Source organism: Nakamurella alba (assembly GCF_009707545.1).
Classification (GTDB): Bacteria; Actinomycetota; Actinomycetes; order Mycobacteriales; family Nakamurellaceae; genus Nakamurella; species Nakamurella alba.
Genome location: NZ_WLYK01000006.1, coordinates 115344 through 346029, shown reverse-complemented (window position 1 = coordinate 346029; position 230686 = coordinate 115344). Strand labels below are relative to the sequence as shown.

Here is a 230686-nt window from a genome sequence, read left to right as displayed (position 1 = left end):
TGCCCGGCTGCTCACGTCGCGGTCACGCGGGCGACACACCCGGGCGCGATGATGGGGCCCGCCTCGCACGGCGATCGCCGTGCCGGGTGAGGTGCGCCAACAGCGGTGCGCCGAAAGGTGAGTCGACACGGATCGGCCGTGCGGCCCTGCCCCGAGGAGCCCCGATGAGCAGCCCGTTGGTGTCCGGATCCGACGCGCCCGGACTGGGCCGGATCCTGAGCACACCGGCACTGGTCTTCCTCGGGTCGCTGCACCGCCGGTTCGACGGGCCGCGACGGGAACTGCTGGAGCGCAGGGAGCGGCGACAGGCGGAAGTGGCCGCCGGGGCGCTCCCGGACCGGCTGCCGGCCACGGCCGAGCTGCGTGACGCCGAGTGGACGGTCGCCCCGGCGCCGCCGCACCTGCAGGACCGGCGCGTCGAGTTCAGCACACCGGTGGACGCGCGGGCCGCCGCCACGGCGCTGCTGTCCGGCGCCTGCATCTGGATCGCGGATCTCGAGGACGCGACCACCCCGCTGTGGGAGAACGTGATCGGCGGCCAGCTCGCGCTGGCGGACCTGGTCGGCGGCGCCATCGACGGTACCGGGGGGACGGCGGCCGTGGCGGCGGTGCCGCTCCGCTCCCGGCCGGCGCTGATGGTGCGCCCACGCGGCTGGCACCTGGACGAGAAACACCTGACGGTGGACGAGGTCCCGCTGGCCGGCGCGCTGGTCGACTTCGGGCTGTTCGTGTTCCACAACGCCGCCGCCCTGCTGGCGGCCGGCAGCGGCCCGGCCCTGCACCTGCCGAAGATCGAGTCGCACCTGGAGGCGCGGCTCTGGGCCGAGGTGTTCGCCTTCGCCGAGTCCGAGCTGGGACTGCCGGCCGGATCGATCCGCGCGTCGGTGACCATCGAGACCGTGTGGGCCGCCTTCGAGATGGACGAGATCCTCTGGGAGCTCCGGGATGCGGTCGTCGGCCTCAACGCCGGTCCGGGGGACTACCTGTTCTCGTTGCTCAAGACGATGCGGGACCACGCCCGACTGGACGAGGTCCGTGTCCCGCCGGCCGTGCCGGCCGGCGAGGACGGGACCACCACCGCTGCCACCGACACCGTGGACCCGTTCCGCACGGCCTATTCGGACCTCTTGGTGTCCACCTGCCGACGTCGGGGCACGGTGGCGATCGCCGGTGGTGTGGCGGGCACGACCACCGGCGGGTCGCAGCCGCGCCCGCGGGTGCCGGACGGCTTCCGGGAGGCGCAGGAGCACCAGATGCGCTCGGGATACGCAGGTGTCGTCGTCACCGACCCCGGCCTGGTGCCGCTCTGCGCCGAGATCTACACCCGGCTCCCCGGTGCCCGCGGCGGCGGTGCGGCGCCGCCGGTGCCGGCCGATCCGACGGCCCTGCTGGACCTCGCAGCGGTGCACCGGGCCGGTCGCCCGGACTGCACCGAGGCCGCGCTGCGCGCCGACATCGCAGTGGCGCTCGAATATCTCGTGCACTGGCTGGCCGGTCGCGGATCGGTGGTGATCGGCGCCGTCCGCGAGGAGGCGGCGGCCGCCGAGATCTGCCGGACCCGGATCTGGCTGCGCCGCCGGGACCGGGTGGTGCTGGACACCGGCCGGAAGGTCACGCCGGCGCTGGTCGCGGAGATCGCCGACGGGGTGCTGGAGATGTTGGCCGAGGTCTGGGCCGAACAGCCCGGTGGCCGCAATCTGCTGGCCGACGCCCGGAACCTGCTGGTGGACCTGACGACCGGGGACCGGTTCGCCGACTTCCTCACCCGGGAAGCCTACGAGCTCCTGCCGTGAACGGCCCGGGAGCGGCGGCGCATACTGCCACTGGCACTTCCCGGCGGGCGCCCGGCCGGGACCACGAGGAGGACCGGTGCACCTGACCCCGTCGGACACGGAGAAGTTGTTGCTCGCCGTCGCCGGGATGGTGGCGCGCGACCGACTGGACCGCGGAGTACTGCTCAACCACCCGGAATCGGTGGCGCTGCTGTCCACCTGGGTCATCGAGCGGGCGCGGGAGGGCCGCTCCGTGCAGGACCTGATGGTGGCCGGCCGCGAGGTGCTGCGCCGGAACCAGGTGATGCCCGGGGTGGCCGAGATGATCGCGGACGTCCAGGTGGAGGCCACCTTCCCGGACGGCCGCAAGCTGGTCACCCTGCACCACCCCATCAGCTGACGGCGCCCGGGCACCGGGAATGAGGACGAGGAGCACGTATGGCCGGAGGGCGCGACAGCGGCCCGGGGGCGATCAGGACGGCGCCGGGCACGGTGCAACTGAACGCGGACCGCGGGCCGGACGAACGGATCGAGCTGACCATCGTCAACACCGGTGACCGGCCGGTGCAGATCGGCTCGCACCTGCACCTGCCCGATGCGAACACCGCACTGGACTTCGACCGGGCGGCGGCACACGGGTTCCGGCTGGACATCCCGTCCGGGACCTCCCGGCGCTTCGAACCGGGCGCCTCCCGGACGGTGGCGGCGGTGGCGCTGCGCGGCGCGCGCCGGGTGCCCGGTCTGCAGATCAAGGACGACGGGGGCGTGCTGTAACCGATGGTGGAGATCTCCCGCGCGGAGTACGCCGCGCTCTACGGGCCGACGGTCGGCGACCAGATCCGGCTCGGTGACACGGATCTGTGGATCGAGGTGGAGCAGGACCTCACCGTCGGCGGTGAGGAAGCGGTCTTCGGCGGCGGCAAGTCGATCCGCGAGTCGATGGCCCAGGGCTCCACCACCCGCGCCGACGGCGCGCCGGACACGGTGGTCACCAACGTCGTCGTGCTCGACCACTGGGGGATCATCCGGGCCGACGTCGGGATCCGGGACGGCCGGATCGTCGCGCTCGGCCGGGCGGGCAACCCGGACATCGCCGACGGGGTGCACCCGCACCTGCGGATCGGGCCGTCCACCGACATCATCTCCGGCGAGGGGAAGATCCTCACCGCAGGCGCTTTCGACTCGCACGTGCACATGCTGTCGCCGTCCCAGGTGGTGGAGGCGCTCGCCACCGGCATCACCACGATCGGCGGCGGCGGCACCGGTCCGTCCGAGGGCACCAAGGCCACCACGGTCACCCCGGGGGCCTGGCACCTGTCGGCGATCCACCGCTCGCTGGACCGGTACCCGGTCAACGTGCTGCTGCTGGGCAAGGGCAACACCGTCTCGATGGAGGGGCTGCGGGAGCAGGCGCTGGCCGGGGCCGGCGGCTACAAGGTGCACGAGGACTGGGGTTCCACCCCGGCGGCGGTGGACGCCGCGCTGCGCGCCGCCGGTGAGTGGGGGCTGCAGGTCGCGCTGCACTCGGACTCGCTGAACGAGGCCGGTTACGTGCAGTCGACGATCGATGCCATTGCTGGGCGGTCGATCTCGGCGTTCCACGTGGAGGGTGCGGGCGGCGGGCACTCGCCGGACATCCTGCGGTTGGCCGGCCTGCCGAACGTGCTGCCGGGGTCCACCAACCCGACCCTGCCGCACACGGTGAACACCGTCGCCGAACACCTCGACATGCTCATGGTCTGCCACCATCTCAACCCCGCGGTGCCGGAGGACCTGGCCTTCGCCGAGTCCCGGATCCGGGCCACCACCATCGCCGCCGAGGACGTGCTGCACGATCTCGGTGCCATCTCCCTCACCTCCTCCGATGCCCAGGCGATGGGCCGGATCGGCGAGGTGATCACCCGCACCTGGCAGGTCGCGCACGTGATGAAGCACCGGCTCGGCGACATCGGCGGATCGCTGCCCGCCGACAACTTCCGGGCCCGCCGGTATGTCGCGAAATACACTGTCAACCCGGCGATCTCGCACGGGGTCGACCACGAGATCGGCTCGGTCGAGGTGGGGAAGCTGGCGGACCTGGTGCTCTGGGACCCGGCCTTCTTCGGCGTCCGGCCGTCGATCGTGATCAAGGGCGGCGGCATCGTCTGGGGCGCTCTCGGTGACCCGAACGCCTCCATCCCGACGCCGCAGCCCGTGCTGATGCGGCCGGCCCTGGCCGACGGGATCGGTGCCTCGCTCTCCCAGTCCTACGTGGCGCCGGCCGCCATCGAGGACGGCCTGGCCGGGCGGCTGGGGCTGCAGCGGGAGCTGGTGGCGGTGCGCTCCACGAGAGATGTCGGCAAGGCGCACATGCGCAACAACGACGCCACCCCGGAGATCGTCATCGAGCCGGAGACCTTCCGGATCACCGTCGACGGCGAGCTGATCGAACCGGCCCCGGCGACGGAACTGCCGCTGGCGCAGCTGTACTCGATGTTCTGAGGGTGCCTGTCGTGACCCATGCCGACACAGCCGACAGGGCCGACGTGCTGCTGATGCTGCTCGCCGACTCCCGCCTGCCCACCGGTGCGCACACCCAGTCCGGCGGCTTGGAGCCGGCGCTGCTCGACGGCATGCCGGAGTCGGCGATCGACAACCTGCTGCGGGTCCGGCTGGCCACCGTCACCCTGGTCGAGGCCGGGACCGCCGTGGTGGCGCGGTCGATGGTGCTCCGCGGTGGGACGGAGGATCTGCGGCGGTGCGACACGGCCTGGCGGGCGCGGACGGCGTCGGCGGCCCTGCGGGAGAACGCCACCGTGCTCGGTCGCGGTTACCTGCGGCTGTTGCAGGGACTCTGGCCGGACGCACCGGCGGTGATCGCCGCCTCCGGTGTCCGGAACCTGTGCCGGGCAGTGGTTCTCGGTGTGGCGGCAGCGGCGGGTGGGCTGGATGCCGGCCGGCTGGCCCGGCTGATCGGCTACGACGACGTGCAGTCGGTGTGCGCCGCGGCCCTCAAGCTGGCCCCGGCGGACCCGGTCGCGGCGGCCCGGCGGGTGCTGGCGCTCGATGAGCCTATCGACGAGATGGCTTGTCTGGTTGAGGATCTCGAGGAGCCAGAAGAGATCCCGGCGGCGGCGGCGCCGATGATCGAACGGTGGGCGGAGCAGCACGCCGTCGCCGAGCGTCGGCTGTTCCGGGCCTGAGTCGTGCAGGTGGGGACCGCCGTCGGGGTGTTGACTGATGCCATGGCGACACCCGGAGCAGCATCTGGACACCGGCGGGACCACGCGAGAGCCTTCGGCCCGGCGGCCGGCCTCTACGACGCCTCCCGGCCCGGCTACCCGGACGCGGTGGTGGACGCCCTGCTGGCCGACGTCCCGACCGGAACGGTGGTCGACGTCGGTGCGGGCACCGGCAAGCTCACCGCCCTGCTCGCGGCGCGGCGCCCGGACGTCGTCGCCGTCGAGCCCTCGGAGGGCATGCGGACGCAACTGGCCGCAGTACTGCCCGGGGTCGGCGTGCTGGACGGGGCGGGCGAGCGCATCCCGGTGCCGGACGGCTCGGTGGCGGCGGTGCTCGCGGCGCAGGCGTGGCACTGGGTGGACCCGGTCGCCGGGTCCGCCGAGGTGGTCCGCGCGCTGCGTCCGGGCGGGGTTCTCGGCCTGGTCTGGAACACCCGGGACGAGCAGGTCGACTGGGTCGGTGAGCTGGGCCGGCTGCTCGCCTCCGCCGACGGGCCCGGCCGGGGGCGGTTCCTGCCGGACGTGCGGCCGCCGCTGCAGCCGCTGGACTCGGGGCGGGTCGACTGGCTGCAGCCCATGACCGCGGACCGCCTGGTGGACCTGGTCGCCACCCGCAGCTACGTGCTGCTGCAGTCGGAGGCGGACCGGGCCGACCTGCTCGCCGCGGTTCGCGAGCTCACCGCCACCCATCCCGACCTGGCCGGCCGGGCGGAGTTCGATCTGCCCTACGTGGCCGAGTACTGGCGCTTCCGGATCTGACGGCCGCGTGGATCGCCGGGCGCGGGGAATCGTCGGTGCCGGTCGTTCGTTGCAGGAACGGACAGGCCCCGCACGACCGGTGCGGGCGGCCGGCCGGGCGCCACGAGCGGTCCGGCACCACAGACGGCCGGTGATCCCGGCAGGAACTGGAGCAGAGATGGCGACCACCGAACTGACCACGCAGAACTTCGACGACGTCGTGGGTGGCGAGGGCACCGTACTCGTCGACTTCTGGGCGTCCTGGTGCGGCCCGTGCCGCCAGTTCGGCCCGGTCTTCGAGAAGTCGTCGGAGAAGCATCCTGAGCTGACCTTCGGCAAGGTCGACACCGAGGCGCAGCAGGCGCTCGCGCAGGCCTTCCAGATCCGGTCGATCCCGACCCTGATGGTCGTGCGTGACGGCGTGGTCCTGTACTCGCAGCCGGGCGCCCTGCCGGCCGATGCGCTGGAGGACCTCATCGAGCAGGCGTCGAAGGTCGACATGGACCAGGTCCGCAAGGAGATCGCCGAGCAGCAGGCGAAGGCCGCCACCACCGCCGACGCCTGATCCCCGAGGCAAGACCACGGCCCCGTCGCACCACGCGGCGGGGTCGTTGTCGTTCCGGGCGCGGTCGTTCCGGGCGCGGTCATGTTCCGGACATGCGGGGCGGTTACGGTCGGTGCGCGGGTGGGAATCCTGCCCGCCCGCTGAGCCGATCGACCTGCGAGGTGCCTGATGACCACTCCGAACACCACCCGTTCGTTCCGGCTGGGGGTGGCCGGGCCGGTGGGCACCGGGAAGTCCTCGATCATCGCGCTGATCTGCCGCGAGCTGTCCGCGGAGCTGCGGCTCGGCGTGATCACCAACGACATCTACACCGACGAGGACGCCCGGTTCCTGCGGTCCGCCGGGGTGCTCGAGCCGGAGCGGATCCGGGCGGTCGAGACCGGCGCCTGCCCGCACACCGCCATCCGCGACGACGTCACCGCGAACCTGCTGGCCGTCGAGGACATGGAGCAGGACTTCGCGCCGCTGGACGTGGTGCTGGTGGAGTCCGGCGGCGACAACCTGACCGCGACCTTCTCGCCGGCCCTGGTCGATGCCCAGCTGTTCGTCCTGGACGTGGCCGGCGGCGGCGACGTGGCGCGCAAGGGCGGACCGGGGATCGCCCGCGCCGACCTGCTGATCGTCAACAAGACCGATCTCGCGCCGTACGTCGGAGTCGATGTCGGGCAGATGGTGGCCGACGGCAGCGCCGCCCGCGACGGCCGTCCCGTCCTCGGCCTCTCCCGCACCGACCAGGTCTCGGTCGAGGGCCTCAAGCAGTGGCTGCGGGACATGCTCGCGGTGTTCCGCACCGGCACCCACGTCCCGGTCGACCCGGGCCCGATGGCCCCGCACTTCCACGCCGACGAGTCCCTGCCCGGTGGCGGCTTCACCCACACCCACGACGAAGCCCACGACCATGCCCACGACGGCTCTCACGACCATGCCCACGACGGCGCTCACGACGATGCGCACGCCGGGGGCGAACCCACCCACGCCCACTCGTGATCCTCGCGCCCGCCGACGGGTCGGTGGCGATCGGCATCACCCCCGACGCCACCGGCGTCGGCCGGGCGTCGATGCGGCTGCGGCCCGGCCTGCTCGCACCCCGGGTGCTGTCGGCGGACGCGACCGGCGCCCGGATCGCGCTGGTCGCCACCGAGGCGTTGCTGCTGCCCGGCGACACGGTCCGGCTGGACGTCGAGGTCGCCGACGGCGGCCGGCTGGAGATCGTGGAGACCGCCGGCACCGTGGCCTACGACGGCGCCGGGGAGCCGTCCTGGTGGACCGTCCGGATCCGCCTCGGGGTCGGGGCCCGGCTGCGCTGGCACGGCGAACCGTTCGTCGTGGCCGACGGCGCCCGGGTGACCCGCACCCTCGATCTGGAGGCCGCGGACGGTGCCGAGGCGGTCTTCCGGGAGACCCTCGTGCTCGGGCGGACCGGCGAGCTCGGCGGCGATCTGCTGGCCCGGACCCGGGTGACGCTGGCCGGCGAACCGCTGCTGCTGGAGGACCTCGACCTGCAGCGATCCACCCGCGGCCGGCCCGGACTGCTCGGGTCGGACCGGGTGGTGGACAGCGTGCTGGTGCTCGGCCGGGTGGCCGGCCCGGTGTCGGCCGCGGCGGGTGAGCGGTTCGACCTGCACGGCCCCGGGACGGTCCTGCGCTGGACCGGCCGCGACCTGCACCGCTCCCCGGCACCAGGGTGGTGGACGGCGGTGCGGGCGGCGGGGAGCGGGGGCCGCCCCGGCGCCACGGACGGCTGACAGCCCTCGCGGAACGGGAAACAGCCGCGTTACCGTCCGGACACGCCGTCAGGGCACCGTTCCGTGCACCATCGGCAGCACGCCGGCGCCGAGGCGAAGGGAGGGCGGGTGGACCTGAACACGGTCACCGCGATCGTCCCCGCCCGCTCGCGCGCCGATCTCGCCGGTCTCGGCGGTCCCGTCGCTGTGCTGGCCGGTGGCACCTGGCTGTTCAGCGAGTCGCAGGACACCGTCGAGCAACTGGTCGACCTGACCACCCTCGGCTGGACACCCCTGGAGCACTCCGCGGCCGGGCTCGAGGTCGCCGCCACCTGCACCGTCCAGGAGCTCTACGACCACCGGCTGCCGGACGGATACGGCGCGGCCGGCCTGCTCCGCCAGTGCTGCGAGGCCTATCTCGCCTCGTTCAAGATCTGGCGGTTCGCGACGGTGGGCGGCAACCTCTGCCTCGGCTTCCCGGCCGGACCGATGATCTCGCTGACCGCGTCACTGGACGGCGTGTGCACCATCTGGACCCCGGACGGCGGTCTGCGCACGTTGCTGGTGATGGATTTCGTGACCGGTCCGGCGACGACCGCGCTGCGGTCCGGCGAGGTGCTGCGCAGCATCCTGCTGCCGGACCAGGCACTGCGCGAGCGGACCGCGTTCCGCAAGATCGCGCTGTCCCCGCTCGGCCGGTCGGGCAGCGTGGTGATCGGCCGCCGCACCGCCGCCGACGGGTTCGAGCTGACGCTGACCGGCGGCACCGTCCGGCCGATCCGGCTCTCCTTCGCCGCCGATCCCGGGCCCGGCGAGCTGCTGGCGGCGGTGGACGGGCTGGATGCGTCGGTCTGGCACCACGACGCGCACGGGACCCCGGACTGGCGGCACGCGGTGAGCGCCGTGCTGGCCGAGGAGATCCGGGTCGAGCTGTTCCCGGAGGCCGCGCCGTGAAGCTGACCCTGAACGGCGAGCCGGTCGAGCTGGAGGCCCGGCCGGGCCAGGTGCTGCGGACGCTGCTCCGGGAGAACGGCCACTTCGAGGTGAAGAAGGGCTGCGACGCCGGGGACTGCGGTGCCTGTTCGGTGCTGCTGGACGGCGGACCGGTGCACTCCTGCATCGTCCCGGCGCACCGGGTGGCGGGACGCGAGGTGACCACGGTGAGCGGCCTGGGCACCCCCGAGCACCTGCATCCGGTGCAGCGGGACTTCGTGGCAGCCGGCGGTTTCCAGTGCGGGTTCTGCACCGCCGGGATGGTGGTCACCGCGTCCGGGCTCACCGCCGAGCAGCGGGTGGACCTGCCACGATCATTGCGCGGCAACCTGTGTCGCTGCACCGGCTACCGGGCGATCGACGATGCGCTGCACGGCGTCGCCGGCACCCTCGATCCGACCGACGACGTCGCCATGGGCAAGCACGGCACCGGCGTCGGGTCCTCGCTGCGGGCACCGGCCGGCCCGCGGATCGTCACCGGGACCGAGCCCTACACCATGGATCTCGCCGTCCCGGGCATGCTGCACGCCGTACTGCTGCGCAGCCCGCACGCGCACGCCCGCATCCGGTCGATCGACACCACCGCCGCGCTGGCGGCGCCCGGGGTGATCGCGGTGCTGACCCACCACGACGTCCCGGACGTGCTGTTCTCCACCGGGCGGCACCAGAACCGGGTCGAGGACCCGGACGACACCCGGATCATGGAGCCGGAACTGCGGCACATCGGCCAGCGGGTCGCCCTCGTCGTGGCGGAGTCGGTCACCCAGGCCGAGGCGGCCCGCCGGTTGATCGTCGTCGACTACGAGATCCTGCCCGCACAGTTGGATCCCGAGCTCGCCCGGGAGCCTGGCTCGCCGCTGGTGCACGGCGACAAGGACGCCGCGGAGTCCCGCATCTCGGACCCGGCGCGCAACGTGGTGGCCGAGGTGCACTCGCACTTCGGCGATGTCGACGCGGCGGTCGCCCATGCCCGGAGTACACCCGGATCGGTGGTGGTCGAGGGGGAGTACCGGACCGGCCGGGTGCAGCACGTGCACCTCGAGACCCACGGCGCCATCGGCATGCTCGACGAGGCGGGGAGGTTGGTGATCCGCACCAGCACCCAGGTGCCGTTCCTGGTGCGGCAGGAGCTGGCCCGGGTGCTCGACCTTCCTGTCGAGCGGATCCGGGTGCGCACCGCACGGGTGGGCGGCGGGTTCGGCGGCAAGCAGGAGATGCTCACCGAGGACCTGGTGGCGCTCGCCGTGCTGCGCACCGGCCGGCCGGTGTCGTTCGAGATGAGCCGCACCGAGCAGTTCACCGCCACCCCTACCCGGCACCCGATGCGGCTGCGGATCCGGCTGGCCGCCGGTGCCGACGGGCTGCTCACCGCCATGGATCTCGACGTGCTGTCCAACACCGGAGCGTTCGGCAACCACGGTCCCGGCGTGATGTTCCACGGCTGCAGCGAGTCCGTGGCGGTCTACCGGTGCCCGAACAAACGGATCGATGCCGCGGCGGTCTACACCCACACGCTGCCGGCCGGCGCCTTCCGCGGGTACGGCCTCGGTCAGGTCATCTTCGCGGTCGAGTCGGCGATGACCGACCTGGCGGCCGAGCTCGGCATCGACCCGGTGGAGCTGCGCCGCCGCAACGTCGTCCGGCCCGGCGAGCCGCTGGTGTCGATCGACGAGGGCCACGACGACCTCGGGTTCGGGTCCTACGGCATCGAGGCGTGTCTGGACCTGGTGGAGCAGGCCCTGTCCTCCGGCCGGGGGCTGCCCGCGCCGGACGGTGACCGCTGGCGCACCGGCACCGGGATCGCCCTCTCGATGATCGCCACGGCACCGCCGCGCGGCCACTTCTCCGACGCCACCGTCACTCTCGCCGCCGACGGCTGTTTCACCGCGGCCGTCGGCACCGCCGAGTTCGGCAACGGCACGACCACCGTGCACCACCAGATCCTCTCCACTGCCCTGGGCACCACCGCCGACCGGATCCGGCTGGTGCAGTCCGACACCGACGTCGTGGCGCACGACACCGGCGCCTACGGTTCCACCGGCACGGTGATCGCCGGCGCCGCTCTCACCGCCGCGGCGCAGCAGCTGTCTGCCCGAATCCTCTCCCTCGCAGCGGATCTGGCGGGAGAGACCGGCGGTGGGGTGCTCGAGCCGGGCGGGGTGCGCTTCCCGTCCGACACCCTGGTGTCCCTCGATGACGTGCTCGCCGCCGCGGTCACCCCGCTCAGTGGTACCGGCAGCGCCGACGGGGCCCGTCGGTCGCTGGCGTTCAACGTGCACGGCTTCCGGGTGGCGGTGGACACCGCCACCGGCGAGATCCGCATCCTGCAGTCCGTGCACGGCGCCGACGCGGGTGTGGTGATCAATCCTGCGCAGTGCCGTGGTCAGGTCGAAGGCGGTGTGGCGCAGGCGATCGGCTCCGCGATGTACGAGGAGTACCACTTCGACGACCGCGGCGCGGTGACCAGCGCGACCCTGCGCAACTACCACATCCCGCAGTTCGCCGACGTCCCCCGCACCGAGGTCTTCTTCGCCGACACCGTCGACGACATCGGCCCTTTCGGTGCGAAGTCGATGAGCGAGTCCCCCTACAACCCGGTCGCGCCGGCGCTGGCCAACGCCGTGGCCGACGCCATCGGCCGGCGTGTCCGCGAGCTGCCGGTCTCCCGGGACCGGGTCTGGCGGGTGCTGCAGGGGTAGTCGGGCCGGTTGCGGCGGCAAGTACCTGCTCGGGCCGGGCGGGTCGATCGTGCCGTGTCCGGGATGAAACCGACCGCCGGAACCGCGTCGTCCACTCGCCGGGCCGACGATCCGGATACCTGTGCGGTATCGAAATCCGGGGTGTCCGGAAACGTTGGGCACCTTTGTGTCTCGACCCGCAGGTGGACCATCCCGCCGAACAGTGCGCGGAGCACGCACCCGACGCCGCGAGGTGGGCGCACCGCACATCGGGCCCGGTCGGTCGATCCCTAGTCTGTCGCCACGTCCAGTCGATGGGAGAGCCGTATGGCGCAGTACCGGGTGTCGATGGACATCGGCGGAACCTTCACCGATGTCGTGACCTACGACGACGAGGCGGGGGTGTTCGCGGCGGGCAAGGCGTCCACCACCCCGGAGGACCTCAGCGAGGGGGTGCTGGCAGGCCTGGGGTCGGTGGTGGAGGCGCCGTCCGACATCTCCTTCCTGGTCCACGGGACCACGCAGGGCCTGAACGCGTTCCTGGAGCGGCGCGGCGTGCCGGTGCTGCTGCTCGGCACCGCCGGGCTGGAGGACACGTACCACATCGCCCGCGGGCCGCGACTGCGTCTGTACGACCTGCACTACCGCAAGCCCGAGCCGCTCGTCCCGCGGCGTGATGTGGTCGGCATCGGTGGCCGGATCGCCGCCGACGGCGCGGAACTCACCCCGCTCGACGAAGATGCGGTCCGCGCCGCCGCCGGCACCGCCAAGGAGCGTGGGCTGGGCGCGGTCGCGGTCGCCTTCCTGTTCAGCTACGCCAACCCCGCGCACGAGCTGCGCGCCCGGGAGATCCTGCTGGAGGAGCTGGGGCCGGACTTCACCGTCTCGCTCTCCCACGAGGCGGCGAAGGAGTGGCGGGAGTACGAGCGGACATCGTCCGCCGTGGTCGAGGCCTACACCGGCCCGATCGTCCGCCGCTACCTGGTCAACCTGGAGAAGCGGTTGGCGGACCGGGGTCTGGAGGTGCCGCTGCACGTCATGCAGTCCTCCGGCGGTGTGCTCACCGCCGAGTCCGCCCGCCGGCGGCCGCTGCAGACCTTGCTGTCCGGACCGGTCGGCGGCGCGATCGCGTGCGCCGAGCTCTCCCGGGTGTCGGACCGGCCGAACCTGATCGGCGTCGACATGGGCGGCACCTCCTTCGACGTGTCGTTGATCGTCGACGGCGAGCCGGACGTCTCGGCGGAGGCCCACCTCGAGGGTCTGCCGATGTTGATGAGCGTGGTCAACATCCACACCGTCGGTGCCGGTGGCGGTTCGGTGGCCTGGACCGAGGCCGGCGGCCTCCGGGTCGGACCGCGGTCCGCCGGTGCCCGGCCTGGTCCGGCCTGCTACGGCCGCGGCGGCACCGAGCCGACGGTGACCGACGCGAACCTGGTGCTCGGCCGCATCGACCCGAACGGTTTCGCCGGCGGCCAGATGACGCTGGACGTCGAGGCCGCCAGGACTGCGGTCGCCGCCCTCGGCGAGGCATTCGGCCTCGACCCGGTGGCCATGGCCGAAGGCATCTGCGACGTGGCGAACTCCAAGATGGCACAGGCGATCCAGACCATTACTGTCTCCCGCGGCATCGACCCGCGGGACAGCGGGCTGGTCGCGTTCGGCGGCGCCGGTCCGATGCACGCGGTGTTCCTGGCCGCGGAGCTGGGGATCCCGGAGACGATCGTGCCGCGCTTCCCCGGCGCGTTCTCCGCGTGGGGCATGCTGCAGACCTCGATCCGCAAGGACGCGACCGAGCCGTACTTCCGGCTGGACGTCGACCTGGACGGCGCGCACATGTCCGCCACCTTGACCGGGATGGAGGAGGCCGGCCTGGGTGGCCTGGCCGACGAGGGCGTCAAGCCGGAGCAGCGCAGCGTGGCCCATGCGGTGGACATCCGGTACGAGGCGCAGGAGTACACGCTCACGGTGCCGCTGGCCGATGCCGGCGAACCGTCCCGGCCGGACTTCCTGTCGATCGTGGCCACCCGGTTCGCCGAGATGCACGAGAGCCGTTACGGGCACGCCAACCTCGGCGCCCCCATCGAGTTCGTGGCGCTGCGGACGACGGCCTTCGGTGACCTGGGCAAGCCGGCACCGCAGGTCTGGCCGGCGGCGACCTCGGCGGATTTCCCGCACGAGAGCCGTCGGGTGGTGTTCGGCGGCGCCGAGCACGATGCGGTGCTGGTGCGCCGCGACGACCTGCTGGCCGGTCACACACTGGCCGGCCCGGCGGTCATCACCGAGGACACCGCCACCACCGTCGTGCCGCCCGGCTACGACATCTCCGTCGACGGCATCGGATCCCTGATCATCCGGGCCACCCAGGAGGGACGCGCATGACCACCGCCACCGCCATCGACCCGGTGACCGTCGAGATCATCCGCAACGCACTGAACTCCGCGGCGGACGACATGAACGCGACGCTGATCCGCTCCGCCTACACCCCGATCATCTACGAGGGCGGTGACTGCGTGGTCGCTCTGCTGGACAGCGACCACCAGGTGCTCGGCCAGTCGGCCGGCCTGCCGATCTTCCTCGGCAACCTGGAGACCTGCACCCGGGCCACCGAGCAGCGCTTCGGGCGCGAGGTCTGGGAGCCGGGTGACGTCTGGATCCTCAATGACAGCTACCTCGGCGGCACGCATCTCAACGACGTGACCATCTTCGGGCCGGTGTTCGTCGACGAGCTGCTGGTCGGGTTCACCGCGACCCGGGCGCACTGGATCGACGTGGGATCCAAGGACCCGGGCGGGTCGATGGACTCCACCTCGATCTTCCAGGAGGGGCTGCGGCTCGGCGCGCACAAACTCGTCGAGGGCGGCAAGGACGTCCGCTCGATCATGGACGTCATCGCCACCAACGTCCGGTTCCCGTACCCGACCATGGGCGACATGCACGCGATGATCGCCTGCATCAAGATGGGCGACGCCCGGCTCTCGGCCCTGGTCCGCCGGTTCGGGCTGGAGACGCTGGAGGCGGCGCGGGACGAGATCTTCCGCCAGACGGAGCTTCTCGAGCGCGCCGTGATCGCGGCGATCCCTGACGGGGTGTACGCGGCCGAGGGTGTGCTGGACAACGACGGCATCGACCTGGACAGCCCGATCCCGATCAAGCTGCGGGTGACGGTGACCGGCGAGGACATCGACTTCGACGTCACCGAGTCCGCGGACCAGGCCACCGGTCCGGTCAACTGCGGTGTGGCGCAGGCGGTGTCGGCACTGCGGGTGGGCTACAAGCTGCTGGTCAGCCCGGACCTGCCGGGCAACGGCGGGTCCTTCCGGTCGATGACCACCCAGGTGCGTGAAGGCTCGGTGCTGGGCGCGATCGCCCCGGCCGCCTGCCAGTGGTACTTCTCCCACCTCGGACTGCTGATCGACATGGTGGCCCGGGCGCTCGCCCCGGCGATGCCGGACCGGGTGGCCGGTGCGTCGCACGGCGACTCGATGATCGTGCTCACGGCCGGCACCGATCCACGCACCGGTCGCGAGTTCGTCTCGCTGGAGGCCACTCTCGGCGGCTGGGGTGCCTGGGACGGCTCCGACGGCGAGAGCGCGCTGATCAACAACGTCAACGGCTCGCTGAAGGACCTGCCGGTCGAGGTGCTGGAGACCCGGTACCCCTTCCGCATCACCACCTACCAGGTGCGGCCGGACTCCGGCGGCGCCGGACGCTGGCGTGGCGGGAACGGGGTGGTGCGTGAGTACGAGGCACTCACCGATTGCACCGTGTCGCTCTGGTTCGAGCGCTCCCGGCAGCCTGCGTGGGGCCTCTTCGGCGGCGAGGACGCGATCGGGCCGGACGTGGTCATCAACCCCGGCCGGGCGGACGAGCGCCGGATGCTGAAGGTCAACGGGACCGCCATCACCGCAGGAGATGTCATCCGCTGCGCCACCGGTGGTGGCGGCGGCTACGGCGATCCCACCGACCGCTCCACCGCCGACGTCGAGGCCGACCTCCTCGACCGCCACATCACCCCCGCTGCAGCCCTCTCCCGCTACGGGGTGGGCGCGGGCTGATCCATCGCCCCTGCCCGGCCGAGATCGGTCGGGCAGGGGTGGGTGGCGGCCGGGTCCGTCGGCGGCACCTCCCCGACACAGACGGCTCGGTCTATCGTCGGGCCCATGACGCGGACGCTGGTGGCGGCGGGGTTCCGGTGGGACGAGTACCCGGCGCTGCGGGTCGGGCGGCTGGTGGCGGGGAAGGGCGATGTCGGGCGGCACCCGCGCGGGGAGACCCATGCGGTCGCGGACCCTGTCGATCGGACCACGGTGTGCGGACTGCCGCGGGAGAACTTCCCGTACGACTTCACCGAGCCGATCCGGATGTCGGCGTCCGAACCGTGTGCGAACTGCGGGATCGACGGTACCCACTGACGGTGCGAACGGCCGAGTTGTCCGACCGGCGGTCCGGCCCGGTGCAGGCCATGCTGGGAGGCGTGAACATCGAGGATTTCGACGGGCCGGACCTGGATCCGACGCGGTGGCTGCCGCACTACCTGCCGGCTTGGAGTTCTCTGGAGTCCACCGCTGCGACGTACACCGTCGCCGACTCCTGCCTGGAGCTGAGGATCCCGCCGATGCAGGGGCTCTGGGCGCACGAGGTGCACCCGCCGCTGCGGGTGTCGGGTGTCCAGTCGGGGAACTGGTCGGGCCCGGTGGGGGGGACCCGCGGACAGCAGCCGTGGCAGGACGGACTGGTCGTCCGCGAGCAGCAGGAGACCTTCCGTGGGTGGATGCCGACCTTCGGCACGCTGACGATGCGGGCCCGGATGCAGTTGTCCCCACGATCCATGGCCTCCTGGTGGATGGTCGGGTTCGAGGAGGATCCGCAGGAGTGCGCGGAGATCTGCGTGTGGGAGATCTTCGGTGACGCCGTCGATCCCGGGCGGTCGGCGATGGTCGGCAGCGGCCTGCACCGGTTCCGTGATCCGCGGATCGCCGAGGACTTCGCCACCACCCGGCTGGCGATCGACGTCGCCAGGTTCCACGAGTACCAGGTGCGGTGGACGGCGCAGGAGGTGGTGTTCTCGGTCGACGGGACCGAGATCCGACGCTGTCCCGGCCCACCCGTCTACCCGATGCAGTCGATGATCGCGGTCTTCGACTTTCCCGACCGGGCCGACGGCACCGCGGCCACCGATGGCGAGTTGGTGCCGATCCTGCAGGTCGACCGGATCAGCCACGCTGATTGAGTCAGCCTGTGCGCCAGAGGGTGTCGAGCGCGTAGCAGAGCACGTGCAGCGCCAGTCGCTGCGCAGGGTCGTCGGAGACGACGCCGAGCTCGCGCGCCCGGGCCACCCGGGCGAGCACGGTGTTGCGGTGCACCCCCAGGCGCTGCGCCGCCTGGCTCAGCGACCCACCGGAATCCAGCACCGCGAGGGCGGTCTCGACGAGTGCGGTGCGATCCTTCGCCGACACCAGGTCGGCCAGGCAGAGGTCGGCGACCTCCGCGATCTGCGCCACCGGCAGCCAGGCGAGCGCGGACCGTACCCCGGTCTGCTCGAACCACTGCACGGTGCCGGCCCCTGCCGACCGGGCCACGTGCGCGGCGAGCCGTGCCTCCGAGGTGGAGCGCAGCAGGCCGGACACCCCGCGCCGGGCGGTGCCGACGCCGGCGACCAGACCGTGCCGGGTCAGCACGTCCTCCAGGGTCCGTACCGCCTTGCGCACGGCCGCGGGCCGGTCGGCCGGACCGTTCCACCAACTGACCCAGCCGTCCTCGTCGGGTGCGATGGGCCAGTCCGGCAGCAGCCGGGACCAGGTCGACCGCACCAGGTGGGTCAGCTCCGGTGCAGGTTCGCCGGTGTTGGCGACCCCGGTCACCCAGAGGGCCCGGTTCATCCCGTCGATCCGCCAGCCGAGCTCACCCACCCACTCCGGCGTCGACTCCTCCGCCCGCTGTACCGCGGGTTCGGGCGTGCCCGGTTCGCCCTCCCCGATCCGCCGCAGCAGTTGGAACGACGCCTGCTCCTGCTCCAGTCGCTGCGCGGGCTGCATCCGGCTCTGTGCCCAGGCCGCCAGCACCGGCAGACGGCCGAGTGAGAGCAGCGATTCGACCATGTCGACGCCGGTCGGCGAGCCCGGCGGGACGGAGGCGACCAGCTCGCCCCACAGGTGCCCGCCGGCGCCGTGCACCGCCACCCGCACCTGCTGGTGATCGGGGCGATCGTCGAGTGCGGCGGACCGACCGGCGAGCACGGTGCTGCCGGCGACGAGTGCCACCTGAACCGGGGCGAGTTCGCCGCCCAGCACCCCGAGCACCCCACGGACGCCGGTCTGTTCGGCCAGCCGCTCGGCGCACTGGGCCACCCGCAACGCCCGGGTGGCCCGCGGCTGGCTGAGCTGCCCGGCGACGGTGAGGGCGATGTCCACCGGGTCGGCATCGTGCACCAGCAGGGTGATGTCGAGCCGCTCGGCCAGGATCCGGCTGGACCCGCTCATCGCCGACGGCGGGACGACCACCGCGGCGGCGTTGCGCTGCCAGGCGATCTGCAGCGCCGCGGCCAGCGACCAGCCGCCCGAGGCGGCCTCGGCGTGCAGCACCACCACCGAGTGCGGCGGCAGCGCCCGGATCCGGTCGAACGACTCCGCCAGATCCACGTGCAGCACCTGCCGACCGACCTGGCTGCGGTGTGCGACCTGGGTGGACGCGAGCGGTTCGACGCGCAGCAGCTCGGTCAGATCCAATGCGGGGGTGGGGATCTGTCGCATCGATCAGCGCTTCCTGGGGTGGTCGAGGGGGATCCCGTGGCTGGCCGGGCCGACCATCGCGAGGGCCTCCGGCGAGTACCAGACTCCGTCCGCCGGCGTCACCAGCACGTCCACCAGGTCACCGGGCTGCAGGCTGTCCAGCGGTGACAACCGACCGCGGTCGACGTCGAAGAGGCACACCAGATCCGGGGCGGCGGCGGTCAGTGCGCCGTCGGAGAACACCGCGACGACCTCGCTCCGAAGCTCGAGACGCAGGATGGCGCCACCGCTCTCGTCGATGATGACACTGGACGGGTGGGCCGGGACGGTGAAGTCGGTCGGCCGGGAGAGGTGTTCCAGCTCGACGATCCGGCCGCGGCCGATCCGCCGGGTACCGGTGATCGCGGACAGTCGGCCGACCACCACGTCCGCCTCGCCCGGTTCCATCAGCAGCCGGCCGACGTTGATCAACCGGGAGACCGTACCGGGTAGCGCAGCCCGGGTGAGTGCGCCGATCGGGCCGGGGTAGCCGGCGAAAGCGGCCCAGCCGCCGAGTACCTCGACCGACGGCCGGGCCAGTGCGTCGGCCCGGGCCGGGTCCGGTGCCTCGATCAGGACCGACTCGCCGGTCGCCCCGCGCATCACCAGCGGCCCGGTGGAGATGCCACCGAGGTGCATCGCGGTGTGGTGGACCAGGGCGAAGGTGCGGCCCATCCCGTCGCAGTCCAGCAGCGGGACGCCGAGGTCGGCGGCGGCCGCCAGCGGGGCCATCGCGCTGACCGTGGCGGCGGCGAGCGGGTAGACCGCGCCCATGCGGCCGCCGACATGCTGCTCGAGTTCCCGGACCGCACCGGAAAACTCGTCACCGGAGGGTGGAAGGTCGGCCAGCGCCGACCCGGAGCCGATCACGCAGATCGCCGCCGACAACGCGTCGGCGGGCAGGGCGGCCGGTCGGTGCAGCACCACCGGTCCGGTGTCGTCGATCAGCGAGGCGACCCAGTCGATCAGCGAGGCCTTGCTGGCATTGCCGTCGGCGGGGGAGTAGAAGGTGGCGCCCTCGTAGTAGGCGGCCACGTCATCGGCCGTCACCACCGCCGCGGCGCCGACGTAGGGCGAGACCTGCTGCCCGGTCACAGGTCCACCCCCTGCACGGTGATGGGGTCGGGTCCGGACACCCGCACCCGGATCCGCACCGTCCCGGCCGGGCTGTAGGGCACGGCGACGGTCGACATCTCCACCACCGCGGCCGATCCCGGGGCGACGCCGTTGGCCGTCGCGATCGCGGTGGCCCGCGCCTGCAGGTCCCGGCTGACCTGCTCCAGGCGTGGCACCGAGTCGATCACCGCGATCTCGTCGAGCCACGCCGACGGCCGGGTGACGGCCGCGCCGATGCAGACGAGCAGGTCCTGGTCCGACTCGCTCGCGTCCACCCAGGGCACGTCGCGGTGGTGCCGTTCGGTGACGTCGGACGGGCCGCCGGGTTGCGCCGACCGGCGGTAGGGGGTGAGGACCGGGAGCGGCACCACCAGTTCGGCACCCAGTTCGGTGCTCACGTGCGGGCGTGCGGTCACCAGCCGGCGGCGGACCTCGCCGACCGTCGCGTCCGCAGACGAACCCGTTGCGGGCAGCAGGATCCGGCAGTCCGGCAGGCCGGCAACGGTGGCGGCGCCGAGCAACCGCAGCGAGTCCCGGGCACCGAGCCCGAGCACCGGCATCGCGCCGATCCAGGCCGGGGTGGACCAGCCGCCGTCGCTCCGGGCGATCCGCAGCGCGGCGCCAGGGAAGTGTCGGGACACCGCGAGAACCCAGGCGACGAGCAGTGGCTCGACGACACCGGTCAGCGCGGCGTTGAGCACCACGCTCGCCTCCCGTGCGACGAGGCCCTGGCCACCGAAGTCGCCGGCCACCGAGATCCTGGCCTCCGGCAGCGCCGTCTGCACCAGGTCGGCGAGCTCGCGCTCATGTCGCGGCTCGGCCTGCGACCCGGTGCCGACGACGGCGATGCCGCCGAGCACGGACAGGTCGAGATCATCGATGAGGGAACGGATCCGGTCCACGGCGAGCGGACGCAGCTCGCGGCCGAACAGGTCGTGGCCACCGGTGACGGTGAACCTCTGCCGGACCAGGTCCTCGACCGACCGGGCCGGGTGTCCGCGCAGCGAACGGTTCTCGGCCGGCCGCGGCACGATCCGGATCGCAGCTACGGTGCCGGTGGCCGCGCCACCGGGGGCCACCGCGGCCCGCAGCGGGCGGCTCAGGTCGACGGTGACGGCGACGACCCGGAGGGCAGGTTCCCCGGGGGCGGCAGTGGCCGCGATCCGCGCGGCCGTGAGCCCGAGGACCGTGTCCGGGTCGGTGTGCGGGTGCTGGTGGTGATAATCCGGGAGGGGGAGGCCCGGTGCGTCCATCGGGACCACGGCGACGTGCGTCGCCCGGTCGTCGAGCCCGATGCCGAGCACGACGTCGCGGTGGCGGTCCGGCAGGCGCACCGGGCCACGCTACCGGTTGCGGCGGCGCAGGTACTGGTCCACGGTGACGGCCAGCAGGATCAGGCAGCCCTGCACCACCTGCTGGTAGGTGGTGTCCCAGCCGAGCAGGTTGAAGCCGTTGCCGATCAGCGTGAGCAGCAGGGCGCCGACCACACCTCGCCAGACCGCACCTTCGCCGCCCAGGATGCTCGTGCCGCCGATGACGGCCGCCGCGATGGCGGACAGTTCCAGGCCGGTGGCCATGCTGGACTGCGCCGATCCGGCGCGGGAGGCCAGGATCAGACCGGCCAGTGCCGAGCAGATGCCGCTGACCACATAGGCCGCGATCTGCACCTGGCCCACCCGGATCCCGGACAGCCGGGCTGCCTCCGCGTTGCCGCCGACGGCGTAGATCCGGCGGCCGAAGGTGGTCGCCGAGATCATCGTCCAGATGATCGCGACGACGACCAGGAACACCAGGGTCGCCGAGGTCATCCCGAACAGCGACGGCCAGGTGAGCATCCCGAAGTCCTCGGCCTGCTCGGTCAGCGGGTAGGCGATGGCGCCGGCGGTGACGACCACGGCCAGGCCGCGGTAGATGATGCTGGTGGCCAGTGTGGCGATGAAGGAGTTCACGCCGCTCTTGACCACGATGGTGCCGGTGATCAGGCCGAGCAGTGCGCCGGTGACCACGGCGGCCGCGAACCCGACCGGCACGTTGGTCAACTGCACGATCTGCACACCGACGATCGCGCTGACGGCCAGGCTCGCGCTGGCGGTCAGGTCGAAGACGCCACTGATGATGCAGACCGTCGCGCCGACGGCGAGCAGTCCGACCACCGAGCACTGGTCCAGCAGGTTCACCAGGTTCGAGGTGGTGAGGAAGGTGTCGGTGGAGACCGACAGCGCGACCACGATCGCGAGCAGGGCGATGACGATGCCGTAGTCGCGGATCCGGACGGCGCGCCGGGCCGGGACGGCACCGGTGACGACGGCGGCGCCGTCGGTCGCCAGGGGGGCGTTCATGCGTGCTCTCCTTCAGGGGTCTTCGCGAACGGGCCGGGCGTGGTGGACGAGGTGGGGCCGGCGTCCTCGGGGTGGTCGCCGAAGGCGGCGGCGATCACCCGCTCCCGGGGGGTCCCGCGGGGGAACTCGCCGACGATGCGGCCGTGCCGCAGCACCAGGGCGCGGTGCGAGAGTTCCAGCAGCTCCTCGATCTCGGAGGAGACGACCACCACGGCCATCCCCTCGGCGGCGAGATCGACGATGAGTCGGTGGATCTGGGTCTTCGCCGCGACGTCGACGCCACGGGTGGGCTCGTCGACCAGCAGCACCTGCGGGCGGCGCAGCAGCCACTTGGCGAACAGTGCCTTCTGCTGGTTGCCACCGGACAACGTGCGGATCGGGGCGTCCGGGGCAGCGGCACGGATGTCCACCGTGCCGGAGATCGTCTGCACCGCAGTGCGTTCGGTGCCCCGGTCGACGAACGGGCCGGTGCGCCGGGTGCCCAGCGAGGCCAGCGCGACGTTCTCCCGGACCGACCGGCCCAGCACCAGCCCTTCCTCCTTGCGGGACTCCGGGACCAGTGCGATCCCGGCGGCCATCGCCTTGCGCGGGCTCAGTCCGGTCAGGGTGACCCCGTCCAGGGTGACGGTGCCGGTGCTCGCCTTGTCCGCGCCGAACAGCAGCCGCAGCGTCTCGCTCCGACCACTGCCGACAAGGCCGGCGATGCCGAGGATCTCGCCGGCGCGGACCTCCAGGTCGACGTTCTGCACCGGGCCGCGACCGAGCCCGCGGGCGGACAGGCGGACCGCCGCGTCGTCGCGGACGGGTGCGGGCGTGGGGTAGAGGACGTCGATCTGCCGGCCGACCATGTGCGCGACCAGGGAGGCGGGGTCCAGCGCGGAGGCCTGCTCGGTGATCACGTGCCGGCCGTCGCGCAGCACGGTGATCCGGTCGGAGACGGACAGCACCTCGTCCAGGAAGTGGGAGACGAGCAGCACGGTGGTGCCGGCGGCGGCGAGCCGGCGGATGAGGTCGAGCAGGTTCTTCTTCTCGTGCTCGGTGAGCACGGCGGTCGGCTCGTCCATCGCGATCACCGACGCGCCGCGGGCCAGCGAGCGGAGGATCTCGACCTGCTGCTGGGCGCCGATCGAGATCTGGTCGACGCGGGCGCCGGGGTCGATCGAGAAGCCGGTGTAGTCCAGGAGTTCGGCGAAGCGGCGGCGGTCGTCCCGGGTCCGGGCCCAGCCGGCGCGCTGCGCCCAGCGGCCCAGGAAGACGTTCTCCAGCACGGTGCGCGCCGGGACCAGTGCGCCCTCCTGGGAGATCAGGCTGACGCCGTGCCGGATCGAGTCGCGCGGGGTGCCGATCGCGGTGACGGTGCCGTCGAACGCGATGGTGCCCGCATCGGCCCGGATGACGCCGCCGAGGATCTTGAGCAGGGTGCTCTTCCCAGCGCCGTTCTCGCCGACCAGGCTGTGGATCTCACCGCCCGGGATGTCCAGGTCGATGCCCTGCAGGACGGTGACACCGCTGTAGGTCTTGCCGATGTCCCGGACCGAGATCGACGGCGCGTGCCGCCTCTCGGGTCCGGACGGCGACGTCGCTCTGGCAGTGCTCACGTGTCCACCTGTCGTCTCGTGCGGTGGCGGCGCCGGGCAGGACCGTCATGGACCCTGCCCGGCGCCGCCGGTCTGCAGGTCCCTCCCCGGCCGTCGTCCAGCCGGGGAGGGACACCGGCTCAGTCGGAGTAGTCCGCCGTCTGGCCGGTCAGGTTCTCCTTGGTGCCCAGCGCCTCGTAGGTGGTGAGGCTACGGGCGTCGGTCGCCGTCGGGACGGTCTCGCCACGGTGCGCGGCCAGGCCCATCTCGGTGGCGCGGTAGCCCTCGGTCTTCTCCGGGATGTTGTAGGTGCCGTACCACTTCCCGGACATCACGCCCTCGAAGGCCTGGGTGGATCCGCCGTTGCCGACGAACAGCAGGTCGTCACGGTCCGGGGCCAGCGCGGCCGCCCCGGTGATGGCCTGGGACGAACCGACCACGACGTTGACGTCGGGGTGGGCCTGCAGCACGTTCTGGAAGGCGGTGCGGCCGGAGTCGGCGGTGTAGCCACCGATGACCGACGCGACGAGTTCGGCGCCGCCGGCCTTGATGGCGTCCTCGGCGGCCTTCGTGCGGGCGGCGTCCAGCGGGTAGTTGTCGAAGCCCTGCAGGTAGGCGACGTTGCACGGCTGGACGGCCAGCTGCTCGCAGGCGCCGAGCGCCATCTCGGCCAGGCCCTCGCCGTTGATGGTCGGGGCGTCGACGATGCTGATGACGCCGTCCACCTGCGGCTCGATGGTGTCGTACCGGCCGCCGATCGGGGTGAACTCGACGACCACGGTGATGCCGGCGGCCAGCGCCTGCTTGACCGCCGGGACGATCGCGGTGCCGTCGTTGGCCTGGATGACCACGACGTCGTACAGCTTGGACGTCACCGCGTCCTGGAGCTGGTTGACCTGGGTCGGGCCGTCGAAATTGGAGTCGAGGAAGGTGGCGGTGGCGTTGTTCGCCGCAGCCGCCTCCTGCACGCCGGCCCAGGTCGCCTGGGCGAAGGAGTTCGCCTTGGCGAAGCCGAAGAAGCCGACCGACAGCTCCTCGCCGGTGTCACCGCCGCTGGAGGCGGTGGCCGGGCCGGTGTCGGACCCGGAGGCGCTGGTGGCCGAGCCGCCGCTGGATCCGGCGGCGGTGGTGGTGGCCGCCGCGGTCGTCGTCTCCGAGCCGCCGGAGGACGACGGCCGGCTGCACGCGGCGATCGACAGGGTGAGCGCGGCGGCCGCCATGGTGGCGGTCAACCGACGGGTGGTGCTCTTCATGCTGCTCCTCTGCGGACGGGATGCGGGGGACTCGACGTGCGGTGCAGGTGGTGCTGGTCCGACCCCGGTGTCGGTGCGGTGCTGTCGGGATGTGCTGCGGTGCAGGGGTTCAGGGACAGGTTCAGTGACTGGTTCGGTGAGTGCTTCAGGGACCGGACGGTGCGGGATCGCTGTCCGGCGTGAGGATCTCGTAGAGGCCGCCGACGAACTGCGCGCCCGGTTCCAGGTCGAGCAGTTCCTTCAGGCCGACCGAGGTCTGCTGCCGGAAAGGATCGGACACCCAGCGCCCGTAGGCCTCGGTGTCGTCCCAGTCGGCCATGACCAGGTGGGTCGCGCGACCTCCGTCCACGGCCCGCAGCAGAGTGGCGTTCCGGCAGCCGGGGAATGCTCGTGCACGGTCGAGGATGTGGTGGTCGCGGTAGTAGTCCTCGATCGGTTCGACTCGTCCGTCCCTGCCGCACAGGGTCAGGACGCTGCGGATCATGCTTTCCTCCCAGTTCTCGGGCCGGCCGATGGATGTCATCGGAGACCGGGTGCTGCCGGGTGGTGCAGGGGTGATGCGGTGGTGGTGCCGGCTTCGTGTCGGGCTTCGAACCCGAGTGGAAGCTGGGATGAATGGGAATGCTGGACCCGGCCACCCGGGCCGCGTTGTGCTCCGAGCACAACAGGACAACCGTCCGGTGTGCTGTGTCACGCATCTGTTCCACGGTGGAAACGCTTGCACGCGGAAACAGCAGGTCGCGGACGGCTCGGGGAACTTTGTGCACGTCGGTCCACCCTGCCGTCGTCCGGGCATCCGGACCCGACCGGTCATGCGGCCGCCCCGGGCGGCCCGCTGTGCACGCCGGCCTCGTGACCTGCGACGACGTGGCCCGATGCCGCGCCGGACGTCTGCAGTGCGCCGGGACGGCGGGCCGACCCCGGCGACGGCCGGACGCCGTCACGCACCGGTTCCGGATGCCTGCCGGGCGTGATTGACAGTCCCGGGGGCCCGTGTCACGGTGGCTGCACCGCCGAAGGTGCCCGGGTCGTGGCGGCCCGCCTCCTGGTTCCCGGCGATCCAGTCCAGCTCCCACCTGCCCCGCGCCTCCCCGCGGGTCGACCGGTGCGGGGCTCTCCCGATGCCGGCGGCCCGTCCGCCGGACCCGCGGTGTGCCGGCGGCCGAGGTCGCCCGGACACCACCCGCAGCCGCGAAAGGCAGACCACAGATGAGCAGGATCACCCGGGTCGCGATCGACGTCGGCGGCACCTTCACCGATGTCGTCGAACTGCAGCCGGACACCGGCACCCTGCGGTTCGACAAGGTGCCCACCACGCCGTCCGAACCCACCAAGGGCGTGCTGGACGCGTTCGGCGTCACCGAGGCCGGCATCGGCGAGATCGTGATGTTCACCCACGGAACGACTCTCGGTCTCAATGCGCTGCTGACCCGGACCGGCGCGAGGATCGCCGTCATCGGTACCAAGGGTTTCCGTGACGTCTACCTGCTGGGCCGGACCGACCGCCGGACCAACTACGACATCACCTTCACGCCGCCGACGCCGCTGCTCGAGCGGTACGACACCTTCGAGGTGGCCGAGCGCAGCCTGTTCGACGGGAGTGTGCACCAGGACATCGATCTCGAGGACGCCGCCCGGGTGGCCCGGATCGTCGCCGAGCGCGGCTACGACGCGGTCGCGGTCTGCTTCCTGCACTCCTACGCCAACCCGGCGCACGAGGTGGCCATGCGCGAGGTGCTCGCCGCGCACGCGCCGGACGTCGTCGTGACGCTCTCGCACGAGCTGTCCCGGGAGTACCGGGAGTTCGAGCGGACCAGCACCGCCGTGCTGGACGCCTACGTCAAGCCGATCGTCCGCCGCTACCTGGCGGAGCTCGAGACTCGGCTCACCGACGAGGGTTTCGAGGGTCGTTTCCTGATGACGCGGTCAGGAGGCGGCGCGATGACGGCGAGCACGGCGCGGGAGCAGCCGGTGAGCCTGATCCTGTCCGGACCGGCGGGCGGCGTCATCGGCGCCGGTGCACTGGCCGGCCTGATCGGCCAGCCGAACCTGATCACCATCGACATGGGCGGTACCAGTCTGGACGCCTCGCTGGTGCTGGACGGCGAGCCGGTGCTCTACCAGGGCGCCGAGTTCGAGGGCATGCCGATCAACACCCCGTCGCTCTACATCCACACCATCGGCGCCGGCGGCGGATCCCTGGTGCACCTGGACAAGGCGGGTGCCCTGCAGGTCGGTCCCGCGAGCGCCGGGGCGATGCCCGGCCCGGCCTCCTACGGCCGCGGCGGGACCCAGGCCACCTTCACCGACGCCGCGCTGGCCGTCGGCTACCTGGGCACCGAGACGCCGCTGGGCGGCAAGCTGGTGCTGGACCGCGAGAAGGCCGTCGCCGCACTGGAGATCACCGCGGGCGAGCTGGGGATGACCTGGTCGGAGCTGGCCCGCGGCGTGCTGCAGATCTCCACCACGAAGATCATGGGCGCGGTCCGGGCGATCACCGTCGAGGTGGGCCGGAACCCGCAGGACTTCGCGCTGCTGTCCTTCGGCGGGGGTGGCGGCCTGGTGGCCGTCGACGTGGCCGAGGCCCTGGGCATCCCGACGGTGGTCGTCCCACCGGGCCAGGGGGCGTTCAGCGCCTTCGGCATGCTGATGGCCGACGTACAGCACGACTACGCCCGCACCGCGGTGATGCTGCTGTCCGACACCGACCCGGTCGCCATGCAGCAGACCTTCGCCGGGATGGAGTCAGAAGCGCTGGCGCAGCTGGAGTCCGAGGGCTTCGGCCCGGACCGGCAGGAGATGGTCCGGCTGGTCGACGTCCGGTACTCGGGCCAGGAGCACTCGGTGACCATCGGGTTCCCGTCCACCGGCGGCGACATCGCCCAGGTGGAGAAGGAGTTCGCGGAGCTGCACGAGCGGCAGTACGGCCACGTGATGACCGATCCGGTCGAGGTCACCACCCTGCGGCTGCGTGCCCGGGGCATCGTGGACCGGCCCGAGCTGCCGCTGCTGGCCGCCCGGGAGTCCGGTGAGCCGGTCGCCGAGGGCAGCCGCGCCGTGTACGTCTCCGCCGCGCAGCCCTCGGTCGACTACGCCCTGTACACCCGGGAGAACCTGTTGGCCGGCGACGAGATCCACGGTCCCGCAGTCATTCCGGAGCACACGGCGACCACCGTCATGCATGCCGGCGACCACCTGCTGGTCGGCCCGCACGGCGAGCTGGTCATCACCGTCGGCGACCGCCCCGGCCTCTGATCCCCGACCCACCGACCGCACCCGAGTCCGAGGAGTCCCACCGCACATGAACGACGCGATCACCACCGAGATCATCCGGCACGGCCTGCTGGCCGCCGCCGAGGAGATGGCCCGCAACCTCTGCCGCACCGCCTACAACACCGTCGTCTACGAGATCCACGACTACGGCATCGGGATCCACGACGTGCACGGCGATGTCGTGGCCGACGCCCCCGGCATCGCCATCTTCACCCGTGGCAACGACCACGGCATCAAGCGCGCCGTGGAGTTCCTCGGGATCGAGGCCATGCTGCCCGGCGACGTCTACCTGCTGAACTACCCCTACTGGAGCTCGGCGCACACCCTGGACCCGCTGGTCTTCGCACCGATCCACGTCGACGGCGAACTGATCGGCTACACCTCCTGCCGGATCCACGTGCTGGACCTGAAGCAGAAGGACCCGGGTTACGTGCTCGACTCCACCGACATGTACCAGGAGGGCCTGTTCTTCCCCGGCGTGCGGCTCTACCGCGAGGGTGTGATCAACGACGACATCTTCAACATCATCCGGTACAACAGCCGGCTGCCCGAGCGCACCATCGGTGACATCCAGGCGCAGGTGTCCGCGTGCGTCAGCGGTGTCCGGCGGACCATCGAGATCGCCGACAAGTACGGGGTGGACGCCCTCGCGCAGGCCATGGTCTCGATCAACGACCACGGCGAGAAGCTGGCCCGGATCGCGCTGGCCGGCCTGCCGAAGGGCACCTGGTCGGCGTCGGACTTCGTCGACAACGACGGCGTCGAGCTGGACCGGCTGATCGACCTGAACGTGACGGTCACCGTCACCGACGACGAGATGATCGTCGACTGGACCGGCAGCGCGAAAAACGTCCGCGGCCCGATCAACCTGCCGCTGGGCCAGACCGAGGCGCTGTGCAGCCTGATCTTCAAGGCGATGACCACCCCCGACAGCCCGGTAGTTGCCGGCAACTTCCGACCGCTGCGGGTGATCACCGAGGCCGGTTCGGTGATGCACGCCGTGCCGCCGATGCCGACCTTCACGCTGTGGACCGGCCTGCTGGCCGGCGAGGTGATCCTGAAGGCGCTGGCCAAGGGCATGCCGGACCTGGTGCCGGCCTGCTCCGGCGGCGACGTCTGCTCGATGATGGGTCTCGGGGTCAACCCGCGGAACGGCGAGCACTGGCTCGAGGCCACCAACGAGGCCGTCGGTTTCGGCGGCCACGCGGGCGGCGACGGTGCGGACGGGATCATGCACCTGTCCGAGCCGGGGTGCCGGAACAACCCGGTCGAGGTGCTGGAGACCAAGTCCCCGATGTTCATCGAGTCCTACGGCTACCGGCCGGACTCCGGCGGTGCCGGGCGCAACCGCGGCGGCGTGGGCGTCGGCCGCTCCTACCGGTTCACCGCCCCGTCCACCGGCATCTGCCTGGTCTACAAGACGAAGACGAAGCCCTGGTCCATCGACGGCGGGCTGGAGGGCGACAACAACCACGTGGTGCTCAATCCCGGCACCGACCGCGAGGCGACGCAGGGCGGCAGCTACAACCTGTTGGACGCCGGCGACGTGCTGGTCAACAACACCGGAGGTGGCGGCGGCTACGGCGATCCGCTGGACCGGGAGCCGGAGCGGGTGGCCGCCGACGTGCGGAACGGGTTCGTCTCCGTCGGTGCCGCGGCCGCGGACTACGGTGTGGTCGTGGACCCCGAGACCTTCGCCGCCGACCTGACCGCCACCACCGCGCTGCGCGGCACCCGCCGGGAGGTGGTGTCGGCATGACAGCCACGATGTCGGTGGTCAACGTCGGGGTCTTCGACAGCCTGACGGGTGAGATCGTCGACGGGCCGGTGCATGTCGTCGACGGCCGGATCGCCGGCATCGGCGGGACGCAGGAATCGGACGTGGTGGTCGACGCCCGTGGCGGGGTGGTGGTGCCGGGGCTGATCGACGCGCACTTCCACGCCTACGGCATCGAGCTGGACATGATCGCGCTCGAGGCCAGCCCGCTGTCCTACGTCGCGCTGACCGGTGCGCGGCGGCTCGCCGGTGCGCTGCGGCGCGGCTTCACCACCGTCCGGGACGTGGCCGGTGGCGACGCCGGGCTGGACCGGGCGATCGTCGAAGGCCTGATCTCCTCGCCCCGCTACCTGTGGACCGGGCCGGCGCTCAGCCAGACCGGTGGGCACGGCGACCCCCGGCCCGGGCACGCGGATCTCTGTGCGGGACACCACCATTCGACGGAGGTGGTGGACGGGGTCGACCCGTTGCGCAAGGCGGTCCGGGACCGGTTCCGGCGCGGCGCGCACGCGATCAAGATCATGACCTCCGGTGGCGTGGTCTCGCTGACCGACCCGATCCGGATCCCGCAGTACTCCGCGGAGGAGGTGCGGGCGGTCACCGACGAGGCTTCCCGCCGCGGCAGTTACGTGGCGGCGCATGCGTACTCGCCGGAGGCGATCGTGCACTCGATCACCAACGGGGTGCGCAGCATCGAACACGGCAACCTGCTCGACGCGGAGACCGCCGCGCTGATGGCGGAGCACGACGCCTTCCTGGTGCCGACCCTGGCCACCTACGACGCCATGGAGCGGCGGGGCGAGGCGATCGGCATGGGCGAGATCCCGCGGGCCAAGAACCGCGAGGTGCTGGAGTCCGGCAAGCGGGCGGTCGAACTGGCGCGCGCGGCCGGCGTGCGCATCGGGTTCGGCACCGACCTGATGGGCGAGCTGGAGGACGAGCAGTTGAGCGGGCTGCGGCTGCAGTCCGAGGTGGACGGCGTGGTGCGCACCCTGCAGTCGGCGACCGCCGTCAACGCGGAGCTGTTGCAGCGCACCGACATCGGCCGGATCGCCGAGGGCGCACACGCCGATCTGCTGCTGCTGCCCGGCAACCCGGTCGACGACCCGTCGTTGCTCTGGGGCGAGCGTCGCACGGTCATCCAGGCCGGCCGGGTGGTCGCCGGCGGCTGAGGCGCAGTCGCCCTCAGTGGTGCGGGTGCAGGTCCGAGTGGCCGGCGCCCACGGTGTGCAGGATCTGGTGGATCTCGTCGTCGACGACCGACCAGCGACGGAAACGTCCGTCGCGATCGGCGTCGACGACGCCGGCCGCCCGCAGTGCGGCCAGCGCGTGGGAGGTGGCGTTGTCCGTCATCCCGACCGCCCCGGCCAGCTCGCCGACGCTGATCCCCGGGGCGCGGTGCAGCGCCAGCAGGATCCGCAGCCGGTTCACGTCGCCGAGCAGGGCGAAACGCTGCGCCCAGAGCCGACTGTCGGCGTCCTCCCGGACTGCGGCGGCCGCCTCCCGTGCGTGCTCCGCGGTGCCGGGCTCGGGTGTGGTCACAGGAGCATCGTGCCAGTCCCCGGCCCTGTGTGTCCGGCAGGTGACGATATCGGCCCATCTGTTCCGATGACCCGCTGCCGGGCCTAGAGTGCGGAGGTCCGTACCCGGATCGACGCCAGGAGCTGCCGTGTCGAGCACTGCCACCGAGTTCCGCCCTGGTGCGATCGTGCGTCGAGCACGCCGGCCGCTGCTGCTGGTCGCCGTGCTGCACGTGATCGCCTTCGGGCTGCTGTTCGCCGTGGTCCTGCCCGGCGGGTACCTGGTCGACGGTCAGGTCTTCGGCATCCTGCTGGCGATGACCGCGTACCTGCTCGGGGTACGGCACGCCTTCGACGCGGACCACATCGCGGCGATCGACAACACGACCCGGAAGCTGGCCGCGGAGGGGAGACCCGCTACCTCCGTCGGGCTCTGGTTCTCGTTGGGGCACTCGACGATCGTGTTCGTGATGGCGATCCTGGTGGCCGCCGGGGCGAGCATCACCACCACGCTGGTGAGCGAGGACTCGACGGCCCACCAGACCCTGGGGGTGATCGGCACCTCGGTGTCCGGGGTGTTCCTGCTGCTGATCGGGCTGATCAACCTGGCGGCGCTGCTCGGCATCGTCCGGGTCTGGCGGGAGGCGCAGCGATCGGGACTGGACGAGGCGGCGCTGGAGCAGGCGCTGGACAGCCGCGGGCTGTTCGCCCGGCTGCTCCGCCCGCTGATGAAGCGGATCACCCGCCCCGGCCAGATGTACCCGGTCGGCGTGCTGTTCGGCCTGGGATTCGACACCGCGACCGAGATCTCGCTGCTGGTGCTGGCCGGTGCCGGTGCGGCGACCGGGCTGCCCTGGTACGCGGTGATGGTGCTGCCGCTGCTCTTCGCGGCCGGCATGTCGCTGGCCGACACCCTCGACGGCGCATTCATGCACGCCGCCTACCACTGGGCGTTCGTCCGGCCGGTGCGGCGGATCTACTACAACCTCACCACCACCGGCCTGTCCGTCGCCGTCGCGCTGATCATCGGTGGCATCGAGGTGGTCTCGGTGCTCAACGAGAAGCTCGGCTGGACCGATCCGGTCACCACCTGGATCTCCGGGATCTCCCTCGACGCCGTCGGTTTCGTGATCGTCGGCCTGTTCGTCCTGGTGTTCGCCGGGTCCTTCGCCTGGTGGCGGTTCGGCAATGTGGAGGAGCGCTGGACGGCGAAGCTCAGCGGAGGCTGATGCTGCGCGAACCGAGGATCTTCTCGATGCGCACCTCGATCACCACCCGCAGCGGGTTGACCCGCGGCACCCGGTACCGGGCGGCGTAGCGTCGTTCCGCTTCGCGCACGGAGTCCGGATCCTCCAGGACGGTTGCCGGCCCGATCAGCGTGAGCCACCGGGCGCCGTCGATCTGGCAGATCGAGGCGGTGCCGGCCCGGCGGACGTTCTGCACCTTCTGGCTCGGCCCGGAGGTGATCACCCACGCCGTCGATCCGGTCACGGTGAAACCCGTGGGCACCGCATGGATCCGGCCGCTGTGCAGCGGTGTGGACAGCGACGCGAGGTGCCGTTCGGTGAGGAACTCCAGAGCGGCGGGGGAGAAACGTGGGTCCGGTGCGGTGTCCTGTGTGGAGTCGGGTGCGGAGGGGATGGCCATCCGCTCATCCTGCACCGCGTTGTTACGCTCCGGTCATCCGGCAACGGTGCCGGGTCCGGAAAGGATGTGCCCTGTGGCCGATCTCGAGGTCGTTGCCGTGCTGACCGCCAAGCCCGGCTCGGAGGCGGTGCTGCGCGACGCGCTGGCCGCGCTGGTCGAGCCCACCCTGGCCGAGGAGGGCTGCCTGGACTACAAGCTGTTCTCCTCGCTGGCCGACCCGACCGTCTTCATCACGACCGAGCGGTGGCGGGCGCAGTCCGACCTCGACGCCCACATGCGCTCCCCGCACATCCGGACGGCGCTCGGCGTCTTCGGTGAGCACCTCGCGGCTCCGCCGGGAATCCACCCGCTGGCCCCGGTCGCCTGACCGGAATCCGGAGCCCGGCGTTCCCGCTGGAACGCCGGACCCGGGATGGCCGCTCAGCCCTTCCAGTCGACCAGCTGGACCACGACGCCGTTGGGGCCCCGGACCTGGAAAGCGCGCTCGCCCCACTCCTCGACGGTGAGCGGCATGGTGATCGCGACACCCTCGGCCTGCAACCGGGCCAGCTCGCCCTCCAGGTCCTCGACGACGAACGCCAGGATGAGGCCGGTGGCGTGCACGTCGCGCTGGTCCGCCGGCATCGTCGGCAGGCCTGTCGCCAGGAAGATCACGTTGATGCCGGCGTCCTCCCTGGTCAGCGAGACGAACCCGGGTGCCGCCATGGCGACGCCGAACCCGAAGTGGTCGGTCAGGAACCTGCCCGACGCCTCCGGATCGGTGACGGTGAGCGAGAGTGCGGTGGACGTGATCTGCACGGGATCTCCTATCTTCGTACGATGTACGGAGATAGGAACGGCGGTGGTCGGCAGAATGTTCCCGTGGCCGATCGCAGCGGCGCCGGGGATCCGGCGCAGACCCTCCGGCTGCTCTGGCGCGCCGGGGCGGAGGGTGCCCGGGGACCACGGCGGAAGCTCGGGGTGGACGACGTGGTGCGGGCCGGCGTCGCGGTGGCGGACGAGCAGGGGACTCCCGGGCTGACGATCCGGAAGGTCGCCGAGCGGCTGGGCACCGGGGCGATGACCGTCTACACCTACGTGCCCGGGCGGGCCGAACTGCTCGACCTGATGATCGATCTGATCGAGCTGGAGATGCCGCGGCCACCGCTCGGGCAACGGCGTGGGGTGGACCGGTTGCGTGCCGTCGCCGACTCGAACCGGGAGATGCTCCGCGCCCATCCGTGGCTCGCGATGGTGCATCCCGGCCGGCCGACCCTCGGCCCCGGGGCCACGGCGAAGTACGACCACGAGCTGGCGGCCTTCGACGGACTCGGTATCGACGACGTGGTCTGTGACGACGTGCTCCAGCAGGTGCTCGCCTTTGTCCGCTCCGCGGTCCGGCTGGAGGTCGCTACGAGCGCGGCCGAGGCCGAGTCCGGCGCCTCCGACGAGCAGTGGTGGGCGGCAGCCGGGCCGTTGCTGGCCGAGGTGCTCGACCCCGACGCCTACCCGCGCGCCGTCCGGATCGGCGCCGCCGCCGGCGCGGCCCGCGGCAGCGCCCTGGCCCCCGACCACTTCTGGACATTCGGCCTCGACACCCTCCTCGCCGGCCTCACCGCGCAGGTGCCGGAGCTGGGTGCCTGACGTTCCCGCTGGAACTGCCGGAACTCCGGCGGGCGGACGACCGGAGTCAGCCCGCCCACTCGGACCGCAGCAGGCCCATCAGGATCTCGTCGACGTACTGCCCGCGGACCCAGGCGCTCTCCCGGCGGCGGCCCTCCTGGACGAAGCCGACGCGGAGGTAGCTGCGGACGGCGGCGGCGTTGTCGGCGAGCACCGAGAGGTGGACGCGGTGCAGGTTGAGGCGGGTGAAGGCGAACTCGACGAGCACCCGCATGGCGTCGGTGCCCAGCCCCCGGCCGCGGGCGCGGGCCAGCAGCGCGATGCCGACCTCGGAGACCCGGGCCAGGTGGTCGACGCCGAAGAGCTCGCACTGCCCGGCCACGAGCCCCTCGGACTCGATGACGAAGACCTGGTCCGCCCCGCGGTCGCGCTGCGCCGTGTCGAACCGCTCGTCGAAGAGTTCCCGGGTCAGCGCCCGCGGCGGTTGGCCGACCCGCTCCTCCCAGGAGTCCAGGTCCGCCGCCAGCTCGTAGAGCGCATCGGCGTCGGCCGCCGCGGGCGGCCGCAGCACCACGTTGTCCCCGGTCAACATGCCGGGAGGGTAGCGCGGTTCACCTCCCCGTCACCCGGCGATGGACGGCCCCGGCCCGGGGCTGCCGCAGAATGGTCGGGTGACCTTCGCACCTCCCGCCGCCCCGTCGAACGCCGGACCCACCACGCCGCCCCGGATGGTGGTCTGCGACATGGACGGCACCCTGCTGGACGAGACCGGCGCACGGGTGAGCAAGCGGAACGCCGACGCGCTGGCCCGGGCCGAGTCCGCCGGCGCCCGCGTCGTCATCGCCACCGGCCGGCCGATCTGGTGGCTGGACCCGGTGATCGAGGCCGGCTTCACCGGCATCGCTGTCTGCATGAACGGCGCGGTGGTCTACGACGTGCAGGCCGGCGAACTGGTGGCGGCCAGCCCGTTGGTGCCGCAGGTGATGCAGGACTTCGTGTCCGCGCTGGAGTTGCGCACCGACCCGCTGGCGCTGGCGGTCGAGCGGCTGGGTACCACGATCCGGTCCTGCTGGGCGGAGGCCCACTACGACCACCCGTGGGAGTTCGGCGAGTTCCAGACCGCCGACCGCGCCGCCCTGCTCGCCGACCCCGCCGCGAAGATGCTGGTGCGTGGAGGCGTGGACAGCCGCACCCTGGCCGAGGCCGCGCACGCCACCGGCAACCCTGACGTCAGCATCACCTGGTCCACCGACGAGGGTCTGCTCGAGATCGCGGCGGCCGGGGTCAGCAAGGGTTCCGCACTGGACCGGTTGGCCGGGGACTGGGGGATCGACCCGGCGGAGGTGGTCGCCTTCGGCGACATGCCCAACGACCTGGAGATGTTGCGTTGGGCCGGGCGAGGGGTAGCGATGGCGGGCGGTCACCCGGACGTGCGGGCCATCGCGACGGAGATCGCACCGGAGCACTATCACGACGGTGTTGCCGCTGTTCTCGAACGGTGGTTCTGACTCCTTCGGTGTGGCCGCCGACAGCGTTCCGTGACGCCGCGCGGCAGCTGACCGGCCACGACAGGGGTAGTGTCTGAGCCGCACCGGGTCAGGGTCGACAGACTCACCTCAGGTGCGCCCAAGCGGTTCCGACGGTGCATGACGGGGGTCATCTGCATGGAGTATCTGCGGCGGTTCGGGATCGCTCCCGTTGATGCCGAGGTCGCCGACGACCCGGCCGGCGATCCGGGCACCGATCTGTCCGCGGACGACCGTCTGTCCGGTAATCGCTGGGGTGAGCTCTTCCGGTCCCGCCGCTCCGAGCACGACCTCACCCGCCGCATCCCGCGCCAGCGCACCGGCAGCAGCTGATTGCACCGTCCGCCGACGGCGGACGCCGCGCCGGGTTCGGCGGACCGGGCCCGGGGAACCGCACCTGCATGACGATCCCGACGCCACCGACCCCGGACACCCCCGGCCCCGATCCGTCCGTGCCGAGCCCGGAGCGCCCGCCGGTCCCGCTGGAGCCACCGCCCGCGGATCCGAGCCCCGGCGGTCCGTTCCCGGATCCGACCGTGCCGGAGCCGGACCCGACGATGCCGCCGCCGCTCGGCGGCTGACTCCGGAATGCAGGCTGACCGGTGGTTCGGTGTTCAGCCGCCGATCAACCGGGAGAACCGGTCGGCCAACGCCGACGGCCGGCCGGTGCGGGCCTCTGCCCGGTCGGCGGCGGACATCACCTGCAGCCCGCCGTTGATGCCGAGGTAGCGCAGCGGTTCCGGCTCCCAACGGCGGGACCGGTGACCGACCCACGGCAGCGTGGTGAGGTCGCTGTCCGCGCCGGTGATGAGGTCGGCCAGCGTCCGTCCGGCCAGGTTGGCCGTGGACACGCCGTCGCCGACATAGCCTCCGGCCCAGGCGAACCCGGTGGAGGCGTCGTACCCGACGCCGGCGTGCCAGTCCCGCGGGATGCCCAGCGGGCCGCCCCAGGCGTGGGTGAACCGCACGCCCTGCAGGACCGGGTACATCTCGAGCAGCGTCCGGCGCAGGTCCGAGAACACCGACGGCACCCGGTCGTAGGGCGTGCGGATGCGGGAGCCGAGGTGGTACGGCGCGCCGCGACCGCCGAACACGATGCGCCCGTCGGCGGTGCGCTGGCCGTAGCAGATCATGTGCCGGTGATCGGTGAAGGTCGGCCGGTCCACCAGCCCGACCGCCGCCAGCACGTCCTCCGGCAGCGGTTCGGTGGCCACCACCAACGAGTAGACCGGGGCGAGATCCCTGCGGTGGCCTGGCAATTCGGCGGTGTACGCCTCGGTGGCCCGGACGACGACCTCGGCCCGCACGGTGCCGTGGTCGGTCACCACGCGGTGCGGCCGGATCTCACGCACCGCCGTCTCCTCGAACAGGTCGGTGCCGTCGGCGGCCACGTGCGCGGCCAGCCCGCGGACCAGGGCGCCGGGATCCAGAGCCGCGCAGTGCGGTGTGAAAGTACCGCCGAGAACGCCTGACATGGAGGTGATGTCGGCGACCGCGGCGGCGTCGAGCAGGCGGAGGTCGTCCTCGCCGTCACCCCACTGGCGGGCGTGCTCGACCTCTGCCCGCGCCCGCTGCAACTGCGCCGGGCTGCGGGCCGGCGCCACGGTCCCGCCCCGGTGGAAGCCGCAGTCGATCCCGAGATCGACGATGCTGCGCCCGACCTCGTCGATCGAGTCCCGCATCGCGGCCTTCATCCGCAGCGCGGAGTCCCGCCCGCCGTACCGGGCGATCTTGTCCCAGGAGGCCGGGAAAAGGTCCGAGCACCAGCCGCCGTTGCGGCCGGACGCGCCGAACCCGGCGATCCGTCGTTCCAGCACCGCGATCCGCAGGCCGGGATCCGCGCGCCGGAGGTGGAACGCGGTCCACAGGCCGGTGTACCCGCCGCCGACGATCGCGACGTCCACGTCGCGATCGCCGGGCAGCGGCGGCCGGGGGTCCAGCGGGTCGTCCAGCCGGTCGAGCCACAGGCTCACCCCGCTGTACGACCCCGGCATCCGTTCCGGCACAGCAGGTCCCATGGGCACAGGAGGGATCAGACCAGCTTCCAGGCCTCGGTGAGCACGTCCCGCAGGATCTGCTCCATCTCGTCGAACTCCGCCTGGCCGCAGATCAGCGGCGGGGCCACCTGGACCACCGGGTCGCCCCGGTCGTCGGCGCGGCAGTACAGCCCGTGCTCGAACAGCGTCGGCGAGACGAACCCGCGGAGGATCCGCTCGGAGTCGCCGGCGTCGAAGGACTCCCGGGTGTTCTTGTCCTTCACCAGCTCGATGCCGTAGAAGTACCCGTCGCCGCGCACGTCGCCGACGATCGGCAGGTCGAGCAGCTTCTCCAGGGTGGACCGGAAGGCGTTCTCGTTGCGGGAGACGTTGCCCAGCAGGTCCTCCCGCTCGAAGATCTCGAGGTTCTTCAGCGCCGCGGCGCAGGACACCGGGTGGCCGCCGAAGGTGTAGCCGTGCGGGAAGATGGTGTCGCCCTTGCCGAACGGCTCGTAGATGCGGTCGGAGATGATCGCCGCGCCGAGCGGGGAGTAGCCGGAGGTGAGACCCTTGGCACTGGTGATGATGTCGGGCTGGTAGCCGTACTTCTCCGCACCGAACATGGTGCCCAGCCGCCCGTAGGCGCAGATCACCTCGTCGGAGACCAGGAGAACGTCGTAGGTGTCGCAGATCTCGCGCAGTCGCTCGAAGTAGCCGGGCGGCGGCGGGAAGCACCCGCCGGCGTTCTGCACCGGCTCCACGAAGACGGCGGCGACGGTGTCCGGGCCTTCCTGCAGGATGGCCTCCTCGACGCGGTCGGCGGCCCAACGGCCGAAGACCTTCTCGTCGTGCGCGACGAACTCCGGCGCCCGGTAGAAGTTGGTGTTCGGCACCCGCGCGGTGCCCGGCACCAGCGGCTCGAAGACCTGCTTGAACGGCGGCACGCCGGTGATCGACAGTGCACCCTGGGTGGTGCCGTGGTAGGCGATCGTCCGCGAGATCACCTTGTGCTTCATCGGTTTCCCGATCAGCTTGAAGTACTGCTTGGCCACCTTCCAGGCGGTCTCCACCGACTCGCCGCCGCCGGAGGAGAAGAAGATCTTGTTCAGGTCGCCCGGGGCCAGCGCGGCCATCCGCTCGGCGAGCTCGATGGCGGCCGGGTGCGCGTGCGCCCACACCGGGAAGAACGCCAGCTTGCCGGCCTGCTCGGCCATCGCCTGGGCGATCTCGGTGCGGCCGTGCCCGGCCTGGACGACGAAGAGGCCGGACAGCGCGTCCATGTACTTCTTGCCGTTGGAGTCCCAGATGTAGGCGCCCTCACCACGTTCGATGACGGGGACCGGATGGTCGTCGAACGTCGACATCCGGGTGAAGTGCATCCAGAGGTGGTCGGTGGCCTTCTTGTCGGCCGTGCCGGCAGTCATCTGCTCGTTCCTTCGTGCTGGTCGGGGCCCTGCGGATCAGGGCGGGAGTCGGAGCCGGACGGTCCGGCGCCGGGAGGTTCGGTGGGGGGCAGGGTGCGATCGGCGGCCGGGCGCGTACCCGGTTCCGGGACGGCCTGCTCGGGTGGTCGGCCCGCGGCCCGGGGTCCCGGCCGCGCGCCGCGGCCGGAGCGACAGGCGAGCCGGTGGGCGCCGGGGACCGCGCAGAGCCGCGGCAGGCCCGGGACGTCGCACCGCGGGCAGGAGTCCGCCCGCAGGCCGACCCGAGTCGGGGCCCCCGCGTGCAGCAGCTTCCGGCAGGTGATCATCGGGTGCCCCAGGTGTAGGTCTGCTTGGCGAGCTTGAGGTAAACGAAGGACTCGGTGGACCGCACCCCGGGGATCGTCCGGATGTGATGGTTGAGCAGGCCCAGCAGGTGGTCGTCGTCCTCGCACACCACCTCGACCAGGATGTCGAAACTGCCCGCGGTGACCACCACGTAGTCGACCTCGTCCATCTCCTTGAGGGTGGCGACGATCGGGTCCAGGTTGCCCTCGGTGCGGATGCCGATCATCGCCTGTCGGGTGAACCCCACCTGGACCGGATCGGTGACCGCCACGATCTGCACCACGCCGGAACCGACGAGCCTGGCCACCCGCTGCCGGACCGCCGCCTCGGACAATCCGACGGCGGCGGCGATGGTGGCGTAGGGACGGCGGCCGTCCTGCTGCAGTTGCTCGATGATCGCCTTCGACACGTCGTCGAGCGACCCGGCCTCACCGTGCCCGCCGTGCCCCTCTGCGCGGACGGCCCGGTGTTCGGCCGTGCGCTGGACCAGGGACTGCCGAGGCATGGCCCCGATCATGGCCCTCCGACCGGGCCGAGGCAAGCGGTCGCAGGCCATCCGGGTGACGGGATCCGTCGTCGAAACAATTCTGGAACACGGAAACGCTTGCCGATGTGTTCCACGGCTGCGATAACCGTGGGAGCGGCCGGGAGTGCTCCCGACCGCCGACGGCACCTGTGCCGACGCCGTTGCCGTTGATCGGTGACGGTCGTGACGCAGGCCGGTCCTTGCTGCGGTGTCCCGCCGGTGTCAGGATCGGCCGGTCCGGGACGAGGTCTGGCCCGCGCCGATGGCACCGACACTGCACCGACATGCACCGAGAGCACCAAACCGTTCGCGCACGATCGCCGGGAGGCCACTTGTGACAGGTCCGCATCCCCTGCTCGGTCCTTCAGGTGCGGGCCCGCGGAGGCTCCCGCGGGGCATCTCCCGGCGTTCGCTGTTCCGCGGTGCCGGGGCCGCGGGCATGTCCGCGCTGCTGGCGGCGTGCAGCATCCCGGGCATCGGGGTCAGCGGGTACCAGCCGGTGACCGACACCTCGGCCACCGACATGACGCTGAACTGGGCGAACTGGCCGTTCTACATCGACACCCCGGACGAGGAGGCGGCGGCCGAGGGCGAGGCGGAGCCGACCACGCTGGAGAAGTTCCAGGACGAGACCGGCATCACCGTCACCTACACCGAGGACGTCAACGACAACGACAGCTACTTCGCCAAGATCCAGCCACAGCTCACCGGCGGACAGGCGATCGCGGCGGACGTCTTCGTGGTCACCGACTGGATGGTCGCCAAGCTGATCCGGCTCGGCTTCGTCGTCGAGCTCGACCACTCGAAGATCCCCAACTTCGCCAACATGCGGGAGGACCTCACCCAGGTCTCGTACGACCCGGGCCGCAAGTACTCGATGACCTGGCAGTCCGGCCTCGGCGGCATCGCGGTGAACCCCGCCGCCACCGGCGGCCGCGAGATCACGTCCATGGACCAGCTGCTCACCGATCCCGCGCTGCGCGGCAAGGTCACCCTGCTCACCGAGATGCGGGACACCGTCGGCCTGGTGCTGCTGGACATGGGTTTCGACCCCGCCAACTTCACCGACAGCCAGTTCGACCAGGCGATCGGCAAACTGCAGGACGCGGTCGACTCCGGGCAGATCCGCCGGTTCACCGGCAACGACTACGGCGCCGACCTGGTGCAGGGCAACGTCGCCGCGTGCGTCGGCTGGACCGGTGACGTGGTCAGCCTGCAGGCCGACAACCCGGACCTGCAGTTCATCATCCCGGACGCGGGCTGCACGCTCTGGAGCGACAACTTCGTGGTGCCGGTGCGCAGCCCGCACAAGGAGAACGCCGAGAAGTTGATCAACTTCTACTACCAGCCGGAGATCGCCGCGCAGGCCGAGGCCTGGATCAACTACATCTCCCCGGTGGACGGGACCGCGGAGGCGATGGAGGAGATCGACCCGGACATCCTGGAGGATCCGCTGGTCTTCCCGACCGAGGAGGACCTGGCGAAGGCCCATGTGTTCATGGGCCTGTCCGAGGAGCAGGAGAACCGATGCAATCGTGCCTTTGCCAAGCTGACGGGAGCCTGATCGGATGAGCACCATCTCGAGCGAGGGACGGACCACCACCGGTACCTCACCGTCGGACTCCGGCGGTCTGCAGATCCGCGGTCTGCACAAGCACTACGGCAACTTCCGCGCCGTGGACGGCATCGACCTCGACGTGCCCGAGGGGCGTTTCTACGCACTGCTGGGCCCGTCCGGGTGCGGCAAGACCACCACGTTGCGGATGGTCGCCGGGCTCGAGGAGCCCTCGGCCGGCCAGATCCTCATCGGCGGTGAGGACATCGCCCACAAGCGCCCGTACCAGCGGCCGGTCAACACCGTGTTCCAGAGCTACGCGCTCTTCCCGCACATGACGATCTTCGAGAACATCGCGTTCGGCCTGCGCCGGCGCAAGGAGTCCGACATCGACCGGCGGGTCAACGAGATGCTCGAGCTGGTGGAGATGCAGCACCTGGCCAAGCGCCGGCCCACCCAGCTCTCCGGCGGCCAGCAGCAGCGCATCGCGGTGGTCCGGGCGCTGGTCAACAAGCCCAAGGTGCTGCTGCTCGACGAGCCGCTCGGCGCCCTGGATCTCAAGCTGCGCCGGCAGATGCAGCTGGAGCTCAAGCGGATCCAGACCGAGGTCGGCATCACCTTCATCCACGTCACGCACGACCAGGAGGAGGCCATGACCATGGCCGACACCATCGCCGTGCTGAACAAGGGCAAGGTCGAGCAGATGGGCGCGCCGGTCGACCTCTACGAGAACCCGCGCACCGCTTTCGTCGCCGGCTTCCTCGGCCAGACGAACCTGCTGTCGGTGAACGTGATCTCGCGCGACGCGGACGTGGTGAAGGTCGACTTCCACGGGGTCCAGCTGGCGATGCCGGCCAAGCGGATGGCGGCCAGCGGGGTGTCGGTCGAGGCCGGCGTGCGGCCGGAGAAGATCCAGATCGCGGCGCTGGGCCAGGCGCCGGCCGGGATGAACGCGGTGGACGGCGAGATCATCGACGCCTCCTTCATCGGCGTCTCCACCCAGTACGTCGTCCGGGCGCTGGCCGATGCCGAGGAGGAGATCGCGGTCTTCTCGCAGAACTCTGCGACGGAACTGCACCGGGTGGGCGAGAAGGTCAGCGTGTACTGGCATCCCGAGCACACCTTCGGTCTGCACGAGGGCGCGTGGAAGGAAGCCGAAGCGGCCGAGGTGGCCTCGTGACCGCCGCGGCACCGCTGGCCGCCTCGGAACCGCAGGAGCCGCAGACCCCGCTGCCCGACCGGGCGACCCCGGTCTCGAAGAAGCTGACACCGTACTTCCTGCTGCTGCCCGGCGGTCTCGCGCTGATCGTCTTCTTCGTGCTGCCGATCCTGTCGCTGGTGAACTCCTCGCTCACCAGCGGCGGCCTGGAGGAGGGCTACACCTTCACCTGGTCCTTCTCGAACTACTGGGACGTCTGGACCGAGTACTGGCCGCAGTTCCTGCGGTCCTTCGTCTACGCCGGTCTGGCCACGATCCTGACGATCCTGATCGCCTACCCGCTGGCCTACACGATCGCCTTCAAGGTGAGCAGCAAGGTCCGGCCGTTCCTGCTGGTGCTGATCATCGCGCCGTTCCTCACCAGTTTCCTGATCCGGACCCTGGCCTGGACCACGATCCTGGCCGACGAGGGTGCCTTCACCTCGTTCCTGCGCGGCATCGGCTTCCTGAGCATCACCGACCTGATCGGGCTGACCAACGACCAGCGCATCCTGGCCACGCCGCTCGCGGTGATCATGGGTCTGACCTACAACTTCCTGCCCTTCATGACGCTGCCGCTGTACGCGTCGCTGGAGAAGCAGGACCGCAACCTGCTGCAGGCGGCCGGCGACCTCTACGCCAGCTCGTGGACCTCGTTCTGGAAGATCACCTGGCCGCTGTCGCTGCCGGGTGTGGTGTCCGGGACGCTGCTCACCTTCATCCCCGCGGCCGGTGACTACGTCAACGCCACCTTTCTCGGGTCGATGCGGGAATCCATGTCGGGCAACGTGATCGACGCGCTGTTCCTGCGGGTCCGTGACTACAGCCACGCGGCCGCGCTGTCCATCTCGCTGATGGTGGCGATCGTGGTGCTGGTCATCTACTACGTCCGGCGCGCCGGCACGGAGGAACTGGTCTGATGGCAACCCTCACCAAGCCGCCGACCGCGACCCCGCCGGCGCCCACCACCGCCCGCCCGCCGTCCGGCGCCGGCCGGTGGATCCGCGACCACCTGGTGACCTTCTTCGGGATCCTGGCGCTCATCTACATGTTCGTGCCGATCGCCGTCGTCATCGTGTTCTCGTTCAACGACCCGGCCGGCGACTTCAACTACACCTGGGCCGGTTTCACCCTCGACCACTGGGGCAACGTCTGCGGCATCGAGGGCCTGTGCGACTCGCTGCTGCTCAGCATCAAGATCGCCGTGCTGTCGACCATCGCCGCGACGATCCTCGGGACGCTCGCCGCCTTCGGCCTGGTGCGCCACGAGTTCCGCGGCAAGGCACTGGCCAACGTGCTGATCTTCGTGCCGATGGCCACCCCCGAGGTCGTCGCCGGCTCGTCGCTGCTGGTGCTGTTCGTCAACATGGGCATCCCGCTCGGCCAGACCACCATCTGGATCGCGCACACCATGTTCTGCTTCAGCTTCGTCGTGGTGACCGTCAAGGCGCGGCTGGTCGGCCTGGACCCGAGACTCGAGCAGGCGGCCCAGGACCTCTACGCCAACCGCTGGCAGACGTTCTGGCGCATCACCTTCCCGCTGATCGTCCCCGGCATCGCCGGCGCCGCGATGCTGTCGTTCGCGCTGTCCTTCGACGACTTCATCATCACCAACTTCAATTCCGGCTCCGAGGTCACCTTCCCGATGTTCGTCTGGGGCGCCTCGCGCAAGGCGATCCCGCCGGAGATCAACGTCGTCGGCACGGCCATGCTGGTCATCGCGCTGCTCTTCACCGTCGCCGGCCGGATGATCACCGCCCGGAGGAACCGGTGAACGGTGGCACCATCTCCATCGTCGCCGGACTGGTGATCATCGCGATCGCCCCGTTCGCGGCGCGGCGCTTCCAGGAGATCTGGGGCCGCCGGCAGGAGGAGCAGGACAAGCGGGACGAGTTCCGCCGCAAGCCCGATCGGGGATCACGATGACCGCGACCGTCCCGGTCACCGGGCTGCCCGTGGGTGGGTCCGGCGAGCGCTTCGAGATCCTGGACCCGACCACCGGCGGTGTGGTCGCCGACTACCCGCTCGCCACGGCGGCCGACGTGGACGCGGCCGTCGCCCGGTCGAAGGCCGCCTTCCGGTCCTGGTCCCGCACCACCCCGGCCGAGCGCTCGGAGCTGCTGCTCGGCCTGGCGGGCGAGATGCGGTCCCGGGAAGCCGAACTCGCCACCGTGGAGTCGGCGCAGACCGGCAAGCCGGCCAAGCTGGCCACCGGCTTCGACGTGCCCGGCACCATCGACAACACCTCGTTCTTCGCCGGCGCCGCACGGGTGCTGGAGGGTGCGGCGACCGGCGAGTACTCGGCGGACCACACCTCGTCGATCCGGCGGGAGCCGATCGGTGTCGTCGGCTCGATCGCCCCGTGGAACTACCCGCTGCAGATGGCGGCCTGGAAGATCCTGCCGGCGGTGGCCGCGGGTAACACCATCGTGCTCAAGCCGGCCGAGATCACCCCGCTCACCGCGGTGCTGATGGCCGAGTGCGCCACTGCCGCAGGCTTTCCCGCGGACGTGATCCAGGTGCTGGCCGGCACCGGCGCCGACGCCGGGCAGACGTTGGTGTCGCACCCGGACGTCGCGATGGTGTCCTTCACCGGCTCGACGGTGGTGGGGCGCGGCGTGATGGCCGCCTGCTCGGCACGCGCGGCCCGGGTGCACCTGGAACTCGGCGGCAAGGCACCGTTCGTGGTGTTCGCCGACGCCGACCTCGAGGCCGCCGTGCACGGCGCGGTGGCCGGGTCGCTGATCAACACCGGCCAGGACTGCACCGCGGCGACCCGTGCCTACGTGCACGTCTCGCTGCTGGAGGAGTTCGTGGCCGGCGTCGCCGACCTGTACGGCTCGATCGTGCTCGGATCCCCGGACGACCCGGCGACCGACCTGGGTCCGCTGTCCTCGGCCCGGCACCGGGACAAGGTGGCCGGGATGGTGGCGGCGGCGGGATCCCGTGGCGCCCGGATCATCGCGCCGGGTGCGCTGCCCGATGGGGAGCTGGCCGGCGGGTTCTGGCACCGGCCGACCCTGATCACCGACGTGGCCCAGGGCGACCCGATCGTGCAGGACGAGGTCTTCGGACCGGTGCTGACCGTCATCGGCTTCGACACCGTCGACGAGGGACTGGATCTCGCCAACGACAGCCCGTACGGACTGGCCGCCTCGGCCTGGACCACGAACGTGCACACCGCCCTGCGGGCGTCCGCGGAGCTGCGGGCCGGTACGGTCTGGCTCAACGACCACATCCCGATCTGGTCGGAGATGCCGCACGGCGGCTACGGCGCCAGCGGCTTCGGCAAGGACATGTCGGTCTACTCGCTGCAGGAGTACACCCAGATCAAGCACGTCGCGATGGACCGCACCGGCATCGGCCGGAAGTCCTGGCACCGCACCGTGTTCGGCGTCCCCGACTGACGGTTCCGTCCCGGACGTCCCGCACCTGTGAGCGATACCTCCCGGTGGCCGGACGTCCCCACGAGCCGTCCTCCCGTCCGCCCCTGGAAAGGCACTCCTCATGTCCCCGCTGTCGCCCGGCGGTCGTTCTCGGGCCCGCTCCATCCGCACCTCCCTCGCCGACGCCGAGCCGCTCTGCTGGTGGCTGGACGACGTCGACGCCCCCGACCCGCAGGAACCGCTGACCGGCAGTGCCCGCACCGATCTCGCCGTCGTCGGCGGTGGCTACTCCGGACTCTGGACGGCGTTGCTGGCCAAGCAGGAGGACCCGTCCCGCGAGGTGGTGCTGCTCGAGGGGAAGACCATCGGCTGGGCCGCGTCCGGCCGCAACGGCGGATTCTGCTCCGCCTCGCTCACCCACGGCCAGGCCAACGGCATGGACTGGTACCCGGAGGACATGCCGCGGCTGGAACGACTCGGCCGGGCCAACCTGGCCGGCATCGTGAAGACCATCGAGGACTTCGCGATCGACTGCAAGCTGGAGCGCACCGGTGAGCTGCGGGTGGCCACCGAGAGCTACCAGATCGGCGACCTGGCCGCCGACTACGAACGGATGCTCGACTTCGGTGACGACGCCGAACTTCTCGACACCGACGCCACCCGCGCCCAGGTGAACTCGCCGACCTACCTCGGCGCCGTGTGGGGCAAGGACAAGACTGTGCTCGTCGACCCGGCCCGACTGGTCTGGGGACTGGCCGAGGCGTGCCGGTCGCTCGGCGTCCGGATCCACGAGAACACCCCGGTCACCTCGATGGTCCGGGACGGCCGGGACATGCTGCTGACCACCCCGCACGGCGAGCTGCGTGCGGACCGGGTGGCGTTGGGCACCAACGCCTTCCCCTCGCTGCTCAAGCGGGTGCGGCCGTACGTGATCCCGGTCTACGACTACGCGATGGCCACCGAGCCGCTGTCCGAGGCGCAGCTGAAGACGATCGGCTGGGGCAACCGACAGGGCGTCGGCGACGCCGGGAACCTGTTCCACTACTACCGTCTCACCGAGGACAACTGCATCCTCTGGGGCGGCTACGACGCGATCTACCACTACGGCAACCGGATCGACCCGTCGCTGGACCAGCGTCCGGAGACCTTCCGGCTGCTGGCCGACCACTTCTTCCAGACCTTCCCGCAGCTGGAGGGGCTGCGGTTCACCCACACCTGGGGCGGGGTGATCGACACCTGCTCCCGGTTCTTCCCGTTCTTCGGCACCGGCCACGGCGGCCGGGTCACCTACGCGGTCGGCTACACCGGACTCGGCGTCGGCTCCACCCGGTTCGGCGCCCAGGTCATGCTCGACCTGCTGTCCGGCGAGCGCACCGAGCTCACCAGCCTGTCCACGATCCGCGGCAAGCCGGTGCCGTTCCCGCCGGAGCCGCTGCGCTCCGGCGTGGTCAACCTGACCCGCTGGTCGGTGGCCCGGGCGGACGCCCGGGCCGGGCACCGCAACCTCTGGCTCCGCGCCCTCGACCGCTTCGGCCTCGGCTTCGACAGCTGAGTCGTTGCGCCCCGCTGCCGGTTCGTTGCGGACCGGTTGCCGATCCGGTGCGAACCGCCGGTGACACTTGCCCGAACGCGAGGGGACCGGGGAAGCTGAGGAGGTCGACCGCTGCCACCGGTCGACGCGGCCCGACGACACAACCCCAGGGCCGAGGACGAACAAGAGAGTGAACACTCCCATGGCGCGCTACGGCGCAATGTACGGCCCCGATGTCACGTTCACCGGTGTGCCCCGCTGCGATCTGTCCGATCCCGTCTCCTACGCCGACGCCACCTGCGTGATCGTCGGCGCCCCGTACGACGCGGGGACCTCCTACCGGGCCGGCGCCCGGATGGGCCCGATGGCGATCCGGGTCTGCGACTACTCGGAGCACACCGGGTCCCGCCCGCACCTGTCGCTGCGGGTCGACCCGCTCGGCGATCTCGGCGTGGTGGACGCCGGTGACGTCGAGATGGCGCCGACCGAGACCATCCGCTCGCTGCAGAGCCTGCAGCGGGTCATCGAGCAGCTGGCCGGCGCCGGCAAGATCCCGGTGATCCTCGGCGGCGACCACACCATCGCGATGGCCGACATCACCGGCCTGGCCGAGGTCTACGGCTACGGCCGGATCTCGGTCATCCACTTCGACGCGCACGCCGACACCGGCGACATCCAGTTCGGATCCCTGTACGGGCACGGACTCCCGATGCGCCGGGTGATCGAGTCCGGCGCCGTGCCCGGGCACAAGTTCTTCCAGGTCGGGCTGCGCGGCTACTGGCCGGAGCCGCCGGAGCTGGCCTGGATGGCCGACCAGGGCATGCGCGGCTACGAGATGGCGGAGATCCGCCGCCGCGGCCTCGACGAGGTCATCGCCGAGGTGATCGCGAAGGCCTGCGAGGACGTCGACGGCGTCTTCCTCTCGGTCGACATCGACGTGGTGGACCCGGGTATGGCGCCGGGCACCGGCACCCCGGAGCCCGGCGGGCTGACCGCGCGCGAGCTGCTGGACGCCGTCCGGGCGATCGGCCGGGACACCCCGCTGGTCGGCATGGAGATCGTCGAGGTGGCTCCGCCGTACGACCATGCCGACGTCACCGCCCTGCTCGGCAACCGCGTGGTGCTGGAGACATTGGGCGGGATCGCCCGCCGGCGAGCCGATCTCGCCGCCGGTACCCGGTGGGACGAGTCGACCCCGGTGCTCGCCGGCCGGTCGGCGAAGCCCGTGCGCTCCGCGGAGGGCAAGCTCCGGGTGCTGCTGGTCGGCGCCGGCGGTGTCGGCTCCGCCGTGGTCGCCACGGCGGCCCGCCGGGAGTACATCGAGGCGTTGGTGGTCGCCGACTACGACCTCGGCCGCGCCCGGCAGGCGGTCGAGATGTCCGGCGACGGACGCTTTCTCGCCGCCCAGGTCGATGCCACCGACGTGGAGGCGGTGGCGAACCTGCTGGAGATGCACCGCTGCGACGTGCTGCTCAACGCCACCGACCCGCGGTTCGTCATGCCGCTGTTCACCGCAGCACTGCGGGCGAGGTCGCACTACCTGGACATGGCGATGTCGCTGTCGCACCCGCACCCCAGCGACCCGTACAACGTGCCCGGCGTGATGCTCGGGGACGAGCAGTTCGCGCTGGACGGCGAGTGGCAGGCCGCGGGCCGGATCGCCCTGGTGGGCATGGGTGTCGAGCCCGGGCTGGCCGACGTGTTCGCCCGTTACGCCGCGGACCACCTGTTCTCCCGGATCGACGAGATCGGTGTCCGGGACGGTGGCAACCTCGAGGTCGAGGGCTACGACTTCGCGCCGACCTTCTCCATCTGGACCACCATCGAGGAGTGCCTGAACCCGCCGATCGTCTACGAGAAGGCGCGCGGCCACTTCACCACGGCCCCGTTCTCCGAGCCGGAGGTGTTCGACTTCCCGGAGGGCATCGGGCCGATCGAGTGCGTGAACGTCGAGCACGAGGAGGTGCTGCTGGTCCCCCGCTGGCTCGACGTCGGCCGGGTCACCTTCAAGTACGGACTCGGCCAGGAGTTCATCGAGATGCTGAAGCTGCAGCGCAAACTCGGCATCGACTCGGCCGAGCCGATGCAGGTCGGCAGCGTCACCGTCTCGCCGCGCGACGTCATCGCCGCGCTGCTGCCCGACCCGGCCACGCTCGGCGACAAGATGCACGGCAAGACCTGCGCCGGCACCTGGGTCCGCGGGCTCGGCAAGGACGGCCGGCCGCGCGAGGTGTACCTGTACCACGTGGTCGACAACCGGTGGTCGATGCGCGAGTACAACTCCCAGGCGGTGGTCTGGCAGACCGCGGTCTGCCCGGTCATCGCCATGGAATTGATCGCGAAGGGCATCTGGTCCGGCGCGGGCGTGCTCGGGCCCGAGGCGTTCGACGCCGTGCCGTTCCTGGAGCTGCTCGGTGAGTACGGCACCCCGTGGGCGCTGCGCGAGCAGGGTGCGGACGCGATCGAGGGCGGCGGCACGGCCCTGGTGGACGGACCGGCCGCGCTGCAGAGCCTGCAGGAGGCGACCCTCGCCGGTCCGGTCGACCGTCCGGTGCGAGGGCAACTGGCGGCGAAGAGCCCGACCGCCGGGGCCCACGAGAGATCCCTGTAGCAGTCAGGTCCCGCGCAGCACGGTGATCGCGAAGGCGACCACGGCCGCGTTGTAGAAGAAGCTCAGGATCGACTGGGTCATCACGTGCCAGCGCATCGGCGTGCTGGTGACCTGCACGTCGGAGGTGGAGAAGGTCGCCCCGATCCCGAAGGCGAAGTAGAGCAGGTCGACCGGGGTCGGGGTGATCGCCTTCCCGTCGTCGTCGACCGGGAAGCGCAGCCCACCCCCGTGCCGGGTGAGCAGCTGGGCGTAGCGGCGGGCGTAGCCGGAGTGCAGCAACAGCCAGGAGAACACCATGGTGATGCCGCCGAAGAAGTTGATCGCGGCGTCGAGGTCGGTGTCCTGGTCGGACCACGCGATGTGCAGTCCGACGGTCAGTCCGACCATGCTGGTGATGAGAGCGAATGGGAAGGCCAGCCGCAGCCGGTGGGCGTGCGCCTGCAGTGCCACCGACCGGTGCCGGGTGGACCGCAGCACCAGCCCGCCGACCAGGATGTAGGCGAAGGCCAGCAGCATCCACCACAGCAGGAACTCGAGGAGCTGGTCGTCCTCCTCCCAGACGACGACCAGCACCCCGAGCACGATCAGGGCGGTCTCGACCAGCCGGCCGAGGACGTTCAGTGCTATCCGCACCGGACGCCCACGGCCGAGCGGGATGAGGTCAGACGCGCGACTTGCCGCGCCGGAAGGCGCCGGCGATCAGGCCCGCGACGAAGATGATCGCGGCGATCACGAACGCCCACCAGGCCAGCTTCGCGATGAAGCCGACCCCGAACAGGACGATGGCCAGGATGATGAGGACGATGGCGAGCAACATGTCCCGTTGATGCCCGATTCTTCTCCCTGCGAAACTTCCCGCAGGTCCGGGACTTCTGTAGAGGAATCATGCGAACAGCTCCTGCATCATCGGGCCGAACATCTCCGTATGGGCGTCGACGTCCGCCCCCGTCGTGGCCGGGCACATCAGCGCCATGTTGTGGAACGGGGTGAGCAGGAAGCCCCGGTTCAGCGCGTACAGGTGCACGTACTGCTGCAGCTCGAAGTCGTCGGACGCGGCGGCTTCGGCGCCGTTGCGCGGCAGGTCCCGCGAGAAGCCGTACTCCGCGCGGCAGCCCAGCCGGGTCACGTGCCAGGGCGCCCCGACCTCGTCGATCGCCGCCTGCACCCCTGCGGTCCAGCGGACCGCGAGGTCGGTCATCCGCCCGAAGGCGTCGTCGGTGAGCACCTCCCGCAGGGTGGCCGCCATGGCGGCGCTGGAGAGCGGGTTGCCGGCGAGGGTGCCGCCGATCCCGCCGACGTCGATGTCCTCCAGCCGGACCAGGCGCTCGATGCGGGCGGCCACCTCCGCGCTCAGACCGAAGGCCGCGCACGGGATCCCGCCGCCGATCGATTTGCCGACCACCAGGACGTCGGGCTCCAGGCCCTCGGCCGCGGTGCTCCCGCCCGGACCGGCGCACAGCGTGTGCGTCTCGTCGATGATCAGCAGCGTCCCGTACTTCCGGGTCAGCTCGCGCACGCCGGCCAGGTAGCCGGGATCCGGCAGCACGATGCCGATGTTGGTCAGCGCCGGCTCCATCAGCACCGCGGCGATCTCGCCGGTGGCCAGCGCGGTCTCCAGCCCGGCCAGGTCGTTGAACTCCACCACGACCGTGGTCACCCCGACCGGGACGGCCGGCCCGATACTGGACGGCCGGTCGATTGTCGCCCCGGAACCGTCCAGCACGGCGAAGGTCTCGTCGACCGAGCCGTGGTAGCACCAGTCGTGCACGACCACCTTGCCCCGGCCGGTCAGTGCCCGGGCGTAACGCAGTGCGTGCCGGTTGGCGTCGGTGGCGGTGAGGGTGAACTGCCAGCTCGGCAGCCCGAAGTGCCGGGCGAGTTCGGCCGAGACGTCCAGAGCGGCGGCCGACGGCAGCATCGTGGTGATGCCGCGGTCGAGCTGGGCCCGGACCGCGGCCATCGTCGCCGCAGGGGAGTGTCCGGCCATCGCCCCGGTGTCGCCCAGGCAGAGATCGACGTAGGAGTTGCCGTCGACGTCGGTGAAGTGCGCGCCGGACGCCGACTCGACGTAGACCGGATGCGCGCCGGGCCACTTGACCATCCAGGACATCGGGACCCCGCCGAGCAGATGTGTGGCCGATCGGGACAATTCACCCGACCGGACGTGGGTGGCGAGGAACCGGGCATCCTCCCGTCGGGTCAGCTGTCGGAGTCGATCGCGGTCCAGGGCGCCCATGATCGATGATTTTGTACCAGGAACAGCGGTTCCGGCCAGAGCCCGGAACTGCGGTGGGAAGACGGAGCGTGGCGAGCCGTCACGCTGAGGTGACAAAGAACGCTCAATCGATTCGATCGTGGGCACTGGATTTTCCGGCTTCACGCATTAGTGTGATGACCGTGTCCGCACCGGTCAAACCCACCCGATCGGCGGTATGGCGTCAGGAGACATCGGTCCACGGCCTGCCGCAGGTGATCCTGGGTTCCCTCGTACCCTCCGGCGACACGAAACGGCAGGAGCCCGGCGCCTGGAAGGTGCTCGGCCTGCTGCACACGCTGAGCGGGCTGATCGGCGTGATCAACGGTCTCGTCCCCGGATCCGTGCGGACCGACGGGTTCCGCTGGGTCTACATCGCCTGCGTGGCCGCCTCGTTCGTGATCGCCGGGCTGATGTTCGTGCGCCGCCGGGCCGGCCACCTGATGGTGCTGGTGATCATCAACCTGAGCTTCGTGCTCTACATCTTCATCTCGATCTCCTCGAGCCAGCCGCGGATCTCCGCCTCGCCGCTGCTGATGATGTTCCCGATCCTGGCCGCGGCCTGGTACCTGAAGGGGACCGCGCTGGTGCCGCCGGTGGTGCTGGTGACGCTCGGCATCTGGCTGGCCATCCGGGGCCAGGACCTCTCGCCGGTGCAGACGGTCATCCAGGTCGGTGTGCGGGTCGGGATCCTGGTCACGGTCATGCTGGTGATCGCCTTCCTGGTCCGGCGCATCCGCGGACTGCTCGAGGTGGCCAGCCAGCACGCGCAGATCGATCCGCTCACCGCGCTGTACAACCGGCGCGGGATGCTGGACCGGGCACCGGCGCTGTTCGCAGGCGCCGCGATGACCGGCGACCGGGTCGCCGCCATCCTGCTCGACCTCGATCACTTCAAGAAGGTCAACGACAACCACGGCCACGACGTCGGCGACGCCGTGCTCCGCCGGGTGGCGGCCACCCTGTCCACCCGGACCCGCCGCACCGACCTGATCATCCGCACCGGCGGCGAGGAGCTGCTGGTGCTCGCACCGGTGCGCACCGTGCGGCAGGCGGCGGAGGGCGCCGAGCGCCTGCGGCAGGAGATCGTCACCAGCTGCGCCCGGCAGTTCCCTGAGCTGGCGGTCACCGTCTCCGCCGGGGTGTCGAGCATGGAGGCGCGGATCCTCGTCGACCCGGAGGCGGAGCTCGGCGAGCTCGTCCGCGAGGCGGACCAGGCGCTCTACCTGGCCAAGACAGGTGGCCGCAACCAGGTCCGCGAGTTCGCCGGCTCCGCCGCCGGTGCGGCCTGACCGTCGACTGCTAGAGGTACTGGCCGGTCCCCGAACCGGTCCCGCCGCCACCCTGGCCCTCCACGCCGACACCCGGCGGGAGAGCGCCACGGCGCATCTGCTCGAGCTGGGCACGGGCCGCCATCTGCTGCGCCACCAGGGCCGTCTGCAGGCCGTGGAAGACACCCTCCAGCCAGCCGACGAGCTGGGCCTGGGCGATCCGCAGTTCCGCGTCGCTGGGCACCGAGTCCTCGGTGAACGGCAGCGACAGCCGCTCCAGCTCGTCGCGCAGCTCCGGCGTGAGACCCGCCTCCAGCTCGGTGATCGACCGGGCGTGGATCTCCTTCAGCCTGACCCGGCTGGCCTCGTCCAGCGGCGCGGCCCGGACCTCCTCGAGCAACTGCTTGATCATGGTGCCGATGCGCATGACCTTCGCCGGCTCGCCGACGAGCTCCGCGGCGCTCGGGCCGTGCGCGTCGTCGTCCTGGTCGGCCCGACCCTGCGGGACGTCCGCCATCCCGACCGGTGAACCGTCCGGTCCGATGACCACCACGCGGTGGCCCTCCTGCTCCGCCATGCCGTTCTCCTCCAGCTCACTTCAACTCGTGCTCGTGCCGGTACCCGGACCGGGCAGTGTCACCACGATCTTGCCAACATGTCCGCCCTCCGCGAGCCGCGCGTGCGCGGCGGCGATCTCCACCAGCGGGACCACCTCGTCGATCACCGGGCGCACCCGGCCGTCGGCGATCGCCGGCCACAGATCGCGGCGGACCGCGTCGATCACCTCGGCCTTGGACCCCGGCCCGACGAGCGGCCGGGTGCGCAGGGCGGTGGCGGTGACCGACCCGCGGATCTGCAGCAGGGCGCCCAGGTCGAGCTCGGCCTTCGCGCCGCCCTGCATGCCGATCACCACGATCCGGCCGCCGTCGGCGAGCGCGGCGATGTTGCGGGCCAGGTACTTCGCGCCGACCAGATCGAGCACCAGATCGGCGCCGTGCCCGCCGGTGATGTCCCGGACCCGCTCGACGAAGTCCTCCTCGGTGTAGTTGATCGCGGCCTCGGCGCCGAGTGCCAGGCACTCCTGCAGCGCGTCCGGCCGGGACGCGGTGACGATCACCCGGGCACCGAGCAGCAGGCCCACCTGGATCGCCATGGTGCCAATGCCGGAGGCGCCGCCGTGCACCAGCAACCACTGCCCGCGACGCAGACCGCCGACCAGCACCAGGTTCGACCACACCGTGCAGGTCACCTCGGGCAGCGCGGCGGCCTGCTCGAGGGTAAGGCCGTCCGGAACCGGCAGCAGCTGGGTGACCGGCACCGCGACCCGCTGGGCGTAGCCGCCGCCGGCCAGCAGTGCGCACACCGCGTCCCCGACCGACCAACCGGTGACGCCGGCGCCGAGAGCGGCGACGGTGCCGGCACATTCGAGACCGAGGATCTCCGATGCCCCCGGGGGCGGCGGGTAGTGACCCTGCCGCTGCAGCAGGTCGGCGCGGTTGACGGCGGTCGCCGCGACATCCAGCAGCACCTCGCCCGGACCGGGCACCGGATCCGGCACCTCGGCGATGCGCAGCTGTTCCGGTCCTCCGGGCTGGTCCACGACGACGGCGAGCATGCTCCGAGGGTAAACAGGGCGCGCCGGGACGGGTCGGGCTGGGAGGCTGGGGCCGTGCAGAGCTCGCGGGAGACCCTGGTCCGACTGTGGCCGGTGTTCGGCCTGCTGCTGCGCACTCCGCGCCTCGAGCTGCGCCCGCTGTGCGACGACGACCTGGCCGAGCTGATCGACCTGGTCCGCGGTGGTGTGCACGATCCCGCCGAGATGCCGTTCCTGATGCCCTGGACGGATGCGCCGGACGCCGAGCTGGTGGCCAACACCCTGCGCTACCACTGGCAGGCGCGGGCGGCGTCGGTGCCGGAGCGCTGGTCGGTGAACTTCGCGGTGCGCATCGACGGCGAGCTGGCCGGCACCCAGGAGCTGATGGCCACCGACTTCGCCGTCACCCGCTCCGTGTCCACCGGCTCCTGGCTGGGCCTGCCGTTCCAGGGGCGCGGCATCGGCAGCGAGATGCGTGCTGCTGTGCTGCTCTTCGCCTTCGACCAGCTCGGCGCGGTGCGCGCCGAGAGCAGCGCCTTCACCGACAACCCGCGCTCGCTGCGGGTCTCGGAGAAGCTCGGCTACCTGCCGGACGGCACTCGCGTGATCCAGCGCCGACCCGGCGAGCGCGCGACCGACCAGCGGCTGCTGCTCACCCCGCGCGACTTCCGCCGGCCGGTCTGGGAGCTCGGCGTCGAGGGTTTCGCCCCCTGCCGCCCCACCTTCGGCATCGTGTGATGTGACATTGCACAGAGCCGCCACCGCTGCCATACTTCCTCACCATGGTGGCGGACGTCCTGGTGATCGGCGCGGGGATCGTGGGCGCCGCGACGGCGGCGGCGCTGACCGCGGCCGGCCTGACGGTGGTGGTGGTCGACCGCACCGGACCGACCGCCGGGACCACGGGCAGCGGCGAGGGCAACATCCTGGTCTCGGACAAGGGGGCCGGCGCCGAGCTGGATCTCGCGCTCCGCTCCCGGGTGCTGTGGGACGGGATCGTCGCCGAGCTGGGCGCGGAGACCATCGAGGCGGAGTTCAAGGGCGGCCTGGTGGTGGTCCGCGAGCCGGAGCAGCTGGCGCTGCTGGAGACCTTCGCCGACGGCCAGCGGGCGAGCGGCGTGCAGGTGCAGAAGGTCGGCCCGGACGGGCTGCACGAGCTGGAGCCGCACCTGGCCGACGGGCTGCCCGGCGGCATCCTCTACCCGCAGGACATGCAGGTGCAGCCGATGCTCACTGCCGCACACCTGTTGCGGCTGGCCGCTTCCCGTGGATCCCGGACGATCAACGGGGCCGAGGTGCTGGGACCGCTGGGCGGCCCCGGCCGGATCACCGGTGTGCGAACGACCAAGGGGGACATTCCGGCCCGGTACGTCGTCAACGCGACCGGCACCTGGGCCGGCGAGGTGGCCGCGAAGCTCGGCGCCCCGATCCCGGTGCTGCCCCGGCGGGGCTTCGTCCTCGTCACCGAGCCGCTGCCGAACCTGGTGCGGCGCAAGGTGTACACCGCCGACTACGTCGCCAATGTCGCCTCCGGTGATGCCGGGCTGGAGACCTCGCTGGTGGTGGAGGGCACGAAGTCCGGAACCATCCTGATCGGCGCCAGCCGGGAGCGGGTCGGCTTCGACCACCGCTTGTCCGTCACCGCGGTGCAACGCCTTGCCGCACAAGCGGTCCGGCTCTTCCCGGTGCTCGCCGGCGTCGACCTGATCCGCACCTACCACGGGTTCCGGCCGTACTGCCCGGACCACCTGCCGGTCATCGGCCCGGACCCGCGGGTCGAGGGACTGCTGCACGCCTGCGGCCACGAAGGGGCAGGCATCGGGCTCGCCCCGGCCACCGCCGAACTCATCACCGCAGCGATCACCGGCGCCGCGCCGGCGGTCGATCCGTCCCACTTCCGCGCCGACCGATTCGCTGAGGTCCCCGTATGAGCTTCACCTTCGCCGGCCGGCCGGTGCCGTTCGAGCCCGAGCAGTCCGTCGGTGCCGCCCTGATCGCCACCGGCGTGCTGTCCTGGCGGCGCACCCGGTTCGGCAACCGCCCGCGCGGCCTCTACTGCGGGATCGGGGTCTGCCAGGACTGCCTGATCACCATCGACGGCCGGCCGAACCAGCGGGCCTGCCTCGTCCCCGCCGCTGACGGCATGCAGGTCGCCACCCAGATCGGCAACGGCCATGCAGGCTGATCTGGTGGTGGTCGGGGCCGGCCCGGCCGGGCTCGCCGCCGCGGTGGCCGCTGCCGGACAAGGCCTCTCGGTCGCGCTCGTCGACGCCGGGCACCGGCCGGGTGGCCAGTTCTACCGGCACCGCGCGCCGGGCATCGACCTGGACGCCGACCTGCACCACGACCTGGACACCTTCCGCCGGCTCACCCGGGAGCTGGACCGGCACCGCGCCTCCCGCCGGATCAGCTACCTGCCGCAGCACCACGTCTGGACCGTGACCGCGCCGCGGAGCGACGGTGACCGGTTCGCCGTGCACGCGGTCGACCGCTCCGCCGCGGACCCGGTCGGGGTCGAGATCCCCGCCGCCGGTGTTGTTCTCGCGACCGGCAGCCACGACCGCACGGTGCCGTTCCCGGGGTGGGACCTGCCCGGGGTGGTGACCGCCGGGGCCGCCCAGTCGCTGCTGAAGGGCCAGGGCGTGCGCATCGCCGACCGGGTACTGGTCGCCGGGACCGGCCCTTTCCTGCTGCCCGTCGCGGTCGGGCTGCTGCACCGTGGGGTGACGGTGGTCGGCGTGCACGACGCCGGGTCGGCGGTCGGCTGGCGCCGCCACCTGCCGGCCGCGCTGCCGCAGGTCGGCAAACTCGCCGAGGGTGCCGAGTACCTGGCCGCGCTGGTCCGGCACCGGGTGCCCTTCGTGCAACGGTCCATGGTGGTCCGCGCGCACGGGGACGAGCGGGTCACCGCGGTCACCACCGTCCGCTTGGACTCCGCCGGCGGGATCCGGCCCGGGACCGAACGGCGGATCGAGACCGATGCCGTGGCAGTGGGGATGGGGTTCTCGCCGGCCACCGAACTGGCGTTGTCCCTGGGCTGTGCGACGGCGACTGATCCGGACGGGTCCGCGGTCGTCGCGGTCGACGCCGATCAGCGCACCGATCTGCCCGGGGTCTGGGTCGCGGGAGAGGCCACCGGCGTCGGTGGGGCGCCGCTGGCTGTCGTCGAGGGCACGCTGGCCGGCCTGGCCGCCGCCCGCGCCGCCGGCCGGGACGCTCCCGCACCACGACGACTGGTGCGCCGCCGGGAACGGTTGCGCCGCTTCGCCCGTGCACTCCAGGAGGTCTACCCGGAACCGGTCGGCTGGATGGACGCGCTCACCGACGACACGGTGATCTGCCGGTGCGAGGAGGTCACCGCCGGCGACCTGGCCGAGGCGATCGACCTCGGCGCCGCCGATCAGCGCACCGCGAAACTGCTCTGCCGCGCCGGGATGGGCTGGTGCCAGGGGCGGATCTGCGGCCGGGCCACCGCAGCACTGGTCACCCGGGCGACCGGCAGCACCGCCGACGCCGCGATGCTCGCCCGCCGGCCGCTGGCGGCCACCGTCCCGCTCGGCGTGCTGGCCGCCGGAGCGCAGCAAGCACCGCAGAAATAGTCCGGGCGACCCCTTGCCACCGCAGTGTCATGTGATATTGTACTGGCATCACCGCAGGTAGGGCCCACTGGTCCGGCCGCGGAGAACAACCACAGACCCCGGCCGGACGACCGGCCACCCCGAGCCCCACAGGAGTCCGCGATGACCACCCCCTGGCACGGCGTCCTCGTCGCCACCGCGCTGCCCTGGACCGCCAGCGACCGGCCCGAGCCGGACCTGGACCGCTTCGCCGAGCACGTCGCCTGGCTGGCCGCGAACGGCTGCGACGGCGTGGTCCCCAACGGCTCCCTCGGTGAGTACCAGCAGCTGAGCGACGCCCAGCGCACCGCCGTGGTCAAGGCCGCCGTCGACGCCTCGCCCGAAGGCTTCGTCGTCATGCCGGGTGTCGCCGGCTACGGGTCCGACCAGGCCGTCCGCGCCACCGAGGCCGCCGGCGAGCTGGGCTGCCCGGCCGTCATGCTGCTGCCCCCGAACACCTACCGCGCCGATCGGGACGCGGTGGTCGACCACTTCCGCACCGTCGCCGCCGTCGGTGTCCCGGTGGTCGCCTACAACAACCCGTTCGACACCAAGGTCGACCTGGTCCCCGAGCTGCTCGCCCAGCTGCACGCCGAGGGTCTGATCGTGGCCGTCAAGGAGTTCACCGGCGACGTCCGCCGGTACTACGAGATCAAGGAACTGGCACCCGATCTCGACGTGCTGGCCGGATCGGACGACGTCGCCCTGGAGCTGGCGGTCGCCGGTTCCCCGGGCTGGATCTCCGGCTACCCGAACGCCTTCCCGCAGGCCTGCGTCGAGCTGTTCCGCTCCGCCGCCGCCGGCGACCTGGCCACCGCGCTGCCGCTGTACCGCGACCTGCACCCGTTGCTGCGCTGGGATTCCAAGACCGAGTTCGTCCAGGCCATCAAGCTGTCCATGGACATCGTCGGCCGCTTCGGTGGTCCCTGCCGCCCGCCGCGCTCGCCGCTGAACCCGGCCCAGGAGGCCGCGGTGCGCAAGGCGACCGAGGCCGCGGTCGCCGCCGGTTACCGTTGATCCTGTAGCTCCAGCAGTAGGAACCCAGCAGTCACGTTCCAGCCGGAAGGGCGGCTTCATGCGCAGCACCCGTGTCCTGCACGCCGTGGACTCGCACACCGAGGGCATGCCCACCCGGGTGATCACCGGCGGTGTCGCGCCGATCCCGGGTGCCACCATGGCGGAGCGCCGCACGTACTTCATGGAGCACATGGACGGGCTGCGCACGTTCCTGATGTGCGAGCCGCGCGGTCACGCCTCGATGTCCGGCGCGATCCTGCAGCCGCCGACCCGGCCGGACGCCGACTGGGGCGTGCTGTACATCGAGGTGTCCGGCTGCCTGCCGATGTGCGGGCACGGCACCATCGGTGTCGCCACCGTGCTGGTGGAGACCGGCATGGTGCCGGTCACCGAGCCGGTGACCACCGTCCGGCTGGACACCCCGGCCGGGCTGGTGGTGGCCGAGGTCGCCGTGCAGGACGGCAAGGCGCGCAGCGTCACGATCCGCAACGTGCCCTCCTTCCCGGTCGCGCTGGACCAGCGGATCGAGGTGCCGGGCTTCGGAGAGGTCGCCTACGACCTGTCCTTCGGCGGGAACTTCTACGCCATCACCGATCTCGCGCAGTTCGGCCTGCCCTACGACCGCAAGGCGCAGCAGGAGATCCTGCAGGCGGGCCTGGCGATGATGGACGTCATCAATGCCGCGGCGTACCCGGTGCACCCGGAGAACGACACGATCGCCGGTTGCCACCACGTCTACTTCGCCGCGCCCGGTTCCGACGCCCGGCACTCCCGGCACGCCATGGCGATCCATCCGGGCTGGTTCGACCGCAGCCCCTGCGGCACCGGCACCAGCGCCCGGATGGCGCAGTTGCACGCCCGCGGGGAACTGCCGCTGCACACCGACTTCGACAACGAGTCGTTCATCGGCACCCACTTCATCGGGCGGCTGGTGGACACCGCGGAGGTGGGTGGCATCCCGGCAGTCGTACCGACGATCACCGGCCGCGCCTGGATCACCGGCACCGCCCAGTACATGCTCGACCCGACCGACCCCTTCCCCGAGGGCTTCACCTTCTGATTGTGAGCGACCGCATGCCGGACATCATCAGCGTCTCCCCCCAGCGCCCCGACGACATCGTCGTCACGGTCGCGGATGTCACCCCGGAGGAGGTGGCGGAGGCGGCGGCCGTGGCCAGGAAGGCACAGTCCGCCTGGGCGGCGAGCGGCCCGGCCGCCCGGTCGGCGGCGCTGTCGGCAGCCGCCGACGCCGTGGCCGCAGCGGCCGGCGAACTGGCGGCCCTGGTCGTCCGTGAGGTCGGCAAGCCGGCCGGCGAGGCGGCGGGCGAGATCGGCCGTGCGGTAGCCATCCTGCGGTACTACGCCCAGCAGCCGTACGACCCGGTCGGCGCGGTGCACGACGGCCCGGCCGGCACCCTGCTGTACACCCGGCGGCGCCCGCACGGGGTGGCCGGCCTGATCACCCCGTGGAACTTCCCGATCGCCATCCCGCTCTGGAAGGCAGCTCCCGCACTGGCTTTCGGCAATGCCGTGCTGCTGAAGCCGGCCCCGCCGGCCACCGCGTGCGCACTGCGGCTGGCCGAGCTGCTGGACGGTGTGCTGCCGGCCGGGGTGTTCCAGGTGCTGCCCGGCGAGGGCGCCACCGGCCAGGCGGTCATCGAGCACGCCGACGTCGTCTCCTTCACCGGCTCCGGCGCCACCGGCGGCAAGGTGGTCGCCGCGGCGACCGCGCGCAACATCCCGGTGCAGGCCGAGATGGGCGGGCAGAACCCGGCCATCGTGCTGCCCGACGCCGACCTGACCGTCGCCGCGCGGTCGATCGCCGCCGCTGCCATGGGTTTCGCCGGCCAGAAGTGCACCGCGACCAAGCGGGTCGTGGTGGTCGGGGATCCGGCGCCGTTCCGCGCCGCCCTGCTCACCGCCGTGGGCGAACTCGCCGCGGGCGACCCGAGCGGTGCCTCGGTCGCAGTGGGCCCGGTCATCGACGCGGGCGCCGTCGACAAGGTGGTCGCCGCCGCGGCAAGCGCCGTCGCCGCGGGCGCGACCGTCGTCACCGGTGGCGAGAAGACCTCCGACGACGGCTATTTCGTGGCACCGACGGTGGTCGAGAACGTCCCGGCCCATCATCTGCTGGCCACCGACGAGGTGTTCGGGCCGATCTGCACGCTCAGCTCGGTCGACACACTGGACGAGGCCATCGCCGAGGCGAACCGGGTGCGCTACGGTCTGGTCGGAGCCGTGTACACACGGGACATCGGGGCCGCCCTGCAGGTCGCGGACCGGCTGGAGGCGGGCATGGTGAAGATCAACGCACCGACCAGCGGGGTGGACTTCTACCTGCCGTTCGGCGGCGAGAAGCAGTCCAGCACAGGTGGTCGCGAGCAGGGCAAGGCGGCGGCCGAGTTCTACACCTCGGTGCACACCGTCACGCTGCAGGCGGGCTGATGACGGGACCCGCCACCGCACGCCCGGAGTTGCACTCGCTGCCGGACCGGCCGAGCCTGCGGCAGTCGGCGCTGGCGGACCTGCGCGGCGGGATCGTCTCCGGGCGCCTCCGTCCCGGTGTGCTGTACTCCGCACCGCAGCTGGCCGAGCAGCTCGGCGTCTCCGCGACGCCGGTGCGCGAGGCGATGCTGGAGCTGGCCCGTGAGGGTCTGGTGGAAGCCGTGCGCAACAAGGGTTTCCGGATCCGGGAGATCGACGACGCCGAGCTGGACGAGATCACCCAGCTGCGCGAACTCATCGAGGTGCCGGCCGTCGGCCTGGTCGCCACCGGCGACCGACGCGCGGAGGCGGAGCAGCTCCGTGACCTCGCCGAGCAGATCGTGGTGACCGCCGGGGAGGGGGATCTCACCGGTTACGTCGAGTCCGACCGGGACTTCCACCTCGGGCTGCTGGAGCTGGCCGGGAACCGATTGCTGACCCGTACCGTCGGCGAGCTCCGGGCCCGCAGCCGGCTCTACGGCCTGGAGACGCTGGTCGGCACCGCGGCCCTGCTCGACTCCGCTCGTGAGCACCATGAACTGCTCGACCTGGTGCTGGCCGGTGACCGGACCGGCGCCGAGGACCTGATGCGCCGGCACCTGCGGCATGTCCGCGGCAGCTGGGCCACCGGGCGGCAGCACGACTGAGCCGAGCTACTGCGGCGGTCGCTGCCGTCCCGGCCCGAAGCTGCCGGCTGCCCGCTGGGTGGGCATCCGCCCCGGCGGTGCCAGTTCCTGGTGCGCCATCGCGGCGAGCTCGTCGGACTCCAGCGCCGGCGCGAAGAGGAAGCCCTGGCCGAACCGGCAGGACATCTCCAGCAGCCGGTTCCGCTGGCCCGTGCGTTCGATGCCCTCGGCCACCACCGGCAGGTTCCAGGTGTGGGCCAGTCGCAGGATGCCGGTGACGAGTTCCGCTGCCTGGACGGAGGTGTCGACCCGCTGGATCAGCGAGCGGTCGATCTTGAGCTGGTCCAGCGGCAGGTCGAGCAGGTGCGTCAGCGAGGACGATCCGGATCCGAACTGGTCCACCGCGACCTGCACCCCGATGGCCCGCAACTGGGCGACCACGGCGAGGGTGCGCTCCATGTCCCGGACCAGGGTGTCCTCGGTGATCTCCAGGATCAGCCGCCCGGGCGTGATCCGGTGCCGGGCCAGCGCCGCCGCCACCGAGTCGGGCAGGTCCGGTTGGTGCAGCTGCGCCGGGGTCAGGTTGATCGAGAGCTGGACAGCCGTGGGCCATCTCGTGCAGCCGGCCAGGGCACGGTCGAGCACCCGGAGCAGCAGTGCCGGTGACTGGCCGGTCCGCGCCGCGAACTCCAGCAGGCTGTTCGGGCCGCGCAACGATCCGTTCGTGGTCCGCCAGCGCAGCAGCGCCTCCGCCGAGACCACCTGCAGCGTCAGCAGATCCACGACAGGCTGGAACATCAGGAACACCCGGTTGGCGGCGAGAGCGGCACCCATCTCGGCGTCCTGCTCGAAGCGGGCGACGGCGGTGGACAGCAGCGCCGGACGGAAGTGTCGCCAGCCGTCCTGGTTGCGCTTCGCCTCGTAGGCGGCGATGTCGGCGTGCCGGACCAGCTCGTCGGCCATGTGCTCCGGCGGTTCGTCCGTGCCCGGCAGCTGTTCCTCCCGGGTGGCGACGCCGATGCTGACCCCGATCACGAAGGTGCCCGACCCGGTCTCGTAGGGCATCCGGATCAGCGTGACCAGTCGCCCGGCGAGCTCGTCGACATCGGTGCTGCCGACGTCCGGGACGATCACCAGGAACTCGTCGCCGCCGAGCCGGCCGGCGACCTGTCCGTCCCGCACCGATGCCGACAACCGGCGGCCCACCTCGACGAGCACCTCGTCACCGATCGCGTGCCCACCGCCGTCGTTCACCCGCTTGAAGCCGTCGAGGTCGAGGAAGAGCAGCGCGCAGGGGCCGGCCAGCACCGCCTCCCTGGTCCGCAGGATGAGCGAGGCGCGGTTCGGCAGTCCGGTCAACTGGTCGACGTAGGCGAGGTCGTGCAGCCGGCGTTGCAGCTCGACCCGTTCGGTGACGTCCCGGATGGTGCAGACCAGGCGGTCGGAGCGCACCGACACCACGGTCTCCAGATGCACCCGCGGTGACCCCGGGGGCTGCTGTCCAGCACGGTCACCCCGCCGTCGGCCAGCAGCATCTCCAGCTCGGAGTCGACCACCGCCGCGGGCAGGCCGAGCAGGTCGGACAGCGATGTCCCGACCGCGTCGACCGGGCTGATGCCGAGCACGGCCCTGGCCCGCGGCGAGAGGTACTCGATCCGGCCGTCCGCGGTGCACAGCCCGATGACCTCGGTGGCGTCCCGCACCAGCGAACGGAAGTGCCGTTCCCGGTCGCCCATCGTGCGCAACAGCCGCTCGTTGTGCGCGGCGGTGAGCATGTGGCCCGCGGCCAGCACCAGCAGGACCAGACCGGCGAGCACGAAGCCGGCGGCGTCGGCGGCCGACGGCACGGTGAACCACAGCACGGCGATCGCGGTCCCGAGCACCAGGACCACGGCGTACGGCAGTTGCAGCGGCAGCCACGACGACCCGATCTGCCGTGGCGTCGTCCGCCGCAGCAGCGGCCCGAGCAGGGCCGCTCCCTCGATCAGCAGCCAGACGTGCGACAGCACCAGCAGGACCAGTGCGCTCCACAGCAGGAAGCCGCTGCCGGTGGCGAGTCCGATCAGGATCTTGGTGGTCGCCAGCGCCCGGATCCCGGTCACTCCCACCAGCAAGGTGCCGGCGTTCCGCAGCGAGGGATGTGGCGCGGGCTGGACGGTGCCGGCCGGCAGCGGTGGGTGCGCCACCGGCGGCGCCAGTCCCGGCCGCACGGTCAGCACCCACACCAGCAGCCAGTACGCCAGCGCCATCTGGCCGAGGGCGCCGAGCAGCAGGGCCGGGGACAGGTCCGGCTGCACGGCGAGCAGCACGGTCCAGACGAGCAGTGCGACGGTCCCGGCGAGCAGCCAGGCGTCGGCCACCGCGCGCATCCAGTTCTGGTGCAGGCGGACGGCCAGCAGCAGGGTGGCAGCCACGGTCAGCAGCGCCGGCAGCTCCTCGACGACGGCGACATCGCCGAACGAGGTCAGGGGATCTGCACCGTGCAGCGCGGCGGACCAGGCGACCGCGTCCGCGCCGAGCAGCCCGACCTCCCAGCAGACGGCGATCGCGACCGCCGACCGCGGCAGACCGGGAACGCGCCGGGCGACCAGCAGGGTGATCGCGGCGAGCCCGAGGAGCACCGCCAACGGCACGACGACGGCGGCTGCGCCCACCACAGCGGCCGTCCTCTCCGGAGGGCCGCCGGAACCACGTCGTTCCGCCGACCTGTCCGATTCGTGACCTGGTCCGATCGTGTGACTGATTCGCACGGGTTCCTGCCGAATCTAGACCTCCGACAACCCGCGCGGGAGGCGCAGCGATCAGGACGGCGCGATCAGACCCGTTCGGCGCAGTGGATCATGACGAGTACCCGTCCGGGCGGCGCCGTCGACCGGGGAACGCCAGGTCAGCGGGCGGTTTCGTCACCGGATGCATCCGCCGGACGCGGCTGGACGGGGATCCCCCGCAGCCACAGCCGGATGCCCTGCCAGCGGATCAGTGCGGACGTGCGCAGGGTGTTCAGCGGCCAGCGCAGGAGGCTGCGGACGACGGCACCGGTGGTCGCCGGACGCCCGGTGCCGGTGAGGGTGGCGACGAACGGTGTGGTGTCCCCGCGGCGCAGGGCGATGGACACCTGCAACCGGTCCCCGGGCGGCGGCGTCCGCATCAGGTAGCGACCACCCATCGGGAGGAAGGGCGAGACGTAGAAGCCCTTCTCGACGGAGTCGCGGCCCGCCTCGTCCGGTCGCAGCAGGTAGACGTGACGTCCGTGGTAGGTGTTGTGCACCTCGGCCAGCACCGCGACCAGGTCCGCACCGGCGAAGCAGTAGAACACCGACAGCGGGTTGAACACGTGGCCGGCGGTGCGCGGGCAGGTCAGCAGCAGGATCCGGTCGGCCTCGATCCCGTCCTGCGCCAGCCGGGCCCGCGCGTTGTCGGCGATGCTGCAGGCCGGATCGCCGAGGTGGTCCGACGGCCGGAAACGGGCCAGCGGCCGCAGCACCCGGGGCAGGCGCGGCATCCGGTCGACGTCGACGAGCCAGTAGCTCGTCGAGTAGTGGAAGGCCCGCTTCGCGGTGGTGTTCCGGGTGTGCCGGACCTCGCAGTCGTACAGCGTCGCCGGCTCCGGGGCCCGGACCAGCGAGAGGTGCGGGCCCGGTCCGGAGGTCCCGACCGGGAGCGCACTCACCAGTGCACGCCCAGCGACTCGGCGGCGCGGACGCCGGAGGCGCAGCCGTCCTCGTGGAAGCCCCAGCCCTGCCAGGCGCCGGCGAAGGCGGTCCGGCCGTCGTTGAGCGTGCCCAGTTCCTGCTGTGCCGCAACGGATTCCACCGTGTAGGTGGGATGGGCGTAGGTCATCTCGGCCAGTACCCGGCCACGGTCGATCCGGCCGTCGTCGTTGAGCGTGACCAGGTAGTCGGTGTCGTCCTCGATCCGCTGCAGCCGGTTCAGGTGGTAGCTGACACGGACCGCCCGGTCGTCGGAGTCACAGCCGGCCATCCGGTAGTTCCACGACGCCTTCGCGCCGGACGTGCGCGGCAGCAGTGAGGCGTCGGTGTGCAGGAGGGTGGTGGAGGTCAGGTACTCGAAGGAGCCGAGCAGCCGGCGCTCCTCGTCGCTCGGATCCGCGAGCAGCTGCAGTGCCTGATCCGGGTGGGTGGCCACCACCACGTGGTCGGCCCGGTGCAGCTGGTCGCCCTCGTCGCGCACCTCGACCCCGTCGGCGTGCCGGTGCAACGCCCGCACCGGCGTCGACGTCAGCACCCCGCTCAGCTCCTTGACCGCCCGCTGGACGTAGGTGCGCGAGCCACCCACCACGGTGCGCCACTGCGGCGACCCGGTGACCGAGAGCATGCCGTGGTGGTCGAGGAAGGTGAACAGGTACCGCGCCGGGTAGCTGCGCGCCCCGTCGAACCCGCAGGACCAGACACAGGAGACGACCGGGAGCAGGAAGTGGTGGGCGAAGTACCGGCCGAAGTTGTGGTCGTCGATGAACTGCCCGAGCGTCCGGTGGTCGGTCGGGTCGTCGAGCACCTTCCGGGCCACCCGATGGAACCGCTTCACCTGCGCGAGCATGCCCAGGTAGCGAGGCCGCACCGCGGACCGGGCCTGGGCGAACAGGCCGGTCAGGCCCTTGGCGCCGGCGTATTCCAGGCCGCAGCCCTCGCACACCACGCTCATCGACATCTCGGAGTCCTGGGTCGGCACCGCGAGCTCGCCGAACAACCGGAGCAGCTGCGGGTAGGTGCGCCGGTTGTGCACCAGGAAGCCGGAATCGAGGCCGGCCACGTGCCCGGCCGAGGTGATGACGTCGTGGGTGTGCGCGTGCCCGCCGAGGCGGTCGTCGGCCTCGAAGAGGTGCACGTCGTAGCGCCGTTGCAGGAGGTAGGCAGCGGTCAGGCCGGCGACCCCGCTGCCGATGACGGCCACCCGGGGCCGGCGGGTCTCGTCGGACACTGCACTCACGTGGAACTCCTCGTGCGTCGTACGGATCTTCAGGTGCTGCTCGGCACGTGGTTCGGTCCGGGGCGATCGGCAGATGGGTCGGCAGTGACGCACCGACGGGTGAGTGGTCCGCCTGATCCTTCACCGTGACGCCGCCGCCGATCGTTGCGCCACGCCCCACGAGAGGAATAACCGCGAGCGAGCAGTTCATTCCTCCCCGTGTTCCCCCTGTGTTCAGAGCTGTGTCCGGTGCCTCGGCGATTGTCCCGCAGGACACCGTGCAGGTGACGCCACTTGCGAAAGCGGAAAGCGCCTCAACGAAACTACTCGCGAAGGCAGATCGAAAGCCGGACGGTGCGGCGGAAGTCGGGCGAACGGTTGCTCGTCAGGGTGGACCGGTCGGACAAACGCAAGTTTGCAGGTCCATGACCGAAACCCGTTCACTTCCGTTTCTCTGTCCCGGCTTGACGTGACTTCCACCCCGGCTTACGTTGCTCTTCGTTCCCGGTTGTGACCCGCTGCACTCGGAAACACCCCCGACATCGATCGGGTCCGGATCGAGGAGGATCGCCGTGCCGTCACTGGACGAGTTCGCGCGCGAGCAGGCCATCCTGCTCGAGCTCGGGTCGACCGGGCGCGTGGTGGTCAACGACCTGGCCCGGTCCTTCGGCGTCTCCACCGTCACCATCCGCAAGGACCTCGACGGGCTGGAGCGCCGGTCGCTGCTGCGCCGGGTCCGCGGCGGTGCGGTCAGCGTCGGATCCAGCGACGAGGGTGCGTTCGAGATGCGGCTGCGGCACTCCCGCGAGGCGAAGAAGGCCATCGCCGCGGCGGTCGCCCCGATGATCCGGCACGGCGACGTCATCGCCATGGACTCGTCGACCACCTGCTACTTCCTCGGCCACGAGCTGCTGGACCGGCGGGACCTGGTCGTCATCACCAACGGCCTGCGGCTGGCGCTGCTGCTGATGGAGCAGTCCTCCGCGATGGTGCTGATGCCGGGCGGCGTGCTGCGGCGGGCCTCCGGATCGATGGTCGGCCCGATCGGCGACGTGCTCGCCGGGCGCGGTCGGATCGACAAGGGCTTCTTCGGGACGATCGGCATCTCCACCACCCACGGTCTGATGGACCTCTCCTCGGAAGAGGCGCAGACCAAGCAGTTCATGGCAGTCGCGTGCGGAAAGGTCTACGGCTTGTTCGACTCCTCCAAGGTGGGCGGCTTCGGTCTGCACTCCTTCGCCCCGGTCTCCTCGATCGACGCGATGGTCACCGACGACGCGGTCGGCCCCGAGGTGGTCTCGGAGTGGGCCGAGCTCGGCGTCCCGGTGCACACCGTGCCCGTCGGTGGCGCACCGGCCGGCCACGTGGCGACCCTGCAGGTGGCCCGGTGACCGGCCGCACCGTCGTCGCGGTCGACCTGGGTGCCGAGAGCGGCCGGGTCACCACCGTCTCCTTCGACGGCAGCCGCTTCGAGCTGGACGTGGTCTCCCGCTTCGCCAACACCCCGTCGCACCGACAGGGTCTGCTGCGCTGGGACATCGACGATCTCTGGTCCCACATCTCCGCCGGCATCGGCGGTCTCGCCGGCAACGGCACCCCGATCGATGCCATCGGCGTCGACACCTGGGGTGTGGACTACGGTCTGCTGAACGCCGACGGCGAACTGGTGGACGCCCCGGTGAGCTACCGCGACGGCCGGAACATCCCGCCGTTCGAGGACGCGCTGCGCGCCCTCGGTGCCGACCGGCTGTACGGCGCGACCGGCGTGCAGCTGATGTCGATCAACACCCTCTTCGCGTTGATGGCCGACGCCCGGCAGGCGCCGGAACGGCTGGCCGCGGCGAAAACCCTGCTGATGATGCCGGATGTGTTCCACCACAGGCTGTCCGGCTCGCTGGTCTCCGAGTACACCGCCGTCTCCACCTCGGGTGCCTACGACATGGCGGCCGGCCGGTGGGCCACCGAGCTGCTCGACGAGCTCGGCGTGCCCACCCACATGCTGCCCGAGGTGGCCGCGCCGGGGACCGACGTCGGGCCGCTGGTCGGCGATCTCGCCACCGGCGCACTGGCCGGCGCGCGGGTGGTGCTGCCGCCGGGACACGACACCGCGAGCGCCGTGGTCGGTGCCCCGCTGACCGATCCGCACGGGCTGTACATCTCCTCCGGCACCTGGTCGCTGGCCGGTGTGGAGACGCCGGCCCCGGTGATCACCGAGCTGTCCAAGGCCGTCAACCTGACCAACGAGGGCGGCTACGCCGGCACGATCCGGCTGCTGCGCAACGTCATGGGGCTGTGGATCCTGCAGGAGTGCCGGCGGCAGTGGGAGCGCGAGGGCACCGCGTACACCTACCCCGAGCTCGCCGCGCTGGCCGCCCGGGAGCCGGGCCTGGTCAGCGTGATCAACCCGGACGACCAGGTGTTCCTGCAGCCGGGCGACATGCCGGCACGGATCCGGGAGTACTGCCGCCGCAACGGTTTCCCGGTGCCGGCGACGGTGGGCGCGGTGGCCAGGTGTGTCATCGACTCGCTGGCGCTGTCCTACCGGGTGGTCGTCGACGACATCGCCGCGGTGATCGGGGTGCGGCCGCCGTCGGTGTCCATCGTCGGCGGCGGGTCCAACCACGAGCTGCTCTCCCAGCTCACCGCCGACGCCACCGGCCTGCCGGTGCGCTGCGGACCGGTGGAGGCCACGGCGCTGGGCAACGCCGCGGTCCAGCTCGCCGCGCTCGGCGAGTTCGACGGCCCGGCGGAGATCCGCGAGGCCATCGCGGCCGGCACCACGATGGTCGGCTACACCCCTGCCGCCGGCGACGGCTGGGACGAGGCGTTGGAGCGCTTCAATGCGCTCCGGTCCCGCCCCGCGGCACCTGAGACCGAACCTGTTGCGCCCTAGCAGGTTCCAGCATGACCGGGACCGGCCGATGCCGGTTCCGTTCGGTTCCGCACCACGGTGGTGCGGGACCTTCCAGCGAGCGACCACGGCGGTCGCCGGTGAGGAAGGTAGGGATCCGTGCGATCTCCCCGGAAAGTCACGGCTGTCATCGCAGTCGGCCTCGCGGCCGCACTGACGTTGTCCGCCTGCACCAAGAAGAACGACAGCACCACCACCGTCCCGCCGGCCGCGGGGACCACCACGGCGGCGGCGACCTCGCCGGCCGGCGGCAACAGCTCGAGCGAGGCCCCGACGGAGACCGGCGGGTCCGCGAGCGAGTCGAGCACCGGAGGCGACGGCAGCTACACGGTGGCGTTCGTGCCGAAGCTGCAGGGCATCCCGTACTTCGAGGCGATGAACGCCGGCGGGAAGGCGGCCGAGGCCGCCATCCCGGGTCTGACCTGGCTGTACCAGGGACCGACCAGCGCCGACGCCGCGGCCCAGGCCGACATCGTCCGGTCGTACATCCAGCAGAAGGTCGACGCGCTGATCGTCGCCCCGAACGACCCCGATTCGATGGCCCCGCTGCTGAAGGAAGCCGCGGACGCCGGGATCAAGGTCGCCACCTCGGACACCGACGCACCGAACTCGGTGCGCGAGGTGTTCGTCAACCAGGCATCGGTCGAGGGCATCGGGCAAGGCCTCACCGACGCGCTGCTGGGCGCCATGGGCGGCAAGGGCAAGTACGCCATCGTGTCCTGCGGGCAGACCGCGGAGAACCTGAACGCCTGGATCAAGGTGCAGCAGGCCTACACCGCGGAGAAGTACCCGGACGCCGAGATCGTCGACATCGTCTACGCCGGTGAGGACCAGGCCAAGGCGACGCAGATGGCGACCGACCTGATGAACGCCAACCCGGACCTGACCGGTCTGGTCGGCGAGTGCACCTCCTCCGCACCGGGTGTCGCGCAGGCGGTCAAGGACGCGGGCAAGATCGGGCAGGTCTTCACCGTGGGGCTGGGCACCCCGCAGTCGATGAAGCCCTACCTGGAGGACGGCTCCTCCTCGGCCTCCATCCTGTGGAACGTGGAGAACCTCGGCTTCCTGACCGCCTGGGCGGGCGTGCAGCTGGCCGAGGGCAAGACGTTCGGGGCCACCAACGACGTGTCGGCGGACCTGCCGGCCGTCGAGTACGACGACGCCACGAAGACCCTGCTGCTGGGCCCCGCCCTGCAGATCACCAAGGACAACGTGGACGACTTCGACTACTGAGTCATCCGCCCCGGGAGCCCGCACGCCGGGCTCCCGGGGCATCGCATCCCGCGCCGGCACCACCGAGGAAGTGACACCATGAGCGAATCCGGGGAATCCCCGGCCCAGCCGGATTCCGGCCTGGCCAGGCTGCACCTGACCGGCATCTCCAAGCGCTTCGGCGCCGTCCGGGCCATCCGCAACGCGGACATCACCGTCAAGGCCGGCACCGTGCACGCCCTGGTGGGCGAGAACGGCGCCGGGAAGTCCACTCTCATCAAGATCATCGCGGGCGCCGAGTCCGCGGACACCGGCACCCTGGAGTTCGAGGGCGCCCCGGTCGAGATCACCTCCACCGTGCAGGCGCTGGGGCTGGGCATCGCCACCGTCTACCAGGAGCCGCAGCTCTTCGCCGAGCTCACCGTGTCGGAGAACATCTTCACCGGCCGGGAGATCCGCAAGGGCGGCCGCATCGACTGGGCGGCGCAGAACGCGAAGGTGGTCGAGCTGCTGGGCCTGCTCGAGTTGCCGGCCAAGTACGCCACCGCCACCGTCGGGTCGCTGTCCATCGCGGAGCAGCAACAGGTCTCGATCGCGAAGGCGCTGGCCGGCAACGCCAAGGTGCTCATCCTCGACGAGCCCTCCGCCATCCTCACCGACGCCGAGATCGAGGTGCTGTTCCGGGTCGTCCGGCGGCTCACCTCCTCCGGCGTCGCCGTCATCTACATCTCGCACCGGCTGGACGAGCTGTTCCGGATCGCCCAGGAGGTCACCGTCATGCGCGACGGGCAGACCATCGGGACGTACCCGATCGGCGACCTGTCGGTGCGGCAGATCGCCGAGCTCATGGTCGGCGGCATCCTGAACGACGAGCGCGGCGAGCGGGTGGTGCCGGACGGCACTCCGGTGCTGCAGCTCGAGGGGCTCGGTGTCACCGGCAAGTTCCACGACGTCGACGTGAGTGTGAAGGCGGGCGAGATCGTCGGTCTGTACGGTCTCGTCGGCTCCGGCGTGTCCGAGATCGCCGCCACCATCTGGGGTATGGACCGGGCCGATGCGGGCCGGATCCTGCTGGGTGGCAAGGTGATCAACCCGCGCTCGCCGCGCGAGGCGCAGAAGCTGGGCATCGCGCTGCTGCCGGCCAACCGCAAGCTGGAGGGCATGTTCTCGTTCCAGCCGATCTCTTTCAACATCTCGGCCGGTCACCTGCCGCTGCTGTCCCGCTTCGGCTGGATGAACCGCGGCAAGGAGCGCGAGGTGGCCCGGTCGATGATCAAGCGGCTCGCGGTGAAGACGCCCAGCGAGCGGCAGTTCATCGGCGCCATGTCCGGCGGCAACGCCCAGAAGGTGGTGCTGGCACGGCAACTCGTCGAGCGGCCGGACCTGCTGGTGCTGGCCGAGCCCACCCAGGGGGTGGACGTCGGCGCCAAGGAGGAGATCCACCGGATCATCACCGAGCTCGCCGAGGCCGGCACCGCGGTGCTGGTGGTGACCTCGGACCTGCCGGAGGCGCTGCGCATCTCGGACCGCTTGCAGGTGGTCCGCGGCGGCACCACGACCGTCGAGTTCGGCCCCGACGCGACCCAGGTGGACGTGCTCGCCGCCGCCGCCGGCGCCGTGGATGCTGCCGGGAATGTAGAGGAGAAGTCAGCATGAGCACCACGATGAAGCCGAGCCCCCCGGCGGGGGAGTCACTGACCCCGACGATCCGGCAGCGGGTGCTGCCGTCCGCCGTCTCCGGTCAGGAGGTGGTGCTGCTCGGCGTGATCATCGTGCTGTGGGTGGCGCTGTACTTCTCCACCGCCGGCTTCCTCAGCCCCGGCTCGATCCAGTCGATCCTGGTGGCGATGGCGCCGATCGCGCTGATGGGCGTCGGCATGACGATCATCATCATCACCGGCGGCATCGACGTCTCGGTCGGCGGCGCGATCATGGTGTGCTCGGTGGTCACCGCGAAAACCATGGTGGACACCGGGATCCCGCTGGTCCCGGCGGTGCTCCTGTCGATGGTGGTGGGTGGCCTGCTGGGCCTGCTCAACGGTGTGCTGATCGCCTACGGGCGGGTGCACGCCATCATCATCACCTTCGGCACGGCCAACCTGTTCCAGTTCATCGGCCTGCGCATCTTCGACTCCAAGACCATCAACGGCATCCCGTCCACCTTCGACGTCTTCGGCCGCGGGGTCAACGGCCGGACGCTCGGCATCCCGCACTCCTTCGTGATCATGGTGGTCATCGCCGCGATCGCCTGGTGGTACCTGCGGCACACCGCCGGCGGTCGGCACTTCTACGCGATCGGCGGCGACGCCCAGGCGGCCCGGCTGGCCGGGGTGCGGGTGCAGCGCCGGGTGCTGCTGGCCTACGTGATCACGGGCCTGCTGGTCGGTCTCGGCTCCTGCTTCGTCATCGCGCAGGGCACCAGCAGCCTCGACCAGTCCATCGGCATCGGCAAGGAACTCGCGGTGATCGCGGCGGTCGTCATCGGCGGCACGTCGATCATGGGCGGCCGGGGATCGGTGCTGGGCACCGTGCTCGGGGCGCTGCTGGTGCAGACGGTGACCTCCGGCGTCACCCAGCTCCGCTGGAGCTCCCAGCTGTCGGACCTGTTCGTCGGCATCTTCATCATCCTCGCCGTCGGGGCGGACCTGCTCCGGCAGCGGACCAGGAGGTCCAAGTGAGCACCCCCGTCGTGGACAAGGCGCCCGGTGCGGCCCGGGAGTCCGTGGGCGCCAGGCTGGTCCGGGCGCTGCTGACCCAGCGCATCGTGCTGCTGGCGATCCTCATCGTGGTCGTCGTGCTGGTGATGTTCTACCTGTCGGCGAACGACTACCTGACCGCCGAGTACTCCACCGACTACATGGCCTCCTCGCTGATCAACGCGGTGCCGCTGGCCATGCTCGGGCTGGCCGAGCTGGTGGTCATCCTGTCGGGCCGTGGCGGCATCGACCTCTCGGTCGGCGCGATCGTCTCGCTGGCCGGCATGATCTTCGGCTTCGCCTACGGCGAATGGGGCTGGACGCTGTGGATCTCGGTGATCCTGGCCGCCGTGGTCGGCGGTCTGCTCGGCGCGGTCAACGGCTTCCTGGTCTCCGTCGTCGGGTTCCCGGCGCTGATCACCACGCTCGCCACGTACTACGCGTACAAGTCGATCGCGATCGTGATCAACAACCAGAGCCCGATCAGCACCCCGGCGATCCAGGACCTGTACTCCACCGCCCGCTCGGTGGAGCTGCCGGTGATCGGCAGCTACCTGCCGAACTTCCCGCTGGGCCTGTTCACCTTCCTGCTGCCGACGGTGGTCGTCACCTGGCTGCTGCTGGCCCGCACCACCTACGGCCGCCGGCTCTACGCGATCGGCACCAACGACGTCGCGGCCCAGTGGTCCGGCATCAACGTGCGCGACACCCGTTTCAAGGCCTACGTCTTCGCCGGCGTGGTGTCCGGTCTGGTGGCCGTGGTGACGGTGGCCCAGTTCGCCTCGGCGCGGCCGGATGCCGGCACCTCCGGCAACGGCATGGCGCTGCCGGCGATCACCATCGCGGTGCTCGGCGGCGTCGCGATCACCGGCGGCATCGGCCGGGTCAGCGGCATCGTGCTGGCCACCCTGCTGATCGTCTGGCTCAACGCCGGGATCCTGCTCTACTTCGTCGGCAACGAGGGCGCGCAGTACCAGCTGCTCGCCCTGGGTGCCGTGCTGGTGTTCGCCGCGCTGCTGAACGGCCTCACCAACCGCAGATACGGGGGCGCCCGATGAGGGCGCCGTTCCGGACAGGGGCAGCGTGGCCCGCCATATCGATCGAAGGACGGTCATGACCGCAGTACACGCACCCGACCTGGTCTCCGAGGACCTCGTCGCCCTCTCCCACGCCCTGGGCGAACCCGGCCGGGACCTGGTGATCCTGGCCGAGGGCAACACCTCCCGCACCCTGCCCGACGGCCGCGTCGTGGTGAAGGCGTCCGGCTCCAATCTCGCGTCGGTCACCGCCGAGGACTTCGTGGTGGTCGACACCGGGCCGCTCATCGAGCTGGCGAAGGACCCGGCGAGCACGCAGACCGCGCTCACCGAGGCGCTGGACGCCGGCGAGGTCGGCGGGAAGCGCCGCCGCGGTTCGATCGAGGCGCTGGTGCACGTGGTGATGCACGCGCTCAAGCCGGAGGGTTCGCCCGAGTTGTACGTCGGGCACACGCATCCCACCGATGTGGTGGGCCTGCTGGCCTCGGTGCACGCGGCCACGGCGTGGGAGGACTGGGTCTACTCGGACGAGGCCGTCGTCATCGGCCGGCCGTTGTACGTGCCCTACGCCTCGCCCGGGATTGACCTGGGCCGGCTCTACTACGAGGCGGTGGCGCAGCGGGTCGCCGAGACCGGTGAGCTGCCGCAGCTGGTGCTGCTGGGCAACCACGGCATCGTCGCCACCGCACCGACCGCCGGTGGGGTGGAGGGCATCTCGGCCATGGCGGTGAAGGGTGCCCGGGTCCGGGCGTCCGCGTACGCCGTCGGCGGCGTCGCCCCGCTGTCCCGCGCGTCGGTGGAGAAGTTCTTCGCCCGTGACGACATCGCCGAGCGGCGCGGCAATCTCGCCGAGTCCCGGTTCTGAACCCCCTCGCACCACCATCGAAGAAGGAACGACGAAGAAGATGACGGAAGAACTCCCCGCCGGTGTGGCCGAGCTGATCGCCCGCTCCAACCGGCTCGGCTCCGACGCCACGGTGACCAACTACGGCGGCGGCAACACCTCGGCGAAGGTCACGCAGGTCAACCCGGCCACCGGCACCGAGACCGAACTGCTCTACGTGAAGGGGTCCGGCGGTGACCTCGGCACCCTCAAGGCCACCGGCCTGGCGGTGCTGGAGCGCGACCGGCTGCTCGGCCTGGACGCGGTGTACCGCGGCGTCGAGCACGAGGACGAGATGGTCGGCCTGTTCCCGTTCTGCTCGTTCGGGACCGGCGGCGCCACCCCCTCCATCGACACCCCGATGCACGGCCTGGTCGACTTCGACCACGTCGACCACCTGCACCCGGACTCGGTGATCGCGCTGGCCTGCGCGGCCGACGGCGAGGAACTGGTGCAGAAGATCTGGGGCGGCACCGTCGGTTGGGTGCCGTGGAAGCGGCCGGGCTGGGAGCTCGGGAAGGCCATGCGCGAGCTGTCCGCGCAGCCCGGTGTCATCGGTGCGGTGCTCGGCGGCCACGGGCTGACCGCCTGGGGCGAGACCAGCGACGAGGTCGAGGCCCGCTCGCTGCAGATCATCCGGCAGGCGCAGGAGTACCTGGACGCGCAGTCGGTCGCCGAGCCGTTCGGCCCGGTGGTGGCCGGGCACGAGGCGCTGGACCCGGCGGCCCGCCGGGCCCGCGCGGCGGAGCTGTTCCCGCACCTGCGCGGCATCGCCTCCGCGGACCGCCGCCAGGTCGGGCACTTCACCGACTCGGACGTGGTGCTGGACTTCCTGTCCCGCGAGAAGCTGCCGCAGCTCGTCGCTCTCGGCACCTCCTGCCCGGACCACTTCCTGCGGACCAAGGTCCGCCCGCTGCTGCTGGACACCGCGGTGGACGCGCCGATCGACGAGGTCGCGGCCCGGCTCGCCGAGCTGCACGCCGAGTACCGCACCGAGTACCAGGCCTACTACGACCGGCACGCGACCCCGGAGAGCCCGGCGATCCGCGGCGCCGACCCGGCCATCGTGCTGGTGCCCGGCGTGGGCATGTTCTCGTTCGGCGCGGACAAGCAGACCGCCCGGGTGGCCGGCGAGTTCTACGTCAACGCCATCAACGTGATGCGCGGCGCCGAGGGCGTGTCCCGCTACGCCCCGGTCAGCGAGGCGGACAAGTTCGACGTCGAGTACTGGCAACTGGAGGAGGACAAGCTCAAGCGGCGCCCGGCCCCGAAGGCACTGGCCGGCCGGATCGCGCTGGTCACCGGGGGTGCCTCCGGCATCGGCCTGGCCACCGTGCAGGTGCTGGCCGAGCACGGCGCCAACGTGATCATCGCCGATGTGAACGCCGACGGCGCGGAGAAGGTCGCGGAGGAGCTGGGCGGTCCGGACAAGGCCGTCGCAGTGGCCATCAACGTCACCGACTTCGACCAGGTGAAGGCCGGGATCGCCGCCGGTGTCGTGGCTTTCGGCGGCATCGACCTGATCGTCAACAACGCCGGCATCACCCGGGCCGGGTCGGTCACCGACACCACCCTGGAGGACTGGGATCTCCAGTACTCGATCATGCCCCGCGGGTCGTTCCTGGTGACCAAGGCCGCCGAGGCGGCGTTGAAGGCACAGGGTCTGGGCGGCGACATCATCAACATCTGCTCGAAGAACTCGGTCTTCGCCGGGCCGAACAACATCGCGTACTCCTCCGCGAAGGCCGCACAGGCACACATGGTCCGGCTGCTGGCCGCCGAGCTCGGCGAGTACGGCGTGCGGGTCAACGGCATCAACCCGGACGGCGTGGTGCGCGGCTCCGGCATCTTCTCCGGCGGCTGGGGTGCCTCGCGCGCGAAGACCTACGGCGTGGCCGAGGAGGACCTGGGCAAGTACTACGCCCAGCGCACCGTGCTCAAGGAGGAGGTGCTGCCGGAGCACATCGCCCTGGCGGTGCTCGCGCTGACCAACGGCACCCTGCCCATCACCACCGGCCTGCTGGTCCCGGTCGACTCCGGTGTCCCGCAGGCGTTCATGCGCTGACGGGCGGCCCGGGGGACGGCAAGATGGTCGTGCCCCGGGCAGCCACCGCACCACCCGCACCAGGAGGAGAGCTTCACTGTGATCACGTATGGCAACCACGCGATGGTCTGGACCGGCAGCTGGTCGGAGGCCGACGCCCGGCACGCGATGGAGAACTCGGCGAACATCGGGTACGACCTGATCGAGCTGGCGCTCATCGACCCGGACATCTTCGATGTGCCGATGACCAGCCGGTTGCTGGCCGAGTACGGGCTCAAGGCCACCGGGTCGCTCGGGCTGGACGACGCCACCGACGTGTCCAGCGAGGACCCGGACATCGTCGCGGCCGGCCGGGCGCGGCTGGCCAAGGCGCTCAACATCGTCCGGGACACCGGCGGGTCGATCCTCTGTGGCGTCATCTTCGGCAAGCTCGGCAAGTACAACGGCCCGGCCACCGAGCGCGGCCGGGCGAACTCGGAGGAGACCATCGCCTGGCTGGCCGACAAGGCCGCCGAGTCGGACATCAAGCTGGGCCTGGAGTTCTGCAACCGGTACGAGACCAACATCATCAACACGACGGCGGAGACGCTGGCGATGATCGAGCGGGTGGGCCGCGACAACGTCGTGGCGCACCTGGACACGTACCACATGAACATCGAGGAGCACTCGTTCACCGAGGCGATCCAGGCGGCATCGGCGGCCGGGAAGCTCGGCTACGTGCACATCGGCGAGTCGCACCGCGGGTACCTCGGCACCGGTTCGATCAACTGGACCGAGTTCTTCGGTGCGCTGCGCGGGGTCAACTACGACGGCATCGTGACCTTCGAGTCCTTCTCCTCGCGCGTGCTGCACCCGACGCTGTCGAACTCGCTGGCCATCTGGCGCAACCTGTGGGACGACAACGTCGACCTCGCCACCAAGGCGCTGGCGTTCGCGAAGGCCGGTCTCGAGGGCTGATCCATCGGTGCGGGGTGTGGCCCGGCTCACGTGAGCCGGGCCATGCCCTTGTCGGTCGAACCGGCGGCGCGCGAGGACCAGAATGATCCGGTGAGTTCGCCGCCGACCAGCACGTTCCCGCGCGCCCTCGCGCTGCTGGTGGCGGGCGCGTTCTTCATGGAGAACCTGGACGGCACGATCATCGCGACGGCGGCGCCGGCGATGGCGGAGTCGTTCGGGGTGCGCCCGGTCGACATCAACGTGGTGATGACGGCCTACCTGGTCGCGGTGGCGGTGCTGGTACCCGCCAGCGGCTGGCTGGGGGAGCGGTTCGGCTCCCGGACGATCTTCCTCACCGCGGTGGCGATCTTCACCGCCTCGTCGGCGCTCTGCGCGGTCTGCACCGACCTGACCTGGCTGGTGATCGCCCGGATCGTGCAGGGCCTGGGCGGGGCGCTGATGGTGCCGGTGGGCCGGCTGGTGGTGCTCCGCGCGGTCAGCACCAGCCAGATGTTGCGCGCCATCGCGTTTCTCACCTGGCCTGGGCTGGTGGCCCCGGTCATCGCGCCGCTGGTCGGCGGCCTGCTCACCGACTACCTGTCCTGGCGCTGGATCTTCGTGATCAACGTGCCGCTGGGCATCGCGGCGTTCCTGATCAGCCTGCGGTTGGTCCCGCAGCTGCGCTCGCACCGGCTGCCCGGCCTGGACTGGGTCGGTTTCCTGCTGGTGGCCGTCGGTCTCGGTGCGCTGGTGACCGGCATGGACCTGATCGGGCACGAACCGCCGAACTGGCTGCTCGCCGGGATCGGGGTGGGTGTCGGCCTGCTCGGCTGCGTCGTCGCGGTGTGGCACCTGCGGCGGCACCGGCACCCGATGCTGGACCTGACCGTGCTGCGCATCCGGGCGTTCCGGGTGGCGTCCTACGCGGGTACCTTCTACCGGCTGATCATCGTGGCACTGCCGTTCCTGCTGCCGCTGATGTTCCAGGTCGGCTTCGGCTGGAGCCCGGTGACCGCGGGTGTGCTGGTGTTGTTCCTGTTCCTCGGCAACGTCGGGATCAAGCCGGCCACCACCCCGCTGCTGCGTACGTTCGGGTTCCGCACCGTGCTGGTCGTCTCCACCCTGGGCGGGATCGGGGCGATGGTCGGCATGGCCTTCCTGACCGCGCAGACGCCGTACGTGGTGGTGGCGCTGCTGCTCACGGTCAGCGGGGTGTTCCGCTCGGTGGGGTTCACCGCCTACAACTCGATCACCTACGCCGGGGTGGGGTCCGACGAGCTGCCGAGCGCGAACGCGTTGTCGACGACGCTGCAGCAGATCGCCAGCGGGCTCGGGGTCGCGCTCGGTGCGCTGGCGCTGCGGGTGGGGGAGCCGCTGGCGGCCGGCTGGTCGCTCGACTCCATCGGCCCGTACCGGATAGCGCTGCTGTTGCTCGCCGCGTTGCTGCTGCTCTGCAGCCTGCAGCTGCTGGGGCTGGCCAAGGACGAGGGGTCCGAGCTGACGGCCGGTGCGCGATAAGCTGACCGGCACTGGAGGCGTGTCCGAGCGGCCGAAGGAAACCGCCTTGAAAGCGGTCAGGTGTCACAGCCTCGGGGGTTCGAATCCCTCCGCCTCCGCCAGTTCCGTCCCGGCGCAGAATGGTGCCATGCACACACGGACGCTGGGTCAGGGCCTGCAGGTGTCGGCGATCGGTCTCGGGGCGATGGGCATGTCCCAGGGCTACGGGCCGAACCCGGGCAGCCGGGACGAGATGATCGGCGTGCTGCGCCGGGCCGTCGAGCAGGGCATCACCCTGGTCGACACGGCGGAGATGTACGGCCCGTACGTCAACGAGGAACTGGTCGGCGAGGCGCTGGAGCCGCTGGCCGGGCAGGTGGTCATCGCCACCAAGTTCGGCTGGAGGATCGAGGGTGGGAAATCGGTCGGGCTGGACAGCCGGCCGGAGCACATCCGCGAGGTCGCCGAGGCCTCGCTGCGCCGCCTGCGGGTGGACGCGATCGATCTCTTCTACCAGCACCGCGTCGACCCGGAGGTGCCGATCGAGGACGTCGCCGGCGCGGTCGGCGAGCTGGTGGCGGCCGGGAAGGTGAAGCACTTCGGCATGTCCGAGGCGTCGGCGGCGACCCTGCGCAAGGCGCACGCGGTGTTCCCGGTGACCGCGCTGCAGAGCGAGTACTCGCTGTGGACCAGGGATCCCGAGGCCGAGGTGCTGCCCACATGTGCCGAGCTGGGCATCGGGTTCGTCCCGTTCAGCCCGCTGGGTCGGGGCTTCCTGACCGGAACGGTGACCGGTGCGTTCGCCGCGGACGACATGCGCACCTCGTTGCCCCGGTTCACCGCCGACAACCTGGCGGCCAACGGGCGTCTCGTCGATCACGTGGCGTCGCTGGCCGTGTCGAAGGGCTGCACGCCGGGCCAGGTCGCGCTGGCCTGGTTGCTGGCCCAGCAGCCCTGGATCGTGCCGATCCCCGGGACGCGGCGCAGCGAGCGGGTGCAGGAGAACGCGGACGCCACGACGGTGGCGCTCAGCGCGGACGAGATCGCCGACCTGAACGGCGTGGCAACGGCTCTCGGCGTCGCCGGCGATCGCTACACCGATGCGCACCTGGCGATGGTCAACCGGTGAAGCGCGGGTCCTTGCGGTAGTCCTCGAGGCGGCGGTCCATCGCCAGCCGCACCTGCTCCGGCGCGTCGTCGCCGATCAGCAGGCGCAGCGGGCCGTCGTCGGCATCCAGGTGGCGGATCAGTGCGGCCGCCGCGGTGGCCGGGTCCGCACCCTGGTCTTCTTCGGGATCCGCTGCCGGCCAGGGGATCTCGGCGGAGCCGAAGATCGCGGTGCGCAGTTCGTCGTAGGCGGTGTCCGGGGTGGCGAACCGCATGCTGGACCCGCCCCAGTCGGTGGCGAACCCGCCGGGCTCGGCGATGGTGACCCGGATGCCGAAGCCGGCGACCTCGGCGGCCAGCGCCTCGGAGAAGCCCTCGAGCGCCCACTTCGCGGCGTTGTAGAGGCCGAGCAGCGGCATGCTGCCGACCCCGCCGACGGTCGAGATCTGCACGATGTGGCCGGATCCGCGGGCGCGCAGGTGCGGCAGCAGGGCGCGGGTGAGGGCGATCGGACCGGCGACGTCGGTACGCCAGATGTCCTCCACCTCCTGGGCGGAGACCTCCTCGACCGCGCCGACCAGCCCGTAGCCGGCGTTGTTCACCAGGATGTCGATGCCGCCGAACGCCTCGATGGCGGCCCGCACCGCCTCCGGGATCGCCGCGACATCCCTGACGTCCAGCACGATCTCGGCGGTCCGTTCAGGGAACTCCACGCCCAGCACATCCAGCGCGCCTACGGTGCGGACCGTACCCACCACCCGGTCCCCGTGCTCCAGCGCCGCCCGGGCGAACGCAAGCCCGAGACCTCGTCCGGCGCCGGTGATCAGCCAGGTGCGGGTGCTGCCGGGCATGGTGGGTCCTCCCAGGGTTCGCCGGGGAGCCGACTCCCGGTCCCCGTCCACTGGGAGTATCCCGATCCCCGCCACCTGATTCAGCGGAGCAGTGCGTACCCGATGATGCCCAGCCCGCCGAGCGCGCAGCCCACTGCGATCACCCAGCCGACCGTGCGCCCGACCTGCGGGTAGTGCCGTCCGGCACCCAGTGGAGCCGGGGTGATCTGGAACGGGCGCTCGGTGTCGGGGGGCGGCGGCTTCTGCCGGCCCTCGTACTCGGCTGCCCAAGCCATCGCCGGCGCGGCGATCAGCAGCAGGCCGGCGCCGATCAGCAGGAACACCCAGGTCGGGGCGGCGTTCACACCTGGTAGGAGGTCGCCGCCGCGAGGAAGGCGTCGTTCTCGTCCGGCGAGCCGATGGTCACCCGCACCCCACCGGAGGCGTCGGGGAAGACGCGGACGATCACCTTGTGGTCCTCGCAGTGCCGGGAGAAGTCCGCGGCCCGCTCGCGCAGCGGCAGCCAGACGAAATTGGCCTGGGATTCCGGGATCTCGTAGCCGTGACCGCGGAGCGCGCCGGTGACACGGGTGCGCTCGGAGACCACCTCGGCCCAGCGTGGCCGCAACTCGTCCTCGGCACCGAGCGCGGCGATGGCGGCGCGCTGGGCGAGGGTGTTGAGGGCGAACGGGATCGCGACCTGACGGAGCGCACCGATCAGCTGCGCGTCGCCGACGGCGTAACCCACACGCAGGCCGGCCAGACCGTAGGCCTTGGACATGGTGCGCAGCGCGAGCACGTTGGACCTGCGGGCGGAGATCTCGACGCCGTCGGGGGTGTCCGGGTCGGTGTCGAACTCGCGGTAGGCCTCGTCGACGACGACCAGCACGTCGTCCGGCACGGCATCGAGGAAGCGCTCGAGCTCGTCCCGGTGGACCACGGTGCCGGTGGGGTTGTTCGGGGTGCACACATAGACGAGCCGGGTGCGTTCGGTGACGGCCGCGGCCATCGCATCCAGGTCGAGCCGGTGGTCGGCGGTGACCGGGACCGGGACGGGGGTGGCGCCGGCGATCCGGCTGACGATCGGGTAGGCCTCGAAGCTGCGCCACCCGAAGACGACCTCGTCGCCGGCGTCGGCGGCGACCTGCACCAGCTGCTGGCAGAGCGCGACGGACCCGCACCCGGCGACGATGTTCTCCGCCGGTCGGCCCAGATACTGCGCGAGCACCTCGACCAGCGCGGTGCCGTTGTTGTCGGGGTAGCGGTTGAGCCCGGTCAGGCCGTGCCCGAGCACCTCCGACACGGCGTCGGCGACCGTCGGCAGCACCGGGTAGGAGAGCTCGTTCGACGCGAGCTTGATCGCGCCCGGCACCGTGCGGCCGGGGGCATAGGCGGGCAGCGCCGAGAGGGAGGGCCTGATCCGGGCGGTGGACATGGTGCTGAACCTACCGCTCCCGCCTGACCGGATCGGAACGGCGGCTGGTGTAGGAACTACAGACGTGAAACTCCGCGCTGCCCGCACGAAAGCCCTGGTCGGAACCACCCTGGTGGTGCTGACCACGGTGCTGGCGACGGCGTGCACCGTGCCGGTGCGCACCGCGGACACCTCCAGCACGGTCGACATCAAGACGGTGCCGCCGCTCCCGATGGCCTCGGTGCTGCCCGGCACGCTCACCGTCACCGTGCCCGGCTACGGGGCCGTGACCAGCACCGAGCCCGCGCCCACCTCGTCCTCCGTACCTGAGTCCACCAGCAGCGCACCCCCGTCGTCGGTGTCGGAGACAACAACCTCGGCCGAGACCACGGCCGAGACCACCACAGAGCCGGAGACGACGACGGAGCCCGAGCCCACCACCGCCGAGCCGGAGCCCACGACGGCTGAGACCACCGCGGAGCCGGACCCGGTGCCGACCGTCGAGGTCCGGCTCGCGAACTGCGCCGATTGCTCGGTGCTGGCCACTCGCGCGGGCGCGGTCGGGGACCTGTCGGCGGCGCTGGTGTCGCTGGGGCAGAACCGGGCGGCGCTGGTGTCGGTGCGGACGGACGGTTCGGTGGCGTCCATCGTGGCGATCCCGTACGGGACGGCGTTCCGCACGCCGCCGCAGGGACTGTTGCCGTGCGATTCGGGTGGGCGGTGCCTGGTGACGGCGACGCAGACGGACGGCAACGGGGTTGGGTCGGCCTACGCGATGGCGACGGACGGCAGCTGGACCGATGTCAGCCCGCCGGGCGGGTTCGTGTCGGCGTCGCCGTTGATCGAGGTCGCGGATCTGGACGGCGAGCCGGGGTTGGCGATCGTGGAGAGCGCGGACGGGGACTCGGTCTGGACGGTCTACGGCTGGGCGGACGACGGCTACTCGGTGGTCGGCTGCGCGCCCGAGGAGGGCGACCTGGACCTGTCCCAGCTGTCCCTGGACAGCTGCTTGTCCTGATCAGGGGGCGGCTCCGAACCGTTTTGCTTCGCGGTCCCGGCGACAGGTAGAGTCATCGACCGGTGGCCTCCCTGGGGTGGCCCTGGGAAGCGTGCCAGAGCGGCCGAATGGGACACACTGCTAATGTGTTGTGCTCGTCAAGGGCACCGAGGGTTCAAATCCCTCCGCTTCCGCGGCGGACACCCTCGGGTGACCGTGAGCAGTACAGCAGGACCGGCGAGACAGCAGTACCAGCAGCACAACTGAACATGCGCCCGTAGCTCAACGGATAGAGCATCTGACTACGGATCAGAAGGTTGGGGGTTCGAATCCCTCCGGGCGCACAGCACGACGAAGCCCCTCCCTGGTGACCAGGCGAGGGGCTTCGTCGTCGCAGGGTGCTTGGGCAACGCCGGTGGGCGCATCGATTCTTCCCGGCACGGTCATGCATGCTCGACTACCGTCCGAACAAGGTGCGCGGGAGGGGCGGCCGCTCGCGTTGGTGGTTCACTCCCCCCGCGATGAGGTGAGGGGGACTTCATGACGGCAATCACCGGGACCCGGATGTTGTGGGTCGTTGTGATCGCCTGTGTCGCAGTGGGACTGACCTCCTGTGCGACAAGGATGCCGAGCGGCGCGGCGGATGGCTCGGGTCCGCAGTCGGCTCCACGCAGTGCGCCTGACCTCCCGGTGCCGACCCTGGACACGAGCGGTGTGGTGGCGACCACGTGGGCTACCGGAATCGGAGTCTCCGAGGCGGCGCCGTTGACGGAGATCTCGGCGCCGACTCTGCCCGAGCTCATCGCGCGTATCGGCTGGGGCCACGACGGGGAGATCCTGCTGGTCACCTGGGGCAGCAGCTTCTGCCCGACCCTGCCGATCGAGGTGACCGTTACGTCACCGACGTCCCTGAGCATCGATGTGCGTATGGTCGCCCCTCCCGATGACGGCGGACCAGCCGCGTGCACCGCCGATCTCGCGCCAACGACGTCTGCCATCCCGACACCCGCGGGCCTCGCGATCGACCAGCCGATCGACGTCACCGTTGGTGGCACGGTCGACATGGTCCTGCCGGCGCGATGATGCGGCCGCTCTTACGAGATCCGTTGGTCAGAACGGGGGTTCTTCGTCGAGGTCCTCGTCGTCGGCGGCGCGGTTGTTGGCCCATTCGGTGGGGTCGGTGATGGCGGGTGCGGCGCGGTAGGTGTCGCGGCCCAGCGGGCTGGTGAAGGTGGCGGTGCGGTCGGGGTGGTGGGTGATGCGCCAGCCGGTGAGGGTTTTCAGCCGGTGGTGGGTGCGGCAGGCGGGTTCGGTGTTCCACAGGGCGGTGGGTCCGCCGGCGGTGGGATCGTCGTGGTTGTAGGGGATGTGGTGGTCGATGTCGCAGCGTTCGGCGGGCTTGCTGCAGCCGATCCAGGTACAGGTGGGTGAGAGCAGTCGGACTTTGCGGGCGAGTGCGATGCCGGGGGTGTAGGTGCGGTCGGAGGCGCCCAGGGGTGCGCCGGTGGCCGGGTCGATGATGACGAGTTGGACGGAGGCGAGCTGTGCGGCGATGGTGCGGGCCAGGTCGGGAGAGATGGATCCGTAGTTCTTGAGGTGGCCGGGGTGCTGGGCGAGGTCGGTGTAGGTGTCCAGGTCCATGGTCAGGACGAGGTGGGTGGCCGGTCGGGTGTCGAGCTTGCGGGTTGCGATGGGGTCGTTGATCAGGGGTTCGCCGTCGCGGTCGTGCAGCTTGATCTCGCAGGGCTGGACTGCGCACTTGCAAGCGAACGGTGCGATGGGCTTCCAGCCTTGGTGGGGTCGGCGTTCGGAGGGGACGGCGGCGGCGATGAACTCGTCCAGGGTCAGCGGCCCGTAGGGCTGGTCGGGATCAGCTGTGGTGTCGGGTGTTTCGGTGTCGTTGGTGTCGTCCGGCATGGTGGTGTCGGACTGGTCGGTGGCATTGTCTGCTGGTGGTGAGGGTTCCGGCTGCTCGGATTCATCTGCAGAGGTGAATGTTTCGGGCTCGGGACTACGGTCCGGCACGGTGGTGTCGGACTGATCAGTGGCATGAGCCGGCGGTGGCCCGTCCGGCGGTTCGGGTTCGGATTCGGCGGTGTCGCTCGGCATGGCGGTCTCGGTGTCGATGTCAGGCGAAGCCGGATCCTCGGTGACGTCGACACTGTCGTCGGCCGCCATATCGTTGGGATCGGTGGTGGACGGCTCGTTCACGCCCGGGGTGGGCGTGTCGGTGGCACCGCTGTGGTCGCTGTTGTGATCGGCGGGTCCGTCGGCGGTCGAGGTGTTCTCGTTCGGGCCCTCGTTCTTGCTGTCCGACGGGGTGTTGCTGTCATCGATGTCCGACTCGGCGGGTTCCGCCGCTGCCCGGTGGCTGTCGACGTCCGTGTCGGTGGCGTCCGTGGCACCGTCGGCGTCCTGCTCCGTGCTGTCGGCCGACGGGTGGCCGTCACTGCCGGCGTCCGGGTCGGCGGCGTCGGCCTCGCCGTCGGCTGCATCGTTGCCGGTCGAAGTGGTGTCTGCGGCGTCGGCGGCATCTGTGTCAGTGACGGTCATGTCGTCTTCTGCTGCGCCGGACATGGCGTCGTCTGCGGCGTTGGTCTCGCTGTCGCCGTCGCAGGTGGTGTTGGTCTGGTTGATGAGGTCGGGGTTGTTGGTGAGGTCGGCGGCGATGGTGAGGATGTCGGCGACGCTGATGGTCTCGCCGTGGGCGAGGCGGTCGAAGATGGCGACGAGGACGTCGGCGCGGCGTTGCGGGAGGGTGCGGTCATCGCCCAGGGTGCGGGCGATCATGTCGATGAGGTTCTCGATCATGAGGGCGGCTTCGGTGGTGATGTCGGCGTAGAACCGGGACATGGCGTGTTCGAGGTCGGTGCGGCCGGTCTGCCGGGCGGTGTAGGCGCGGTCCTCGGCATCGGATTCGGCCTTGGGTTGCAGGTCGATGATGATGCGGTCGAGAAGTTTCTCGAGCTGTCCGGGGGACCGTCCGGGGACCAGGGCGAGGGCGCGCTGTTCGAATGCGGGGATCAGGTCGGGGTTGTCCAGGCGCAGGGCGCGTTCGGCGATCATCTTGGCGCGGTACATGTCCAGGGCGCCGCGTTCCAGCATGGCCAGGGTGGCGGGGAGGTCCTGGACCAGGACAGCGGCGCGGCCCAGGTGGTTGCCGCCGGTGATGTGGGAGACGACCAGTCCGGCGGCGACCTCAGCGGCGGCCATGGTGCGGCGCGCGGCGGCGGCTCTGATCGTTTCGGGGTGGTCGGCGTGGGCGGCGGCGCCGTGGCGCAGCAGTCCTTCGGCGGTGGGGATCAGTTCGGGGGAGAGCAGCTCGGCGAGCCAGGGCTGCATGCGGGCGTGCAGGTAGGAGATCGCGCGGTGCCCGGCGACGATGCCGTCGACCAGGGTGCTGCCGTGCAGCTTGGTCGGGTCCAGGGTGGTCAACGCCTTCAGGGCGGTGGTGGCGCAGGCATCGGCGGGCGGCATCGGACGGTCCTTGAACTTGCGGGCGTCCTTGCGGGCACGGCGCCGGTTCATCGCTGACCCCCTTCCTGCTGCTGCCCCACCCCGAGGCATGTCTCATACTAGCACGGCTAGGGTGTATTTCGAACATGTGTGTCCCGATCTTTTCGCTCGCAGCGAACATCGGACGTCGCGGCCGGAGCGCACGTCGAGTAAGGCCGACCGTATGGCCAAGCGCCAAAGATGGGGCAACCTGCGCTCCGCCGGCGCCCGGAATCCAGCAACTGGGCCGCGGCTTGAGCGTCCGGAGCCGCTCTCGCCTTCCGACGCGAGCCCGCGACTTGCTCGGACTCGACCGAGACGTCGATGACGTCGCGGTGCGGTTGCGGACGACCCCAGGTCCAACGAGGTGAGGTCGCGATCGAGAGCCGTCGGGTGCATCAGCCGGTGTACAGGCGGGGCGACTCCGTCAGGCGGGAGCCGGCTTGAGGAGTGACAGGCGGGATGTCAGGCCGGCAGAGGAGGCGGAGCTCCGAGCGGGAAGCGGCGGCAGAGCTCGGCGATCAAGGCTCGCACGTCTGCCTCGGCGGTCTGCTCCTGCGCATCGAGCCAGTCGTCGGTGATCGGCCGCTCGATCGAGGCGTTGATGAGCCGTGCGGAACGGCCCACCCGGATGCGGGTGGCATCGGCATGCACCCAGTACGAGAGGTCGACCCTGGGCAGGTCCGCCGCCTGCCACCAGGCCTGCCATCGCGGGTCGAACGTCATCTGCCCGAGCAGTGCGGTGATCCGTGTCGAGTACCCGCGCGCCCGCGCGTACTCGCCTTGGGTCGGCCCGCCGCCGGTGAAGTTGAACAACGGCAACGGGGAGGACACTGCGGCCGGCTCGACATCGGAGGTGTCGAGATCGACGTCGAGCAACAAGGCAGGTGCGGTCGACTCCACGGGAGCGGGCATGGAGTCGACGTCGATCCGTAGGGTAGGAATCACGCCGGTCGACAGGTCGAGAGTGGCGAGATCGTCGCGTTCGTAGTCGAACCCGGGATATTCGAAGTTCCGGCCGAAGATCTCGATCGTGTGCGCGTCGATCCAGCGGAGGTTCTTCTTCATGGGACCCCAGTCGGCGCGCATCTCGTTCGTCACCGACTCACGGGGTAGCACCTCCTCGGCGACAACAGCTTTGGAGCGATCCTGCACCCGGAGGACGATGTCCTCGTAGCCGTCCGGATCGATGACCCGGCGCACCGATGCCGACCGGCGCCGGTCCGGCGACGACTTCGAGGGCCCGTCGAAGACGGCCACCACACCTCGCTCCAGGCAGTACCGGGCGGCGAACTCGAGTGGTTCCTCGTCCCAGCCGCGCCGCCGTGCCACGGCGGTCATCGTCCGGTGCAGCCAGCGCAGGTACAGCCCCGGCCGCTCCGCCCCGGGTGCGTCAAGGATCGTGGGATCGATGTCCGCGCTGATGCCTTCGCTGAAACCGAAGTTGTCACGGGGCTCCTCGTGGTCGATCTGCGGCGACCTCGGGACGTAGCCGACCTCCCCGATGAAGATCCGCGACCAGGACACCGTCGAGGCGATCGAGGTGGGGCACGCGGCGAGTCCCGCCGAGTAGAGCACGTGGATCGCCCTGCTCTGGCCGCTGAAACGTCCGACCTCGACCGAGCTGCCCTCGAGCATGTAGATGTCGACGGACACCATCTTGCGCCTGCGGGTCGGCGTCATTCCGGGGCCTCCGCGCCGCGGGAGTTCCGTGCGGCCGCGTACCAGGTCAACGGTCGGCGGCTACCAGGATTGCGGAGCAGGTGAACGGTCGAGCTCGCCGATACGACAACAACGACCAGCAGTGCGACGGCCACGGACCAGGCGAGCCAACGCGGCTCCCACCTGTCGCCGATGAGGACGACGAGTACCAGCCCGACGATCGCACCGACGAGCGCGGCCACGGCCGCCGGCAGGCTGCGTTCCTGGATCACACCCGACCGTCCTCGAGGAGGCGGGACTTCCTCGGGCGGTGACCGCCACCGGGTGCGCGGCCCCAACCACGGCGTCGGGCGGCGGGGTGGCGGACCAGGTAGACGGCAGAGGCGGCAGTCCAGGTGAACAGGACTGAGAACAGCACGACTGTGAACCAGAACCCCCACCTGCCGGGGTCGAGGTCGCCGACCATGATGGAGGCGGACAGCGCCATTAGCACGACATGAACGGCAGCCGCCGGCAGGTTGGGAACGCTGAGCCACCTGGGTGGCATCGCGGCAGTGGTCACCCGGACAGCATCGCAGAGGGCCGGACTGTCCGTGATGCCCGATTCGTCCGATCCCTCTCTCGGGGCAGAAAGTGGCACGACCGTGTCCGGTTGACCGGCCCGGCCACCGCTGCCAGCATCGGTGCATGTCACCTGCCATGGCCCCGAACGACCGCGACGTCGACGAATACCTGACGACGGTGGACGAGGCGCGCCGGGCGGACGCGGAGACGCTGATCGGGATCATGCAGGAGATCACCGGTGAGCCGCCGACGATGTGGGGAGCGAGCATCGTCGGGTTCGGGTCGGTGCACTACCGGTACGACACCGGTCGGGAGGGGGACTCGCCGCTCGCGGCCTTCGCGCCGCGGGCGAAGGAGACGGTCGTCTACCTGACGTCCGACTACGACCAGCGCCATCCGGAACTGCTTGCGGCGCTCGGACCGCACCGATCCGGCAAGGCCTGTCTGTACGTGAAGCGACTGGACGCAGTGGATCTCGATGCCCTGCGCGCGCTGATTTCCCATGCCGTCGAGGAAGCCCGCGCGACCAACGCATGAGACGCACGACAGCACAACAGGATCGTGCCGCCGGCACCCTGCTCGGAATGGCCGCGGGCGATGCCCTCGGCGCCGGCTACGAGTTCACCCACCCCACCCCGGACCAGGTCATCGACATGATCGGCGGCGGCATCGGCAACTTCGAGCCGGGCGAGTGGACCGACGACACCTCGATGGCCGTCGCGATCGCGCTGGTCACCGCGGAGGGCATCGACGTCCGGACCGACGCCGGACTGGACGCGGTGGCGGCGAACTTCGTCCGGTGGTTCGACGACGGCCCGAAGGACTTCGGCGTGATGACCGGGCAGGTGCTCCGGCAACGACCTGCTTCTGCACAAGCGATGAGCCTTGCAGCGTCCGCGATCCCGGGACGCCACGGCGGCAACGGCTCGCTGATGCGGACGGCACCGATCGGACTGGCCTTCCCCGGCGATCCGGCCGCCACCGCCGAGGCAGCCCTGCGCGTCAGTGCCCTGACGCACGATGACAACAGGGCCGGGGAGGCCTGCCAGATCTGGTCGCTGCTCATCGAGGATGCCGTGCGGACCGGCGAACTGGACCGGGAGTGGCGGGTGCTGCAGCACCTCGACAGTTCAGTGGCCGACCACTGGTTGCCGCTCAAGAAGCAGGCGGAAACCGGCGAGCCGCAACAGTTCCCGGACAACGGCTGGGTGGTGCATGCGCTGCAGACGGCGTGGTGGGCGATCACCACCACCGACGATCTGCCGCGCGGCATAAAGGCCGCGGTCCGGGCCGGGCACGACACCGACACGACCGCTGCCATCGCCGGCGCACTGCTCGGTGCCACCTACGGCGCAGCATCGATTCCGGACAGGTGGCGCGAGATGCTGCACGGATGGCCTGGCCTGCGTGCCGAGGACCTCGTCCGGCTCGCCCACCGGACAGGGGTCAGTGGGTCTGCTTGATGACGAAGTAGGAGCCGCGGATCGTGCCGGCCAGCTTCGACTTCTGCCGGGCGAACTTGAAGGACGACAACTCCTCCGGCACCTCCATGCCGTCGGACAGCTTGAACCCGACCGCGCGCTTGCCGGCGTCCTCGAGCGTGTACATCACGTTGATCGACAGCCCGCTCTCGTAGAACACGTACGCCATGCGGATGCCGTCGACCTCGAACTCCGTCGCCTCCAGCGGTGGGGACGCGATGACGAGATCCCTTTCACTCCTGAGGATCCCGGTCACCCAATCGACCGCGGCCGTGGCCTCGGATGCCGGCTCCACGGTGAACACGTGGTCGTACTTGTTCTTGAAGTAGCGGGCCTCGTTCGCGCGGAGGCCGGCAAGCGCATCGGCCACCGGGGAGGACTCCAGCCCGACGGTGGACACCTCGACGAAGTTCACGGCGTAGGACATGTGACGACCTCTCCTCCTGCCCGCAGGGCGCGGGCCGAGGACATCATCCTCCGAACGGGCCCGAAGGGCCGAACGCGAGGTCGGCGAACCGCTCGCCGATCAGTTGATGGGTCTGGGTGTCCGGGTGCAGGGCATCGGGCAGCGGCAGGCGTTCCGCATCCTCTGCGCCGTAGAGCGCGAGGCCGTCCAGGTAGTGCAGGTGCGGATCCGCGCGGCGCTCGACCACGGCGCGCAACTCGCGCCGGATGACCTGCAGGGTCAGCTTGCCGGCGGCCACCTCCGCCGGATCGCCGGTGGCGAGGAACTTCACCTGGCCGGACCCGAAGGATGCCGGGTCGAAGGCGCCGGGCCCTGGAGTGTCCTCGTGGATCCCGCAGAAGATCGGTGACACCAGCAGCAGCGGCGTGGTCGGGTGCCCGTCCCGAATGGTGTCCAGGAACCCGTGCACGGCCGGGACAAAGGTGCGGACCCGCATGCCGTCCAGGTTCACCACGTTGATACCGAGCTTCACAGAGATGACGTCGGCCGGGGTGTCACGCATGACCCTCGCCATGAACGGGTCGACCACTGCGCTGCCGCCGAACCCGAGGTTCCGCAGCTGCACGTTGCTGCGGAGGGCGGCGACCGCGGGCCAGATCTCGCTCGGCCCGACAGCGTTCGATCCGTGACTGATCGAGCTGCCATGGTGCAGCCAGACCCGGCGTTCGTGGCGGACCGCCTCCACCGGGGCGTCCGATCGCAGCTCGATCAGCTCGACGGATTCGTTGTGCGGCAACAGGAACTCCACCACGGAGTCGGTGCCGGCCAGATCGGAGACGACGGTGACATGCGGCGGACCGGGAATCGGGGTGGACGCGCCTGTCTGCAGGTCGATCTCCAGCAGGTCGCCACCTGTCAGCGGATCCGCTGCGGTGACGACGTTGTCGACCAGCACGTCGACCCGGCCGCGAGGTCGGGGAGCGCCCCGGTAGCCGACACGTGAGGGGTGCAGCACCAGCTCGAGCCGGGTCGCGGAGGTCCGGACGGCGAGACGCACACCCGACGGCTGTGACTCGACCATCAACAACTGGCCGTCCGGGAACTGCTCGCGCACCCAGGTCGGCAGCCGGTGCGGGCGGATCCCGCGATCGGTCTGCTCGACATCAGCGACTCCGTGCAGCAGCTCGGCGGTGATGGGGGTGGTGATCATGATCGGGGTCCTTCGATGGTGGTGGGCCAGGCGCGCAGAGCGGTGTCGAGGGCGTCGACAGTGCGCAGCCATGAGGTCTGTTGGTCGGCAGGGCGATGGGCGAACCCGCCGTGGCGCTGCAGGGACAGGAAACCGTTGACGGTGGCGCCGAGAAACCTGGTCGCGTGCACCATCTCGTCGCCGACGATGCCGTAGCCACGCAGCACCGCGGCGGTGAGGGTGGTCAGCCGGACCGCCCCGGCGGACCGCGCGGTCTCCTCCGATGCCGGTCGTTGCAGCGCTGCCCACAGGCCGGGGTGCTCCTGCTCGAACTGCCGGTACCCGCCGACCATGCCGTTGAGGGCATCTCTCCCCGAACAGCCGGCGACTTCGGTGCCGATGGTGTCGGTCAACGACGCCAGGGCGAGCTGGTGAACCCCGGCCTGGAGATCGGCGAGGTTGCGGACGTGCGAATACAGACTGGCGGGTTGGACGTCCAGGTGGCGGGCGAGCGCAGAGACGCTCAGGACCTCGAATCCGTCCCGGTCGGCGAGCTCGGCGGCCGCAGACACGACCGCACCGCGGTCGAGGTTCCTGCGGGGCATGCACCTAACCTACAGCTCGTAGGTTAAAACCTACAAGCTGTAGGTCAACAGGACCGCCTCGGAGTTGTCGAATCGGCGGACGTCCTGCAGGTGCAGACCGGTGCTGGGCACACCGGCGAACGCCGGGGTGTCGCCGGCGACGACCTTCGGCCCGATCAGCAGGTGGATCACGTCGACCAGGCCGTGTGCCATCAGGTCGGACCAGAGCGTGCGACTGCCGAAGACCACGGTGTCGCCCTCTTCGTTCCGCAGGTCGGCAACCGTCTGATGTGCGTCGACGCGGCGGACGATCGTGGTCTGCCCGCGCCAGGGTCCGGTGTCGTCGGGCCCCAGGGCATCGGAGACGACGAGGATGGGAATGCCGTCGGCCATCCGCTGCGCGATGGAACGCTCGGCGGGGTCGGGGTTCTCCAACTGACTCGGCCAGTAGCCGACCATCCCGCGGTACGTCGTCGCGCCGTACAGCAGGCGTGCCGCGCCGACGACCAGTGCGGCGTTGTGCTCGTTGAACGACTGGTCCAGCGGCATCTGCGACAGATCACCGCCCGGCCCCTCCAGGTACCCGTCCACACTCGTCGCGCAACTGACCACGATCCGTCCCATACCTCGTCAGTACCCGGATCGGCCGGGACGTACCTCCCCGAACGGACAGGGCCGGGACGGCCGTCCGAACGGTTTACCGATCCTCGTCTGGTCCCCGGCGGTGACGTCGGACACGGTGGGTGCATCGCGGTGCGGCGACGGCGCCGAACCTCCACCGCGGACCTTCCCGAGGAGACAGCCGTGCAGGTCGACGATCTTCTGAAGCCCTTCCCGATCAAGGAGTTCCACCCGTTCCCGCGCGCCCTGATGGGCCCGGGGTCCAGCGAGATCATCGGGCCGGAGGCGCTGAAGCTCGGCTTCCGCAAGGTCCTGGTGATGACCTCCGGCCTGCGCGGCACCAACGTCGTGCACAACATCGTCGAGTCGCTGAAGTACCACGGCCTGGAGGTCGTGCTGTACGACAAGGTGGAGTCGAACCCCAAGGACTACAACGCCATGGACGGCGCGCGCCTGTACATGGAGAACGATTGCGACTCGTTCATCTCCATCGGCGGCGGCTCCTCGCACGACGCCTGCAAGGGCGCCCGCATCGCGGTGGCCCACGACGGTCGCAACATCAACGAGTTCGAGGGCTTCAACAAGAGCGAGAACACGAAGAACCCGCCGCACATCGCGGTCTCGACCACGGCCGGCACCGGCTCCGAGACCTCGTGGGCCTACGTCATCACCGACACCACGACCGACCCGAGCAAGCCGCACAAGTACGTCGCCTTCGACGACGCCGCGGTGGCCACCCTGGCGATCGACGACCCGGTGCTCTACTACGACTGCCCGCGGCACTTCACCGCGCAGTGCGGGTTCGACGTGCTGGCCCACGGCAGCGAGCCGTTCGTGTCGCGGCTGAACTTCGAGCCGTCCTACGGGAATGCCATCCGCAGCATCGAACTCGTCGGCGAGCACCTGCGCAAGGCCACCTGGAACGGCTACGACCTGGCCGCCCGCGAGGGCATGATGTACGCGCAGTACATCGCCGCCCAGGCGTTCAACTCCGGCGGTCTGGGCATCATCCACTCGATCAGCCACGCCACCAGCGCCTTCTTCGACACCCACCACGGCCTGAACAACGCGATCGCGCTGCCGCGGGTGTGGGCGTTCAACCTGTCCACCGAGTACAAGAAGTTCGCGCTGATCGCCCAGGCGATGGGCGTCGACATCGGCGGCATGACCACGGTCCAGGCCGCCGACGCCGCCGTGGGCGCTGCCGTCCGGCTGCTGCGCGACTGCGGCATCCCGGAGAAGTTCACCGACATCACCCAGGACACCCACGAGAAGAACCGCCTGGGTACCGGGCCCACCAAGTACTACGAGGCGCACGCCAAGGTGCTCGGTGACGCCGAGACCATCGACAACATCACGCATCACGTGCTCGGTGACGCCTGCACCGACGCGAACCCGCGGGAGTGCACCTTCGACTCCGTCCGTCCGGTGGTGGACCACAGCTACAACGGCGACCTGGACGACCTGCTGTCCTGATCGCCCGCTGACCCACCCGATGCGGTGCCGGGGCCCGAAGTGGCCCCGGCACCGCCCGGCACCAGGAGTGCACCCGCATGGATCCGGTCTTCGAGAGCGTCGACGACGTCCTCACCCGGCTGAACCAGGTCGGCTACATCGCCGACGAGCGTCTGGCCACCACCGTCTACCTGGCCGCCCGGCTCGGCCGGCCGCTGCTGCTCGAGGGCCCGGCCGGCGTCGGGAAGACCGACCTGGCGCGGAGTCTGGCCGCGGTGCTCGGTCGGGAACTGGTCCGGCTGCAGTGCTACGAGAGCCAGGACGAGTCCAAGGCGCTCTACGAGTGGGACTACGGCAAGCAGCTGCTGTACACCCAGATCCTGCGGGAGAAGATTGCCGACCTCGTCGGCGACGCCCCCGATCTCGAGTCCGCGGTCGACCGCATCGCCGACCGGGACGACGTGTTCTTCTCCGAGCGGTTCCTGTCCGAACGGCCGCTGCTGACCGCCATGCGCAGCCCGGAACCGGTGGTCCTGCTGATCGACGAGGTGGACCGCTCCGACGAGGCGCTGGAGGCGGTGCTGCTGGAAACACTGGCCGAGAACCAGATCTCGATCCCGGAGATCGGCACCGTCGTGGCCGCGCACCCACCGCTGGTGCTGCTGACCTCCAACAACACCCGTGACCTGTCCGCTGCTCTCAAGCGCCGCTGCCTCCACCTGTTCCTGGACTACCCCGAGCACGAGCGGGAGCTGGAGATCGTCCGGTCGAAAAAGACCGGGCTGTCCGAGGCGATGACGTCCGAGCTGGTCACGGTCGTGCAGGAGCTCCGTGCGCTGGACCTGCGGCAGTCCCCCAGCATCTCCGAGACCGTCGACTGGGCACGCACTCTCGCCGTCCTCGGCGCCACCTCGATCGACCACCGCTCGCTGTCGGACACGGTCAACGTGGTCACCAAGTTCGAGCGGGACCTGGCTAGGGCGTTGCGGTTCCTGGACGAGCGCTTCGGGGTGCGCGCGGCACCGGCGCAGCAGCCGGACAAGGCCCCTCCGGCCGCCCAGTCCGCAATCTCCGACGACACGGACGGGCGGGCGAAGCGGGACGCCTACGACATCCCGAAGCGGCACGGTGCAGCGGCGTTCTTCGGTGCCCGGCCGGCCCGTCAGGACTCGGTCGCAGCGTCCCGCCGGCGACCGGTGTAGCCGCCGTGGAGGAGGCGCTGCTCGGGTTCATCGCCTGCCTGCGCGGGCAGGGGGTGCGGGTCAGCACGGCGGAGGCGGTGGACGCCGCCCGGTGCGCGGCCCAGCCGTCGATCCTCGGCGACCGGGTGCGGCTGCACGCGGCGCTGCGGGCCGCGCTGGTCACCAGCGCGTCGTCGGTGAGCACCTTCGACGACGTCTTCGCGCTGTACTTCTCCCTGCGCCCGGTCCCGGTGGCTTCCCGGGCCGGGGAGGTCGCCGCCGCCGACTCCGATCTGGGCGGCACAGCCGGCGAATCCGGCGAGATGGAGGACTTCTCGCTGGTCGACGGCACGGAGGGGGCGCCCCCCATCAGTAACTCTCCGTCCGCCGAGTCCGACATGTCGCAGTACTTCGATCCGGAGGCGCTGTCCGAGGGCTACAACCTGGACGACGACGCCGACATCGTGAACCTGGCGTCGATGACCGACGAGATCTCCTTCTCGCCCGGCGGTGGCAGGTCCCGGTCCCAGGGGATGAAGGTGCAGCTCGACGTCTCCCGGACGCACGGCATCGACGCGCCCGGATCGCTCAGCCCGGCCACCGGGACAGCGATGGACCTGGATCTCACGGACGACGAGGAGGGCCGGCTGCTGCGGTGGCTCGGCACCGGTCCGAGCGGCGGTGCGCCGCGGGAGGACGACGCGATGATCCGCGGCCTGCTGGACCGGCTGCCGGAGTACCTGGTCGAGCACCTGCGCCGGCTGGCCGACCTTCGCCGCACCAGGGACGTCGTCGACCACGCCCGGATCGCCGTACTGGACGAGGTGAGCGTGCTGGAACGGCAGAAGCTGGAGGAGTCGCTGCGCCGGATCGCCACCACGCTGAAAGGCGGCCTGGCCCAGCGCCGGAAGGTGGACCCGCGGGGGCGGGTGGACCCGGCCCGCACCGCCCGCCGCTCTCTGCGCTACGACGGAGTCCCGTTCCGGCCGGTCACCGTGGCCCGGGTCCGGGAGCGGTCGAGAGTGGTCGTGCTGGCGGACGTCTCGCTCTCGGTGCGGGCCACCGCGCGGTTCACCCTGCACATGGTGCACGGCATGCAGTCGATCTTCGGGCACGTCCGCACCTACGCCTTCGTCGACACCGTCCGGGAGATCACCCAGCTCTTCGCCCACCACCCGCTCGAACACGCCCTCGGCCTGGTCTTCGGCGGTGACGTGCTGGACACCGACGCGAACTCCGACTACGGCCGGGTGTTCGAGGACTTCCTCGCCGACAGCGGATCCTCGTTGGACCGCCGCACCTCGGTGGTGGTGCTCGGCGACGGCCGCAGCAACGGGAAGGACCCGCGGATGGACGCCTTCGCCGAGATCGCGCATCGGGCCCGGCGGGTGGTCTGGCTGACCCCGGAACCGTCCTACTCCTGGGGCCTGGGCACCTGCGATCTGCCGAAGTACGCCGGCCTGTGCGAGCGGGTCGAGGTGGTGCGCGACCTGTCGGCACTGGAGCGCACCTCCCTGGACCTGGCGTTGGCCACGTGAGCGCCGATCCCGCCGAGGTGGTCCGCCCGATCGACCCGTTGGCGCCACTGCAGCACGGTCGGTACGTGGACGACCTGGTCACCGTGGTGCGGGATCCGGTCACGCCGCCGGCACACGGGTCCAGGGTCGCCGTCACCGCGCACTTCGAACTGTGGCGTGACGGCTCCCGGCTGGTGGTGCGGCACCATGTCCCGGACGGCCGGATCGATGACTCGCTCACCTCGCTGATCGACGCCGAACTGTTCGCCCCGGGGTGGGCGAGCGGCAGCGACCTGTTCGAGCGGATCTTCACCGGCATCGTGCTGACCGCCCGGCCGGATCCCCTCGACGCGTGGATCCTGTTCTACGACCACACGTTCCGCCGGATGCGGGAGCACCGCCGGCGGCATCGCGACCGGCCGGCAGCAGGCACCGGCGACGCGGTCGAGGAGTTCGCCGTCATCCATGCGACCGCGGACGGCCTGGTGCCGCCGGACGCCTCGGTGCTCGAGATCGGCGCCTGCTTCGGCTTTCTCGCCCTGCACCTGGCCCGACTGCCCCGGCGGCGGGTGGAGGCCTGCGACCTGACCCCGGGCACCATGCGGTTGCTCGGGGTGCTGGCCGACCGTCTCGGCGTCCCCGTGCGCACCTTCGTCGCCGATGCGGCGCGGGTCCCGCGCCCGGACCGCAGCGCCGACGTCGTGCTGCTGGTGCACCTGCTCGAGCACCTGGACGCCGCACACGGCCGGCGCGCGATCGAGGAGGCGCTGCGGGTGGCCCGGCACCGGGTGGTCATCGCGGTGCCGTACGAGCAGACTCCCAACGCCGCATTCGGCCATGTGCGCTGCATCGACCGCTCGGACCTGGACGCCTGGGGGGCCGCGGCGCAGGGCTGGTCGGCCCGGACCTTCGACGCGCTGGGCGGGTGGCTGGTGCTGGACCGGCTCCTCTGAACCGGATCAGACCCGGATCAGATCAGTCCCATCTTCCCTGCGAGGTGCACCGCCTCGGCGCGGCGGGAGACGCCGAGCTTGCGGAGGATGTTCCCGACGTGGAACTTCGCGGTGGTGTCCGAGATGAACAGCACGGTGGCGATCTCGCCGTTGGACAGACCGCGGGCCAGCAGTTCCAGCACCTGCTGCTCCCTGGCGGTCAGCTTCTTGTCGCTCTCCTGCGCGCCGGCATGGATGCCACGCACCATCGCCGCGGCACTACGGGCGTCGAAAGCACTGCCACCCCTGCTGATGTCGCGGATCGCCGAGATGAGCGCGGACGTGTCGACGTCCTTGACGACGTACCCGCGGGCGCCGTTGTGGATGGCGGAGAGCACCAGGTGGTCGTCCAGGAAGGTGGTCAGCACCAGCACCCCGAGCTCCGGGTGGGCGGCGATCAGCTCCGCGCACAGCGCGAGTCCCTCGGTGTCCGAGCCGGTGGACAGCTTGAGGTCCAGCAGCACGATCTGCGGCCGCACCCGGTCCACGACGGCCAGCGCATCGGCGGTGCTGGCGGCCTCGCCGACCACCCGGAGGTCCTCCTCGCGTTCCAGGATGGCCCGCAGTCCCTGCCGGACGATCGCGTGGTCGTCCACCAGCACGATCTCGATGGAACCCGTTCGGGTGGGAGTGCTCATGGTGTCTCCAGGATCTGGCCGGGATCGGTGGCGAACTCGGGGGGCCGCAGCCGGTGCAGCGGTAGTGGGATGCGGACCTCGACCCGCACCCCGCCGAGTCTGGCCCGGCGGAAAGCCAGTGTTCCGCCGAGCTTCTCGGCGCGGGTGGCCATGTTGGCCAGGCCGCGGTGCCGACCGTCGGCGACCGCCTGCCGTTCGAGTCGGAGCAAGCGACTGAGCGCGACCGGGTCGCCCTTGCCGTCGTCGGCGACCGTGAGCACCACCTGGTCCGCCCGGTAGCGCAGCCGGACCACCGCCCGATCGGCGCTGGAGTGGTTGGCGATGTTGAACAGCGCCTCACCGGCGATCCGTGCCAGGTCGTGGTCGGCGGCCGCGTCCAGCGGCGCCGGATCACCGGGGCTGCCCTCCACCTTGACCTGCACGTGCAGCCGCGGCCGGTAGTGGGCGGTCAGCTCGGAGAGCAGGTCGGACAACGAGGCCGGTGCCTCCCCGCTGGTCGCGTGGTGCAGGGCGTAGATGGCGTCGCGAAGCTGCTGGATCGCCTCCTGCGTCAGCCCTTTCGCCCGGTCCAGCTCGCGGGTGATGCCGGACGCCGCCGGTCCGACCGCCGCGGCCTCGCCGCGGGCGATCTCCACCGCCATGCCGGCCGACAGCACGTACTGGCTGACGCTGTCGTGCAGTTCCCGGGCGATGCGGTGCCGTTCACCGTCGAGCAGCTCGCGCTGGTGGGCGGCGGCCAGCCGCAGCTCGGTCCGCCGTAGCTCGTTGGTGCGGGCGGTGAGATCCAGTGCCTGGGCCGTGGCCTCGTCGTAGAGCTGCTGCGCACGGCGGTGCAGTTCGAGGCCGGCCTGGTACTGGTCGGAGGTGTGCAACGCCACCGCCGCCTGGTTGGCGAGCACCCGGAGCACCGACAGGTCGCCGGGCTCGGGCGCCGTCGGCAGCCCGTGCATCGCCACCAGGCCACCGACCAGCTTGCCCTCGAGCGTCATCGGCACCCGGACCCACGGGCTGTCCGACCGGGCCGGGCGGCTGAGGCCCGCCCGGATGGCACCGAGTTCGAGCCGGACGGTCTGCATCAGCCGGCCCTCGTCCTCCCAGGCATCGCCCCGGCCGTCGACGGCGACGAAGCGGGGCCGGGCCCGGAGCAGCGCACCGTCGCAGAGCCCGAGCAGCACCCACGGCGCCGCAAGGTGCTCGCAGGCGGCGCGGGCGATCTCCTCCAGCAGGGACCGCGGACCCTCCACGGTGCGCACCAGCGCCCGGGAGATCGAGTCCAGGGCGCGGACGGTGTGCTGCATCCGTTCGTCCGACCGGATGTATTCGCGGTAGTACGACCGCTTGCCGGACCGGACGCCGGTGAGCTTCTCGATGTCACCCGGGGTCGGCGACAAGCTCTTTGTCACAGGGCATCCCGCAGCATCCGCTCGATGTCGGCCAGGTCCGCCGTGCGTGGGTTGGTGGTGAGGCAGGCGTCGTCCAGGGTGGACAGGGCGAGCCGGGCGATGTCGTCCTCGCCGACCCCGAGCGCGCGCAGTCCGCGGGGCACACCGACCTCGTCGGCCAAGCGGCGCACGTAGGCCGACAGCATGTCGGCGACCTCGTCACCCGGCACGCCGTCCACCGGCAGTCCGACTGCACGGGCCAGGTCGACGAAGCGTTCCGGGGTGGACTGGGCGTTGTAGCGGATCACGTGCGGCAGCAGGATCCCGTTGATCAGCCCGTGCGGAGCGTCGAGCAGCCCGCCGACCTGGTGGCTCATCGCGTGGGTGGCGCCGAGGATCGCGTTGGTGAACGCCAGGCCGGCTTCCAGGCTGGCCTGGGCCATGGGCCGGCGTGCCTCCAGGTTCCGCGGGTCCCGGATGGTCTGCGGCAGGTGGTGGCTGACCAGACGGACCGCGTTCAGCGCGTGCGAGTCGGCCAACGGGTTGTGCGCGAGGGAGACGAAGGCCTCGATGCCGTGCGTCAGTGCGTCGAGACCCGTGGTGGCGCTGAGCCATTCGGGCATGGTGGTGAGCAGTGTCGGGTCGGTGATCGAGATGTCCGGTACCAGCGCCCGGCCCATGATGGTGATCTTGACCGACCGTACGGTGTCGGTGACGATGCAGAACTGCGAGACGTCGGCGCCGGTGCCCGCGGTCGTCGGGATCATCAGCAGCGGCGGGATCGCCCGCGTCACCTGGTCCACCCCGGCGAAATCGAGGATGGATCCGGCATTCCCGGACAGGATCGCGATGCCCTTGGCGGCGTCCATCACCGATCCGCCGCCGATGGCGACCAGGACATCGCAGCCGCTCGCCAGGTAGTGGTCGAAGCCGTCCGAGATCTCGGTGTCCTTCGGATTCGGCGTCAGATCCGACCACACGGTCGGCGTCAGCCCGGCGTCACGCAGATGCCCCAGCAGGGCATCCACCCAGCCGGCGCCGATCACCCCGGCATCGGTGACCACGAACGGCCGACGGGCTCCGAGCCGGACGGCCGCGAAGCCTGATTCGCCGAGAGCACCGACACCGAATACGATCTCGGGCGCGTGGAACTTCACCACGGAGTGCAGGGTGCCGGCCGCACCGGTCGATGCGGGCACTCCGTCGTGCCCGATGGTCATGCTGTTCACCTCCGGGACCGCCTCCGTCGTCGTCCTGCCGTGACCGGTGGTGGAACGGGGCCGGCCGGACCGGGGTGCTGCCGTATCCGGCGGACCGCCACTGCGCCGTGCCGGTGTCCGAGGTACCGAGACTACGCCGCCACCCCGCTGCAGGAACGCTGCGTGCGGCGGGGTGGAACCTGCCCGATCGGGTAGGTGGTCGCCCGCGGACCTGTTCCTTCGGCGGGACCGTTGCCCGTCCGTCCCCTCCATCCGGAGCGGGCCGGTCCGACCGTTCCGGATCCCGGACTGCCGGAGCTGCCCGCACGGTGGCAGCGTCCCGGTTCACCTGTCCCGTATCGCAAAGGAGCGACCCATGACGGACACCTTGCCCGCCCCAGCCACCACGGCCGCCGCTGCGCCGGCCGCACCACCGACCTGGGGCGATCCGCTGCCGTTGGGGCTGGCCAGCTTCGGCATCTCGGCGCTCGTGCTCGGGGCGGTGAACGCAGGCTGGGTGGCCGCAGCGGCGACGCCGGGCGTGCTGGCCCTCGCCTTCGCGCTCGGCTTCCTCACCGAGATCGTCGCCGGGGTGATCCATTTCCGGCGTGGGGAGCAGTTCGCCGGCGTCGTCTTCACCACCTACGCCGGGTTCTGGCTGTCCTTCGGCCTGTTGGTCTCGGTGTTCCTGCCGCAGGTGCCGGACGCGGCCGCGGCGAACGACATCCTGGCCTGGTTCCTGTTGGCGTGGACGGTGTTCACCACTTACATGCTGCTCGCGGCAACACGGACCACTCGCACCATCACCCTGATCTTCGCGCTGTTGACCGCGACGTTCTGGATCCTGACCATCGCCACGTTTGCCGGCAACGCCGGGCTGGCGCAGTTCTCCGGCTACGTGCTGGTGCTCGACGCCGTGGTGGCGCTGTTCCTGTCGGCCTCGGCGATCGTGAACGGCACCTGGGGGCGGACGGTGATCCCGGCGCCCTGAAACAGCGCGTGCACCGTCGTCAGCAGTGGCCGCAGCATCTGGTGGAAGATGCTGCGGCCGTGTGCCGCGGTGGCGTGGGTGGGGTCGCCGAGGATGCCGTTGGGGGCGACGGCGGCGGTGCCGCCGGCGCGGAGTGCGGGCATGAGATCGCTGATGGGGGTGGTGTTCCCGGGTGCGGCGAGGTCGGTCCGGACGAGGTGGGGGTGCAGGTGCAGCAGCAGGGAGGTCTCGTGATGCCCGGCGTGGGGGTCGGCGTCGGGGTGGGTGGCGTGGTGGACGTGGACGCTGCGGCCCTCGTAGGTGAGCAGGGTGACGGCTTCCCGGAGGGCGTCGTGGTTGCCGCCGTGGCCGTTGATGATCAGGACGTGTGCCCAGTGGCGGGTGGCGTGCCGGACGAACTCGACGACGATCTGGGTGAGGGCGGGGGTGCCGATGGACAGGGTGCCGGGGAAGTGTTCGTGCTCGCCGCTGGCGCCGACGGGCTGGGCGGGGGCGAGCCCGGTGGCGGGGAACAGTTGGTGGGCGGCGTCGGCGAGGGCCTGGGCGATGAGGGTGTCGGTGCCCATGGGCAGGTGCGGGCCGTGTTGTTCGGTGGAGCCGATCGGCCAGAGCAGCAGGGTCCGCTGGGCGGCGGCGATGTCGGGCCAGCGGGCGTGGTGCAGCGGTTCAGGCACGCCGCCACCTGCCGATCCGGGGCAGGTCGCGGATGCGGGGGCGCAGCGGTTCGGTGGTGCGCTGCTGGACGGCGCCGTGCCAGACGCCGATGCTGTAGGCGAGATCGTCCAGGGTGCGGGCCAGCAGTGATCCGGGAATGTGGGTCAGGGGGCGTTTCTCGCGGATCTCGAGTGATGTCAGGTAGGCCAGGCCCGCGGCGGCGGCCAGGGCGAGGCGCCCTCCGGTGCGGGGATGCGCCAGCGCGACCGCTGCGGTGAGTGGCCACAGGGGGCGGATGAGCCAGCGGCCGAGGGCGCCGGCGGCGCGGAGGTGTCCGGTGGCGGCGAGGCGGCGGGCGTGGGCGGGGGACAGGTCGGGCATGCCCCAGGGGGCGATGGCGATGGCGGTGGTGGCGGCGGCGAGGGCGGCGCCGGCGGCGGGGTGGATCAGGATGGCGGCGGCCCAGGGGGCGAAGGACCAGGCGGAGATGTCGACGTGGCGCAGGGCGCCGGGGTGGCGGCGGCCGAGGTCGGCGGCGGAGCGGCCGTAGTCGACGCGGCGGGCCAGTGCGGCGGTCAGGGTGCCGCGGGGGCGGTGGGCGACGGCGATGTCGGGGAGGTAGCGGATGCGGCCGTGGGTGGCGAGGCGCCAGACGAGGTCGACGTCCTCGCCGACGTGCATGTCCTCGTCGAACCCGCCCACGGCGCGGAAGGCGTCGGTCGCCACGAGGAGGGCGGCGGAGGGGACGTAGGAGACGGGCAGGCCGATGCCGACGTCGGAGGGGGTGCCGCCGAGATCGAGGGCGCAGACTTGTTGTTCGAACCAGGCGGAGGTGCCGGTGCCGGGCAGGGCGTGGATGCGCGGTGCGGCCAGCACCACTTTCCCGGCGCCGGTCTGGTCGGTGTGCTGGATGTGGCCCAGGAGCCGGTCGATCCAGTCGGGGTCGGGCAGGGTGTCGGCGTCCAGGAATCCGATCCAGCCGGTGGTGACGAGTGCGGCGCCGGCGTTGCGGGCGGCGGCCGGGCCGCGGGAGGTCTCGTGGCGCAGCACGGTGGTGTGCGGGCGCTGGTCGGCGAGAACGGCGAGGGGGGTGGGGGATCCGTCGTCGACGATGGTCACCGGCAGGTCGGCGGGCAGCCGGGCGAGCAGGGCCCGGAGCGGGTCGGGGTGGGACCGGGCAGGGATGACCAGGGTGACGTCGTGGTGCCCGGCGGCCGGTGGGGTGGGGGCCTGAACCAGGCCGGCGGTTTCCAGGCGGCGCAGCACCTCGGTCATCGCCGCCGGCAGGTCGTGCCCGGGGCGGTCGAGGACCTTCTCGCGGAGCAGGCCGGAGCCGGTGGGGGTGAGGGTGATGAGACGGTAGGGGGCGCCGCCGGCCAGGGTGTGGCGGTCCAGCCACCGGGTGCCCGGCGTCAACGACCAGGTGCTGGTCATCCGACGAATCCTCCGTCGACGTGGATCGCCGCGCCGGTGATCGCCGACGATGCGGGACTGGCGAGGAAGGCGACGGCGGCGGCGATCTCGGAGGGTTCCAGGATCCGTTGCAGGCGCTGGTGGGGGGCGAAGGCCTCCTTGTCGGGCAGGCCGTAGACGTGGGCGGAGTGGTCGAGCAGGGCGGAGCGGGTGGATCCGGGCAGCACGGCGTTGGCGGTGACGCCGTGCGGGCCGAGATCGGCGGCCAGGGCGCGGATGTAGCCGAGTGCGGCGTGTTTGGCGGCCACGTACCCGGCGAGGCGTGGTAGGCCGGTCTGGCCGGCGGTGGACACCACAGCGACGAACCGGCCGTGCCCGCCGGGGGCGTGCAGCAGAGCGGGGACGGCGGCGCGGGCCAGGTTGGCCACGCCGTGCAGGTTGACCGACAGGTCCAGGTCCAACTCGGCCGGGGTGAACTCCCACGCCGGTTTGTCGGCGCCGATGATCCCGGCCACCGCGACCGCGGCCTGCAACCGGCCTGCCGGCACGTGTTCCAGCGCGGCGGACACGGCGGCGGCGTCCCGCACGTCGACCGGCAACGCCACCACGGCGGCGCCGAAATCCTCGCACTGCAGGACGGTGTCGGTCAGCTCGTCGGCCGTGGCCAGCCGGTAGCCCAGGCCCTCGATCAGGTCCGGCGACGGTGTGTCCAGCAGCAGCAGGTCGAACCCGGCCACCGCCAACTGCCGCGCCACCGCCCGCCCCATCCCCCGGGCCGCCCCGGTGACGACCGCCCACGGCCGACTCCTGTCGTTCGTCATGCGTTCTCCCCACTCGTCGGGCACACGGTCTCCAGGGACTCACGCAGCAGCGGCAACAGGTCCGAGTCCCCGTCCGCCAGCCACTGCTCGTACGCGGCGATCGAGGCCGCCAACGCCACATGGCCGAGCGTGCGAGGACGCAGGTCCTGCTCGATCCCGCCGAGCCGCCGGGCGGCGAAGTTCGCGATCACGGCCCGCCAGGCAGCGTAGCGCAACGTCGAGTACGCCTGCAGCGCAGGCGAATCGAGGATCACCGCCATCCTGATCCGCAGCGATGCGGTGGCCGCGTCGTCGAAGGTGTTGAAGTCCAGCACCGCGTCGCGGATCGCCGTCGACACCGGCACCTGAGGTGGGCAACGGTCGAACCAGGCGGTGAACTGCTGCAGTTGTCCGTCGAAATCGCCCCACACCACATCGTTCTTCGACGGGAAGTAGCGGAAGAAGGTGCGCCGGCCGATCCCCGCCGCCGCGGCGATCTCGTCGACGGAGGTCACGTCGAAGCCCCGATCGGCGAACATGACCAGGCAGATCCGTTCCAGCTCGGCCCTGCTGGTCACCGCCGGCCGCCCGGTCTCCGCCATGCGCTCCTCCTTTCGGCGACGATGCCCACGGGGTGACCTGACCGATCGGGCAGGTCGTGTCCCGTCATCCCGGACGGGACCGGTGAGGGTCGACATCCGTTCCACGACAGATTATCTCAGACTTCCTTGACAATCGGCACCCGGTGCCAATTAGGGTCCGGAGGAACCGGTCGCCGACCCGGCCCCGGCCTCATCCGGACCCACGTCAGGGGAATCCATGTCCGACACCGCAGTCGCCCCCGTTGCCACCGACCAGAACGACACCGAGACCGACGAGTCACAGTTGGTCGTCCAGGACCTGCTCGTCGAGGACGTCTCGATCGACGGTATGTGCGGTGTCTACTGACCTCTTCGACGCCGGTCGCGGTTACGAGCTGGATCCCTCCGTGGAGGTGCGGCCGGAGCCGTTCGGCGCGTTGTTGTACTCGTTCAGCACCCGTCGGTTGTCCTTCCTGAAGGACCCGACGCTGGTGACCGTTGTGCGGTCGCTGTCCCGGTTCCCGTCTGCCCGGGAGGCCTGTGTGGCGGCGGGGATCGATGATCCCCGTCGGCTGGCCTCCTTCGAAGCGGCCCTGGGGACGTTGACGGCGACCCGGACCATCAGGGAGCGTCACCGATGACCACCCTCGAACGACCGCCCGCGGTGCTGCCGCTGGTGGAGCACTTCTCCCGCGGCCTGGATGCGCCGATCTGCCTGACGTGGGAGCTGACCTACGCCTGCAACCTGGCGTGTGCGCACTGCCTGTCCAGTTCGGGCCGGCGGGATCCGCGGGAGCTGTCCACGGCGGAGGCGAAGGCGGTGATCGACGAGCTGGAGCGGATGCAGGTGTTCTACGTGAACATCGGCGGTGGGGAACCCACTGTGCGGCCGGACTTCTGGGAGCTGGTCGACTACGCCACCGCGCACAAGGTGGGGGTGAAGTTCTCCACCAACGGGGTGAAGATCAACCCGCAGGTGGCGCGCAGGCTGGCGGCCTCGGACTACGTGGACGTGCAGATCTCGCTGGACGGCGCGACCGCGGAGGTCAACGATTTCGTCCGCGGTCGCGGTTCGTTCGACACCGCGATCCGGGCGATGGAGAACCTGGCCGCCGCCGGGTTCGTGAACTTCAAGATCTCGGTGGTGTGCACCCGGCAGAACATCGGCCAGCTGGACGAGTTCAAGGCGATCGCCGACCGGTACAACGCGCAGCTGCGGCTGACCCGGCTGCGGCCGGCCGGCCGGGGTGCGGACGTGTGGGACGAGCTGCACCCGACCGCCGCGCAGCAGCGCGAGCTCTACGACTGGCTGGTCGCCAACGGGGAGAACGTGCTCACCGGGGACTCGTTCTTCCACCTGGCGGCATTCGGTGAGGCGCTGCCCGGGTTGAACCTGTGCGGGGCCGGTCGGGTGGTGTGCCTGATCGACCCGGTGGGTGATGTGTATGCGTGCCCGTTCGCGATCCACGAGAACTTCCTGGCCGGGAACGTCCGCGACACGGGTGGTTTCGCCGGGGTGTGGCGGACGTCGGAGTTGTTCACCGAGCTGCGCCGTCCGCAGTCGGGCGGTGCGTGTGCGTCGTGCTCGGCGTTCGATGCCTGCCGGGGCGGGTGCATGGCGGCGAAGTTCTTCACCGGTCTGCCGCTGGACGGTCCGGACCCGGAATGTGTGAAAGGCTACGGCGAGTTGGCGCTGTCGAAGGTGGAACCCGGTCTGCCACCGAAACCCTCGCTCGATCACTCGCACAGCAAGCCGCTGCGGAACGGTCCGGTCATGCTCACGCTGTTCCGCCGCACGCCGGTCTCCATGTGCGACGAGAGCCCGGTCGCCGGCATGCTTCCCGCGGACTCCGGGGTGCGGCGGTGAACCGGCCGGCCTGGTTGGCGAACCCGTGGAAGCCCAATCCGTGGTTCGAGTCGGTCGCGGTGGCGCGGGAGCGGGCCCGCAAGCGTTTGCCGGCGCCGGTGTTCGGCGCTTTGGTCGCCGGGTCCGAGCGGGGCCAGTCGCTGGCCGGGAACCAGGACGCGTTCCGGCTGATCGAGTTCGCACCGCACGTGGCCGGCCACCAGGCCGACCGGTCGATGGCGACACGGTTCCTCGGGCAGGACATCTCGCTTCCGGTGATCATCAGCCCCACCGGGGTGCAGGCCGTGCACCCCGACGGCGAGGTCGCCGTCGCCCGGGCCGCCGCCTCCCGCGGCACCATCATGGGCCTGTCCAACTTCGCCTCGAAACCGGTCGAGGAGGTCGCCGCCGCCAACGACAGGACCTTCTTCCAGATGTACTGGACCGGCGATCGCGACGTCATGATCCAGCGCATGCAACGCGCCCATGACGCCGGCGCGAAGGCGTTGATCGCCACCCTGGACTGGTCGTTCTCCATGGGCCGGGACTGGGGCAGCCCGGAGATCCCGGAGAAGGTCGACCTGCGCACCATGATCCGGATGGCGCCCAAGGTGATCACCAAACCCGGCTGGCTGTACGAGTTCGGCAGGTCGGGGAAGATCCCCGACCTCACCGCACCCAACCTCGCGAAACCCGGCGAGGCCAAGGGCCCGACGTTCTTTGGCGCCTACTACGAGTGGATGACCACCCCACCCCCCAGCTGGAACGACGTCGCCTGGATGCGGGACACCTGGGCACAGATCTCCGGCAAGCCGTTCATGATCAAAGGTGTCTGCCGGATCGACGACGCGAAGCAGGCCGTCGACATCGGCGCCGACGCCATCTCCGTGTCCAACCACGGCGGCAACAACCTCGACGGCACCCCTGCCCCGATCCGCTGCCTCGGGCCTATCGCCGACGCCGTCGGCCACCAGCTCGAGATCGCCCTTGACGGCGGCATCACCCGCGGCTCCGACGTCGTCAAGGCCCTCGCCCTGGGCGCCCGGACCGTGATGATCGGCCGTGCCTACCTCTGGGGCCTGGCCGCCAACGGCGAAGCCGGCGTCGGGAACGTCCTGGACATCCTGCGCAGCGGCATCGACTCCGCCCTCCTCGGGCTCGGCCTGAAATCCATCGACCAACTCACCCCCGACACCGTCGAGATCCCCGACGGCTTCCACCGCAGGCTGGGCGTCCCCGTCTGACGTCCCGATCGCTCCACCCGAAGGGCCCGGCCGCCACGGCCGGGCCCTTCGTCGTCCGGGCACCAGTGATGTGTAAGGACGTTACAAGAACGAAACCATGAGTGCCGGGACGGCGTTGTAACTTCATTACACCGAAGAGGCGGGCGCGTCGGAGCGCCGCCGTTGCGGATCATCCGATGGAGGAACACTGCTGTGACCCAGAACTTCTCGGCGGACGAGACCGAACTGCTGCGTCTGCACACCACGTGGTTCTACTCGAACTACAACGTCAACATCCCGCTGATGCGAACGGTGTTCCCGAGCGGCACCGACACCTACCTGATGTACAACCTGAACGGTCACCCGTACTTCGGCGTGGACGAGCTGGACGAGCTGTGGCAGTTCTACGCCAGGACCTCGACCTTCGGTCTCGCCGAGGACAAGGTGCTGCGGGTCGACGTCAGCGGGGACATGGGTTACGTGGTGTCCGAGGGGATCTTCCCGCACATCGAGCTGCGTGACGCGGACGGGAACGACCTGCCGGAGCCCGTGCACCACCGGCTCCGCTACCGGGCGACCGAGGTCTACAAGCGCAATGACGGCGAGGGCAACCCGACCTGGTCGATGTGGCACTTCCACTGCTCGCCGGCGCCCGACGGCGACGAGGTGCCGCCGAGCAAGACCATCGCCGAGGCCACCGATGCCCGGGGCCTGGGGCACACCACCTACAGCGGCCCGGTCCCGTACGAGCTGGACCTCGACACCGTCGGCGCCTCCTGATGCTGCGGTACCGCACCGTCGTCGCCTCTGGCAGCGGCAACACCATCTCGGTGATGGTGGTCGGGCCGGAGACGCCGACCACCAAGACGCCGGTCTGGTTCGTCCACCCGACGAACCTGCGCAAGGAGTTCTGGCTCGACGTGATCCGCGAGATCGCGGTCGACAGGGTCTGCTACGCCGTGGATTCCGCCGGCCACGGGGAGTCCTCGGACAGCGTTGAGTACGGGGTCGAGGCCTGGGTCGCCGACCACCGCGACGTCATCCTCGCCCTCGGCCTGGACCGACTGCACCTGGTCGGCGGTTCGCTCGGCGGCGCGATCATCGTCGGCCTCGCGGGTGAACTGCCCGAGGTGGTCACCGGGCTCGCGTCCTTCGGCGGCTGCCTGTTCTCCACCCCGGCGCCGCCGGGCGAGACCCCTGCGCTGATCGCGATGATGGAGGACCTGGGGGTGGAGAAGGCGTTCGAGCAGGTGGCCGTCGATGCGACGGCACCCGGCACGGCACCCGACATCCTTGCGACGGTGCACCATCTGACCAACCGGCACGGGCTGGACACCATCCGCGCGCTGTGGGGTCCGACCATCGCCTCCGACGCCTCGCGGTGGGCGCCGGCGGTCCGCTGCCCGGCTCTGATCGTCAACGGCGAGTTCGACGCCACCTGCACGCCCGCGCACGGCCGGCTGATGGCCGATGCGGTCCGCGGGACCTTCGTGGAGATGGCCGGTGTCGGTCACCTGCCGGCGCTGGAGGACCCGACCGGCACCCTTGCCCTGTTGCTGCCGCACCTGGACGCGGCGGAGCCCGGCGAGGCCGCGGCATGACCTTCACCGTGATCGCCCGCGACCCGGCGACCGGAGATCTGGGGATCGCGACCACCACCCACGCCTTCGGTGTGGGCCCGGTGGCCGACCACACCCGGCCCGGCGTGGGGGTGGTCGCCACCCAGTCGTTCGTCGAGGTGTCCTACGGTCCGCAGGGTCTCGACCTGATCGAGGCCGGCGTGCCGGTGCAGGAGGCGCTCGAGAAGCTGCTGGCGGTCGACGAGGCGCGGGAGATCCGACAGGTGGCGCTGATGGACGCGGCCGGGAACGTCGCCCACTTCACCGGCCGGCAGTGCGTGCCGTCCTGCGGTGCGGTGGTCGGCGACGGCGCGATCGCGATCGGCAACATGCTAGCCACCGACGACGTGCTGCCGTCCACCCTGGCCGCGGTCACCGGCGACGGTGACTTCGCGGAACGGCTGCTCGGTGCGCTCGACGCGGGACAGGCCGCCGGCGGCGACGCCCGCGGCACGATGTCCGCTGCGCTGCGGATCATCTCGGCGGAGCGGCCGGCCGGCTCCTGGCTCGGGACGTCGCTCGATCTCCGGGTGGACTTCGCGGTGGACCCGTTGGCCGGACTGCGCCGGGACCTGGCCGTCAAGCGGGCCTACGACATCTTCTTCGGCGCGGTCTTCGCGCCCGGCCTGGTCACCGGCTCCGATGCGGTGACCGGAGACGAGCTCGAGGCCGCGCTGGCCGCGCTGGCCGGCGCCCAGCGGACCCTCGGCGCGGACCGTGAGGCCACCCTGTGGCAGGCGGTGCTGCTGCTGCGGGCCGACCGTCGTGCCGACGGCATCGCCCTCGCCGCCGACGTCCTGCGCACCCGACCTGCATTCGCCCGCTTCGTGGACGGACTCCACGAGATCGGCACCATCGACCTCGGATCCGACGAGATCCTCCGAGAGGCCACCAGATGACCCACCCTGCCGTCGGTTTCGTGCTCGGCAGCAACTTCCACCCGTCCGAGCTGATCACCGTCTCACGCGCCCTGGAGTCGAACGGCTTCGACTCCGTGTGGTGCTCGGAGGACTACTTCCTCACCGGCGGGATCTCCGGCGCCGCCGTGGTGCTCGGCGCGACCGAGACTCTCAAGGTCGGGACCGGCGTGCTCTCCTGCTTCGTCCGGCACCCCGCGCTCACCGCGATGGAGACCGGCACCCTCAGCGCTGCCCACCCCGGCCGGTTCCGGCTCGGCCTGGGCAGCGGGGTGAACAGCTGGCTGGACCAGCAGGGCATCGGTCACGCGCGGCCGCTGGGCACCATGCGCGGCTACATCGAGTCGGTCCGGCTGCTGCTGTCCGGGGCCGAGGTGTCCGGTGAGTACGGCGGTTTCACCTTCGACAAGGTGCAGCTGGCGTTCCCGCCGGCCGAGGTCGCGCCGGTCTACATTGGTGCCACCGGACCGAAGATGACGGCCCTCACCGGTGAGATCGCCGACGGACTGCTGCTGTCGGTATTCTCCACCCCGGAGTTCGTCGGCACCCAGTCCGGTCTGATGGCCGCCGCCGGCAGCGGCGCGGACACACCGATCTCGACGTTCGCGCTGTTCAGCCTCGCCGACACGGTCGAGGAGGCCAGGCTCAAGGCCCGGCCGGTGGTCGCGATGTACCTGGCGGCCGGGGAGCCGGGGCCGATGACCGGGGCGATCGGGATCAACGAGGAGTTGGCCGAGCTGCGCAAGGGCGGCGCCGAGGCGCTGGCCCGGGACATGCCGGACTCGTGGATCGACGCGTTGACCATCAGCGGCGACCTGGACAGCTGCCTGCACCGGATGGCCGAGCTCGGCGCCGCCGGCTGCGGCGAGGTCGCCCTGGCGCCGATCTCCGTCGACACCATGGTCGAGGACATCGGACGGCTCGGCGCCGCGATGAAGACGTGGTGACCGGGGTGGTCCCTGCGCCCGACCTGGTCGCGCTGCGCCGACGGCTGCACTCCATGCCGGAACTCGCACTGGACCTGCCCCGCACGCAGGCGGAACTGCTCACTGCGCTGACCGGCCTCGAGCTGGAGATACGCTGCTACGAAAGCAGTTCGGCCATCACTGCGGTGATCCGCGGTGACCGCCCCGGTCCGACGGTGCTGTTGCGGGCCGACATGGACGCACTGCCGGTGCGGGAACGTGGCGATCTCGAGTTCGCCTCGGACAACGAGAACATGCACGCCTGCGGTCACGACCTGCACATGGCCGGGCTGGTCGGCGCGGTCCACGAGCTCGCCGGCCGGCGTGACGAACTGGCCGGCACGGTGCTGGCCGTCTTCCAGCCCGGCGAGGAGGGCGCCGGCGGGGCCCAGCTGCTGATCGACGAGGGCGTGCTGCTCACCACCGGTGAGCTGCCGGTGGCCTCGTACGGCGTGCACGTGCTGTCCTACTGCGAGCCCGGCACCTTCCAGTGCCGGGAGGGTGCCGTCATGGGTGCCACCTCGAACTTCACCCTCACCATCAACGGCCGCGGCGGCCACGCCGCCCGGCCGCACCAGGCGCTCGACCCGGTCACCACCGCGGCGCTGGTGGTCACCGCGATCCAGACCCTGGTGGCCCAACGCAGTTCGCCGGGCGACCCGATCGTCGCCACCGTCGGATCGCTCGTGGCGGGGACGGCCGGCAACGTCATCCCCGACGATGCCGTGCTGCGGATCAGCCTGCGCGCCACCACCGCGGAGCGGGCCCGGTCCACCGAGGCGCAGATCGTCGACATCAGCCGGTCCATCGCCGGCGCCTACGGTCTCACCGTCGACGCGGTGACCACGGCCGACCTGCCGCCGACGATCACCGACGCCTCCGGGGCGGTCCTGGTGGAGAAGGTGGTGGCCGACCTGTTCGGGCCGGAGAAGCACCGGGCAATGGCCTTCCCGGAGATGATCGCGGAGGACTTCTCGCTGTTCCTGCAGCAGACCGGCGGCGCCTTCGTGCTCGTCGGCGCCGCGGCCGGCCCGCCGCCGTACTCGGTGCTGCCGACCAACCACTCGGCCGACGTCCGGTTCGACGACTCGGTCGTCCCGCAGATCGCCTCCTTCCTCGCGGAACTGGCCGTCCGCCGGCTGCAGGAAGGCTGACCGCACCACCACGCAGTGAGTTGCCCTACCCCGCAGGCCGTCCCGGCCCGCGGGTGTCCCGTGCACGCCCGTTCCCAGGAGAATGCCCATGATCCGCCGTACCGCTGTCCGGGTCGCGAGGGGGGTCGCGGTCGCCACCGCGGCCGCCCTGCTCGTCGCCGGCTGTTCGTCCTCCAGCGAGACCTCCGGTGGTACGTCCGGGGCGTCGACCGGCTCGAGTGCCGCCGGCAGCGGCGCCTCGTCCGGAGGGGCCGCCCCCTCGAAGGACGTCATCATCGGCTACGGGGCCGTCGGCGTCCTCGACCCGATCGTCTTCAAGTCGAACACAGGCTTCATGATCACCAACAACATCTACGGCACCCTGGTGTCGCAGGAGTACACCGAGCAGGACGGACTGTTGGTCGGCGATGCGACCTACCAGCCCGAGCTCGCCGAGTCGCTCGAGTGGGACGCGGCCGGCACCCTGCTGACCATCACGCTCAAGCCGGGGCTGACGTTCCAGGACGGGACCCCGCTCACCGCCGAGGATGTCGTGTACACGCTGCAGCGCAGCCTGTCGCCGGAGAGCTACGCCAACGCGTTCAAGGTGTACATCGGCATCGAGGACGAGACGACGGACATCACGGCCGTCGACGACACCACGCTCACCATCGCCACGCAGTTCGAGGCGCCGCTGATGGAGAAGTTCCTGTCCTTCCCGATCTTCGGCATCCTGCCGAAGGCCGTGGGCGAGGCGAACAAGACCGCGGACGACCCCTGGGCCACCGCGTACTTCTCCAAGAACAACGTGTCATCCGGCCCGTACGTGGTCGAGAGCTGGCCCGGTGACGCGGAGATCGTGCTTGCCAAGAATCCGGCCTACACCGCGAGCGACACCTCGGCGGCGCCGGAAACCGTGACGGTGAAGAACGTCTCGGACCCGAATCAGCAGTACCTGGCGCTGCAGCAGGGTCAGCTGGACCTGGCGATGGGGCTCACCCCGAAGCTGGCCAAGCAGGCCGAGAGCGATGCGGCGGTCAAGGTGACTGCCAGCTCCGCCAGCCAGCTCGCCTACCTCGGCTTCAACAACGCCGACCCGGTGCTGAAGGACGTCAGGGTGCGCCAGGCGATCTCGTACCTGGTGCCCTACGACACGCTGCGTACCGAGGTCATGCAGGGCTTCGCGAACGACGCCTACGGCCCGGCGCCCTACCCGATGGCCTCCTCGCTGGATCCCGACGGCACGAAGGTCGCCTACCCGACCGACGTGGCGAAGGCGAAGGCGCTGCTGGCCGAGGCCGGCGTGTCCGACCTGACGCTCACCCTGTCGGTGAATGCCGCCGATCCCACCTCGGTGGAGTCCGCCACCTTCATCCAGAGTGCGCTGCAGGAGGGCGGTGTCACGCTGAACGTCGAGCAGCTGCAGAGCTCGGAGTACACCCAGAAGCTGGGTGAGAAGCAGCTGCAGATGTTCCTCGGCGAGTGGTACTCGTGGGGCCAGGACGCCGTCTACCAGATGTTCTTCCTGCTCAGCTCCGGTTCTTTCGTGAACTACACCGGGTTCGACAACGCCGAGATCGACAGCACTCTCACCGAGGCGATCTCCGAGGCCGACGTGGCCACCCGGGACGGGCTCTCGCAGACGGCGCAGCAGATCGCCATCGACGAGGCGCCGATGGCCTACCTGTACGCCCGGAACTACCTGGTGGTGTCCAACCCGAACGTCAGCGGGATCACCCAGCCCGACGACGCACTGCCGTACTTCCGGTACCTGTCCGTCCAGTGATCCGCTCCGCAGGTGCCGCCCGCCCGGGCGGCACCTGCGGGGTACCGCCCGAGAGGAGGAGCGCCGTGCTGCGGTACATCGCGCACCGGCTGGGTCTCGCGCTGATCAGCATCGCCGGGGTGGTGGTCGTGGTCTTCCTGATCACCTACCTGCTGCCCGGCGACGCGGCCCGCACCCAGGCCGGTCAGTACGCCACCGAGGAGCAGATCCAGGCGCTCCGCGTGCAGTACGGGCTCGACCGCGCCCTGCCCGTGCAGTTCTGGAACTACCTCGTCGGGGTCGTGCAGTTCGACTTCGGGCAGTCGATCCGTACCCAGGGGTCGGTGACCGAGGAGCTGCTGGACCGGCTGCCAGCCTCGCTGGAGCTGAGCCTCGGCGCGCTGCTCATCGCGCTGGTCGTCGGCATCGTGCTCGGCGCCCTGGCCGCTCGCTCGGCGGGCGGTGTGACCGACGGCGCGGTCAGAGGTTTCGCCCTGCTGGCCTCCTCCACCGCGACCTTCTGGGTCGGCCTGATGGCGGTGCTGCTGTTCTGCAACATCCTCGGCTGGTTCCCCAGCCCGGTCGGCCGGCTGCCGCGCGGGTACGACGCCCCGGACACGGTCACCGGCTCCTACGTCGTCGACGCGCTGCTGGCCGGTGACCCGGAACTGGCCGGGGTGGCGCTGCGGTCCATCGCGCTGCCGTGCCTCGTGCTCGGGTTGGTGGTGACGCCGTCGATCATCAAGAACGTCCGGTCGTCGACGATCCGCGCTCTCGACTCCGACTTCACCCGCACGTCAAGGCTCTTCGGCTACGGCAGCACCTCGATCCTGTTCCGGGACGGGCTGCGCAACTCCCTGCTGCCGGTGCTCACCGGCATCACCATCGTGGCCGGGTACCTGCTCGGCGGCAACATCATCATCGAGCAGATCTTCTCCTGGCCGGGCATCGGCCAGTACGCCTACCAGGCGCTGCAGTCGCACGACCTGAACGCCCTGCGCGGTTTCGCGCTGCTGGTCGGCATCATCTACGTGCTGCTCAACACCGTGCTCGACATCCTCTACACCGTGGTCGATCCGCGGGTACGCACCGCACCGGCGGCCCGCCGGACCCGGCCGTCGGCCCGTCGCCCGGAGGTGGCGGCATGACCTCGACCCTGACGCCACGCGCCCTGCAGCGCAAGGACCGTCCGGCCCGGATGGTGCCGAAAGCCCCGCGCAACATCGGCCTGGTGGTCGGCATCGGCATCCTGGGTGCCATGGCCGTGCTCGGCACGGTGGTGCCGATCGTCGCCGGCTACGGCACGGTCGCCTCGCCGTCGACGGTGCTGCAGGCACCGTCGGCGGGCCACTGGTTCGGCACCGACGCCTTCGGCCGGGACATCTTCGTCCGGTCCATGGCCGCCATCCAGATCGACCTGCTGCTCGCGGTCGCGGTGACCCTGGTCGGCCTGGCGATCGGCTCGGTGGTGGGGGCGATCAGCGCCACCATCGGTGGCCGGTTCGACGCGGTCGTCATGAGACTCACCGACATCCTCATGGCCTTCCCGGCTTTCGTGCTGGCTCTGGTCATCGCGGCCTCCCTCGGCAACAACGCACTCAACGCCGCGATCGGCGTCACCATTGCCTACATCCCGCAGTTCGTCCGGCTGACCCGCGCGCAGGCGCTGGAGATCCGTTCCCGCGATTTCGTCGCCGCGGCCCGGGTGAGTGGCACCCCGACGCTGGTGGTGGCGTTGCAGCACGTGCTGCCCAACGCGTTCCGGGCGCCGCTGGTGCAGGCCTCGCTCATCGCCGGCTGGGTGGTGCTGGACCTGGCGGGCCTGTCCTTCCTCGGTGTCGGCGTCCAGCCGCCCACCCCGGAGTGGGGGCAGATGATCGCCGTCGGGTCGGGAGACCTGTTGCTGGGCAACTGGTGGACCGCGCTGTTCCCCGGGCTGATGATCCTGCTCGCCGCCGCCGCGTTCCAGCTCGTCGGCGACCGCCTGGAGAGGAGTATCCGATGAGCGACGCCCTGCTCGAGGTGACCGGCCTGTCGCTGGACGGACCGGGCGGCCGGGAGATCCTGCGCGACGTCTCCTTCGCCGTCGACCGCGGCGAGATCGTCGGCCTGGTCGGTGAATCCGGCTCCGGCAAGTCGATGACCTCGCTGGCGTTGACCGGCCTGCTGCCGCCGGCGATCGTGCCGGTGGCCGGCGCCGCGACGTTGGCCGGCGACCCCTACCTCACCGCCGGGCGCACGTCGGTCCGGCCGCGGATCTCGATCGTCTTCCAGAACCCGCGTGGCGCGCTGAATCCCACGATGCGGATCGGCGCCCAGGTGATCCGGCTGCTGCGGTCCCGCGGGCAGCGGCGGGCCGGGGCGGCGCAGGTCGAGGAACTGCTGCTCTCGGTCGGGATCGACGACCCGGAGCGGGTGCGCCGGTCGTACCCGCACGAGCTCTCCGGCGGGATGAACCAACGGGTGATGATCGGGCTTGCGATCGCCGCCGACCCGGAACTGTTGATCGCCGACGAGCCGACCACCGGGCTCGACGTGACCGTGCAGGCGCAGATCCTGGACCTGTTCCGACGCACCACCTCTGACAGCAATCGCGGCGTCCTGTTCATCACGCACGACCTCGGCGTGGTGGCCCAGATGTGCACCCGGGTGGTCGTGCTGTACCGGGGCCGGATCGTCGAGACCGGCAGCGTGGACGACATCTTCCACGCGCCGACCCAGCAGTACACACAGGACCTGGTGGCTGCCGCGACGGCCGTGCACGAGGGCCGGGCGGCCGGGCGGGAGGTGGCGGGATGAGGGCATTGACCCTGACCGATGCGTCGGTCATCTACAGCGGCCGCACGAAGGTGCATGCCGTACAGGGTGTCTCGTTGAGCATTCCGGAGGGGTGCACCGTTGCGTTGGTCGGCGAGTCCGGGTCCGGCAAGTCGTCGACCGCGCGGGTGGTCGCGGGCCTGCAACAGCTGACCGCCGGGTCGATCGGCTGGACCGGGGAGCCGGACGGTACGTTCACCGCCCCCGTGGCCGTGGGCGACATCGGCGACCGGCCCCGGGTGCAGATGGTGTTCCAGCATCCGGACCAGTCGCTGGACCCGATGTGGAGCGTGCGCCGCTCGGTGGCGGAGCCGCTCCGCCGGCTGGGTGTGAAGGACCGGGACGCCACCGAGACGGCGGTCGTCACCGTGCTCGAGAAGGTCGGGCTGGACGGTGATTTCCTGGACCGGCGACCGCGCGAGCTCTCCGGCGGACAGGCCCAGCGGGTGGCCGTCGCGCGGGCGCTGGTGGCCTCGCCGAACGTGGTGGTGCTGGACGAGCCGACCGCCAGTCTGGACCAGACGGTGCGCAGCCGGCTGATCGCGACACTGGCCGGGTTGCAGGACGAGTTCGGCACCGGCTACCTGATGGTCACCCACGACATGTCCAGCGTGCAGCGGTTGGCGGACACCGTGCTGGTCATGTACCGCGGGCGGTTGTTGGAGACCGGCCCGACCGAGGTCATCCTGTCCGCGCCGGCGCATCCCTACACCCGGGCGCTCATCGATGCGGTCCCGCCGATCGACCCGCGAGTGCGGTGGGACCCGGCCGCGGTCGCCCGTGACATGGCCGGCGTGTCCGGTGCCACGGCCTGCCCGGTCCCGGGGGCCTGCACGGACCACGGGATCGGCCTGGTGGAGATCGCGCCGGGACACCGCGTCCGATGCACCACGACCACGCAGGCGTAGTCCCGGAAGCCGCCGGAACGGCTACATTGTCCGGCATGACCGGACCGGGGGCAGCGGAGCGGAAGCACGTCCGCTCACCGCGGTCGCTGGAGGCCGACTCGAAGGCCTCGGAGATGCTGCCGGCCATCACCCAGATCCTGCGGGACCGCGGTCCGGAGGGCTTCGCCCTGGGTGCGATCGCCGCCGACCTCGGCACGTCCAGTCGGATGCTGATCTACCACTTCGGCAGCCGGGACGAACTGCTCGGCCGGGTGATGAAGTTGCTCCGGAACGACACCATCGCGCTGCTCGGTGCGCCGCCGCCGATCGGGCTCGACGAGGCGATCGGCCGGTTCTGGAACTACTACGTGCATGCCGGCCACATCAGCGACATGCAGCTGTTCTTCCACATGGCTTCGCGCCGGTTCGAGGAGCCCGACCGGTTCGACGATTTCGCCAGTACGGCGGTCGACGGCTGGGTGCACTTCTTCACGGTCGCGGCGGAGGCGGACGGCATGGAGGAGTCCGCCGCCCGCACCGTCTCCCGGCTCACCCTGGCCACCCTGCGCGGGATCATCGTCGACTACCTGATCACCGGTGACCTGGCCAACGGCGAGCGCTCGCTGGATGCCTACCGGGCGATGGTGTCGTCGATGACCGGAGCCGCAGTGCGGGGTCGGAGCCGCACCTCGCGGCGCGCAGTCTCCGGCTGAGATTCGCGGAAGTCTCTTCCCGGCAAGGGTTCTGTGCTCAGCCGACGGTGACGACCGCCTGCGCCTTGGTCCGGATGTCACCGATGTCGAAGGTGCCGGGGGAATCGAACGCGAAGATCTTCGTGTCACCCGCGGCCAGGGTGAACGGCGCCTCGGTGCCCACGATGATCTCGTGCTCGGCGCCGTCGCCCACCTTGATCGTGACCGTGCCGCCGACCGGGATCGCCACCGCGGCCGGCGTGAACGCATCGGCCCCGGCGGTCAGGCTGATGCCGGCGTTGTCCGCCTTGTCGGTGACCCGCGGCGCCCCCTGGCCGGCCGGTGCGACGGACGCGGAGGTCGATGTCGGGGCAGGTGTCGTGGTGCCTGCGCCGCCGCTGTCGGAACCGCAACCGGCGGTGAGTGCCAGACAGAGGGCGGCGACGGCGGTCAGGGCGTGGCGCTTCGGTGACATCACCTGCTGATCATCACATCCCACGTGATCGCCGGGCGGCAGGTCAGTCCGGCGGGTCCTGGACGACGTCGAACTCGTTGCCCTCCGGATCGGCCATGGTGACCCACCGGACGTCGCCCAGTGCGCCGGTGCCGATCCGACTGCCGCCCAGCCGTTCCAGGCGGGTGCACTCCGCATCCGCATCGCTCACGTGCAGGTCCAGGTGCATCCGGTTCTTGCCGGACTTGGGTGCACCGACCCGCTGCACCAGCAGGACCGGTCCGGACTGCGGCGGCGTCAGCACCTGGTACACGTCCACCGGGTCCTGCAGGTCGTACCGCAGGGCGGCCGCCCAGAACCGGGCGATCAGCGCGGTGTCCACGGCATCCAGCACCAGGGTCAGGCCCGGCGGTGTCCGGTCGGGGTCGGGAGTGTCCATCCGCCGACGGTAGTCCGACCGGGCGACAGCGGCTCAGCATCCGGTGGAACCTGCTGGGCGGAGGTCTCTGTCGCCGCCGTCGCCCCTCGCGTGGACCACGGCGGACCGGACCCGGTCCGTCGAGGCCTGACCCGGGAGGTTCCGATGCACCGTCTTGTCCGTTCGTCGGTCACCGCAGTGGTGACCGTGCTGTGCCTGGTGACCCTCGGAATGACCGGTGCCTCCGGCTCATCCGGGCCGGACGGCTCCAACGAGCCACCGGGCGGGGCTGCCCCCGGAGGCGGGACTGCTTTCCAGTTGCCCGTGCAGATGGACGCGATCTACGCCTCGGTCGCCCCGTGCCGGATCGTCGACACCCGGTTCGGTGGTCAGTCGCCACTGTCCAGCGGGAGCACCAAGAGCTACTACGTCAGCGGCACGACCGGGTTCGCGCCACAGGGCGGCAAGTCCGGCGGGTGCGGGATCCCGTCCAGTGCAACGGCAGTCACCGTGAGCATGACCGCGGTCGACCCGTCGTCCGTCGGCTTCATGCGCGCCTGGGCTGCGGGTACCCCGGAGGTCACGTCCACCGTGCTGAACTACGGCACCATCAGCACCGGCACCGGCGCGACCCTGCCGATCCGCTCGCCGAACGGCCCGCACCTCACGGTGAAGAACTTCGCCGGCCCGACCGACCTGGTCATCGACGTCACCGGCTACTACGCGCCGCAGATGGCCGCGTTCGTCGACGTCGACGGCAGCCTCGACTGGGGCACCACCCGTGCCGTCTCCTCCTCGCGGAGCAGCACCGGCAACTACACGGTCACCTTCGACCGCAACATCTCCCGGTGCGCCTTCCAGGTCACGCCCTACGCCTACAACTGGGTCGTCGCCACCGGGCCGGCCGGGACGAACTCGGTGAATGTCTTCATCCACGACCAGTACTCGCCCTACACGCAGCACGACACCTCGTTCTTCATGGTGGTCATCTGCTGAGGACCCCTGCTCAACACAGCCTGGTCAGCCCGCGGCGAGCAGTGCGTCGAGCACCGGGATGACGGTGCTCGCGTCGCGGGCGGCCAGGCTGTCGTTGTCGATCGCCGGGTCGCAGTCGACGATGACCCGGACCGGGACCGCCGGACCTTCGGCATAGTGGAAGACGAGCGAGTACATCACCGGGGTCGGACGCCCACCGTCGGCAGGGGCCTCGGTCCCGACACATCCGGACTCGGAGGGAATCGTCGGGAGTGCGTTGAGCGCATCCACGAGATCGTCGACACCGTCGGTGATCTCGACCCGGTCGAGTTCCTCACCCTCGGTCCGGCAGATCTCGGCGGAGACGACGCCGGCCGGCACCATCTTCTCCTGCTGGCCGAACCGGCCGCCACCGGCGGTGCATCGCTCGGAGCCGGGTTCCGGCACCGCTGCGGGCCAGGCGCCGGTCTTCATGACCTGTGTCATCCGGGGCCCCAGGTTCACATCGGAGCTGAAGGTACCGTTGCCGACGCCGACGCAGGAGTTGGGATCCTCGGCGGAGGAGACCCAGACGGTGGGTGCACCGTCGTACTCCAGGGCGAGCAGGTAGTTGGTCTGTGGGCCCCCGGCGGCCGAGCAGGCCTTTGTCTCACCGGGGGCCCGGGCCGGGATCCAGCGCAGTTCGTCCACCAGTTCGTCGAGAGCACCGGCGAGGTCGACGGAGTCGGTCAACGGCAGCCCGCTGTTCGAGGTCATGTTGGACCCGAGGTAGGAGCAGAGCAGGGCGGCGGTCGGGATCAGCGCCGGGACAAGCCGGTCGGCCGGTCCGGGAACGGGCGGAACCGGGAAGGCATCCATCCAGTCGCCGGACATCTCGCCGAGTTCCGCGGGGCACTCGGCGGGCGGGACGGCGGACGAGGTGCTGCTCGGCGTTGATGGCGGTGTCGAGGTCGACGACGACGGTGCCGTGGTTTCCGGTGACGTGGTCTCCGGTGACGGGGTCTCGGTCCACCGGTGGCGGCCCGTGCGCCGCATCCGGCGAGCAGCACTGCCCCGGTGATGACCGCGGCGATCAGGATGCGTCGGCCCATGTGCTGTCCCTCCCGATGGTGGTCCCGGGCGGGACCACTGCGGAGACGGACGACGGCCCCGTGCGGGTTGCATGGGGCCGCCGATTCCGGGCCGGAGAACGGTCGGATCAGCTGTGGCGGCCGGCCAGCGCTCCGGTGCGACGACGCGAGAGGAAGGCGTGCTGCAGTTCCTCGGCGGTGAACGGGGCGACCACGGTGCCGTCCATGGCGTACCGGTACAGGGCCACCTTGAACACGGCCATCACTGTCGACTGCAGCAGCATGGCGACTGCGGCGAGCACGCCGCCGACGATCATCAGCACGACCCCGAGGGCGAGGAACGACTTGGCGGCCACGACGCCCAGGCCGATCAGCACGAAGCCTGGCAGCACACCGAGCAGGCCAAAGATCGCGCCGATGGCGATCGTCCCGGTGAGCCCCTCGCCCCACTGTGACCGGATCAGCGAGGTGGACCGCTTGAACGCCGCCTTGGGGGCCAGCCGCTCGATGGCGATGGCCGGGATGACGAAGAAGGTGGCCACCCGCCAGGCGAAACCGGCGAGCCCGCCGACGATCTGGCTGGTGACCTGGCCGGCACCGTCCTTCAGCAGGGCCTCCAGGATCGAGATGAGCACACCGACTCCGAACCGGACGCCGGCCCAGCGCAGTACCAGCGGCAGCCGGGACGTGGCCTCCCGCAGGCAGTCCCGCAGGTTCGCGGGACGCCCGTCCAGCGCATCGACCGCGCCGCAGGTGAGCGCGACACCGGCGAACGTCCCGACGACGGTGAGGACATAGGCGCCGAGCACAAGGACCGGGACGGCCACCCAGTCGGCGTCGGTCATCACCACCAGGCCGACACCGGTGCCGAGGAACAGTGCGGCGCAGACGATTCCGGCCAGCACCGACAGCATGGTGAAGCCGATCAGCGCGGGGTCGGACCGCACCACCGACCAGCTCTTCTTCGTCAGGCTCCAGCCACGTCCGATTCGTCCCATGGGCGGAACCGTAGCGCCCGATCCCGCGGGGTCGTCCCAGGTCACCGTCATGATCACGACGCTGCGACACGGCCACGATCGGGTGGTCGGCTCTCGTCACCCGTCAGGGGTCGCCTCGCCGGTGGTCGCCGTGACGCTCGGTGAGCGTTCCGGTCTCCGATCACTCGATGGCTCGGACATCCCTTGTGGGGTAGGTGAATCCGGCTCCGGGCGTTCGGGCAGCCCCACGCCGACGGGTTACCGTCCTGGTGCGCGGCCGTCCGGGGGTGATCGGGACGCCGCGCGGACGCGGGCCGGTGCCCGCGGCGGAGCGGTGGGGACATTCCAGCGACACCAGGCGGTCTCGCCATGCCCTCGGCTCCGTGCTCGACGACGAGAACGAGAGAGAACAGGTCCTCCATGCACGTCCTGACCCAGCGGATCCGGCGCGCGGCACTCGCCGGCGCCACCGTCCTGGCCACCTCCGCCGCCCTGCTCACCGGGATGGTGGGTGGAGCCACCGCAGCCCCGGTGCCGGCGGCGTCGGTCGCTCTGCCGACATGTGCAGTGACGGCCCAGTTCCCGGCCCGCCTCTCCATCCGGGCGGACGTCACCCAGCTCCCGGTGCGCCTGACCGGTTGTGAGGGCCGGTTCGAATGGGCGACCGTCGATCTCTCCGGTCCGTCGCCCCTGGTAGCGCAGATCATCTGGAACCGGACCCGGGTCGCGACTGCCACCATCGGCACGTGGGACCTCCGCCCGGGGGTCTATGCCACCTCGGGTGGGTACGGCCACACCAACGACGCCTGGTTGCTGCGCTGGAAGCACTCGACCACGACGATCAAGTACGCGTCCTACGCCGGCACCGCTGCATCCCGTACGAGCGGTGTCACCAGCGTGACCGTGGATGCGCGTCGTTTTGCCGCCGGCAAGGGTTTCATCGCCTACGCGAACCGGGTGGTCGGGGTGCAATCGGCGCCGTCCGCGGCGGGGCCGTGGACGACCGCGGGTTACGTGCAGGTGGCCGCGAACGGCAAGGCGCTGTTCCGGACGACGTCGGGTGCGCAGTACTTCCGGACCTGGTTCGGCGACTCGCCGTCGTTCTTCGGGGCCACCAGTGCTCCGGCGAAGGTGGTGCAGAAGGCCGCCCCGAAGCCGCCGGTGACCGCGCCGAAGCCCCCGGTCAGCACCCCCGCCCCGACCCCCGCGCCGTCGGTGACCTACGCCAACTGCACCGACGTCTGGAACACCATCGGCCGGCCGATCCGCGCGGGCGAGCCCGGCTACAGCCGCAAGCTCGATCGGGACGGTGACGGGGTCGGCTGCGAGTCGCGCCCCTGACGCACGACGGCCAACCCTGAACGGCCGCCGGCCGTTCATCCGCCGGCCGGCGCGGACGTGGCTCCTGCCACACCTCCGCGCCGGTTCGGCACTCTACGTATGTGGGCTCACGTGCCCATTCACCCTGTCGGCCCAAAGGCTGACCCCCACTCGGCGGATCGCCGGTGACTGTGCGTGCGGTAGGAATGGAGACGGTGATCGCGTCCGGGGCGCGGTCGGCCGTGTTCTGCCGTCCTTCGTTCGCCGTTCGTCCAGGGGGGAACCATGGCGCTCGCCCGCCGTCAGCTGCTGCGCGGTGCCGTCGTCGGCACCGCCGTCACCGGAGGGCTGGTGGCCACCGCGCCGCTGTCCGGCGCGATCCCGGTGTCCGAGAAGATCATGGCCACCGTCGACGTGCGGGACTACGTCAACTCCGGCGAGACGCTGCTGCTGGACGGGTCCGCCTCGGTGTCGACCATCCTGCAGCGGGCCATCGACAGCGTCGGCAATGCCTACGCCGCGAACGGCATCCCGACGCAGATCTACCTTCCGGCGGGCCGCTACCGGCTCGACGCCCCGCTGAACTGGCGGTCGGGCGTCGGCATGCGCGGCGAGTCCCGGGTGCAGACGGTGCTGCTGCCCTTCGGCAGTGCCGCGGCCATCCGGCGGCAGGCCGGGTCGGCGAGCGGGCCGACGAACCCGATGACGGACTGCACGTTCCAGGAATTCACCATCGACGGGATCAACCAGACCTTCACCAGCTACCAGACCTACATCAAGGGCTTCTTCATCCAGCACATGCTGCGCCCGGTCTGGCGCAACGTGACCGTGCGGAACACCTGGGCCAGCGGGTTCGGCGTCGACTTCATCCGCGACTACCTCTTCGAGGGCTGCTACGCGGAGAACTGCGGGCGGGCGGCGTCCGTGCTGGGCCTGAACCGTAACGGCATGCTCGGCGGCTCCGGGTTCGGCATCGGCACCGGCGCCTTCGAGCTGGAGCAGGGCTCGCTGGTCGGCTGCATCGCCACCGGCAACGCCGTGCACGGCATCTTCTTCGAGAAGCAGACCGTCAGCACGACCATCAACGAGCCCGTGGCCTCCCGCGGTCACAAGGTGATCGGCTGCACCTCGACCGGCAATTGGTTCGGCTTCCGCGACGCCGGCACCGGCGGCATCCTGGTGTCGGGATGCACCATCTCCGGCAACCTCAAGGTCGGCGTCTCGATCGACGGCACCGGCCTGTCGCCGAAGGCGGGGTACGACGGACTGGTCACCGGCTGCATCATCGACCGCAACGGGTCCGCCGGCACCGGGGACAACTCGATCGGTGGCGTGGTCATCGGTCAGGCGGACGACGGCCGGTACACGTTGCAGGGCAACCGGATCAGTCGCAGCACCGGCTGCGGCATCCGGATGTTCAAGACCTCGACGACCACCCGTCTCGGCCCGGGCATCACCGTCCGCGGCAACGAGATCGTCAGCAACTCGATGACCGGCATCTACGTCGGCGCCTCGACCACGGCCGGGTTCACCGCGATCGCGGACATGACGATCGAGGGGAACATCCTGCGGGACAACGGGACCGATCCGGCCTCGACCCTGCGCGACGGGATCACCGTCACCAGCGACACCCAGCGGCTCCGGGTGCTGCGCAACACCTCGATGGGCGCACCCGGCACCGGCCTCGCCTTCACCGGCGCGAAGACCGCGGTCGACCTGGTGGTCTACGACAACGACCTGGCCGGCAACACCGTCGCCAACTACTCTTCCGCACACACCGCCACCGGCACGTCGTACGTGGCGCACGTCGGCGCCGGGACCAGTGGCGGGAACCCTGGCGGGACCACCACTCCCGGCCTGGACGCCGAGGGTGCACAGGACGCCATCGCCGCGATGTTCGCCGCCGGCGTGCAGACCGGCATCACCTTCGCCTACGACGACGACCTCAACGCGATGTCGGCGACGGTCACCGGGGCCGGCGGTGGACTCGATGCGGAAGGCGCGCAGGACGCGGTCGCGGCGATGTTCGCGGCGGGCACGCAGACCGGTATCGCCTTCGCCTACGACGACGAGCTGAACGCGTTGTCCGCCACGGTCACCGGAGCGCCGGTGACGGATCCGGAGGCGGTGCAGGACGCGGTCGCCGCGATGTTCGCCGCCGGCACGCAGACCGGTATCGCCTTCGTCTACGACGACGAGGCCAATGCCATGTCGGCCACGGTGAGCCCGACCGGGACGCCCTCCGGTCCCGCTCCGGGATCGTTGCTCGGCGTCGCGGCCGGTGCGTCCACCGACCAGACCACCACGATGACCACCCAGACCAACGTGCTCGCCGACGGCGGCGGGCCGGTCGCGGTGACCTTCACCGCACCGGCGTCCGGGTCGGTCCTGGTCCGCTGCAACGCGACGGTGAAGTGCGGGAAGACCGCGGTGGGCATCCAGTTCGGCATCATGGGCGCCGACAACAGGGTGCCCACCGGCGGTGCGAAGAAGTTCGTGCAGAACTCGACGGCGGCCATCGCGGTCGCGGCCGAGTACCTGGTCACCGGGCTGACTACCGGGCAGAGCTACACCTACCGGTTCCAGTGGCAGAGCTCGTCCACCACCGCCTCCACGTTGCTGGGACTGACCGGGATGATGTCGGTCTTCGCGGTCTGATCTCAGCCGCGGGGCGGCGGGGCGCTGGTCCCGCGGACGACCAGGTGCGGCACGGTGAGATGGGTGGCGGCCGGCCGGGCCGGGTCGTCGATGCGGTCGAGCAGGGCCCGGGCGGCCAGCTCGCCGATCGCAGGCAGGTCGTTCTCCACGCTGGTCAGCGAGAGGTGCTCGAGCCGGGCCAGCGCCGAGTTGTCGTAGCCGACCAGCGAGAGGTCCTGCGGGACATGGAGTCCCAGTTCGCGCGCGGCGGACAGGACGCCGACCGCGGCGATGTCGTTGACCGCGACCACTGCGGTGGGTGTGCTGCTGCGCAGCAGTTCCAGGCCGGCGGCACGACCACCCTGCTCCGTCATCTCCCCGGTGGCCACCGATCCCTCGATGCCGGACTCCGCGGTCCGTTCGAGGAACGCCTGGTGCCGGAGTGCCGCGACCTTGCCGAGGCTACCGGCGACGTGACCGATCCTCCGGTGCCCGAGCTGCACGAGATGATCGACGGCCAAACGGGTCCCGTGCACGTCGTCACCCGCGACGACATCGAGTACCGGTGACCCGAGGTCCCGGTTGCCGACGGCGACGGTGGGCAGGGACCGCGCCGTCTCCAGGGTCGCCGGGGTGTCGGCGAGCGTGCCGAGCAGCAGCACGCCGTCCACCCGCAGATCGGCGAAGCCGGAGAGCACGTCCTCGGTCGCATCGGCGTCGAGCTGGCCGTCGGCGAGCAGCAGGCGGTAGCCCTCGGCGCGCAGGACGGCGGTCGCTGTCGCCAGACCGTCGACGAACCAGGGGTTGCGCAGGTCGTTGAGCAGCACGCCGATCGTCCGGGTGCGCCGCTCGGTCAGCTGCCTGGCGGTCAGGTTGGGCCGATACCCCAACTGCTGCATCGCTTCCCGGACCGCCTCGCGCTTGGCTGGGCTGACTGAGGGTGCGTCCCGCAGCACCAGGGACACCAGTGACTTCGAGACGCCCGCCAGTGCCGCCACGTCCCGGATGGTCGGTGGTCGGGGCGGGGGAGCGGTCAGTGCGGGCCTCCAGCTGCGCGTCGGGTTCCGGCGGCGATCGTATCCGCAGGCCGCTCCCGCGATCCCGGCACTTGACAGCCGGAGCCGCAGGACGGAAGCTGGTCCAGCAACTTTGGACCGGTCCAAACCGGAGCTCCCGAGCTGCGGACGCCGGCGGTCAACCCCGACCGGACCACCACCGATCCGGATGGAGCACGGCAATGTCGGCGAGCACGGGACGCATCGGCGTCGGGGTCATCGGCTTCGGCTGGATGGGGCGCGTCCACACCCAGGCCTACACCAGGATCGCCCAGCACTACAGCGATCTCGCCCTGGTGCCCGAGCTGGTCGCGGTGGCCGACGACGTCCCGGGGCGTGCGGAGGAGGCCGCGGCGCGCTTCGGCTTCCGCCGCGGTGTCGCCGACTGGCGGGCGCTGCTCGAGGACCCGGAGATCGGTGCGATCAGTGTGACCGCGCCGAACTTCCTGCACCGGGAGATCGGCAGCGCGGTCGCGGCCGCCGGCAAGCACCTGTGGATCGAGAAGCCGGTCGGGCTGACCGCAGCTGACGCCCGTGCCGTGCTGGACGCGGTGACCATGGCCGGTGTGCAGAGCGCGGTGGGCTTCAACTACCGGAATGCCCCGGCAGTGCAGGCGGCCCGCGGGATGATCGCCGACGGCGCGATCGGCGAGGTCACGCATGCCCGGTTCCGGCTGCTGTCGGACTACGCCGCGCACCCGGACGGCAACCTGACCTGGCGCTACCAGCGGGAGCGTGGCGGCAACGGAGTGCTGGGCGATCTCGCCTCGCACGGTGTCGATCTCGCGTACCACCTGCTCGGCGACATCGACGCCGTGGTGGCCGACACCGCGATCTTCGTGCCGCAGCGGTCGCTGCCCACCGGCGCCACCAGCGGCCACGGCCGGTCGACCGGTGGGGTGCTCGGCGAGGTGGAGAACGACGACTTCGTCAGCGCGCTGCTGCGTTTCGCCCGCGGTGCCCGCGCGACGCTGGAGGCGAGCCGGGTCGCCGTCGGCGAGCAGAACAATTACGGCTTCGAGATCCACGGCACCCGGGGCGCCCTGCTGTGGGACTTCCGGCGGATGGGCGAGCTCGGGGTCAGCACCGGTGACGCCTACCAGGACCAGCCCGTGTCGACCGTCTACGTCGGCCCGGGAGCCGGTGACTACGGACTCTTCCAACCGGGCGCGGCGACCAGCATGGGCTATGACGACCTGAAGGTGATCGAGGGTGCGGCCTTCCTGACCTCCATCGCGACCGGGACACCGCACGGTGCGACCGTCGCGGACGCCGTCCGCAGCGCGGTGACCCTGGACGCGATGTCCCGCTCCCTGGAGACCGGGGCCTGGGTGCGGTTGGCCGACATCGGCTGAGCGGGCGCCGTTCCGCACGTGCCGGAGGGCGTGTTAGGGTGCCCTAACTTCACACGCACGACGGGTCGGTGCGCGCCGGTCCGGCCGTCCGCCCGGGATCGGACGACTCCTGACGATGACCGCCACCGATGCGGGAACCGGTACCCGGCCACAGATCCCACTCCTGCTCGGCGCGGTCTTCCTGATCTATCTGGGTCAGATGACGCTGAACCCGATCATCGCCCCGCTGGCCCGCGAGGTCGGGCTCGCGGAGTGGCAGATCGGCGTCACCATCAGCACGGCGGCCGTGATGGTCGTGCTCACCAGCCAGGTCTGGGGCCGGCGGTCCCAGTCCTGGGGGCGCAAGCCGGTGCTCGTCGCCGCCTTCGGCCTGGCCGCGGTCACGATGGCGCTGTTCGCCCTGCTGGCCTGGTTCGGCATGCGCGGAATGCTGGGCGGGGGCGTGCTCTTCGTGTTGTTCGTGCTGCTCCGCGGCATCGGGTTCGGGACCGCCATCGCGGCCGTGCCGCCCACCGCGCAGGCCTACATCGCCGACGTGACGACGGACGAGCCGACCCGGGTGAAGGGCATGGCCGGGGTCGGTGCCGTCCAGGGCATCGCGATGGTCGGCGGCGCCGTGCTGGGCGGCGTGCTCGCCGCCATCGGACTCATCGTGCCGCTGGTCGCGGTGCCGGTGCTGCTGGCCGTCGGCCTGGTGCTGCTGGGCACGAAACTGCGCCGGGAGTCACGGACCGAGCTGATCGAGCAACCGGCCCGGGTCAGCCCGTTCGACCGGAGGGTGTGGCCGTTCCTGGTGGCCGGGTTCGGGATGTTCACCGCGCTGGGCTTCGTCCAGGTGATCACCGGGTTCCTGGTGCAGGACCGACTGGGCGTCGACACCCGTACCGCGGGCGTGCTCACCGGCGGGGCACTGCTCGCCGCCGGTGTGGGCATGGTCCTCGCGCAGGCCGTGGTGGTGCCGCGGACCGGCTGGTCACCGCAGATCCTGCTCCGGGTCGGTGGTCTCGTCGCGCTCGCCGGGTTCGCGGTGCTGATCCCGGACGCCGGAGCGGTGCCGCTGTTCGTCGCGATGCTGCTGATCGGGCTGGGTCTGGGCATCGCGATGCCGGGGTACACGGCGGGACCGTCACTGCTGGTGCGGCGCGAGGAGCAGGGCGGGCTGGCCGGGCTGATCGGTGCCACCAGCGGACTCACCTTCGTGATCGCGCCGACCCTCGGTACCGCCCTGTACGGGGTCTGGCCACCCCTGCCGGTGATGGTCGGGACCGGGGTGATGGCGGTGGTCGCGGTGTTCGTCCTGGTCCACCCGCGGTTCCGGCGGATGCCCGACGTGCCGGCCGCGGCGGTGGCCCCGGCCGCCGAGGCTCAGCCGGGACCGTCCGCCGGGTAGACGGTGGAGGCCCGCCCGCCGGCCGCGGCCACCATCTCGTCGGATGCCGGCTCCCGGACGAACCGGGCGAGCAGGACGATCGCCAGCGCGGCGACCACCAGCACCCCGAGAGCCCCGCGCAGTCCGATCAGCCCGGCCACCGCACCGATCAGCGGCGGCCCGATCAGGAACGCCGGCCACTGACCGAGCGAGACCACGGACACCCCTTCACCGGCGGTGGTCCCGGGCTGGTTGCCGGCCAGGCCCATCACGGTCGGGACGATGCAGGCCGACCCGAGACCGAGGGCGACGAAAGCGATCACCGCTCCGGTGACCGAGCCGAGCAGCAGCCCGGTGGTCATGCCGGTGGCGACCAGCAACTCGGAGCACACGAGGAACCGGCGGCGGCCGAGCCGGCCCACCACCCGGTCGCCGACCGCGCGGGCCAGCACCATGGACACGGAGTACGCGCTGAAGGTCAGCGCCCCGGCGCCGCCGCCGGCCAGCAACGTGCCGGCGGTGTACTGGGCACTCCACTGCACCGCCGAGCCCTCGTTGACCGACGCCAGCAGGGCGATCACCGCCAGCAGCGTCAGCTGCGGGGTGAACCGGGCGCGGAGCCTGCGCCTGGTCTCCGCCGGCCGGGTCGGCGGATCCGCGGGCAACCGGCCCCGGCTGATCAGCAGCAACACCAGGAGCACGGCGCCGGTCACCGCCAGCTGCACGGTCGGTACGACCCCGAGCCGTGCGGACACCGCACCGATCAGGCCACCGGTCAGCTGACCGAGGCTGAAGCAGGCGTGGAAGCCGGACATGATGCGGCGCCGGTACTCCCGCTCCACGACGACGGCCTGGGCGTTCATCGCCGGCGCCAGCAATCCGGTCGCGACGCCCTGCACCAGCAGTCCGATCACCAGGTGCGCGGGGTGGTGCGCCGCGGCGAGCAGCGGGGCGTCCACGACCAGCAGGACGGCCCCCGCGGTCGCGGTGCGCCGCGGACCGACCCGGCCGATGAGGGTGAGCACCAGCACCATCGACAGCAGGCTGCCGATGGTGCCGGCGACCGTCGCGAGCCCCCACCCGGCGTCGTCCAGGCCGGTCTGCGCCCGCACCGTCGGGATCCGGCCCGCCCAGCTGCCGGTGATGCAGCCCATCGTCGCGAACTGCACGGCCACCGCGGCCCGTGCGGCGCGCGGCGGGGTGAGTGGGGCGGACACGTCCCCATTGTGCAGCGACTGTTCGCAGCGCTCACCATCTCGGGCGCCGGTCAGGTCAGGGCGAGCTCCTCGCCGGACCACCGCCGGCGTAGCCAGCGATCGTGGCTGGCCACCACGATCGCGCCCGGCGCCGCGCCGAGTGCCTCCTCCAGGTCATCGGCCAGTGCCGGTGACAGGTGGTTGGTGGGCTCGTCGAGCAGCAGCACGTCGGGCGCCACCGCGATGAGCAGGGCGAGGGCGACCCGGCGCTGCTGGCCGATGCTGAGCACGCCGACCGGGCGGTCCAGGTCACGCTCGGCGATCAGGCCGAGATCGACCAGCGGGCGGGCACTCCCGGCGCCGCCCGCGGCGTCGTAGAGCTGCCGCGAGCTCGCCGACCGGTCGAGGTCGACGTCCTGCCGGAGCAGGCCGGTGCGGATGCCGGGTCCGCGTTCCAGCACGCCGGCGGTCGGCTCCAGGTCACCCTGCAGCACGGTGAGCAGGGTCGACTTGCCGCACCCGTTGCCGCCGGTGATCAGCAGCCGTCCGGTCCGCGAGATCCGCAGCGAGGTGGGCCGCAGCCTGTTCCGGACACCGACATCGATGGCCCGCAGGGCGATCCCGTCCTCTCCCGGCGCGGTGGTGAGGACGGCGTCCAGTCGCAAGGGTTCCGGCGGTGGTGCGACCTGCCGCTCGGTGAGATCCTCCAGCCGGCCGGTCGCCGCCCGGATGCGCCGTGAGATCTGTTGCTCCACACGGTTGCCGATGAGACCGAAGCTCATCTTGTTGTTGTCCCGGATCGGCCGGTGGTGCCCGACCTGCCGGCTGGTCACGTCGACGGAGTGCCGCAAGGACCGCAGCTCCTCCTGTTCGGTGCGGTACCGGTACCGCCACGCCTGCAGCTCGATCTCCCGCTCCCGTAGGTAGTGCCGGTAGTCACCACCGTAGAAGGTGGCTCCGCCGCGCGACGGATCGAGATCGAGTATCCCGGTGCAGATCTCGTCGAGCAGGTACCGATCGTGCCCGGCCACCACGACCGCCCCACGCATCCGTTTCAGCTCGTCGATCAGGAAGTCGACCGCACTGTCGTCCAGATGGTTGGTCGGCTCGTCCAGCAGCAGGGCGCTCGGTCGGCGCACCAGCAGAGCCGCCAACCCGAGTCGGGCCCGTTGGCCACCGGAGAGCGTGCCGACCGTGCGGCCGGGGTCCGTCGGGTCCAGACCGAGCCCGGACAGCACAAGGTCGGCGTGACGCTCGGCGTCCCACACGTTCTCGGCCTCGGCAGCGTCGAGCGCCTCGGTGTACCGGTGTTCCGCACCCGCGTTTCCCTCGGCGAGATCCGTTGCGGCGGCATCGAGATCGGCCAGGATGCGGCGGGCGCCGGCCAGAGCGTCCTCGACGACCGCACCGACGGTCGCTTCCGGTGGGTACGGCAGCTCCTGGTGCAACGTGCCGACATCCGCCGGGACGAGAACACTGCCTTCGTCGGCATCCTCGAGGCCGGCCAGGATCCGCAGCAGTGTGCTCTTCCCGGCCCCGTTCTCGCCGATGACGCCGATCCGGTCGCCCGGGCGGGCGTCGAAGGTGAGGTCGTCGAGCACGGCCCGGCCCTCGCGGAGCCGGGTGAGCCCCTGGGCGCCGATGACGGACGGTACGTGATCGGTGCTGCGGACTTGGGATTCCTGCGCGGGCAGTGCGGGCGTGGCAGGAGCGGCAGGCAGAGACACAGGGGACAGCGACAGTCGTGACAAGAGATCACCCCGGGGATGCGAGGGCACGGCCGGATGACGGCGGTGCACGGACGACGGTTCCGGGCCGGGGGAGGCGAAGGCTCCACGCACTGGTCCGGGCGGGGCGTCAGGAGATCATGTCGGCCACCGTACGCGCGATCGTGCGCCGGCGTCCAGCCTTTCCCCCGGAAGAGTTTCGCTTCGGCGCGACAGTTGCTGTGCGGCAGTCGGTCCCGGTTCAGATCTGCTCGATGCGGAACACCGGGAAGCCCGGCGCCTCCTGCAGCAGCCGCTCGTCCGACGCGTGCTCGTCGAGGTTCTCGAAGAACCGGCCGACCTCCCACTTCCACGCCTTCAGGTAGGCGCGCAGGATCGCCGGCTTGTCGGCGTCGGCCACCTCGACGGCGCGGAACTCCTCGACGGCACGGCCCTTGGTCAGCCGCCCGGTCCCCGAGACGCGGATGTTGCGCACCCACTGGGTGATGCCCCGGGGTGAGACCAGGTAGCGCACCCCGTCCAGGGTCATCGGGTTGACCGGAGTGGAGCGCCACTCGCCGGAGGTCCGGCCCTGCACGGACAGCTGGCGGCTGCCGGCCAGGCTGATCCCGCGTCGGGCGAGCCAGCCGACAAGTCGGTTGAACACGCCGTCCATGCGGGCCGGGCGGATGTAGCGGGAGCTGGTCATGGTCATCGGGTCCTCCGCATTGTTGTGAGCACTGCTCTCTGATGTGAACAGTGAACACCGCTGCGTGGCCGAATGCAAGAGCAGTGCTCTCGTTTGTGGGCAGAGGTCGTGCGTGCATGCGCCGGCCATCGAGGGGCGAACGGGTGAATTGCGATGCGTGGTCGTCGCGGCACACGCAGTCGACGGCCGGTGACCGGGGTGGGCGACGGCAGCGGGTCACCCGCGCCGGCTCGTCGCCCGCAGGTCGGTCAGCGGCGGCCGGGGACGACGATCTCGTCGACGGTGAAAGGGGTGCCTTGCTGAGAAGTGGTGACCCGGTCGGTGTGCAGGACTCCGCGCAGGATGACCCGGAGGCCGTCGCGGAAACCGTGACCGCGGGTGCCCTTCACCTCGACGACCCGGCCGGTGACCTCGTCGGTCAGCACCCAGCTGCCGGTGCGGAGACCCTGGCGCAGGGTGCCGGTGACCTGTGCGCGGACGTCACCCCGGCTCCGGGCGGGATCTCTCGGACGCGCGGCCAGCAGGTGCTCGCGGGCCGCGTCGGCGGCACGACGATCGTCCGGTACCTCCTGCGTCGGCAGCGCGGCCGGTCGGATGCGGAGCCCGCGCGGGGGTGTCCGGTCCTGACGTGACATCGGCCGACCCTCCTTCCGGTGCGGGTCGTCGTCGATCCCGCTCTCGCTCCAGAGTGCCCTGTACTCCGGGTGGATGCGCACCGCCGCGGGTGGGTACCTCCAGGGCGGAGGCGGTCGACAGGGCGACACCGTGGTCACCCCGACGATGCCACAGTTCACCCGATGAGCAGCATTGCGCCGGAAGCCTTGCTGTGCAGAGGGCAGGTCAACCGGAGAATTTCCGCGAAACGGACACGTTGCCGGAACTTGCCACCGTCGTTCGCGGCGCTCAGGATGTCCGGGCACAGGTTCCGTCCAGCGCTCTCCCATGCACTGCTCACGGTTCCCGCACCGAAGGTCCTCGCTCCGGTCCGCAGCCGAGTGGCGCCGGGGTCCCCGAGACAACGGAGGTTGCATGTCACGCACGCGAGCCCGGCGGGTATCCCGCTGGGCCATCTCGTCCCTGACGGTGGTGGCGCTCGTCGGCGCCGCGCCGGGCACAGCCGGAGCGGCACCCCTCGTCGCGAGCCCCGGAGCCACGGTCGCTCCGGTGGCGCAGACCGAGTTCGCCCCGGGCCGCTACATCGTCACGCTGAAGAAGAGCCCGGTCGCCTCCTACACCGGCGGTACCGAGGGCATCCCGGCCACGAAGCCGGTCGACGGAGCCAAGATCGACCTCTCGAGCACCGCGGCCCGCCGCTACCTGACGATGCTGGCCCGGGACCAGGCCGCGGTCGCCCAGTCGGCCGGCGTGGCTCCCACCGATCACTACTCGATCGCCCTCAACGGTTTCACCGCCGGACTCACCGGGGAGCAGGCCCAGGAGCTGGCCGCGAACCCCGAGGTCCTGTCCGTCACCAAGGACGCGTTCGTGAAGGCCTCTGACGACCGGGTCGACTACGACTTCCTCAAGCTGTCCGGCAACAACGGATTGTGGAAGGGCCTGGGCGGGACGAAGGGTGCCGGCAAGGGCATCGTCATCGGCGTCATCGACACCGGCGTCTGGCCGGAGTCGAAGTCGTTCGCCGGCGAGAAGCTCGGCACCAAGGCCGATCCGAAGAACCCGACCAAGGCCTACAAGCAGGGTTCGTCGATCGTCATGAAGAAGGCGAACGGCCAGACCTTCACCGGCGCCTGCGAGACCGGCGAGGAATTCACCGCCGACATGTGCAACACCAAGCTGATCAGCGCCCGCTGGTTCGGCGACTCGTTCCTTGCCGCCTACCCCGGCGACCTGACGAACGACTACGAGTCCCCGCGTGACGGCGACGGTCACGGCACCCACACCGGGTCCACCGCCGGCGGCAACTACGGCGTGCAGGCCTCGGTCGACGGCTACGGCTACGGCGCCATCTCCGGCGTCGCCCCGGCTGCGTCCATCGCCGTCTACAAGGCGCTGTGGACCGCCGCCGACCCGGACAACTCCGGTGGCTTCAACTCCGACATCCTCGCCGCGGTCGACGCGGCCGTGTCCGACGGCGTCGACGTCATCAACTTCTCGGTCGGCTCGACCACCGAGTCCTCGATCGACGACCCGATCGAGCTGGCCTTCCTCTCGGCCGCAGCCGCCGGCATCTTCGTCTCCGCCTCGGCCGGTAACAGCGGCCCGGGATCGTCCACCCTGGACCACCCGAGCCCGTGGCTGACCACCGTCGCGGCCAGCACCCTGCAGCCCCGCGAGGGCTCCGTGAAGCTCGGCAACGGCGCGGTCTACGCCGGCGCCAGCACGACCGTGCTGTCCCAGGTCGGCCCGCTGCCGCTGGTGGCGGCCTCGGCCGTGGCGCTGCCGGGTGCGGTGGCCGCGGACGCGACCCGTTGCTACGAAGGGACTCTCGACCCGGCGAAGGTGGCCGGCAAGATCGTCGAGTGCGACCGCGGCGGCAACGACCGGGTCGCCAAGTCCGCCGAGGTCAAGCGTGCCGGTGGCACCGCGATGATCCTGGCGAACGTCACCGTCGGCGGCGTGAACGGCGACGTGCACTCCGTGCCGACCGTTCACATCGAGTCGCCGAACGGCAACGCGGTCAAGGCCTATGCCCAGACCGCCGGTGCCACCGCCACTCTCGTGCCGGGCAACATCACCTCCACCCCGACGCCGTACCCGCAGATCGCCGGGTTCTCCTCGCGCGGTCCGTCCACCTCGACCGACGGCAACATCCTCAAGCCGGACATCGCCGCCCCGGGCGTCGACATCCTGGCCGCGATCGCCCCGGCGTCGAACAACGGCCGTGACTTCGACTTCCTGTCCGGTACGTCGATGGCCGCGCCGCACATCGCGGGCCTGGCGGCGCTGTACAAGCAGAAGTACCCGAAGTGGTCGCCGATGGCGATCAAGTCGGCCATGATGACCACCGCCTACGACCTGAAGAACGCGGACGGCAGCAAGAACACCGACCCGTTCGCGCAGGGTGCGGGCCATGTCGACCCGTCGAAGATGTTCTCCCCGGGCATGATCTTCAACGCCGGGGTGGGCGACTGGCTGAGCTTCCTGGAGGGTTCGGGCTTCGACACCGGCAGCGGTGCGCCGGCCAAGGACCCGAGCGATTACAACCAGGCCTCCATCGCGGTCGGTCAGCTGGTGAGCAGCCAGACGGTCACCCGCTCGGTCACCTCGACCCAGCCGGGGATCTACAAGCCGCAGATCACCGGGGTCAAGGGCTTCAAGGTCGCCGTGTCGCCGAGCATCCTGTTCTTCGACCGGGCCGGCCAGACCAAGTCCTTCAAGGTCACGCTGACCCGGACGGATGCCGCGCTCGGTGAGTACTCGACCGGCTTCCTGAGCTGGAAGGGTGCCGTCTACACCGGATCCAAGCGTGGGTTCGGCAGCATCAAGCCGATGACCGTCCGGCTGCCCATCGCGGTCAAGCCGGTGGCGCTCAAGAACACCGCTCCGGTCGTGTCCATCGAGGGCACCTCGGGTTCCGTCACCTGGGACACCTTCGCCGGCTTCTCCGGTCCCTTCACCACCAAGGGCTTCGGACTGGCGGCGGGGGTCGGCGAGGACGGCAACGTCACCGCCGACGGCGAGAACGAGTACCCGCTGACCGTGGCGGAGGGCACCAAGCTGGTCCGGTTCTCGGCCTACGGTCCGGACGACAGCAGCGGCGCCGACATCGATCTCACCGTCTACCAGATCATCGACGGGGTGGGCTACGCCGTCGGGCAGTCGGCGAGCGCCTCGGCGCAGGAGCACGTCGACCTGGTCGCACCCGAGGCCGGTGACTACGTCGCCGTGGTGGCGGGCTTCTCGAACGCCGCCGGCACCACCTCGACCGACTACCTCTGGCGCACCTACACCGTCGCGCCGGAGGGTGGGGTGGGTTCGTTCACCACCTCGCCGGCGAGTACCACGGTGAAGGCCGGCCAGAAGGTGCCGGTCACCGCGTCCGCCTCCGGGCTCGACGCGAACACCAGCTACCTGGGTTGGGTGGAGTTCGTGGACGGATCGGGCTCGATCTTCGAGGCCAACCGCTCCAAGTGAGTTCCTGAGCTGACAGGACAGGGCCCCTCCGCTGCGGCGGAGGGGCCCTGTTCGTCGTTGCCGGCCCGTCGTTCCCGGCGCCGCTACAGGTCGGCGACCAGCTTGGCCTTCTCCGCCTCGAACTGCTCGGGTGTCATCGCTCCGGCGTCACGGAGCAGCCGCAGCTCGGCGAGAAGTTCGAGCGGATCCCGCTTCTCGACCACCGGCGCCGGTCCCTCGCCGATTTTGCGCTGCTTCTCGGCGGCCTCGGCGAACTGCTCGGCCGAGGTGCCCAGGGTGCGGTCGACGAACATCGCGTCCGCGGTCCCGTCCGGGGTGGTCGTCCGGCCGATGAACCGGACCCGGCCCGACTTCGGCAGCTCGATCGCCAGCACGTCGTCCAGGCCGAGGGTGGCCAGGAACCCGTTCTCGTAGCCGTGGCCGGCGAAGGCGATCCGGTGGGTGGTCAGTACGGCCAGGCCGAGGTACTTCTCCCACCGGCCCTCCATCGCCACCAGGACGGTCTCGTCGTCCGGCAGCAGCGCGGTGAGCTCCACCAGCGTCGGGTCGGATCGGGCATCCGTCGCCATCCGCATGGCGGCGGCGACCACGTCCCCGCGCACGCCCATCTTCGTCAGGCGCTCCTCCCGCGAGGGCCCCTTGAAGAACTTGGCGAAATCCCAGGCCACCTGGCACGTCCTCTCCACACCGCTCCGACCCGGTCAGTCTCCCACCGACCCGGGCCCGCGGCGTCCGTGTGCGCGGGTGGTCAGCTCTCGCAGGCCACCCCGTCGCCGTCGCGGTCCAGGTCGGAGCTGTAGCCCGGGTCGCCACGGTGCACGGGTGCGGCGCCCGCGGCCTTCGCCTCCGAGCAGTTGGAGAAGTAGGCGAAGGAGGTGTCGGAGTCGGAATCCTCGTCGTCATCTGTCGAGCCGCCCACCCCGAGGTCGGCCACCGCCGGCTCGGTCGTCGTCACCGTGCTCACCACCGTCGAGACCGCCGTGTTGGTGACCGTCGACGGCGGCGCAGCCTTCTCGGTCGAGGTCACTGTGACGGTCTCGGTACTCGGCGTCGCGGCCGCCGGTGTCACGGTGCGCATGGTCGTCATGGTGGCGGTGGTCGTCGAGACCTCGGTCTGCACAGCGGTTTCCGTGGACGTCACCGTCTCCGCGGCCGGGGTGGTGCCGCTTCCGCAGCCGGTGAGCACGCCGGCGGCGACCGCAGCGGCAACGAGGAAGCGGGCAGGGCGCAGCAACAACGGAAACCTCCGGGGAGTGGTGATGGTCGAACGGCATCCTGCTGGCCTGATGCAGGTCCGGACAATTCCACAACGGTGTTATGTGTGCGCACGACAGTGTCACAGCCGAGATCGGGGACATCACCGGAACTCCGGCGACGCCTGATTCAGGCCGGTGCGGGGGCGGGGTGGGTGCGCTCGTGCTCCTCGACGGCCACGGCGGAGTAGTGGGCCAGGGCGACGGCGCCGGTGACGGCGAGGACGAACCCGGTGATCCCGGCGCCGAGGAAACCGGACCTGATGCTGTCGTCCAGCACCGAGAGCCCGATCGCGGACGGCACCACGGTGTTGGTGGTGAACATGACCGCGGACACCGTGGTCGCGCTGCCCTTCTGCAGCGCCTTGGCGAACACGGCGGTCGCGACGACGCCGTTCGCCGCGATGGCCCAGGCGGCCGGGGTGCCGAGCAGGTCGCCGACCGAATTGATGTCCGGCATCGATCGCGCCGAGACCGCGACCGCGGCGAAGCCCAGACCGGCGGCGAAGCCGAGCAGGATCGCCGAGACCCGCTGCGGGACACGGTCACCCGAGAGTCCGATGATCCCGACGACGGGTGCGACCGCGAGCAGCAGCCAGTGCCAGAGCGACGGGATGTCCTTGGCCGGACCGGTCTGGGCGGTGAATCCCAGCAGCACCAGACCGGTCGCCGACACGGCCAGGGCGACCCAGCCACGGCGGCCGAGCCGGGTGCCGAGGATCGCGGAGATGGTGGCGGTGACGCCCACACTGAAGGCCATCACCGACTGCACCAGGAACAGCGGCAGCAGGTGCAGCGCGAGCGCGGCGCAGACGAACCCGAGGATGTCGATGCAGACCCCGGTCCAGTAGAGCGGCTGCCGGGCGATCTTGCCCAGGTCGTCGTTGCCGCCGCCGTACGCGCCGGACCGCCGGATCGCCACCGACTCCACCACGGACCCGAGACCCGACCCGAGAGCGCCCATCACGGCGAGCAGGTAGCCCAGGATCACCTGTGGAGTCTCCCAGACCGGATCGCCCGTTCAGCGCCGTTGCAGGTCACGGGTCGGTCGGACGCGTCACACCGGCATCGACGATCTCCCGGTGCCGGCGCAGCAGCTGCACGATGCGCACGGCGACGAGGGCCTGACCGGCGCCCGAGCAGAGCAGTGCGGTCGACACGGACGTGAACTCGGCCAGCACACCGCCGGCCAGTGCCCCGACCGGGATCCCGCCCCAGATCACCGTCCGGTAGACGCCGAGCACGCGGCCGAACAGCCGCTCCGGGACGATCGCCTGGCGCAGCGACATGAAGACCACGTTCCACACCGTGATCGATGCCGTCCCCAGTCCCATCAGCAAACAGGCGATCCAGGTGGTGTCCACCAGCGCGATGACCACCACCCCGATCGGGGAGAGGCAGGCGCCGACGGCGAGCGCACCGGACCGGCCGCAGAGCCGGACCAGCGGAGTGGCGGCCAGCGCCCCGGCCACCCCGCCGATGCCGCCCGCGACGAGCAGGATGCCGAAACCTGCCTCCGGCAGCCGGAGCACCTGCAGGGCGTAGAGGACCAGGAGAGCGTTGAACATCGCCCCGAGGCCGGCGGTGAGCGCAGAGGCGGCGGTCAGGCCCCGGATCAACGCGTGCCCGCGTAGCCAGCGCAGGCCTTCGGCGATCTCCGACCGCAGGGAGGTGCCGGCGCGCGGGACAGGGGTCGACCGACGCGGCAGGGTGCTGACCACCGCCGCCGAGACAGCGAAGCCGATCGCCATCCCGGCGAACGGCGAGGCGTCCCACCACGCGAAGAGCGCCGCACCGATCGGCCCGCCGACGAACAGCTGCCCGACCATCTCCGCACCGGACAGCCAGCTGTTGCCGCGGTCCAGCTGGTCCGGTGCCACCACCTCCGGCAGGATCGCCCGGGCCGCCTGGTCGTAGAACACCTCGGCGGTGCCGAGCAGTGCGGCGGCGACGTAGAGCAGGCCGATGCCCACCGTGTCGGTGACGATCAGGACCGTCAGACCGGCGATCACCAGCGCGCGCGCCGAGTTCGCCAGCGCCATGGTGCGCCGCCGGTCCCACCGGTCGACCAGCGCCCCGACCGGCAGGGCGAACAGCAGCCAGGGCAGGAAGAGCAGTGAGCTGAGCAGGGTCACCGGGATCGGGTCGTCGGTCAGCGACACCGCCAGCAGTGGGGTGGCCGCGACCCCGATGCCGTATCCCAGGTCGGACAGCGCGCTCGCCGGCCAGAGTCGCCAGAAGCCGGCACCGAGCCCTGTCCGTATGCCGATGTGCACCCCGGCAGTCAATACCGGCGGGGTGCCATCGGCCACCGACTTCGGCCCGCGGGTGATGCTTGACCTTCCAGCGGCTGGAACCCGGAAGGTGGCGCACGTGATCGGGAACGAGCATCTGCTGACCATCGGTCAGCTCGCCCGGCGCAGCGGTGTGCCGGTGCGGACCATCCGGTTCTGGTCGGACGAGGGGATCCTGCCCGAGTCCGGCCGGACGGCGGCGGGTTACCGCTGCTACGACGCCGCCGCGGTGGCTCGGCTCGATCTCGTCCGCACGCTCCGCGACCTCGGCCTGGGGCTCGACGACGTGCGCACGGTCCTCGCCCGCCGGGTGGGGATCGCCGAGGTGGCCGCCACCCATGTCCGGGCGATCGACGAGCAGATCCGGGCGCTGCGGGTGCAGCGTGCGGTGTGCACGCTCATCGCCCGCAGTGGTGGCGGTGACCTCGACGGACTGTCCGAGAGGGAGCTGACCCTGATGAACGACCTGGCCCGGATGACCGCCCCGGAGCGGCAACGACTGCTCGACGACTTCGCCGCCACCGCCTTCGCCGGCATCCCCGATGACGCACCCGGCGCCGGACTCGGGCGCCTGATGCGGGCGCTGCCGCCCGAGCTGCCGGACGAGCCCACCACCGAGCAGGTCGAGGCCTGGGTGGAACTGGCCGGGCTGGCGGCGGATCCCGCGTTCGCCGCCCGGGTGCGGGAGATGGCGATGGCCGGGTCGCAGCGCACTCCCGAGCAGCAGGCGATGGACCCGACCCTGGTGCTCGAGCACGCCGGAGCGGCCGAGCGGGCCGGGATCGACCCGACCGGTCCGGAGGGCCAGCTGGTGCTGTCCCGGATCGTCGGGGACCTGCCCGCGGAACAGGCGCACGAGCTGGGCCGCACCATCCGCACCTTCACCGACCGGCGCGTCGAGCGGTACTGGTGGCTGCTCCGGATCCTGCAGGGACAAAAGCCCTACCCGCTCGGGTCGGCCGCCTTCGAGTGGTTCGCGGACGCACTCGCCGCGCGCTGACTCAGGGGCCGTCGCTCAGCCGAGGTCGTGCAGGACGCCACCCGGGGCGGCGTCGGCGGCGTCGGCGAACTCGGAGAACCACATGTTGCCGATGCTCAGGTTGGCGTCGATGTCCCAGAGCATGGCCGGGGCGGCCCGGAAGGAACGCCCGGCCTCCTCGACGCGGTCGACGACCAGCACCGGGTGAGTCGGGTCGGTCAGGGTCCGTTCGTCGGCGACGAAGTAGTAGGCGGGGGACGGGAACTCGCCGTCGGAGTCCTCGTCCCACCCCGGTCCGCCGAGATCCTCGGCGGACCGACCGTCGTTGGCCTCGTCCTCGACGCAGTTGATCGCGGCCGGCCCGGCCGGGTAGTCCCCGTCGTCCGGAGCCTGCGGCTCGAGCGCTTCGGCGCACACCGCGTCGAACGACGCATCAGTCTCGTGGGTGAAGTAGGAGCGCAACAGCTGCGCCCGGCCCTCGCCGTACGAGTCCCCGGACTCCTCGGGTGGTGAGTCGTTCTGTGCCATGGCCGAGCTCAGCGCGCTCTCCTGCGCGGCGGACCGACTGGAGATGTAGGCCTCGATCTCGGGCGGCAGGGTCTGGCCCGGTTCGACCATGAACGAGCAACTGGTGAAAGCCTTGTCGCACTGCTCGATCATCTGGGCGATCGCCAGAGACTGTTCGGTGGTCGGCGTCGCTGCGGTGACCATGGCCGATGCCGGGACCTCGATCGGAGCTGCATCGGTGCCGGCCCACTCCGCGCACCCGGAGAGGAGCAGGCCGCTCACCACCAGCGCCCCGCCGACGGCCAGGGTCCGGCTGCGTCCGAAGAGCATCGTCACGCCCTCAGCCGAGATCACGCAGGACGCCGCCCGGGGAGGCGTCGGCGGCGTCGGCGAACTCGGAGAACCACATGTTGCCGATGCTCAGGTTGGCGTCGAGGTCCCAGAGCATCGCCGGTGCGGCGCGGAACGCCCGGCCGGGCTCCTCGGCGAGGTCCACCACCAGCACGGGATGGCTCGGGTCGGTCAGCGTGATGCGGTCTGCGATGACGACGAACGTGCTGAACGACTCCTCCGCGCCCCGGACCAGGTCGGCGGCGGTCATGCCTTCGTTCGCCGGGTCGTCCACGCACTCGATACCGGCCACCGACGGCGTCGGATCGTCGCCATCGGCGGACCGCGGGGCCAGCGACTCCGCGCAGACGGCATCGAAGGCGGCGTCGGTACCGGTGTCGAAAGAGGTGCGAACGAGGTCGGCACCGTTGCCGATGGCGCCGAGCGGACCCACCTCCGAAGGTGGCGGGGCGACGATCGACGAGGCACCCGGTTCCGGAACGGCTGTGCCGTCGATCAGTTCGCACCGGTCCCATTCGAGTTCGCAGCGGGCGAGCTCCAGCTGCTCCTGCAGCTCGGGGGACAACTCCGGAGTGGAGCCCGGTGCGGTGTCGGTGCCGTCGTCGATGACTTGCACTGATGGCAAGCAGCTTCCGTCGGTCTGCACGACTCCGGGGCAGCGGCCGCCGCTCAACGGCGCCACGCTCAACTCGACCGTGACGGACCCGCTGGTTCCCATCGGCGCGGCGTCGGTGCCGGCCCATGAGGCGCAGCCGGCGAGACCCATCACGGCCAGCGTCGCGCCGACGACGGTCGCAGCCACCCGCCCTGATCCCACCCGCATCCCGCCCCCTGCTGCTCCTGCGTCCGACTGCGCCACCCGGCCGGCACACGCCGGCCCGGCTCTGCATCATGCGGGACATGTCGCCCGTCCGGAAGTACCGGATCGGGCGGTCCGGTCACACCGACGGCCGCTCGAAAGACTCGGAGCGGGAAACCGGTGGCCGGCCGCGCCTAAACTGGAGCAGTCATGTCCGAGCCCGTTCCGTCGCCCGCCGTTCCCGGCCCGGCGACCGGGCAGCAGGGCCCCGAGCGGACACCTGCCGAATCGGGGGAGCCGACGCAGCGCACCCGTCCGCGCCGCCGGCGACCACGACGTCGCCGCCCGGAGTCCACGCAGGGCACGCCTGGTACCGCCGGCGCCGGCCGCGATGGGGAGACGATCGCGGAGACTGCCGGCACCGAGACGTCCGGCCCGGCGGCCGCACACTCGGCGGACAGTGCTCGGGATGCCGCCCGCTCCGACACCCCGCTCCCGACGCCCGGAGAGCTGCGTGCCCGGATCGAGCTGCTCGGGACAGCTGACCGCCCCCGACTGGAACGCCGCCTGTCCGGCCTCCGCAAGAGCCGGGACGAGGCGGACCGGCGGCGGACGACGGCGCAGATCCTCGCCGCGGTGGAGACGGCCGAGCAGAAGCTGGCCCGGCGGGCAGCCGCGGTCCCGGTCCTGAAGTTCCCCGAGGAACTGCCGGTCAGCGACAAGGTCGACGAGATCGCCGCGACCATCCGCGACCACCAGGTGGTGGTCGTCGCCGGCGAGACCGGGTCGGGCAAGTCGACCCAGCTGCCGAAGATCTGCCTCCAGATCGGCCGTGGGGTCAAGGGTCTCATCGGGCACACGCAGCCCCGCCGGATCGCCGCCCGCGCCCTCGCCGAACGGATCGCCGAGGAGACCGGCACCCAGGTGGGCGGAGCCGTCGGCTACTCGATCCGGTTCGGCGACCACACCGGGCCGGACACCCTGGTCAAGCTGATGACCGACGGCATCCTGCTCGCCGAGATCAACCGTGACCGGCTGCTCACCGCCTACGACACGATCATCATCGACGAGGCCCACGAACGCAGCCTCAACATCGACTTCCTGCTCGGCTACCTCACCGAGATCCTGCCCCGGCGGCCCGATCTCAAGGTGATCATCACCTCGGCGACCATCGACGTCGACCGCTTCTCCCGGCACTTCGCGACGGCCGGTGTGCCGGCGCCGGTGGTCGAGGTGTCCGGGCGGACCTATCCGGTGGAGGTGCGGTACCGCCCGTGCGGGCCGGAGGAGTCGGGGGAGGACGAGTTCGACGAGCCGACGTCCGCCCGACCGACCGGAAAGCGCGACGACACCGAGAGCAAGGACCAGGCGCAGGCGATCTGCGATGCGGTGGACGAACTCTCGGCCGAGGGCGACGGCGACATCCTGGTCTTCCTGTCCGGCGAACGGGAGATCACCGACACCGCCGAGGTGCTGCGCGGGCACCTGCAGTACCGCCCCGGCACCACCGAGGTGCTTCCGCTGTACGGGCGGCTCTCCGCGGCGGACCAGCACCGGGTGTTCAGCCCGCACACCGGCCGGCGGATCGTGCTATCCACCAACGTCGCCGAGACCTCCTTGACCGTCCCGGGTATCCGCTACGTCATCGACCCGGGCACCGCACGCATCTCCCGCTACTCCACCAGGACGAAGGTCCAGCGGCTGCCGATCGAACCGATCTCGCAGGCATCGGCGAACCAGCGCGCAGGGCGCTGCGGCCGGGTGGCCGACGGCATCTGCATCCGGCTGTACTCCGAGGAGGACTTCCTGGGCCGCCCGGAGTTCACCGATCCGGAGGTCGCCCGCACCTCGCTCGCCTCGGTGATCCTGCAGATGGCCGCCCTCGATCTGGGCGACATCGCCTCGTTCCCGTTCCTGGAACCGCCTGACTCGCGGCAGATCTCGGACGGCATCGGGGTGCTCACCGAGCTCGGTGCGATCCTCCGTGAGGACGGACGCACCCGACTGACCCCCACCGGACGGTCGATCGCCGCACTGCCGGTGGATCCCCGCCTGGCCCGGATGCTGGTCGAGGGCGACCGGCGCAACGTGCTGCCGGAGATGCTGGTGATCGTCTCGGCGCTGGCGATCCAGGACGTCCGCGAGTACCCGCTGGAGGAACGGGACAAGGCGACCGCCGCCCACTCCCGGTTCGTCGACCCGAAGTCGGACTTCCTGGCCACCCTGCACCTCTGGCATTACCTGCGCACCGAGGCGAAAGCCCGTTCCGGCAACGCCTTTCGCCGGATGTGCAAGCAGGAGTACCTGCACTACCTGCGGATCAGGGAGTGGCAGGACCTGCACGCCCAGCTCCGGCAGATCGCCCGCCAGCTCGGCCTGCGCGGGATGCAGGAAGGCGAGCAGGCAGCACCGACCGAGCGGCCCGGGAAGGAGCCGGCCACCCAGCAGGGACGCGGCACCCTCGCCACCACGCCGGTCGACTCCCGCGCGGTGCACATCGCGCTGATCTCCGGCCTGCTCTCGCACATCGGCCTGAAGTCCGAGGCGGGCCGCGAGTTCCAGGGCGCGCGGGGGACCGCCTTCCTGCTGTGGCCCGGATCGGCGCTGGCGAAGTCGCCGCCGAAGCTGGTGGTGGCCGCCGAACTCGTCGAGACCTCTCGCCTCTGGGGACGCACCGCGGCCGCCGTCGATCCGCTCTGGGTGGAGGAGGTCGGCGGGGACCTGTTGCGGCGCAGCTATTCCGAGCCCCGGTGGGACGCCCGCCGCGGCAGCGTGGTGGCGACCGAGAAGGTCACCCTGCTCGGGGTCACGCTGATCGGCGCGCGCACCGTGCAGTTCGACCACGTCGACCCGTCGCTGGCCCGCGAGCTGTTCATCCGGCACGCGCTGGTGGAGGGTGACTGGCAGACCCGGCACGCGTTCTTCGCCGCGAACAAGGCTGCGATGGAGGAGGTCTCGGAGCGCGAGGACCGGGTCCGCCGTCGGGACCTGCTGCTCGACGACGAGTCGCTCTTCGCCCTCTACGACGCCCGGATCCCGGCGTCGGTGACCTCCGCTCGGCACTTCGACGCGTGGTGGAAGAAGGCGTCGCGCACCGATCCGGGGCTGCTCACCTTCACCCCGGAGATGCTGCTCTCGGCCGGCGCGGTCGACGTCGATCCGGAGGCGTTCCCGGACACGTTCACCTCCGGCGGCGTCGACCTCGACCTGGACTACGTCTACGACCCGGCCCGCACGGACGACGGAGTGTCGGTGACCATCCCGCTGGCCGTGCTGGCCCGGGTCGATCCGGCCGCCTTCGAACGCCAGATCCCCGGTCTGCGCAAGGATCTCGCGGTGGCGCTGCTGCGGTCCCTACCCAAGACGCTGCGCCGCAACTTCGTGCCGGCGCCCGACTTCGCCGCTGCGGCACTGGCCCGGGCCGGTGACGGTCCGCTGCCGGTGGAACTGGCCGGCGCGCTCACCGCACTGACCGGAATCGTTGTCACCCCTGGTGATTTCGACCTGGAGAAGGTGCCGGCACACCTGCGGATGACCTTCCGGGTGGTGGATCCGGCCGGCGCACAGATCGCCGCGGGCAAGGACCTGGACCAGCTGCAAGCGGCGCTGCGCGCAGACACCCGCAAGGCGGTCGCCACCGTGTCGGCGAGCCAGGTGCACGGCGCCCGTGAACGCTCGGGTCTCACGGTGTTCCCGGAGGAGGGGATCCCGCAACAGGTGCGCAGCGTCGTGGCCGGGCAGGAGATCCTCGGCTACCCCGCGCTGGTCGACGACGGGGCGAGCGCAGGCCTCCGGGTGTTCACGTCCGAGGAGGACCAGCTGCGGGCGATGCGCCGCGGAACGATCCGGTTGCTGGCCCTGCGGATCAAGCCGCCGGTGGCGCACGTGCGGAACGGGCTGACCAAGGCACAGCAGCTGACCCTGACCGTCACCCCGCACGGCGACCTCGGGGTGCTGCTGGCGGACGCGACCACCGCCGCGATCGATGCGCTGTTCGACTGGGCCGGCGGGCCGGCCTGGGACGTCACGGGTTTCGAGAGGCTGGTGACCAGACTGACACCGCAGGTGCCCAAGGCGGTGCTGGACGTGGTGATCGCCGCGGAGGCGGTGCTGCGCGCCGCCCACGAAGCGGAGACGGCCATCGACGCGGTGGCGGCGTCACCGGGTGCGGGCGGCCTGCGGGACCGGATCGGCGACCTGCGCGAGCAGCTGGTGCGGCTGCTGCCGCCGGGTTTCCTCACCCGGACCGGCGCCGCGCATCTCCCCGATCTGACGAGATGGCTGCAGGCGCTGGCGGTCCGGGCCTCCCGGGTGCGGGAGGCGCCGGACCGGGATCGCTTGCGGTCGGCGGAGATCGACGGTCTGCAAAGGGATCTCGACGACGTGACCACTGCGCTGGACGTGGCGGCGGCGGGCCGGTCCGGCGATCCCGATGTGCGGGAGGTGGCCCGGATGCTCGACGAGTTCCGGGTGGCGACCTTCGCCCAGCCGATGCGGACCGCGGTGCCGGTGTCCGCGAAGCGGGTGCACGCGGCGATCGCCGCCCTGCGCTGAGCGCCAGGCAACCGGGACCGGGACAGCGACGCCCTCCCTCCCTGCCGAAGAGCGGGAGAGAGGGCGTCGCATCCGCGGATCAGGCGGGCGGGGTCTCCTGCGGCGGGGTGGCCGGGGAGGCGTCGCCGGCGACGTCGGGCTTGTGCTTGGCGGCGATGCCGTCGACGAACCCGTCGACCTTGTCCTCGATCGGGTCGACCTTGTCGTGCCCGATCTTGTTGCCGACGAACTCGCCGACCTTCTCCACGCCGTCCTTGATCTTCTCGGAGTGCTCGGCCACGAGCCCCTCCGCCTTGCGCGCGAGCTCGCCGAAATCGACCATCGCTTCTCACTCCTCCACCGGTGACCGGCCCCCGGCAGGTCGGTCGTGGCGACCACGGTAGTCGAGCAGGATGACGTGCGCCCGGCCCGGCCACAGGGCTGGTGTCCGCATCGGTCCGAATCGGGTTGACGTGGGTGCGGCCCGGACAGCAGCCTGACCCGGTGGGTCATCTCGAACTGTCCGGTATCGCTCTCTCCCTCCCCGACGGCCGACCGTTGCTCGCCGACGTGGGCTTCCGGGTTCCGTCCGGGGTGACCGCGCTGATCGGGCCGAACGGGACCGGCAAGTCCACCCTGCTGCGGATCGTCACCGGAGAACAGGAGCCGGAGGACGGTGCGGTGACCCGGTCCGGCGAGATGGCGGTCATGCCGCAGTTCATCGGATCGGTCCGCGACGACTCGACGGTGCGGGACCTGCTGCTGGCGGTCAGCCCGGACGCGATCCGCGACGCCGGCCGACGGATCGACGCCACCGAGCTGGCGATGATGGAGGACGACTCCGACCGGGTCGCGATGGACTACGCGCAGGCACTGGCCGACTGGGCCGACGTGCACGGTTACGACTGGGAGACCCGTTACGACGTCGCCTGTGTCGCGGCGCTCGGGGTGCCGTACGACCGCGCGAAGTTCCGCGCGGTGACCAGCCTGTCCGGCGGCGAGCAGAAACGGCTGGTGCTGGAGCTGCTGCTGGACGGGCCGGCCGAGGTGCTGCTGCTGGACGAGCCGGACAACTACCTCGACGTGCCCGGCAAGGTGTGGCTGGAGGGCCGACTCGCCGCGACGGACAAGGCGGTGCTGCTGGTCTCGCACGACCGCGAACTGTTGGAACGGGCCGCGAACCGGATCGTCACGCTCGAGCCGGGCGCCGCCGGTGCGGTGTCCTGGGTGCACGGCGGCTCGCTGTCGACCTACCGGCAGGCGCGCGACGACCGGAACTCCCGGCTGGAGGAGCTGCGCCGACGGTGGGACGAGGAGCACCTCAAGCTGAAGACGCTGGTCAACACGTTGAAGGTGAAAGCGACCTTCAACGACGGGATGTCGTCCCGGTACCAGGCGGCGAAGACCCGGCTGGCGAAGTTCGAGGACGCCGGTCCGCCGGAGGCGGTGCCGCTGAGCCAGCGGGTCACCATGCGGCTCACCGGCGGGCGCACCGCGAAGCGGGCGATCGTCTGCACCGGCCTCGAGCTGACCGGTCTGATGAAGCCGTTCGACCTGGAGGTCTTCTACGGGCAACGGCTGGCCGTGCTCGGGTCGAACGGATCCGGCAAGTCGCACTTCCTGCGGCTGCTGGCCCGCGGCGGCTCCGACCCGGACGTCGAGCACCGCCCGGTATCGACGGTCGACCTGACGCCGGTGCACCACTCGGGGAAGGTCGTGCTCGGCTCCCGGGTGCGGCCCGGCTACTTCCGGCAGACCCATGCCCACCCGGAGCTGGACGGACGGACGCTGCTGGAGATCCTGCACCACGGTGACGAGCACCGGTCCGGGATGGGCCGGGAGCAGGCGGCCCGGGCGCTCGACCGGTACGGCCTGGCCAGGGCGTCCGAGCAGCAGTACCAGACGCTCTCCGGCGGGCAGCAGGCCCGCTTGCAGATCCTGCTGCTGGAACTGTCCGGGGCGACCCTGCTGCTGCTCGACGAGCCGACCGACAACCTGGACCTGCACTCGGCCGAGCAGCTCGAGGAGGCGCTCGAGGCGTTCGAGGGCACCGTCGTGGCGGTGACCCACGACCGCGCGTTCGCCCGGACCTTCGACTCGTTCCTCGTCTTCGACACCGACGGCACCGTGCGGGTCTCCGACACCCCGGTCTGGGACGTCGCGCGGGTGCAGCGGACCCGCTGAGGGTGCGCCCGGTGGCGTTGCGACGTGCCACGATGAACGGGTGAGTTCCCCGCGGTCCCGGCGATCGGCCACGCGCATCCCGTTGCGCGCGCCGGATCGTCCCGACCCCGCGGCCGCCGCCGGTCCGGCCCGGTTCGCCGGGCTGCTCACCGGGCTCGGGTCCTTCGCCGCGCTGCTGGTCGGGGCCGCGCTGGTGGCGGCGCTGATCGGCACCGCCACCCTGTCCACCGCGGTGCCGGAGGGGATCGAGGATCCCGGACCGGTCGTGCACTACGGCATCCCGGTCGTCCGGATGCTGCTGGACCTGGGCGCCGTCGCCACCGCCGGGCTGGCCCTGCTGGCCAAGCTGGTCGGCTTCGACCGGCCGGACCGGACCGAGCCGGTGATCGCGCCGACCCGCCGCCTCGCGGTGTGGACCAGTGCGCTGTGGGGGATCTCGGCGCTGTTGGCCATCGTGCTGCTGACGGTGGAGCTCGGCGGCACGCCGACCCCGGCGTCGATCTGGAACTACATCTCCTCGATCGCCGCGGGCAAGGGTCTGCTGCTGTCCGCCGGCTGCGCGGTGCTGTCCATCTGGCTGTCGGTGCTGGCGGTGCGGCACGGCGAGCGGGTGCCGGCCGAGTTGCGCGTCGGCGTCGCGTTGTTCGGGTTGCTGCCGCTGCCGCTCACCGGTCACGCGTCGAACTGGTATTACCACGACCTGACGATGATCTCGATGGAGCTGCACGTCGTCGCCGCGACCGCGTGGGCCGGCGGCCTGGCCGCGGTGATCATCTTCCTGATCCGGCAGCCGGTGCTGCTCGCGCAGACCCTGCCGCGGTTCTCGAAGCTGGCCACCTGGTGCGTGCTGGTGGTCGGGGTGACCGGGGTGCTCAACGGCCTCATCGAACTGGCCCTCTCGCCGATCACCGCGCTGCCGGGCTCGCTGTTCACCACCCGCTACGGGCTGCTGATCCTGGCCAAGACGCTGTGCATGGTGCTGGTCGCGGTCACCGCCGCGGTCATTCGGTACCGGTTGCTGCCGCGGATCATCCGGCGGGAACGCACCGCGGTGACGTTCTGGGCCGGGTGGGAGCTGGTGGTGCTGGCCGTGGCGTTCGGCGTCGCCGTGGTGCTGACCCGGACCCCGGTCACCTCCCTGTAGTCACCGCCGGCCGGCGCGGGCCTTCTTCCGGGTCGGGGCAGCCGGTGCCGGTCGCCGGCGTCGCTGCCCGGTGTGCGATCCGCCGGTCGGCTCCCAGCCGTCCAGGTGCCCGGCGGCGTCACGGCGGGGTTCGGCGGAGTAGCGGACCTGCAGCGCCGGCGGCCGCGGGGTGGACAGCCCGATCGTGCGGGAGGCCAGCAGGGCGGCGAAGGACCAGGTGATCAGCAGCGCGGGCAGGGTGATCCAGACCGACGACCAGTTGACCGGCGGCGTGGCCAGCGCCGCGCCGGCCTCGAAGTCCGCCCGCCAGGAGGCGATGTCCTGCGACCCGAGGCTCAGCGGGGTGCCGGTGACCAGGGCGGACAGCGCCAATGCGCCATAGCCGCCGGCGGTCACCAGGACGGCGCCGAGCACCGCGCGCAGCGCCTCGTTCATCCGCACCAGGAACACCAGGTCGACCAGCACACCCACCACCAGCAGCCAGATCGGCAGCGAGCTGGGCGGGAAGTCGCCAGCCACCAGCAGCGGCCAGATCACGCAGCGGTAGGCGACGTAGAGGCCGACCGCGCAGGTCGCGGCCCAACGGAAACCGGTCGCGATGCGGGCCGCGACCAGCACGATCACGCAGATGGCGAGGGTCCACACCGGGTAGACCCAGGACGCGATCGGCATCGCGAAGTGCTGGATCGCGATGTCGTCGACCGGGCGGCCGATCTGCCCGGCGGCGAAGGACAGCAGGGTGGACTCGGCGTACGGATCGCCGCGGAACCAGGAGGCGACCTCGAGGATCCCGTACTCCTGCTGGCCGGTCGGGAAGAAGACGTCCTCGAAGAGGAACGCGAACAGCACCACCAGACCCGCCGTCCACTGTCGGGCGAAGGCGCCCTCGCGCGGGTAGGTGCGGTACCAGTTCCGGATGACGCCGATGACCATGATCATCGTGCCGATGTAGAGCAGCAGGTGGGACGGCGACCAGGCGGTCAGGTCGAGTCCGTTGACCCGGTGGTTGATGATGTCGATCGGCCCGGCGATCACGAAGATGCCGGTGCCCCACTGCATGATCCGCAGCGACGTCTTCTCCGCGCCGTAGCCGGTGAAGGTGTGGGCCAGCACCAGGCCGATGGCGATGCCGGTGCCGACGGTGTTGATCAGGTGCGGCGGGGCGAGGTCGTCGCGCAGCCACTTGAAGTGCCAGGACACGTCCCACGACGAGCCGATCAGCTTGAGCAGGAGGGCGAGCAGCCACATCCGCTGCATGAAGACGGCAAGGCTGCGCGGGGTCTCCCGGCCGGGCACACCCCGGGTCCAGTACGTCCGCATGAAGCCGGCGAGACGCTGCATCCTTGACCTGCCTCCGATCGGCCGACCCCGGACTGGGGTGCCGACTGCAAGGGTAGAGGCCCGCGGGCTTCCGATCGGCAGTTCTGCCGTCCGTGCCGTGCCCGGGTCCCGGCCGGCGGACTCTGCTCGCCGGCCGGGACGGGATGGGGATCAGGCCCAGGTGACGGTGTGCTCGTTGTCCAGCCGCGGCAGCCGCGGGAACCAGGGGTTCTCGCCGGGGTGGCCGATGTTGACGACCAGGCTGGTCCTCCACCGGCCGTCCGGGAAGAAGTCGGCGTCGATCGCGGCGGCGTCGTAGCCGAGCATCGGGCCGGCGGCCAGACCCAGCGCGCGGACGGCCAGGATGAAGTAGCCGGCCTGCAGGGACGAGTTCAGCGCGGCGGACCCGGTACGCATGGTCTCGTCGGCCTCCAGCACGTCCTGCATCTCGGGGCGGATCGGGAAGACGGTCGGGATGTGCTCGTGGAACCGGGTGTCCACCGCGAGCACGGCGACGGCCGGTGCGGCCGCGGTCTTCTCCTTGTTGCCGTCGTTCATATGGCCGACCAGCCGCTCCCGGGCCTCCGGCGTCCGGATGTACAGCACCCGCAGCGGCTGGAAGTTCGCCGAGGTCGGCGGCCACTTGGCGAGATCCCAGATGGCGGAGAGCTCCTCGTCGGTGACCGGGGTGTCGGCGAAGGTGTTGGCGGTACGGGCGTCGGTGAAGAGCAGGGCCCGGCCGGCCTCGTCGAGGACGGGCAGCGTGGTGGTTGAAGTTGCGGTGATGGGTGCAAGGGTGGAGGTCATCGGTGTATCGGCTTTCTGTCGGCGACCGGCCAGGCGCTGGTCGCGGAACTGTCGTGCTCGGTGATTGCTGCTGGGGAGTTCGATGTGACTTGCACGACGGATGTCGCTAGCAATTTCGAAGTACCCAGGCAGAAGGTAGCACCGCAGGTACAGTGGTTGCATGGCCGACGTCGGTGATGCGCACCACGACCCCCGCATGTGCGATGCGGGTCTGGCGCGCGCCTTCGAGTTCCTCGGTAAGCGCTGGAACGGCGTGATCCTCGGGACCCTGCTCGGCGGATCCGCGAGCTTCTCCGAGGTGCGGCGCGCCATCGGCGGGATCAGCGATTCGGTGCTGTCCGACCGGTTGGCCGAGCTGGGCCGGGCCGGGCTGGTGCTGCGGACGGTCTGCGAGGGACCGCCGGTGACCGTGGTCTACCGACTCACCGACCGCGGGCAGGCGCTGTTGCCGGCGCTGACCGAACTCTCCGTCTGGGCCGCGGACAACCTGCCCGCCGCGGCTCGTTAGGCCCTGACGTCCGCTCGGGCTGGATCAGTCGTCGTCGTAGGCCGGGTAGTAGGCGTCGACCTCCGGGCCGTCGTCGCCCTCCCGCCGGACCGCGGTCACGTGACCGCCGGAGGCGCCGACCGAGAGCAGCTGCTCGATCAGGTCGTCGCCGGACAGGGTCAGCAGCTCCAGGCCGCCGCCGCGCTGCTCGAACTGCATCCGGCCGGCGTGCCCGGCCTCGGTGAGCTTCACCAGCGATCCGGTGGACGCGAGCGACCCGCGGCCCACCCCGAGCACCCCGAGGAAGGCATCGACCGCGGGCACCAAGGCCTTCTTGTTGGTCTCGCACATCGCCCGGATCAGCTCGGGTCGGGTGGCCGCCACCCGCGTCCCGTCGCCGAAGGACCCGGCGGCCAGCGACAAGGCCAGCGGTCCGCCGTCGGCGCCGACCTGCGCCAGTGCCAGCGCGAGCAGGTGCGGGAGGTGACTGACCAGGGCCACCGCGGAGTCGTGCGCCGGCGCCTCCGTCGGCACCACCCGGCACTGCAGGCCGAGGGCGAGATCGGCCACGTACATCCAGGTGTCGAGGTCGGACTCCTCGGTGAGCGTGGTGACCCAGGCGGCACCGGTGAACAGGTCCGCCGATCCGGCCGCCCACCCCGAGTGCTGGGTCCCGGCCATCGGGTGCGAACCGATGAACCGGGCGGTCGGCGCCAGCGCCTCCACCTGGTCCTCCACCGCGGCCTTGACGCTCCCTACATCGGTCAGCCGGACTTCGGGGGCCACCGCGTCCACCCGCCGCAGCAGGTCCCCGAACGCCGTCACGGGTGCGGCCAGGACGACGAGACCGTCGGCGGCGTCGGCCTCCTCGAGCAGCGTCTCCGGATCGGCGACCACCCGGAAACCGTCCGCGGCGGCCGCGTCCCGGGTGTCGGCGCTGGGTGACCAGCCGCTGACGTCATGGGTGGCCGCCGCGGCGCGCAGCAGGGAACCGCCGATCAGGCCGAGGCCGAGCACATGCAGGGAGGGACGGTCCGCCATGCCGATCATGATCCCGCGGATCGCGCCGCCGCGATACCGGGGCGACGGGTGGGCGGTGTCCCCGGTCGTGTGGCCGACCATCGGCGACCGTCACCCGACCGGCCGCGCTCGACCGTGCGAGCCATGGGCGGGCGACCCCGGAGAGGAACACAGCCGGGCGGCATGGCCGGGCCACGGCCGATTGCGTAACGTTCTGCGGGTGAGCGCCTCTACCTCCGCCGGCCACCCGGCCGGCTTTGCTGCTGCGGTCGTCCGGGAGGAGGGCCGTTGGCGGGTGTCCATGCTGGACGACGAACTCGTCGACGACCTGGACGGCCTGCTGACCGCCCTGCGCCGACTCGGTGCGACGGGCGCGGTCTTCGGGATGGTCGCCGTGGACGACGAGTTCTTCGTCGTGGTGCGGCCGGTGCCGGGCGGGGCCGGGCTGCTGGTCTCCGACGCGACGGCGGCGCTCGACTACGACATCGCCGCCGATGCGCTCGACCTGCTCGACGTGCCGCTGCCCGAGGACGACGAGATCGACGACGAGCCGTGGCCGGAGGGCGACCTCGCGGTGCTGGCCGATCTCGGGGTGCCCGAGCAGGAGATGACGCTGATCGTCGGCGAGGACGACCTGTATCCGGACGAGCAGTTGCGGCTGATCGCCCAGCGGTGCGGGTTCGCCGACCAGTTCGACGCGCTGCTGGAGAAGGCCTGATCCCGGGGGCGATCCCCGACCTGCGCGGGGACCCCGGCGACGAGGACCTGGTCCGCGCCGCTCTGGCCGCCGTTCCCGGCGGCGACGATCCGGACGTGCCGATCGGTGCGGTGCTGGCGGCGCCCGACGGACGGATCCTGGCCGCGGCGTCCAACGCCCGCGAGGCAACCGGCGATCCGACCGCCCATGCCGAGATCCTGGTGCTGCGGGCCGGAGCGGCCGCCTTCGGCGGCTGGAACCTGTCCGGCTGCACCCTGGCGGTGACCTGCGAACCGTGCACCATGTGCGCCGGCGCGATCGTGCAGGCCCGGGTGTCCCGGCTGGTCTTCGGCTGCTGGGAGCCGAAAACCGGTGCGGCAGGGTCGTTGTGGGACGTGCTGCGGGACAGTCGGCTGACCCATCGGGTCGAGGTGCGGGGGAGTGTGCTGGCCACCGAGTGTGCGGCACCGCTCACCGCGTTCTTCGCGCGTCGCCGCTGAGGTCCTCCTGTTTCTGCTGATCCGAGCCGGTCGGGCAGGGCCGGGCCGATGGTGGCAGGCTGGCCGGGTGGACGTCGTCGCCGAACACGACCGGGTGCTGGCCGGACTGGACCCGCTGCTCCCGGAGACCGGACCACTGCCCGTCGAACCGCCGGCCCGGCTGCTGAGTGTCACGGCCGGGCCGTCCGCCGGACAGGCGCTGGCCCGGTACGGGGAGGTCGGTGCGGAGGACCCGCTTGCGATGTGGGGCGCGCTGCGCCGGCACATGCTGACCGTCAGGCTGGCCGGTCCGGACCGGGCCGGGGTGCTGCGCGAGCTGCTGCACGAGTGGTTGGGAGCGCTCGACGTCCGGGTAGGTGACTGGGACACCAGTGCGTCGGTGACCGTGCCGAGCCGGGACCCGGTGGTCCGGTTGCCGCTGGTCGAGCTCGGTTTCGCGCCGCTGATCGTGGTGGCAGCCCGCCGGGCCGGCACCTCGACCCCGGCCGGATCGGACGTGCCGGTGCGTGAGGCCGTTGTCGCCGACCTGGATCAGCTGGCCGACCTGAACGACGCCCTGGTCGACACCGACGCGCACAACGGAGTGGTGACCAGCCGGCCCGGGCAGCGGGAGCGGCTGCGCGAGGGTCTGGAGACCACCCTCGCCGGGGCGCCGGGCTGGACACTGGTGGCCGGGGAGCCGCGCGCGGTCGGGTTCGTGCAGGTGAACCGTCCGGAGCAGGCGGCGTGGATCGTGCCGATGAGCAGTGCCGGCGCGGAGGCGGCGTACCTGAGCGGGATGTACGTCGAACCGAAGGAGCGGGGCAGCGGTGTCGGCGCCGCGCTGGTCGGGAAGGCGCACGCCCGGATCGACGCGGCCGGTGTGCCGCTGACCCTCCTGCACTACGCCGTGCCCAATCCCCGATCCGGACCTTTCTGGTCGCGGATGGGGTACCGGCCGCTGTGGACCACCTGGCAGCGACGGCCCGCCGCGCGCCCGGAGCTCTGAGTCGCGGCGGCCTCGTGACGGTCCGGAGCACTCCGGCGGGTCCGGTAAAGTCTTCGCCGGTAGCGTGTCCGAGCGGCCTAAGGAGCACGCCTCGAAAGCGTGTGAGCGTGAAAGCGTTCCATGGGTTCAAATCCCATCGCTACCGCCACGCAGCAGCCCCTGATCCTCGCGGGAAACCGCAGGTCAGGGGCTGTTTTGCTAGTTTGTTCAGGCATCGCCCAAAGGGTGTCCGGAAGATTTTGCCCACATTTTGCCCACACTTGCGGAAGCCGCTGCGTGATCCATGGCCCTCGCGACGGCGTCGAGATCGTCGTCGAACAGGTCGGCGTAGACGTCCAGTGTCATGGCAGCGGAGGAGTGGCCGAGCATCCGTTGGACGGCCTTGACGTTGGCGCCGGCGGAGACGGCGAGGGATGCGGCGGTGTGCCGGAGGTCATGCGGAGTGAGCCGTTCGAGCCCGGCCCGTAGCCGGGCGCCCTCGAACCAGCCGCGCGTCCCTCGGGGCGGGTGCATGTGCGTGCCGGACGGGCCGGGGAACAGCAGGGCGTCCCGGTCCTTGCCTTCGCACAGCCGGGCGAGGTGGTCGGCCAGGAAGTGAGGGATCGGGACGACACGGTGCCGGTGGTTCTTCGGCGTGCCCACGACCGTCCTTCCGCCGACCTCGACAGCGTTCTGCGCGACCGTGACCCTCCTCCGCCGGAAGTCGCAATCCCGGACGCGGAGAGCGGCAGCCTCGCCGAAGCGGAGCCCGCAGTAGGCCAGCAGGAGCACCATCGGCGCGTGCTCGCCGGCTTGCTCGGCGAGCTCGTGGACCTGATGGTGGGTGAGGTACCGGTTCTCCTTGCGCGTCTTGCGTGGCAGTTTGGTGCCGCGTGCCGGGTTTGAGAGGAGCCTGCGGTCCCGTACCGCGTCGTCCAGGATCGCGGACAGGACGCCGAACACCCGGATCACGGTGGTCGCGGATCGTTGACCGGTCAGCTCGGAGACCCACGCCTGGATCTGGGTGGGCCGGAGATCGGTGACGGTCAACCCGGCCCACCGAGGACGGACGTGCACCCTCCACGCCGACTCGACCGAGTGGAGCGCCGACGGCTTGAGGTGGGTCTGCCGGGCCAGCCATTCGACGCCGAGCACGCCGATCGTCGCCCGGGTGTCCTTCGGGCGGATGTACTCACCGCGCAGTTTGGACACCTCGACGCTCGACGCGAACTCTTCGGCCGCGCGCTTCGTCTTGAACCCGCGGCGGTCCGTCTGCTTCCGGTCGGGCGTGCGGTAGCGCACCCGGTACCTCTTGTCGCCGAGGCGGGTCCGGTACGACTCGACTGTTGCCATGCTCGGTCTCCTGCTCCGAAGCGCCGGGGAATTGACCGGCTCGGACCAGCGTAGAGACGAGCGGCGACAACCGGTTTCGCTCTTCGGAAGAATGTGGATAGCTTCGAACCTTCTGTCCTGCAACCGATGTGAAGCTCCAATGGCACTGCTGACCGTCGGTGGAGGAAGCTGGCGCGGAGTGGTCACGACCTGTCACGACCGTCCGCTCAGCCAGTGGAAGCGGTCTACCCGGCGCACTGCCGATCACCTCGCCCGGTATCCGGTCGGTCTCGTCCTGTGGATCTGGCCGGCCGCTGAGCGGTGCGTGGCCGGTGGGCGCCCGTTTCCGGATTCGGGCCGGCGTGTGTCTGTGACCTGCGGGAAAACGGGTGGGGTGGGCAGGTCGTGGGATGAATGACAGGTCAGTCGCCGGTCGTTGAAACGCGGGCGATGCCTTCGGCGGTGAACGCATTCGTCGGTCGGCTGCGTTCGCCGGCACATTTGGAATTGTCAGGTCATCGGTGTAAGTGATCCAGACACGCCGGGTGCGCCTGGCGGGGAGGATCGGACATGTCGGACACGCTTGTTGGCATGACATCGACGTCAGCGGGCTGGATGGACCAGCAGCAGTTCGCGCAGGCCCTGGTGGCGCAGGCCCGCCAGGAAGGCCGGGAGTTGATCGGCCCGGGAGGTCAGTTGACCGGGTTGACCAAGCAGTGCCCGGGACCCGCCCTGGAGGCGGAGATGACCGATCACCTGGGCGACGAGCGCCACCAGCCGGCTGGCCGCAACGGTGAGAACTCACGGAACGGCACCCGGTCCAAGACCGTGTTCAATCCAGATCGGGCCTGTGCAGATCGAGGTGCCCCGGGACCGGGACGGCTCGTTCGAGCCGGCGATCGCGCGCAAGCGGCAGCGGCGGCTGACCGGGGTGGATCAGATCGTGTTGTCGCTGACGGCGCGGGGCCCGACTACGGGTGAGATCGCCGCGCACTTCGCCGAGATCTTCCCCCGCAAGCGGGAGGTGCCCCCAGGTGCCCAGGTGTCGAAGGAGACTATCTCCAAGATCACCGACAAGGTCCTGGAGGACATGTCGGATTGGCGAGATCGCCCCCTGGACAAGGTGTATCCGGTCGTATTCATCGTCCCCCGCAAGCGCGGAGGTGCCCCCATCGATCATGGTCAAGGTCCGCGACGCGCAGGTCACGAACCGGCCGGTCTACGCCGCGATCGGCGTGTCGTGCACCGGGGAAGGGACATCCTGGGCCTGTGGGTGGGGCGATGGCGGCGGTGAGGGGGCGACGTTCTGGCTGCAGGTGCTGACCGAGGTGGGCAACCGCGGCGTGGAGGACGTGTGCATCCTGGTCTGCGACGGCCTGAAGGGACTGCCGCATTCGGTGGAGGCGGTGTGGCCCCGGACGATCGTGCAGACGTGCGTGATCCATCTGCTGCGCAACAGTTTTCGCTACGTCCCGAGGCAGCATCGGGACGCGTTGGCCAGGGATCTGAAGCCGATCTACACCGCAGCGACCGAGCCCGCCGCCAAGGCCCCGGTTCGAGGAGATCGATCAGCAGTGGGGCGCCCGCTACCCGGCGGTGATCAGGCTCTGGAACTCGGCGTGGCCAGAGTTCGTACCGTTCCTGGACTACGACGTGGAGATCCGCCGGATCATCTCCCGCCACCAACTCGATCGAGTCCCTGAACACCCGCTACCGGCGCGCGGTGCGCGCCTGGGGGCACTTCCCGAACAAGAGGCAGCGCTCAAGTGCCTCTACCTGGTCACCAGATCGCTGGACCCGGCGGGGAAGGGAAGGGCACGATGGGTGATCCGGTGGAAACCGGCTTTGAACGCCTTCGCGATCACCTTCGAGGGCCGGATCCAGCCAGCCACCACCAATTGAGAACACATGATCATTTACACCGAAGATCTGACGCTCCCGGACATGCCGGGGATTCAGTGCGCAACCACGGAGAATCTGGGTGGAGCCACTGGACTCCGTCGGGTCCAGCGAGGACACTGCAGCTAATGCGCACGCTGACCTGTGCGTTTATAGGAACGGAGACGACCTTGAAATCACACGGGGCAGCGCGAGTGCGGGTTGGGGCGCGGAGGAGGACGCTACGCGTCAGGCGAACATTGGCTGCTGGGTGCCCGGTCATCCTGTTGGCTGCGATCCTGGGGGCAGGCGTTGCGCTGCCGGCAGGTGCCACGATGGGCCACGATGGCGGCACACGGTTGTCAGTCCGACCTGCCGGGGGCGATGATTTGACGATCATCCACAACCAGGAAGTCTTGGATCCGATCGCCGACAAGATCCGGGAGTACGGCGTGTCGTCCGACCCGGCATTCAGTGACCTGCTGGTGGATCCGCTGGACACTACGATTACCGTGTTTCGTCAGGGCGACCCGATGGCGGGCTCCGACATTCTGGGTGGGTACCGGGCGGTCGCTGGACAGATCACGATTAGCTTCCAGACCGCGGAGCTGACGTCGAGAGAGGTGTCTCGGCTTGATGCCACGCTCATCGATGTGGCGACCACGACGAACGTCTTCGGTTCAGACGTGGCATCGTGGGGCACCGATTTACCTGGTGGCACCTTCACCGTCTGGTATGCCGAGACGTCACCCGAATCCGGGATCAACACTGCCTTGTCGGCCGATGTGAAGGAAGACCCGGATCTGGCGAATCTCTTCGCCAAGGTCCGGTACTCGAAGATGGTCGGCCAGCTCCAGCCGGCGAGCAGAACGGCAGATACTTCCCCCTACTATGGGGGATCCCTGATATCGCCCTCAGGATGTAGTACGGGATTTAGCGTGCGTTCCACGCAGACGAGCTCGTACTACCAGACAACAGCCTGGCACTGCATCCCGTCGAACAACCACACGGTGAACACGGGTGCTGGCGCGCCATTGGGAACGGTGTCCTCGGAGGATGGTTACACCGATTCCTCGTACATCAAGGTGCGTAGCGGTGCCTCAAGCGCCCCGCGCATCTTTGACGGCGCCTACCCTAACGGTACGCAGAGCAAGCTGGTCGTGGGGATGTCACTCCCGAACGCAGGCGACCGGCTTTGCTTGAGTGGTGCGAAGTCCTACGCGCGTTGCAACGGCCAGCTGGGCACCGGCCGGACTTGGACCCTACCCAAGCCGACCGGTGAGACCACCACAGCGAGCGGCAGCCTGATCAGCTCGTTCGACGGAACCTGGCTTATCGCCCGCGGCGACAGCGGAGGCCCGGTGTTCAGGAACACGAATGGCAACACCCAAGCTCTCGCCTACGGAACGATCTCGTTGGTCAGTGCGCAGTCCGGGTACTGCCCGTCCTGGATGTCGACCGGCTCGCAGTGCGGCCCCTGGGGTTACATCACGCTCGCGCGCGACATGGCTTCGCGGCACAATGTGTACTTCAACTGGTAGTACCAGTCGCCGGCGTAACTCTTGAGAACTTGGCCGTGCCCGTGCTCGTGGTGAGGGTCATGTCGCTACCACTTGCGCTGAGCGAGATATCAGCACCGGAGACCCAGCTGTTACTCAGGTCGAGAAATCCTGGCGCGATCACCGTGTCGAAGTCCGGCGACCCGGGAGGGCACGGTATTGCGGGCGTTGCCCAGCCATCGATCAGCGACAACGTAGCTCCGTCAAGCTTCCACTGCGCGGTCGAAGGTGTACAGGTATTGGTCACCACGGCGATCGCCCCGTCGTTGGTAGGTGCCTCCAGCGTAAGTCTGAGCGGGTAGTCGGGGTTCGGGGTGCGGGTGCGCTCGCTGATCGTGTAGGAGATGACCTGCCACGTGCCAGTGACATCGCTACCAGTCGCGGCTCGGCCCGCGGCAGCCGGTTCCGAGCGCGGTTTGCTCCAGACCAACGCGCTGGTGATGCCCGCGGCGACCACAAACACAGCGGCTGCTACCGCGAACGGCAGGAATCGGCCTCGCCGGGTGCGGATTGCGGTGACGCGGTCACGCGCGCGGGCTTCTGCCCGCGCCGTGTTGGGCGATGATTCCTGCACATCGCGCAGGATCGCTTGCTTGATGTCCTTATCGGTGGCCACGGCGTGAGAGTCCTTTCGGGGTGGTCATTGGTCGAGGTCATGAAGACACCAGATGACTGCGGAGCCGCGCCCGGCCCCGGCTGAGGTAGCTGCGGACGGAGTCTTCCGAGCATCCGATCGACGCGGCGATGTCGAGATCTGACAGGTCGAGGTAGTAGCGAAGCACGATGGCGGTACGTTCGTTCGTCGGGAGCACGGCCAGCATCGCGCGAACAGACTCGACCTGGTCAACCGCGTCGGCGGGTGCCGGACTAGCCACCAGCGTCGCAGTGCGCGCCAGGCGCAGCTGGAGCCGGCGCCGCCTCGCTGTCGCAGCTCGGTTGTTGAGGAACGTTCGGGTGAGGACCTGCCGCGCGTACGCCTCGGTGTTCCTCGCCTTGGCGACCAACGCACGCTTGCACCACAACGCGACCAAGGCGTCCGCCAGGACGTCTTCTGCTTCGAGTCGGTTACCGGCCAGCGCAGCTGCCTGCGCCGTCAGCACATCGACCAGCTCAGGAGGTGGCCACCACTCAGCCGGCGATTCGGGTGCGGACATACCCCTAAGACAACCGCACCCCACCGAAATGCAACATGACCCGCGCAGCGATGGTTCGCGTTCGCCGCCATCTTCGCGACTTGCCCCGGGAGTGCCCACCCGCAATGTGTCTGGCCGCTGCTCTGACCCGGAGGTCATCGATCGACCCGCCCACCGGCGCCTCTAAGGGGATCTCATCAGAGGATCTCTACCCGAGACCGCTCTGTCGGACCCGCGCGGTAACCAATAACCGCAGGTGAGCCAGTCTCATCTACTTAGTCCGGGGGAGTCTCAGCGGAGGTCGTTCAGATGAGACTGTGCGGGGGTGATGCCGTGGCATCACCGGGAGAGGGGAGGGGGTTCGCATGATCGTCGGATATGCGCGCTGCTCAACGGACGAGCAGGACCTCACAGCGCAACGACAGCAGCTCGTCGCCTTGGGCGTCGCCCCCGACCGGATCTACGTCGACCAAGGGCTGACCCACACCACCCGGTCCCGCCCCGGCCTCCGGGAGGCCCTCGCCGCGGTGCAGGCCGGCGACACCCTCGCAGTCACCAAGCTCGACCGGCTCGCCCGCTCAGTGACCGACGCCCGCGCGATCGCCGACGAGCTGGTCGCCCGCCAGGTCGCACTCTCTCTAGGCGGAACCCTGCACGACCCCACAGACCCGGTCAAGCGGCAGATCGTCGCGCTGCGGTGGCGGCATCGGCTCGGGCCGGTGCAGATCGCCGGGAAGCTGCAGCTGCCGGCCTCGACGGTTGATGCAGTGTTGTTGCGGTGCAGGATCTCTCGGCTTCGGCAGATCGACCGGGTGGTGTGTGAGCCGATCCGCCGCTACGAGCACGATGCTCCCGGGGCGATGCTGCACGTGGATGTGACGAAGTTCGGCAGCGTCCCGGACGGTGGCGGGCACCGGTTCGTCGGCCGGCAGCAGGGCGAGAAGAACCGGTCGGCGACCGCGGAGCGGACCGGGAACCGCAACCATCGCGGGGAACCGCGCACCGGCGTCAACTACGTCCACACCGTCATCGATGATCGTTCCCGGGTCGCCTACGCCGAGATCCCCGGCAATGAGAAGTCAAGCACTGCAGTCGATGTGCTCCGCAACGCGGTGGCATGGTTCGCCGATCGCGGTATCCAGACGCAGCGGGTGCTCTCCGACAACGGGTCCTGCTACCGCTCGTTCCTGTGGCGGGACACGTGCGCCGAGCTCGAGATCACCGCGAAGCGCACACGCCCCTACCGGCCGCAGACCAATGGCAAGATCGAAGGCTTCCACCGCACCTTGGCCGACGGCTGGGCTTACGCCCGCCGCTACCAGTCAGACGGCGAGCGCCGCGCAGCACTGCCCAGCTTGATCCACTTCTACAATCACCACCGGCTCCACACCGCCATCGGGAACCAACCGCCCATCAGCCTGTTGACCAACCTCCCTGTGCAGTACACCTAGATCTTGCTGGACCGGTCCTGGAGGCCGGGACCCGGTTCCTCCCAGTCGGCAAACCGCTGCAAGGTCCCGGAGCGGGGCCATCACGAGCTCACCGTCGCCACCCGCGCCAGCACCTGGACATGATCCGCCACGGACGGGCCGGGGAAGCGCTGATTGTCTCGATCGGCAACATCACCTGGGCCGTCTTCGACCAGCTGGCCATGCGCGACCAGGTCGCCATCTGGACCCACCTGCGGGACCTGGCCCCGCTCATCCTGCCCGAGGAGTACGTCCGTGAGCGTGGGTCTTGGTGGCCTGCAACGTGGTCACGTCGTCGTGGACCCTGACCAAGCGGTCGCCGAAGTCGACGCAGCCGTTCGCGCCGCCACACTCGCCACGCTGGAGCTCGAATCCGCGTCCGGTGGGCTGCCGCTCCATCGTCGCTTATAGCTCGGCGCCCTGCTCCTCGTCCAGCAGCCGCGGCCTCACCAGGAGGAGTTCGGCGCTGGGTTCGATCGGGTCGGTCTGCGAGACGTTGAAGACCGACACCATCCGCACCCCGACCATCCGACGCCCCGCCCTCAACGGGGCACCTGTTTCCCCGGCACCGGCGAGATGCGCGGTCGGGGTGACAGGTTTGACACCTGTCTCCCCACCGCCGCGGCCACCTGTCATCCCGCCGGATGCACCTGTCTCCCCGGCGGATGCGCCTGTCTCCCCACCATGCACACCTGTCTCCCCGGCGCTTTGTCCGTCGGTGCGGCGGCGGGTGACCGGGGCGAAGATCGCGCGATGCCCTTCTCCCCGCGGCGGACCTGCAGGCCCAGTTGCTGCCACGCCCGGTAACCGGTGACCATGGTGGCGTCCGGGCGCTGCAGGAAGATCAGCATCGAGTTGTTGAACGAGTACGAGAGGAACCGGGCCGCGAACCGCAGATAGGCCGCACAGTCCTTGCCGGTGACCAGGTCCCGCACCCCCGCCACCATTAGGTCGTGGGAGGCCCGCACCCTCGCCGCCGCCACTTCCCGGCGGCGCGCCAGCTCCTCTTCCGGCAACACCCTCTCGCCGGCCATCACCGCACCACCGCGATGCGTGCGACGCCGGTTCGGGCCTGAGTTAGGACACGGCCGGCGGGATTCTCGGTTTGCATGGCTCTGAACTGCTGGTTTGCTCGCTGGGAAGGGCTGGTTGGGGCACTAACGGGTAGGGTTCGCAGGTGTTCGTGCGGAAGGTGCGGACCGCGTCGGGCGCGGTCGCGGTCCAGGTTGCGCGGAAGGTGGCTGGGCGTCGGGAGATCGTCGAGCATGTGGGTTCGGCGCACACAGATGCGGAGTTGGGACTGCTGATCGAGCAGGCGAACAGGTTCATCACTGCAGGTCAGGGCATGTTCGATGTCGAGGTGCCGGCGGAAGTGGTGCGGATGGACCAGATCGCCGATTGGCGGGCAGGGTCCGGGGTGATCACAGCGGTGCCGCCTGTGCCGACTGTGCCGGGTCGTGCGGTGACCGCCGGTGCGGGTCGGACGGTGGGCGCGAGTTCACGGTTGCTGTTCGAGGTTCTGGCCTCGGTGTATGACCAGTTGGGTTTCGGTGCGCTGGGTGATGAGGTGTTCCGGGACCTGGTGATCGCCCGGATCGTGGAGCCGGGTTCGAAGATCGATGCCCTGCGGGTGCTGGCCGATCTGGGAGCAGAGCCGCCTGCCTACCGGACGGTGCAGCGGCACCTGGCCGCGGTCGGCCCGGGCAACTACCGGGACCGGTTGGCTGTGAAGTGCTTCGAGCATGCCGGGAAGACCGGTGGGCTCGGGTTGGTGCTCTACGACGTCACGACCTTGTACTTCGAGGCCGAGAAGGAAGACGACCTGCGCAAGGTTGGGTTCTCCAAGGAACGTCGGGTGGACCCGCAGATCGTCGTCGGGTTGCTGGTGGACCGGTCCGGTTTCCCTTTGGAGATCGGCTGTTTCGAGGGGAACACGGCAGAGACCAGGACGATCGTGCCGATCATCAACCATTTCCGGGCCCGCCACGATCTCGAGGTTCCGATGATCGTCGCGGCGGATGTGGGGATGTTGTCGGTGGGCAACCTCGCCGAGCTGGACGCTGCCGGTCTGGGATTCATCGTGGGGTCCCGCACCGTGAAGGCGCCCGGTGATCTGGCGTCCCATTTCCGTTGGAACGGAACCCGTTTCACCGATGGGCAGATCATCGACACGGTGACCCCTCGAACGGCGCGGGACCAGGTCAACGATGTCAACAAGCGGGCCGAGCCGGTGTTCGACCCCGACGGTGACCCGGTGGCCTGGCGGGCGATCTGGCAGTACTCGGCGCCGCGGGCCCGCCGGGACACCGTGACCCTGAACGCGCAGGAAGCCAAAGCCCGTGCCGTGGTCGATGAGGGACGCGCGGTGCGGGCGACCAGGTTCGTGAAGATCGCGGGCAAGGACCGGCACCTGGACGAGAAGGCCCTGCAACGAGCCCGGGAGCTGATCGGGTTGAAGGGCTACGTCACGAACCTGCCGGTCACCACGATGCCGGCAGCGGAGGTGATTACGAAGTATCACCACCTGTGGACCATCGAGCAGTCCTTTCGCATGTCGAAAACAGACCTCCGCGCCAGGCCGATGTTCCACCGCACCAAAGACGCGATCGAAGCCCACCTGACCATCGTTTTCGCAGCCCTGGCCGTGTCCCGAGCCGTCCAGGAACGCACCGGCCTGGCGATCGCGAACGTCGTGAAACAACTCCGGCCGCTACGGACCGCGACCATCGAGATCAACGGCGCGATCCAGGACTTCCCACCCCGGATCCCGCCCGCCCAGCAACAGATCCTGACAGCACTCCAACCCGATCCGGGGCACTAAGCAAGTGTCCTAACTCAGGTTCGGGGCTGGCACGAGCACCGCTCGGATCGGCTCCACCGCCCGGGATGGCCGATGGGGACGGAGCGCTCGTCGATGCCTGTCATGGTTCTTCTCCTTCGGTGAGCGCAAAGCGCGGATCGGTGGCTCGTTGGATTCCGATGTTTTTCGTCTCTCGCGGAGCGTCGCCTTTGGCTTCCGGGCGCTTGAAATGGTGACCGCCTGCCATTCGCGACATTCAGGATCCCAGTGGCGTCGGGGTTGGGGGAACAAGTGCCTCGGGATCGAAAGCACTCTCCGGGACGTCTGCCGTAGGAGAGGTCGGGAGCAAGTTATGTGGCGGGATAATCCCAGCCCGTCACACCACACCGCGGAGCGGGATACCCTGTGGTGCAGACCTCCTCGCGGAGTCGCTGCGCTGGGCAAGAGACAACGGAACGGCGAAAGCCGTTCGGCTGGTTCTGGAATCCAGTCCTCACCACCGACAAAAGATGAAAGTCAATCGAAGTTCTTGCAAGGAAACGAGGCTTTTGCCATAGGTGCACGGTCGAATTTGGCGACGGCTGCGAGCAGAACGCTCGCGTCGGTGACCGGGGTGACAGGTTGTCCGGTCGGGCTCCGGCCGGGGAGGCAGGTGCCCATGGGGCCGATCATTGAGGAGGGTGGGCGTTGATTCCGAAGGTCACCCGGGGAAACGACTTCCACGGGCTGCTGCAGTACCTGGTCGGTCCGGGGCGGGCGAATGAGCACCGGGATCCGCACATAGTGGCCGCCGACGCCGTGATCCAGGCGTACGGGCCTGCCGGGATCCTGGACCGCCGGGATGCCAAGGCACTGGCGGATGAGTTGGCGTTGCCCTCCCTGGTCACCGGGAGGGCACCGGGTCGTGGGGTGGTGTGGCAGTGCTCGTTGTCGATCAAGGCCGGCGACCCGCCGCTCACCGACGAGCAGTGGGGTGCCATCGCGGCCGGGTTCATTCGCAAGATGGGCTGGACCTCCGACGACCTTGGTGAGCCGGGGGTGCCGTGGCTGGCCATCCACCACGGCACCAGCAAGGCCGGCAACGATCACATCCATCTGGTCGTCTCCGCTGTGCGGGATGACGGGTCGTTCATCAACACCTTCCACGACTTCACCAAGGCGCAGCAGGCCTGCCGGGCACTGGAGGTCGAACACGGTCTGCGCCGCCTCCAGAGCGCCACTCTCGGCGTCGGCAGCAGAGGCTTGACCTACGCGGAGCTGCAACTGCAGGAACGCACCGGCCGGGAACCGTCACGGCGGATCCTGGAACGCTATGTCCGGGCAGCGGCGACGATGGCCATGACAGAGGCGGAGTTCGTGCAACACCTGCGGGCCGAGGGTGTTCGGGTCGCGCCGTACTACGCCGCAGGCGGCACCAGCGCCGTGGTCGGCTACAAGGTGGCCCTGGCCGGGGAGGGTGAGCGGTTCTTCGGCGGCGGACATCTGGCGAAGGATCTGACGCTGCCCAGGCTCCGGAGCAGATGGGGTGACTCGCCGGATGCGACCGCCCAGGCCGTCGCGGTCTGGCGGGGGACCCCGCCAACTGTTGGTCACCCACAACGGCCGGCCGACCTCCAGATGGTCGTGCATCGCGCGGTCACGGAACTGAGGTCCATGAACCAGCGGCAGCGAACGGTCCCGCTGGGCGATGTCCGCGGGTGGGCGGATGCCGCAGGAGAGCTCGCCGGTGTCCTGGCGGCCTGGTCCCTGGCGGCTGACTGGGACGACCGGGACCCGATCGTTGAGACGATCGCGGTGCTGAGCAACCTCGCCCAGCTACGGGCCCCGCGTCGCCGAGGTCACGGCGGTCGACGTCCGTTCTCACCGCACGCCGCGATCGCAGCGCGATCGCTTCCGAGTGCAGGACGACCAGACCTGATCGTCGAACTGCTCGGGGTGCTGCGTCTCGTCGGTCGAGCGGCAAAGGACTGCGGCCAGCCCCGGGTCGCTGCCCAGATCCATGACTTCGCGGGGCGCTCTGGCGACATGTCCCGGCGCTCGGAGACTGTAGGCGGGTCTGCTGCCAGTCTGTCGTCTGCGTTCGAGCGGAGGTACCGATCCTTGCAACCGCGCTCGGACAGTGAAAGAGGATGACGCGGTTCGGCCCGGACCCAGACCAACCTCAGACGGCTCTGGGCTGAAGACCATTGCGCGTCTGTGCGAAAATCTCACACATGGACAAGGTTCGGTTGGGTCGGCGGCTCGCGGAGGCGCGCGAGCTCGCCGGCATGACCCAGGACGCGGTCGCGAGAGAGCTCAAGCTCGATCGTGCTGCGATCTCGCACTTGGAGCGGGGTGACCGCAACCTTCGCGTGCCCGAGCTGGTCACGCTCGCCCAGTTGCTGGGACGACCGCTGTCGTACTTCGTCGAGCCGCCTGTCCAGGCTGCGGTGAATCGGCGGGCCGCGCCGCACGCCGATCATGACTCGACGCTCGGGCTTGACGTGGAAGTCGATCAGTTCGCCGGTGAAGTGCGGACGCTGCTGGCCATGGGTCTGCTGACGTCAGCGGACAGAGACCCAGCTGCGAGGACTCCTCGGACCCATGCTGAGGCCGAGCGGGTCGCGGCCAAGTTCCGGCGGGAGGCCGGCATGGGCGACGGTCCGGTCAAGGACCTGGGCCGGGTATGCGAGGTGTTCGGTCTCTACACCTGGGCGCCCGCGCTCGGTCGGTCCGGCCCGGACGGTGCATGTGTCCAGGTCGACTCCGAGGGTCGGGTTGCCGGGGCGACGGTCGTCAACGGTGACGCCGACTCGGGGCGGCGCCGGATGACGCTGGCGCATGAGCTCGGGCACTGGCTGTTCGGCGATGCCTACGACTCGCAGGCGGGTTTCGACGCCGAGATGTGGATCGACTCCTTCGCGATCCACTTTCTCGGTCCTCGCACCGGCGTCACCAACATGTGGCGCGCGCATAGCCAACTCTCGACGCGCGATCGAGCGCTCGCGGTCGGCGTCGAGTTCCGTCTCTCGTGGACTGCCGTGATCGGCCAGCTGCGGAACCTGGACCTCATCACCCGCGAGGAACGAGAACAACTCGCGTCGGACGAGCCGAGGCGGGGCGATTATCTGCGGCTGGGCCTCTCGTGGTCTGACGAGCTGACGGCGCCGTACCTGTCGCCTGGTTACGTCGCGGCGTGCCTCAACGGATATGCGGCAGGGGTCCTGACGCCGGCGCGAACGTTGGAACTGCTGCACGGGCTCCTGACCATCGACGACCTTCCGCAACCGCTGGACGACAAGCAACGCCTGCGGCGAGCATTCGAGGGACACGAAGCCCTGACCCGATGACCGGCAGCGCCGCGGCTTGGGTCGTGGATACGAGTACCTACACCCACCTGTCTCGCGCGGGGCATGTGGAGGTACTCCACCAAGTCGCTCCCGGCGGGATCATCGTCATACCCGCCGAGGTTCACGCCGAGATTCAGAACGGTCGGGACAGGTATCCCGGGATCGCTGCTCCCGAAGGACTGCTCTGGGTCGAGCAGACGGTGCTGACCGAAGCGGAGGCGTGGACGCAGCTCGAGGTCAAGGCTGCTCTGGGCGGCGGCCCGCTGAAACACCTCGGTGAATGCGCCGTGATCGCATGCGCACTTCACCGGGGGCTTGTCGCAGTGCTCGACGACCGGGCCGCGGCGGCCCAGGCCGAACTTCGAGGGATCGAGTCTCGCGACACGATGTGGATCGTCATCGAGGCGTGGGCGACCGTCTTCGACAGAGACCGGGACCTGGCCATCGCCGTCATCGACGCGCTGCTGGACACCGACATGTTTCTGCCGATCACGAGCGGAGCAAGCCTGTTCGCCTGGGCCTACGAAGAGGGACTCCTCCCAAGGGACTGAGACACCCAGCGCTTGTGCGCGGACAGCTCGCGGACCGTCAGCCCGTGCCCGGAAGGTGTTGCTCCGCTCCGAGGCGGTGGCATCGAGCGACCGGCAGGCCGCCGGTCGGGGGCAAGATCAACTTCTTCAAGATCATTCTTTTGCCCACATTTTGCCCACACTCTGCTGAAAAAGGGCCGAATTTGACCACAGCTGCTGGAAGCATTTCCGCAGGTCAGCGGCATTTTGATCACCGTGACCAGGGGCTCTGGATGGGTTCAAATCCCGTCGCTACCGCCACGCAGCAGCCCCTGATCCTCGCGGGAAACCGCAGGTCAGGGGCTGTTCTGCATCTCCGGTGACTCAGTGTCAGGCAGTCCTGCGGCTGCGCCTGACCACATTCTGCCCACACTTCGGAACCGGTCGGCCATGCCTACCCGGACGGAATCGGGGTCAGGCCATCCTTCGTCAGGAGCGCACCCGCCTGCCAGGTGATCGGATCGCAATCGGGACCGTTCGGTTGGAACACCGTTGGCGTGAGAGTCGTGCTGCCGGATGCGAGGAGAGTGTTGTTCTCCCCGGCCAACCGGACCTCGACGAGGATGGGAGCCTCGCCGACCCGGTCGTCGACCAGGATCACCGGCGGGCTGCCCCCGGGTGTGATCGCATGCACCCGGCAGTCGGAGTCGATGCACCAGGTCATCGACCGGGCCGGACCCCAGATGTCGTCCGAGACCTGAATGGTCAAGGTGTTCTCGGCCCCCGTCAGAGTGCAGGCAGTGGGCGCACAGCCTGGGGTCGACAGGACAGGGAGCAGCGCCGCGACGCCAAGGACCGCGCGCTGAAACCGGGTACGCCGGGAGGCTCCCACCTGCACGATCAAAGCCGATGGGGTGTTTTCGTTCATCGCCTGGTCGAAGATGAACGAATTCGTTAATCCGGTGCACTCGGGCTGGGCGTGCGGCGATCGGCCGAACGTCGCCAACGCCCGGTCTGGTGCAGTGTGCGTGATGGCCGCGGCGGGAGGCGCGTTGACCGAGGCCGGAGTCCGTCTGGTGGTCGACGGTCACCCCGAGGTTCAGGAAGGACGAGCGGTGAACGTCGGTCTCGCGGTCGTCGGGTGGCTGGTGCTCATCCTCGGACTCTGGGATGCATGTCGACAGGCGCGTGGCCGGCGGTTCCGCGGTCGGCGGGCGCGTAGGGATCGGTCGCAGAACACGTTCCGGGACCTGCTCGTTCCCCTCGGGATCGTCCTGGCCTTCAACGGGGGGCGCCTGGTGCTCCACGAACCGGTCGGCATGCCGCAGTGGGCGGCCGCCCTGACGTCGATCGTGACGGTGATGGCCGTCGTTGCGATCACGCTGCTCGGACACAACCTGCGGGTCGGTACCGCGGACTGAGTCCTCGACCCCGTCCCCTGATCTGCCGATTGTGGGTTGGTTCGATCACGCCTAGCGTCGGAGCTGTGACGCAGCGCACACGGGTGGGGAAGTCCGCGCGACGATGGTGGTCGATGGCGGCCGCGGCCCTGCTGGCGGTCGGGGTCCTGCCCTTGCTCGGCGCCGGCACCGCGCTTGCCGCGCCGGGCCCGGTCTGGGGCGGATTCACCTTCGCCGGCACCGCGAACAACTACACCGGCACTCTCGCCCTGGCGCCCGGATTCCCGACCGCGACGTACACCTCCACCTCTGTGTCCGGGCCCGGCACCGGAGTGCAGACCGGGGCCTCCACCTGGCTGCCCACGGGCAGCCCACCGGGCGCGGTATTCGGATCGAGCCAGAACCAGCAATACCTGAACCTGCGGCCGGCCGCGAACAACACCACCAGCCCGTCGGTCACCACGTACACGTTCGCGACGCCCACCCCGTCCGCCGGCTGGGCATTTGTCCTCGGTGACATCGACGCCGACTCGGTCACCGTCACCGCGACCGGACCGGACGGCCCCGTCGCCACCGCCGACCTCGGATTCGCCGGGGAGTTCAACTACTGCGACGCCAGTCCGCGACCCTCTTCGTGCGCGGGTGTCGTTCCGCCCTACGACCTGCCGGACTGGAGCGAGTTGACCGCAACGCTGACCGGCAACGGGGCCGACACGGCCGGCGCCTCCGGGTGGTTCCGGCCGACGGTGCCGCTGACCACGCTCACCTTCAGCTTCGTCTACCAGAGCGGGCAGCCGGTCTTCCAGACCTGGTTCGCCACCGCGACCCGGCAGTTGACCGGAGTGGTGGCAGACGATGTGGGAACGGTGCTTCCTGGTCTACCCATCGAGATCGTCGACAGCACCGGAACTGTCATCGGTACGGCAACGACCGATGCCGATGGCGGTTATCTCGCGGATGGTCTCGCGCCGGGGGTGTACACGGTCCGTGTCATCGCGCCGGACGGCTACACCGGGACGACCGAGCAACCGGCCGACCTGACGGACGGCGATCTCGCCGGCGTCGACTTCACCCTCGACCGACCCCGCTATCCGGCGGGTGGCACGGTGACGGCGGACGGTGCGCCACTGGCGGATGTCTCCGTCCGGTGTCTGGACCCCGAGGGGACGGTCACGGCAACGGTGACCACCGCGCCCGACGGTTCCTACCTGTGCCCGGATGTGCTTCCGGGCAACGAGTATCGCATCGAGGTCGTTGTTCCGGATGGCTACGTCACGGACGGGCCGGCCACCGTGGAGTACACGGTGGAGGACGGCCCGGTGACCGGCCTCGACGTTGCGCTGGTACAGGTGTTCCCGGTGACCGGTCGGGTGGTGGACGCCGACGGCGCGCCGGTTGCCGGGGCGGTGGTGGATCTGACGGACGACACCGGCGTCGTGGACTCCACCACGACCGACCCCGATGGCCGTTACACCTTCGTCGACATCCCCGCCGGTGACTACGACGTCGTGGTGGCTGCGACCACCGCCACGCAGGGGGTGACCGTCGCCGTGACGGTGCCGCTGGCGGGCGGCCAGGTGCCGGTGATCACCGCGGCGCCGGTGCCGACGACGTCCTCATCGAGCCCGCCGCCGCCGTCGACGAGCCCGACCTCCATCACGACTGCTCCATCCACATCCTCGATTTCGACGACTGTCGCTCCGACGACAACGACGACCGGGCCGTCGCTCTCGGCTACCGGTGTCCGTGAGGACATCCCGGCCTTGACCTGGGCAGGCGGACTGCTGGCGCTGTGCGGCCTCGTGGTGCTGTCGCTGTCGAGAGTGCGGCGTCAGCGGCAGCACTGAGCGTCAACCCGCGCCGAGCACCGCGCGGGCGGTGTGGCCGGCTCGCCGCATCGCCTCGCCGACCGGCAGTCGGATGTGGTCGTCCGAGAGGATCTCGACGCCCCACGGGCCCGCCCAGCCGGCGCGTCGAAGTGCATCGATCATGCCAGCGAGGTCGAAAGTGCCTTCCCCGCAGTATCTCCGGCGGTGGACGGTGTCCTCGAACATTGTGCCGACGACGGTCGGGTCGGCGTCGTCGAGCTCGACGCCCAGGATGAGTTCGACCGGTACCGTTGCCAGGTCCTCGACCGGTGTGCCCGCCCGGAAGATGTGCCACGCATCGACGATGATCCCGCCGGCCGGGTGGCCGGCGTCGGCGACCAGTCGTAGCCCGTCGTGCAGCGTCTTGATGTTGGACCACGGGAAGAACTCGATACCCAGTCGTGTACCGACGCTCTCGGCCTGCGCCGCCAACCCGGCGAAGCGTTCGGCCCAGCGTCCTGCATCCCACGGCCGGTCCTGGCCGTCCGGGGTGATCTTGAGGTGTCGTGGCTGCAGCACCTCAGCGATGTAGAGCATCAGCTCGCGCACCCGGAGGGAAGTCTCGGCGCGTGGGCCGTCCGGGACCCACCAGTCCGGGATGCTTTCGAGTTCCAGGTCGGTGATGCCGTTGTCGTCGAGCAGGGCACGGATCCCCGGCAGGCCGTACTTGTCGATCGCAGCCGGGAGGTCGTCGGACAGGATGCCGAAGCCGGTGAACCCTGCCGCCGCCGCAGCCTCGACACGGTCGCGCAGGGGTAGCGGACTGCGCAGGTCCCTGCGGTCGGGTGCGGCGTCGCCGGCACTGGTCCAGCAGGTGGCGAACAGGGCGTCGTCGGTGCTCACCGCCGCAGCATGCCGATGGCTGCCGCGGGGGTCAACGGGCGGAACCCGTCAAAGAGACCTCAGGGATCGCTGCTCGGTCGAACCCGCGCCACAGCAGCCGGATCCCGAGCAACAGCTCCCATGCTGCGATCGGCAGCGCGAGGACCGCTGCCGGAGCGGAGGACTGCCCGAAGCCGCCGGACAGGGTGACGGTTGCCGAGACCAGCAGCAATGGCGCCCCGATCAGGCCCAGCAGCGGGATCCATCGCGGGACGAGTCGGGCTCGTAGCAGCACCGGCGTGAGGCACAGGGCGTTGATCGCCGGGATCAGGCCAGGGCCGAGCAGGAACGCCTGGTCGTGCAACGGGGTCAGGATGTCGCGCGCAGTGGGAGCTGCTGCGATCGTCAGCAGTGCGACGACGCCGAGCAGGATCAACGTCGCCTCGACCGTCCGGGAGACCACGAACCCGACCGCCGCCGGCTCGCTCCACCGCCGCAACACCGGCAGCAGCACCACGGCCGATCCCACACATGCCGCGGCGAGCAGGAGCTCCAGAAGCGCTGCGAGAGAGGCGGAACCGCCGGAGCTTCCGGACAGTACCGGCGCCTTCAGGGCGTAGGCCGGGATCGAGGTCAGGAAGGTGAGCAGGTACAGCCCGCCGGCGATCCGGGCGGCGCGTTGGTCGGGCATGGCGATCTCCGCTCTGAGGTGTACGGCGTACACCGGGGACACTAGGTATACGGTGTACACCAGGTCAAGACCTGGGGAGGTCACACTTGTCCGCTCGGGAGCCCGTCAGTCGTGTGCGTGCGTTGCAGGCTGCCGTCGACCTCGCCGACGAGGAGGGCGTCGACGCGGTGAGCATGCGCCGGTTGGCGGCGCGGCTCGGCGTGGTGCCGATGGCGCTGTACAAGCATGTGGTGAACAAGGACGACCTGCTCGGCGGGATGGTCGACACCGTGATCGGCGAGTACGCGGCGCCGGGCGTGGGAGCGGACTGGAAGGCCGCGGTGCGCGACCGGGTGTTGTCCGCCCGCAAGGCGGTGGCACGACATCCATGGGCCCGCAGTGTCATCGAGTCCCGGTCGACCCGGACTGCGGCGGTACTCGGCCATCTCGACGCGGTGTCCGGAGCTTTCCTCGGCGGTGGGTTGTCACCGGACCTGACCCACCACGCAATGCACGCGCTCGGGCATCGGGTCTGGGGGTTCAGTCCGGAGGCCTTCGACGACTCGGCGGATCCGGGAGCACTCCGGCTGCCGGCCGACCCGGACGAGCAGCAGCAGCTGGTCGACCGCATGCGCAGCACCTACCCGCACATCACCGCGATCGCGCTGGACAGCGGCGGTGCCTGCGACGCGGACTTCGAGTTCGAATGGGCCCTCGACCTGCTCCTCGACGCCGTCGGGCGGTTGCACGAGGCGGGGTGGGTGTCGCCGAGGCGGCGATGACCGATCGGCGCTACTGCTTCTGCGCCATGACCTCGTGGCGGAGGTGATCGGTCCACAGCACGGTGGCACTCCCACCCTGGGCGACCGTAGCAAGCAGGTACGTCGAGTACGGCTCGACGGGACCCACCCGTTCTCGCCAGGTGGTGCCGATGCGCGAGGCATGGATCCAGCTCACGCCGCCGCCCGATTCAAGATTTGCCTGGTAGGTCAGGAAGACCCGTCCGCCGGACACGGCCAGTGTCGGCTCGATCTCTTCGTTGGACGGCACCGCGAAGGTGTGGGTGACCCAGCGGCCGGTGGAGTTGTCCGTCTCGCGGACGATCCACTCCCGAGTGGTCCTCGACATGGTCGCGACGTAGGTGAGGCCATCTCGACGGACGAGCGCCGGCCGGCCACCGGCCATCAGGAAGCTGGACGACCAACGCCCGTCGGTCGTCGTGGCGATCCGGATGCCCTCACCGGCGCGGTTCCAGACCATGCTGACGACACCGCGGTCGTAGGCCAGTCGAACGTCGTAGTCGCTGGCCGGCGTGCCGGTGATCCGTGTGCGGCCGCTGGCTCCCAAGAGATTGCCGGCCTGGTAGAGGTTCTGGACGAGCTTGCCGCCCACAGGTGTGGGCTGCTGCCACACTGCCCACCACTTGCCGCGATAGGCGACGATGTCGCCCTCCCGCGGCCCGTACTCGCCAGGCAGGCTCAACGGGGTCGGAGGGCTGAATTCGCCGGTCACCGTGTCGTACACGGCGACCCTCATCGAGGGGGCCACTGTGCCGGGGGTCGGGAGCTCCTGGAACATGACGTAGACGCGGCTCGACTGGTCCCAGGCCACGGCGTACACCACGCCGTGGTACGGAGAGACCTTGGAGGAGAAGGAGCCTGGCGTCCGCCCGGTGAAGTAGCGGATGGTATCCCTCCCGCTGACATCGGCTGGCTCGCAGGTGACGAATCCGTGGATGGTGCCGTCCGCCGTGATCTCGGCATCGCTGGGGTAGCCGGTGCAGTCGCCCAGCACCTTCGTGATCGGACCGGCTGCGGCGGAGGCCGGGCTGGTCCCGGACAGCATCGCGATCATCACCAGGACGACCATCACCAGAGCGTGACTGCGACGCACGATCGACTCCTTCCGCACGGACCGTCGATGCCGCTCCCGGTCAACGGCGTTGCGCATACACAGGACTGGTCGAAACCCCTTCACGCCAGAGCTCGACGCGTGAGCCGTCCTGCGCGAGAGTCTCGAAGATCCACAGGACATCGGGTGTGCGGCGTTCTGACTCGCGCCAGGTCCCGCCGATCCTCGACACCTCCTTCTGGGCGAGGTATCCGTCCGTCGACGTTCTCCAGGTGGCGAAGACCCGTGTGCCGGACACAGCAAAAGTGGGCGCGGTGCTGTCCACCACCTGATCGTCGAAAATCTTTGTCGACCACATGCCGGTGGCGTTGTCGATCATTCGGACGCGGCCGTCCGCGCCGCGCAGGAGGACGTACGTCCTGCCGTCGCGGGTGATGACCCCGTCGGGACGTCCGGATGCCAATGGCCTCGACGACCATGACCCGGTCGTGGTGGTCGCCACTTGAGTGGTTCCCTGACGAGACCACGCCATGGTGATCTTCCCGTTCTCGAGGGCGAGCCGAGGTGTCCCGTTGGGGGCGCTGGTGAAGGTGATCTGCTGCCGCCCGCGTGGGCCGAGAAGTGTTCCGGCCTGGAAGAGCTGGTCGCGATACGACGCGGTCCCCGGTTCACCGCTCCGCTCTGACCAGACCGCCCACCACCGACCCTTGCTGGCCACGATCGAGCCGTAGTTCGCGACGGTCGCGGTCCGCGAGCCGAGCGTCGTCGGCGGGCTGAACTTCCCGGTCGCCACGTCGTACACGGCGATCTTCGGCGGCGCACCGACTGTGCCCGGACCGGATTCCCCGTTCTGGAAAAGAACGTAGGCCCGACTCACGCCGTCCCATGCGACGTCGTAGACGCGTCCGATGTAGGGAGATGGCTTCGAAGTGAAGGAACCCGGGACCCGGCCGCTGAAGTACCGGATCGACAGGTCCGCGCAGGTCATGAACCCGTGGATGGTGCCGTCCGAGGTGATGTCTGCATGGCCTTCCGCGTTGCAGTCGCTCAGCACGGTGACCACCGGGCTCGGCGCCGCTTCCGCGACCGGGGCCGCAAAGAGCGACGTCATCACAGCGGCGACGAGCAGGACAACACGACGACAGCGACGCACGGGATTCCCCTCCGGAACAGCGGTTGGTGCATGCGCCACTCCGGGCGCAGAAGGCGAGTATGCCGTTCGTGGTGATCGTTGACCAGTGGGTTCGCGGAAACGGATGACATTCACCCAGAGATCCCTATGGCCGGGCTTTACCGCGCAATGATGGACCCGCCCTCAGAGGCCGACCAGCACGGCGACCCGGCGGGCGATCGCCTGGACCTCGGTGACCTGCGGCTGCAGTTCGTAGGCGTGGTGATGGCACATGCGGCTCAGCGCGTCCCAGCAGCGTTCGGCCTCGTCCGCCTGCTCGGCACCGTGCAGCGCCCGCAGCACCACGAGCTGCGAGGCCACCGATGGTCGGCGCTCCGCCCGCAGAGCCCAAGGGGCGCTGCGCTCGTCGAGCCAGGACTCGAAGGCCACCCGGACCAGCACCGCCCCGATGCGTCCGCTGCGCGCGCCGACCGCCACCGTGCCGTCGAGTACCTGCGACGCCGCGACCAGCAATCGCCGGCGGTCGGTCACGGGAACTCCCGGCGCAGGTCCTTGAGGGCGGCGCGGGTGCTCTCGAACGACGCGAGCGGGTTCGACGCGCCCTCGTGCACCTCGCGCGTCACCGCGAACATCATCGCCTTGCGGTTGCCGGACTTGTCCAACCAGCCGCCGGGCTCGCCGCGACGGTCCAGCGTCAGGGCGAGCGCCAGCCGCTGCTTCGTCGTCTTCGCCTCGGTCCACATCCGTTCCACCGCATCGATGTTCGAGCCGTCGGCCAGAGCGCGGGTGACGAAGATCTGGTGTGCGGTCGACTCCAGAGCATCCCGGCACAGGGCGGGCACCGCGAAGCCCTTGATGTCCATCGGGACCGCACGGTCCTTCGCGATCGCCTCGGCGTCGTCGAGCATCCGCTGGGCCGGCCGCGTCGACTCGTTCACCTGTACCTCGGACCGGGCGCCGCGGCTCACCTCGATGATCCGGGCGGCCACGCGCGACCGACGCACCGCCGACGGCAGGCGGTCGTCGTGGGTGAGCACGATGACCTGCCGGTCCTTGGCGAACTCGGTCATCACCTGCAGGAAGCCCTCGACCTTCGACGGGTCCATGGCCTGGATCGGGTCGTCCAGCACCAGGAACCGAAACGGGCTGGCCGCCGCGGCCGCGCGGGGAAGGAACACCGCCAGGGCCAGGGCGTGCAGCTCGCCCTGGCTCATCACGCCGAACGCCTCGGCCGCTTCGCCGTCCACCGACGCCCGCAGCGTCACCCGCCGTTGGGTGTTGCGGCCTTCCAGCACGATCTCCGCGAGCTCGACGTTGCTGTCCTGCCGGAGCTGCGACCAGATCTGCTGGGACCGGGACGCCAACGGTGCCAGCCGCTCCCGACGCAGATCGGAAGCGTTGGCGTTCAGCCACTTCGACGCCTCGTCCGCCACCGTTCGGGTCGGCTCGGTCGCCAGCATCAGCTCGGCCTGCTCGATCCACACCGCCAGCGCTGTCGCGTGCGGCGCCCAGGCGTCGGCGCGCTCGCGGATCAGGCCCGCAGCTTCCTGCGCGGCTGCGGCAAAGGCCTCGGCCACCGCGTCGACGTGCCGCTCCAGGTGATCCGCCAACGCCAGGTTCCCGTCGGCCGGTACCGCGGTCCACTCCTGGTACGCAGCCGCAGCCGCGGCCAGGGCGGGCAGGTCCGGGTCGGCCGGCGGGGCGGGCACTTGCGCCACTGCCTCGAGCACCGCGGTCCGTGCCCGGCGCAGCGTGTCCCGGGCCGTGGAAAGTCCTTGTCCGGCCTTGCGTTCCGCGTCGACGGCAATCCGCGCCTGCTCGGCCCAGGATCCGTCGAGCGTCCCGGTCGCGCAGACCGGACACGGCCCGTCCCCGCCCTCGGCGTGCACCCGGATCGCCTGCTCCAACAGGTCGATCCGCTGCGAGGACAGCCGATCGACGCCGACCGACATGGCGGCCTCGCTCGTCGCAGTGGTACGGAGAGCGGCGGCCAGCGTGAGCATCTCGACCCGGTCCGGTGCGGTCAGGGCAGCGGCGGACGTCCAGGTGGCCGGCACAGCTCCCTCGGTGGAGGTGACGAACGGGCGCAGGTCCTCCGGTTCGACCGCATGCCGTCCGACCAACTTGTGGACCTGCGCAGCCCTCGGATCCTGGACACCGACCAGCGCGTCACGGATCCGCTTCTTCGTGGCGGTGAGTTCCGCCGAGGGCTGCTTGAGGCGCTTGAGCTCCCGGTCGAGCCGGGCAATGGCATCGGTCAGCTGCTCCAGCCCGAGGATCCGTTCCATGCTGTCGTGGAATTCGGACGGCTTGCCCTCGAGGATGCCGCTGAGCTCGTCGTAGCCGAGCAGCGGGCGGTAGAGCTCGAGGGCCGCCGCCCAGCCGAGGGCGCTGCGGTCCTCCTGCTTGCGGCCGGGGCGCTGCACCCAGGCCTTGTGCTCGGTGACGGCTCCGGATCCGCTCGGCCAGTCGACGCCGATGGTGGTGACACCCTGGCCCTGCTCGGTGATCCCGACCCGCACGGTGGCGACGTCGGGGTGGTGCAGGTTGCGCCAGTGCTGGGACCAGACCTGAGCCTTGTCCTTCCAGCGCAGGTTCCGCCCGGTGAGCGCCAGCTCCAGGGCTTCGGCCAGCGTCGACTTTCCGGAGCCGTTGCGACCGGCGATCACGGTGAGACCCGGCCCCGGCTCCAGCGGCACCTTCACCTCTCGCCCGATCCCGCGGAAACCCTGCACGGTGATCGACCGCAGGTAGGCGCCGACCGGCTCCGCGTCCTCGCCGGCGTGCGCGGTCAGCGACTGCACCGTCGCCTGCCGCGTCGCACCCTCGGCGAGCACCTCGGCCAGGTCCTCGTCGGACTCCAGCGCCGCCAGCACCACCAGGCGCGCGTCTTCGCTCAAGGACTTGTCGTCGAAAGCCCGGTCCAGTACCAGGTTCTTCAGCTGATCGTCAGCCATCGGCCCCCCTTGCTCTGCCGTCTCGCATCATGCACAGCCCCACCGACAACGACCACCGCAACGGCGGACCGCCCACCCTTCGGGTGAACGATGTCAGACGTACACCCGCGGCACTCGCGGCCCGATCCGGGTGACGATCTCGTAGTCGATGGTGCCGCAGGCCTCGCCCCAATCCCGGGCGGTGGGCTCACCGGCGTCGCCCGGCCCGAAGACGATCACCTCGTCGCCGACCGCCACCGGATCGTCGCCGCAGTCCAGCACGAACTGATCCATCGCGACCCGCCCGGCGATCCGCCGGCGCTTCCCGCCGAGCAGCACCTCGGCGCAGGAGGACGCGTGCCGGGGGATGCCGTCGGCGTAGCCGAGCGGGACCAGCGCCAGGGTGGTCTCGCCCGACGTCCGGTAGGTGAGTCCGTAGGACACCCCGTGCCCGGCCGGGACCCGTTTGGTCAGGGCCACCCTGGTCCGCAGCGTCATCACCGGTCGCAGCCCGGCCGGGTCCGCCACCGGGGTGATGCCGTAGATGCCGATGCCGCAGCGCACCAGATCGAAGTGCGTCTCCGGATGCTCCAAAGTGGCCGGGGTGTTCGCCAGATGCCGCCATCGTGGCCGGATGTCGAGGGATGCCGCCAGATCGCACGCAGCGCCGAACGCGGCCTTCTGCAGAGCGACCGAGGCATCGCCGGGCACATCCGCGGAGGCGAGATGACTCATCAGGCCGACGATCTCGACCCGGCCGTCGCTCTCCGCGGCACGGCAGGCCTGCAGCAGCGGCTCGAGATCCGCAGGCACCACGCCGTTCCGGCCCAGTCCGGTGTCGATCTTGACGTGGATCCGCGGCGATGTAACACCGGCGGCGAGCACTGCGGCGAGGTGGTCGAGGGAGGACACACCGAGCTGTGCGCCCGCGGCGAGCGCCGGTCCGGGATCCTCGCCGGGTGCCCACAGCCAGCCCACCACCGGCGCACCCGGATCGGTGGCGGCCAGCTCGACGGCCTCGTGCAAGGTTGCCACGCCCAGTGCGTCGGCACCGGCGTCGACGGCGGCCCGGGCGACCGCGTGCATCCCGTGTCCGTAGGCGTCGGCCTTGACCACGGCCATCAGGTCGGTCGAGGAGGACAGTCGGCGGCGCAGCATGCCGATGTTGGCCCGCACAGCGCCGAGATCGACCACGGCCTCGGCCCGGATCGCAGGGGCGTGCGGCGTGGGCATGGTGATGATCGTGGCACGTGACCGGCCCGGATCCGGCGGCGACCATGATGACCAGCCTCGACAGGAGCGGGACATCTGGTGTCAAATCGGATCATGGATGCCGACGCGATCCGCAGCGCCTACCTCGAGTACATGGTCGAACAGGGTCACGCGGTCATCCCGCGGGCGCCGTTGATCCCGCACGACGACCCGACGACGCTGTTCACCGGCAGCGGCATGCAGCCGTTGCTGCCCTACCTGCTCGGTGCGGACCACCCGGCCGGCTCCAGGCTGGCGGACAGCCAGACCTGCCTACGGGTGCAGGACATCGAGGACGTCGGCGACAACCGGCACACCACTTTCTTCGAGATGCTCGGTAACTGGAGCCTGGGCGACTACTTCAAGGACGTGCAGCTGCACCAGTTCTGGACGTTCCTGACCGACAAGGTCGGTCTGGACCCGGAGCGGATCTACGTCACCTGCTTCATCGGCGATCCCGCCCACGGCATCGAGAAGGACACCGAGGCGGCGGAGATCTGGACCCAGATCTTCACCACCGCCGGTGTCTCCGCCGACCAGGTCGAGGTGGACACCGAGGAACACGCCGCGGCGGTCGGCACCGGCGGCGCCCGGATCGCCTTCTACGGCAAGAAGAACTGGTGGTGCCGCGGCGGCAGCGCCGAGGACATGCCAGTCGGCGAGCCCGGCGGGCCGGACTCCGAGGTGTTCTACCTCTACCCGGAGATCGACCACGATCCCGCGTACGGCGAGCACTGCCACCAGAACTGCGACTGCGGCCGGTTCATCGAGCTGGGCAACTCGGTGTTCATGCAGTACCGGCGCACCGCAACCGGTTTCGAGCCGCTGCCGCGCAAGAACGTCGACTTCGGTGGTGGGCTGGCGCGCATCGCGGCGGCCTCCAACGGCACGCCCGACGTGTTCCGGATCAGCCTGCTCTGGCCCATCGTCGACAAGCTTCAGGAGCTGTCCGGCAAGTCCTACGAGGACGAGACCGAGGCGATGCGGGTCATCGCCGATCACCTGCGCGGGGCCGCGTTCCTTGCGGTCGACGGGGTGCGGCCGGCCAACAAGGCGCAGGGCTACGTCATGCGGCGGCTGCTGCGCCGGGCAATCCGCTTCGCCTTCGACCTCGGGCTCGACGAGAACTTCTTCCCGCAGATCGTCCCGACCATCGCCGGCATCTACGAGGCGCACTACCCGGAGGTCGCCGAGCACCGGGAGCAGGTGATCGCCGTGCTGGTGAAGGAGGAGCAGGCCTTCCGCCGGACCCTGCGCAAGGGGATCAAGCAGCTCAAGGCGTACCGGAAGACCGGGGTCACCGGCGCCGAACTGTTCGTCCTCTACGACACCTTCGGCTTCCCGGTTGAACTCTCCACCGAGGAGGCCCGCCGCGGCGGGATCGATGTCAGCGAGCACTGGGAGGCCGAGTTCGCCGACCAGATGTCCGCCCAGCGGGCTCGCTCCCAGGCCGCACACGCCTGACCTGCCGCCGGCCGTCCGGGCGGAACTCGCGGACCCTTCCTCGGCAGTCCGGACGGATCTGTTGCGTTCTGCCACGCCTGGCGTGGCTGACGGCACCGGATCTGTGCCGGCGGGGCCGGCCGGGTGCGCGGCGCGGTCTCGCGGTGCTCTTCCCCCGGCCGTTCGGGCGGATCACGCGGTCCTCTTCCCCGGCCGTCCGGGCTGATCTGTTGCGTTGGGCCACGCCTGGCGTGGCTGACGGCACCGGATCCGCAGTAACACCCACCGCCCACCGCCCACCGCTCACCGCCGCCACGACTGACCGACCCGGCGGCCGGACCTCGGCAGTTGCGTGACAGCACCGGGAGGATCCGGTGAAATCGGGCGGTCGGCGGCGGGTCCCGATGGCGGGTGTCACCCGGGTGAGGTAGTCCTGAGAAGGTGCCGCCGACGGCGGTGCGGGCGAAGGGGCGCCGCGAGCGCCCGTCGCCGACGGTCCAGCACACCACGAGGGGCTCCACACGTGACATCCCGATCCCGACCACGAAGGGCACTCGGCCCGATCCTCGCCCTGGCACTGCTCGCACCTCTGCTGCCCGTGGTCACCGCCACGGCCGCCGGTGCGGCACCGATCCCCACCGCGGCATCGGCAGCACCCGGATCGGCCGTCGCCATCCCCGCGGCCGGGTCCTTCACCGCGTCCCCGCAGACCTCGATCAGCCTGCGTGACCTGCCGGCCGGCGCGCTGCCGACGGTCTCCGTCACGGGGAGCGTCAGCGGCCCGCACATCGGGAAGGTCACTGCGCACCCGGACGGCACCGGCGCCACCTTCACCCCGGCCACTGCGTTCACCAAGGGCGAGACGGTCACCGTCAGCACCGATGCGCAGGTCGCGGGCGCCGAGAACGGCAGCTACTCGTTCACCGTCGCCAGCCCCGGCACCCACCCCGGCATCACCGCCGCCGGTGAGCTGAACACCGGCGGTGCCACCACCGGACCGCGGACGCAGGCGGGCACCCAGGCGATCGTCAGCCAGTACCAGACCCGCCCGGACCTGGCCGCTCCCGCGGTGCAGGTGAACCAGAACCCGCAGGGCACCGGTGTCGCGCCCGGCTACCTGTTCGCCACCCCGCAGGGCACGGCGAACAGCCTGCCCGGCGTGATGATGTACGACAACGCCGGAGCGCTGGTCTGGTTCCACCCGGTCACCGACAAGATCGTGGGCGACGCCGAGGTGCAGAACTACCTGGGCCAGGAGGTCATCACCTGGTTCGAGGGCACCGCGCCGTACGGCGCCGGCAACTACCGCGGCGACTACCAGATCTACAACTCCGCCTACCAGTCGATCGCGACCGTCCGGATGGGCAACGGCTACCAGGCCGACATCCACGACATGATCCTCACCGAGGACAACACCGCGCTGCTGATGGCCTACAACCCGGTGCTCTGCGACAACATCACCGTGACCGGCTGCAAGACCGGCGCCACCGTGCTGGACGGCGTGATCCAGGAGGTGGATGTCGCCACCGGAGCCGTGCTGTTCGAGTTCCACTCGCTGGACCACATCCCGACCAGCGACACGTACTACCCGAACTACCTCCAGTCGAACCTGATGGACTACATCCACTTCAACTCGCTGGACATCGACACCGACGGCAACATCATCGCCTCGGCCCGTCTCACCTCGGCGCTGTACAAGATCAACCGGACCACCGGCGACGTCATCTGGATCTTCGGTGGCAAGAGCACCGACTTCCCGACCGTCGTCGACGACGATCCCGAGGTCGTCGCGACCGGCATCACCGGCCCCGACTACCCGCACGACTTCCGGGTCCGCGGCACGAACCAGTACAGCTACTTCGACAACGGCGTGCGCCGGCAGATCGCCGTCACCTCCAACACCTCGCGCGCCGCGTTCGTCACGCTCAACCCGGGCACCGGGACGGCCACCTACACCGAGTCGCTGCGCCGGGCCAACACCTACGGCCCGACCCAGGGCAAGAACCAGGACGTCGGCTCCGGCCTGGCCAGCCTGGTCGGCTGGGGCGGCCTGGGCATCGCCACCGAGTACAACTCGGCCGGCACCGCCATCTGGGACGCGAACATCGTCGGGGACGGCACCTACCGCACAGTCCGGCAGGAGTGGACCGGCACGCCCACCGAGAAGCCGACCGTCGTGGTCAGCGCCCGGACCGGCAGCAACGCCACCCTGAAGGTCAGCTGGAACGGCAGCACCGAGACCACCGGCTGGCGGGTGCTGTCCGGCTCGAACCCGCGGGCGCTGTCCGTCCTGGGATCCACCACTTCGAAGTCCGGGTTCGAGACCACGGTCACCGTCACGGGTGCCGGGCGTTACCTGGCGATCCAGGCCATGGACGGCGGCACCCCGATCTCCGGCGGCACCTCCGAGGTGATCAGCGGCGGCGGGGCGTACTTCGAGGACATCGCCACCACCGCGGTCAACGGCGTCGGCTACCAGCCGATCGTCGGTGACTTCGGCGGCGCCTCCGGCGACGACATCCTCTGGTACTCGCCGTCCGGCCAGGACTACCTGCACCTGTCCAACGGTGCCGGCGGGTTCACCTCCTACCCGGTGACCATCAACGGCAGCTACACCCCGGTGGTCGGCGACTTCGTCGGTGACCGCACCGAGGAGATCCTGTTCCGCCGCAACGGCAGTGGCACCGCGTTCATGTGGCGCTTCGACCGCGACGACCGGGTGTTCCAGAGCGCCTCGATCGACATCCCGTCGGTCGTGACCCAGGCGATCGTGATGGACAACCGTGCCGCCTACGGCGGGGGTCGCGACGAGATCCTGTACTACGCAGCGGGTGCGGCGCCGGACCGGGTGGACCGGTACAGCTGGAACGCCGGCCAGCCGCTGACCCGGGCCACCCGTGGCCTGAGCATCAACGGCACCTACACCCCGGTCACCGGTGACTTCGACGGCAACGGCCAGGGTGACGTGCTCTGGTACGCGCCGGGCGCCGAGCCGGACTCCATCTGGTTCACCAGCGGCAACTCGGGCGGGTCGACCGGCTACCGCACGGTGCCCGTCTCGATCAACGGCACCTACTCGGCCCGGGTCGGCAACTTCGACGGGGATCCGGATCGGGACGAGATCCTCTTCTACGCGCCGGGTGCCGCGGCGGACTCGGTCTGGAGCTTCGCGGCCAACGGCTCCTACCGGTCCACCGACGTCACGAACTCGGCGACCGGCGCCGCGTACGTCCTCGAGGGTCCGACCGATTCGGTGATGATCCGCAACGGTGGCGCTGCGCCGCAGATCTGGTCCTTCACCGGTGGCGTGTCGGCGGTCTCGCCGTCCGGCAACACCGGCAAGGCCGTCGGCTACATCCCGCTCATCGGCGCGTTCATCGGTGCCGGCGACATCTCGTCGGTGTTCTGGTACGGACCGGGCTCCGCCGCCGAGCGGATGTACATCTCGCCGAACGCGCGTGGTGCAGCTCTCGGCTGACCACGCACCAGCACGACCCGGAGGGCCGGTCCGCATCCCGCGGGCCGGCCCTCCGGCGTTCCTGACGTCGGTCGGCGGCTCCGTCCGGTAGGTGCGGGACGCCGTGCGAGTGCGGGACGTCGTGCGAGTGCGGGACGTCGTGCGAGTGCAGGCCGCCCGGGGAATGCCCGACGCCCGGCCGAGTGCCGGGGAAGGTCAGGAGGCAGTGACGCGAGTGTCGTAGAGAGCGAGCTCCGTGGCGTCCGGAGCCTCGAAAACTGCTTTCCAGGCGGCGATCTCGTCCCGGGAGATGGGGCCCGTGGTCCCGGACCCCTGCACCGAGCCACCCTTGGAACGGAATGCCAGCCGTCGCTCGAGTTCGGCGATCGGCACGTCGAGATAGCGCAGCTCCACCTGGGCGCCGAGCTGCCGCGCCCGCTCGCGGAACTGGTCCCGCTCGCGACGCCGCCAGAACCCGGATTCCAGGATCACGCTGGTGCCGATCCGCAGCAGTGCCTGCGCCATCTGCCACTGGAGCGACTCGACCCGCTCGCGGGCGGTCGGCAGCTGCGAGGGCATGCCGAGGTTGTGCAGCCACTCGTCAGGGCTGAGCCGGATCGCCGGCAGTTCGCGGGCCAGCCGGAGCGCCACGGTGGTCTTGCCCGATCCCGGCAGTCCGCAGATCAGCACCAGCCGTGCCATCCCGCCGCTCCCTCCAGGTCCGGGCCGCCCTGGCCCCACCTGCGTGAGGGTATCCATCGGCGGCGTCCGGGCTGGTCACCGGGGGTGGCAGCGGCCCCGAGGATGTGCAGGGAGATGCCGTGACCTGAGGCGGAAAGATCGACGTGAGCCATTCCTGTGCGCATCCGACAACACTGCGCCGACCGGGTGAAAATTGATTCGCCGTGCACAGCAGATTCGCCCGGAAAATATGACCGATTCACCACGTGCAATCAGCGGAAAGTCGGCCGTGATCATCCGAGATCGCTTCGTGATAGAACTGTGATGTCTGATTTGTCCGACTGGCGCCATTACCGTCCATCCGTACCGTAGAGGGCGGACGACGGGTCAGGCGCCACGCCACCCCGGCACCGCCACCGGCCACGACGTCCTGACCTGCAACTCCGGGACCTGCTCGCGCCGAGCGCTGTCCACCAAGGATCCGGAGAACTCTGGAACGAAAGGCGCGGACAGCGGCGGGGGACCCAACTTCCGGCGGTCGAGCGGTATCCGATCGTCTTGGGGTGAAACCGGTTCCGGCCGGTCGGGCAACTCCCAGGGAACTTCTCGTTCCGTGTGCCCGAACCCGACAGCTCACCTCGTAGGCGCAGCACAGGGAGGCACATCACATGACCCGTTACGTCGGACGCCACCGCAAGCCGTCGAACACCCGCACCATCATGCTGCGGACGGTGGCCGTCGGCGCCATCGCCGGAGCCCCCGCCCTCGCCCTCGCCGGCACGGCCTCGGCCGCCCCGGACTCCACCTGGGATGCCGTCGCCCAGTGCGAGAGCAGCGGCGACTGGCACATCAACACCGGGAACGGCTACTACGGCGGCCTGCAGTTCCTGCCCTCCACCTGGGAGGCCTTCGGCGGCCTCGAGTACGCCGAGCGTGCCGACCTGGCCACCCGTGAGCAGCAGATCGCCATCGCCGAGCGCACGCTCGCCGGCCAGGGCTGGGGCGCCTGGGCCTGCGCGTCGATGGTCGGTGCCAGCGGCGGGGTCGACCTGCGCGACGTGCCCGCCGACTCGAGCGACGCCCCGGCGGAGGAGGCTGTCGAGGACACCTCCGAGAACGCCACCGAGGCCGCCGTCGAGCAGGCCCCGCAGCAGGACGGGAGCAACGAGGCGCAGGAGGAGGCCCGCAACGACGAGCCCGCCGCCGCCCCGCAGCAGAGCGCGGGTGCCGGTGAGTACACCGTGCAGTCCGGTGACACCCTGTCGAAGATCGCCGCCGACCAGGGCGTCGACGGCGGCTGGAAGGCGCTGTTCGACGCGAACAGCGACACCATCTCCGACGCGGACCTCATCTACCCGGGTCAGGTGCTCAGCCTGGGCTGATGCACGTCCCAGGCCTGCGTGATGCGCCGGGTACCCGCACGGGTGCCCGGCGCATCGCGTTTCCGAGGCGGCCCCGGCCTTCCGGCTCGGGTCGGCCCTGTGAGGGCGGTGACGGCGGGATCTGCTCCTGGGATCGTCCGTCGGCCCGCCGGCGACGTCGCAGTTGACTCGGTCGTGCGGATTCGGTCCTGCGCGGGGCAGCGGTCAGGATGGTCGGGTGAGTTCGTTCCGCGTCACCCACCGTCTGCCCGGCCGGCTCGGGCGGGCCGGCGTGCTGAGCACCCCGCACGGGGACATCCGCACCCCGGCCTTCATCGCCGTCGGCACCAAGGCGACGGTGAAGGCCGTGCTGCCGGAGTCGATGGCGGATCTCGGCGCGCAGGCGGTGCTCGCCAACGCCTATCACCTCTACCTGCAGCCCGGTCCGGACCTGGTGGAGGCACACGGCGGGCTCGGCCCGTTCATGCACTGGCCCGGCCCCACCTTCACCGACAGTGGCGGGTTCCAGGTGCTGTCCCTGGGCGCCGGGTTCAAGAAGGTGCTGGCGATGAACGTGGACGGCCTGCAGTCCGACGACGTCATCGCCGCCGGGAAGACCCGGCTGGCGCACGTCGACGACGACGGGGTGACCTTCAAGTCGCACCTGGACGGATCCCGGCACCGGTTCACCCCGGAGATCTCGATGGGCATCCAGCACCGGCTGGGCGCGGACATCATCTTCGCCTTCGACGAGTGCACCACCCTGATGAACACCCGCGAGTACCAGGAACGGTCCGTCGAGCGGACCCGGCTCTGGGCCCGGCGCTGCCTCGACGAGCACGACCGGTTGACCACCGAGCGGGTCGGAAAGCCCTACCAGCAGCTGTTCGGGGTGATCCAGGGCGCCCAGTACGAGGACCTGCGGCGGCAGGCGGTCCGTGGACTCCTCGAGCTCGGCGAGCACGGCCGGCCGTTCGACGGGTTCGGCATCGGCGGGGCGCTGGAGAAGGACAACCTGGGCACGATCATCGGCTGGTGCTGCGAGGAGATCCCGGAGGACATGCCGCGGCACCTGCTCGGCATCTCCGAGCCGGACGACATCTTCACCGCGGTGGAGAACGGCGCCGACACCTTCGACTGCGTCTCGCCGTCGCGGGTGGCCCGCAACGCCTCGATCTACTCGCCGGACGGCCGCTACAACCTGATGGGCGCCCGCTACCGCCACGACATGGGCCCGCTCGGCGAGGACTGCGACTGCTACACCTGCACCCACTACACGCGGGCCTACGTCTTCCACCTGTTCAAGGCGAAGGAGATGCTGGCCTCCACCCTCGCGACCATCCACAACGAGCGGTTCGTGGTGCGGCTGGTGGACCGGATCCGCGACTCGTTCGCCGACGGCAGCTACGAGTCGGTGAAGGCTGAGTTCCTCGGCCGCTACTACGCCAAGCGCTGACGGCCGGCCGGTTCATGCCTGCGCCCGCTCCGGTGAGAACCGGTGCGGGCACAGGGCTTCGGTGAAGTTGGACGGCTCCCCGCGCCGGGATGGGGGACGGGGCGGGGCGCCGTGAGAACCACTCTGGTGTGCCGACCTGGGACCACCCGGAGGTCTGTCTGTGAGAACGGCATGTGCCCCCGATCACCTCGCGACGGGCGGATGTCACCCGCCCGGGATCAACGGCCGGTGGACTCCAGCTCGCGCAGCGCCTCGGCGTAGGTGGGCTCGCGCTTCTTGATCGCGGCGATCACCCGGTAGGTGATCGGCAGCAGGATGATCTCCACCGCGGTCTTGTAGGCGAACCCGATCAGCGTGTAGTTGAGCAGGTCGCCGGGCGAGGTGATGCCGATGACCGGGCCGGCGATCAGGCAGAAGATCAGGGTGTCGCCGAACTCGCCGACCACCGTCGACCCGATCAGCCGGGCCCACAGGTGCTTCTCCTTCGTCTTCTCCTTGATCTTCACCAGCACGTAGGAGTTGAGGAACTCGCCGACCAGGTAGCCGGCGACGCTGGCCAACAGGATCTGCGGCACCACGCCGAGGATGCGGGCGAACGCGTCCTGGCCGTCGAAACCGGGCGCGGACGGCGAGATCGTGACCAGCCAGAAGGTGAGGCTGGCCAGCAGCGACATCAGGAAGCCGAGCAGGATCGCCCGCCTCGTGGCCTTGAGGCCGTACACCTCGGACAGCACGTCGCCGAGCACGTAGGTCAGCGGGAAGAGGAAGACGCCGCCGTCGGTCAGGAACGGCCCGAACTCGATGCCCTTGGTGGCGGCGATGTTCGACAGCAGCAGCAAACAGCAGAAGAGGGTCACCAGCACCGGGTAGATGCCGAGCCCGGTGCGGGCGAAGGCGGCGCGCGGCGCCGCGGGGGCAGGGTTTGTCACGGGGGCACATTCAACCAGGTGAGGCGGCCCGGACGAACCGGCCGCGATCTGGTGCGGGTCAACCGAGGCAGGTGGGATCGACGATCCACGGCCCGGTCGGCAGCTGCTCCGGGTCGAACCGTTGCAGGAGTGCAGCGGTGTCGACGCTCTCGCCGGAGGCGGCCAGCCGCAGGCTCTCCGCGATCAGGCCGAGCACCCGGCCTGCCGGGATCCCGCGGTCCGTCAGCTCCTCGAGCGTGACCGCGCCGTCCCGCTTCGCCAGCCGGGCACCGGCCGGGTTCAGCGCCAGCGGGACGTGGACGTACTCCGGGGCGGCGAGCCCGAGCAGATGGCCGAGGTAGGCCTGGCGCGGGGTGGAGGGCAGCAGGTCGTCGCCGCGCACCACCTGGTCGATCCCGGCCGCGGCGTCGTCGACCACCACTGCCAGGTTGTAGGCGACCACCCCGTCGCCGCGGCGCAGCACCAGGTCGTCCACCACCCCGGTGTACGGCCCGAGCAGTCGGTCCTTCATCGTCCACTCCTGCACCTCCGCCCGCAGCCGCAGCGCGGGCGGCCGACCGGTGGCCCGGCGTTCCGACTGCTCGGCGGCGCTGAGGTCCCGGCAGGTCCCCGGATAGGAGCCGGGCGCGGCGTGCGGCGCCGAGGGTGCCTCCTGGATCTCCCGGCGGGTGCACCAGCACTCGTAGACCAGGCCGCCGGCGCGCAGCCGGTCGATCGCCGCCAGGTGACCGGCGGCGAGCTCCGACTGGACCACCACCGGTCCGTCCCAGGTCAGGCCCAGGGCGGCGAGCTCCGCGAGCTGGCGGTCCGCCGAGCCGGCGCGGGCCCGGTCCAGGTCCTCGATCCGCACCAGGAACCGGCGGCCGGACGACCGGGCGAAGAGCCAGGCGAGCAGTGCCGTCCGCAGGTTCCCGACGTGCAGGTCGCCCGACGGGCTGGGGGCGAACCGCCCGGCACCGTGCTGGTGACGATCGACGGTCGTTGCGGAGGACACGGCGTCCATCCTGCCGGGTGGCCTGGTAGCCGGTGACGACCCGGCGACGAACCGGGAGAGAGGACGGACCGGGTCTCCTCGCCGGTCCGGTGCGGCCGGACCACAGGCGGGTATCAGGACGGCGGCGGCGCCGTCGTGTGCTGCGTCGGGACGAAGGAGGACCGGGATGACACATCCGGCGGAGTTGGTCGGCTCGTGGGTGCACGCCCACGAGGAGGACCACGACGGACTGCAGGTGTACCGGCCGGCCGGCACCCCGCTGCCACCGTCCCGCGGACGTTCCTCCTTCACGTTGCTCGCCGACGGCGGTGCCGCCCTCGGGTCCCCGGGACCCGACGACAGGGGCGCCACCGCGGACGGCACCTGGTCGCTGACCGGGTCCGTCCTCGCCGTCCGCACCCCCGGGGTGGAGCTGGACCTCGACGTGGTGACCACCGCGCCGGACCGGTTGGACGTGCGGCGCTCCCGCTGACCTGATCCCACTCTTCGCCACCGCTCGGGCACCCGCCCGCGCGGGCGATCCGTGGCGCCCCCACCCGTCCACAGGAGGACGACATGCCCCCGAAGTCCCGCGGCCCCGCCGCGTCCGACGTCGCCCGCCCGACCCGCCGGGTCTGCGGCACCGACGAGGTGAACGAACGCCTGCTGCGCACCCGACCGGGATACCTGCAGGCGCGCAACGAGATCGAGAACCGCACCGCTCGGGTGCTGACCACCGGCGCCGCCCTGCGCACCGGCTGCACCGAGATCCCGGTGGTGGTGCACGTCGTCTACCGGGAGACCGCCGAGAACATCCCGGACGAGCAGATCCACAGCCAGATCACCACTCTCAACGAGGACTACCGCGCGCGGAACGCCGATGCGGGCTCCGTGCCCGCGGCCTTCGCCGGGTTGGTGGCCGACGCACGGATCACCTTTGCCCTCGCCACCACCGACCCCGACGGCAATGCCACCGACGGCATCACCCGGACGTCCACCCAGACGACGGCTTTCCTGGCCGACACCGACAACGTCAAGGCCACCGCCACCGGCGGCATCGATCCGTGGCCGGCCGACCGCTACCTCAACATCTGGGTCTGCGGCAACCTGCAGAGTGGTTCCGGCCAAGGGCTTCTCGGCTACGCGCAGTTCCCCGGCGGTCCGGCCGAGACCGACGGCGTGGTCATCGTGCACACCGCCTTCGGCTCCACCGGCACCGCGTCGGCGCCGTTCGACCTCGGCCGGACGGCCACCCACGAGATCGGCCACTGGCTGAACCTCCGGCACATCTGGGGTGACGACGGCACCGGTTGTGCCGGTTCGGATTTCGTCGCGGATACGCCGAACCAGGGCGGCCCGAACTACGGCACGCCGACCTTCCCGACGATCTCGTGCAACAACGGCCCCAACGGCGACCTGTTCATGAACTACATGGACTACGTCGACGACGCCGCCATGTACCTGTTCACCCCGGGCCAGGTCGACCGGATGCAGGCCGCGCTCGACGGCCCGCGCTCGTCGATCGGCACTTCCGGCCCGTGCGACGTGCTCGTCAAGCCGATCGTGAAGGACATCGGCAAGGAGCCCACGAAGGAACTGGGGAAGGACATCATCAAGGAGCCGGTCAAGGATCCGTTCAAGGAGGGGATCAAGGACCTGCCCAAGGAGATCCAGAAGGAGACCCCGAAGGACCTGCCCAAGGATCCGCCGAAGGACTTCCCCAAGGACAACCCGAAGGACTTCACCAAGGACGTCCCGAAGGACCTGCCGAAGGATCCGCCGAAGGACTTCCCCAAGGACAACCCGAAGGACCTCGGCAAGGACGGGCACAAGGACCTGGTCAAAGACGGGCACAAGGATCCGATCAAGGACCGTCCGAAGGAGTTCACCAAGGAGTTCCAGAAGGACCGCCCGAAGGACCTGATCAAGGACGGTCCGAAGGAGTTCGTCAAGGACCTGCAGAAGGACCTGGTCGACGACCTGCCCAAGGAACTCCTGGACCAGCAGAAGAACGTCGGCGCCGACGTGCCGATCCCGGAGCCGGGCCCCTGGCAGCAGCAGTGGGGTCAGCAGGGCGCGACCCCGTTCGTGCTCGGTGGCCAGCCGGCAGGTGCCCGAGGTGACGCCCCGTGCGCGCCGTGCGGGGATCCGGGCATCCAGGCGGGAACCGCTGCAGCACAGACCGATCCGCTGCTGCCGGTGGTGCAGGCGCTGGGCGGCGCCCTGGCCGGCATGTTCGCCCAGGCGGCGGCCGGGCGGATGGATGCGGCCACGGCCGCCCGGTGGCAGACCCTGGCCGCCGTGTACGCCCAGCTCGTCGCCCTGCTCACCTGAAACACCCGTTCTGACAACGGGTCCGAGCGGTGCTGTCGGACCGGCTTCCCCGGTCCGGCAGCACCCGGTACCCGACAATCCTGATGGCGCAGCCGGTCCGGTCCACCGCCGGCGGCGCCACCCGACCCGAGGAGTCGCCGTGATCCTGATCGTGACCTTCCCCGACAACCGGCACGTCACCGAGGTCGTCGCCCACCTGCGACGCCCCTGGGTCGGCTTCGACATCGCGGATTTCCCGGCGCGCAGCCGGTTCTCGGTGAAGTTCGGTGTTGCCGGCGAGGATCTGGTGCTGGTGCCGCCCGACGGACCGGTCATCAGGGCCGACGAGGTCGGTGCCGTCTGGTACCGCCGGGTGCGGCCGATGGACCTCGACCCGGCCCTCACCGATCCCACCTCCCGGCTGTTCGCGTGGTCCGAGTGCCAGGAGGCGCTGACCGGCTGGTGGCACGCACTCGACTGCTTCTGGATGAACCCGCCGGCCGCCGACGAGGTCGGCCAGCGCAAGATCCGACAGCTGCAGCTGGCGCGGCGATGTGGGCTCTCCGTCCCCGAGACCCTGATCACCAACGACCCTGTCGCGGCGCTCGAGTTCACCGACCCGTCGGTCCCGGTGATCCGCAAGGCCTTCCGCAACATCGCCGAGGCCCCGCGGACCACCGCCCTGCTCACCCGGGAGGACCGGTCCCGGCTGGACGAGGTCCGCTACGCCCCGGTCACCTTCCAGAGATTCGTGCCGGCCGCACTCGACCTCCGGGTGATCGTGGTGGAGGACGAGGTCTTCGCGACCTCGATCCGCTCGGAACCGGAGTACCAGGTCGACTACCGGCCTGGCATCGGCTCGGCGGAATTCGCCCGGTACACCCTGCCCGATGACGTCGCCGCCGGGCTGCTGGACCTGCACCGCCGGCTCGGCCTCGTCTACGGCGCCTCGGACTTCCGGGTCACCCCGGACGGCGAGCACGTCTTCCTCGAGGTGAACCCGGGCGGTGAGTACCTCTTCGCCTCGCAACGCACCGGCGCGCCGGTGCCGCAGGCCATCGCGGCGTCGCTGTCGCGGCACGACGCGGCCCACCAGGCATAGCCCCGACCTGCGGATTGTGGACATCCGCGGGGCGGCCGGGCCGGATGTCGGTCGGTGCTGGGACAGTGGACCGCGTGGTGAGCACCCGAACCGAGACCCCGGCCGACCCGACCGCCCTGCAGGAGCGTGCGCAGCAGCACCTGCAGGCCCTCGTGGGCCGGCCGGATGCTCGGCTGCGCGAGGACCAGTGGCGGGCCATCGAGGCGCTGGTGGTCGGCCACGCCCGTGCGCTCGTCGTGCAACGCACCGGCTGGGGCAAGTCGGCGGTCTACTTCGTGGCCACCTCGCTGCTGCGGGAGTCCGGGGCCGGGCCGACGGTGATCATCTCGCCGCTGCTCGCGCTGATGCGCAACCAGGTCGCCGCCGCCGAGCGGGCCGGGATCCGTGCGGTCACCGTGAACTCGTCCAACAACGAGCAGTGGCGGGAGATCTACGAGCACGTCCGGGCCGGCGAGGTCGACGTGCTGCTGGTGTCGCCGGAGCGGCTGAACAACCCGGGCTTCCGGGACGAGGTGCTGCCCGAACTGTCGGCCAGCGCCGGGCTGGTGGTCGTCGACGAGGCGCACTGCATCTCGGATTGGGGGCACGACTTCCGGCCGGACTACCGGCGGCTGCGCACCCTGCTCGCCGAACTGCCCGCCGGAATCCCCGTGCTGGCCACCACGGCCACCGCGAACGCCCGGGTCACCCAGGACGTCGCCGAGCAGCTGGAGACCGGCGGGGCCGAGGTGCTGGTGCTGCGCGGTGATCTCGAGCGGGACTCGCTGCACCTGGCCGTCGTCGGGCTGCCCGACCAGGCGTCCCGGTTGGCCTGGCTGGCCGAGACGCTGCCGACCTGGACCGGGTGCGGCATCATCTACTGCCTCACCGTGGCCGCCACCGAGCTGGTCCGGGACCACCTGCGGGCTGCCGGGCTGCAGGTCGCCGCCTACTCCGGGCAGACCGATCCGGCGGAGCGGCTGCAGGCCGAGGACGATCTCATCAACAACAGGATCAAGGCGCTGGTGGCCACCTCCGCGCTCGGGATGGGTTTCGACAAACCGGATCTCGGGTTCGTGGTGCACCTCGGCGCGCCGCCGTCGCCGATCGCCTACTACCAGCAGGTGGGCCGGGCCGGACGCGGTGTGGAGAAGGCGCTGGCGGTGCTCTTGCCGGCGAAGGAGGACCGTGACATCTGGGACTACTTCGGATCTCTCGCGTTCCCGGCGGAGACCCAGGTGCGCCGCACGCTGGACACACTGGCCGCCGCGCCGAAGCCGCAGTCGGTCGCCGCGCTGGAGACGCAGGTCGAACTGAAGCGTTCCCGGCTGGAGATGATGCTCAAGGTGCTGGACGTGGACGGTGCGGTGCGTCGGGTGCAGGGCGGCTGGGAGTCGACCGGCCGGGAGTGGGTCTACGACGCCGACCGCTACGCGCGGGTGGCCAAGGCACGCGGCGCCGAGCAGCACGCCATGTTGTCCTACCAGCGCACGGACGGCTGCCGGATGCGGTTCCTGCGCGAGCAGCTCGACGACCCGGCCGCCGCCGACTGCGGCCGGTGCGACAACTGCGGCGGGCTGTCGCTGACGGCGAACGTCTCGGAGCAGGACGTCGACGCCGCCCGGGCGCTGCTCGAGGTGCCGGGCGTCCAGGTGGCGCCGCGGGCCATGTGGCCGACTGCGATGAAGTCGATCGGCGTCGCGCTGACGGGCAAGATCCCGGACGGCGAACGGGCCGAGCCCGGACGGGCGATCGGCCGGCTCGACGGCATCGGCTGGGGCAACGCGCTCCGCGAGGTGTTCCGGACGGGTGCGCCGGACGCCGAGACCCCGGTTCCGCTCCGGCATGCCGCGGCCGAGGTGCTGTCCGCCTGGCCGGAGATCCACGGAGCGGACGGTGTCGATGCCGTGGTCGGGGTCGCCTCGGACAGCCGCCCGCTGCTCGCCGGCCACCTCGCACCAGGACTGGCGCGGTATCTCAAGGTGCCCTACCTCGGGGCGTTCGTCCCCGCGCGCGGCCCGGACAGTGCCGACGTCAACTCCGCACAGCGGCTGCGCTCGGTGGCCGGCCGGCACCACTACGACGGCGACGACCTCGCGGGGCGGCGGGTGCTGCTGGTCGACGACCTCACCTCGTCCGGTTGGACGCTGACCGTGCTCGCCCGTGAGCTCCGCCGCGCCGGCGCGGAGGCCGTGTTCCCCTTCGTCCTCGCCGTCGGCTGATCGCACGGACCGGGGCCGAACTGGACCCGGACTGGTGGCGGGTCCTCGGGGTGCTCTGCGGGTGGTATCGGCGTCAGGCGGGTCTGCCGCTGACCACCGGACCGACCTCGGTCGGCTCCGGTTCGAACCGGCGGCGCTGCTCGGGGAGTCCCCGGTCACCTCCGGCCGGTGCGATGCGGAGGAGGGAAGCATGTCGCCCTGGGTCCTCCTCCGATCCGCGGTAGACGATCATCTCGAAGCTGCCGCGGTCCGGGAAGGTCCGCGGCGGGGACCCGACGGAAGTGCTCCGGGCCGGAAGGTCCTTGGTGACCACGGTGTTCGCGCCGACGGCGGCGTCGTCGCCGATGGTGATCCCACCGACGAGGACCGCCCCCGGACCCACCCACACCCGGTCGCCCAGGGTGGGTCTGGCCAGGTCGCCGACCCGGCCGGAGCGGCCGAGGGTGACGCCGTGCGACAGGTTGCAGTTCGCGCCCATGGTGACGACGCCGATGATCACGCCGCCGAAGTGCCCGATGTAGAGACCAGGGCCGATGGTCGCGCGGTCCGCGATCTGGATCCCGGTCCGCGTCTCGATCACCCGACCGGCCATCCAGTGACCGATCCGGCCCACCCGCCGCCCCCACCGGCCGGCAACCGTGGTCGGCGTCCAGGCGATCAGGGCGTGGCCGAGGCGGAACACGATCCCGGCCTGGGCGCCCTTGCAGAGCAGCAACGTGCGCAGGTCGCGGACCAGCTGCGGTCCGCGGCGCGGCAGCACACCGTCGAGCTCGAGCATGTACTGGTACCGGTCGATGTCGGACCGGATCAACTGCTTCACTGCGGCCCAGCTCGTCATGTCGTCCCCAGACGCGTCCTGTGTGAGGCGTGTCCCCGCACCACGCTGTCCGGGACGCACCCGCCGACCGATGGATGTGACGGAGCGCCACCACAGGATGCCAGAGCAGACGCAGCTTGTCGCCCATCCGGGTCAGAGCTGGACAGCGGTAGAGGACGGAGCGTCGATCGGAGCGGGCCGGACGGCCGCGGGCATCCTCACGCCGCGCGCGGGCGGAGGTGTCCGTGCGCGCCTGGGTGCGCACCGGGTTGGGGCGGAAGCGGGACAATGGAGACGTGTCCGAGCCTGCTCACCGTCCCCGCCGCCCGGTCCCGCTGGCCCCGCACGTGGTGGCCCGACTGGCCGGCGCGCAGGACGAGAGCGCCCGGTGGGAGGCCGCGCACCGGACGGCCCGCGCCGTACTGGCCCGCGGCCGGCAGCACAGCGCCGACGAGGACGAGATCGCCCGGCTGGTGCGGCTGGTGGAGACCGAGGGGCTGGACGACGTCGCCGCGCTCTGGGCCGGCTGCGAGGCCGAGACCCTGCCCGGTGCGCTCTGGCGGCTCTACCTGCTGCGCGAGTGGATCCGGCGGGAGCCGCGGAGGCTGGCCGGTTGGTTCGCCATCGGCTCCGTGCGCGGCGGCGCCGACGAGGCGGTCGCCGGAGTGGCCGATCCGCCCGGTCCGCAGGAGGTCGCCGACGTCGCCGACGCCGTGCTCACCGGCGCGGTGACCGCCGACCTGGATGTCGCCCTCGACCGGGCGGCCGCGTTCTGCGCCGTTGTGGCGACCGGGAGCCTGGCCGACCCGGACCCCGGTGCCGATCCCGCGGAGCGCTCCGGTCAGCTGCGCCGGACCTCCGGCGAGCTCAGCCGCGCCGCCCGCCGGGCCCGCGCCGGTGAACTCGGCTGAGCCGTAGTCTGCCGACCCGGAGGTCTGCTGCGCGCCACCTGTCGACCCTCCGGCCGACGACGGCGATCTCGACAGTCTCCGGCGGTGCAACCCCTCGTCCGATCCGATCTGCCGGGCCGGCAGCGATGCTCAGGGCACCCGGGCGGTCCACTCCGGGCTGGAGAACTTCGACACCGCAAGCTCTTCCGCTTCGGCCAGGGTGACGGCATCCAGCGTCACTTCGCTGAGTCCGTAGCGTCCGCGGAAGTGGGCAATCATCGCGTCGACGATCGCCTCCCGGGTCAGCCCGGTCTGCGACCGCAGCGGATCCACCCGCTTCGCGGCGCTGGCGATGCCCTTGCCGGACAGCTTCTCCCGGCCGATCCGCAGCACCTGGAGCATCTTGTTCGCATCGATGTCGTAGGCCATCGTCACGTGGTGCAGCACGGCGCCGTTCGCCAACCGCTTCTGCGCCGCACCGGCGATCTTCCCGGCGGGGGAGGCGATGTCGTTGAGCGGCACGTACGTCGCGGAGATCCCGACGTCGGCCAGCGCGCCGAGCACCCAGTCGTCGAGGAAGGCGTACGACGCGGCGTACGACAGGCCCTCGACCAGGGACGCCGGTACGTACAGCGAGTAGGTGATGGTGTTGCCGGGCTCGACGAACATCGCCCCGCCGCCGGAGATCCGGCGCACCACGGTCACGTCGTGCTCCGCCGCTGCCTCGGAGTCGACCTCGTTCGCCAGCGACTGGAACGACCCGATGATCACCGCGTTCGACGCCCACTCCCAGATCCGCAGCGCCGGCCCGCGGGTGCCGTCGCCGACCTGCCGGGCCAGCACCTCGTCGACCGCCATCTGCAGCGGCGGGTGCAGCTGTCCGGTGGTGATCAACTCGAATCGGTGGTCGTGCCAGCTGGTGGCCCGGCCCAGCGCCCGGCGGACAGCGATCGCCACCGACTCCGGGGTGAACCCGACCATGGTCACCCCCGGGCCGATCGCCCGGCGCACGGCTGCGGCCAGTGCGTCCGCATCGGTGTCGGCCGGCCGGCCCTGCAGCGCCGCGGTCAGTTCCTCCAGCGCCTCGTCCGGCTCCAGGAAGAAGTCACCGGAGATCCGGACACCGGTCAGCCGGTCGTCCTCGACGGCCAGGTCGGCCACCACCAGTTTGCCGCCGGGAACCTTGTACTCGCCGTGCAGTGTGCTCACCCCCGCTGCAACCCCGGCGGCCGCCGGTAGCTTCCGGGTCCGGCGAGAATGGCGCGATGAGTGACGGACACAGCACCCGGATCGACCGCCCGGACGCGCCGCGGGGGCGCTGGAACTCCTTCGTCGGTACCGCCGCCGGGCCGAACGGCGTCGTGCGCGGGCTGGTGGATCCGGGCAACGACCGGCACCGGGTCCGGGTCGAGTTCGACGGGCACACCGTCCTGCTGCACCTGTCGGACGAGACCGGCACCGGCTGGACCACGATCGCGGTGGACCGGGCCGGCCGGGAGTGGGGGATCGCCCAGCGGGACGTGCAGCTGGACGCCGCCGTCGCGGCCTGCCGGGAGCTCTACCGGGGCTGACCGCGGATCAGGAGACGGGGGTTCCGGACGTGACCGGTGCGGCGGACTTGTCGACGGGCCGGCCGACGAAGCGCATCGCGATCAACCCGGCCAGCAGCACGATGACGATACCGACGGTGCCGTACCGCTGGCCACCCAGGACCGCGGCGAACAGCCCGTACAGCCCCGGCGCGAGGAAGCTCACCGCGCGACCGGTGGTCGCGTAGAGGCCGAAGATCTGGCCCTCCCGGCCGGGCGGGGTGATCCGCATCAGGAAGGTCCGGGACGCGGACTGCGCCGGGCCGACGAACAGGCAGAGGACCAGGCCGAAGATCCAGAACATCATCGGCCCGGACAGGAACAGCAGCACGGTGCCGGTGATGATCAGGCCGACCAGCGAGACGACGATGACGAATCGCGGCCCGACCCGGTCGTCCAGCACGCCGGCCGACAGCGCGCCGATCGCCGAGATGACGTTCGCCGCGACGCCGAAGATCAGCACGTCGGCGTCGGAGATGCCGTAGACGAGCACCGCCAGGATCGCGCCGAAGTGGAAGATGGCGGCGAGCCCGTCGCGGAAGATCGCCGAGGCGATGAGGAAGAAGGCGATCTGCCGGTCGGTGCGGAACAGCTCGGCGATGTCCCGGAACAGCTTGCGGTAGGCGGACAGCAGCGGCGTGCGTTCCCGCTTCGGCGCGGCGGCGACCTCGGGGACGGCGAACAGCACCGGCAGGGCCGACAGCCCGAACCACACCGCGGCGACCAGTGCGACGACCCGGATGTTGAAGCCGTCCTCGGTGCTGATCCCGAGGAAACCGCGGGTGTCGCCGTCGCCCGCGATGAAACCGAAGTAGCAGATCAGCAGCAGGAAGATGCCGCCGAAGTAGCCCATCGACCAGCCGAAACCGGAGACCCGGCCGATGGTGGCCGGAGTGGAGATCTGCCGCAGCATCGCGTTGTAGAAGACCGCGGCGATCTCGAAGAACACCGAGCCGAGGCCGATGAGCGCTGCGCCCAGCCAGAAGTACGAGGAGTCGTCGCGGACCCAGAACAGCCCGATCATGCAGAGCAGCACCAGGATCGAGAAGATCGCCAGCGACCGGCGCCGCCGCCCGCCCAGGTCCGCCTGCTGGCCGCTGACCGGAGCGAGCACCGCGATCAGCACGCCTGCGGCGGCGACCGACCACGTGTACCAGGTGCCGGCCTCGATCGTGCCGGGCAGGTCGTCGCCCACCACGTTCGTCAGGTAGACGGAGAAGATGAAGGTGACCACCACGGTGTTGAAACCGGAGGCGCCCCAGTCCCAGACGCCCCAGGCGAAGATCGTCCCGCGACCGGCGGGACGGTCGGTCTCGGTGAGCTGGGGGTCGGCCATGGTCGGAAGAGTAGGGGGCGGGGCGCGGCACGGCGAGGGTGGACCCGCCGGGTCGTCCGCCGTCCACCGGCCGTTCGGGCGGGCGGTCGCAGTGCTCGTCCGCTGTCGCTGCCTCCACCGGGTGGCGCGGTGCCCGACGGGAACCGGCCGGGGTGCAGATGTATCTGCGAACGGTCACCCCGCTCCTCGGAACCGTGCCGCCGGAGGGGTGCGCGCGCCACGATCGCCGGAACGGACGAAAAGGGCAGCGGATCGGTCCGGTAGGCGCGACACTTCGCGGAACGGATCAGGCATTTCCTCCGTCCGATGCAGCAACCGACCCGACAGCAGCACCTGACCCAGGACCATGAGGCCCCCACCGTGAACACCATCTCCCCGATCCCGTCCCGCCGCCGGGACGCCGTCCGGCGGCGCACCGCCTTCGGTGCCGCCCTCGGTGCGGTGTCGCTGGCCCTCGTCGTCGGCTGCTCGAGCACCGTGGCCGGCACCGCCGCCGCCCCGGCCGCGCTGGCCATGGCCGGTAGCAACACCTCGACCGCCGCATCGGCGCCGTCCACCACCGGTGGTGCGTCCACCTCCGGCCCGGCCACCCCGACCACCGAGCAGACCGGCCCGGTCGACCTGACCACCGGCGCCACCACGGTGGCTCCGCCCGCCACCACCCTGGGCCAGACCGACGGCCCCACCCGGCCCACCGATGTGGAGCCGGCCACCGACATCGAGATCATCGGCGACAAGGGCACCGCCACGGATCAGCTCGCGAAGGACTCGCTGTCCGACGTCATCGCCTACTGGGACTCGGTGTCGCAGGAGGTGTTCGGCGAGCCGCTGCCGCCGCTCAAGGGCGGCGTCTACGCCGTCGACCCGGACGACCCGAACTCCGAGATCCCGGCCTGTCTGGACACCCCGGAGGACGCCCGGAACAACGCCTTCTTCTGCGGTGCCGACGACTCGATCTCCTACGACGCCAAGTACCTGGAGCGGATCGCCGAGGACTACAGCGATCTCGACGTCGCCTTCACCTTCGCCCACGAGTTCGGCCATGCCCTGCAGTTCCGCTTCCTGGACTGGAGCGGTGCCCGCTCCATCGTGCTGGAGACGCAGGCCGACTGCCTGGCCGGTGCCTGGGCGAAGGCCGTGACCGACGGCCTGGCCCCGCACTTCGAGTTCAGTGCGGAGAACCTGGACCGGGTGCTGGGCGACTACGTCTGGGAGATGGGCGATCCCGCCGGCACCGACCCGGAGCACGCCCGGGCGCACGGCAGCGTCTTCGACCGGATCTCCGCCACCCAGGACGGCTACCTCGGCGGCCCGACGGTCTGCCGTGACGACTTCAACGACGAGCGCATCTTCACCGCCGAGCAGTTCACCGCTACGTCGGCCTCCACCGACGGTATGGGCAACCTGAATCTCGACCAGACCATCGACGGGACGAAGAGCATTCTCGACAAATTCTGGACGGAGCGCTTCACCCAGGACTCCGGGTTCGTCACCCCCGAGGTCAGCGAGGGTGCGAAGGGCGACCCGTCCTGTGCCGACGACCACCTGGTGTCCTACTGCGACGCTGCCGGCTCCATCGACCTGAACCCGATGGACTCCGTCGCCGACATCCACAAGACCTACGGTGACTACGGTCTCGGCAGCGCGATGATCCTGGCCTACACCGAGTACCTGCAGACGAAGTTCGGCTCCAGCACCGACATGACCGAGCGCATCTGCACCCTGGGCGCCGTCACCGCCGACCTGTACAACAAGGGCAACCTCTCGCCCGGCGACTTCGACGAGGCCGTCAAGGTGCTGGTCTTCGCGGACAAGGACAACGCCCTGGTGGAGACCGGCGACGGCACCGCCTGGGACCGCCTCGACGCCTTCCGGGTCGGCATCTACGAGGGCCTGTCCTCCTGCAACCTGCACTGAGCCTGACCTGCTCCTGACCTGCCCTGGCATGCGCTGACGCCCTGCGACCGTCACTGGTTGCAGGGCGTTCGGCGTGGGCGGTGCAGCGGAGGATCAGACCTGATTGCCGGTGGCGGGACGTTCGGCGGCGCGGCGCTTGCGGAGGAGCCACATCATCCCGTAGCCGACCGGCACGATGAGCCAGGCGGAGAAGAGCCGGTAGAGCAGCACGGCGGCGGAGGCCGGACCCTCGGCCGCCCCGGCGGCGACCAGCGCGGCCAGCAGGGACGCCTCGACCACGCCGATACCGCCCGGGGTGAGCGGGATCTGCCGGACCAGCTGGATGCCGAGGTAGATCAGCCCGAGCTGGAACAGGTCGATCCGCACCCCCACGGCAAGGCAGCAGACGTACAGGCAGGCGGCGTCCAGCCCCCAGTTGCCGATCGAGGTGATCAGCGCGAAACGCCAGTCCCGCACCGGGACCCGCTGCGCCCGGCGTCCTGTCGAGAGCAGCCCGGAGGCGGCGGCGCCGAGCCGCGGGTGCCGCTCCGCCCAGGCCGTGTACTTCCCGCCCTTGCGCGGGCCGGACGGGATCGCCTGTGCCCCACGGCTGATCAGCACGCTCAGGCCGGCCACCACGGCGACCCCGGCCAGCCCGATCAGCACCACCCGCACCGGGTACTCGAGCCCCAGATCACGCAGCCGGGACAGTCCGGCGAAGCCCAGCCCGGCGAGGTAGAGCAGCACCAGTGCGATCACCGACAACACGCCGGAGAGCAGCAGCACCGCCGCGGCGGTGGCGGAACTGGCGCCGCTGGCCCGGTACTGCCGGTAGGACCAACCGGCACCGAATGCGCCGCCGGCCGGCATGCTCATCGAGATCGCGGTGCTGGAGTAGGTGATGGCGGCCATCCGGGAGAACCGGATCGGGATACCGAAGGCCTTGAGCAGCCGGCGCTGCTGGCGGACCAGCATGCCGACGGACGCCGCCTGCAGGAACAGCCCGGCGGCCACCCACCACCAGTTGGCCCGGCGCAGGGCATCGCCGATCTCCGCCGGCGAGGGCACCTTGTCGGCCAGCACCGCGATGATGACGGCGACGATCACCACCCCGCCGACGATCCGCAGCACCAGGTGCCACCACGGTCGGTTCGCCGTGACCGCCGTCTCCTCGAGCGCCTCGACGGCACGCAGCTCGGCCGGCTCGGTGGTGCCGTCGACCGGCGTCGTCCCGGAGGCGTCGGAACGGTCGTCGACAGGGTCGTCGGCGGCCGGGTCCCCGGAAGGGTCCCGTTCGGCGTTCACCACCCCGCCACCTGTCCGGTCACTCCTGTCCTGGACCTGTCCGGCATCGATCCGGCCGCCTGCCGGTGCCGACCCGGACGCCACCGCATGTCGCGAGGACCACGGCGTGCTGTCCAAGGATCACACTGCGCCGACCAAGGATCACACAGGCCGGCTCCGGAGCAGGTCGGGCCGGGCATGCGTGGCGTGAACAGCAGGTGGCAGGGACGCCCGGACCCGGGCCGCGCCGGGGCCGTCCCTCTAGGCTCGGCCCATGTCGCGCAGCGTCTACATCGCCTCGCCCGAGGGGGAGTCCGGCAAGTCCACGGTTGCGCTCGGACTCGCCGACCTGCTGACCCGGCGGGTCGGCCGGGTCGGGGTCTTCCGGCCGGTCACCGAGTCCGTGGCGAGCACCGACCTGGTGGTCGAGCTGCTGCTGGACCACCCGGGGATCGAGCAGGGGTACGCCGACGCGATCGGCGTCGGTTACGCGGACATGCACCGTGACCAGGACGCGGCGCTGTCGACCATCGTCGAGAAGTTCCACGCGCTCTCCGCCCGCTACGAGGTGCTGATCGTGCTGGGCAGCGACTACACCGACGTCTCCACCCCCAACGAGCTGGCATTCAACGCCCGGGTGGCGGCGAACCTGGGCGTGCCGGTGGTGCTGGTGGTGCACGGCCGCGGCCGCACCCCGGCGCAGGTGCGGACGGCGGTCGACATGGCGGCCTCGGAACTGGCCGCCGCGCATGCGCACCCGATCGCGGTCATCGCCAACCGGGTCGAGCCGGCGGACCTGGACGCGGTGCGGGCGGCGTTGGCGGCGGGGGCCACCGGGCCGGTCGCGGCGATCCCGGAGGTGCCGCTGCTGGTGGCACCGACCGTCGGGGCGCTGCTGGAGGCGTGCGACGGCCGGTTGGTGCGTGGCAGCACCGAGTGGCTGGAGCGGGAGTCGCTCGGGTTCGTGGTCGCGGCCATGTCGCTGCCCAACGTGTTGATCCGGCTGCACGAGGACGTCACGGTCATCGCTCCCGGCGATCGCTCCGACCTGCTGCCTGGGCTGGTGATGGCGCACCAGTCGGGCACCTTCCCGCACCTGTCGGCGATCGTGCTGACCGGTGGCTACGCGCCGCCGGAGCCGGTGGCTCGGCTGATCGAGGGCGTGCAGCAGGACCTGCCGATCATCGTCAGCGACGGCGGCACCTTCGAGACCGCCGCCGCGCTCGCGGCCGTCCGCGGCCGGTTGTCGGCCGGTGCCACGGCCAAGATCGAGACCGCCCGGCGGGTCTTCGCCGAGTCGGTGGACGGCGAGGCACTGCTGGACGCCATGGATCTCGCGGCGTCCCAGGTCGTCACGCCGCTGATGTTCCAGCACCGGCTGCTGGACCGGGCGCGGAGCCGGCGCCGGCACATCGTGCTGCCCGAGGGTGAGGACCCGCGGATCCTGGCGGCGACCGCCTCGCTGCTCCGGCTGGGCGTTGCCGAGCTCACACTGCTCGGCGACGAGAACTCCATCAGGGCCAAGGCCTCCGCGGCCGGGCTGGACATCGGGGCGGCGACCATCCTGTCGCCGCACGAGCCGGAACTGGTCGAGAAGTTCGCCGTCGAGTACGCGCGGATCCGCGAGCGCAAGGGCATGACGGTCGAGCGGGCACGCGAGATCGTCACCGACGTCTCTTATTTCGGCACCATGATGGTGCACCTGGGAATGGCCGACGGCATGGTGTCCGGCGCCATGCACACCACCGCACACACCATCCGGCCCGGGTTCGAGATCATCCGCACCGCACCGGGGACGGCGATCGTGTCCAGCGTGTTCCTGATGTGTCTGGCCGACCGGGTGCTGGTCTACGGCGACTGCGCGGTCAACCCCGACCCGACCGCCGAGCAGCTCGCCGACATCGCGGTGTCCTCGGCCGCGACCGCCGCGCAGTTCGGCATCGATCCGCGGGTGGCCATGCTGTCCTACTCGACAGGGACGTCGGGGGCCGGTGCGGATGTCGAGAAGGTGCGCGAGGCCACCGATGTGGTCCACCGGGAGCGGCCGGATCTGTTGGTGGAGGGGCCGATCCAGTACGACGCGGCGGTCGACCCGTCGGTGGCCGCGTCGAAGATGCCGGACTCGGCGGTGGCGGGCCGCGCCACGGTGCTGATCTTCCCGGACCTGAACACCGGCAACAACACCTACAAGGCCGTGCAGCGCAGTGCCGGCGCGGTGGCGATCGGCCCGGTGCTGCAGGGGCTGAACAAGCCGGTCAACGACCTCTCCCGCGGCGCGCTGGTGGCCGACATCGTGAACACCGTTGCCATCACGGCGATCCAGGCGGCGGAGAGCGGTGCGTCGGACGTCGTTGCCGGAGAAGGGGTGTCGGCATGAAGTCGGCCGTGCTGGTGATCAACGCGGGATCGTCGTCGATGAAGTACCAGTTGGTCGACCCGGCGGCCGGGGCCGCCGTCGCCACCGGGCTGATCGAACGGATCGGCGACCCGCACTCCCGGGCCGTGCACACCTACGCCGGAAACCGGACCACCTTCGAGGGGGCGGTCCCGGACCACGCCGCGGCGCTCGGTGTCATGCAGCGGCTGTTCGACGAGTCGGGGTCGCGGCTGGACGGGATCCGGCTGATCGCGGTCGGGCACCGGGTGGTGCAGGGCGGGACCCGTTGGAGCGCACCGGTGGTCGTCGACGACGAGGTGCTGCGCGGGATCCGGGAGCTGTCCTCGCTGGCGCCGCTGCACAACCCGGCGAACGCCCTGGGCATCGAGCAAGCGGCCGCGGCGTTCCCCGGGGTGCCGCAGGTCGCCGTCTTCGACACCGCCTTCTTCGCGGACCTGCCGGCCGCGGCATCCACCTACGCGATCGAGGCGACGACCGCGCAGCGGTACGGGATCCGGCGGTACGGCGCGCACGGCACCTCGCACCAGTACGTGTCCGGGCAGGTCGCCGACGTGCTCGGCCGGGACCTCTCGGAGCTGCGGCAGATCGTGCTGCACCTGGGCAACGGCGCCTCCGCTTCCGCGGTGCTGGGCGGCCGGGCGATCGAGACCTCCATGGGACTCACACCTCTCGAGGGCCTGGTGATGGGGACCCGCAGCGGCGACGTGGATCCCGGGGTGCTCATCCACCTGATGCGGGTGGCCGGTGTCGGCGCCGACCAGCTGGAGGACCTGCTGAACCGGCGCTCCGGGGTGCTCGGGCTGGCCGGCGTCAGCGACTTCCGGGACCTCACCGGGCGTGTCGACGACGGGGATGCCGACGCGACGCTGGCGCTGGACGTCTACTGCCACCGGATCCGGAAGTACGTGGGCGCGTACCACGCGGTGCTCGGCGGGGCCGATGTCATCACGTTCACCGCCGGCGTCGGGGAGAACTCGCCGGTGGTGCGGGCGCGGGTGCTGGCCGGGCTGGAGCGACTGGGCATCGAACTGGACCCGGAGCGCAACGCCGCCCGCTCCCCGCACGCCCGGGTGATCTCGCCGGCGGGGGCCGCGATCACCGTGATGGTGGTGCCGACCAACGAGGAGCTGGCGATCGCCCGGGCCGCGGCGGAGCTGGTGCAGTAGCCCTGCCCGACCCGGCCGGCCTCCCGTCCGTACCCTCGGAGGGGAACGCACCGCGTCCTGATCGAAGGAGACCGCCGATGTCGCTGGACCGCCCGCTGCCCCCGGACCCCTACGAGCTGCTGCCCGCTGTGGGCTCGTTCACCGTGACCAGCAACGATCTCGAGCCGGGCGGCACGATCGGGCACGACTTCATCGCGGACGGCGGCAACACCTCGCCGCAGCTGGCCTGGACCGGTTTCCCGGAGGGCACCAAGAGCTTCGTGGTGACCGCCTACGACCCGGACGCGCCGACCCCGAGCGGGTTCTGGCACTGGGCGCTGGCCGGGATCCCCGGGTCGGTGACGGTGCTGCCGCGCGGCGCCGGGTCGCATTCCGGCGAGCTGCCGGTCGGGGCGTTCCACCTGCGCAACGACGGCGGTGCCGCCGGCTACTACGGCCCACAGCCGCCGGCCGGTGACCGCCCGCACCGGTACTACTTCGTGGTGCACGCGCTGGACGTCGAGGCGCTGGAAATCGACGAGCAGGTGTCCTGCGCCGTGCTCTCGTTCAACATGGTCTTCCACACCCTGGCCCGCGGAATCCTGATGGGCACCTACCAGAACGCGGGCTGACCGGTACTGCTCAGGCGAGCCGGGCGGGGAAGCCGCCGGTGGCGATCGGGGACCAGCGCTCCGGGGTGATCCGGATCAGGCACTTGCCCTGGTCGACCATGGCCTGCCGGTACTCGTCCCAGTCGGAGTGCTCGCCGGCGATGGACCGGAAGTAGTCGACCAGCGGCTCGACCGCCTCGGGCAGCTGCAGCACCTCGGCGGGACCCTCCACCTGGACCCAGGCCCCGTTGAAGTCGTCGGAGAGCACCAGCACGGTGGCGTGTCCGGTGCGCTCGGCGTTCCGCGATTTGGCCCGCTCCGGGTAGCTGGAGATGACGATCCGGCCGGCCTCGTCGACGCCACCGGTCACCGGTGACGCCTGCGGTCCGTGGTCGCGCCGCTGGGTGATCAGCACCATGTGGTGCCGGGGCCGGACGAAGTCCAGCAGCGCATGGATGTCAGCCTGCGTGTTCGTGGCGATGGTGCGGGGCATGGCGGTGGTCCTCCGGTTGGTCGGCTCCGTCCACGGTAGTGCGGCGCAGTCTCCTCGGGGCGATCGCGCCGGCGCCGGGCATCGATCGGGCCGCCGAGTCTGGGGCGGCGTCGTCGTCTCCTGACCGGGACCGTTACGGTGGGCGGGTGGCCAGACGCAGGGTGACCCGCCGGACGGACCGCCTGGTGGCGGCCGTGGTGTGGTGGCTGATCGCCTTCCTGGTGGTGCTCGGGATCGGGATCGTCCTCAACGGTGCGGTGATCGGTTGGCTGGTCGGTGCCGTTGTCGTCGGGCTGCTGTTCGCCTGGTGGATGGACGCGCGCTGGCGCCGCGACCACCCGATCGATCCCTGACCGATGGCCGAGGTCCCTGACTCGTCACTGGTGTCCGTCGACGTGCTCGCCCTGCGCTACCTCGCGGATGACGAGGTGCCGTTGCTGGGCGTCGTCGCCCGGTCCCAGCCCCCGTTCCGCGGTCGGCTGGCGCTGCCCGGGGTCCTGCTCGGACGCGGGGAGCGGTTGCGGGAGGCCGGGAGTCGCGCGCTGACCGGCAAGCTGGGCACCCCGGCGGCCGCGATCCGCGGGATGGGTCAGCTGCTCACCTTCGACGAACCGCTGCGCGATCCGCGCGGGCCGACCTTGTCGGTGGCGCTGTGGGCGGTGGTGGCCGCCGCGGCGCCCGAGGTGGAGTTCGCACCGTTGGACCGGGTGCCGGAGCTGGCCTTCGACCACGACGGGATCGTCCGGGACTGCCGTCCCGCCCTGGGCGACCTTCTCTGGCGGGAAACGACTTTCACCCGGGCCCTGCTGGGTGAGCGCTTCACCCTCGCCCGGGCGGTGACTGCGACCGCTGCGCTGCAGGGCGGCCGGCCCGATCCGGCGAACCTCAACAGGCTGCTGCGCCGTTCCGAGTGGCTGGAGCGGGACGAGTCCGAGCGGGTGTCCACCGGTGGTCGCCCGGCCGCCTGGTGGACCTGGCGGTCGGGCTGACCGAGCGACTCAGGCGGCGGGAACCGTTGTCGTGTCCGTGATGTCGGAACGGTCCGGGCCAGCGGCGGCCATCAGGACAGGAGTGCCCAGTTCCGCGGCGACAAGTGCGGTGAACGCGGCAGGATCGGTCGGGGCGGCCGCCAGTTCCACCCGGGTGCGTTGCAGCTGAGCGGTCAGCGCGCTCTGCTGCACGTACTCCGGGTCCACCGGGAACGGTCCGGCGATGTCGACCAGCCGCTGATCGTCGACGAGATGTGCTGTTACGACGTCGATCCCGGTGTCGATCCGGTCCAGGTGGGTCAAGGCCAGTCCGTCGACGCCGCCGCAGGCGCGGATCGCGTAGCGCAGCAACAGCGGGTCGAGCGCGCCGGTCCGGAACCCGCCCTGGTACCGGCCGGTGCCGTTCGCGGCCTCCGGGAAGCGGTCGGCCCTGGTGGAGTCCTCGGAGGGGAAAGGTCCTGCACCATGGCGGGTCTGGTAGCTGCGGGTGACGCCGAGCACCGTCACGTCCTCGAGTCCGGCACCGATGCCGCGCAGCACGGCGAGCGCGTGGTCAGGGGTGACGGTCGACCAGGTGGTGTGCGGGTGGAAGCCGTGCCACTCGTCGAGCAGCACGCCCTGGGCACCCTCGAAGACCAACCGGCCGTAGGTCGCGAGCCGGGCCTCCTCCTCGTCGCCGACGATCCGGACGGTGGCGGCGAACTCCCGATACAGGTCCACCAGGTCGGCCACCGATGGATGGTGGTGGCCGGAGTCGGCGATCACCGGCGCGCAGGCCCGTGCCAGCGCATCCAGCTTGCGCCGCAACAGGTCCGGCTCGGTGCAGTCGGCGACCCGGGGAGCGTCGTGGGTCAGTGACCAGGCGACGGTCTCGCCGATGCCCAGGCCGCAGGAGCCGTGCCGGCCGGTACCGCGGGCATCCTCCCGGGCGCGGTTGGTGGCGGCGTGGATCGGGGTGGTGAGCAGGGCGTCGCGGTGCACCGAGAGCAGCGCGAACGGATCGGCGACCCCGAGGGCGGACAGTTCGTCGGCCTCCCGGGCCAGGTCGATCGGCTCCACCGCGACGGTGCCGGCCAGCAGGGTGCGGGTGCCGGTCAGCGATCCCGACCCGAACTGCCGGAACACGTGCTCCCGGTCCCCGGCGACCACCCGGTGGGCCGCCTGGGCGCCGCCGTTGAACCGCACGACGGCGCCCGTCGGGTGCTGCGCGCACAACCGGTCCACGGTGGCGCCCTTGCCGGCGTCGCCGAACCCCAGGTCCACGACCACCACGTGACCGTCGATGTGCGTGCTCACCGTTCCCACTCCACTTCCTGTGCTCGGTCCTGCTCGGTGCTGTTCAGTACTGCTCGGTGCTGCTCGGCGCTGGTCGGGACTGCTCGGTGCCGGCTCGGTGGTCAGCCGGGGTCAGCGTGCCCCACCGGGCAGGGCCAGCCGGCGCAGGGTCCGCAGCGGGTGGTGCACCAAGTCGGTGCCCGCCTGCCGCGCGGCGGTGGTCGTGCCGGTGAACCCGGTGGCGCCGCCGTTTCCTGCGTGCGCCTCCGGGCGGGTGCCGAAGACGCTGCCGGTGCCGGCCGCCCCGGTCCGTTCGGCGACCAGGTCGACGATGGTGGGGACGACCTGCTCGACGTCCGGGACCTTGATGAACCCGTCGCCCAGCAGTGAGGTCCAGTGCCGCGCGATCTCCCGGTCGTTGTAGTAGCTGGTGCCGGCCGGCAGCAGGAAGAACACGTGCCAGCGCTGCTGCAGGTCCGCGTACAGCCGGGCCACCGGGACGGGGCGCGGGATCTCGTCGCCCAGCACCTCGCGCACCGCCGCCGGGCTCAGCACCGACTTGTTCAGCTCGTCGCCGATCAGGAACAGGAAGCCCTTCTCGCCCCGCTGCTCCCAGGAATCAGTGCTGACGTGGGCACCCATGAAGTAGCCCGCCAGCTCGTAGCTTTCGGACTTCTGCCCGCCACCGCCGCCCTCCAGGAACAGCGCCCGCAACTGGTCGTCCATCCGGTTGTCCGACTCGAACTGACCCACCTGCAGCGGCACCTGGTCGGTCTCGGCGTCGCCGATCCCGCCGAACATCACCTGCGGCTCGGCCGGCAGTCCGGCCCCCTTCAGCAGGCCGTGCAGGGTGGCCAGCTGCTGCTGCAGGATGCGCGGCACCCGGCCCATCGAGCCGGTCACGTCGAACAGGACGGCGATCGGCACGGAGATCGGGTGATCGGCGCTGTCCCGGCTCTCCCGGACGCTCACGCCCTTCGGCTCCAGCGCCGGGTCGGCGGCCCACAACTGCCGCGGCCGGCGGTGCATGTCACCCGATGCCTGGAAATCGTCGATCCCGCGCGCCCGCCGGTAGCTCGCCGCCGCCGCCCAGGTGTTGTCGTCCCAACGTCCGTGTCCCATGACGTCCTCCTCGGTCGTGTTCCTCTTTCTGGTCAACTCGACCATAAGCCCGCTCACGCCTTCTTGTCAACCAGACCAGAACCCGGCGAAGCGCGAGGATCAAGATCGTCGACGCGTACGAAGGTGTGGGATTTGGGACGGGTGGGACAGGAGTCGCCACCTTCGTACGCGCAGGCGAACTTGATCCTCGCGCCGGGCGGGAGGGGGTGGGGTCAGGCGAGGGAGGGGACGGTGGCGAGGGCGGCGGCGAGGCGGTCGTCGGTGAGCTCGAGGTCGGTCATCCGGCCCTGCAGGTAGGCGTCGTAGGCGGCCATGTCCAGCATGCCGTGGCCGCAGAGCGCGGTGACGATCACCTTCTCCTCTCCGGACTCCTTGCAGGCCAACGCCTCCCGGATGGTCGCGGCGAGGGCGTGGGTCGGCTCCGGGGCGGGCACGATGCCCTCGGTCCGGGCGAACTGCACGGCGGCGGCGAAGCACTCGGTCTGCTCGATCGAGAGCGCCTCCATCAGCCCGAGCTCGTAGATGTGCGAGATCAGCGGCGCCATGCCGTGATAGCGCAGGCCGCCGGCGTGGATCGGGTCCGGGACGAAGTCGTGACCGAGGGTGTGCATCTTCAGCAGCGGGGTGAAGCCGGCGGTGTCGCCGAAGTCGTACCGGTACTCGCCGCGGGTCAGCGACGGACAGGAGGCCGGCTCGACGGCGCGGATCACCGGGTTCTGCCGGCCGGCCAGCTTCTCCCGGATGAACGGGAAGGCCAGGCCGCCGAAGTTGGACCCGCCGCCGGTGCAGCCGATCACCAGGTCGGCGCCGGACTCACCGGCCTTCGCCAGCTGCAGCAACGCCTCCTCGCCGATGATCGTCTGGTGCAGCAGTACGTGGTTGAGCACCGAGCCGAGCGCGTACTTGACCTCCGGGTGCTGCCCGGCCACCTCGACCGCCTCGGAGATCGCGATGCCCAGCGACCCCGGATGATCGGCGGCGAAGGCCCGGCCGGCCTCGGTCAGCTGGGAGGGCGACCGGTGCACGGAGGCGCCGAACGTCTCCATCACCGTGCGCCGGTAGGGCTTGGAGTCGAAGGAGGCGCCGACCTGCCAGACCTCGCACTCCAGGCCGAAGAGCGAGCAGGCGAACGCCAGCGCGATCCCCCACTGGCCGGCGCCGGTCTCGGTGGTGAGCTTCTTCGTGCCCTCCTTGGCGTTGTAGAACGCCTGCGGCACGGCGGTGTTGGGCTTGTGCGATCCGGCCGGCGACACGCCCTCGTACTTGTAGTAGATCCGCGCCGGCGTGCCGAGCGCCTGCTCGAGGCGGTGCGCCCGGAAGAGCGGCGAGGGCCGCCACAACCGGTAGACGTCCTGCACCTCGTCCGGGATGTCGATGTAGCTCTCGGTCGAGACCTCCTGCAGGATCAAGTCCATCGGGAACAGCGGGGCCAGGTCGTCCGGCCCGACCGGCTCGTGGGTGCCGGGGTGCAGCGGCGGCGCGGGCGGCTCCGGCAGGTCCGGGACGATGTTGTACCAGCGCGTCGGCATCTCCGACTCGTCGAGCAGGTACTTGTGCTGCCGGACCGTCATGCGTACCGCCTCTGGGTCGTGCCACCCACGCAGCGCTTCATCCAGAAGACTCCGTGGGCGGCGGGTACGGGTCGGGCCCGGGACGCCCGGGCCCGACCCGAGAATAGGCGCGGTGACCCGGGTGTGCGCGATCGGATGGTGATCTTCACCGAACCCGCACCCGGGCGGCGGCCCGCCCGTAGGGTGAGCGGCGTGACCCGGTTGCCACTCTTCCCGCTCGGGACGGTGCTGTTCCCGGGCCTCCCGCTGCCGCTGCAGGTGTTCGAGCCGCGCTATCGGCGGCTGGTCGAGGATCTGCTGACGCTGCCCGACGGGGCGCGCCGGTTCGGCGTGGTCGGGATCCGGGCCGGGCTGGAGGTCGGCACCGACCACAGCAACGACCTGTACGACGTCGGCTGCGTGGCCGAGATGCGGCGGGTGGTCGCGCACCCGGACGGGCGGTTCGACATCCTCGCGGTCGGGGTCGAGCGGTTCCGGCTGGACTCCGTCGGGCACGAGGACGACGGCCTGGCATTCGGCGAGGTCGAGGTGCTCGGCGAGCCGGAAGGTCCCGAGGCGGGGACGCTGTCCGAAGAGGTGCACGGGCAGTTCTCCGCCTACGTCCTGGCGCTGCTGGCCGCGCGGGGTCTGGAGCCGGACGAGCTACCGGAGTTGCCGGACGGAGCCCGGGCGACGTCCTTCGCCGTGGCCGGCGCGGTGCTGCTGGGCAATGCGGAGAAGCAGCGGCTGCTGGAGGCGGCGAGCGTGGGTGACCGGTTGCGGCTCGAGCTGGAGCTGCTGCGCCGGGAAACGGCGATGGCGCGCGACATGTCGACCCGGCCGGCGGTCGAGATGTCGCGGCAGCCCTACAGTCAGAACTGAGAACTCCCGCTGTCACCGGTCAGCGGACGGTCACCGGCACCGAGGTGTCCGTCGTGCTCGGCAGCGGCTGGCCCGGGCAGTCACCGAGAATAGTTGCCATCGCGTCCCTCTCGGCAGCGGTCACCCAGAGGTCGTAGCGTCCCTTGACCGCGATCTGCCGGGCGACGTACTCGCAGCGGAATCCGCGCTGCGCGGGCAGCCAGGTCGCTGCATCGCCCGCACCCTTGCTCTGGTTCGCCGCGCCCTGCACCGCGAGCAGGTTGAGCGGGTCGTTGGCGAAGTCGATCCGGCGGGCCGGGTCGAGCTGCTGCGCGCCCTTCTGCCAGGCGTCGGCGAGCGCCACCACATGGTCGATCTGCACCTCGGCGCTGTCCGGGCCGCGGACGAAATCGATGACGGTGCCGGTGTAGGGGTCGGCGAGGGTGCCGGAAGCGGCGACACAGCCCTGGGTCCCGGGTTTGAGCACCATGGGATCCAGGTCACGGCGCAGGATGTCGTTGCGGGTGTCGCAGCCGTTGTGCCCGCCGTCGACCTCGACGTCGTCGGTCCAGGCGTCCCCGAACAGCTCCCGCTCGTAGCCGGTGGACGGTGCCCGGCCCTTCACCGGCAGTGCGCCCAGGGCGGTGATCGCCGCGCCGGGCGGGACCGTGGGTGACGGCCCGCCGCTGCCGGTCTGGGTGGGCCCGGGTGTGGTCGGGGTGGGGACAGTCGGTCCTGTCGGCGCTGTCGGTGTGCCGGGAGTCGTCGATCCGGTCGATGTCGCCGAGGTCGGGCCGGTACCCGGACGTGTGGTGGTCGGCGGTGCGGTGGCTGTCGGTGTGGAGGTAATGGGTGTGGAGGTGGTGGGTTCCGCGGACGGCCGGGGCGTACCCGCGACGACTGCACCGGGGGCCGGGACGGCGGATCCGTCGACCGCGGGGGAGCAGGCGACCAGACCGGCGGCCAAGACGGCGAGCAGCAGCCGCCTCCCCCGTCGTCCACCTCGCACCCGTCCAGCTTGTCATGGCCGGCCGGGGATCCGGACCGCATCCGGCACCGGCGGCACTCCGCGGGCCGGCGGCCGGCTGTCTCAGACCGTCATGTCCGCCGGGGCCGAGGCCAACGCGCCGTTGATCGCCCGGACCAGCGCCCGCGCCGACTCCGCGGTCAGCTCGACGGCGATGCGTGCGGCGGGATCCGACGGCGTCCCGGTGATGTCGATGTTGAGCGTGTGCTCGGCCATCGCGTGCACCGGATGGTCGAAGTAGACGGTGGCCTCGCTGACGTGGTGCCAGCGGCCGCCGGGCGCCTTGGCGCTGCCGTCGATGGCTGTCTGCAGGGTGGCGTAGGTGCACATGCGGAGCTCCTCCGGTCAGGGTTCGGTGTCTCGGGTTCGGTCCGGGTTCAGGACGGTCGGTGCTGCAGGTGGCGGGCGAAGAAGTCCTCGACCTTCTCCCAACCGTCGACGGCGGCCCGCACCCGGTAGGCGATGCGGTCGAGGGCGAAGAAGGCGTGACCGGCCTCGTCGTAGCGGTGGAACTCGTGCGGCTTGTCCAGTTCGGTGAGCCGGCGGTCCAGCTCGTCCACCTGCGCAGGGGACGGGTGCTGGTCCTCGTTGCCGAACAGACCGAGCAGCGGGGCCCGCACCTCCGGCAGCAGCCCGACCAGGTTGGACATCGGCACCGGGAAGCCCTCCGGCGAATCGCCGACGACGAAGGCGCCGTAGCAGTCGACCGCGGCCTCGATGTCGAGCCGGGCGGACATCAGCACGCTCTGCCGCCCGCCGGAGCAGTACCCGATCACCCCGACCCTGCCGTTGCTGCTGTCCAGGCCGCGGAGAAAGCCGACGGCGCCGCCGATGTCGCCCACCGCGCGGTCGTCCGGCACGCCGCCACGACTGCGGGCGACTGCCGCCGCGTCGGACGGGTCGGCGCCCGGCGGTGCCTCCCGTGAGTACAGGTTGGGCATCACCGCGTCGTAGCCCAGAGCGGCGAACCGGCGGGTGATCTCCTTGGTCGCCGCGTCGTACCCGGGCATGTGGTGGATGACCACCACGCCGCCGCGTGGTCCCGCATCGGTCGGCCGGGCCAGGTACGCCTCGATCTCCGTCCCGCCGTCGCCGGTGAGCGACACCGTCGCCGCCGTCAGGTCCCCGAGCATCCGCGCTCCTCCCGCTCCGCACTCCGCCGAGGTCCATTGGACAACCCGGCCCCGTCAGGGCGTACGGCGGGGGTCAGCCGGCCAACGACTCCAGCAGGACCAGGGCGTCGAACACCTCGCCGAAGGTGGTGGGCAGGGGCGACAGGCCCAGCCGCAAGATGTCCGGTGTGCGGAAGTCGGTGATCACCCCGCGGGACAGCAGCGCGCCGCACAGGTCCCGGGCATCCGCTCGTGCCAACGAGACCTGACCGCCGCGCAGCGCTCCGTCGGCGGGTGAGACCACCTGCAGACCCAGCGGTTCCAGTCGCTGCCGGGCCACCGACGTGGCGAGGTCGCCGAGCGCGGCGGCCTTCGCCCGGATTTGCGGCAGGCCGGCCTCGGCGGCCAGTGCGACCGCCTCCCGTACCGCGAGAATGCCGGGTACGGAAGGGGTTCCGCTGATCATCCGGCGGATCCCGGGTGCCGGGACGTAGCCCTGCGCCATCTCGAACGGGTCCTCCCGGCCGAGCCAGCCCCAGATCGGCTGGTCCAGGAACCGGTGGTGCTCCAGGGCGACGTAACAGAACGCCGGGGATCCGGGCCCCGCACCGAGGAACTTGTAGGTGCAGCCCACCGCGAAGTCGACGCCGGCCGACTCCACCGCCGGTTCCAGCACGCCGACCGAGTGGCACAGGTCCCAGACCACGAGGGCGCCGACGTCGTGGGCGGCGGTGGTCAGCCCGGGCAGGTCGGCGACCGCGCCGGTCCGGTAGTCGACGTGCCCCAGTGCCACGACCGCGGTGCGCTCGTCGAGCGCCTCGCGCACGGCGTCGGCGCCGTCCGCCCAGACCAGCTCCAGGCCGAGCTCGCCGGCGATGCCCTCCAGCACGTAGCGGTTGGTCGGGAAGTGCGCGGGATCGGTGAGCAGTCGCGTCCGGTCCGGTCGCAGCCGTACCGCCGCCCGGACGCACTTGTAGAAGTTGACCGTGGTGGAGTCGGCGATCACCGTCGTCCCGGGTCCGGCCCCCAGGCACACCGCGCCGAGCTCGTCGCCGACCGCCTCCGGCAGGTCCATCCAACCCTCGCCGCCACCGCCGCTGTCGTTCTCACCGCCACCGTCCCCGCGATCGGTCCAGCCGCGGATCAGCCGCCCGGCCCATTCGGTCCGGACCAGCTGGTCCAGCCGGTCGGCGATCGCGGTCGTCGGCCGCCCGAGCGAGTTGCCGTCGAGGTAGGCGACCACGTCGCCGGGTGCCGGGAGGAAGCGGTCGGCGAACTCGCGCAACGGGTCGGCGGCGTCGAGCGCCAGGGCGTGCTGCCGGTCGATCCTCATCCGGCCATCCTGCCGCCGGTCGGGAACGGCCGGCCGGCGGGTCACCGCGGCCGGCAACCGGGACCGGCGAGGGCAACCCCGGGACGGGATGGTGAGCGGGATGAAAGACTGGACGGACCGACAGCATCGCGGAAGACAGCGTCACGGAAGGACCGTCCATGAGTGTCAGCCTCGCCAAGGGTGGAAACGTCTCGCTCACCAAGGAGGCGCCGAATCTCACCTCGGTGACCGTGGCCCTGGGATGGCAGGTCCGGGCGAGCACCGGCGCCGACTACGACCTGGACGCCAGTGCGCTGGCGCTGGGTGCGAACCACAAGATCCTGTCCGACGCGCACTTCGTCTTCTTCAACAACCTGCGCTCGCCGGACGGCTCGATCGAGCACCTCGGCGACAACCTGGTCGGTGGCGAGGGCGGCGACGACGAGCAGATCAACGTCGACCTGGTCGCGGTGCCGCCGAACGTGAACTCGGTGGTGTTCGCGGTGTCGATCTACGACGCGGACAACCGCCGGCAGTCGTTCGGCCAGGTCCGGAACGCCTTCATCCGGGTCGTCGACCGGAACACCGGGTCCGAGCTGGCCCGGTTCGACCTCACCGAGGAGGCCTCGACCGAGACGGCCATGGTCTTCGGTGAGCTCTACCGCTACAACTCGGAGTGGAAGTTCCGGGCGATCGGCCAGGGGTACGCGTCGGGCCTGCGCGGCATCGCGCTGGACTTCGGCGTCAACGTCGGCTGAGCTCTGGCAGTATCTGCGCGGCGCCGGCCACCGACACACGTGGCGACCGGCGGCGGTAACGGGAGCGGACCGATCCGGTCCACCGGCAAGGACACACGCACCGGCGATGCCGGGCTGATGGGATCGGGGCCCACATGACCACTGCGGTGAAGGCCGAGCACTCGGCCACCAGGATCTTCGCCATCTCGACCATCGTGTCGATCGCGGCGATCGTGGTCGCCTACTTCTACGGCGGCATCCAGGCCGCCGGCCTCACGCTGATCCTCGGGATCATGGAGGTGACGCTCTCCTTCGACAACGCCGTGGTCAACGCCAAGGTGCTCGAGCGGATGAGCGAGAAGTGGCAGCAGCTGTTCCTCACCGTCGGCATCGTCATCGCGGTGTTCGGCATGCGGCTGGTGTTCCCGCTGCTGATCGTCGGGCTGACCGCGAAACTCGGCCCGATCGAGGCGATCGACCTGGCCCTGCAGAAGGGCGACTCGGAAACGCCGGGTACCTACGGCTGGTACCTCAACCAGGCGCACCCGATGATCGCCGCGTTCGGCGGCATGTTCCTGCTGCTGCTGTTCCTGGACTGGCTGTTCGAGGAGCGGGAGATCACCTGGCTGTCCTGGCTGGAGAAGCCGCTGGCGAAGATCGGCAAGCTGGATGCGCTGTCGGTGATCGTGGCCGGCATCCTGCTCTACGTCTTCGCCGAGACCGTCGCGGAGGAACCGGGTGTCGTGCTCGGCGCAGGTGTGCTGGGCATCGTCACCTACCTCGCGGTCAACGGTCTGGGCGGGCTGTTCGAGAACTACGAGGAGCACCAGGAGGAGCTCTTCGAGGAGAAGACCCACGGCGGCCCGACCCAGCTGGCGAAGGCCACCGGCAAGGCCGGGTTCTTCCTGTTCCTCTACCTCGAGGTGCTGGACGCGTCCTTCTCCTTCGACGGCGTCATCGGCGCCTTCGCCATCACCCCGGACCCGATCATCATCGCGCTGGGCCTGGGCCTGATCGGTGCGCTCTTCGTCCGGTCGCTGACCGTCTTCCTGGTCCGCAAGGGCACCCTCGCCGACTACGTGTACCTGGAGCACGGCGCGCACTGGGCGATCGGCGCGCTGGCGGTGATCCTGCTCGTCTCCATCGGCACCCACGTGCCGGAGCTGGTCACCGGCCTGATCGGCGTGGTGCTGATCCTGGCGGCCTTCCTCTCCAGCCTGATCCGCAACCGGCGGGCCGGTGACACCGAGGAGCCCGCCGAGCCGGAGGACCGCACCTCGCTGGGGGTGTGACCCCTCCGGGCGCCGCCTGACGGGTGCTGTTCAGGCAACGGCCTCGACGGCGTGCAGCGGCAGGAAGCGCCGGGTGGTGGTGACCACCACGCCGTCGGGGAGCATCGCTCCCCGGGTGAAACCCACCGGACGCTCGCAGCGCGCCGTCACCATGATCCCGGGCTCCCGCTTCTGCCGCGGTGGCAGCAGGTCCGACCCGTAGCTGCACCCCGGCCGGCCGGCCGTCGTGTCGACCGCCGGTGCCGGCGCCGGGCCCGCGGCGTCTGTCCCGGCCAGCACGATCGTTGCCGGACCGGTCAGTACCAGGACGCCGGACATGGTCATCACGAACATGCGCCGGGTCCACAGCAGTCGTGATCCGGTCCTGATGCCCCGCGCGTCGGACTTCCGCATGACGATTCCTCCTCGGTCGGGCGGCCGACCGGGTGTCGATCGCTCCGAACAGCAGGGTGCCCCCGGACGGGGCTGCCGGGGAATTCGTCATTTGGCGTATATGTGCAGGTCAGCGCTGCCGTTACGGTCGATCCAACGACCGGGAGGTGGCGCCGTGGTGGGACCGCACGACCTGTCCGCGAAAGATGTCGGATCGCTGCTCGGCCTGCTCCGCCCTGGTGGTGACGAGGTCCAGCCGCATGCTCCGGACCCGGACGACCCGGCACCGGCGCTGCCCTGGCCGGTGCTGTGGGACATGCTGGCGTTGGTGCCGTGCGACGAGATCGGTCTGTGCGAGCTGGACCATCCGGGGCGTACCCGCCTCGTGCAGCAGGCGGTCGTCGAGGGGGTTCAGGACCTCGTGCACGGAGTGCCGGACGAGCCGGCCGTGCAGGTCTTCTTCGACACCGGACTGTGCAGGCCCGGCCTGCCGATCGAGGCGCGGCGGCGGTCCGCGCGGATGACCCGGCGGCAGGCCCGGGAGGATCCGCTGCTGCAGGCGGCCGACCTGTGGGACTACGCCGACGAACTCGTGGTCGAGATGCCGGCGCCGACCGGCATCACCCGGCGACTGCTGGTGCGCCGGTACGACGGCCCGGACTTCACCGACCGGGACGTGCTGGTCATGGAGCTGCTGCGGTTGCGGATCCAGGAGCTGTACCGGCACACCCGGCGGCAGCACCTGCTGCCGCTGCTGACCTCCCGTCAATGGGAGGTGATGTCGTTGATCGCGCAAGGGATCCCGACCGCCGGGATCGCGAAGACCTTGTTCACCAGCGAGTCCACCGTGCGCAAGCACGTCGAGAACATCCTGCTGCGGCTGGACGTCCGCTCCCGCGAGGCGGCGGTGGCCGCTGTGATGCCGGCCCTGGACGGATCCGTCGGTGCCTACCGCATTCCCGTCCAGAGCACGCGCACCCCAACAGGTCTCAGTCGGTGACCCCGGCGGCCCGATCAGCGGCGTCGGCCTCGGCGTTCCACTGCGGCTTGCTCGACTGCCAGAGGTCCTCGGTGGCGCCGACCCGCCAGTAGCCGGAGATCGACAGCCGGTCCTTGGCGAGTTTGCGATCGGCGCGCAGGTGGGTGCGCAGCAACTTCACGAAGCCGGCCTCGCCGTGCACGAAGGCGTCCAGGTCCGCCGGCAGCTCGAGCTCCCGGGCGGCCGCGACCAGGACCTCGCCCACCCTGCCTTCGGTGTACAGCCAACGGATCTCGATACCGGCCGGTGCCTGCACCGGCAGCTCGGACCCGTGATGGGCGACCTCGATCAGGGCCAGGCCGCGGGCATCGGCCGGCAGCGACTCGATCGAGGCGGCGATCGCCGGCAGGGCGCTCTCGTCGCCGAGGAACAGGTGGAAGCCGAGCTGCGGGTCCGGGCTGTAGGCGCCGCCCGGGCCGGCCACCAGCAGGCTGTCACCGGGGGTCGCCGCGGCGGCCCAGGGGCCGGCCACGCCGGTGTCGCCGTGCACGACGAAATCGATGGCCAGCTCGCCGGTCCCGGCATCCCACGAGCGCACGGTGTAGGTGCGGACCACCCGCTCGTCGGTCTCCGCGCCGAAGGTCAGCTTCACGTACGAGTCGGTGAAGGCCGACCCGGGGAAGTCGGCGAGGCCCTCGCCGCCGAGCACCACCCGGACCATCGTCGGACTGAGCTGCTCGCGACGGAGCACCTCGGCCTTGCGCGGAGCCGGACGGGCGGGACGGGTACGGGCGGGTGCGGACATCAGGAACCTCTTGCAAGCCGGTGGACATGTCAACAGTGAGTAAGGGTCACCTTACATCAGCAGGCCGTGGGGGACCTGTGAGCTCATCGAGGCGCCGCCGCAGAAGGCCGCGTTCGGCCTCGGTCGGGGCGGACTCCAGCGCCTCCTGGAATGCGGTGACCGCCTCGGCCCCGCGACCGGCCCGGCGCAGCAGGTCCCCACGCACCGCCGGCACCAGGTGATAGCCGCGCAGGCCCGGCTCGTCCGCGACCGCGTCGAGTTCCCGCAGACCCGCGGCCGCACCGTCCCGGAAGCTGATCGCCACGGCGCGGTTCAGCGCGATCACCGGTGACGGCTGGAGCTGCAGCAGCCCGTCGAACCCGGTGACGATCGCCGACCAGTCGGTGTCCTGCGGGGTTCGTGCGCGGACGTGCTCGGCGGCGATCCGGGCCTGCCACCGGTAGGGACCGGCCGCCGCGGCGGTTTCCTCGGCGGAGTGCAGGGCGGCGAAGGCCTCGTTGATCAGGGTGCGGTCCCAGCGTGAGCGGTCCTGCTCCGGCATCGGCACCGCGGCACCGTCCGGTCCGAACCGGGTGTGCCGGCGACTGTGCTGGAACAGCAGCAGGGCCTGCAGGGCCAGCACCTCACCGTCGGTCGGCAGCAGGTCGGCGGTGAGCCGGGCCAGCCGGATCGCCTCCTCGGCCAGCTCCGTCCGCGGCCCGGCACCGGCGGAGGCGGAGTAGCCCTCGTTGAAGACCAGGTAGATCACCGCCAGTACTCCGGCCGTGCGCTCCGCGACGCGGTGCGGTGGGGGTACGCGGAAGGCGATGCCCGCGTGCCGGATCTTCTCCCGGGCGCGCAGCAGTCGCCGGCCCATGGTGCCCTCGGAGGTGAGGAAGGCGCGGGCGATCTCCTTGATCTCCAGTCCGGCCACGGTGCGCAGCGTCAGCGCCACCTGGCCGGCGCGGGGGAGCGCCGGGTGGCAGCAGGTGAACAGCAGCCGCAGCACGTCGTCCCCGTACCCGCCTTCGGTGACATCCGTGGGTGGGACGGGCTCGTCGGGTTCCTGGGCGAGTGTCTGCAGCTTGTCGGACTCGGTGCGGCGGCGGCGCAGGATGTC

General features: G+C 70.8%; 211 protein-coding genes, 4 tRNA genes, 6 pseudogenes and 1 riboswitch (1 of these 222 running past the window's edge). Of the genes and pseudogenes, 131 read left to right on the top strand and 90 right to left on the bottom strand.

What is annotated here, in order from left to right; all coding sequences use genetic code 11:
* Positions 1 to 164 precede the first annotated feature (164 nt).
* The 15 genes from GIS00_RS16755 to GIS00_RS29040 all read left to right on the top strand — a co-directional run bounded on the left by GIS00_RS16755 (position 165) and on the right by GIS00_RS29040 (position 16921).
* Positions 165 to 1793: an aldolase/citrate lyase/malate synthase family protein gene (locus GIS00_RS16755; protein ID WP_154769559.1), complete on the top strand. Its 1629-nt coding sequence runs from the start codon at positions 165 to 167 to the stop codon at positions 1791 to 1793.
* A 76-nt stretch (positions 1794 to 1869) separates the two neighbouring features.
* On the top strand, positions 1870 to 2172 hold the full coding sequence (locus GIS00_RS16750; RefSeq protein WP_322098054.1) for an urease subunit gamma: 303 nt from the start codon (positions 1870 to 1872) through the stop codon (positions 2170 to 2172).
* Positions 2173 to 2210: 38 nt separating this feature from the next.
* A complete protein-coding gene (gene ureB, locus GIS00_RS16745) occupies positions 2211 to 2546 on the top strand; it encodes an urease subunit beta (RefSeq protein WP_154769558.1) in 336 nt (111 codons plus the stop codon).
* A 3-nt stretch (positions 2547 to 2549) separates the two neighbouring features.
* Positions 2550 to 4253 carry an urease subunit alpha gene (locus GIS00_RS16740; RefSeq protein WP_154769557.1) on the top strand — a complete coding sequence of 568 codons (1704 nt, stop codon included), beginning with the start codon at positions 2550 to 2552 and terminating at the stop codon, positions 4251 to 4253.
* A gap of 11 nt (positions 4254 to 4264) precedes the next feature.
* The gene (locus GIS00_RS16735; RefSeq protein WP_322098053.1) at positions 4265 to 4954 is read left to right on the top strand and encodes an urease accessory protein UreF; all 690 of its coding nucleotides are present in this window, start codon (positions 4265 to 4267) and stop codon (positions 4952 to 4954) included.
* Positions 4955 to 4996: 42 nt separating this feature from the next.
* Positions 4997 to 5752 (top strand): class I SAM-dependent methyltransferase, encoded by a 756-nt coding sequence (locus GIS00_RS16730; protein ID WP_154769556.1) that lies wholly within the window; start codon positions 4997 to 4999, stop codon positions 5750 to 5752.
* Between the two features lie 157 nt (positions 5753 to 5909).
* Complete coding sequence (gene trxA, locus GIS00_RS16725) at positions 5910 to 6296, top strand: thioredoxin (protein WP_154769555.1); 387 nt, start codon at positions 5910 to 5912, stop codon at positions 6294 to 6296.
* 168 nt (positions 6297 to 6464) lie between these two features.
* A complete protein-coding gene (ureG, locus tag GIS00_RS16720) occupies positions 6465 to 7283 on the top strand; it encodes an urease accessory protein UreG (protein ID WP_154769554.1) in 819 nt (272 codons plus the stop codon).
* The gene (locus GIS00_RS16715) at positions 7280 to 8041 is read left to right on the top strand and encodes an urease accessory protein UreD (RefSeq protein WP_154769553.1); all 762 of its coding nucleotides are present in this window, start codon (positions 7280 to 7282) and stop codon (positions 8039 to 8041) included. The genes ureG and GIS00_RS16715 overlap by 4 nt, the downstream gene beginning before the upstream one ends.
* A 108-nt stretch (positions 8042 to 8149) precedes the next feature.
* Positions 8150 to 8974 (top strand): FAD binding domain-containing protein, encoded by an 825-nt coding sequence (locus tag GIS00_RS16710; RefSeq protein WP_322098052.1) that lies wholly within the window; start codon positions 8150 to 8152, stop codon positions 8972 to 8974.
* Positions 8971 to 11712 carry a molybdopterin-dependent oxidoreductase gene (locus tag GIS00_RS16705; RefSeq protein ID WP_322098051.1) on the top strand — a complete coding sequence of 914 codons (2742 nt, stop codon included), beginning with the start codon at positions 8971 to 8973 and terminating at the stop codon, positions 11710 to 11712. The genes GIS00_RS16710 and GIS00_RS16705 overlap by 4 nt, the downstream gene beginning before the upstream one ends.
* A 306-nt stretch (positions 11713 to 12018) precedes the next feature.
* Positions 12019 to 14070 carry a hydantoinase/oxoprolinase family protein gene (locus GIS00_RS16700; RefSeq protein WP_196073318.1) on the top strand — a complete coding sequence of 684 codons (2052 nt, stop codon included), beginning with the start codon at positions 12019 to 12021 and terminating at the stop codon, positions 14068 to 14070.
* Positions 14067 to 15746, top strand: a complete 1680-nt coding sequence (locus GIS00_RS16695; protein ID WP_154769552.1) for a hydantoinase B/oxoprolinase family protein — start codon at positions 14067 to 14069, stop codon at positions 15744 to 15746. Before GIS00_RS16700 ends, GIS00_RS16695 begins: the two co-directional genes overlap by 4 nt.
* Before the next feature lie 105 nt (positions 15747 to 15851).
* Positions 15852 to 16103: a hypothetical protein gene (locus GIS00_RS16690; protein ID WP_154769551.1), complete on the top strand. Its 252-nt coding sequence runs from the start codon at positions 15852 to 15854 to the stop codon at positions 16101 to 16103.
* Between the two features lie 2 nt (positions 16104 to 16105).
* On the top strand, positions 16106 to 16921 hold the full coding sequence (locus tag GIS00_RS29040; RefSeq protein WP_322098050.1) for a glycoside hydrolase family 16 protein: 816 nt from the start codon (positions 16106 to 16108) through the stop codon (positions 16919 to 16921).
* A 1-nt stretch (position 16922) separates the two neighbouring features.
* Here the strand turns inward: GIS00_RS29040 and GIS00_RS16680 are convergent, their stop codons facing one another.
* The 7 genes from GIS00_RS16680 to GIS00_RS16650 form a co-directional block, all read right to left on the bottom strand.
* Positions 16923 to 18440 carry a PucR family transcriptional regulator gene (locus GIS00_RS16680; protein ID WP_154769550.1) on the bottom strand — a complete coding sequence of 506 codons (1518 nt, stop codon included), beginning with the start codon at positions 18438 to 18440 and terminating at the stop codon, positions 16923 to 16925.
* Between the two features lie 3 nt (positions 18441 to 18443).
* Positions 18444 to 19553: an S-methyl thiohydantoin desulfurase domain-containing protein gene (locus GIS00_RS16675; protein WP_154769549.1), complete on the bottom strand. Its 1110-nt coding sequence runs from the start codon at positions 19551 to 19553 to the stop codon at positions 18444 to 18446.
* Positions 19550 to 20908 carry a hypothetical protein gene (locus GIS00_RS16670; protein WP_154769548.1) on the bottom strand — a complete coding sequence of 453 codons (1359 nt, stop codon included), beginning with the start codon at positions 20906 to 20908 and terminating at the stop codon, positions 19550 to 19552. The genes GIS00_RS16675 and GIS00_RS16670 overlap by 4 nt, the downstream gene beginning before the upstream one ends.
* Before the next feature lie 9 nt (positions 20909 to 20917).
* A complete protein-coding gene (locus GIS00_RS16665; protein ID WP_154769547.1) occupies positions 20918 to 21913 on the bottom strand; it encodes an ABC transporter permease in 996 nt (331 codons plus the stop codon).
* A complete protein-coding gene (locus tag GIS00_RS16660) occupies positions 21910 to 23511 on the bottom strand; it encodes a sugar ABC transporter ATP-binding protein (protein WP_322098049.1) in 1602 nt (533 codons plus the stop codon). The genes GIS00_RS16665 and GIS00_RS16660 overlap by 4 nt, the downstream gene beginning before the upstream one ends.
* Positions 23512 to 23630: 119 nt before the next feature.
* Positions 23631 to 24743: a sugar ABC transporter substrate-binding protein gene (locus tag GIS00_RS16655; RefSeq protein ID WP_230313686.1), complete on the bottom strand. Its 1113-nt coding sequence runs from the start codon at positions 24741 to 24743 to the stop codon at positions 23631 to 23633.
* Between the two features lie 145 nt (positions 24744 to 24888).
* Positions 24889 to 25227, bottom strand: coding sequence for an antibiotic biosynthesis monooxygenase family protein (locus tag GIS00_RS16650; protein WP_154769546.1), 339 nt, complete (start codon positions 25225 to 25227; stop codon positions 24889 to 24891).
* A gap of 725 nt (positions 25228 to 25952) precedes the next feature.
* Between GIS00_RS16650 and GIS00_RS16645 the strand changes: the two genes are divergently transcribed.
* Genes GIS00_RS16645 through GIS00_RS16635 form a run of 3 tightly spaced genes read left to right on the top strand, consistent with a single transcriptional unit; the run spans position 25953 to position 30965 of the window.
* Complete coding sequence (locus GIS00_RS16645; protein WP_154769545.1) at positions 25953 to 27998, top strand: hydantoinase/oxoprolinase family protein; 2046 nt, start codon at positions 25953 to 25955, stop codon at positions 27996 to 27998.
* 46 nt (positions 27999 to 28044) lie between these two features.
* On the top strand, positions 28045 to 29775 hold the full coding sequence (locus tag GIS00_RS16640) for a hydantoinase B/oxoprolinase family protein (protein WP_154769544.1): 1731 nt from the start codon (positions 28045 to 28047) through the stop codon (positions 29773 to 29775).
* The gene (locus GIS00_RS16635; protein ID WP_154769543.1) at positions 29772 to 30965 is read left to right on the top strand and encodes a metal-dependent hydrolase family protein; all 1194 of its coding nucleotides are present in this window, start codon (positions 29772 to 29774) and stop codon (positions 30963 to 30965) included. Before GIS00_RS16640 ends, GIS00_RS16635 begins: the two co-directional genes overlap by 4 nt.
* Before the next feature lie 13 nt (positions 30966 to 30978).
* Here the strand turns inward: GIS00_RS16635 and GIS00_RS16630 are convergent, their stop codons facing one another.
* Entirely contained in the window at positions 30979 to 31335 is a 357-nt protein-coding gene (locus GIS00_RS16630; RefSeq protein WP_322098048.1) for an ArsR/SmtB family transcription factor, read from the bottom strand.
* A gap of 127 nt (positions 31336 to 31462) precedes the next feature.
* On the opposite strand from GIS00_RS16630, the gene nicT reads away from it, so the two are divergent.
* Entirely contained in the window at positions 31463 to 32542 is a 1080-nt protein-coding gene (nicT, locus tag GIS00_RS16625) for a Nickel transporter NicT (protein WP_322098047.1), read from the top strand.
* Here the strand turns inward: nicT and GIS00_RS16620 are convergent.
* Entirely contained in the window at positions 32529 to 32960 is a 432-nt protein-coding gene (locus GIS00_RS16620) for a PPOX class F420-dependent oxidoreductase (RefSeq protein WP_154769542.1), read from the bottom strand. The two genes, nicT and GIS00_RS16620, sit on opposite strands and share 14 nt — an antisense overlap.
* 73 nt (positions 32961 to 33033) lie before the next feature.
* On the opposite strand from GIS00_RS16620, the gene GIS00_RS16615 reads away from it, so the two are divergent.
* Positions 33034 to 33327 (top strand): putative quinol monooxygenase, encoded by a 294-nt coding sequence (locus GIS00_RS16615; protein WP_322098046.1) that lies wholly within the window; start codon positions 33034 to 33036, stop codon positions 33325 to 33327.
* A 53-nt stretch (positions 33328 to 33380) separates the two neighbouring features.
* Here GIS00_RS16615 and GIS00_RS16610 read toward each other — a convergent pair whose 3' ends face one another.
* On the bottom strand, positions 33381 to 33758 hold the full coding sequence (locus GIS00_RS16610; RefSeq protein ID WP_322098045.1) for a VOC family protein: 378 nt from the start codon (positions 33756 to 33758) through the stop codon (positions 33381 to 33383).
* A 63-nt stretch (positions 33759 to 33821) separates the two neighbouring features.
* Between GIS00_RS16610 and GIS00_RS16605 the strand changes: the two genes are divergently transcribed.
* Positions 33822 to 34583 carry a TetR/AcrR family transcriptional regulator gene (locus tag GIS00_RS16605; RefSeq protein ID WP_322098044.1) on the top strand — a complete coding sequence of 254 codons (762 nt, stop codon included), beginning with the start codon at positions 33822 to 33824 and terminating at the stop codon, positions 34581 to 34583.
* 46 nt (positions 34584 to 34629) lie between these two features.
* On the opposite strand, the gene GIS00_RS16600 is transcribed toward GIS00_RS16605, so the two are convergent.
* Positions 34630 to 35154, bottom strand: coding sequence for a GNAT family N-acetyltransferase (locus tag GIS00_RS16600; protein ID WP_154769539.1), 525 nt, complete (start codon positions 35152 to 35154; stop codon positions 34630 to 34632).
* A 79-nt stretch (positions 35155 to 35233) separates the two neighbouring features.
* Between GIS00_RS16600 and GIS00_RS16595 the strand changes: the two genes are divergently transcribed.
* The 3 genes from GIS00_RS16595 to GIS00_RS16585 all read left to right on the top strand — a co-directional run bounded on the left by GIS00_RS16595 (position 35234) and on the right by GIS00_RS16585 (position 36669).
* On the top strand, positions 35234 to 36070 hold the full coding sequence (locus tag GIS00_RS16595; protein WP_196073317.1) for an HAD family hydrolase: 837 nt from the start codon (positions 35234 to 35236) through the stop codon (positions 36068 to 36070).
* Positions 36071 to 36226: 156 nt separating this feature from the next.
* Positions 36227 to 36421 (top strand): hypothetical protein, encoded by a 195-nt coding sequence (locus tag GIS00_RS16590; protein ID WP_154769537.1) that lies wholly within the window; start codon positions 36227 to 36229, stop codon positions 36419 to 36421.
* 68 nt (positions 36422 to 36489) lie between these two features.
* Positions 36490 to 36669, top strand: a complete 180-nt coding sequence (locus GIS00_RS16585; protein WP_154769536.1) for a hypothetical protein — start codon at positions 36490 to 36492, stop codon at positions 36667 to 36669.
* 33 nt (positions 36670 to 36702) lie between these two features.
* Here the strand turns inward: GIS00_RS16585 and GIS00_RS16580 are convergent, their stop codons facing one another.
* The 3 genes from GIS00_RS16580 to GIS00_RS16570 form a co-directional block, all read right to left on the bottom strand.
* A complete protein-coding gene (locus tag GIS00_RS16580) occupies positions 36703 to 38106 on the bottom strand; it encodes an NAD(P)/FAD-dependent oxidoreductase (protein WP_230313685.1) in 1404 nt (467 codons plus the stop codon).
* Between the two features lie 14 nt (positions 38107 to 38120).
* Positions 38121 to 39488, bottom strand: coding sequence for an aspartate aminotransferase family protein (locus tag GIS00_RS16575; protein WP_154769535.1), 1368 nt, complete (start codon positions 39486 to 39488; stop codon positions 38121 to 38123).
* 322 nt (positions 39489 to 39810) lie between these two features.
* Entirely contained in the window at positions 39811 to 40338 is a 528-nt protein-coding gene (locus tag GIS00_RS16570) for an Lrp/AsnC family transcriptional regulator (protein ID WP_154769534.1), read from the bottom strand.
* Between the two features lie 460 nt (positions 40339 to 40798).
* Here GIS00_RS16570 and GIS00_RS16565 point away from each other — a divergent pair, with 460 nt between their 5' ends.
* From GIS00_RS16565 to GIS00_RS29400, 9 genes and pseudogenes are all read left to right on the top strand, one after another.
* A complete protein-coding gene (locus GIS00_RS16565) occupies positions 40799 to 41923 on the top strand; it encodes a polyamine ABC transporter substrate-binding protein (protein WP_230313684.1) in 1125 nt (374 codons plus the stop codon).
* 4 nt (positions 41924 to 41927) lie between these two features.
* Positions 41928 to 43094 carry an ABC transporter ATP-binding protein gene (locus GIS00_RS16560; protein ID WP_154769532.1) on the top strand — a complete coding sequence of 389 codons (1167 nt, stop codon included), beginning with the start codon at positions 41928 to 41930 and terminating at the stop codon, positions 43092 to 43094.
* Positions 43091 to 44032 (top strand): ABC transporter permease, encoded by a 942-nt coding sequence (locus GIS00_RS27810; protein WP_322098043.1) that lies wholly within the window; start codon positions 43091 to 43093, stop codon positions 44030 to 44032. The genes GIS00_RS16560 and GIS00_RS27810 overlap by 4 nt, the downstream gene beginning before the upstream one ends.
* The gene (locus tag GIS00_RS16550) at positions 44032 to 44886 is read left to right on the top strand and encodes an ABC transporter permease (protein WP_154769531.1); all 855 of its coding nucleotides are present in this window, start codon (positions 44032 to 44034) and stop codon (positions 44884 to 44886) included. The genes GIS00_RS27810 and GIS00_RS16550 overlap by 1 nt, the downstream gene beginning before the upstream one ends.
* The gene (locus tag GIS00_RS16545; RefSeq protein WP_154769530.1) at positions 44883 to 45038 is read left to right on the top strand and encodes a hypothetical protein; all 156 of its coding nucleotides are present in this window, start codon (positions 44883 to 44885) and stop codon (positions 45036 to 45038) included. Before GIS00_RS16550 ends, GIS00_RS16545 begins: the two co-directional genes overlap by 4 nt.
* Complete coding sequence (locus GIS00_RS16540; protein WP_154769529.1) at positions 45035 to 46519, top strand: aminobutyraldehyde dehydrogenase; 1485 nt, start codon at positions 45035 to 45037, stop codon at positions 46517 to 46519. Before GIS00_RS16545 ends, GIS00_RS16540 begins: the two co-directional genes overlap by 4 nt.
* 100 nt (positions 46520 to 46619) lie before the next feature.
* Positions 46620 to 48050, top strand: a complete 1431-nt coding sequence (locus GIS00_RS16535; protein WP_154769528.1) for an NAD(P)/FAD-dependent oxidoreductase — start codon at positions 46620 to 46622, stop codon at positions 48048 to 48050.
* A 181-nt stretch (positions 48051 to 48231) separates the two neighbouring features.
* Positions 48232 to 49152 (top strand): annotated as a pseudogene (speB, locus tag GIS00_RS29405) (agmatinase); the annotation flags it as partial.
* A 102-nt stretch (positions 49153 to 49254) separates the two neighbouring features.
* Positions 49255 to 50478: pseudogene (locus tag GIS00_RS29400) on the top strand (saccharopine dehydrogenase C-terminal domain-containing protein); the annotation flags it as partial.
* A gap of 165 nt (positions 50479 to 50643) precedes the next feature.
* On the opposite strand, the gene GIS00_RS16520 reads toward GIS00_RS29400, so the two are convergent.
* The 3 genes from GIS00_RS16520 to GIS00_RS16510 form a co-directional block, all read right to left on the bottom strand.
* Positions 50644 to 51273 carry a DUF1345 domain-containing protein gene (locus tag GIS00_RS16520; RefSeq protein WP_154769527.1) on the bottom strand — a complete coding sequence of 210 codons (630 nt, stop codon included), beginning with the start codon at positions 51271 to 51273 and terminating at the stop codon, positions 50644 to 50646.
* A 28-nt stretch (positions 51274 to 51301) separates the two neighbouring features.
* On the bottom strand, positions 51302 to 51457 hold the full coding sequence (locus GIS00_RS16515; protein ID WP_154769526.1) for a hypothetical protein: 156 nt from the start codon (positions 51455 to 51457) through the stop codon (positions 51302 to 51304).
* A 66-nt stretch (positions 51458 to 51523) separates the two neighbouring features.
* Positions 51524 to 52876: a transaminase gene (locus GIS00_RS16510; RefSeq protein WP_154769525.1), complete on the bottom strand. Its 1353-nt coding sequence runs from the start codon at positions 52874 to 52876 to the stop codon at positions 51524 to 51526.
* Between the two features lie 161 nt (positions 52877 to 53037).
* On the opposite strand from GIS00_RS16510, the gene GIS00_RS29035 reads away from it, so the two are divergent.
* Entirely contained in the window at positions 53038 to 54186 is a 1149-nt protein-coding gene (locus tag GIS00_RS29035) for a GGDEF domain-containing protein (protein WP_154769524.1), read from the top strand.
* Between the two features lie 10 nt (positions 54187 to 54196).
* Here GIS00_RS29035 and GIS00_RS16500 read toward each other — a convergent pair whose 3' ends face one another.
* Together GIS00_RS16500 and GIS00_RS16495 are read right to left on the bottom strand one after the other, a co-directional pair.
* Positions 54197 to 54742, bottom strand: a complete 546-nt coding sequence (locus GIS00_RS16500) for a bacterial proteasome activator family protein (RefSeq protein ID WP_154769523.1) — start codon at positions 54740 to 54742, stop codon at positions 54197 to 54199.
* Positions 54743 to 54763: 21 nt separating this feature from the next.
* Positions 54764 to 55780 carry an NAD(P)H-quinone oxidoreductase gene (locus GIS00_RS16495; RefSeq protein ID WP_154769522.1) on the bottom strand — a complete coding sequence of 339 codons (1017 nt, stop codon included), beginning with the start codon at positions 55778 to 55780 and terminating at the stop codon, positions 54764 to 54766.
* Between the two features lie 54 nt (positions 55781 to 55834).
* On the opposite strand from GIS00_RS16495, the gene GIS00_RS16490 reads away from it, so the two are divergent.
* From GIS00_RS16490 to GIS00_RS16455, 8 genes are all read left to right on the top strand, one after another.
* Positions 55835 to 56497, top strand: a complete 663-nt coding sequence (locus GIS00_RS16490) for a GNAT family N-acetyltransferase (RefSeq protein ID WP_322098041.1) — start codon at positions 55835 to 55837, stop codon at positions 56495 to 56497.
* 44 nt (positions 56498 to 56541) lie between these two features.
* Positions 56542 to 57690, top strand: a complete 1149-nt coding sequence (locus GIS00_RS16485; RefSeq protein ID WP_154769521.1) for an NAD(P)/FAD-dependent oxidoreductase — start codon at positions 56542 to 56544, stop codon at positions 57688 to 57690.
* Positions 57687 to 57944, top strand: a complete 258-nt coding sequence (locus GIS00_RS16480; RefSeq protein ID WP_154769520.1) for a (2Fe-2S)-binding protein — start codon at positions 57687 to 57689, stop codon at positions 57942 to 57944. The genes GIS00_RS16485 and GIS00_RS16480 overlap by 4 nt, the downstream gene beginning before the upstream one ends.
* Positions 57934 to 59358 (top strand): FAD/NAD(P)-dependent oxidoreductase, encoded by a 1425-nt coding sequence (locus tag GIS00_RS16475; RefSeq protein ID WP_154769519.1) that lies wholly within the window; start codon positions 57934 to 57936, stop codon positions 59356 to 59358. The genes GIS00_RS16480 and GIS00_RS16475 overlap by 11 nt, the downstream gene beginning before the upstream one ends.
* Before the next feature lie 141 nt (positions 59359 to 59499).
* Entirely contained in the window at positions 59500 to 60393 is an 894-nt protein-coding gene (locus GIS00_RS16470; protein WP_154769518.1) for a dihydrodipicolinate synthase family protein, read from the top strand.
* Between the two features lie 58 nt (positions 60394 to 60451).
* Positions 60452 to 61453, top strand: a complete 1002-nt coding sequence (locus GIS00_RS16465; RefSeq protein ID WP_154769517.1) for a proline racemase family protein — start codon at positions 60452 to 60454, stop codon at positions 61451 to 61453.
* 2 nt (positions 61454 to 61455) lie between these two features.
* On the top strand, positions 61456 to 62838 hold the full coding sequence (locus GIS00_RS16460; protein ID WP_322098040.1) for an aldehyde dehydrogenase family protein: 1383 nt from the start codon (positions 61456 to 61458) through the stop codon (positions 62836 to 62838).
* Positions 62838 to 63524 carry a GntR family transcriptional regulator gene (locus tag GIS00_RS16455; protein ID WP_154769516.1) on the top strand — a complete coding sequence of 229 codons (687 nt, stop codon included), beginning with the start codon at positions 62838 to 62840 and terminating at the stop codon, positions 63522 to 63524. Before GIS00_RS16460 ends, GIS00_RS16455 begins: the two co-directional genes overlap by 1 nt.
* A gap of 6 nt (positions 63525 to 63530) precedes the next feature.
* Here GIS00_RS16455 and GIS00_RS16450 read toward each other — a convergent pair whose 3' ends face one another.
* The 4 genes from GIS00_RS16450 to GIS00_RS16435 form a co-directional block, all read right to left on the bottom strand.
* On the bottom strand, positions 63531 to 64955 hold the full coding sequence (locus tag GIS00_RS16450) for a putative bifunctional diguanylate cyclase/phosphodiesterase (RefSeq protein ID WP_154769515.1): 1425 nt from the start codon (positions 64953 to 64955) through the stop codon (positions 63531 to 63533).
* On the bottom strand, positions 64859 to 66157 hold the full coding sequence (locus GIS00_RS16445; RefSeq protein ID WP_154769514.1) for a PAS domain-containing protein: 1299 nt from the start codon (positions 66155 to 66157) through the stop codon (positions 64859 to 64861). The genes GIS00_RS16450 and GIS00_RS16445 overlap by 97 nt, the downstream gene beginning before the upstream one ends.
* Positions 66158 to 66390: 233 nt before the next feature.
* Positions 66391 to 67173 carry a DUF1365 domain-containing protein gene (locus tag GIS00_RS16440; protein ID WP_322098039.1) on the bottom strand — a complete coding sequence of 261 codons (783 nt, stop codon included), beginning with the start codon at positions 67171 to 67173 and terminating at the stop codon, positions 66391 to 66393.
* Positions 67170 to 68450 carry an NAD(P)/FAD-dependent oxidoreductase gene (locus GIS00_RS16435; protein WP_322098038.1) on the bottom strand — a complete coding sequence of 427 codons (1281 nt, stop codon included), beginning with the start codon at positions 68448 to 68450 and terminating at the stop codon, positions 67170 to 67172. Before GIS00_RS16435 ends, GIS00_RS16440 begins: the two co-directional genes overlap by 4 nt.
* A gap of 551 nt (positions 68451 to 69001) precedes the next feature.
* Between GIS00_RS16435 and GIS00_RS16430 the strand changes: the two genes are divergently transcribed.
* From GIS00_RS16430 to GIS00_RS16375, 12 genes are all read left to right on the top strand, one after another.
* Positions 69002 to 69820 (top strand): DeoR/GlpR family DNA-binding transcription regulator, encoded by an 819-nt coding sequence (locus GIS00_RS16430; RefSeq protein WP_196073316.1) that lies wholly within the window; start codon positions 69002 to 69004, stop codon positions 69818 to 69820.
* A complete protein-coding gene (locus GIS00_RS29030; protein ID WP_154769512.1) occupies positions 69817 to 71322 on the top strand; it encodes a rhamnulokinase in 1506 nt (501 codons plus the stop codon). Before GIS00_RS16430 ends, GIS00_RS29030 begins: the two co-directional genes overlap by 4 nt.
* Before the next feature lie 117 nt (positions 71323 to 71439).
* Complete coding sequence (locus GIS00_RS16420) at positions 71440 to 72573, top strand: autoinducer 2 ABC transporter substrate-binding protein (RefSeq protein WP_322098037.1); 1134 nt, start codon at positions 71440 to 71442, stop codon at positions 72571 to 72573.
* A 78-nt stretch (positions 72574 to 72651) separates the two neighbouring features.
* Positions 72652 to 74208, top strand: coding sequence for a sugar ABC transporter ATP-binding protein (locus GIS00_RS16415; RefSeq protein WP_154769511.1), 1557 nt, complete (start codon positions 72652 to 72654; stop codon positions 74206 to 74208).
* A complete protein-coding gene (locus GIS00_RS16410) occupies positions 74205 to 75230 on the top strand; it encodes an ABC transporter permease (RefSeq protein ID WP_154769510.1) in 1026 nt (341 codons plus the stop codon). Before GIS00_RS16415 ends, GIS00_RS16410 begins: the two co-directional genes overlap by 4 nt.
* Positions 75227 to 76306, top strand: a complete 1080-nt coding sequence (locus tag GIS00_RS16405) for an ABC transporter permease (RefSeq protein ID WP_322098036.1) — start codon at positions 75227 to 75229, stop codon at positions 76304 to 76306. The genes GIS00_RS16410 and GIS00_RS16405 overlap by 4 nt, the downstream gene beginning before the upstream one ends.
* 55 nt (positions 76307 to 76361) lie before the next feature.
* Entirely contained in the window at positions 76362 to 77150 is a 789-nt protein-coding gene (locus GIS00_RS16400) for a class II aldolase/adducin family protein (protein WP_154769509.1), read from the top strand.
* A 40-nt stretch (positions 77151 to 77190) separates the two neighbouring features.
* Positions 77191 to 79233, top strand: a complete 2043-nt coding sequence (gene rhaD, locus GIS00_RS16395; protein WP_154769508.1) for a bifunctional rhamnulose-1-phosphate aldolase/short-chain dehydrogenase — start codon at positions 77191 to 77193, stop codon at positions 79231 to 79233.
* Between the two features lie 78 nt (positions 79234 to 79311).
* On the top strand, positions 79312 to 80169 hold the full coding sequence (locus tag GIS00_RS16390) for a sugar phosphate isomerase/epimerase family protein (RefSeq protein WP_322098035.1): 858 nt from the start codon (positions 79312 to 79314) through the stop codon (positions 80167 to 80169).
* Between the two features lie 90 nt (positions 80170 to 80259).
* Complete coding sequence (locus GIS00_RS16385) at positions 80260 to 81666, top strand: MFS transporter (RefSeq protein ID WP_322098034.1); 1407 nt, start codon at positions 80260 to 80262, stop codon at positions 81664 to 81666.
* Between the two features lie 13 nt (positions 81667 to 81679).
* Positions 81680 to 81767, top strand: a tRNA-Ser gene (locus GIS00_RS16380).
* A gap of 26 nt (positions 81768 to 81793) precedes the next feature.
* Entirely contained in the window at positions 81794 to 82774 is a 981-nt protein-coding gene (locus GIS00_RS16375; RefSeq protein WP_154769506.1) for an aldo/keto reductase, read from the top strand.
* Here GIS00_RS16375 and GIS00_RS16370 read toward each other — a convergent pair.
* The 3 genes from GIS00_RS16370 to hisC form a co-directional block, all read right to left on the bottom strand.
* Positions 82764 to 83603 carry an SDR family NAD(P)-dependent oxidoreductase gene (locus GIS00_RS16370; RefSeq protein WP_154769505.1) on the bottom strand — a complete coding sequence of 280 codons (840 nt, stop codon included), beginning with the start codon at positions 83601 to 83603 and terminating at the stop codon, positions 82764 to 82766. The genes GIS00_RS16375 and GIS00_RS16370 overlap by 11 nt on opposite strands.
* Positions 83604 to 83683: 80 nt before the next feature.
* A complete protein-coding gene (locus GIS00_RS16365) occupies positions 83684 to 83947 on the bottom strand; it encodes a hypothetical protein (protein WP_154769504.1) in 264 nt (87 codons plus the stop codon).
* Positions 83944 to 85017, bottom strand: a complete 1074-nt coding sequence (hisC, locus tag GIS00_RS16360; RefSeq protein WP_154769503.1) for a histidinol-phosphate transaminase — start codon at positions 85015 to 85017, stop codon at positions 83944 to 83946. Before hisC ends, GIS00_RS16365 begins: the two co-directional genes overlap by 4 nt.
* A 64-nt stretch (positions 85018 to 85081) precedes the next feature.
* Between hisC and GIS00_RS16355 the strand changes: the two genes are divergently transcribed.
* The 4 genes from GIS00_RS16355 to GIS00_RS16340 all read left to right on the top strand — a co-directional run bounded on the left by GIS00_RS16355 (position 85082) and on the right by GIS00_RS16340 (position 87076).
* The gene (locus GIS00_RS16355; RefSeq protein WP_154769502.1) at positions 85082 to 86014 is read left to right on the top strand and encodes a hypothetical protein; all 933 of its coding nucleotides are present in this window, start codon (positions 85082 to 85084) and stop codon (positions 86012 to 86014) included.
* Positions 86015 to 86099: 85 nt separating this feature from the next.
* Positions 86100 to 86187: transfer RNA gene (locus tag GIS00_RS16350), tRNA-Ser, on the top strand.
* A gap of 77 nt (positions 86188 to 86264) precedes the next feature.
* Positions 86265 to 86337: transfer RNA gene (locus tag GIS00_RS16345), tRNA-Arg, on the top strand.
* A gap of 196 nt (positions 86338 to 86533) precedes the next feature.
* Positions 86534 to 87076: a hypothetical protein gene (locus GIS00_RS16340; RefSeq protein ID WP_154769501.1), complete on the top strand. Its 543-nt coding sequence runs from the start codon at positions 86534 to 86536 to the stop codon at positions 87074 to 87076.
* 27 nt (positions 87077 to 87103) lie between these two features.
* Here the strand turns inward: GIS00_RS16340 and GIS00_RS28675 are convergent, their stop codons facing one another.
* From GIS00_RS28675 to GIS00_RS16325, 3 genes are all read right to left on the bottom strand, one after another.
* Positions 87104 to 89521 carry a DUF222 domain-containing protein gene (locus GIS00_RS28675; RefSeq protein WP_196073315.1) on the bottom strand — a complete coding sequence of 806 codons (2418 nt, stop codon included), beginning with the start codon at positions 89519 to 89521 and terminating at the stop codon, positions 87104 to 87106.
* A 432-nt stretch (positions 89522 to 89953) separates the two neighbouring features.
* Entirely contained in the window at positions 89954 to 91171 is a 1218-nt protein-coding gene (locus GIS00_RS16330; protein WP_154769499.1) for a hypothetical protein, read from the bottom strand.
* The gene (locus GIS00_RS16325) at positions 91168 to 91422 is read right to left on the bottom strand and encodes a hypothetical protein (RefSeq protein ID WP_154769498.1); all 255 of its coding nucleotides are present in this window, start codon (positions 91420 to 91422) and stop codon (positions 91168 to 91170) included. The genes GIS00_RS16330 and GIS00_RS16325 overlap by 4 nt, the downstream gene beginning before the upstream one ends.
* A gap of 415 nt (positions 91423 to 91837) precedes the next feature.
* On the opposite strand from GIS00_RS16325, the gene GIS00_RS16320 reads away from it, so the two are divergent.
* A complete protein-coding gene (locus GIS00_RS16320) occupies positions 91838 to 92251 on the top strand; it encodes a DUF1801 domain-containing protein (RefSeq protein WP_154769497.1) in 414 nt (137 codons plus the stop codon).
* Entirely contained in the window at positions 92248 to 93177 is a 930-nt protein-coding gene (locus tag GIS00_RS16315) for an ADP-ribosylglycohydrolase family protein (RefSeq protein WP_154769496.1), read from the top strand. The genes GIS00_RS16320 and GIS00_RS16315 overlap by 4 nt, the downstream gene beginning before the upstream one ends.
* Here the strand turns inward: GIS00_RS16315 and GIS00_RS16310 are convergent.
* Genes GIS00_RS16310 through GIS00_RS16295 form a run of 4 tightly spaced genes read right to left on the bottom strand, consistent with a single transcriptional unit; the run spans position 93161 to position 95998 of the window.
* Positions 93161 to 93622 carry a phage tail protein gene (locus tag GIS00_RS16310; protein WP_154769495.1) on the bottom strand — a complete coding sequence of 154 codons (462 nt, stop codon included), beginning with the start codon at positions 93620 to 93622 and terminating at the stop codon, positions 93161 to 93163. The two genes, GIS00_RS16315 and GIS00_RS16310, sit on opposite strands and share 17 nt — an antisense overlap.
* A 43-nt stretch (positions 93623 to 93665) precedes the next feature.
* Positions 93666 to 94811 (bottom strand): GDSL-type esterase/lipase family protein, encoded by a 1146-nt coding sequence (locus GIS00_RS16305; RefSeq protein ID WP_154769494.1) that lies wholly within the window; start codon positions 94809 to 94811, stop codon positions 93666 to 93668.
* Positions 94808 to 95395 carry a TetR/AcrR family transcriptional regulator gene (locus GIS00_RS16300; RefSeq protein WP_154769493.1) on the bottom strand — a complete coding sequence of 196 codons (588 nt, stop codon included), beginning with the start codon at positions 95393 to 95395 and terminating at the stop codon, positions 94808 to 94810. The genes GIS00_RS16305 and GIS00_RS16300 overlap by 4 nt, the downstream gene beginning before the upstream one ends.
* A 30-nt stretch (positions 95396 to 95425) precedes the next feature.
* Entirely contained in the window at positions 95426 to 95998 is a 573-nt protein-coding gene (locus GIS00_RS16295) for a dihydrofolate reductase family protein (protein ID WP_154769492.1), read from the bottom strand.
* 180 nt (positions 95999 to 96178) lie between these two features.
* On the opposite strand from GIS00_RS16295, the gene mdo reads away from it, so the two are divergent.
* The 4 genes from mdo to mftM all read left to right on the top strand — a co-directional run bounded on the left by mdo (position 96179) and on the right by mftM (position 101101).
* Positions 96179 to 97471 carry an NDMA-dependent methanol dehydrogenase gene (gene mdo / locus GIS00_RS16290; protein WP_322098032.1) on the top strand — a complete coding sequence of 431 codons (1293 nt, stop codon included), beginning with the start codon at positions 96179 to 96181 and terminating at the stop codon, positions 97469 to 97471.
* Between the two features lie 77 nt (positions 97472 to 97548).
* Complete coding sequence (locus tag GIS00_RS16285) at positions 97549 to 98652, top strand: AAA family ATPase (RefSeq protein WP_154769491.1); 1104 nt, start codon at positions 97549 to 97551, stop codon at positions 98650 to 98652.
* A gap of 5 nt (positions 98653 to 98657) precedes the next feature.
* Positions 98658 to 100169, top strand: coding sequence for a VWA domain-containing protein (locus GIS00_RS29025; protein WP_322098031.1), 1512 nt, complete (start codon positions 98658 to 98660; stop codon positions 100167 to 100169).
* The gene (mftM, locus tag GIS00_RS28670; RefSeq protein ID WP_154769490.1) at positions 100166 to 101101 is read left to right on the top strand and encodes a mycofactocin oligosaccharide methyltransferase MftM; all 936 of its coding nucleotides are present in this window, start codon (positions 100166 to 100168) and stop codon (positions 101099 to 101101) included. Before GIS00_RS29025 ends, mftM begins: the two co-directional genes overlap by 4 nt.
* A gap of 17 nt (positions 101102 to 101118) precedes the next feature.
* Here mftM and GIS00_RS16270 read toward each other — a convergent pair whose 3' ends face one another.
* From GIS00_RS16270 to GIS00_RS16260, 3 genes are read right to left on the bottom strand one after another with little or no spacing between them, the layout of a single operon-like run.
* Positions 101119 to 101778 (bottom strand): MadR family response regulator transcription factor, encoded by a 660-nt coding sequence (locus GIS00_RS16270; RefSeq protein WP_154769489.1) that lies wholly within the window; start codon positions 101776 to 101778, stop codon positions 101119 to 101121.
* Positions 101775 to 103181 carry a MadS family sensor histidine kinase gene (locus GIS00_RS16265; RefSeq protein ID WP_322098030.1) on the bottom strand — a complete coding sequence of 469 codons (1407 nt, stop codon included), beginning with the start codon at positions 103179 to 103181 and terminating at the stop codon, positions 101775 to 101777. The genes GIS00_RS16270 and GIS00_RS16265 overlap by 4 nt, the downstream gene beginning before the upstream one ends.
* Positions 103178 to 104380: an iron-containing alcohol dehydrogenase gene (locus GIS00_RS16260; protein ID WP_154769488.1), complete on the bottom strand. Its 1203-nt coding sequence runs from the start codon at positions 104378 to 104380 to the stop codon at positions 103178 to 103180. Before GIS00_RS16260 ends, GIS00_RS16265 begins: the two co-directional genes overlap by 4 nt.
* A gap of 355 nt (positions 104381 to 104735) precedes the next feature.
* Here GIS00_RS16260 and GIS00_RS16255 point away from each other — a divergent pair, with 355 nt between their 5' ends.
* A complete protein-coding gene (locus tag GIS00_RS16255) occupies positions 104736 to 105350 on the top strand; it encodes an acetate uptake transporter (RefSeq protein ID WP_154769487.1) in 615 nt (204 codons plus the stop codon).
* Here the strand turns inward: GIS00_RS16255 and mftE are convergent.
* Genes mftE through mftR form a run of 4 tightly spaced genes read right to left on the bottom strand, consistent with a single transcriptional unit; the run spans position 105254 to position 108819 of the window.
* Positions 105254 to 106024 carry a mycofactocin biosynthesis peptidyl-dipeptidase MftE gene (gene mftE, locus GIS00_RS16250; protein ID WP_322098029.1) on the bottom strand — a complete coding sequence of 257 codons (771 nt, stop codon included), beginning with the start codon at positions 106022 to 106024 and terminating at the stop codon, positions 105254 to 105256. The genes GIS00_RS16255 and mftE overlap by 97 nt on opposite strands.
* A complete protein-coding gene (gene mftF / locus GIS00_RS16245) occupies positions 106017 to 107438 on the bottom strand; it encodes a mycofactocin biosynthesis glycosyltransferase MftF (RefSeq protein ID WP_154769486.1) in 1422 nt (473 codons plus the stop codon). Before mftF ends, mftE begins: the two co-directional genes overlap by 8 nt.
* Positions 107435 to 108238: an SDR family oxidoreductase gene (locus GIS00_RS16240; RefSeq protein WP_154769485.1), complete on the bottom strand. Its 804-nt coding sequence runs from the start codon at positions 108236 to 108238 to the stop codon at positions 107435 to 107437. The genes mftF and GIS00_RS16240 overlap by 4 nt, the downstream gene beginning before the upstream one ends.
* Positions 108235 to 108819 (bottom strand): mycofactocin system transcriptional regulator, encoded by a 585-nt coding sequence (gene mftR / locus GIS00_RS16235; protein ID WP_154769484.1) that lies wholly within the window; start codon positions 108817 to 108819, stop codon positions 108235 to 108237. Before mftR ends, GIS00_RS16240 begins: the two co-directional genes overlap by 4 nt.
* 217 nt (positions 108820 to 109036) lie before the next feature.
* Between mftR and mftA the strand changes: the two genes are divergently transcribed.
* The 15 genes from mftA to GIS00_RS16165 all read left to right on the top strand — a co-directional run bounded on the left by mftA (position 109037) and on the right by GIS00_RS16165 (position 122683).
* Positions 109037 to 109165, top strand: a complete 129-nt coding sequence (gene mftA, locus GIS00_RS27780) for a mycofactocin precursor MftA (RefSeq protein ID WP_230313683.1) — start codon at positions 109037 to 109039, stop codon at positions 109163 to 109165.
* Positions 109155 to 109439, top strand: a complete 285-nt coding sequence (gene mftB / locus GIS00_RS16230; protein WP_322098028.1) for a mycofactocin biosynthesis chaperone MftB — start codon at positions 109155 to 109157, stop codon at positions 109437 to 109439. Before mftA ends, mftB begins: the two co-directional genes overlap by 11 nt.
* Entirely contained in the window at positions 109436 to 110665 is a 1230-nt protein-coding gene (gene mftC / locus GIS00_RS16225; RefSeq protein WP_154769482.1) for a mycofactocin radical SAM maturase, read from the top strand. Before mftB ends, mftC begins: the two co-directional genes overlap by 4 nt.
* Positions 110662 to 111888 carry a pre-mycofactocin synthase MftD gene (mftD, locus tag GIS00_RS16220; RefSeq protein ID WP_322098027.1) on the top strand — a complete coding sequence of 409 codons (1227 nt, stop codon included), beginning with the start codon at positions 110662 to 110664 and terminating at the stop codon, positions 111886 to 111888. The genes mftC and mftD overlap by 4 nt, the downstream gene beginning before the upstream one ends.
* A 192-nt stretch (positions 111889 to 112080) precedes the next feature.
* Positions 112081 to 112647 carry a nuclear transport factor 2 family protein gene (locus GIS00_RS16215; RefSeq protein WP_154769481.1) on the top strand — a complete coding sequence of 189 codons (567 nt, stop codon included), beginning with the start codon at positions 112081 to 112083 and terminating at the stop codon, positions 112645 to 112647.
* A complete protein-coding gene (locus GIS00_RS16210) occupies positions 112647 to 113468 on the top strand; it encodes an alpha/beta fold hydrolase (protein ID WP_154769480.1) in 822 nt (273 codons plus the stop codon). Before GIS00_RS16215 ends, GIS00_RS16210 begins: the two co-directional genes overlap by 1 nt.
* A complete protein-coding gene (locus tag GIS00_RS16205; protein ID WP_154769479.1) occupies positions 113465 to 114385 on the top strand; it encodes a DUF1028 domain-containing protein in 921 nt (306 codons plus the stop codon). The genes GIS00_RS16210 and GIS00_RS16205 overlap by 4 nt, the downstream gene beginning before the upstream one ends.
* Positions 114382 to 115350 (top strand): LLM class flavin-dependent oxidoreductase, encoded by a 969-nt coding sequence (locus GIS00_RS16200; protein WP_154769478.1) that lies wholly within the window; start codon positions 114382 to 114384, stop codon positions 115348 to 115350. The genes GIS00_RS16205 and GIS00_RS16200 overlap by 4 nt, the downstream gene beginning before the upstream one ends.
* On the top strand, positions 115347 to 116522 hold the full coding sequence (locus GIS00_RS16195) for a M20 metallopeptidase family protein (protein WP_322098026.1): 1176 nt from the start codon (positions 115347 to 115349) through the stop codon (positions 116520 to 116522). The genes GIS00_RS16200 and GIS00_RS16195 overlap by 4 nt, the downstream gene beginning before the upstream one ends.
* Positions 116523 to 116610: 88 nt before the next feature.
* The gene (locus GIS00_RS16190) at positions 116611 to 118287 is read left to right on the top strand and encodes an ABC transporter substrate-binding protein (RefSeq protein WP_154769477.1); all 1677 of its coding nucleotides are present in this window, start codon (positions 116611 to 116613) and stop codon (positions 118285 to 118287) included.
* Positions 118288 to 118352: 65 nt separating this feature from the next.
* The gene (locus GIS00_RS16185) at positions 118353 to 119414 is read left to right on the top strand and encodes an ABC transporter permease (protein WP_154769476.1); all 1062 of its coding nucleotides are present in this window, start codon (positions 118353 to 118355) and stop codon (positions 119412 to 119414) included.
* Entirely contained in the window at positions 119411 to 120271 is an 861-nt protein-coding gene (locus GIS00_RS16180) for an ABC transporter permease (protein WP_154769475.1), read from the top strand. The genes GIS00_RS16185 and GIS00_RS16180 overlap by 4 nt, the downstream gene beginning before the upstream one ends.
* Positions 120268 to 121065, top strand: coding sequence for an ABC transporter ATP-binding protein (locus GIS00_RS16175; RefSeq protein ID WP_154769474.1), 798 nt, complete (start codon positions 120268 to 120270; stop codon positions 121063 to 121065). The genes GIS00_RS16180 and GIS00_RS16175 overlap by 4 nt, the downstream gene beginning before the upstream one ends.
* A complete protein-coding gene (locus GIS00_RS16170) occupies positions 121062 to 121991 on the top strand; it encodes an ABC transporter ATP-binding protein (RefSeq protein WP_154769473.1) in 930 nt (309 codons plus the stop codon). The genes GIS00_RS16175 and GIS00_RS16170 overlap by 4 nt, the downstream gene beginning before the upstream one ends.
* 35 nt (positions 121992 to 122026) lie before the next feature.
* Positions 122027 to 122683: a TetR/AcrR family transcriptional regulator gene (locus GIS00_RS16165; protein ID WP_196073314.1), complete on the top strand. Its 657-nt coding sequence runs from the start codon at positions 122027 to 122029 to the stop codon at positions 122681 to 122683.
* 37 nt (positions 122684 to 122720) lie between these two features.
* On the opposite strand, the gene GIS00_RS16160 is transcribed toward GIS00_RS16165, so the two are convergent.
* The gene (locus tag GIS00_RS16160) at positions 122721 to 123140 is read right to left on the bottom strand and encodes a cupredoxin domain-containing protein (protein ID WP_154769471.1); all 420 of its coding nucleotides are present in this window, start codon (positions 123138 to 123140) and stop codon (positions 122721 to 122723) included.
* A gap of 40 nt (positions 123141 to 123180) precedes the next feature.
* A complete protein-coding gene (locus GIS00_RS16155; RefSeq protein WP_154769470.1) occupies positions 123181 to 123555 on the bottom strand; it encodes a VOC family protein in 375 nt (124 codons plus the stop codon).
* Positions 123556 to 123699: 144 nt separating this feature from the next.
* Between GIS00_RS16155 and GIS00_RS16150 the strand changes: the two genes are divergently transcribed.
* Positions 123700 to 124530 carry a hypothetical protein gene (locus GIS00_RS16150; protein ID WP_154769469.1) on the top strand — a complete coding sequence of 277 codons (831 nt, stop codon included), beginning with the start codon at positions 123700 to 123702 and terminating at the stop codon, positions 124528 to 124530.
* Between the two features lie 24 nt (positions 124531 to 124554).
* On the opposite strand, the gene GIS00_RS16145 is transcribed toward GIS00_RS16150, so the two are convergent.
* Together GIS00_RS16145 and GIS00_RS16140 are read right to left on the bottom strand one after the other, a co-directional pair.
* Positions 124555 to 125382, bottom strand: coding sequence for a hypothetical protein (locus GIS00_RS16145; RefSeq protein ID WP_154769468.1), 828 nt, complete (start codon positions 125380 to 125382; stop codon positions 124555 to 124557).
* Between the two features lie 325 nt (positions 125383 to 125707).
* Positions 125708 to 126577, bottom strand: a complete 870-nt coding sequence (locus GIS00_RS16140; RefSeq protein WP_154769467.1) for a DUF6159 family protein — start codon at positions 126575 to 126577, stop codon at positions 125708 to 125710.
* Positions 126578 to 126976: 399 nt separating this feature from the next.
* On the opposite strand from GIS00_RS16140, the gene GIS00_RS16135 reads away from it, so the two are divergent.
* Both GIS00_RS16135 and GIS00_RS16130 read left to right on the top strand, forming a co-directional pair.
* On the top strand, positions 126977 to 127897 hold the full coding sequence (locus tag GIS00_RS16135) for an excalibur calcium-binding domain-containing protein (RefSeq protein ID WP_230313682.1): 921 nt from the start codon (positions 126977 to 126979) through the stop codon (positions 127895 to 127897).
* Between the two features lie 264 nt (positions 127898 to 128161).
* Positions 128162 to 130534, top strand: coding sequence for a right-handed parallel beta-helix repeat-containing protein (locus GIS00_RS16130; protein WP_154769466.1), 2373 nt, complete (start codon positions 128162 to 128164; stop codon positions 130532 to 130534).
* Positions 130535 to 130536: 2 nt separating this feature from the next.
* On the opposite strand, the gene GIS00_RS16125 is transcribed toward GIS00_RS16130, so the two are convergent.
* Complete coding sequence (locus tag GIS00_RS16125) at positions 130537 to 131511, bottom strand: LacI family DNA-binding transcriptional regulator (RefSeq protein ID WP_322098025.1); 975 nt, start codon at positions 131509 to 131511, stop codon at positions 130537 to 130539.
* Between the two features lie 239 nt (positions 131512 to 131750).
* Here GIS00_RS16125 and GIS00_RS16120 point away from each other — a divergent pair, with 239 nt between their 5' ends.
* Both GIS00_RS16120 and GIS00_RS16115 read left to right on the top strand, forming a co-directional pair.
* Positions 131751 to 132923 (top strand): Gfo/Idh/MocA family protein, encoded by a 1173-nt coding sequence (locus GIS00_RS16120; protein WP_154769465.1) that lies wholly within the window; start codon positions 131751 to 131753, stop codon positions 132921 to 132923.
* A gap of 115 nt (positions 132924 to 133038) precedes the next feature.
* The gene (locus GIS00_RS16115; protein WP_154769464.1) at positions 133039 to 134313 is read left to right on the top strand and encodes an MFS transporter; all 1275 of its coding nucleotides are present in this window, start codon (positions 133039 to 133041) and stop codon (positions 134311 to 134313) included.
* On the opposite strand, the gene GIS00_RS16110 is transcribed toward GIS00_RS16115, so the two are convergent.
* The 4 genes from GIS00_RS16110 to GIS00_RS16095 form a co-directional block, all read right to left on the bottom strand.
* The gene (locus tag GIS00_RS16110) at positions 134289 to 135509 is read right to left on the bottom strand and encodes an MFS transporter (RefSeq protein ID WP_154769463.1); all 1221 of its coding nucleotides are present in this window, start codon (positions 135507 to 135509) and stop codon (positions 134289 to 134291) included. The genes GIS00_RS16115 and GIS00_RS16110 overlap by 25 nt on opposite strands.
* Positions 135510 to 135559: 50 nt before the next feature.
* Positions 135560 to 137215 (bottom strand): ABC-F family ATP-binding cassette domain-containing protein, encoded by a 1656-nt coding sequence (locus GIS00_RS16105; RefSeq protein WP_322098024.1) that lies wholly within the window; start codon positions 137213 to 137215, stop codon positions 135560 to 135562.
* A gap of 241 nt (positions 137216 to 137456) precedes the next feature.
* The gene (locus tag GIS00_RS16100; protein WP_154769462.1) at positions 137457 to 137909 is read right to left on the bottom strand and encodes a nitroreductase/quinone reductase family protein; all 453 of its coding nucleotides are present in this window, start codon (positions 137907 to 137909) and stop codon (positions 137457 to 137459) included.
* Positions 137910 to 138151: 242 nt separating this feature from the next.
* Positions 138152 to 138538, bottom strand: coding sequence for a hypothetical protein (locus tag GIS00_RS16095; protein WP_154769461.1), 387 nt, complete (start codon positions 138536 to 138538; stop codon positions 138152 to 138154).
* A gap of 394 nt (positions 138539 to 138932) precedes the next feature.
* On the opposite strand from GIS00_RS16095, the gene GIS00_RS16090 reads away from it, so the two are divergent.
* Complete coding sequence (locus GIS00_RS16090) at positions 138933 to 141998, top strand: S8 family peptidase (protein WP_196073313.1); 3066 nt, start codon at positions 138933 to 138935, stop codon at positions 141996 to 141998.
* A gap of 83 nt (positions 141999 to 142081) precedes the next feature.
* Here the strand turns inward: GIS00_RS16090 and GIS00_RS16085 are convergent, their stop codons facing one another.
* From GIS00_RS16085 to GIS00_RS16070, 4 genes are all read right to left on the bottom strand, one after another.
* The gene (locus tag GIS00_RS16085) at positions 142082 to 142666 is read right to left on the bottom strand and encodes a hypothetical protein (RefSeq protein ID WP_154769459.1); all 585 of its coding nucleotides are present in this window, start codon (positions 142664 to 142666) and stop codon (positions 142082 to 142084) included.
* Between the two features lie 80 nt (positions 142667 to 142746).
* On the bottom strand, positions 142747 to 143232 hold the full coding sequence (locus GIS00_RS16080) for an excalibur calcium-binding domain-containing protein (RefSeq protein ID WP_230313681.1): 486 nt from the start codon (positions 143230 to 143232) through the stop codon (positions 142747 to 142749).
* Positions 143233 to 143381: 149 nt separating this feature from the next.
* Positions 143382 to 144242, bottom strand: a complete 861-nt coding sequence (locus GIS00_RS16075) for a DMT family protein (protein ID WP_230313680.1) — start codon at positions 144240 to 144242, stop codon at positions 143382 to 143384.
* 46 nt (positions 144243 to 144288) lie between these two features.
* Positions 144289 to 145527 (bottom strand): MFS transporter, encoded by a 1239-nt coding sequence (locus tag GIS00_RS16070; RefSeq protein WP_196073312.1) that lies wholly within the window; start codon positions 145525 to 145527, stop codon positions 144289 to 144291.
* A 97-nt stretch (positions 145528 to 145624) separates the two neighbouring features.
* Here GIS00_RS16070 and GIS00_RS16065 point away from each other — a divergent pair, with 97 nt between their 5' ends.
* Positions 145625 to 146545: a helix-turn-helix domain-containing protein gene (locus GIS00_RS16065; RefSeq protein WP_322098023.1), complete on the top strand. Its 921-nt coding sequence runs from the start codon at positions 145625 to 145627 to the stop codon at positions 146543 to 146545.
* Between the two features lie 15 nt (positions 146546 to 146560).
* Here the strand turns inward: GIS00_RS16065 and GIS00_RS16060 are convergent, their stop codons facing one another.
* Both GIS00_RS16060 and GIS00_RS16055 read right to left on the bottom strand, forming a co-directional pair.
* Positions 146561 to 147361, bottom strand: coding sequence for a DUF6924 domain-containing protein (locus GIS00_RS16060; protein WP_407666880.1), 801 nt, complete (start codon positions 147359 to 147361; stop codon positions 146561 to 146563).
* 10 nt (positions 147362 to 147371) lie between these two features.
* Positions 147372 to 147998 carry a DUF6924 domain-containing protein gene (locus GIS00_RS16055; protein ID WP_407666879.1) on the bottom strand — a complete coding sequence of 209 codons (627 nt, stop codon included), beginning with the start codon at positions 147996 to 147998 and terminating at the stop codon, positions 147372 to 147374.
* Positions 147999 to 148391: 393 nt separating this feature from the next.
* On the opposite strand from GIS00_RS16055, the gene hrpA reads away from it, so the two are divergent.
* Positions 148392 to 152735 carry an ATP-dependent RNA helicase HrpA gene (hrpA, locus tag GIS00_RS16050; protein ID WP_154769454.1) on the top strand — a complete coding sequence of 1448 codons (4344 nt, stop codon included), beginning with the start codon at positions 148392 to 148394 and terminating at the stop codon, positions 152733 to 152735.
* A gap of 79 nt (positions 152736 to 152814) precedes the next feature.
* On the opposite strand, the gene GIS00_RS16045 is transcribed toward hrpA, so the two are convergent.
* Positions 152815 to 153057, bottom strand: a complete 243-nt coding sequence (locus tag GIS00_RS16045; protein WP_154769453.1) for an Rv0909 family putative TA system antitoxin — start codon at positions 153055 to 153057, stop codon at positions 152815 to 152817.
* Positions 153058 to 153218: 161 nt separating this feature from the next.
* Between GIS00_RS16045 and GIS00_RS16040 the strand changes: the two genes are divergently transcribed.
* Both GIS00_RS16040 and GIS00_RS29020 read left to right on the top strand, forming a co-directional pair.
* Positions 153219 to 154898 (top strand): ABC-F family ATP-binding cassette domain-containing protein, encoded by a 1680-nt coding sequence (locus tag GIS00_RS16040; protein ID WP_322098022.1) that lies wholly within the window; start codon positions 153219 to 153221, stop codon positions 154896 to 154898.
* Positions 154899 to 155040: 142 nt separating this feature from the next.
* Positions 155041 to 156042, top strand: a complete 1002-nt coding sequence (locus GIS00_RS29020; protein WP_154769700.1) for a copper resistance D family protein — start codon at positions 155041 to 155043, stop codon at positions 156040 to 156042.
* Here the strand turns inward: GIS00_RS29020 and GIS00_RS16030 are convergent, their stop codons facing one another.
* Positions 156043 to 157383 (bottom strand): hypothetical protein, encoded by a 1341-nt coding sequence (locus GIS00_RS16030; protein ID WP_196073311.1) that lies wholly within the window; start codon positions 157381 to 157383, stop codon positions 156043 to 156045.
* Positions 157384 to 157533: 150 nt separating this feature from the next.
* Positions 157534 to 158169 (bottom strand): malonic semialdehyde reductase, encoded by a 636-nt coding sequence (locus GIS00_RS16025; protein ID WP_154769451.1) that lies wholly within the window; start codon positions 158167 to 158169, stop codon positions 157534 to 157536.
* A gap of 160 nt (positions 158170 to 158329) precedes the next feature.
* On the opposite strand from GIS00_RS16025, the gene GIS00_RS16020 reads away from it, so the two are divergent.
* Positions 158330 to 158677 (top strand): winged helix-turn-helix transcriptional regulator, encoded by a 348-nt coding sequence (locus GIS00_RS16020; RefSeq protein ID WP_154769450.1) that lies wholly within the window; start codon positions 158330 to 158332, stop codon positions 158675 to 158677.
* A 24-nt stretch (positions 158678 to 158701) separates the two neighbouring features.
* On the opposite strand, the gene GIS00_RS16015 is transcribed toward GIS00_RS16020, so the two are convergent.
* A complete protein-coding gene (locus GIS00_RS16015; RefSeq protein WP_154769449.1) occupies positions 158702 to 159697 on the bottom strand; it encodes a prephenate dehydrogenase in 996 nt (331 codons plus the stop codon).
* Between the two features lie 280 nt (positions 159698 to 159977).
* Here GIS00_RS16015 and GIS00_RS28460 point away from each other — a divergent pair, with 280 nt between their 5' ends.
* From GIS00_RS28460 to GIS00_RS15995, 4 genes are all read left to right on the top strand, one after another.
* On the top strand, positions 159978 to 160394 hold the full coding sequence (locus GIS00_RS28460) for a tRNA adenosine deaminase-associated protein (protein ID WP_230313719.1): 417 nt from the start codon (positions 159978 to 159980) through the stop codon (positions 160392 to 160394).
* 20 nt (positions 160395 to 160414) lie between these two features.
* Positions 160415 to 160873, top strand: a complete 459-nt coding sequence (locus GIS00_RS16005; protein ID WP_154769698.1) for a nucleoside deaminase — start codon at positions 160415 to 160417, stop codon at positions 160871 to 160873.
* Between the two features lie 67 nt (positions 160874 to 160940).
* On the top strand, positions 160941 to 161861 hold the full coding sequence (locus tag GIS00_RS16000) for a GNAT family N-acetyltransferase (RefSeq protein WP_154769448.1): 921 nt from the start codon (positions 160941 to 160943) through the stop codon (positions 161859 to 161861).
* 58 nt (positions 161862 to 161919) lie between these two features.
* A tRNA-Ser gene (locus GIS00_RS15995) sits at positions 161920 to 162009 on the top strand.
* A 59-nt stretch (positions 162010 to 162068) separates the two neighbouring features.
* On the opposite strand, the gene GIS00_RS15990 is transcribed toward GIS00_RS15995, so the two are convergent.
* A complete protein-coding gene (locus GIS00_RS15990; protein WP_154769697.1) occupies positions 162069 to 163193 on the bottom strand; it encodes a site-specific integrase in 1125 nt (374 codons plus the stop codon).
* 549 nt (positions 163194 to 163742) lie between these two features.
* Between GIS00_RS15990 and GIS00_RS29395 the strand changes: the two genes are divergently transcribed.
* The 6 genes and pseudogenes from GIS00_RS29395 to GIS00_RS15980 all read left to right on the top strand — a co-directional run bounded on the left by GIS00_RS29395 (position 163743) and on the right by GIS00_RS15980 (position 166591).
* Positions 163743 to 164153, top strand: coding sequence for a transposase (locus tag GIS00_RS29395; protein WP_407666874.1), 411 nt, complete (start codon positions 163743 to 163745; stop codon positions 164151 to 164153).
* Positions 164035 to 164466 (top strand): transposase, encoded by a 432-nt coding sequence (locus tag GIS00_RS29390; RefSeq protein WP_407666878.1) that lies wholly within the window; start codon positions 164035 to 164037, stop codon positions 164464 to 164466. Before GIS00_RS29395 ends, GIS00_RS29390 begins: the two co-directional genes overlap by 119 nt.
* Positions 164351 to 164662 (top strand): annotated as a pseudogene (locus GIS00_RS29385) (transposase); the annotation flags it as partial. The gene GIS00_RS29390 and the pseudogene GIS00_RS29385, both read left to right, overlap by 116 nt.
* 106 nt (positions 164663 to 164768) lie before the next feature.
* Positions 164769 to 164909, top strand: a pseudogene (locus tag GIS00_RS29380) (hypothetical protein); the annotation flags it as partial.
* Positions 164863 to 165000, top strand: coding sequence for a hypothetical protein (locus GIS00_RS29375; protein WP_407666877.1), 138 nt, complete (start codon positions 164863 to 164865; stop codon positions 164998 to 165000). The pseudogene GIS00_RS29380 and the gene GIS00_RS29375, both read left to right, overlap by 47 nt.
* A gap of 337 nt (positions 165001 to 165337) precedes the next feature.
* Positions 165338 to 166591 (top strand): chymotrypsin family serine protease, encoded by a 1254-nt coding sequence (locus GIS00_RS15980; protein WP_154769447.1) that lies wholly within the window; start codon positions 165338 to 165340, stop codon positions 166589 to 166591.
* Here the strand turns inward: GIS00_RS15980 and GIS00_RS15975 are convergent.
* Positions 166581 to 167225, bottom strand: a complete 645-nt coding sequence (locus GIS00_RS15975) for a hypothetical protein (protein WP_154769446.1) — start codon at positions 167223 to 167225, stop codon at positions 166581 to 166583. The genes GIS00_RS15980 and GIS00_RS15975 overlap by 11 nt on opposite strands.
* Before the next feature lie 37 nt (positions 167226 to 167262).
* Entirely contained in the window at positions 167263 to 167763 is a 501-nt protein-coding gene (locus GIS00_RS15970) for a sigma-70 family RNA polymerase sigma factor (protein WP_196073310.1), read from the bottom strand.
* Between the two features lie 344 nt (positions 167764 to 168107).
* Between GIS00_RS15970 and GIS00_RS27765 the strand changes: the two are divergent.
* From GIS00_RS27765 to GIS00_RS15960, 3 genes and pseudogenes are all read left to right on the top strand, one after another.
* A pseudogene (locus GIS00_RS27765) lies at positions 168108 to 168323 on the top strand (recombinase family protein); the annotation flags it as partial.
* 5 nt (positions 168324 to 168328) lie between these two features.
* Positions 168329 to 169193, top strand: a pseudogene (locus tag GIS00_RS15965) (IS481 family transposase); the annotation flags it as partial.
* A 119-nt stretch (positions 169194 to 169312) separates the two neighbouring features.
* Complete coding sequence (locus tag GIS00_RS15960) at positions 169313 to 169519, top strand: hypothetical protein (protein WP_154769443.1); 207 nt, start codon at positions 169313 to 169315, stop codon at positions 169517 to 169519.
* Between the two features lie 97 nt (positions 169520 to 169616).
* Here GIS00_RS15960 and GIS00_RS15955 read toward each other — a convergent pair whose 3' ends face one another.
* Positions 169617 to 169757, bottom strand: a complete 141-nt coding sequence (locus tag GIS00_RS15955; RefSeq protein WP_154769442.1) for a hypothetical protein — start codon at positions 169755 to 169757, stop codon at positions 169617 to 169619.
* An 86-nt stretch (positions 169758 to 169843) separates the two neighbouring features.
* Entirely contained in the window at positions 169844 to 170245 is a 402-nt protein-coding gene (locus GIS00_RS15950; protein WP_154769441.1) for an ArdC family protein, read from the bottom strand.
* Positions 170246 to 170388: 143 nt separating this feature from the next.
* Between GIS00_RS15950 and GIS00_RS15945 the strand changes: the two genes are divergently transcribed.
* From GIS00_RS15945 to GIS00_RS15930, 4 genes are all read left to right on the top strand, one after another.
* Positions 170389 to 172032: an IS1634 family transposase gene (locus GIS00_RS15945; protein ID WP_322098018.1), complete on the top strand. Its 1644-nt coding sequence runs from the start codon at positions 170389 to 170391 to the stop codon at positions 172030 to 172032.
* Between the two features lie 666 nt (positions 172033 to 172698).
* Positions 172699 to 174144 (top strand): relaxase/mobilization nuclease domain-containing protein, encoded by a 1446-nt coding sequence (locus tag GIS00_RS15940; protein ID WP_154769440.1) that lies wholly within the window; start codon positions 172699 to 172701, stop codon positions 174142 to 174144.
* Positions 174145 to 174224: 80 nt separating this feature from the next.
* The gene (locus GIS00_RS15935; protein WP_154769439.1) at positions 174225 to 175340 is read left to right on the top strand and encodes a helix-turn-helix domain-containing protein; all 1116 of its coding nucleotides are present in this window, start codon (positions 174225 to 174227) and stop codon (positions 175338 to 175340) included.
* Positions 175337 to 175891, top strand: coding sequence for a hypothetical protein (locus tag GIS00_RS15930; RefSeq protein ID WP_154769438.1), 555 nt, complete (start codon positions 175337 to 175339; stop codon positions 175889 to 175891). The genes GIS00_RS15935 and GIS00_RS15930 overlap by 4 nt, the downstream gene beginning before the upstream one ends.
* A 412-nt stretch (positions 175892 to 176303) precedes the next feature.
* Here the strand turns inward: GIS00_RS15930 and GIS00_RS15925 are convergent, their stop codons facing one another.
* Positions 176304 to 176777, bottom strand: a complete 474-nt coding sequence (locus GIS00_RS15925; RefSeq protein ID WP_154769437.1) for a hypothetical protein — start codon at positions 176775 to 176777, stop codon at positions 176304 to 176306.
* On the opposite strand from GIS00_RS15925, the gene GIS00_RS15920 reads away from it, so the two are divergent.
* Positions 176764 to 177270, top strand: a complete 507-nt coding sequence (locus GIS00_RS15920) for a hypothetical protein (RefSeq protein ID WP_154769436.1) — start codon at positions 176764 to 176766, stop codon at positions 177268 to 177270. The two genes, GIS00_RS15925 and GIS00_RS15920, sit on opposite strands and share 14 nt — an antisense overlap.
* Before the next feature lie 65 nt (positions 177271 to 177335).
* Complete coding sequence (locus tag GIS00_RS15915; protein WP_154769435.1) at positions 177336 to 179096, top strand: MSCRAMM family protein; 1761 nt, start codon at positions 177336 to 177338, stop codon at positions 179094 to 179096.
* Positions 179097 to 179099: 3 nt separating this feature from the next.
* Here the strand turns inward: GIS00_RS15915 and GIS00_RS15910 are convergent, their stop codons facing one another.
* Positions 179100 to 179960 (bottom strand): sugar phosphate isomerase/epimerase family protein, encoded by an 861-nt coding sequence (locus tag GIS00_RS15910; RefSeq protein ID WP_322098017.1) that lies wholly within the window; start codon positions 179958 to 179960, stop codon positions 179100 to 179102.
* A gap of 31 nt (positions 179961 to 179991) precedes the next feature.
* Positions 179992 to 180630 carry a DUF4386 domain-containing protein gene (locus GIS00_RS15905; protein ID WP_154769434.1) on the bottom strand — a complete coding sequence of 213 codons (639 nt, stop codon included), beginning with the start codon at positions 180628 to 180630 and terminating at the stop codon, positions 179992 to 179994.
* A gap of 113 nt (positions 180631 to 180743) precedes the next feature.
* Between GIS00_RS15905 and GIS00_RS15900 the strand changes: the two genes are divergently transcribed.
* Positions 180744 to 181391 (top strand): TetR/AcrR family transcriptional regulator, encoded by a 648-nt coding sequence (locus tag GIS00_RS15900; protein WP_322098016.1) that lies wholly within the window; start codon positions 180744 to 180746, stop codon positions 181389 to 181391.
* A 10-nt stretch (positions 181392 to 181401) separates the two neighbouring features.
* Here the strand turns inward: GIS00_RS15900 and GIS00_RS15895 are convergent, their stop codons facing one another.
* From GIS00_RS15895 to alr, 5 genes are all read right to left on the bottom strand, one after another.
* Entirely contained in the window at positions 181402 to 182478 is a 1077-nt protein-coding gene (locus GIS00_RS15895) for a hypothetical protein (protein WP_154769432.1), read from the bottom strand.
* A 64-nt stretch (positions 182479 to 182542) separates the two neighbouring features.
* Positions 182543 to 183574 (bottom strand): hypothetical protein, encoded by a 1032-nt coding sequence (locus GIS00_RS15890; RefSeq protein ID WP_154769431.1) that lies wholly within the window; start codon positions 183572 to 183574, stop codon positions 182543 to 182545.
* A gap of 201 nt (positions 183575 to 183775) precedes the next feature.
* Positions 183776 to 184123 carry a hypothetical protein gene (locus GIS00_RS15885; RefSeq protein ID WP_230313679.1) on the bottom strand — a complete coding sequence of 116 codons (348 nt, stop codon included), beginning with the start codon at positions 184121 to 184123 and terminating at the stop codon, positions 183776 to 183778.
* Entirely contained in the window at positions 184120 to 186549 is a 2430-nt protein-coding gene (locus GIS00_RS15880) for an AAA family ATPase (protein WP_154769430.1), read from the bottom strand. The genes GIS00_RS15885 and GIS00_RS15880 overlap by 4 nt, the downstream gene beginning before the upstream one ends.
* 93 nt (positions 186550 to 186642) lie before the next feature.
* Positions 186643 to 187761: an alanine racemase gene (gene alr / locus GIS00_RS15875; RefSeq protein ID WP_154769429.1), complete on the bottom strand. Its 1119-nt coding sequence runs from the start codon at positions 187759 to 187761 to the stop codon at positions 186643 to 186645.
* A 93-nt stretch (positions 187762 to 187854) separates the two neighbouring features.
* On the opposite strand from alr, the gene GIS00_RS15870 reads away from it, so the two are divergent.
* Both GIS00_RS15870 and GIS00_RS15865 read left to right on the top strand, forming a co-directional pair.
* Complete coding sequence (locus tag GIS00_RS15870) at positions 187855 to 189243, top strand: alanine--tRNA ligase-related protein (RefSeq protein ID WP_154769428.1); 1389 nt, start codon at positions 187855 to 187857, stop codon at positions 189241 to 189243.
* Between the two features lie 502 nt (positions 189244 to 189745).
* A complete protein-coding gene (locus tag GIS00_RS15865; protein ID WP_196073308.1) occupies positions 189746 to 192700 on the top strand; it encodes an arylsulfotransferase family protein in 2955 nt (984 codons plus the stop codon).
* A gap of 195 nt (positions 192701 to 192895) precedes the next feature.
* Here the strand turns inward: GIS00_RS15865 and GIS00_RS15860 are convergent, their stop codons facing one another.
* Entirely contained in the window at positions 192896 to 193381 is a 486-nt protein-coding gene (locus GIS00_RS15860; RefSeq protein WP_154769426.1) for an AAA family ATPase, read from the bottom strand.
* Between the two features lie 466 nt (positions 193382 to 193847).
* Positions 193848 to 194022, top strand: a riboswitch (cyclic di-AMP (ydaO/yuaA leader).
* A 57-nt stretch (positions 194023 to 194079) separates the two neighbouring features.
* On the opposite strand from GIS00_RS15860, the gene GIS00_RS28665 reads away from it, so the two are divergent.
* Together GIS00_RS28665 and tgt are read left to right on the top strand one after the other, a co-directional pair.
* Positions 194080 to 194742, top strand: coding sequence for a transglycosylase family protein (locus GIS00_RS28665; protein ID WP_456094174.1), 663 nt, complete (start codon positions 194080 to 194082; stop codon positions 194740 to 194742).
* A gap of 217 nt (positions 194743 to 194959) precedes the next feature.
* Positions 194960 to 196177: a tRNA guanosine(34) transglycosylase Tgt gene (gene tgt / locus GIS00_RS15850; protein ID WP_322098015.1), complete on the top strand. Its 1218-nt coding sequence runs from the start codon at positions 194960 to 194962 to the stop codon at positions 196175 to 196177.
* A 218-nt stretch (positions 196178 to 196395) separates the two neighbouring features.
* Here the strand turns inward: tgt and GIS00_RS15845 are convergent, their stop codons facing one another.
* Positions 196396 to 197124, bottom strand: coding sequence for a queuosine precursor transporter (locus GIS00_RS15845; protein ID WP_154769423.1), 729 nt, complete (start codon positions 197122 to 197124; stop codon positions 196396 to 196398).
* A 40-nt stretch (positions 197125 to 197164) separates the two neighbouring features.
* Positions 197165 to 198100: a tRNA glutamyl-Q(34) synthetase GluQRS gene (gluQRS, locus tag GIS00_RS15840; RefSeq protein WP_322098013.1), complete on the bottom strand. Its 936-nt coding sequence runs from the start codon at positions 198098 to 198100 to the stop codon at positions 197165 to 197167.
* Between the two features lie 166 nt (positions 198101 to 198266).
* On the opposite strand from gluQRS, the gene GIS00_RS15835 reads away from it, so the two are divergent.
* The 4 genes from GIS00_RS15835 (at position 198267) to GIS00_RS15820 (ending at position 203695) form a co-directional block, all read left to right on the top strand.
* A complete protein-coding gene (locus tag GIS00_RS15835; RefSeq protein WP_154769421.1) occupies positions 198267 to 198572 on the top strand; it encodes a hypothetical protein in 306 nt (101 codons plus the stop codon).
* A gap of 83 nt (positions 198573 to 198655) precedes the next feature.
* A complete protein-coding gene (locus GIS00_RS27750; protein WP_230313678.1) occupies positions 198656 to 200413 on the top strand; it encodes a zinc metalloprotease in 1758 nt (585 codons plus the stop codon).
* A gap of 139 nt (positions 200414 to 200552) precedes the next feature.
* Positions 200553 to 201494, top strand: a complete 942-nt coding sequence (locus tag GIS00_RS15825) for an MvdC/MvdD family ATP grasp protein (protein ID WP_154769420.1) — start codon at positions 200553 to 200555, stop codon at positions 201492 to 201494.
* Positions 201495 to 201571: 77 nt separating this feature from the next.
* A complete protein-coding gene (locus GIS00_RS15820; protein ID WP_322098012.1) occupies positions 201572 to 203695 on the top strand; it encodes a RecQ family ATP-dependent DNA helicase in 2124 nt (707 codons plus the stop codon).
* A 73-nt stretch (positions 203696 to 203768) separates the two neighbouring features.
* Here the strand turns inward: GIS00_RS15820 and GIS00_RS15815 are convergent, their stop codons facing one another.
* Complete coding sequence (locus GIS00_RS15815) at positions 203769 to 204515, bottom strand: serine O-acetyltransferase (protein WP_322098011.1); 747 nt, start codon at positions 204513 to 204515, stop codon at positions 203769 to 203771.
* Between the two features lie 293 nt (positions 204516 to 204808).
* On the opposite strand from GIS00_RS15815, the gene GIS00_RS15810 reads away from it, so the two are divergent.
* Positions 204809 to 205423, top strand: a complete 615-nt coding sequence (locus tag GIS00_RS15810; RefSeq protein ID WP_230313677.1) for a hypothetical protein — start codon at positions 204809 to 204811, stop codon at positions 205421 to 205423.
* A gap of 129 nt (positions 205424 to 205552) precedes the next feature.
* On the opposite strand, the gene GIS00_RS15805 is transcribed toward GIS00_RS15810, so the two are convergent.
* Positions 205553 to 206602 (bottom strand): lipoyl protein ligase domain-containing protein, encoded by a 1050-nt coding sequence (locus tag GIS00_RS15805; protein WP_154769693.1) that lies wholly within the window; start codon positions 206600 to 206602, stop codon positions 205553 to 205555.
* Positions 206603 to 206667: 65 nt separating this feature from the next.
* On the opposite strand from GIS00_RS15805, the gene GIS00_RS15800 reads away from it, so the two are divergent.
* Positions 206668 to 206973 (top strand): hypothetical protein, encoded by a 306-nt coding sequence (locus GIS00_RS15800; protein ID WP_154769417.1) that lies wholly within the window; start codon positions 206668 to 206670, stop codon positions 206971 to 206973.
* Positions 206974 to 206980: 7 nt separating this feature from the next.
* Here GIS00_RS15800 and GIS00_RS15795 read toward each other — a convergent pair whose 3' ends face one another.
* Positions 206981 to 208327 carry an MFS transporter gene (locus GIS00_RS15795; RefSeq protein ID WP_154769416.1) on the bottom strand — a complete coding sequence of 449 codons (1347 nt, stop codon included), beginning with the start codon at positions 208325 to 208327 and terminating at the stop codon, positions 206981 to 206983.
* A gap of 306 nt (positions 208328 to 208633) precedes the next feature.
* Between GIS00_RS15795 and GIS00_RS15790 the strand changes: the two genes are divergently transcribed.
* Positions 208634 to 210244: a neutral zinc metallopeptidase gene (locus GIS00_RS15790; RefSeq protein WP_154769415.1), complete on the top strand. Its 1611-nt coding sequence runs from the start codon at positions 208634 to 208636 to the stop codon at positions 210242 to 210244.
* Between the two features lie 93 nt (positions 210245 to 210337).
* Here the strand turns inward: GIS00_RS15790 and GIS00_RS15785 are convergent, their stop codons facing one another.
* Entirely contained in the window at positions 210338 to 211528 is a 1191-nt protein-coding gene (locus tag GIS00_RS15785) for a lysylphosphatidylglycerol synthase transmembrane domain-containing protein (protein WP_196073307.1), read from the bottom strand.
* Positions 211529 to 211781: 253 nt separating this feature from the next.
* Here GIS00_RS15785 and pta point away from each other — a divergent pair, with 253 nt between their 5' ends.
* The 3 genes from pta to GIS00_RS15770 all read left to right on the top strand — a co-directional run bounded on the left by pta (position 211782) and on the right by GIS00_RS15770 (position 215682).
* Complete coding sequence (pta, locus tag GIS00_RS15780) at positions 211782 to 213884, top strand: phosphate acetyltransferase (RefSeq protein WP_154769413.1); 2103 nt, start codon at positions 211782 to 211784, stop codon at positions 213882 to 213884.
* Positions 213881 to 215071 (top strand): acetate/propionate family kinase, encoded by a 1191-nt coding sequence (locus tag GIS00_RS15775; RefSeq protein WP_154769412.1) that lies wholly within the window; start codon positions 213881 to 213883, stop codon positions 215069 to 215071. Before pta ends, GIS00_RS15775 begins: the two co-directional genes overlap by 4 nt.
* Positions 215072 to 215148: 77 nt before the next feature.
* Positions 215149 to 215682, top strand: a complete 534-nt coding sequence (locus tag GIS00_RS15770) for a YbhB/YbcL family Raf kinase inhibitor-like protein (RefSeq protein ID WP_154769411.1) — start codon at positions 215149 to 215151, stop codon at positions 215680 to 215682.
* A 10-nt stretch (positions 215683 to 215692) separates the two neighbouring features.
* On the opposite strand, the gene GIS00_RS15765 is transcribed toward GIS00_RS15770, so the two are convergent.
* Positions 215693 to 216154 (bottom strand): PPOX class F420-dependent oxidoreductase, encoded by a 462-nt coding sequence (locus GIS00_RS15765; protein ID WP_154769410.1) that lies wholly within the window; start codon positions 216152 to 216154, stop codon positions 215693 to 215695.
* Between the two features lie 146 nt (positions 216155 to 216300).
* Here GIS00_RS15765 and GIS00_RS15760 point away from each other — a divergent pair, with 146 nt between their 5' ends.
* Positions 216301 to 216507, top strand: a complete 207-nt coding sequence (locus GIS00_RS15760; RefSeq protein WP_154769409.1) for a hypothetical protein — start codon at positions 216301 to 216303, stop codon at positions 216505 to 216507.
* A 3-nt stretch (positions 216508 to 216510) separates the two neighbouring features.
* The gene (locus GIS00_RS15755) at positions 216511 to 217143 is read left to right on the top strand and encodes an NUDIX hydrolase (protein ID WP_154769408.1); all 633 of its coding nucleotides are present in this window, start codon (positions 216511 to 216513) and stop codon (positions 217141 to 217143) included.
* A gap of 9 nt (positions 217144 to 217152) precedes the next feature.
* On the opposite strand, the gene GIS00_RS15750 is transcribed toward GIS00_RS15755, so the two are convergent.
* From GIS00_RS15750 to GIS00_RS15740, 3 genes are all read right to left on the bottom strand, one after another.
* Complete coding sequence (locus GIS00_RS15750; protein ID WP_322098009.1) at positions 217153 to 218439, bottom strand: adenylosuccinate synthetase; 1287 nt, start codon at positions 218437 to 218439, stop codon at positions 217153 to 217155.
* Between the two features lie 111 nt (positions 218440 to 218550).
* Positions 218551 to 219540: a hypothetical protein gene (locus GIS00_RS15745; RefSeq protein WP_154769406.1), complete on the bottom strand. Its 990-nt coding sequence runs from the start codon at positions 219538 to 219540 to the stop codon at positions 218551 to 218553.
* A gap of 212 nt (positions 219541 to 219752) precedes the next feature.
* Positions 219753 to 221111, bottom strand: a complete 1359-nt coding sequence (locus GIS00_RS15740; protein ID WP_154769405.1) for a TrpB-like pyridoxal phosphate-dependent enzyme — start codon at positions 221109 to 221111, stop codon at positions 219753 to 219755.
* Positions 221112 to 221303: 192 nt separating this feature from the next.
* Here GIS00_RS15740 and GIS00_RS15735 point away from each other — a divergent pair, with 192 nt between their 5' ends.
* A complete protein-coding gene (locus GIS00_RS15735) occupies positions 221304 to 221972 on the top strand; it encodes an LON peptidase substrate-binding domain-containing protein (protein WP_322098008.1) in 669 nt (222 codons plus the stop codon).
* Positions 221973 to 221991: 19 nt separating this feature from the next.
* On the opposite strand, the gene GIS00_RS28455 is transcribed toward GIS00_RS15735, so the two are convergent.
* The 4 genes from GIS00_RS28455 to GIS00_RS15715 form a co-directional block, all read right to left on the bottom strand.
* Entirely contained in the window at positions 221992 to 222960 is a 969-nt protein-coding gene (locus GIS00_RS28455) for an HNH endonuclease family protein (RefSeq protein ID WP_322098007.1), read from the bottom strand.
* An 81-nt stretch (positions 222961 to 223041) separates the two neighbouring features.
* Positions 223042 to 223308 carry a DUF6295 family protein gene (locus tag GIS00_RS15725; protein ID WP_196073306.1) on the bottom strand — a complete coding sequence of 89 codons (267 nt, stop codon included), beginning with the start codon at positions 223306 to 223308 and terminating at the stop codon, positions 223042 to 223044.
* A gap of 47 nt (positions 223309 to 223355) precedes the next feature.
* Positions 223356 to 224111: a dienelactone hydrolase family protein gene (locus GIS00_RS15720; protein ID WP_154769403.1), complete on the bottom strand. Its 756-nt coding sequence runs from the start codon at positions 224109 to 224111 to the stop codon at positions 223356 to 223358.
* Positions 224112 to 224184: 73 nt separating this feature from the next.
* Positions 224185 to 225423, bottom strand: a complete 1239-nt coding sequence (locus tag GIS00_RS15715; RefSeq protein ID WP_154769402.1) for a kynureninase — start codon at positions 225421 to 225423, stop codon at positions 224185 to 224187.
* A gap of 158 nt (positions 225424 to 225581) precedes the next feature.
* On the opposite strand from GIS00_RS15715, the gene GIS00_RS15710 reads away from it, so the two are divergent.
* The gene (locus tag GIS00_RS15710) at positions 225582 to 226160 is read left to right on the top strand and encodes a TerD family protein (protein ID WP_154769401.1); all 579 of its coding nucleotides are present in this window, start codon (positions 225582 to 225584) and stop codon (positions 226158 to 226160) included.
* Between the two features lie 134 nt (positions 226161 to 226294).
* Complete coding sequence (locus GIS00_RS15705; protein WP_154769400.1) at positions 226295 to 227431, top strand: DUF475 domain-containing protein; 1137 nt, start codon at positions 226295 to 226297, stop codon at positions 227429 to 227431.
* A gap of 30 nt (positions 227432 to 227461) precedes the next feature.
* Here the strand turns inward: GIS00_RS15705 and GIS00_RS15700 are convergent, their stop codons facing one another.
* Positions 227462 to 227824, bottom strand: coding sequence for a hypothetical protein (locus GIS00_RS15700; RefSeq protein WP_196073305.1), 363 nt, complete (start codon positions 227822 to 227824; stop codon positions 227462 to 227464).
* A gap of 154 nt (positions 227825 to 227978) precedes the next feature.
* Between GIS00_RS15700 and GIS00_RS29015 the strand changes: the two genes are divergently transcribed.
* Positions 227979 to 228803 carry a helix-turn-helix transcriptional regulator gene (locus GIS00_RS29015; protein WP_196073304.1) on the top strand — a complete coding sequence of 275 codons (825 nt, stop codon included), beginning with the start codon at positions 227979 to 227981 and terminating at the stop codon, positions 228801 to 228803.
* On the opposite strand, the gene GIS00_RS15690 is transcribed toward GIS00_RS29015, so the two are convergent.
* Both GIS00_RS15690 and GIS00_RS15685 read right to left on the bottom strand, forming a co-directional pair.
* Positions 228793 to 229587 (bottom strand): siderophore-interacting protein, encoded by a 795-nt coding sequence (locus GIS00_RS15690; RefSeq protein WP_154769397.1) that lies wholly within the window; start codon positions 229585 to 229587, stop codon positions 228793 to 228795. The genes GIS00_RS29015 and GIS00_RS15690 overlap by 11 nt on opposite strands.
* 46 nt (positions 229588 to 229633) lie before the next feature.
* A protein-coding gene (locus GIS00_RS15685) for an RNA polymerase sigma factor (RefSeq protein ID WP_322098006.1) crosses the window boundary here: on the bottom strand, positions 229634 to 230686 show its 3' portion. The gene runs 162 nt beyond the window's last position; only the last 1053 of its 1215 coding nucleotides appear in the window; the start codon falls outside the window, past its right edge; its stop codon occupies positions 229634 to 229636.

Coding starts and splice junctions, on each gene's coding strand:
- GIS00_RS16575 (WP_154769535.1), bottom strand. CDS start 39,488: ATGACTGCCGGCACGGCCGACAAGAAGGCCACCGACCACCTCTGGATG.
- GIS00_RS16650 (WP_154769546.1), bottom strand. CDS start 25,227: ATGATCCGCAGCGTCCTGACCCTGTGCGGCAGGGACGGACGAGTCGAA.
- GIS00_RS16190 (WP_154769477.1), top strand. CDS start 116,611: ATGATCCGCCGTACCGCTGTCCGGGTCGCGAGGGGGGTCGCGGTCGCC.
- GIS00_RS15690 (WP_154769397.1), bottom strand. CDS start 229,587: ATGTCCGCACCCGCCCGTACCCGTCCCGCCCGTCCGGCTCCGCGCAAG.
- GIS00_RS15705 (WP_154769400.1), top strand. CDS start 226,295: ATGACCACTGCGGTGAAGGCCGAGCACTCGGCCACCAGGATCTTCGCC.
- trxA (WP_154769555.1), top strand. CDS start 5,910: ATGGCGACCACCGAACTGACCACGCAGAACTTCGACGACGTCGTGGGT.
- ureB (WP_154769558.1), top strand. CDS start 2,211: ATGGCCGGAGGGCGCGACAGCGGCCCGGGGGCGATCAGGACGGCGCCG.
- GIS00_RS16375 (WP_154769506.1), top strand. CDS start 81,794: ATGCACACACGGACGCTGGGTCAGGGCCTGCAGGTGTCGGCGATCGGT.
- GIS00_RS16240 (WP_154769485.1), bottom strand. CDS start 108,238: ATGACGAACGACAGGAGTCGGCCGTGGGCGGTCGTCACCGGGGCGGCC.
- GIS00_RS16300 (WP_154769493.1), bottom strand. CDS start 95,395: ATGCCCCGCAGGAACCTCGACCGCGGTGCGGTCGTGTCTGCGGCCGCC.
- alr (WP_154769429.1), bottom strand. CDS start 187,761: ATGCCCACGCCGCACGCCCCTGCGATCCGGGCCGAGGCCGTGGTCGAT.
- GIS00_RS28665 (WP_456094174.1), top strand. CDS start 194,080: ATGCTGCGGACGGTGGCCGTCGGCGCCATCGCCGGAGCCCCCGCCCTC.
- GIS00_RS16095 (WP_154769461.1), bottom strand. CDS start 138,538: ATGTCACGTCAGGACCGGACACCCCCGCGCGGGCTCCGCATCCGACCG.
- GIS00_RS15895 (WP_154769432.1), bottom strand. CDS start 182,478: ATGGTCGTCCTGGTGATGATCGCGATGCTGTCCGGGACCAGCCCGGCC.
- GIS00_RS15740 (WP_154769405.1), bottom strand. CDS start 221,111: ATGACGGTCCGGCAGCACAAGTACCTGCTCGACGAGTCGGAGATGCCG.
- GIS00_RS16515 (WP_154769526.1), bottom strand. CDS start 51,457: ATGTTGCTCGCCATCGTCCTCATCATCCTGGCCATCGTCCTGTTCGGG.
- GIS00_RS15790 (WP_154769415.1), top strand. CDS start 208,634: ATGCAGCAACCGACCCGACAGCAGCACCTGACCCAGGACCATGAGGCC.
- GIS00_RS16285 (WP_154769491.1), top strand. CDS start 97,549: ATGGATCCGGTCTTCGAGAGCGTCGACGACGTCCTCACCCGGCTGAAC.
- GIS00_RS16565 (WP_230313684.1), top strand. CDS start 40,799: ATGTCCGCGCTGCTGGCGGCGTGCAGCATCCCGGGCATCGGGGTCAGC.
- GIS00_RS16700 (WP_196073318.1), top strand. CDS start 12,019: ATGGCGCAGTACCGGGTGTCGATGGACATCGGCGGAACCTTCACCGAT.
- GIS00_RS16600 (WP_154769539.1), bottom strand. CDS start 35,154: ATGTTGACCGGGGACAACGTGGTGCTGCGGCCGCCCGCGGCGGCCGAC.
- GIS00_RS16140 (WP_154769467.1), bottom strand. CDS start 126,577: ATGGGACGAATCGGACGTGGCTGGAGCCTGACGAAGAAGAGCTGGTCG.
- GIS00_RS16655 (WP_230313686.1), bottom strand. CDS start 24,743: ATGAAGAGCACCACCCGTCGGTTGACCGCCACCATGGCGGCCGCCGCG.
- GIS00_RS16585 (WP_154769536.1), top strand. CDS start 36,490: ATGACGATCCCGACGCCACCGACCCCGGACACCCCCGGCCCCGATCCG.
- GIS00_RS16090 (WP_196073313.1), top strand. CDS start 138,933: ATGTCACGCACGCGAGCCCGGCGGGTATCCCGCTGGGCCATCTCGTCC.
- GIS00_RS15970 (WP_196073310.1), bottom strand. CDS start 167,763: ATGTCCGCACCCGAATCGCCGGCTGAGTGGTGGCCACCTCCTGAGCTG.
- GIS00_RS16175 (WP_154769474.1), top strand. CDS start 120,268: ATGAGCGACGCCCTGCTCGAGGTGACCGGCCTGTCGCTGGACGGACCG.
- GIS00_RS16570 (WP_154769534.1), bottom strand. CDS start 40,338: ATGCCTCGGCAGTCCCTGGTCCAGCGCACGGCCGAACACCGGGCCGTC.
- GIS00_RS16680 (WP_154769550.1), bottom strand. CDS start 18,440: ATGCGACAGATCCCCACCCCCGCATTGGATCTGACCGAGCTGCTGCGC.
- GIS00_RS16320 (WP_154769497.1), top strand. CDS start 91,838: ATGTCACCTGCCATGGCCCCGAACGACCGCGACGTCGACGAATACCTG.
- GIS00_RS15880 (WP_154769430.1), bottom strand. CDS start 186,549: ATGGCTGACGATCAGCTGAAGAACCTGGTACTGGACCGGGCTTTCGAC.
- GIS00_RS16100 (WP_154769462.1), bottom strand. CDS start 137,909: ATGACCATGACCAGCTCCCGCTACATCCGCCCGGCCCGCATGGACGGC.
- GIS00_RS16260 (WP_154769488.1), bottom strand. CDS start 104,380: ATGACCATCGGGCACGACGGAGTGCCCGCATCGACCGGTGCGGCCGGC.
- GIS00_RS27750 (WP_230313678.1), top strand. CDS start 198,656: ATGCCCCCGAAGTCCCGCGGCCCCGCCGCGTCCGACGTCGCCCGCCCG.
- GIS00_RS16150 (WP_154769469.1), top strand. CDS start 123,700: ATGCACCGTCTTGTCCGTTCGTCGGTCACCGCAGTGGTGACCGTGCTG.
- GIS00_RS16480 (WP_154769520.1), top strand. CDS start 57,687: ATGAGCTTCACCTTCGCCGGCCGGCCGGTGCCGTTCGAGCCCGAGCAG.
- GIS00_RS28675 (WP_196073315.1), bottom strand. CDS start 89,521: ATGAACCGGCGCCGTGCCCGCAAGGACGCCCGCAAGTTCAAGGACCGT.
- GIS00_RS16550 (WP_154769531.1), top strand. CDS start 44,032: ATGGCAACCCTCACCAAGCCGCCGACCGCGACCCCGCCGGCGCCCACC.
- GIS00_RS15925 (WP_154769437.1), bottom strand. CDS start 176,777: ATGAACGAAAACACCCCATCGGCTTTGATCGTGCAGGTGGGAGCCTCC.
- GIS00_RS16645 (WP_154769545.1), top strand. CDS start 25,953: ATGAGCAGGATCACCCGGGTCGCGATCGACGTCGGCGGCACCTTCACC.
- GIS00_RS16635 (WP_154769543.1), top strand. CDS start 29,772: ATGACAGCCACGATGTCGGTGGTCAACGTCGGGGTCTTCGACAGCCTG.
- GIS00_RS16470 (WP_154769518.1), top strand. CDS start 59,500: ATGACCACCCCCTGGCACGGCGTCCTCGTCGCCACCGCGCTGCCCTGG.
- GIS00_RS16580 (WP_230313685.1), bottom strand. CDS start 38,106: ATGGGACCTGCTGTGCCGGAACGGATGCCGGGGTCGTACAGCGGGGTG.
- GIS00_RS16665 (WP_154769547.1), bottom strand. CDS start 21,913: ATGAACGCCCCCCTGGCGACCGACGGCGCCGCCGTCGTCACCGGTGCC.
- GIS00_RS15725 (WP_196073306.1), bottom strand. CDS start 223,308: ATGTGCACCTACGCCACCCTGCAGACAGCCATCGACGGCAGCGCCAAG.
- GIS00_RS29395 (WP_407666874.1), top strand. CDS start 163,743: ATGTCGGACACGCTTGTTGGCATGACATCGACGTCAGCGGGCTGGATG.
- GIS00_RS16030 (WP_196073311.1), bottom strand. CDS start 157,383: ATGCAGCGTCTCGCCGGCTTCATGCGGACGTACTGGACCCGGGGTGTG.
- GIS00_RS15870 (WP_154769428.1), top strand. CDS start 187,855: ATGGATGCCGACGCGATCCGCAGCGCCTACCTCGAGTACATGGTCGAA.
- GIS00_RS16180 (WP_154769475.1), top strand. CDS start 119,411: ATGACCTCGACCCTGACGCCACGCGCCCTGCAGCGCAAGGACCGTCCG.
- mftC (WP_154769482.1), top strand. CDS start 109,436: ATGACCACCCTCGAACGACCGCCCGCGGTGCTGCCGCTGGTGGAGCAC.
- GIS00_RS16690 (WP_154769551.1), top strand. CDS start 15,852: ATGACGCGGACGCTGGTGGCGGCGGGGTTCCGGTGGGACGAGTACCCG.
- GIS00_RS15745 (WP_154769406.1), bottom strand. CDS start 219,540: ATGGGACACGGACGTTGGGACGACAACACCTGGGCGGCGGCGGCGAGC.
- GIS00_RS15960 (WP_154769443.1), top strand. CDS start 169,313: ATGATCCGCCACGGACGGGCCGGGGAAGCGCTGATTGTCTCGATCGGC.
- GIS00_RS16640 (WP_154769544.1), top strand. CDS start 28,045: ATGAACGACGCGATCACCACCGAGATCATCCGGCACGGCCTGCTGGCC.
- GIS00_RS16145 (WP_154769468.1), bottom strand. CDS start 125,382: ATGTCCGGCGACTGGATGGATGCCTTCCCGGTTCCGCCCGTTCCCGGA.
- GIS00_RS16295 (WP_154769492.1), bottom strand. CDS start 95,998: ATGGGACGGATCGTGGTCAGTTGCGCGACGAGTGTGGACGGGTACCTG.
- GIS00_RS16485 (WP_154769521.1), top strand. CDS start 56,542: ATGGTGGCGGACGTCCTGGTGATCGGCGCGGGGATCGTGGGCGCCGCG.
- GIS00_RS15770 (WP_154769411.1), top strand. CDS start 215,149: ATGTCGCTGGACCGCCCGCTGCCCCCGGACCCCTACGAGCTGCTGCCC.
- GIS00_RS16535 (WP_154769528.1), top strand. CDS start 46,620: ATGTCCCCGCTGTCGCCCGGCGGTCGTTCTCGGGCCCGCTCCATCCGC.
- GIS00_RS15720 (WP_154769403.1), bottom strand. CDS start 224,111: ATGCTCGGGGACCTGACGGCGGCGACGGTGTCGCTCACCGGCGACGGC.
- GIS00_RS15710 (WP_154769401.1), top strand. CDS start 225,582: ATGAGTGTCAGCCTCGCCAAGGGTGGAAACGTCTCGCTCACCAAGGAG.
- GIS00_RS16510 (WP_154769525.1), bottom strand. CDS start 52,876: ATGGGCGCCCTGGACCGCGATCGACTCCGACAGCTGACCCGACGGGAG.
- GIS00_RS16400 (WP_154769509.1), top strand. CDS start 76,362: ATGACCGCAGTACACGCACCCGACCTGGTCTCCGAGGACCTCGTCGCC.
- GIS00_RS16200 (WP_154769478.1), top strand. CDS start 114,382: ATGACCCACCCTGCCGTCGGTTTCGTGCTCGGCAGCAACTTCCACCCG.
- GIS00_RS16155 (WP_154769470.1), bottom strand. CDS start 123,555: ATGGACACTCCCGACCCCGACCGGACACCGCCGGGCCTGACCCTGGTG.
- GIS00_RS16730 (WP_154769556.1), top strand. CDS start 4,997: ATGGCGACACCCGGAGCAGCATCTGGACACCGGCGGGACCACGCGAGA.
- GIS00_RS16060 (WP_407666880.1), bottom strand. CDS start 147,361: ATGCTCTTCGGACGCAGCCGGACCCTGGCCGTCGGCGGGGCGCTGGTG.
- GIS00_RS16020 (WP_154769450.1), top strand. CDS start 158,330: ATGGCCGACGTCGGTGATGCGCACCACGACCCCCGCATGTGCGATGCG.
- GIS00_RS15700 (WP_196073305.1), bottom strand. CDS start 227,824: ATGCGGAAGTCCGACGCGCGGGGCATCAGGACCGGATCACGACTGCTG.
- mftA (WP_230313683.1), top strand. CDS start 109,037: ATGTCCGACACCGCAGTCGCCCCCGTTGCCACCGACCAGAACGACACC.
- GIS00_RS16415 (WP_154769511.1), top strand. CDS start 72,652: ATGAGCGAATCCGGGGAATCCCCGGCCCAGCCGGATTCCGGCCTGGCC.
- GIS00_RS15800 (WP_154769417.1), top strand. CDS start 206,668: ATGAGTGACGGACACAGCACCCGGATCGACCGCCCGGACGCGCCGCGG.
- GIS00_RS16540 (WP_154769529.1), top strand. CDS start 45,035: ATGACCGCGACCGTCCCGGTCACCGGGCTGCCCGTGGGTGGGTCCGGC.
- GIS00_RS16170 (WP_154769473.1), top strand. CDS start 121,062: ATGAGGGCATTGACCCTGACCGATGCGTCGGTCATCTACAGCGGCCGC.
- GIS00_RS16305 (WP_154769494.1), bottom strand. CDS start 94,811: ATGATCACCACCCCCATCACCGCCGAGCTGCTGCACGGAGTCGCTGAT.
- GIS00_RS16315 (WP_154769496.1), top strand. CDS start 92,248: ATGAGACGCACGACAGCACAACAGGATCGTGCCGCCGGCACCCTGCTC.
- GIS00_RS15935 (WP_154769439.1), top strand. CDS start 174,225: ATGGACAAGGTTCGGTTGGGTCGGCGGCTCGCGGAGGCGCGCGAGCTC.
- GIS00_RS15860 (WP_154769426.1), bottom strand. CDS start 193,381: ATGGCACGGCTGGTGCTGATCTGCGGACTGCCGGGATCGGGCAAGACC.
- hrpA (WP_154769454.1), top strand. CDS start 148,392: ATGTCCGAGCCCGTTCCGTCGCCCGCCGTTCCCGGCCCGGCGACCGGG.
- GIS00_RS16115 (WP_154769464.1), top strand. CDS start 133,039: ATGACCGCCACCGATGCGGGAACCGGTACCCGGCCACAGATCCCACTC.
- GIS00_RS16025 (WP_154769451.1), bottom strand. CDS start 158,169: ATGACCTCCACCCTTGCACCCATCACCGCAACTTCAACCACCACGCTG.
- GIS00_RS15795 (WP_154769416.1), bottom strand. CDS start 208,327: ATGGCCGACCCCCAGCTCACCGAGACCGACCGTCCCGCCGGTCGCGGG.
- GIS00_RS16135 (WP_230313682.1), top strand. CDS start 126,977: ATGCACGTCCTGACCCAGCGGATCCGGCGCGCGGCACTCGCCGGCGCC.
- GIS00_RS16620 (WP_154769542.1), bottom strand. CDS start 32,960: ATGGCCATCCCCTCCGCACCCGACTCCACACAGGACACCGCACCGGAC.
- mftF (WP_154769486.1), bottom strand. CDS start 107,438: ATGACCAGCACCTGGTCGTTGACGCCGGGCACCCGGTGGCTGGACCGC.
- pta (WP_154769413.1), top strand. CDS start 211,782: ATGTCGCGCAGCGTCTACATCGCCTCGCCCGAGGGGGAGTCCGGCAAG.
- GIS00_RS15905 (WP_154769434.1), bottom strand. CDS start 180,630: ATGCCCGACCAACGCGCCGCCCGGATCGCCGGCGGGCTGTACCTGCTC.
- hisC (WP_154769503.1), bottom strand. CDS start 85,017: ATGTCCACCGCCCGGATCAGGCCCTCCCTCTCGGCGCTGCCCGCCTAT.
- GIS00_RS16370 (WP_154769505.1), bottom strand. CDS start 83,603: ATGCCCGGCAGCACCCGCACCTGGCTGATCACCGGCGCCGGACGAGGT.
- GIS00_RS28460 (WP_230313719.1), top strand. CDS start 159,978: ATGCTGGACGACGAACTCGTCGACGACCTGGACGGCCTGCTGACCGCC.
- GIS00_RS16500 (WP_154769523.1), bottom strand. CDS start 54,742: ATGGCGGAGCAGGAGGGCCACCGCGTGGTGGTCATCGGACCGGACGGT.
- GIS00_RS15930 (WP_154769438.1), top strand. CDS start 175,337: ATGACCGGCAGCGCCGCGGCTTGGGTCGTGGATACGAGTACCTACACC.
- GIS00_RS16560 (WP_154769532.1), top strand. CDS start 41,928: ATGAGCACCATCTCGAGCGAGGGACGGACCACCACCGGTACCTCACCG.
- GIS00_RS16465 (WP_154769517.1), top strand. CDS start 60,452: ATGCGCAGCACCCGTGTCCTGCACGCCGTGGACTCGCACACCGAGGGC.
- GIS00_RS16590 (WP_154769537.1), top strand. CDS start 36,227: ATGGAGTATCTGCGGCGGTTCGGGATCGCTCCCGTTGATGCCGAGGTC.
- GIS00_RS16495 (WP_154769522.1), bottom strand. CDS start 55,780: ATGCTCGCCGTCGTCGTGGACCAGCCCGGAGGACCGGAACAGCTGCGC.
- GIS00_RS16270 (WP_154769489.1), bottom strand. CDS start 101,778: ATGAGCACTCCCACCCGAACGGGTTCCATCGAGATCGTGCTGGTGGAC.
- GIS00_RS16740 (WP_154769557.1), top strand. CDS start 2,550: ATGGTGGAGATCTCCCGCGCGGAGTACGCCGCGCTCTACGGGCCGACG.
- GIS00_RS16120 (WP_154769465.1), top strand. CDS start 131,751: ATGTCGGCGAGCACGGGACGCATCGGCGTCGGGGTCATCGGCTTCGGC.
- rhaD (WP_154769508.1), top strand. CDS start 77,191: ATGACGGAAGAACTCCCCGCCGGTGTGGCCGAGCTGATCGCCCGCTCC.
- GIS00_RS16255 (WP_154769487.1), top strand. CDS start 104,736: ATGACGGACACCTTGCCCGCCCCAGCCACCACGGCCGCCGCTGCGCCG.
- GIS00_RS16045 (WP_154769453.1), bottom strand. CDS start 153,057: ATGGTCGATTTCGGCGAGCTCGCGCGCAAGGCGGAGGGGCTCGTGGCC.
- GIS00_RS16410 (WP_154769510.1), top strand. CDS start 74,205: ATGAGCACCACGATGAAGCCGAGCCCCCCGGCGGGGGAGTCACTGACC.
- GIS00_RS16130 (WP_154769466.1), top strand. CDS start 128,162: ATGGCGCTCGCCCGCCGTCAGCTGCTGCGCGGTGCCGTCGTCGGCACC.
- GIS00_RS15715 (WP_154769402.1), bottom strand. CDS start 225,423: ATGAGGATCGACCGGCAGCACGCCCTGGCGCTCGACGCCGCCGACCCG.
- GIS00_RS16755 (WP_154769559.1), top strand. CDS start 165: ATGAGCAGCCCGTTGGTGTCCGGATCCGACGCGCCCGGACTGGGCCGG.
- GIS00_RS16340 (WP_154769501.1), top strand. CDS start 86,534: ATGACGGCAATCACCGGGACCCGGATGTTGTGGGTCGTTGTGATCGCC.
- ureG (WP_154769554.1), top strand. CDS start 6,465: ATGACCACTCCGAACACCACCCGTTCGTTCCGGCTGGGGGTGGCCGGG.
- GIS00_RS15835 (WP_154769421.1), top strand. CDS start 198,267: ATGACACATCCGGCGGAGTTGGTCGGCTCGTGGGTGCACGCCCACGAG.
- GIS00_RS15765 (WP_154769410.1), bottom strand. CDS start 216,154: ATGCCCCGCACCATCGCCACGAACACGCAGGCTGACATCCATGCGCTG.
- GIS00_RS16205 (WP_154769479.1), top strand. CDS start 113,465: ATGACCTTCACCGTGATCGCCCGCGACCCGGCGACCGGAGATCTGGGG.
- GIS00_RS15755 (WP_154769408.1), top strand. CDS start 216,511: ATGGCCGAGGTCCCTGACTCGTCACTGGTGTCCGTCGACGTGCTCGCC.
- GIS00_RS16330 (WP_154769499.1), bottom strand. CDS start 91,171: ATGACGCCGACCCGCAGGCGCAAGATGGTGTCCGTCGACATCTACATG.
- GIS00_RS16695 (WP_154769552.1), top strand. CDS start 14,067: ATGACCACCGCCACCGCCATCGACCCGGTGACCGTCGAGATCATCCGC.
- GIS00_RS16455 (WP_154769516.1), top strand. CDS start 62,838: ATGACGGGACCCGCCACCGCACGCCCGGAGTTGCACTCGCTGCCGGAC.
- GIS00_RS15950 (WP_154769441.1), bottom strand. CDS start 170,245: ATGGCCGGCGAGAGGGTGTTGCCGGAAGAGGAGCTGGCGCGCCGCCGG.
- GIS00_RS16015 (WP_154769449.1), bottom strand. CDS start 159,697: ATGGCGGACCGTCCCTCCCTGCATGTGCTCGGCCTCGGCCTGATCGGC.
- mftR (WP_154769484.1), bottom strand. CDS start 108,819: ATGGCGGAGACCGGGCGGCCGGCGGTGACCAGCAGGGCCGAGCTGGAA.
- GIS00_RS16475 (WP_154769519.1), top strand. CDS start 57,934: ATGCAGGCTGATCTGGTGGTGGTCGGGGCCGGCCCGGCCGGGCTCGCC.
- GIS00_RS15775 (WP_154769412.1), top strand. CDS start 213,881: ATGAAGTCGGCCGTGCTGGTGATCAACGCGGGATCGTCGTCGATGAAG.
- GIS00_RS15990 (WP_154769697.1), bottom strand. CDS start 163,193: ATGGCAACAGTCGAGTCGTACCGGACCCGCCTCGGCGACAAGAGGTAC.
- GIS00_RS16210 (WP_154769480.1), top strand. CDS start 112,647: ATGCTGCGGTACCGCACCGTCGTCGCCTCTGGCAGCGGCAACACCATC.
- GIS00_RS16310 (WP_154769495.1), bottom strand. CDS start 93,622: ATGTCCTACGCCGTGAACTTCGTCGAGGTGTCCACCGTCGGGCTGGAG.
- GIS00_RS16165 (WP_196073314.1), top strand. CDS start 122,027: ATGACCGGACCGGGGGCAGCGGAGCGGAAGCACGTCCGCTCACCGCGG.